A 230,686-nucleotide genomic window follows, 5' to 3' on the forward strand; every position below is an offset into this window, starting at 1 on the left:
CAACTTTAAAATAGTTCCACCGTGAACATTACCCGAGAAATTTGCCATATCTGGAGTCATCAATACAGACATGGTCAACTCCGACTGATCATCTAAAATTGGAGTAATTTGATCTAATGGGGACATCGCGTTCTCTAGACTCTTGCAAAGATAGTAGAATATGTACGCATTATTATATAACTTTTGTCATAAATAACATGTTCAAATCGGCAATTAAGTCATCACTATTATTTATAGTGATTACCATATCATTCAGTAAAATATATATTAATACGCTCAACTTTGATATAAGCCTATAATTTTATTATATTTCTATTAAAGACATTCAATAATGATCATAACTTAATCACCGACCTTATCTTTGCAAAGTTCAATTTCAATGACTTAGAACCTGAAAAAACCACTCCACCAGCAGAAATGAGAAAGTGAAAGTTTTTGAAAATTTTAAAATTGGATGAATTTAGACAGATCAGTTGAAAGTGACATTCTGCTTAAATTAACTGGCCTCCCCACATGAAACAGCCTAATGGTTGTCCTCATTTTCACGCGCTCGATAAAATGAATTAAAACAATAAGCTCTAATGTTTCTGAGCGGCCAAAAGCTAGTTTTGAACAGAATATTGAGGAATTTTATAACCACGTGAATAATTCTGTTGATCGAAGACTTTCAGAATATTACTTAATTGTTTATCCGCAGCATTCATGCCTGCCTGCATGGTTTCTTCACGCCCTTTGACATCAAAGATATGTGCTTTTTCACGTAAATCTGGCTGAATGACAATATCAGCATGTTTTAACTCTTCTTGAGCCAAACGATTCTGCATAATGTTGATATTTTGGTTAAAGAGACCCCAAACATTCTTGGTTTCGGTATGTTCAGGTTGCGCCAAAATATCTACAGCTATCACAATATCTGCACCTAATTCCCGAGCAACATTCACAGGTACAGGACTAACGAGTCCACCATCGACATATTCCTCTCCTGCAATTTTTGTAGGAATGAACATACTGGGGATAGAAACTGAGGCGCGGACTGCTTGTCCAGTATTACCATAATTGAAAACTACTTTTTTACCTTCTTTTAGCTCAGTCGCCACTACATACATTGGCGTTTTTAAAAGTTCCAACGGTGTGTTGAGCACTTGTTCATTGACATAATTTTCAACTTTTTGACCATCAAAGAAACCCGTCATTGCCAGTTTTACATCACGGACATCATTGGCTTTCATATTCAGCGCAATCTCACGTAATTGTTGGGCATTTTTCCCACTGGCATAAATTGAACCCACTACGCTGCCTGCACTGGTGCCCACAATCAAATCTGGGTGAATCCCGTATTGCTCTAGCACCTGAATCACGCCAATATGTGCATAACCACGCGCACCGCCACTACCCAAAACCAATGCCACAATCGGACGATGTTCTGTTTGTTTGAGTTTTTTGAAGTCGATACGATTCGCCTGCACTTGAGCTTCAGCAACTATAGGCGTAGTTGTTGGCTGGACAGAGGGCAATAATGATGACTGAGCCATACTCTGCCCCGAGAACATTCCCAAAATAATGCCAATAACTAAACTAGATTGAAGCGGTTTCAAGGTAGGTAAACTCTCTGATCGTGACTCATAGTTATTCTATGCAAAATAGATGGTTTCACTGTTGCATTTCGTAAAAATGAAACCTTAGCTCATTAAGATAATGAATAAAAAACGTAAAATCATGAAGACTGTGCTGCATTTTTGCAATGTGGTTTCAATGTGTGAGGTTAAAACCTTTATCTAATCAGATCATCACAGCAAAATAAAAAAGCCAGCCTTGCAAATGCAGACTGGCTTTTTTAGTATCAGTTAATCTCTTTTATGACCAGATATCTGAATCAACTTTTTTCTTCAATTCCGGATATTTATCAATTTTAAATTCTGGTTCTTTAATACCTTGTTTTAATTGCTCACGGTAATCTTTCAACAATGTGCGTGCCATCGGTGTTAATAGTAAAATTGCAATCAAGTTAATGGTTGCCATGATACCCATAAACAAGTCAGCCATAGACCAAACGAGCGGAACACTACCAATTGCACCGAAGTACACCATCACCAATACAAAAATACGGAAGATGAACATGACTTTCGGGTTGTTATTAATAAACTGTACATTACCTTCTGCATAGGCATAGTTACCGAGTACAGCCGAATAACAGAATAAGAATAATAGAACAGCAAGGAAGTCTGATCCCCAATGTCCCACTTGAGTCTCTAATGCACGTTGAGTTAATTCAACACCAACAAAGCCTGCGTCTTGGTATACACCAGAAACCAAAATGATGATTGCTGTACTTGTACAGACAATGAAGGTATCTACAAACACACCTAGCATTTGTACTAAACCTTGGTTTACAGGATGTTTTACATCAGATGCAGCAGCTGCGTTTGGTGCAGAACCCATACCTGCTTCGTTTGAGAACAAACCACGTTTAATCCCTTGCATCATCGCCATAGATATAGCAGCACCAAAGAAACCACCAGCCGCAGCATTAAAATGGAAAGCTTCAGTCACAATCAGCTTTAAAATATCAGGCAAAATTGCATAGTTACTGATAGCAATATAGAGAGCAACAGATAGGTAAAGACCTGCTTTTAAAGGTACAAACATCTCTGCAAATTTAGCGATACGCTTAATACCACCAAAAATTGCCAATGCCACTAAAACTACAAGCGCAAGGCCAACCCAAGAGATTTCTAAATCAACACCACCTAAATGAGCAATAAGATTGGCTTTATCCCAACCCCATGCATGTGAAGATGCATTAGCAATTGCATTGATTTGTACTGAGTTAAATACAAAACCGTAAGTAAAGATTAATGCTAGTGCGAAAACCACACCAAAGGTTTTACTACGTAAACCTTGAGTAATATAGTAAGCTGGTCCACCGCGGAACTGTTTGCTCTTGCTATCTCTAACTTTAAAGAGCTGAGCAAGCGTAGACTCAATAAAAGCCGAGCTCATCCCAAGAACAGCGGTTACCCACATCCAGAACACTGCACCAGGACCACCAATTGCAATAGCGATTGCTACACCAGCAATGTTACCTACCCCAACACGGCTCGCAAGACCTGTTACAAATGCTTGGAAAGGTGTAAGACCATGCTCATCTTCGCCTTCTGTACGACTGCTTTTCATCACTCGGATACTTTGCAAGAACATGCGAATTTGCACTGCACCTGTTAAGACCGTATAAAAAATACCGACAGCCAGTAAGAAAATAACTAGGAAATCCCATAAAGGGTCATTAAAAAATTTTACCCACGACATCAGTGTGGCATTGAGTTGTTCGTTCATTTCCTTATTCCTAAAGACTCAGCAGATAGTATTTCGCAATTCAAAAAAGGCCTTGTGACCAAGACCTTTTACTTTCTCTTAAGCAAAGAACTTAAGAATAATTTGAATAACAGTTGCGTTGATTAAGTCAACGAAGAATGCCCCACAAAGTGGAACAATCAAAAATGCTTTATGTGAAGCACCATACATGTTGGTGATGGCTTGCATATTGGCAACAGCAGTTGGTGTTGCTCCCATACCAAAACCACAATGACCTGCAGAAAGTACGGCTGCATCGTAATTTTTACCCATGACTCGGAAGGTCACAAATGCTGCATACAATGCCATAGTGATGGTTTGCGCACCCAAAATGACAACCAATGGACCAGCAAGGTCTGCAAGTTGCCATAATTTAAGCGAAAGTAATGCCATTGCTAAGTACAGGGAAAGTGATGCATTACCAAACACATCAATCGCACGGTCAAAGATATTTACTTTGAATACACCTTCAAGGATGTTACGAAGAATTACGCCACCACCCAGTGTCCAAACAAAAGTTGGTAATTCAAACCACGTGCCCTTACTAAAACCTGTCATGAACTCGGCAAAAGCCAAACATGCTGCAAACATACCTAAAGTGGTAATTGCATTATCTGCTGTAATTAAGCGTACTTGATGTGGATATTCAAACGGCGCAGACTCTTCCGCCTCTTGGTCTGTCATTGGCGTATGATCACGTTTCTCGATCTGAGCATCTGTATTGGCTTGAGCAAGTTGATAGCGATTAATCAACATTTTCGCCAATGGACCACCGATTAAACCACCAATGATCAAACCAAAAGTGGCACTTGCCATACCCAGTGCCAATGCACCTTGAATCCCATGCTTAACTTCTAGAATTTCACCCCAAGCACCCGCAGTACCATGACCACCTGTTAAGGTAATTGAACCTGCAATCAAGCCAATGAGTGGATCAATCCCAAGTAAAGTCGCCAAACTTATACCAACAAAGTTCTGTATCACAATGAATGAAGCAACAGCAATCAGGAAGATTACCAAGCCCATTCCACCTTCTTTTAATTTTGAGAAATTTGCACTTAAACCAATTGAAGCAAAGAAAATAAGCATAAAGCTGGTTTGCAACTCGCTACTGGTACTAATGCTGAACCCCCAAATGTTGTATACAACAAGAGAGAGAACAGCCGCAACTAAACCACCTGCCACAGGTTCAGGGATATTATAACGACGTAAGAAGTCGATGCGATTCACAAGGAATCGACCCAATAACAATACAATAACTGCCGCGATCAGCGTATAGAATGCATTAAAAGTAAGTGCCATAATTCTTGTCCGTCAATTTTATCTGTTGTTATACAGATAAATAATAACGCTCTATGTCAAAAAAGCTGTAAGAAGCTTTGTACAAACAGTGAAACACGCTGCTTGTACAAAGCGCTTGCAGTTTGACTTTAGAGCAAGAGTTTTAGAAGTTGTATCGTGCCATAGCACCTACGCGATTATCTTTCCCTTTTTTGCCAGCGAAAGTTTCTCGCTTTCCTTAGACATATTTCATCCCTAGCGTGACTGGCATCATATTGCGCCAACCTTGTTGCAAGGTCTTAATCTGTACCGTATCTGTGGATGCTAAGTTGTCAGCAAAGTTATTCGTATCATTTGCCAACATAAGGTCATCTCCTAAAGTACTCTGACCCTTAGGATGGAATTGATAAGTTGTGTTTACTGTTGTTGTAGCAGAATGAACCGGTGTTTTCTCAACAACTGTAGATATTGTCGTTTTTAGTTTAATTGTGTTGCTTACCAATGGTGCTTGTTTTACTTGTGGAAAATTTTGTTGAATCAAAGCTTTTAATGCTTCGGCATCCACGCGTAATTGTGCAATTTCCTCTTGCTCAGCAGACGCTGCATGAGTCACTGTCATCATCAAAGTTGCCATGGTAACTGCCAAACTTTGACGAATTGCAGGCTTCTTCATGAGGGATAAACTCATTCTAAGCTCCTTGTTCGTTTGGTAATTTGCAAGTGATAAATCTATTTACATTGGGTAAACACAAATAGAGCTATACGACAATATCAATTTTTTAATCAATATCTATCAAAAACGAAAGCGCAACATTATGCTTAATTTTTACTAAAAATCTTATTATTTTTTTTAAACTCTACTTTAAGTGTTTCTAATTTAATCTACTTTTTGTTCAGGAATTCTCTTTTTGTACCTTTTGTTTTAGGTTAAGTAGTTGTTTAAATAAACAAAAAAAGAGGCATAAGCCTCTTTTTTTGTTTGAACAGAATATTTAGAAATTATACAGTGCAACCACGTTTACACGGTTTTCTTCACCTGTTTTACTAGTTAAGGTTGGTGTAGAGAATGTTTCACGTTCACCGTAGGTATATTCAAGACCTAAACTCACTGGTTTGATTGGGCTATAAAATACATTCGCCCAAGCTTGCCATAAGTCTTTGTTTAATGCAGCAGGGTTCGCTGAGGCATTAATATAATCCAAGTCCTCATCATGAGTCATATAACCATAACCCAACGTGCCACGCCACTTTGGATTAAACTGCTGAGTAATACCGACCGTAATTGAATCAAATTCACTTTGTTGAATATTCCCACCAGGTTTTTCAATTGAATAACCAGGGTTCGACCAAGAGACAAAACTACTATCCCCTTTGACATGGTAGTAATCAGCTTTTAAGGTTGTACTTGGCGTTACATTATATTTTGTTCCTAAGCCTACGCCCCAAGCCACTTTTTCATCATCAGAAGTTTGCTTGTCTGCTACCATGGTACGTGCTGAAATAATACCTGCATTGTTGGCAAATTTATGATTCAAACGTGCTGTGAGTGCTGGAATTCGCATTTGGTTATCTGGATCTGAACCTAAAGTAGTACCCGAATTATCGCTATATTTAGAATCTTCCAATGCAAAGATCAAGTTGGTTTCTGGACTAAAAGTACTGGTATAACGTACTTGTGGTGTACGCTTAACAGCACCACCCACATAGCCTAAAGCATCAATCGTTTCTGGCATATAATCAGGCACAGCAAAGTTTGACCATGTTTGACCAATGAGCCAGTTAGCATAAGTTAAGTATGCATGACGGATACGTAAAGTATCATTGCTGCCCAAAAAGTCGACTTCGACTTTACCGGCAACATCCCCCGCTTGAGTTGGCGTCTTAAAGTCAAAACCTAAACGTGTTGCAGCTAAAGTAGATTTGAAAAGATCGCTATTTCCTGGTGCTCCGTCTAAAGCAGCTTTATTGATTTGATTATATGGATGCGCTCTGCTTGGGCCGCCATCAATTTGATAAGTCGCATCTGCGCGAACATTGCCATAGAAATTAACTTCAGCCCCACCTACTGTAATCCCTAAGCCTTTTTTCTCTACTACTGGTTTTGCAGGTGCAGGTTGAGCAGTTGCCTGAACCTGATAATTCTGCTGCTGCGTGTTCATTTGCTTTTGTTGCTGTGCATATTGCTCTAACATGCCTCGCAACTCTTGAACTTCTTTACGTAATTGTTCAACTTCCGTATTGGTATCTGCCTGTACAGTTCCTGCTGCAACCACACCCATCGCTAATACTAACGTTTTTAAACGCACAGACATCTTTTGAGTCGTCATCCTAAATTCCCTATCCATCACAGTTTAAATTATTGTTTGTTCATTCCACTGAACATTTCTTGAGCCAAAATGTGACAGATAAGTGTTATATCGACTATATATGCTTTAGTCGAAGGCTATTTTTTTGTTTCTTATACAAATTACCATTCCATTTGCAATGAAATTAAGACTAAGTCTTTGTCTTTTCAATATAAGTATCGAATTCTTATTCACAAATAATGAATTTAAATTCATTATTTCAAAAACGAGATTAAACTAAACTGATGATTCCCATCAACAGCAATACCTTTAAGGTATTGAAATCAACCTATTAGATGTGCTTTTTTCTTAAATTAATACCTTTGAATTTCCTATTTCCACGTGTAATTCTTTAACGCATATTTCACAATATCCTGCTTATTTACTGAAATAACAAAGTCAGAACATCAATACAAACATCGAACTACTGCTGTAAATACGACATTTAAACTTCACATGTGTGCAATGCTTTAACCTTCTCGCTATAGCATCTCTAACCAAAATTAAACATCAATATTTAAGTCAGTCATAAGATCTAAAATGCTTTGGAATACAATGCATGCTCAATACAACCTTGTGGTATAAAAAAAGGCGCAATTTTAATTACGCCTTTTGTATTCGCTTAAAGACTAAATCGGTTGATTAAAGGTATCGCAGTCTTTCAAGTTGCCTGATTTAAGACCTGCTTGAAACCATTTCATCCGCTGCTGACTAGAACCATGGGTGAAGCTGTCAGGAACAACCTGCCCAGTTGATTGCTTCTGTAAGTAATCATCTCCAATTTTATGCGCAGCATCCATCGCTTCTTCAATATCACCCTGTTGCAAAAATTGAGTGCGCTGTTGGTTATGATAGGCCCAAATACCTGCTAAACAATCGGCTTGTAATTCTTGACGCACGGACAATTGATTCGCTTCAACTTTCGAAGTCTGCGTGCGTGCTTTATGAACCTGATCAGAAATTCCCAAAAGGTTCTGCACATGGTGTCCAACCTCATGTGCAACCACATAGGCTTGAGCAAAGTCTCCAGCTTGATCTTGACGAGTTAATTCAGTCTGGTTTTGTTCACCACCAATGCCCATTTGCTGACGCATATCTTTAAAGAAAGTCGTATCAATATAAACTTTTTGATCGACTGGACAATAAAACGGCCCCATAGCCGCTTGTGCCGCACCACAACCTGAATTCACAGCCCCAGTAAACATGACTAGTTTTGGTGCGGTATATTGCTGATTCAATTGCTGTTGAAACACCACATTCCAAGTGTCTTCGGTATCAGCCAAGACTGTTCCAACAAAATCCATGGCTTCTTGTTGCTCTGGCGTTGGATTATCTAAACCTTTGGTTTCCGTACTGACCGAAGCTTGTTGTGTCACTTGTTGCGTGACTTGATACGCCTGCTGCGGATCTACTCCAAAAAATTTCCACGCGACAAATGCAACCACCAAGCCAAGAATACTGAAGCCACCCATTTTGCGACCTGCACCACCGCCACGACGGTCTTCAATATTGCTACTGACACGACGACCTTTCCAACGCATAGCCTTATTCCTTATTTTTATGAAGTAGACCCTTTAAGCTTAAGCCTGTTTTGAGTTCGGCCAAATCTTTTTAAACACAGTTAGTACAAGAATCACCGCCAAGCCTGCGGCAACACCAATCATCAAGTTAATTAAAGTTGGCGTTAATGCACCGACAATACTGCCAAAGTTAGGAATTAACTCTAAGTGATCAACTGTATCTTCTGTAAAATGATGGATAAGCGGTACCGCATGATTAATAATCCCTCCGCCCACCAAGAACATTGCAATTGTGCCAACTACAGTTAATGTTTTCATGAGCTTAGGTGCAAAAGCCAATAAAAAGCGTCCTACTTTCTGTTTCGCATTCGAGCTTTGTTGAGTTAGGTACAGCCCAATATCATCAATTTTGACAATCAATCCGACAAATCCGTATACCCCGATAGTCATTACAATCGCAATAATGCTGAGTACCGTCAATTTACTCATAAACGTAGCTGTTGCTACTGTACCCAAAGAAATCACCACAATTTCTGCAGACAAAATAAAGTCGGTACGAACCGCACCTTTGATTTTCTCTTTCTCATAAGTAACGAGGTCAGTTTCAATAGTGTGAAGTTCTTCTTCTGCCTCCTGCTCATTGGTCGCCTTTCGATGTTGCAAACTGTGTAAAACTTTTTCCACACCTTCATAACATAAGAATAGACCACCAATCATCAATAAAGGATTAATCAGCCACGGCGCCACTACACTAATTAATAACGCCAGTGGTACCAAAATCAATTTATTGACAAAAGAACCCTTCGCGACACTCCAGACTACAGGCAATTCGCGTTCTGCACGTAAACCGCTGACTTGTTGCGCATTGAGCGCCAAGTCATCCCCCAAAACACCCGCTGTTTTCTTGGCAGCCACTTTGCTCATGACAGCAACGTCATCTAATACGGTCGCAATATCATCTAATAATATTAATAAGCTACTTGCCATTATATTTATCCTAAGAAATTTGCTCTATTTTAATGGGATCTGAAGAAAAAAACTGTATTTACCTGATGATTTATGTTCGGATTTAATTTTTTTCTACTTCTATTTTTTTCTGACTGACATTAAAAAAAATTATGCCGTACAATGTAGCCCATTAATTGACTGCAGATGTAGTAAATACACTACTTTTTGGAAAAGAAAATGAGTAATCAAGATAATCGTCCAGTCATTTTGACTGGCGACCGTCCGACTGGGCAACTTCACTTAGGTCATTTTGTTGGTTCATTACGTTCACGTGTGGGTCTACAAGATTCACATCATCAACATCTTTTATTGGCTGATGCACAAGCATTGACTGATAATGCCGACAACTTTGAAAAAGTACGTCGTAATATCCTTGAAGTTGCAACAGATTACTTAGCTGTTGGTATTGACCCAACCAAAACCACCATCTGTGTTCAATCTTGTTTACCTGCGTTAAATGAACTTACGATGTTGTATCTCAACTTCGTGACCGTTTCACGTTTAGAGCGTAACCCAACCATTAAATCTGAAATTCAGATGCGTGGTTTTGAACGCGATATTCCAGCAGGCTTCCTATGTTATCCAGTCGCTCAAGCTGCTGACATTACCGCATTTAAAGCCACTGTTGTTCCTGTTGGTGAAGACCAAATTCCAATGATTGAACAAACCAACGAGATTGTTCGTCGCATCAACCGTCAAATCGGTCAGGACTTATTACCAGAATGTAAGGCACTACTCTCTAATATGAGTCGTTTACCTGGCTTTGATGGTAAGGCAAAAATGTCAAAATCTTTAGGTAATACGATTGTGCTTGATGCCAGCGATAAAGACATTAAAAAAGCCGTAAATGCGATGTATACCGACCCGAACCACCTGCGTATTGAAGATCCAGGTCAAGTTGAAGGGAATATCGTATTCACTTATTTAGATGCTTTTGATCCGAATAAAGAAGAAGTCGAAGAATTAAAAGCACACTATCGTCGTGGTGGTTTAGGTGATGGTACGGTGAAAAAACGCTTGGAAGGTGTGTTGAAAGAATTAATCGGACCAATTCGTGAACGTCGTATCGAACTTGCCAAAGACCCTGATTATATTATGGATATTTTGAAAGCAGGCACAGATAAATGCCGAGATATTACACAACAAACTTTGGATGAAGTGAAGTCAGGTTTAGGTGTATTCCACTTCTAAATACATTTGAGTAACATCGCAAATTAAAGGTCTTTCATAAGGCCTTTAATTTTTTAGAATAAAAAAACATCGCCCCAATCACAAGACTCTCCAATTATTAACGTGATTTAACATGAAGTAACGTGATTGCTCATGACCTTGAGACTCATTACGATTAACATTCTCCCATGATTTAGGAAATCCTAAATTGTTAACATTTCTCCTTAACCGAACTGTGCAAACAGATTCGTTGTTCTACGCAATGGTCACCCCAATCATTGCGTATTTTTTTGCCTAAAGTTTTTTAGACTTATTCTCATTTCGATGCTATCTTATATATTAAAGAATAAATTTGTATTTTATTTGTTATAAATATCATTAAAAAAAAGAGAATTCGATCATGTGGGAACTTGTGACGCACCCGTCAAATCTCATTTTTAGCATTTCAATATGCCTTCTCTTTCTCTTTGCCTTTTTTGAGCTAACGTTATTGTTACTGGGTGGAGGTACTCAAGGTATTCTTGACCAACTTTTACCTGCTGATCTCACTTCACCTGAAGTCGATATAGATACTGAAGCCAGTTGGTTATTACAGGTATTGGACTGGTTATATCTGGGGCGTGTGCCTTTATTAATCTGGTTTATTATCTTTCTCACGATTTTTGGTTTATTTGGGCTACTACTACAAACAATTGCTCACTTATTTACAGGAGCCTATTGGAGTGCTTGGCTTTTAGCACCTGCAAGTTTCTTTTTGTGTATGCCATTGGTACGTTTCACCGCAAAAGTTACCTCAAGAATTTTACCGCAAGATGAGACTACAGCAATATTTAGTGAAGAATTGGTGGGGCGTACAGCGGTCATTGTGATTGGTATTGCTAAGCCTCATTCCCCTGCTCAAGCCAAAGTCAAAGATCAATTTGGACAAATTCATTATATTCTGGTCGAACCAGAACAAGAAGATGCTTTTAAACAAGGTCAACAAGTAGTTCTGACCCAAAAAACAAAAATTGGCTTTCAAGCCATACGTTCTGAAACTTAACAACACTTAAATTTTGAGTATATGATGCTAAATTCAAATCTTATCAATTTGTTACTAATTGCAGGCATTATTTTTGTCGCAATTATTGTTATTGGCTTTATAGTCGCCCGTTTATATCAACGTTCAAGTAAAGAAATTTCATTTGTCCGTACAGGATTTGGTGGCGAGAAGGTCATCTTGAATGGTGGTGCCATCGTTCTGCCTGTATTGCATGAAATTATTCCAGTAAATATGAATACTCTTCGACTTGAAGTAGTTCGTGCAGAAGAACAAGCCCTCATTACACGTGATCGTATGCGTGTAGATGTGATGGCAGAGTTTTATGTGCGGGTAAAACCGACTGCTGAATCGATTGCAACAGCAGCTCAAACCCTTGGTCGGAAAACCATGTCACCCAATGAACTTAAAAATTTGGTTGAAGGTAAATTTGTTGACTCTTTACGCGCAGTCGCTGCTGAAATGGCGATGGAAGAGCTACATGAAAAGCGTGTAGATTTTGTACAAAAAGTTCAACAAGTCGTATCAGAAGATTTATTCAAGAATGGTTTAGAGCTTGAAACAGTCTCTTTAACTGGTTTAGATCAGACCAGTTTTAAATACTTTAACCCGCAAAATGCGTTCGATGCAGAAGGTTTAACCAAACTTACAGAAACCATTGAAGACCGTCGTAAAAAACGCAATGTAATTGAACAAGATGCAGATCTTGCAATTAAAACTAAAAACTTAGAAGCTGAGCAAGCACGTTTACAAATTTTACGTGAAGAAGAGTACGCCAAATTACAACAAGAACGTGAAATTTCAGTCCGTCGAGCAGAACAGCTTGCTGAAATTGCAGCACAAGAAGCAGCTAAAAAACGTGATGCAGAAGAAGCACAAATTGCAGCTGAACGTGAAGTTGAATTAAAGCGTATCGCTTCTGCCCGCGATGTAGAAAATGAAAATATTTTGAAAGCTCAACTTATTCAAAAAGCTCAGGTCGAGCAAAAGAAAACCATTGAATTGGCAGAGCAAGATCGCGCAATTGCGATTGCTGAAAAGTCTCGTGCAGAATCAGAAGCCAAAGCTCAAGCAGACCAAGCTCGTGCTCAGGCAGTTAAAGCAGAAGAAGAAGTTCTCACCGTCCGTGAAACGCAACGTGCTGAACGTGAAAAAGCGGTTGAATTGGTTGCAGCAAAACAAGCTGCTGAAAAAGATGCGATTGCCATTACTGTTGCTGCCGAAGCTGGTAAAAAAGCAGCGGTGGACGAAGCGGAAGCAATTCGAATTGCTGCTGAAGCGGAAGCTGAAAAAGCCCGCCTACATGCCAAAGGTGAAGCAGATGCCAAAGTTTTACTGGCACAAGCTATGGAAAAACAATATCAGGTTGATGCTGAAGGTACTCGTGCCGTGCATGAGGCAAATAACACATTATCGTCTGAGCAAGTTGAAATGCAAATTCGACTGGCTTTACTGAAATATCTACCTGAAATTATTCGCGAAAGTGTTAAACCAATGGAAGGTATTGATGATATTAAAATTTTACAGGTCAATGGTTTAGGAAGTGTTGCACATCCTCATGGTCATGAATCGACTCCTGAACATTCAACTGCTTCACTGTCCGATCAAGTCGTGAATAGTGCTTTACGCTATCGTTCACAAGCTCCATTAATCGATAGCCTTATGAGTGAACTTGGACTGCATGGTGGTGATATCAATGGTTTGACCCAACAACTGAAACCGCAAAGCAAAGTATAAATTCCATTTATAAAATTAAGCGCAACTTAAGTTGCGCTTTTTTCATCAAAATATTACATATTGCCACGTCATACTCAGTTAAAATTCAACCTTATAGGACCTAAACACAAGGACCATGCATGCATCTTACGATCTATCCTGCTTTGTGGTTTGATAATCAAGCGTTAGAAGCATTTGAATTCTATTGCTCAGTTTTTCCAAACAGCATAGTCCTTGAACATAATCAGACAGTCGTAAAGGCATCTTTGTCCAATCAATGCTTTATTGGGATAAATGGTGGTCCCTATTTCTTACCTAATCCAGCCATCTCTTTTACAGTGATTTGCGATAGTCGCGAAGAAATTAACGCGCTATGGCAAAAACTTATTCTCGGCGGTGCAAGCATTATTGATCTCGGTCATTATTCTTGGAACGCTTATTATGGTTGGGTTCAAGATCAATTTGGCTATACCTGGCAATTACAACTAGGTAACGGCGGTAAAACACAACAACACATTCTTCCCAATTTATTATTTTGTGGTATGCATCAGAACCAGTGTTCGCAAGCCCTACAATACTATCAGAAGATTTTTCCAGAATTTCAGCGCCATCAATTGCTTCGCTACCCTTCTGGTGACTTGGAAGGAAAAATACAAAATAGCATTTTTAGCTTGAACCACCTGAAATTTATAGCAAAAGATAGCCCCCATAAGCATATTTTTGATTTTAATGAATCCGTTTCTTTTGTGATTCCGTGTAAAACACAGCAAGAAATTGATTATTACTGGAATTATTTTACAGAACATGGTTCGGAAAGTTGGTGTGGCTGGTGCAAAGATGTTTTTGGTATTAGTTGGCAGGTCATTCCAAAAAACCTTGCACAAATCTTAGCGAGTCATCCCAAAGCCTATTCAACGCTGACACGTATGAAAAAAATTATTATCGAAGATTTACTTATTTCAAAAAATGAATAAAAAAATATTCGTGCATTTTAGAATAACTGTACCCAAAAGAATCTAATTAACTGCCCTCGATCATAGGGAAAATTTGACAAATACTCATAGCCAATTTTATTTCGCTTATTTAATTTAATTTCAATACCATAACCAAATGATATTCTTAAGGCATCTAAATCTGAGCTATTGAACTCACCTGTCCCAAGTTTATTGGTGAAATTATCAGAATTATATGCGGTATAATTAAATACACGAATATACTCATTTTCATAAAAGTCATTATTTGCTAAGCTGTAATCATTTTTTTCTTCATTATTTTTCTCTGCAAGATGCTGATAATAATAAAAAATTTCATCACCAATAAATTCATCCATGTAGACATCTTCATTTTCAGCCATAGCAGCATTCATCAATAAAAAAATCAAAGCGAATATTCGGAAAAAGAACACATAAACATATCTTAACATCTGCAATACTGTGACGTGAAAATAGAATTTTATGCATAAATATAGCACAGTTAAACAGCATCATATACAGTACTAAATTAAACTATACCTCTGATTTTTCAGTAAATAGAACTCCTTTCTTTTAAAAAAAGGCTTCATCAACATGAAGCCTTTTATCACTTGAAAATAATCATTTGCTAGATTAGAACTGTTTGGTCAAAGAGAATACGACACTTCCTTTCATAATATTGGCATCACTATCAATATTATTGTCAATCCATACTAACTCTGAATTTAACCCCAAAACTTCTGCACCCAGACCAATTTTATAGTCAAAATAATCATCTTGCTGACCATCACCACCAAATGCTTTAGTAAACTGTTCATTATCTTCCAGCTTGGTATAGCCCAAGCTCGAAACAAGTTTAATATTTTTATACACTGGGAACTTATAACTTGTATTCAAATAGATTTCTGTACCTGATTTAAAGGCAAATTCAGGTGAATAAAATACACCTGCTGTGAAATAGTCCCCGCCTGTCATTAAATCACTATGGTTGTAGTTCACACCAAACTCACTAAAATCGGTGTGATATTCTTTGATCGTGCCTGGATAATTCACATCAGCATAGTTAATATCTAAAAAAGATTTCTCTGTGATGGGTAAAATATAGCCGACAAAAAAGTCAGCTTCGACATTTCCACCTGCCCCTACATCCGCACTCGATGCCCATAAGCTTAAATATGCGCCTGATTTGTGTGAAAAACTCAAAGCACCTTGAACTGATGGGTCTCGGTTCGACATCGACACACCGCGGAAGCGATAATCCGTCAGCATTGCCATAGAACCTGCAACTGTAATTGCAGGTGTAGATTCAGATGTCGTTGTTTCTTCTGCAAATGCTGAAACAGATGTCATCACAAGTGATACAGCTAAAAGTTGCTGAGCATATTTTTTTAACATAAATTTCCCCAAATTTTAAGATTTGCCATATCAAAGTGTTGATATGGCATGTTTTATTGCTGTCGCAGCATTAATGTGAATGTGTTGTCGTATCTTTTGGTGTGTTTAGATTCAAAGTTGGTGTTTCATCGAAGAAGTTCCATGGTTTAAGCAGTACATTCACCCACTCCGTTGGCATGATTGGCCATTCTTCTGCTCGAGCAACATGCGTTGTACCCGTGGTTAACCACACGACCAAGTCTTTGTTATCAATGTTGTCATTATTTTTAACAAATTGCCCCAAGCCTGTATCTTTGTCAGAACGGTTTGGATACGCACCCTCTGGATAGAGTTCAGTCGGATTGTATTTAGTGACCCAAATTTGCTTATCCATAAAGTTTAAACGTTTGAATAACCATTCATCTGGACTAAAGTTTGCGCCTTTGGCAATTGGGTGCGTGCCACCAGCAAATGGAATCAGTTGATAAGAAACGGGATTGCCAACTTTGTTCTCTTTCGAATAGTTACTGATTAAACGAATGGTTGATGGATTAAATTTCTCTGCTGCTTCTTGTTCATTACTCACCACATGTTTTTCGATTTCCATCGTGCTTTTACGCACACCTTTTTTATTCACATTTACAACAGGGTTCATGTGGGTCAGTGTATTGCTCTCACCATCGACATCTAAGTCTAAACGGAAGTTATAAATATGCTGATGGGTTGTTCCCACAATATTATGATCAATCAAAGTTCCGTAACGGGTATCTTCTTTGGCTGTTGCATCATGCATAGTTGATGCTTTTACCCCTTTAACCGCTTCAATACCTGTAGCACCCGCATTAATCCCTATGGTGCCATTGTCTGAGAAGACCCAATCAAACATGTAGTCATAGTTACCAACTGTACTAATCCAGCGTACCACAAGCTCACGGCGCTCGGCACTTACATTGCTTTGTCCCATTTCTTGATGTTTAAACTCGGGTCCCGCATAACGTTCAAATACAGCAATTGCATTTGGAATCGTCATTGGTTTACCTTCGTAATCAGCAATCACTGCATCAAGCAGTACAGCATTCTCAGGAACATCCTTACCCCGCTCAATAGATGAGGTCAACGTACCCATTCCATATTCACCAGAGTCGAGATAAGACTTGAAGTACCAACCCATATCTGGATCACCATAAGGCACAACCATTCCCCCAAGATTGCCTTGGTACATGACTTTACGTTTTACGCCCTTATCTTTAAAAGTGACTGTGCCAACTTGTAAACCTACACGAGAATCAAGCCCGACATGGAAGCACCAGTTGCCCCAATGAATATACTGACCCGTGATGCTGTAGTTTTTACCCTCAGGTTCTACAATATTCAGAGGCTTACGTGTTTCTGCTTTTTTATCACGACCATCATAAGGACGTGGTGTCATGGGTACAGGCACTAAACTGCCCTCTTCAATTTTGACAATTTTCTTTTTGTCTAAATCGACGACAGCAACCAAATTCTCAATAGGATGTGCCCAATAGTTTCCATCACCTACATCAAGATAGCTGACAATTTTCAGTAAGCTAAGTTCTTTATTTAAACCATCTTCACCACCAAAGTATCCTACAGTCAGTGGTGTACCCACGACTTTAGTGACATCTGTAATGCCACGTTTTGCTAACGCAGCTTTATACTCTGGACTCTTCTGAATAACCTCTTGTACCATCATAAAGTCATCCAACAACACCATTCCATGCGTTGCAGGTAAGACCTTCCAAGCCTTTACTTGTTGTGTGTTCAGATCAACCACACCTTCAATAATATTATCGCTTTGTAATAAGCTAAACTCGGCTAAGCGTGGACCTTTATATTCAGTATGATTCAGCACACTGTTCCAAACTGCATTTTTTTCAGGTTCTTGTAAACGAATACGGCTGAAACGTAATGCTTTCGGTGCACGTTGATCTGCCTGAATGATCTTCGTCACTGACTGGATTTCTTCTGTCGTTAAGGTATTTAACGGGTGCTTTACGGTTTCAACTTGAAAGGTTTGATCAAGGCCAGATTGGAAAATCTCATTTACCAATGTTTCCGATGCCATGGCTTGACCGTCTTTTACAATAATGGGTGCCGAAATTTTTAAAGGCTTTCCATTCACCATAATGGTGGTTGAATTTGGTTTTGCTCGGACTAAGGTCGAATTTTTGCTGATGGTATAGATATTGGCATATTGGTCTTGCTGTACCGTTGCACCAACCGATTGCATGGCTTGTTGTAACGGTAACATTTTCGCTGCTTCACCATGTGCCATCGCTTGATTTGCACATGCACCAATTGCCATTACACCAACAACATTTGATATTTGTTTAAGATATTTTTTCAGCATTTGTGAATGTAATGTTTTCATCTCGGATTTCCTTAGCCTTACAAACTGTTTTTCTATGCTGAAAAATTACGCTGTTCCCTATGCAAAAAAATCATCCCAAAGGATGATTTTTAAAATTGAAGATAGATCGATCTTATATTTATTATGAATGTCAGCCAGACAGTACTCGGCTCATCAATTCCTGACGGCTTCTGACCTGTGTTTTTTGATAGATATGCTGTAGATGGGTCTTAATAGTTGATATTCCACAATGCATTTCATTGGCAAGTGCCTGATTATTTAGACCTTTACATAACAAGCCTAATATTTTAGATTCTTGTCGCGTTAGTGACTCAGTTAAACCTTCATTAAATAGGCTAACCTGATGACTAGAAACGTCATAAATTTGATTAAAACAACAAGCGGTCAAATCATAAAATGATTCAACCATTTTTAACTCTTGATCAGAAAACTCCATATAGGCTGAAGACCGAACCAAACTCATGCCACGAATAGGAACCCCATTCTGCCTAAAAAAAAGTTCAATCGTATCTTTTACATTCCATTTTTTTCTAAAGTCATCATACTCATTATTAGAAGCCACGGCTTGTAATACACTAAACTTCATATCTGTTTGATGGTATGCAAAACGAAAATGTACAGGGTCAAAACATTGCATACCTCCCAAGTATTCATCGACTGCTTGACGAGATATGCCTTTAAATGAATATTGACTCGCTGTTGTTTCCGAATCGATATTAAACGCAACCAATCCGTCAAATGGCAGCACTTTTTGGATATTACGGGTGAACTCTTCGCTGAACTGATTCCAATTTACCGCTTGCATGGTATCAAAACACTATTTTGAATGAATACTTGCTTAGAGCAATTTATATACCAAATAGAATGCGATAAACGTAAAAAAGCGCATGTTACCTAAGTAACACACGCTTTTTTTACTTAATAAATCTTAAAAATTAAGCTAAACCTTTGTCTTTCAATACCTGTAACATGGTTGCACCCAACTCTGCAGGACTGCGTGTATACGCCATTCCAGCACGTTCAAAAGCAGCGAATTTTTCTTCGGCTGTTCCCTTACCACCTGAAATAATTGCACCTGCATGACCCATGCGCTTACCTTTTGGTGCTGTTACCCCTGCAATATAACCTACTACAGGTTTAGAAACATTAGACTGAATATATTCAGCTGCTTCTTCTTCAGCCGTTCCCCCAATTTCACCAATCATGATAATCGCATCAGTATCTGGATCATCTTGGAACAGTTTTAATGCATCAATTTGGTTCATACCCGGAATTGGATCTCCTCCAATACCAATACAGGTTGATTGCCCAAGGCCAAGTTTAGTGGTCTGAGCAACAGCCTCGTAAGTCAGGGTTCCTGAACGTGAAATAATTCCGATACGACCCGGTTGATGAATATGACCCGGCATAATTCCAATCTTACATTCGCCTGGCGTGATCACACCAGGACAGTTTGGACCGACTAGACGCGTACCATTGCCATTGGTTTCTAAATAACGCTTGGCTTTTAACATATCCAGCGTAGGGACACCTTCGGTAATTACTACAATCAGTCCAACACCTGAATCTACCGCTTCAATGATTGAGTCAAGGACATAAGGCGCTGGCACATAAATCACAGATGCATCAGCTTGTGTTTCACGCACAGCATCTTTCATGGTGTTAAATACAGGCAAATCTAAATGTGTGGTTCCACCTTTACCTGGGGTCACACCACCCACGACTTTGGTTCCATAATCGAGAGCTTGTGCAGAATGAAACGTACCATTCTTACCTGTGAAGCCTTGTACCAATACTTTTGTGTTTTTATTAATTAATACGCTCATGATGGCACTCCTTATGCTTTTACTGCTGCAACAATTTTTTCTGCTGCATCAGCCAAGCCGTTTGCAGAAGTTAATTTCAAACCTGATTCATCTAGAATTTTTGCACCCAATTCTGCATTGTTGCCTTCTAAACGAACCACGACAGGAACACTCACATGTACTTCCTGCACTGCAGCAATAATGGCTTCCGCAATCATGTCACAACGAACAATACCACCAAAAATATTAATTAAAACACCCTGTACAGAAGTATCTGCCAAAATCAATTTGAATGCTTCAATGACGCGTTCTTTGGTTGCACCACCACCAACATCTAAAAAGTTTGCAGGTTGCCCACCATAAAGTTTAATGATGTCCATAGTAGCCATTGCCAAACCTGCACCATTGACCATACATCCAATATTGCCTTCAAGTGCAACGTAGTTCAGATCAAATTCCGATGCTTTTAGCTCACGTTCATTTTCTTGTGACTTGTCACGAAGTGCAGAAACTTCTGGCAAACGATATAAGGCATTCGAATCAATACCAACTTTGGCATCAACACATAAAATTTCACCATTTTCACGAACAGATAATGGATTAATCTCGAATAAAGCAAAATCATTTTCAATAAATGCCTGATATGCAGCCGTCATAATTTTGACAAATTGTGCAATCTGAGCATCTTTTAATTTCAAAGCAAATGCGACTTCACGTGCTTGGAAAGGCTGTAAACCCACCAAAGGATCTACTTCTACTTTGATAATTTTTTCTGGAGTTTCTTCTGCAACTTTCTCAATTTCAACGCCACCTTCGGTCGATGCCATAAAAGTTACACGTCGACTTGAACGATCGACGACTGCTCCAAGATATAACTCACGTTCTACTGGATAGACATCTTCACAAACCAAAACACTATTCACAGGCTGACCATTGGCATCAGTTTGATAAGTAACTAAACGAGTACCGATGATATGGTTTGCGTAATCTGCCGCTTCAATGCTGGATTTGACGACTTTAACGCCACCAGCCTTACCTCGACCACCAGCGTGCACCTGCGCTTTCATGACTGCGAATTTTCCGCCAAGCTGCTCAAAGGCTTTCACTGCTTCTTCAGCATTAGTTGCCAATACACCTTCTTGAACAGGCATACCATATTTTTTTAATAACGCTTTGGCTTGATACTCATGTAGATTCATTGACTAACCTTTTACTACTTCTTTGCTTTGTTATGGACCGACTAATTCCTAGACTCACGTCTTATTTGGTATTAGTCCTTATTACATTTTTTCTTTCTTATTTGTAGTAGATTGTTCTGGTAAAAACAACCTTTAATCAAAAAAAAGAGCGGTTAAAACCGCTCTTTTCTTGTCTTATTTACGTTTACGCTGAATTGCGTGAATTGCTCGGCCATCGACAGCCAATGCAGCTTCATGAACAACTTCAGAGAATGTTGGGTGACCAAAAGTCATCAACTGTAGATCTTCAACAGAAGATACAAACTCAAGTGCGATCATCCCTTGGTGTACGATATCAGACGCAGCAGGTCCAATTACGTGCATACCCAATAAACGGTCAGTTTTTGCATCCGCAACGAACTTCACGAAACCTGCATTTTCACCAGCAGCCATTGCACGACCATTTGCAGCGAAACCGAATTGACCAGTTTTAACTTCATGGCCTTTTTCTTTCGCTTGCTCTTCTGTTAAACCTACCCACGCCGCTTCTGGGTGTGTATAGATTACAGAAATGATTGTGTCATAGTTGACTTGTGCAGCATGACCGTGAATTCGTTCAACAGCCATTACGCCTTCTTCCATTGCTTTATGTGCAAGCATTGGACCACGTACCAAGTCACCAATCGCATATACACCTTCAACAGAAGTTGCACACCAATCGTTCACTTCAACTAAACCACGTTCAGTGAGTTTAATACCTGAATCATCAGCCAATAAACCTTCTGCATAAGCACGACGACCAACACAAACGATTAATTTATCGAAAGTTTGAGTCTTGTCTTCGCCACCTTGCGTGTACTTAACTGTCACTTCACGACCGTTAACTTCAGTGCCTGCAACTTTAGCGCCTACGCGAATGTCTAAACCTTGTTTAGTCAATACTTTTTGGTAGTCTTTAGCCAATGCTTTATCAGCCATTGGTAAGAATGCATCCATTGCTTCAAATACAACAACTTCAGCACCTAGACGACGCCATACTGAACCAAGTTCTAAACCAATTACACCCGCACCAATAACACCTAAACGCTTAGGAACTTCTTGGAATTCTAAAGCACCAGTTGAATCAACAATAATGTCTTGATCAACAGGAGCTACAGGAATATTTACAGGCACAGAACCAGATGCAAGAATCACATATTTTGGCTCTAAAATTTGAGTTTCACCTTCATGAGAAACAAACTCAACTTTTTTACCAGCAAGTAATTTACCAGTCCCTTTTAACCATTCGATACCATTACCTTTAAGAAGGCCGTCGACACCCATAGTTAATTGGTTTACGATTTTATCCTTGCGATCAAGCATTTTAGCCAAGTCAAACTTCACTTCACCTGTTGTAATACCGTGATCATCTAAATGATGAACTGTATCTTCGTAGCGGTGAGAAGAATCAAGTAAAGCTTTAGAAGGAATACAACCCACATTTAAGCAAGTACCACCTAAAGATGGCTTGCCTTTGTGAATACGTTTTTCGATACAAGCAACTTTAAAACCAAGCTGTGCTGCACGAATTGCTGCTTCGTAACCACCTGGGCCACCGCCAATTACAACAAGATCAAATTGTTGAGACATTTTTATCTCCAAAAATGGGCTTAGAGGATCACTCTAAGCCCATGTTTTATTCTTTAGAATTAAAGGTCAAGGATCAATTTAGCTGGTTCTTCTAACAATTCTTTAATTGTTACAAGGAAACCTACTGCTTCTTTACCATCGATTAAACGGTGGTCATAAGAAAGCGCTAAATACATCATTGGCAAGATTTCTACTTGACCATTCACTGCCATAGGACGCTCTTGGATTTTGTGCATACCCAAAATTGCAGTTTGTGGTGTGTTCAAAATTGGCGTAGAAAGCAATGAACCGAAAGTACCACCGTTAGTAATGGTGAACGTACCGCCAGTCATGTCTTCGATACCTAATTTACCATCACGCGCTTTGTAAGCGTAGTCACGGATACCGTTTTCAACTTCAGCATAGTTCATACGGTCTGTATCACGAAGCACTGGTACAACTAAACCACGGTCAGAAGATACGGCTACACCGATGTCATAATAACCATGGTAAACAATGTCGTCGCCATCAATTGATGCATTAACCGCTGGATAGCGTTTAAGCGCTTCAGTTGCCGCTTTAACAAAGAAAGACATAAAGCCAAGACGTGCACCATGACGCTTTTCAAATGCATCTTTGTATTGTGCACGCATTTCCATGATTGGCTTCATGTTCACTTCGTTGAACGTCGTTAACATTGCAGTTTCTTGAGTCGCTGCAAGTAAACGTTCAGCAACACGCTTACGAAGACGTGTCATTGGAACACGTTTTTCAATACGCTCACCTACTGCAACGCTTAAAGGTGCAGCAGCTGGCGCTGCAGGTTTAGTTTGATGATTTGCCACATCTTCTTTAGTGATACGACCACCACGGCCTGTACCAGCAACATCAGCAGCAGGAATACCAGACTCAGTTAATGCTTTACGAACAGCAGGAGCTTGATCTTGAACTTGTTGAGCACGTTCAACAACTGGTGCAGCACCTGCTTGAGTGTTTGCAGCAGCTTGTTCAACTTTCGCTTCATCTTGAACTGCTTCAGTTGCAGCAGCACCAGAAACCGCACCTTCTTCAAACTGAGCAATCACTTCAGCTGAAAGCACTGTGTCGCCTTCATTTTTAATAATTGTAACGATTGTACCGTCAGCAGGAGCAACGACTTCTAAAACAACTTTGTCTGTTTCAATGTCACAGATCACTTCATCACGTGATACTGCCTCACCTGGTTGTTTGTGCCAAGTTGCAATCGTACCGTCTGCAACTGACTCTGGGAATACCGGTGCTTTAATTTCGGTTGCCATTACTTAGAATCTCCTGATTGTTCAGCTACGATCGCTAAAGCGTCATTAACCAGCTGAGCTTGTTGTTTTGCATGCAAATATGGTGAACCACAAGCCGGTGCAGCAGAAGCTTCACGACCTGCATAACTGATACGTACTTGTTTACCTGATTTCATCACATCATCGTATAAACGTGGTGCGATAAATAACCAAGCACCTTGGTTCTTCGGCTCTTCTTGCGTCCAAACAATTTCTTTTACGTTTGGATATTGAGCAAGGACTTCAGCAATACGTTGTTCTGGGTATGGATACAATTGTTCAATACGAATGATTGCAGTGTTATTTAACTCTTGCTCACGACGTTTCTCAAGTAAATCGTAGTAAACCTTACCACCACAAAGTACCAAACGGGTTACGTCTGCTTTGTTGATGTTATCGATCTCATCAATCACTGTCTGGAATGTGCCGTTTGCAAGCTCACTTAAAGTAGACGTTGCAAGTTTGTGACGAAGCAAAGACTTCGGCGACATGATGATCATTGGCTTACGAATTGGGCGAATCGCTTGACGACGTAAAGCATGGAAAATCTGTGCAGGTGTAGTCGGTGTCATCACTTGCATGTTGTCTTCAGCACATAGCTGTAAGAAACGTTCTAAACGTGCAGATGAGTGCTCTGGACCTTGACCTTCAAAACCATGCGGAAGAAGTAAAGTTAAACCACAAACACGTTCCCACTTCGTTTCACCTGAAGCGATAAACTGATCGATTACAACCTGTGCACAGTTTGCGAAGTCACCAAATTGCGCTTCCCAAATCACCAAGCTCTTAGGAAGCGTGGTTGCATAACCATACTCAAAACCTAACACCGCCATTTCTGACAATAATGAGTCATAAATTGCTGTACGTGGTTGATTTTCTTTGATGTGGCAAAGTGGGATGTAAGTTGAACCATCTACTTGGTTATGCAACTTCGCATGACGGTGTGAGAATGTACCACGACCAACGTCTTCACCTGTTAAACGAACAAGGAAACCTTCATCCAAAAGTGATGCATAAGCTAAAGTTTCAGCAGCACCCCAGTTCAATGGCATTTCACCAGTTTGCATTTTCAGGCGATCATCAATCACTTTTGCAACCTGACGCTGCATTACGAAGCCTTCAGGAAGCTCACGCATTTTGCGACCAAGTTCTTTTAAGCGATCTTCAGAGAAAGTTGTATCCCAAATGTCTGTGTATTCATGGCCTAGGTATGGCGTCCAATCTACAAACATTTTTGTATTTGGCTCTAATACCAATGCGTTAGCAACATGCTTGCCCGCTTCTAGATCAGAACGGTAATCTTCTACCATTTGGTCAGCAGCAGCACGATCTAACACATTTTGCTGAACCAATTGGTCTGCATACAATGCACGAGTCGTCGTTTTCTTATTGATGACTTGGTACATCATTGGCTGAGTTGCAGCTGGCTCATCCGCTTCGTTATGACCACGACGACGGTAACAGAACATGTCAATTACAACGTCTTTACGGAATGTATGACGGAAGTCATGTGCCAATTGAGCAACAAACAATACTGATTCAGGATCATCACCGTTCACATGGAAAATCGGTGCTTGGATCATTTTTGCAATGTCTGTACAGTATTCTGTAGAACGCGCATCACGTGGATCAGAAGTAGTGAAACCTACTTGGTTATTCACAACAATGTGAACCGTACCACCTACTGTATAGCCACGTGTTTGTGACATTTGGAAGGTTTCTTGGTTAACACCTTGTCCAGCAAATGCCGCATCACCATGAACAATCACTGGCAATACATCATCACCGCCAATGTCTTTACGACGAACTTGACGTGCACGTACCGAACCTTCTACTACTGGTCCAACGATTTCTAAATGTGATGGGTTAAATGCCAATGCCAAGTGAACTTCGCCACCTGGAGTCATTACATTTGAAGAGAAACCTTGGTGGTATTTAACGTCACCAGAACCTTTTTTATGTAAGCTCTTACCTTCAAACTCACCAAATAGGTCTGCTGGGTTTTTACCCATGATGTTAACCAAAAGGTTTAAACGACCACGGTGTGGCATACCAATGACAACTTCTTTACAACCTACAGAACCTGCACGTTGAATCAAAGCATCAACCATTGGAATGAAAGATTCACCACCTTCAACACCAAAACGTTTTGCACCGACGTATTTATTACCAAGGAATTTTTCAAGACCTTCAGCAGCAGTTAAACGCTCTAATACGTGTTTTTTCTGTTCTGCTGTAAAATTGAATTGGCCACGAGCACCTTCAAGACGTTGTTGAATCCAGCGTTTTTCTTTGGTATCAACAATGTGCATGTATTCTGCACCAATCGAAGCACAATACGTTGCTTCCATGGCTTGAACCATTTCACCTAAAGTTGCTTCATCTTTACCAATCAACAGATTACCTGTATTAAATACAGTGTCTAAATCCGATTGAGTTAAGCCATGTGCTGCAAGATCAAGATCAGGCACGATTTCACGTTTTGCCAAACCTAAAGGATCAAGCTTCGCTTTCTGATGACCACGGTTACGATACGCTGCAATAAGTTGTAATACGCCAATTTGACGACGCTCATGTTCAGTACTAACTGTGCTTTGCACCACCGCCTGAACACGGCTTGAATTGCGGCCTAATAAGAGGAATTGCTCACGTACATTGCTGTGTGGTTGATCACCTTTCGGGAATTTATCGAAGTATTCGCGCCAATCAGCACCAACTGATTCCGGTGACGTCAAATACTGCTCATAAAGTTCTTCAATATACGCTGCACTATCAGCGGAAAGTTCAGTGTCAAGACGCAAAGCGTCAGCAACTTCTTGCATTTGTGGACCCATTTCCTATTGCAAAAATATTTTAGGTGCCTTTTAAGCAACCCCATGATTGATAATGTCAAATTGGTAACATGACATTAGTCCCCAGCAGACATCAGCCTCAGGGCGTTATCACCACATTAGGAGTATCCTGATGTGAAAAATGAACAACAACACCCTCAATGGCATCATCACTCATCCATATATACTCGACCGAAACCGAGCAATTTTTTGCAAAATCGTTTTAGAAAAGATAAATTCTCGATTTAGCTTTTCTAAAACCACTTAGAAAATAGGTAAGCACTCAATTTATATCAAAAAACGGGTAATAATTAACCATGGTTTTTTCAATATAACGATGCATTAAATCGTAACATGTTCCACTTTCACCAATTGATTTTTTTGACACATACCATCCATAAATCAGCGAAATACACTCCACATTTTATGCTGTAAACTATGGTGATTTATCATCAATTAAGATGCAATCTAGACCAAAGTTCTATTTAAGTTTTTCAAATAGCAAAAAAGAGCACCTTCTTACAAACTGCCCTTTTCTAACGTTATATAATAGCATTTATTCTACGCAACAACCGCTTTTCAGCATAAATAATCCCTTCGTTTTACACGAATCGCACAAATTATGTCTATGTGCTTTCACTGGAAGTGTAAAACTGCATAACAAACTATTTTTGCATTTCATAAAAAAGCACACCCGAAAGTGTGCTTTTTTTTAAGTCTCATTAATCTTTAAAGATTAGCCAGCCATATCTAAAAGCATATTCCGGATATGACCGATTGCTTTAGTTGGGTTTAAGCCCTTAGGACATACTGATACACAGTTCATGATGCCTTTACAACGGAACAATGAGAATGGGTCATCAAGACGAGCCAAACGCTCTTGAGTCGCTGTATCACGCGAATCGATAATGAAACGATACGCATTTAATAATGCAGATGGACCTAAGAATTTGTCTGGGTTCCACCAGAATGATGGGCATGAAGTTGAACAACATGCACACAAAATACATTCATATAGACCATCTAAGTGTTCACGCTCTTCAGGAGACTGTAAACGCTCCTTCGGTGGCGCAGGTTGATTATTAATCAAGAATGGATGGATTTTATTGTACTGATCGTAGAACTGGTTCATATCCACAACCAAGTCTTTCACAACAGGAAGACCTGGAAGCGGACGAACAGTAATCACATCTGGCAAATCATTGAGATTCCAAAGACATGCTAAACCATTTTTACCATTGATGTTTACGCCATCAGAACCACAAATACCTTCGCGGCACGAACGACGGAACGTTAGCGATTCATCCTGTACTTTCAATGCAAGAAGTGCATCAAGCAACATACGGTGCTTATCTGTCAATTCAAGCTTAAAAGTCTGCATGTACGGTGCTGCATCCTTATCAGGATCGTAGCGGTAGATATTAAATGTACGAGTACCTCTACTCATCTTACTTCTCCTAATTAGAATGTACGTGGTTTAGGTGGAATAGCAGCGACAGATAACGGCTTGTAGCGCACTGGTTTGTACTCTAAACGATTGTCAGCAGAGAACCATAATGTGTGCTTCATCCACTCATCATCACGACGACCATATGGGTATTCTGGATGATCCGGAGATTCTTCAAAATCTACAACTGTATGTGCACCACGGCATTCTTTACGTGCAGCAGCAGAAATCAAGGTCGCTTTAGCAACTTCATACAAGTTTTCAACTTCTAAAGCTTCAATACGTGCCGTGTTGAATACCTTAGATTTGTCTTTCAAATGAATGTTACGAACACGTGATTCAATCGCAAGAATTTCTTTCACGCCTTTATCAAGCAACGCTTGTGTACGGAATACACCAGCATGGTCTTGTACGATGTCACGAATGGCATCAGCAACTTCTTGTGCATTTTCACCTGAAGTTGACTCATCCAATTTACGGATACGCGCAACAGTTTGCTCAAGTACTGTAGTAGGAAGTGGTTGGTATTCATCACCGTGGTGTTTAGTCACGTAGTCGATGATGTGCTCACCAGCAGCTTTACCAAATACAACCAAGTCAAGCAGTGAGTTCGTACCTAGACGGTTTGCACCATGTACAGATACGCAAGAACATTCACCAATTGCATAGAAACCTTTTACTGGTTTAGTGAAGTTACGTTCACCTGCATTGGTAGAATAAACATCAGTCTCTTTATTGTAGTTCGCTTCAAGCGGTGAAGTTTCACGGCTTTCTGGCACTACAACTTGACCATGAATGTTTGTAGGAATACCACCCATTTGGTAATGGATTGTCGGTACTACAGGAATTGGTTCTTTAGTGATGTCAACGTTCGCGAATTTCTTACCAATCTCAAATACAGATGGAAGACGTTTCATGATTGTTTCAGCACCCAAGTGCGTCATATCAAGCAAGATGTAGTCTTTCTTAGGACCACAACCGCGACCTTCTTTAATTTCTTGGTCCATCGAACGTGATACGAAATCACGTGGTGCCAAGTCTTTTAAAGTTGGTGCATAGCGTTCCATGAACGGCTCACCAGCATCGTTACGAAGGATCGCACCTTCACCACGACAACCTTCTGTCAACAATACACCTGCGCCCGCAACACCTGTAGGGTGGAACTGCCAGAATTCCATATCTTGTAATGGAATACCTGCACGAGCTGCCATACCAAGACCGTCACCAGTGTTGATATATGCGTTAGTAGATGCACGGTAAACACGACCTGCACCGCCAGTAGCAAACAATGTCGCTTTAGCTTGGAATACTGCAATTTTACCTGTTTCTTGGTCGTATGCAGTTACACCGAGTACATCACCCGCTTCATTACGGATAAGGTCAAGTGCAATCCATTCAACAAAGAATTGAGTACCCATTTTCACGTTGCTTTGATAAAGCGTGTGAAGAAGCGCATGACCTGTACGGTCAGCAGCAGCACAAGCACGTGGAACGGCTTTTTCACCATAGTTTGCAGAGTGACCACCGAATGGACGTTGGTAAATCGTACCGTCTGCATTACGGTCAAATGGCATACCCAAGTGTTCTAATTCATAAACAACTTGTGGTGCTTCACGCGTCATGAATTCGATTGCGTCTTGGTCACCTAACCAGTCTGAACCTTTTACAGTGTCATAGAAGTGGTAGTGCCAGTTATCTTCTTGCATGTTACCAAGAGATGCACCAATACCGCCCTGCGCTGCAACTGTATGTGAACGTGTTGGGAATACCTTAGTCAGAACCGCAACTTTTAAACCAGCTTGAGCAAGTTGGTAAGACGCGCGCATACCAGAACCACCACCACCAACGATGACAGCATCGAAAGTTTCGTGTGGAATATTTGTGTAATCTTCTTTAGGGGTTATAGCGCCCATGATCTCTTCCTATCAATTCGCCCAAAAAATCTGGATTGCCCAGATCGCATATGCAAATACAGCAATAATTACTGCTGAAGTCAGTACAAGGCGTAAACCTGAAGCCGAAGGCCCCATTTGACGAGTAGTCACATAGTCAGTGAATACTTGCCACATACCAATCCATGCATGTGCAACAAGAGATAAGACTGCTAATAAAGATAAGATCTTCATTGGAGCTGTCATCATAAAGCCGTACCACTGTTCGTAGCTAAAACCACCATTGCATAGGATCCAACCTAAAACAACAACAGTATAAACTGCTAATACGACAGCACTTACGCGCTGGATAAACCAATCGCGAGAACCTGAACCCGTTAAACCAGTAGCACTTTTCATTAGATAACAATCCATACAAATGCCGCAATGATACCGATTGCAGACAAGATCAATGAAATAGTAGCTGCGACACGACCACTTTGCAGTTCTTCAGCAATACCTAGATCCGCAAGTAAATGCTTAACACCCGCAATAAAGTGGAAAATTAAGCCGGCTACAAATACCCATACGATAAAACGCACGATGAAGCTATTAAAAATAGCTTGTACTTGCGCAAAACCTTCAGGAGAAGACAATGATTTGTCTAAAATCCATAAAAGTACCGGTACGAGTAAAAATACGATGACACCAGATAGACGGTGTAAAATTGATGCAATAGCCACAGGGGATTTTAAGTTTACTTCTAAAACTTGACCCATGGACAAATTGACAGGTCTGTTGCTTTTCACAGCGGGCATCCTGTAAGTAAAAACTCCATCCGGAGTTTGTTGGAATTAATTCGAAGGAAAGCTGGCATTGTCAGGCAAGCAAATGCCTAAACTCAAAACGACACCGAATTATAAAACGCGAAAAGTCAAAATACAAACAATCAAAGACTGGTTTTTTAACAAAAAACCTTTAAATAAGAATCATTAACAAAATTAACATTCTATAAAAACCAATAATTTAGCTCAAATTCATTGCTATGCTATTGGTTTTTATCATTTATCCTCTCAGTTCTGACCTTTCTAACCCTAATTCGATGTTTTTGTATCTTTAGACTAAAGATAAGCAAGATATTTGCTCTATTTGATAATCCTTTCCTTTATATGGAAAGACTTGCATTTCCTATCAAAATGTTCACTATTTATTTAGAACAATAATTTTATGATATAACGTGATTAAATAATGACTTAGCCATAATTAAATACAAACTACTTATAAATTTTAAGGGTTTAAATTGCTCAGAAATTGCAAAAAATTACGTCTAAAGCCTATTTTTTAATCAAAATTCAAAATTCAATGAGTTATTTTTTGATCAATTGAATCAAACTTTAGGATTAGAACTTAATGCCAAATTTAGCTAAAAAATGAAATAAAATATGAACAAAAATGAATGTAAGTTATGAAAATTAGATGAATTTCGATTCAGTTTGACCCCACCATTTGTTCAAAAATACTCTCCTCATATTTTTTATAAATATTTACAATTCAGATGGAGCACTATTTTTTTTCTGCACCTCAAGAATATTTTGACATATCATAGCGCGGCGGTGCTGTGATTTTACTCATTGCTCTAAGGAAGGATTTGACTAAACCTCTGTGAGGGCGTCAGTTTTTATCCATAAGTATAATTGACAAAATTTCAGTACTCTCTAATCTAATTAGCAAATTTTTGATCCGTCTGATTCGCGCATTAAAAGATTCGTATTACGAGTCAGATTAAACATTCACCGGGACAGGAGATCTATTGAATGTCTGAAGCAACTGGCAAAAAAGCCGTATTACAGCTTGATGGCAAAGAAATTGAATTACCAATTTACAGCGGCACATTGGGCCCAGATGTAATCGACGTTAAGGATGTGTTGGCCGCAGGTCACTTTACTTTTGATCCTGGTTTTATGGCTACAGCAGCTTGCGAATCAAAAATTACCTTCATTGATGGTAACAAAGGTGTACTTTTACACCGTGGTTACCCAATTGACCAACTTGCAACTAAAGCAGACTACTTAGAAACTTGCTACCTATTATTAAATGGTGAGCTTCCTACTGCTGAACAAAAAGTTGAATTTGATGCTAAAGTACGTAACCACACTATGGTTCACGACCAAGTAAGCCGTTTCTTCAATGGTTTCCGTCGTGACGCTCACCCTATGGCAATCATGGTGGGTGTAGTAGGTGCGCTTTCTGCGTTCTATCACAATGGTTTAGACATTGAAGATGTTAACCACCGTGAAATCACTGCTATTCGCTTAATCGCGAAAGTTCCTACTCTTGCAGCTTGGAGCTACAAGTACACTGTAGGTCAACCATTTGTTTACCCACGTAATGACTTAAGCTATGCAGAAAACTTCTTGCATATGATGTTTGCTACCCCAGCAGACCGCGATTACAAAGTAAACCCAATTCTTGCGAAAGCAATGGATCGTATCTTCACGCTTCATGCTGACCACGAACAAAACGCGTCTACTTCTACTGTTCGTTTAGCTGGTTCTACCGGTGCTAACCCGTATGCATGTATCGCTGCTGGTATCTCTGCACTTTGGGGTCCTGCTCACGGTGGTGCGAACGAAGCTGTTCTTAAGATGCTTGATGAAATCGGCACTGTAGAAAACGTTGCTGGCTTCATGGAAAAAGTGAAGACTAAAGAAGTTAAGTTAATGGGCTTCGGTCACCGCGTTTATAAGAACTTTGACCCACGCGCTAAAGTAATGAAAGAGACTTGTGACGAAGTTCTTGGTGCACTTGGTATTAACGATCCACAGCTTGAACTTGCTATGGAACTTGAGCGTATCGCGTTATCTGATGAATACTTCATCAAGCGTAACCTTTACCCGAACGTAGATTTCTACTCAGGTATCATCCTTAAAGCGATTGGTATCCCAACAGAAATGTTTACTGTAATCTTCGCACTTGCACGTACTGTTGGTTGGATCAGCCACTGGTTAGAAATGCACAGCGGACCTTACAAAATTGGTCGTCCACGTCAGCTTTACACTGGTGAAGTTCAACGTGACATCCAAGGTCGTTAATTCAAAAGAATTGATGATTAAAAAAACCACCCTTCGGGTGGTTTTTTTATTTCGTGTGGAATAAAACTAAATATCAAGCAATATCATAATCAGCCAAGTCCAATTTTTTTAGTTGTTGTTTCAATTGCTTTAACGACCACGGCCATGCAGCAAAATTTCGCCCATTTTTATCTAAATAATAAGATTTACAACCACCACGGTTAAAAACCGTCTTCTGCAAGTTCTTTTGTACTGCAACATTATGTTCATGAAGTACTTTAGGCTTAATTTGTATCCGCTTAATGCCCTGATCTCGCATTTGCAGTAAACCGCTAATAATGTAATCCAGTTGCGCTTCAGCAATTCCAATAAATGAATCATAGACCAGAATATTTGGACCCAACACCAAAAAGGCATTAGGTACATGTTCCAAGCTTGCACCTAAAAATGCCTCTGGAGAGCTTTCTTTCCAACGCTCAGCCAAGAGTTGCTCATTCGTATCATAAACCCGCTTACCTATAGGCGGGTGTGAAACTTCAAAGCCTGTCCCCCAGATAATCACATCGGCCTCGTACTGTTCACCATTCGCAGCAATCAATTTATTCCCTTGTATTTCAATCAAACCCTGTGGCACAAGCTGTACATTTTCTTGTTGTAAGGCAGGATAATAATTATTGGCAAATAAAAGTCGTTTACAACCAATTGAGAAATTAGGTGTCACATTTTTACGTAATGTATGATCTTGAATTTGTAATTTTAATAGCTGTTTGCTCAGCAGATTAATCGGTTCTAATATTTGAGGATGACGCAATCCAAAGTTAATCCCATTTAAAATTTGCGCAACACCTCCACGCCACAACTGTTGAATTACAGGATATTTTGCAATGATGCCTTTAGCAGCATCATTCAAGACTAGATCTACTTTGGGCAATACCCACGGCGCAGTACGCTGAAAAACAATCAACTCTTTAACATCAGGTTGAATTTGAGGAATAAACTGGATTGCAGATGCACCTGTGCCAATCACTGCAACCCGTTTATCTATTAAATCGTAGTCATGTTTCCAACGTGCTGAATGAAACATTTCACCCTGAAAGGTCTCAATCCCCTTAACTTGAGGCACAGAAGGTTCTGTAATCGGGCCAGTAGAGAAAATCACTGTCTTGGAGAAAAATTTCCCCTGTGAAGTTTCTAAAACCCATTGTTGCTGCGCTTCATTCCATTTGGCAGACAAAAGCTCATGCTTAAATTTGATTTTGTCATTCAAATTGAATTGCTTCGTGACCTGCTCCAGATAAGCCAAAATTTCTGTTTGCTTAGCAAAGAGATGACTCCAAGCATAACTTGGCGCAAAGGAAAAAGAATATAAGGCAGATGGTACGTCACAACCACAGCCTGGATAAGTGTTGTCACGCCATGTTCCACCGACGCGATCTGCTTTTTCAAACACTAAAAAGTCAGTATAGCCTGCTTGTATCATCTTATAAGCAGCTGCAATACCCGATATTCCAGCACCAATCACAATACAATCATATACACGCGTTGGCTGTGGCTGTTTCGCTTTAGTTCGTATTTTGGCTTTTTGTTGAGTCACGGAAGTTGGGTTTTCCTCTACCCCAATAGATTTAGCTCCTTCTTCTAAAACGAGTTCAACTTTCTGATCTGAGTTTTCCGCTAAAATATTTTCTGTCATATTGGATCTCTTATTGTTATTTCACATATTTTTGCAATAACGGATAACCGATTCCAAGTAACTTCGCATACAAACTTGGGGCAGCTCGTTTTAACCACCAAAATAACTTGGCATCTGGTTGTGGAATGGTATATAGCTCATTTGCATCTAGCCGATCCAAGGTTTTAATTGCGACTTGATCGCTATTAATAAAAGCATGATTCATCAGCAAATGATCTGCCAAACCAGAGTAACGTTGTGGTAAACGGCCATTTTTCATAATGTTGGTAGGCACCAGCGTTGGGCAAAGTACATTGACACGAATATTGGCACTGCGAAGTTCTGCGGACAGCGTTTCAGATAATGCCAAAACGCTCGATTTGGTGACGTTATATGCTGTCATTTCGGGTGCAGCAGTAAACCCTGCGGCAGAGGCGACATTAATAATCGCACCATAGCCTTGCTGTTTAAATTGTGGTACAAAATAATGGCATCCATGAATCACTCCCCATAAATTGACATGCATACACCATTGCCAATCTTCTAGGCTGACTTCATCAAACTTTCCACCCAAACCAACTCCTGCATTGTTAACAATGAGAGTGGTTGCATGCCCCATTAATTGCTCAGCGTGCTCCGCCAATGCTTTCACTTGCTCAGCATACCCCACATCACATTGCACAGCAAAAGCATCTATTTGATATTGTTTTTGAATCAAGCACACGGTTTCTTCAGCAGCATTGAGATCAATATCTGCACAAACCACTACCCCTCCGCGCCGAGCAAGCTCCAGCGCAAAACTCCGCCCAATACCACTCCCAGCACCTGTTACCACGGCGTAAGCATGCTTGCTTGGTTTACTTTTTTTATTAAAAATTGTCATTTTAAAATTCCCGCTTTGTTATGAGCGTAAACTAGGGGTAAATTCACGCGTAAAATAAGGTGTTAAAATGCCGTGTTCAGGGTTTAATAGCTTTTCTTTGTAATAGCTTAAATAAGCAGAAGTATCATGATCATTGGGATGAAAATCAGGACGTAAATAATCAAAAATATGCTGCATAGTACTGCCATAGACACCATCCTTTAGACCAAAAATTAGGCTAAAACTGTAAGGTAGTTCCTTCCAGTAGCTCCAACGAATTAAATTCTTCGGTTCTCGGTAGAATGGCACCATAAGTGAGGCAACTGAAATTAAAATAAGAATCGTGATGAGCGCAGGGAAAAAGCCTGCAATACGCAATGCATAATTATTGGATAAAGTTTGAAATACATCATAGGCAATGTCTTTATGCTCAGACTCTTCGAGCATATGCCACATCCAGATGGCACGCTGTTTTTCATCTCGAGAACGGAAGAAAATTTCCTCATGCTTCATCATGTATTCAGCCAATACAGCAGTGAAATGCTCAATACCTGCCATGAGCGATAGTTTCATGGGTTGTGGTAAACGGTTAAATCCATAGTCAAATACCCAACCCGCCCACGTACGAAACAACTGCACAGGATAATCCACTTTTAAAAATGCATCGTTTAACTCATTATGCATTTTAGAATGAATCGCCTCTTGACCAATCAAAGCCGTCACACGCTGTTTCAGCAGTGGATCTTTTACCAGTTCACGATGATAGCGTGCCGTATCTATCACCAAATCCTCTCCAAATGTTAGAAAAATGGAAAGTGATGCGAAATATGCACTCGCCAATTCTGCATTGAGATAAAATTTAGGATCAATTTCTTTCGGGTCAAAGCCAAACCGCATATGCCGAATCGGAATCATCGGGGACTGTTTCAAAGTATTAAAACGAGAACCAGAAAATACATGATTGAATGTATTTTTAAGTGGTGTAATGAATTGCATGATCATTCCTTATTTTTCTACTGTAAGTGCAATTTTGTGGTATTGCGCATACTGCTAAAGCATGTAGCTACAGTAAAAAATTAAGTGAGCCTATACGGCTTGCCACTAGCAATTCAGGTCATTTCATTTGCAATTTCTGCCTTTCCTCATGCTTGTCCGACAGTTTTCCGACAAAATTATCTGCATGGGACAAAATCATGCTTTGGGTGCCAAAAAAGGAATGCATTGTTCATAAGCATCGCAATTCTGGCCTTGTGTTTTTTTTATAAAATAATCTTGCACTATTTGTGCCTGCTGCTCGATTCCATAACTTAAAAATAGTTTTCCTTGCTGGATTACATAGTGGTAACGACGATCAAACAATGCCTTACGAACCACCGCAATGCCTTGTTGATACTGCCAAACATGTGTCATTTCATGAATAAACCATGACTGTAAAGCAACCGAACATTTTGAAAAGTCATGACAGTAATTTTGTACATGAAAATAGATATGCCCATTTGGACTGATGGCATGATTTTTGAGAACTGCCTTATGTGCAATAATTTGTACTTGATCCAACTGAATCGCGTCCGCGAAAATCCAGCGTACCAATGATTTTTCACCTTCGGTCAAAGGTCGTCGCGACAAAATGCCAAAGCTTCGAATATTCTGTATCAATGCTGATAAATATCGTGACATATCTTTAACCTTTTCAGTGAAATATCAATAACGGCTCAGGTACAATTATGAATAATTTTTCTAAATGCAAATAAGAATTTTTTTTGGATTTATACACTACATTTGTCTCAATTCGTATATAGTATCAACGCAAATTATTTATTCATTGTTTTGTCGTTGATTACACAGTACTGAACCGATAACGATAAAAAACTCAGCCATATGTGTACACATCCCTATAGCTTTAGGATTAAGTTGGAATGAAAAGTTTTAAAATTGCCATAGCACAATTCTCTCCGCATATTGGTAATATCGAAGCAAATGCTGAAAAAATGCAACAATTGGCAAACGAAGCCAAAGCGCAAAAATCAGATTTAATTATCTTCCCTGAATTATCAACTATTGGCTACCCTGCCGAAGACTTACTATTGCGCCCAAGCCTATCTAAACGCACACAACAAGCGTTTGAACAGCTTAGCCAAGTAAAAGATATTGTCATGGTCTTTGGTTTCGTTAATCAAACCGAAGATGGTCAACGCTATAACTCTGCCGCTGTCATGAAAGACGGTAAGATCCTAGGGATTTATAATAAGCAAAACTTGCCAAACTATGGTGTTTTTGATGAAAAACGTTATTTTAACGAAGGGCATCAGCATTTAGTATTTGAATACCTCGGGCATAAATTTGGCGTACTGATTTGTGAAGATATCTGGTCACTGAATACCGTACAGCAATTAGCTCAATTAAATGTTGAAACTGTGCTTGTACTCAATGCTTCGCCATATGAAGTAGGTAAGCCTCAGCACCGTATCAACACCATGCAAGAACTTGCAAAACAATTAAATATTCATTTGGTTTATGCTAACCAAGTCGGCGGTCAGGACGATTTAATTTTTGACGGCACCAGCTTTGTCATCAATAAAGACGGCGCAGTTGCTCTACAAGCACCGAGCTTTCAGCAAGCCCTGTTCTATTCAGACTATCTTGCTGAACAACAAAGCTACCAAGTGGCCGAAAGCACTCCAACTCTTGACACTATGGCCGAGATTTATCAAGCCTTGGTGATGTCAACGCGTGACTACGTTCAACGCTCAGGCTTCCCAGGTGTGATTCTGGGTCTTTCTGGTGGAATTGACTCAGCATTAACCCTTGCAATTGCTGTAGATGCAATTGGTGCTGACAAAGTGCAAGCCGTAATGATGCCTTATACTTATACTTCGCAAATCAGTGTAGAAGATGCAGCGGCACAAGCGAAGAATATGGGGATTACTTTTGGTATCGCGGAAATTAATCCAATCGTAAACAGCTTCATGCAGACACTTTATCCATTCTTTGGTAATGCCCCTGCTGATGCCACAGAAGAAAATCTACAAGCTCGTACACGCGGTACGCTGTTGATGGGCTTATCCAATAAATTTGGTAATCTGGTTCTTTCAACAGGCAATAAATCAGAACTTTCTGTTGGCTACTGCACGCTATATGGCGACATGGTCGGTGGCTTTGCTGTTCTGAAAGATGTGTATAAGACCATTGTGTTTGAATTGGCGAAATACCGTAACAGTATCTCTGAAACTCCTGTAATTCCAGAACGCGTGATTACTCGTCCGCCTTCAGCAGAACTCCGTCCAGACCAAACTGACCAAGACTCATTACCTGCTTATGACGTCCTCGATGCGATTCTATATGCCTACATCGAAGAAGACATGAGTCAAGATGACATTATTGCCAAAGGCTTTGATGCAGAGGTGGTGAAAAAAGTAATTCGCCTCGTCGACTTTAATGAATATAAACGTCGCCAAGGCTCTATTGGACCGCGCATTAGCTCGCGTGCCTTTAGCCGTGAACGTCGTTACCCAATCATCAATGGTTGGAAAGCTGGCGTATAATCGCGAATAGCAACATGGAAGCCCAAACTTTTGTTTGGGCCTTTTTATACGTTATATATTTTCTTATCTTTTTCACGCACAAAAAAAGAGACCAAGCTGAGAGCTTGGTCTATAAAAATGGTGGCTATGACGAGACTTGAACTTGTGACCCCCGCATTATGAGTGCGGTGCTCTAACCAACTGAGCTACATAGCCGTAAACTGTGTGCGCATTATCTAAATTTCATGTCTATGCGTCAAGCCTTTTTACGCCCAAATGCTCAGAGTTTATACAACCAATCTTTCTCAAGACAAAAATACCCCATAACTGTATATTTTTCATCATGTTATCTATTAAAAATGCCAAAAATCATAGACTGCATATTTTCCAGTCTCTATTTGTTTTCGATCAAAATTCTAATTTGTTGTTCTATCCTACTCAATTTCGGCACTCAAAAAATAAACTCCAAATCACTTCTTATATCAATTTATTTTTTGGATTTAGTTAGGACTAGACAACACTCATCTTAATGAAAATTATCCAAGAACTTTTTCGCGTTATTTCTTATAGTTCGACCATACTGCTTAGCAAGTCATTACGATAAATAACCGTGCAGTAAATAGCGTCATACTAAATTTTAGACAAAAAAAATCACGTTATAGGAACGTGATTTATAAAATGGTGGCTATGACGAGACTTGAACTTGTGACCCCCGCATTATGAGTGCGGTGCTCTAACCAACTGAGCTACATAGCCGTAAACTGTGCGCGCATTATGTTGTTTTATTTACAGTACGTCAAGTACCTAATACGCTTAATTGATCAAAATTTGGTGAAGTGAGCCGATAAGCCGGGTTCTGTCGTGAACGATCATTCCTCTAGGCGTACAATCACTCATACGCTCCAGCGACCTACCCGGATCCAGCATGGGCCATGCCTAAAGGATCCCTATTTGGTCTTGCTTCTGGTGGGGTTTACCATGCCATGAACTGTTACCAGTCATGCGGTGCGCTCTTACCGCACCCTTTCACCCTTACCTCCGATCTCAATTGCTTGAAACCATAATGAAGGCGGTCTACTCTCTGCTGCACTTTCCGTCGGCTCACGCCGCCCAGGCGTTACCTGGCACCTTGCCCGTTGAAGCCCGGACTTTCCTCCCCTGCTTTAGTCACGGAGACCTCCACAGCAGCGATCGTCTGGCTCACTTCGAGGCGCATCTTACCAAATTTAAAAACTAATTGCTTGTGCTTTTTTGAGCAATTAAACGTTGATACTTATCCAACAACTGTTCTTGCGTCTCCGCATGGTTTGGATCAAGTGGAATACAATCTACAGGACAAAAAAGCTGACACTGCGGTTGATCGTGATGTCCCACACATTCGGTACATAAATCTGGGTTAATTTCGTAAATCAATTCGCCCATAAAAATTGCTTCATTAGGACAAACAGGTTCACAAACATCACAATTGATGCATTCATCAGTTATATATAAAGACACTCTACCAACCTTGTTGATGCTTTTGCTCAAAAGCTTTGACCACCGCTTCAGGAACGAATTTGGTGACATCGCCTTTCAGACGAGCAATTTCACGAATTAACGTGGAAGAAATAAATGAATATTGTTCAGACGGTGTAAGAAACACAGCTTCAAAGCGTGAATCGAGTTGACGGTTCATATTTGCCAATTGAAACTCATATTCAAAGTCCGAAACTGCACGTAAACCGCGTAAAACGGCAGTGGCATTCTGTTCTCGGAAAAAGTTTACCAATAAACCATCAAATCCTACAAACTCTACATTAGGCAAATGACTCAGAGAAGCCTGCGCTAATGCTACGCGCTCTTCTAACTTGAACAATGGATTCTTATGATGCCCAATCGCGATTGCAACCACAACCTCATCAAACATTTTTGATGCACGCGTCACAAGGTCGACATGCCCATTGGTAATTGGATCAAATGTTCCTGGATAGATTACGCGAGTTTTAGACATCCATTTGTACTCTGATTTATTTTATTGGAATGTATTTTAACAAAATCTTGTTTTTTTGGTGAAGAAACTGCATAAATTTGAAAAATCTTCACTATTTGTGCCAAAACGACTCAGCAAATTCCCTTAAGAAAAATAAGGGTATGCCAATTTTGTTGCGTATTTGATTTAGATTAAATCTTTCCGATCTTATTTAAGAATTGTCAGTAGGTTCATGTTGGGGCACAATAGTCATAACTTTGGAAGTAACTGATTATGGCGAAAGCAACTGTAGTTAAAAAACATAATGGCGGTACGATTGCCCAAAATAAGCGTGCCCGTCATGATTATTTTATTGAAGAAAAATTTGAAGCGGGACTGTCTCTACAAGGCTGGGAAGTTAAATCATTGCGTGCTGGGCGTATGACCCTCACGGAAAGTTATATCCTGTTTAAAAATGGGGAAGCCTATTTATTTGGTGCACAGATTCAACCTTTGTTGTCAGCTTCTACACATGTAGTGCCTGAAGCTACTCGCACGCGTAAATTATTGTTAAATCGCAATGAAATTGCCAAGTTACTTGGTGCTGTGAATCAAAAAGGATTCTCTTGTGTACCTTTAGCCTGCTATTGGAAAGGCCCTCTAGTCAAGCTTGAGATTGCTTTGGTAAAAGGTAAACAATTACACGATAAACGTGCGACTGAAAAAGATCGTGACTGGCAGCGTGACAAAGCCCGCCTGTTCCACAAATAATAAAAAACCTCCGATTGGGAGGTTTTTTATTTTTTGGACTATCAATAATCTGCTTTTAGCTCGACCAAATATTTACCGAACTTGCGCGCTGTTTCCAAATCGCCTTCTGGTGGCGTCACTTCCACACTGGCATTATCAGACTGGGTCATTAATCCTAAAAAGCTCGACATACGGTTAATATCTTGTTGACTACGGCCAGTTGGCATAAACGGTAAACCTGCCCATAACATGCCGTGTTGCATAGCAAATAAGTTGATCTGTTGCAGAACAGCCAACTTATCGCCACTTAAGCCACCACCGTTGGTAAATCCTGCGGCCAACTTACCTTGCCAAGCACGGGCTAACCAACGCTTAGAGGAATCTTCCATAAACTGTTTCAGTGCAGAAGTCAGGCTTCCCATATATGTTGGGCAGCCCATAATAATAATATCGGCTTGATCTAAAAGCTCCCACTGGACTGCTGCCACAGAAATCAAATGCACATCTGCACCTGCCTGTTCTGCACCTTGCGCAATATATTGGGCTACCTTGGCCGTATGACCATAAGGACTATGATAAACCACACATACATGTACAGGAGCAGAAGAAACGAGATCAGTGACAGACATGGAAACTTTTAAAACCAAATAATTAAGTCAAGTTTAACACTTTTCGTTCGCCTGAGGCGAGTGCATAGCACAATGTAAAAATCGTTGCACCAATCACACGGTCATGCTTATTTTAAAAAAACAAAAGTTGCCATTCTTCCAGTTTTAGCATTACGACGATAAGAATAATATTCTTCAGTTTGTCTATAAGTACACTGGTCACCGCCTAAAATCTTGGTGATACCATGTTGCTGCAAAATATAACGTGCAATGGCATATAAATCAGCAAAGTATTTTCCCTGTTCTTTCGATGGTTCAAAGGCTGAGGCCAATGCAGGATATTTGCCACAGAAGATTTGTTTTACTTCAGCCCCTACTTCAAAGCAAGGTTGACTAATGGCCGCCCCTAACCATGCCCAAGCGGGAGGATGTTGCATCGCTGCAATGGTGTTTTCCACAATACCATTCGCCAGTCCACGCCAACCTGCATGTAGGTTGGCCACCTCAACCGCATCGGCATCCCCAAGGACAATAGGTAGACAATCCGCAGTCATCATCATTAAGGCATGCTGCTTCTGTTGGGTCACTAAACCATCGCCTTCTAGCGCTTCGAAACAGATATGTTCATTCACAGTGTGACAAATCGTGCTATGAGTCTGCGTCATCCAAGTTATTTTTTTCACGCCAAAAGCAGAGAACTCTTCGAGTAGCTGCATACGATGTTGCTGCACTCGATGGGCATTATCCTGAACATGTAAAGCCAAATTGAAACCATCTAGTTCTAGTTTATCCGATGCGAGAGTATGCTCATGTTGCACACGCGTTTGTCCGACAAAAACACCTTCTGGAAAGCCTTGAACAAATTGCATGTTAAATCCCTTCTTTAACTTAAATCATCTTTGCGTTATTCCCTATCAGGAACTTCGCAAAGATTACATTTTCAACGGCTGTTAATAAGCAGCATTTTCACTACGCAATACATCGACTAATGCTGCAAAATCTTCTGACCACGGCGCTTCAAACATCATGTCTTTACCCGTACGCGGGTGAACTAAACCCAATTGCACCGCATGTAATGCCTGACGTCTAAAACCACGTAAAGTATCATTCAATAATTCAGATGCCCCTGCTGGAACACGTACACGTGGCATATAGACTGGATCGCCAACCAAACCATAACCAATATATGCAAAATGCACACGAATTTGGTGCGTGCGTCCAGTCTCTAAGCGAGCTTGTACACGAGTAAAGTGCTGAAAACGTTCTTTTACATTGTAGTGCGTTACAGCATCTTTCCCACCTGGTAGAACGGTCATTTTAACGCGATCAACAGGATGACGTTTAATTGGCTCATCAATGGTGCCGCCAGCAATCATGTTGCCATATACGATTAAATCATAAACACGATAGACTGACTTATCTGCCAGTTGCTTGCTTAATGCGAACTGAGCTTCTAGGTTTTTCGCTACAACCAATAGGCCACTTGTGTCTTTATCAATACGGTGCACCAAACCTGCTCGTGACAGTTCAGCCGACTTTGGATAATGATAAAGTAAGGCATTCACCAAAGTCCCTGTGCTATTTCCAGCGCCAGGATGCACCACCATTCCAACAGGTTTGTTAATCACAATGATGTCATCATCTTCATAAACAATATTGAGTGGAATGTTTTCAGGCTGACTGGTGGTTTGTGCTTCTAGCTCAACATCTAGAGTCAGTTGCTCAAATCCTTCACATTTGTACTTTGGCTTAACAATGTTACCATTTACCAACAAATGCCCATCCTTCAGCCACTGCTTAAGTTTTTCGCGTGAAAAATCGCTCCAAACATTCGCTGCAACCTGATCAATACGTTGACCGATATAGCTTTCATCCAATTGAAATTGCAACGATAAACGTGTTGCAGTTGCATCAGAAGTATGGTTATCTGCTTCGTCTGTATCTTCAAGTAAATTGAAATCAGTTTCTGCAAAATTTGTATTAGTAGATTGTGCTTGGGTCATTTGATCATTCAAACAAAAGTGGTTTAATAGCGCAATTGTAGCTCATTGCCCGTATTAACAGAGGAATTTTTATGTCGCTACCACGTTATAAAATTACAATGCTCGCTCTTTCTTTAGGCATTGCATCTGCAATGGTGGGCTGTAGCAGTAATCCAAAAAAAGAAGTGGTGGATACAGGCCCACAATTAAGTGAGCAAGTGTATATACAAAAAGCTGAGAAAGCGCTAGATAATGGTCAATATACTGATGCAGCCAAGTACCTAGAAGCGATTGATACTTACTACCCAACGGGTGATTATGCACAGCAAGCCCAGCTTGAGTTGTTGTACACGAAATTCCAGCAAAAAGATTATGAAGGCACGATTAGCCTTGCAGAGCGTTTTATTCGCTTAAACCCGCAGCATCCAAATGTAGATTATGCTTATTATGTTCGCGGTGTAGCGAATATGGAACAAAACTATGATGGTTTAATGCGCTATACATCATTAAAACAGTCACATCGTGATACCAGTTATTTAAAACTGGCTTACCAAAACTTTGTCGATTTCATTCGTCGCTATCCATCAAGCACATATGCAGTAGATGCAGCACAACGTATGAAATATATTGGCAATGAGTTGGCTGAAAGTGAAATGAACGTAGCGCGCTTTAATATTAAGCGTAAAGCATGGCTCGCTGCTGTAGAGCGTTCGCAATGGGTGATTGAACATTACCCTCAAACCCCTCAAATTCCAGAAGCATTGGCAACAGTTGCCTATGGTTATGAACAATTGGGGGACAAAGCCACAGCACAACAGTATATCGACGTTCTAAAATTGAACTATCCAAATCTGGTGAAATCTGATGGCAGCGTAAATTTACGTGCTGCACGTAAAGAAGGCAGTTGGCTCAACCGTGCAACTTTAGGCGTCTTTGGTCGTGAAGAACAAAGCACTGTTGAAACACCAAAAACTGCGGCACCTGCTGAGCAACGCAGCTTGACTAACCGTATGACGTTTGGTTTGCTTGATCGTCCTGCAACTTCGACAGAAACACCCGCATCGAGCACTTCTGCTGAATAAAAACCACAACACATCGTGCAATTTGATCAAGGGCAAGTTATCATACTTGCCCTTTTATATTTTGTGTATCACTTGATCGGACTGATCAAACCATATACAAATAAATAGTTTTCTTTTGCAAAAGTTAGGTTCAAGCAAATCTGGCTTTGCATTTTCATTTTGCTGCATATATCACGATAACGACTATGGCCATTCCTCAGCACACGATAGATCAAATTCTCGATCGAACTGATATTGTCGATTTAATTGGTCAACGCGTGAAACTTAAGAAAACGGGACGCACATACTCAGGTTGCTGCCCGTTTCATCAGGAAAAGTCGCCCTCTTTCCATGTCTATCGTGATAAACAGTATTATCACTGCTTTGGCTGTCAGGCCAATGGTAATGCTATTCGCTTTTTAATGGACATCGACAATCGTAACTTTGTCGATGTAATGAAAGACCTGTCCAGTCAAACAGGTATTGAATTACCCAAAGACAATCAAGACTCCAAACGTCTGTCTTATAAACGCGAAGCGAAAACGGTTACAGAGCCACCAAAAACAACACCTATTATCCCTGTTCAATCGCCCCCTACAACTGAGCTGCAAATTGATCACGATCCTTTTGAAGAATTTCGTAATGTCGATGATCCTTTTGCCCAGTTTGAAGCATTCCAAACATTCAATGAAGCCCCAGCACAAGAGGGTAATCTATACGACTTGCTCGAAAATGTAGCGCAGTTTTACGAACGACAGTTACCACAGAGTCAAAGCGCACAACAATACTTTAGACACCGTGGCTTAGGCTTAGAAACCATTCAATTCTGGCGTTTAGGCTATGCGCCAGAAGATTGGCAACATCTGGAAAAGGCCTTTCCGCAAGACGTTCAAGGTTTAAAATTATTGGGCTTAATCCGTACCAGTGACAAAGGACGAGATTTCGACTTGCTACGTGATCGGGTGATTTTCCCAATTCGCGATGCCAAAGGTCGTGTGGTCGGCTTTGGTGGTCGTGCCTTGAATGATGAAATTAAACCGAAATATATTAACTCGCCAGATTCCGAAGTTTTCCATAAGAACCAGTTACTGTATGGACTTTATGAAGGTCGTAAGCAAAAAGCCCAAGACTGGCTGATGGTTGAAGGCTACATGGATGTCATCGCGCTACAACAAAATGGCATTTGTGGCGCAGTTGCAACATTGGGAACTGCAAGTAATACAGAGCACTTAAATATTCTATTCAAACAGAATAATCGGATCACCATTGCCTTTGATGGTGATGCCGCAGGTCAAAAAGCGGCACGACGTACCTTAGAAATTGCCTTGCCTTTATTAAATGATGGTCGCGAACTGAAGTTTTTTGTACTGCCTAATGATCATGATCCAGACTCGCTAATTCGTCGAGAAGGCTTAGAAAATTTCCAACGCTTATTACAGCAAGCCCCATTACTATCCGATTTTGTATTTGCACATTTAACCCAAAATCAAGATATCAGCAGCCCCGAAGGTAAAAGTCTTGTGATGGCTGAACTGCGTCAATTGACTGAACTATTGCCGAAAACGGGTTCTTTTCGTTATCTTTTAAACCAATCCTTTAAAGAAAAATTGGGGTTTGGTAAGCGTTGGACACCTCAACTCAGTAATGATGCTTCTTTATCATTTAATATTCGGACCAAAGATGAAGATTTTGCGATTGCGATTTTGATGCACCATCCGTTTTTATATATTCATTTTGAAACTTTACGAGCCTTTGTTCCAAGCCATGAATTACTCTCGCATATCCTCAACATTCTCAATCGAATTTTTGATAACTTGCCTGATGACCAAGAGCTAGCAACCTATTATGTATTGGGTGCTTGTAGTACTTTCAGTTTAGAAATTGCTGATATTATGCGACGTACCAATATTGAAGTGCTCACCCATGCACCAGAAATGGCGGATAAACTGGCAACCGAATACGCGTTGGGATTACAAGAAAAATATTTACGGCAGAAATTAAAAGACCCGAATTCATTGCTTGAGTCACGTAATTTACGTCAACAATTGAACGAACTAACCAAGAAAATTGGGCTGCGTCTATTATCTTAAGTCTATCAAACCATATTTATTTTTTTGCTTTACGTCGATGTGCTGCAACGTTGGCTAAACTTTGCTGTAATTGTTCAAAATAAGCAGGATCTTCTGCTTTGGCTGCATCACGCAACACAATAGAGGTTGGATGTAGCAATTTCTGCGTTAGACGATGAGCAAAATCTTGCATAATTTGCGCGGCATTTTCGCCTTTTTGTAAGCGCGCTAACGCTAATTGTAATTCTTCTTGTTGTAATTCATGCCCATGTTGACGATATTGATGAATAGTTTCGCCCGCTTCATTGACTCGTTCATGGGTAATTAGCTCAATGGCTAATTGATTCACCATCACTTCCGCTTCAACTGCTGCCTGACGGCGCTGCGCAAGATTTTCATCAATCACGGACTGTAAATCATCAACTCCATAAAGATAGACCCCATCCAAAGATTCGACTTTAGGCTCTATATCACGCGGTACAGCAAGATCAACCAAAAGCATTTGCTGATAACGGCGCTTCTTCAAGGCACGCTTTACATCTTGATAAGAAATAACCTGATGCAAGCTTCCAGTACAGCTTGAAATCACATCCGCACGATGTAGATTCTCAGCTAAATCGGCAAACTCAAGAATTTCGACTTCGACCTGATGGGCAATTTCTTGAGCTAACAATTCGGCACGTTCACGGGTGCGGTTACAAATCAGTACTTTGCCAACCCCCATTTCCGCCAAATGTTTTGCAACCAAGCTATTCATTTCACCTGCCGCCACAATCAGCACGGTCATTTTTTCAGGTTGGCTAAAAACTTGTAAGGCTAGCTGCGCAACGGCATACCCCATTGAAACAGCATGACTTCCCACCGCAGTTTCTGAACGAACGCGTTTTGCCGCATAAAAAGCATATTCGAAAATTCGATTTAAATTACCTGAAACTGTATGCGCATCTTTGGCTAAAGACAGTGCAGATTTCACCTGCCCTAAAATTTGCGGTTCACCGAGCATCAAAGAATCTAGCCCACTAGCTACGCGCATTAAATGCGTCACTGCTTGCGCATCTTCATAACGGTAAACATGATTGACCAGTTGCTTTACATCTAGATCATTTGCTTGGGCGAGCCAATTGAGTACCATATCTGCATTTTCAGATATGGCATAAACCTCAGTGCGGTTACACGTCGACACGACCACCAAATCATTTAATTCAGTGTTGTGACTTTGCTGAGCAAGCAATACACTAAGCTTTTCAGCATTAAATGCGATTTGCTCACGCAACGCTACTGACGCGGTTTGATGGTTGACCCCCAATGCAAAGAAAGACATATCAAATCATCAATTCACTAAATTTATGCTATTGTGCAACATCGGTGTCATAAAAAGCATTACTTGGATCAAGAAAAAATTGCGTCAAACAAACAGCCGTATAAACGGCACGACGGTAAAACAGTATTCTACCACATTCTTACTGCTTGGTAGCATGGCTTCTGGTACTCATGTAAGAGCATCAGAGGTTGTTTATCATGCAAATTCAAATAATAATGCCATAAAACAAAGCATGATTGCCGAATTTGCTTTGGCTTATCACGATATTCCAACGGCTCTGCATAACTACACTGTTCTGGCCATTCGTAGCAATTCTACTCTAGTGAAACAACGCGCACTCAATATTGCTTTGGAACAAGATGACTTAAAAGCAGCTCTCGATATTGCGACACACTGGGTGGTACAAGAACCCGAAGATGTGCCTGCACTATTTTATTTATCGCATATCGCCTTAAAAGCACATGAATACGAGCTGGCAGCAGAAACGCTCGATAAAATATTAATGATTGATCCGAATGCGGATTTAGAGCAAATTTTGGCGGGTATTTCACCTGAATCACAAACTGACCGTGAAGTCCTGCTCAAGACCTTGTCCACAAGTAAAGAAAAGGACAATCCATCCATTTTGGTACTGATCGCTGGTTTAGAAGCGCAAAATGGTCAATTTGATCATGCATTAATTACCATTAACCGTGCTTTACGCAAGCGCCCGAAAGTCACAGGCTTTATTCTCATGAAAGCCAACTTGCTGACTGTATTGGGTGATGAGCAAGAAACCTTGAAATGGTATGATAAATCTAGCCGTAAACATCGTGACAATTTAGAAGTTCGACTTGCAGAAGCCAAATACTTAATTAAATTAAATCAGTCCGAGACTGCGCTTAAAAAGCTCGAAAGCATCTTAAAAAAATGGCCCAAGCAAGAAGAGGCTCTCTTTTTAGCAGGTCTGACCAGTATTGACTTAAAACAATATGAAGATGCAGAAAAATTTTTGGTCGAACTAAGATATTCAGCTCAATATCAAAATGATGCCTACTACTATTTGGCTGTCAATGCTGAACGCAAGCAGCACTTTGAAACAGCCAAAGCTTACTACCGCTTGGTCGATGGTAACCTCTATCCTGTGTCTAGACGCAGTATGATTAATATTTTTGCACAGCAAAACAAGCTACAAGATGCCTTGCGCTTTTTAACTCAAGAACGAGTGAATTATCCGCAACATGCCAGTTTCCTCTATCAGGCGCAAGCCGATATTTTAAAACGCATGAACAATAGTAAGGCGGCCCGTCGTTTATTAGATGAAGCCATCAAAAATCTGCCAGACGATCCTGACTTGATTTATGCAGAAGTATTATTACTCGATCCATTTCAAGACCGTGTTAAGTTAGAACAACTCCTCAATCGCTTATTGGAAATTGAACCGAATAGCCCAACCTATTTAAATGCCTACGCCTATACACTTGCTTTACAAAATCGACGTTTAGACGATGCACGGCATTATGTTGAACTCGCACTAGAATACACCCCAGATCAGGCATCTATTTTAGATACATTAGGCTATATCACCTATTTACAGAATGACTTTGAGACTTCGGCACAAGTGCTTGGACGGGCTTACACCCTAAGCAATAGCATTTCAATAGGTGTTCGATACGCTAAGGCACTATATATGCAAGGAAAAATTACCGAATTTAGTACTGTGTTACAACAATTAAAACAAAAACATCCAAATGATCCTCAATTGGAACAACTGAGTTCGTTACTGTTACCTCAACAAATGAAAAAGAGCTAATTAATTTTGATGCGTGTATTTTCAAAAGTCGGTCTGACCGTATTTGCCAGCAGTGTTTTATTTCTAACAGGTTGTCAGCAATTTACCAAACCGCAAATTCCTGCTGAAGGCCCAAATGCTGCTGAACAGAATCATTTTAATTTACAAGGTAAAATAGGTGTTCGTACCCCACAACAATCGGGTAGCGCCTTTTTTACATGGCAGCAACAACAGCAAGAATTTGATATCGAACTCAGTGGTATTCTTGGTGTCGGTAAAACTCAAATTACTGGAAAACCCGGTGCTGTAAGCCTCAATAGTACTAAAACAGGTTTAATTCAAGCCGCTACGCCAGAAGAATTGCTAGAACAGGCAACAGGTTGGCAAGCGCCTATTACTCATTTAATTGATTGGGTACAGGCTCGACCAGCAACACTGCAAGCACAAATTAGTAAAGATGCAGCGAATCGTCCGCAACAAATTATTGAAGATGGCTGGAAAGTCGATCTTAGTTATAACGATACTGCTCAACTACCAAATAAATTGGTTCTGAAACAAGAACTTGAATCTGGTAAAGAAAATCGTATTACAATGCTTATCCAAAACCGTTAATTCTGGCTAGCTATGATTCGCGTACCTTCTCCTGCAAAACTCAATCTGTTTTTACACATCACTGGACGTCGTGAAAATGGATATCACGAGCTGCAAACTATTTTTCAGCTTATAGACTTATGCGATTGGTTGGAATTTGAACCTACTCAACAAAATGACATTCAGATCGAAGGCTTAAATACCGTCGATCTAGAACAGAATTTAATTTACAAAGCCACACAAATGTTAAAGCCTTTAGCAAAGCATATCACTGGCTTAAAAATAAACATTGAGAAAAATATTCCGATGGGTGCAGGACTCGGTGGCGGATCATCTAATGCTGCGACGACCCTCATTGTTGTGAACCAACTCTGGCAATGTGGATTAAACACTGAACAATTGGCAGAGTTGGGTGTGAAACTTGGTGCAGATGTTCCTATTTTTGTACATGGGCAAAATGCATGGGCAGAAGGCATTGGTGAACACTTAACATTCATCAACTTAGATCAAAAACAGTACATAGTGCTAAAACCTGATTGTTTTATCAGCACTCAACTGCTTTTTTCACAAAAAACGTTGACAAGAAACTCGAAGCCATCTAAATTTTGCGCCTATCAGATAAAGCCATCTGACTTTGGAAATAACTTTGAACCTTTGGCAAGAAGTCTATATCCTGAAGTCAATGAAGCGATGCAATATTTAGATCAGTTCGGTGTTGCAAAACTTACAGGTACAGGTGCTTGTGTTTTTACTGAAGTAACTGCTGAAATGCATGTCAATGAAATTCTTAAACATGCACCTTGTAAATCTTACTTGGTGAATAGTTTAAATGAATCTCCATTACGTCATTTTGAAGTTCAATAGGGGCGTCGCCAAGTGGTAAGGCAGCGGGTTTTGATCTCGCCATCCGTTGGTTCGAATCCAGCCGCCCCTGCCAATTTCACCTGTAGATGTATGTATTAGGGGCGTCGCCAAGTGGTAAGGCAGCGGGTTTTGATCTCGCCATCCGTTGGTTCGAATCCAGCCGCCCCTGCCATATACACACATCAAATTTAGGGGCGTCGCCAAGTGGTAAGGCAGCGGGTTTTGATCTCGCCATCCGTTGGTTCGAATCCAGCCGCCCCTGCCAATTTCAAGTTTAAAAGACAGAACAGCACTTTGCATCTTCTTGTTAATTTACCTTGACATGAACACGCAAAAATATTAAAGTTCTGCCGCATTAGGGGCGTCGCCAAGTGGTAAGGCAGCGGGTTTTGATCTCGCCATCCGTTGGTTCGAATCCAGCCGCCCCTGCCATCTAATTTCAAACACACCAACCGCCAAGGGTGCTTCATGCCCAATCTTGTCGTTTTTAGTGGAACTGCTCATCCACAATTCGCTCAAAAAGTCGTAAGCCATTTGCACATTCCTTTAGGTGCTGCTTCAGTTTCTACCTTCTCTGATGGTGAGATTGCTGTTGAAATCACTGAAAATGTTCGTGGTAAAGACGTATTTATCGTACAACCTACTTGTGCACCAACTAATGATAACCTCATGGAAATCTTAGTGATGGCAGATGCCTTACGTCGTGCAAGTGCTGGTCGTATAACGGCTGTCATTCCTTACTTCGGTTATGCACGTCAAGACCGTCGTCCTCGTTCATCGCGTGTTCCAATCACTGCAAAAGTTGTCGCAGATATGCTGACCACTGTAGGGATTGACCGTGTTGTAATGATCGACTTGCATGCAGACCAAATCCAAGGTTTCTTCGATATCCCTGTAGACAACATTTACGGTACTCCTGCATTACTTGCAGACTTACGCCAACAGTCTCATGACAACCTTATGGTTGTTTCTCCAGACGTTGGTGGTGTAGTTCGTGCTCGTGCTGTTGCAAAACAAATGGGCGATATTGATCTTGCGATTATCGATAAACGTCGTCAAAAAGCGAATGAATCACAAGTGATGCATTTGATTGGTGATGTAAAAGGTCGTGACTGTGTCATCGTTGATGACATGGTAGATACAGCAGGCACTTTATGTAAAGCTGCTGATGCGCTTAAAACATTTGGTGCTCGTCGTGTTGTTGCCTATGCTACTCACCCTGTACTTTCAGGCAAAGCTATTGAGAATTTGAAAAACTCTGTCATCGATGAACTCGTTGTTACAGATACAATTCCGCTTTCTGAAGAAGCACAACAGCTTGGTAAGATTCGCCAAGTTTCAGTTGCCAGCATGGTTGCTGAAACAATTCGTCGTATTAACAACGAAGAATCTATTAGCGCAATGTTCGATAGTTATCTATAATACAGCGCTGAAATTCCAAAGCCCTGCCCAGTGCAGGGCTTTGTCTCACTAGATCGGTCGCAGATCTAGTTTATTTAAACTTAAATTAAGGATGTCTATCATGGCAAACTTCGTATTCAATGCACAAGCACGTGAAGCAGCTAACCAAGGGAAAGGTGCGAGCCGCCGCCTTCGTCATGCTGCGCAAGTTCCAGCTATCATCTACGGTGGTAACGCTGAACCTGTAGCTGTTACTTTAGAACTTCGTGAGCTTGTTAAAGCTTTAGAAAACAATGCGTTCTTTGAAGAAGTTGTTGAAATCAAAGTTGGCGACAAAGTTGAAAACGTTAAAATCCAAGCGTTACAACGTCACCCAGCTAAAAACACACCTATGCACGCTGACTTCAAACGCGCATAAGTGTTAATGGTGTAAATTAGTGGCTAATATATCGCTAATTGTTGGTTTGGGTAATCCTGGAAAGGAATATGCCCAAACCCGCCATAATGCAGGCTTCTGGTTTGTAGAACGCATTGCAGAAAAATATGGCATTACATTAAAAGCCGACCCTAAATTCTTTGGAATAAGTGGTCGTGGTAATATCGAAGGTCAAGACGTTCGTCTGCTTTTACCTACAACCTTTATGAACCTCTCAGGCAAAAGTGTTGTTCCCTTCTGCAAATTTTATCAAGTTGCGCCTGAAGCAATGTTAATTGCCCATGATGAACTTGATATGAACCCTGGTGTTATTCGCCTTAAAACGGGCGGTGGTCATGGTGGTCATAATGGACTGCGTGACATTGTTCCACATCTTGGTCCAAATTTTCACCGTTTGCGTATTGGTATTGGTCATCCTGGTTCTAAAGAACGTGTCTCTGGACATGTGCTTAGCAAAGCGCCAAGCAGTGAACAAGGTTTAATGGATGACGCCATCGACCATGCACTATCACGGCTCAAGTTACTCGTGAATGGTGATATCCAACAAGCAATGAATCAAATCAATGCTTATAAACCCAACTGAATTTATTTGAATTGTTGAACAATCTTTCTTGCCATGCTGTTCATTTCAGAGCAAAATGCGTTTTTTGCCCATTACTGAACCAGTAAGAAGCAGATTAATTCAAACAAAAGATAACGGTCTTAGGTCCACTCAGGAGACGCTCACCATGCTATCTCGTTTACTTAAATGCAAAATTCACCGCGCTGTAGTTACCCATGCTGAACTTCATTACGAAGGTTCATGTGCAATTGATGGTGTGTTAATGGATTTGGCGGGTATTCGCGAATACGAAGAAATCCATGTTTGGAACGTAACTAATGGTAAACGTTTCGCGACTTATGCGATTCGTGGTGAAGACAATTCAGGCATTATTTCTGTGAATGGTGGTGCTGCTCACCAAGCGGATGTTGGTGATCTTGTGATCATTGCAACTTTCGGCGCCTTTACCGAAGCTGAAGCCAATGCACACAAACCACGTTTGGTCTATGCTAACCCAGACAACACAGTCAACCACACTGCAAACTGTATTCCTGTACAAGTGGCTTAAGATATAGAAAAAAGCTCGCATAATGCGGGCTTTTTTATTGCTGTAAAATTACCAAGTTCTCTCCCCCTTCCTTCAATTAATTGTCTTAGCAGTTTCACTGCAAACCTTCTCAGAAATAATGATGACGCTAAGGTTAGATGAAATATCACATTTTATATAAACCGGACTATAATAGAGCCACATCGCTTCAGGGCGGGGTGTAATTCCCCACCGGTGGTAATTTCAGCACAATATTTAAGGTACTGATTTAGCCCACGAGCATGTAGCCTTAAAACTGCATGCAGATTTGGTTCAATGCCAAAGCCGACGGTATAGTCCGGATGAAAGAAGACGACGTCATCAACACCCTTCTTATTGCCTAAAGAACAGTAAGATGGTTTTGCTACGAGCCTATTTTCACATGTCCTGAAATGTTCAACCGTATTTTCAACTTACGCGAGCGTTTCAATGTCTAGTTTAATTCAACCCCAAATTTTCTTTTCAGCCCTTCCTCCAGCTGAACAACGTATCCAGCAAGCTTTAGCTGATATTCGCCAAGGTAAACCTGTTTTGGTAATGGATGATTTTGATCGTGAAAATGAAGCTGATTTAATCATTGCAACAGAAACATTAACCGTTGAAACCATGGCACGAATGATTCGTGATGGTTCTGGTATTGTTTGTCTTTGCATCAGCAACGAACTCGCAGACCATTTAGAACTACCACCTATGGTGAGTGATAACTCTAGCCAATTTAAAACGGCCTTTACCGTGACTATTGAGGCTGCTCAAGGGGTAACAACTGGGGTTTCAGCGCAAGACCGTGTAACCACTATTCAAGCGGCTACCCGTACAGGTGCAGTTGCCAGCGATTTAAACCGTCCAGGTCATGTGTTCCCATTACGCGCGCGTGATGGAGGTGTACTTAGCCGTCGTGGGCATACTGAAGGTACAATTGACCTTGCCCGTTTGGCAGGACTTAAACCTTCTGGTGTTTTATGTGAATTGACCAATCCAGATGGTAGTATGGCTTCTGGTATTCAAGTTTTGGCGTATGCAGAAACACACCAGCTTACTGTTATTACTATTGAAGAACTAGTGCAATATCGCTTAGCTCATCACGTATAAATTGCCGAGTCCCAGTCTTCATGCTGGGACTTTTTGCCTGCTGATTCAAAATCGTGTTCAAAACAATGTGGCATAAATACCATAAAGCGCAACAACTATTAAAATTACACCGCAACAAGCCAACAAATGCTGATACATCTTAGAGCGTGAAAAGCGATTAAACATTAAATACACACAAGAGAGTGTCGCAAAATCAAGTGCAATCCAACTCACGGTCAGAATACCCAGACTCAAATTCAAATTTGGCGTAATCTGTACAAATTGAGGGAAGAAAGAAGCAAAGAAAATAATATCTTTAGGATTTGAAATGGCCACAAGGAAACCCTGCTTAAATCCACCATTTGCAACATTGCCCGAAGCACTCTCTGTGCCAACGTCGCCCTGCCAAACTTCTCTTAAAATCTGGACACCCAAATAAACAATATACAGGCAGCCTAAAACCTTAACGACATTAAACCATTGCTCACTAATCGTGAGAAAACCTTTTAGAATCGCAATCGAAGCAGCAATCAGCACCAGAGAAGCCAAATTAGTACCAAAAATGGTCTGTAAAGCCCTACGGTAGCCCCCTTTTAAACCTGCACTGGCGACCAATAGCATGACTGGACCAGGTGTAGCGATCATAATCACAACGGCAAAACAATATAAAAAGTATTCAATATAATTCACAAGTCATTACTTTCTTTTATACACATTAAAATAAAGTGCGCGTTTTAATCTTCTTCGTCACCACGTAATAAGCTATGACTAATTCCATCAGCACGTAAAAATGCCAGATCATAACTTGCTGTTGCCAATGCCAATACACGACGTTCAAATTCTTGCCACAAGCCTTTCACTTGCTGTTCAGCAATACCTAAACCACTTTCTGGAGTGAAATTTTTGTTTTTTTCACAAATTTTCAAGGCGTGATATAACTTACGTCCTTTTGAAGCTTCTGGTCGTAAACGTACACGTTTGGACAAAACAAAGCCTTCCACGTGGCGTAAATCTGCCAAAGGCAACATAGGAACTAAAATCTGATCGAGTTGGGCATCTAATCGAACCCAAACTGCATTTTGCTGCGCTGCTGAATATGTATTCCACTTAATCACTTCATGATTAAAACGACGACATCCCCGACAAACTGCATCGCCAAAGACCGTAGAACAACGCCCTGCACATGGCGTGAGTGAAGCGATCCGACGATCATTACTCAAAATAAACTCCTAAAATCAGCAAGATACTATCGTAAAAATGATATTCAAAGTTTTTAACATCTATTAAAAACCGCTCAAGCATAATACCTTTTCTAAGCGTATTAAAAAACCATAATTCTTAATGGGTTTTCTCGCTTATTCTCACAAATCGCGCTAAAATACGCGCCTTAAATTTTATCCTTCGTTTATATTTGGAGTACTCCATGAACGCTACTGTAGAACAGCTTGCACCTGTAGAACAGCAAGCGACCTCTGGTTGGGTGGTTGCCGCACTTTATCAATTCAAAGAAGTTCAAGATTCTGCTGATTTACAACAGCGTCTTTTAGACTTGGTAAATTCTATCAACCTCTGTGGTACTCTCATTGTTGCAGACGAAGGAATTAACGGTACCGTTGCAGGTGACCGTGCGGCAATTGATGCTGTTCATCAATTTCTTTTAAATGAAGGCTTCAACGCAATGGAATATAAAGAGTCGACCAGCTCTGAAAAGCCATTCCGTAAAATGAAAATCAAACTCAAAAAAGAAATTGTCACTCTGGGCGTAGAAGTTAAGCCCCGTGATTTAGTTGGTCACTACCTAGATCCTAAAGAATGGAACGAACTGATCGCACGTAATGACGTGATTTTAATCGATACTCGTAATGATTACGAATATAAAGCGGGTACTTTTAAAGGTGCGATTGATCCTCAAACTGAAACTTTCCGCGAGTTCCCAGAATATGTAAAGAAAAACCTTGAACAGCATAAAGACAAGAAAATTGCGATGTTCTGTACAGGCGGTATTCGTTGTGAAAAATCTACTTCTTTGCTTTTACAAGAAGGCTTTGAAGAGGTATATCACCTGAAAGGTGGTATTTTAAAATATTTGGAAGAAACCCCAGCTGAAGAAAGTATGTGGGAAGGCGAATGTTTTGTATTTGACGGTCGTACAGCGGTGACTCACGGCGTTGAAGAAGGTCAAAATATTAAATGTCATGCATGTGGTTGGCCTTTATTACCGACTGAGGTTGAAGAGCCAAGTTATGAACATGGCGTATCTTGCAAATATTGCGTAGATAAAACCACGGATAAGCAGAAAGACGGTTTCCGTATGCGTCAATCTCAAATTGCAGCGGCAAAACGTAAACGCCTTTAATTTAAAAAATAAGGTCATCTTATTGATGACCTTATTTTTTTCAGTTTAACCCAAATTTAACTGCAGTAACCTAATTAACCCGAATCCTGCTTAAGCCGATATTTCCATAATACGAATCATCGGTTTATTTTGATGACATATTTGATAAGCACATAAAGATGCATAAATACCAGCTAAATAGCCTGCAACATTTCTAGCTCTAGATGTCACTAGATTGTACGTCCCTTTCAGCAAACTGAATAAAGTTTCTATTTTATTGCGTTGTTTTAGATGGTATTCATCTGCTTTTAATAACTGTATAGATTTCATGTTCTTTCGGTGATAAGTAATTAAATCAACACCTTGTACTCTTAATCTACTCTTTAATTCTTGACTAATATAGCCACGATCAGCATACAATTTTGCAGTCATTCCTTTGACTAGTTGTTCCACCATTTTGATATCTGCTGTATGTCCATTGGATAAAACCGTATTTACTATTCCACCTGATTGATTCATCAACAAATGCAGCTTACAGCCAAAGAACCATCCCATTGAGCTTTTACCTCGTGTTGCAATCGTAGACAGGGCTTTATGCCGTTGTATTCTCTGGTTTTTACAGACAGGTAATATGGTTGAATCAATCCATAAATAATTGCTTTGCTGATCTTTCATCAAAGCAAAATGTAGGGCATGTAAAGCCAGTTGATGTGTATTCATCAGATGAATCATGCGTTGATAACATGGTAGATGTTTAAATAGATGGCTATTGTTATATTTTAACGCTGTGAAGAATGCTTTGAAATTATTGAAATGAGAGCACTTATACCAAATTGCAATAAAGGTAATTTCAGAAATACTGAGCTGAGCAGGGCGAACTCTTGAGCATCGAAGGTTCTGCTTTAAGAAATTCCAATAGATTGATTCAAATTTTAGAAAGAAATCATCAATTATGCAGAATAATTCGGTACTATTGAACATCAGGACTAGAGCTTTAAGTTTGGTGTGGTAACTCAACTGATGGCTCTAGTCCTTCTCTTTTTCAAGTCAATTTCTTATCCGCGATTCAGGTTAATTAAGATTCATCTGCTTTTTAAATTCCACGCTCACACAGTTTATTGTAGGAACTGTTGGAGATTTTGCTGCTACAGATCTTAATTTCAAATCCTCATCGAAACTTAATCCCACTTGAGAATATGTATTAATATCTGTATATGGTCCAGTGTTTACCATTAAATCAGAAAGAACCAAACCATCTTCATCAAAATAAAGTCCCAAACCATCCTCTTGCTCTTGATCAAGTAATGCGGATACGACCTGACTACCTTTCGTTAAGGTCACAATACCATTTTGTTTGGCAAGTATACATTTCTCATCTGAATTCACATCAACTAAATTATTTTCTGTAAAATCATCAATAACCTTGTCTGAACACTTATTATAATTTTGCATATTATCTACTGCTAGTAACAATTGACATGCACTCGTATTAAACTTAAAGATGATTGGAGGCTTATTTTCTATTATCGTAGCACTCTTCGGTAATAAAGATAAATTACCATCCTTAACTAAAGTTAATAATGCATTGTAATCCTGAATACTTTTACCACTCTGAATTGCTTCTAATAGTGATTGAATGGCTTGGTGAATAGGATTATCTGTTGCAATGATCGTATTAAAGACATCAACTTCACCATCAAGAGCATATTCTTTTTTTATCAACTCTTTGACTAAAGCTGAATTCGCTAATTTCAATTGATCGACTATTATTTCACCAGACTGATACCATATGGCAGGCATTTGAGTACTTGCATAGGTAATCGCTATATCCGTAAAGGGATTAATGTTTACACTACCCTCTTGACCAACATAACTATGGTAACTTTCTCCGTTCGCCTTAACTTCTAAACGACATGGAAATTTACGACTATCAACTTCCCCTTGCCACTTACCCTCCGCGTCAACCATCACTGTATTTTAAAACCGATACCATCCTTACAGATTGCAGTCACCGCTGCATCTTTTAAAGCAGATGCCGCAAATGCTGTACCTGACACTGTACTATATGTGATTTTATCGGTCTGATTAGATTGTTTTACACCCGCCTCCGTTGATGAATCATTATTACTTCCACAAGCAGTAAGTAAAAATAATGAGAATAATAAACTAAGTTTAGGTGTTGTTTTTTTTATTAAAATGCATGAGATCACTCTATTAAATATTTTTATCCACTATTGCAAATATGCGCAAGTTGGGGCAGTAATTATACAGACCTTTCTATTTATAATTCCACATAACAATAATAAATAAGATAGGTCTTACGTCCACAAAATGACTAAATTTAAATTAATATGAACCAATTAAATTGAGTTAACTATTCCTTAATTATAATTCTTAACTCTTACTTCTATACATGCGTACAACTACTAAAATCTAAATTTGCAATACAAAGGCTCGTTAACTAATAAGTCATTGCGATTTATTTAAACAACAATTATTCTAAGCATCAACATATAGATTATATTAAAAAACACTATGGGACTTAAAGATTGGGTCTTATCCATTATGGAGCAACTAGGCTATCTCGGTATTGCCCTGCTGATGTTTTTGGACAATGTGTTCCCCCCTGTACCATCTGAAATTATTATGCCTTCTGCTGGCTATACCGCCTCACAGGGTGAGCTACGACTCATTGGTGTGATTATTGCGGGTTGTATTGGCTCTCTAGTAGCCGCAGCAGTTCTATATTGGATTGGTTATAAATTTAATCATGCAACTATCTTTCGCTTCGTTGACCGATATGGCAAATATTTCTTTGTTAAATCAACCGATGTTAAAACTGCCCTAGACTGGTTCGAACATTATGGACACCGCATCGTCTTTTTTGGTCGTATGGTTCCTGCTGTTCGCTCACTTATTAGTATTCCTGCTGGCATGAGTCGGATGCCATTCTGGAAATTCATGTTCTACAGCAGCTTAGGCACCATTATTTGGACCAGTTTCTTAGCCTGTGTAGGTTTTTATTTTGGTGAAAACCAAGCTCTGATGCATCAAATTTTTAGCCAAGTAGGCTATGTGATGCTTAGTCTTGCCTTGTTAACCATTTCATGGATTTTATATCGCCGACATCAAAGAAAAAAACAACATTATAAAGACTAAATTGATTTAATTTAAGGATTTACATGAAGCATTATTTAAAACATTTTGCTGCAATTTATAGTATCGCTTTAGTGATTCTTGTAGCTATTCTGATTTTTGGTTTACATTTAGGTGGAATCACCCTAATTCCAGCTTTGATTGCTTCCGCCTTATTAAGCGCAAGTCATTTTGTCAAAAAAGAACAACGCCTGCCCAGCAGTGATGAAAAAATTCAATTGGTTTGGGGCTGTAGTGCGATTGCTATTATCATCGCGAGTTTCTTTGTATTTTTCTTGGTACTAATGAACCCTAATGCAGAGCAAATTTTAAAAACTGCCGATGAAGCAGGTCTAGGTATTTCAGCACTCACCATGCTGTGTTTAATCGCAGTACATGGCATCATTTTCCATTTTGCCTATGGTTGGTATGCTGCTTATTTTTTAAGAAAAATACAATAATTTCCCTTCTAATTACGAACCCTTGCCTACTTTTTGCATACTAAATTTAGATTGAGTCATTTGCATTTCTTCAATAAGCCATTGCTTAAAAATAATTTTACGAGGATCATCTTCAAATGGTGATGAAGAAAGCAAATAATAAGCAGAACCATCTTCAATCACAGGGCAAAGCATTTTAAGTATTTGAAAGTCAAATTCTTTTTCAATCATATATACTGATGCGATAGTTGCCCCTAAACCCGCCAAACAAGCTTCTATACAAAGATAAAAGTGCTCTAAAGATACTTTTTCATATTCTTGTAACTGAACTTTAAAATGGTCGTGCAATTGAGACCACATTTTTTCTCGAGAACCAGAAACAAACAATTGTTGAATGGATTCAATCTGGTTTTGGCTAGAAATACACACCATGTACTCATCTGCAGTCTTTTCACTATATATTGCTTTCCCCCAATCAAAATCATTCCGCCTAAGAGCCAAATCAATGTTTTGTGTTTTAAAATTAGGATTGCCACCACCTGTTAATAGACTAATATCAATTTCAGGATAACGCTGTTTAAACTGAACCAAACGCGGAATAAGCCATTTCATCGCTATAGTCGGTTCACAAGACAAAATTAGCGGCTGCTTGCTGTGATCCTGCTTTTTAAGCTGCTGCAAACATTGATCAATTTGCGGAAAAACTTGCTCACAACATATCAGTAATGTTCTTCCTTCTGTCGTTAGGTGTAACTTTTTTCCTTCTCGAATAAATAAATCACAGCCTAGAGTTTCTTCTAAGTTTTTTAATTGTTTACTCACAGCACTTTGCGTCACACATAACTTTTCCGCAGCAACGGTTACACTCTCATAGCGTGCGATATAATAAAAAAACTTAAGGGAATTCAATGACCATCGCTCAATCATTCCAAAAACTCATCCATTTATACGAAATAAAGTCAATTTTAAATATATCAAATATATGAAAAATATATAAATCCTTTAGTTCAATTCAAATAAGGATCTATGAGTGAATGAAATAATAGCGATTTCGATCATCACATTACTAGCCGTCATCAGCCCTGGGGCTGACTTTGCTCTCGTTAGCCGTAATAGTTATTTATATGGTCGCCAAAGTGGCATCTATTCAGCTTATGGTATCGCCTGCGCTGTATGGATACACATCGGGTATAGCCTGTTAAGTCTGAGTTTTCTAAAACATCATATGCCTAATCTTCTTGATGTTATTCAATATGTCGGTGCGCTTTATTTGATGTATATCGGCTATAAAACCTTTACACAACGTCCTATTGTTGAACTGACAGCATCGAACGCAGCTCAGCGCTGGCAAGCATTCAGACAAGGTTTTTTCACCAATAGCTTAAATCCCAAAACCACCTTGTTTGTAATGAGCATCTTCACACAACTACTCTCAAACCAAAATCATATGTCAACCTTAATTGGATACGGAGTTTTTATCTCCGTTAGCCACCTCTTTTGGTTTATACTCATTTCCTTATTTTGTTCCACACCTGCCATTAGAAATAAAATCTTACAGCAACAAATGACTATTAACCGTTTAATTGGCAGTATCCTGAGTTGTTTAGGTTTCGGTTTATTGCTTGTTCACTAATCCAAAATAATTGAGCTAGAGAAGCTTTATTATAAAATTTTGAAATAAAAAAAACGTCCACTAGGGACATTTTTTATCTTACGATAAATCAAATATTTCACGAATAGTCGAACATCATGATGTATTAGGCTGGTGTATGATACATCAAATATAATTCGTTCAAATTATCTGGAATTTCTTCCGCCAATTCATCCATCAATTGACCATTACGACGGAATGATTCCATTTGCGGATCTTCTTCGTCGATACCACTGAACACCATGATTGGTAAAGTTAAATCAACCAATTGTTCTTCGTATTCTGGTGCAAACCATGCTTCTTCATTTAAGAACATTGCATCGACAAAGCCGACACTCCAGTCCCCTAAGCTTGACTCTACGTCAGCTTCTTCAATTTCAAAAGGAAATTCAATTCCTTCCTCATTCGCCAAATTTTGACGAATACTGTCTAGCCAAGATTTAACTTGTGCAATAATCTCAGCAGGAACTTTTTTCTGATTACCTTCAAAAAGTTCATCCAACCAGCGATCAAATTGCGGACCAACAGCAATTGCACATAAAAAACCATGAGTCGCTGCGAAATCTAGACCATGCTCATTTTGGTCACCATCTAGATATTCACTCAATAGGTCTAAATCTAAAGCACTCATTTTATATCCAAGCTTAAAATTGTAAGACGTAGCATAACATTTTCAACACGCGATTCTCATCGTGAGTTTTAATCATCCTCATCATCGAAATCGTCGTCATCGTCTATATCATAATCAAAATCTTTTAACTCGCGCTCTAAACGGCGTTGTGCGAGTAGGTCATCAATTAATCGACGTTTTTCCAGCGACTCTTTTGCGCTAATCTTGCCTGATGCCTCGTCAAAATTGACGTCATCATCACCGTAGTTATCATCTAATTCAAAATCTGTTGAAGACACTCAAACTACCTCAGAATAAAAATATAATGGGTCTAGGCGCTATTTATCGTTCTTCCGAAACCTTGTCAAGTTTTATTTAAATTTATTGCATTTAATTGGAGTTTTAGCCTTTCTTTTTAACCAGTTTTTATGGCATGATATAATCCACCCTGCGTCTTTTAGTTTTTTGACATTAAATTCAAAATGAATTTTGATTCTACGTTTTGAATTTTGAACTGACAAGCGCAAGGGATGAACTTGAAAATAACAATTTCACCCCCATCTTTATCCTTAAATTTATATTGAATATTTTATCAGGCGGCTTAATTGGCTGATTATTCCTGATGAGATAGATTGCAGTTTATAGATAATTTTATGAAGCAAACTGAGCTATCCAGCACGGTTTTTCACAGTCACAGATTCAACCAAGAGTGAGCAAAGATGAGCGATATGACTTCCCCTACTTCGCAAGTAGCGGCTCTGATTAGCCGAGGCAAAGAACAAGGTTACTTAACTTATGCCGAGGTTAACGATCATCTCCCAGACTCGATTACTGAAAGCGAACAGATTGAAGACATTATTCAGATGCTTCAAGACGTTGGTATTCCTGTACACGAACGTGCACCCGAATCTGACGATACAATGTTCGAAGACAATGCAGAAGCTGCCGATGAAGTTGCAGAAGAAGAAGCTGCTGCCGTTCTTGCCTCTGTAGAAAACGAACCTGGTCGTACCACTGACCCTGTACGTATGTATATGCGTGAAATGGGTACGGTTGAGCTTTTAACCCGTGAGGGGGAAATTAGCATCGCGAAACGTATCGAAGAAGGTATTCGTGATGTTCTGCATTCTATTGCTTACTGGCCAAATGCAGTTGAAGTCGTTTTACAAGAATATAATGATTTTCTAGAAGGCGAACGTCGCCTTGCAGATATTTTATCAGGCTATTTAGACCCTGAAACCGATGATGACATTCCAGAAGTCTTAGAAGATGAAGCTGAAGAAATTGAAGATGAAGAAGAGGCTTCAACCAAGTCAACTAAAAACGTAAAACTGGATGACGATGACGAAGATGAAGAGTCTGAAGGTGATGACGATTCTGAAGGTGATTCAGGTCCAGATCCTGAAGTTGCGAAAGTGCGCTTTGCAGAACTTTCAAATGCTTGGGAACAAACCAAAACGGTAATTGCTAAACATGGTCGTAATAGCGACGAAGCTAAAGCGGCACTTGAAGCCCTTGCAACTGTGTTCATGATGTTCAAATTTACTCCGCGTCTATTTGATATCATTTCAGAAATGATCCGTGGCACCCATGACCAAATTCGTACCTCGGAACGTGAAGTGATGCGCTATGCGGTTCGTCGTGGTCGTATGGATCGTACTCAATTCCGTACATCATTCCCAGGTCAAGAATCTAACTTTGCTTGGTTAGATGAACAAATTGCCAAAGCCCCTGCTGAACATAAAGCTCATTTGGAAAAAGTTCGTCCTGATGTGCTTGCTTTCCAACAAAAAATTGCCGATATCGAAAAAGATTTGGGCTTGAATGTTAAAGACATTAAAGACATTTCTAAACGAATGGCAGTTGGTGAAGCGAAAGCACGTCGTGCGAAAAAGGAAATGGTTGAGGCCAACCTTCGTTTGGTTATTTCGATTGCCAAAAAATATACCAACCGTGGCTTACAATTCTTGGACTTGATTCAAGAAGGTAACATCGGCTTGATGAAAGCAGTAGATAAGTTTGAATACCGCCGTGGTTATAAATTCTCGACCTATGCAACGTGGTGGATTCGTCAGGCGATTACTCGTTCGATTGCAGACCAAGCACGTACCATCCGTATCCCTGTACACATGATCGAGACCATCAACAAGATCAATCGTGTATCTCGTCAGCTTCTTCAAGAAATGGGGCGTGAGCCTACACCTGAAGAACTCGGCGAACGTTTGGAAATGGACGAAGTTAAAGTTCGTAAAGTCCTCAAAATTGCCAAAGAACCGATTTCTATGGAAACGCCAATTGGTGATGATGAAGATTCGCATTTAGGAGACTTTATTGAAGACAGCAACATCACCTCTCCAGTCGATGCTGCAACTTCAGAAGGTCTTAAAGAAGCAACCCGTGAAGTACTTGAAAACTTGACTGAACGTGAAGCGAAAGTCTTGAAAATGCGTTTTGGTATTGATATGCCAACCGACCATACTTTGGAAGAAGTGGGCAAACAGTTTGATGTAACACGTGAACGTATTCGTCAGATTGAAGCTAAAGCACTTCGTAAGTTACGTCATCCTTCTCGTTCTGAACATTTACGTTCATTCCTAGAAAACGACTAATTTGTAAAGATCCGATGGAGGCTTGAAATTTTATCGCTTGTCTCCATTATGTATTTAAGAGCAACACCTAACGCCTGCACTCTCGCAGGCGTTTGAAATAAGGGGGACTGACGCTCATGACTATGTTAGACCGCACACCATCTCGTGAATTACAAGAACATCTTTGGGTGTTCCCAATGGACTACCCAATTAAACTCATTGGTCTTGCTGGCACTGAGTTACGTGTTGCTGTAGTTGAAATTTTAGTAAAACATTTCCCTGAATTTGATGGTGAATCGATCCAAGTACAACCATCACGGACAGGTAAATATCACTCTCTCACTGCGCAATTACGCTTTGAAGAGCTAGAACAAGTCCATCAGTTATATGCAGATCTTGCGGCTTGCCCATTAATTAAAACTGCACTATAAGTACTCAAAAAAACACGCGAATTGCGTGTTTTTTTATATCAATTTTTATTCCATTTTAGATATATCTCCCTATCCGACTCCGCTCAGCTTATAATTTAGTTCACATTCAAATCTTGTTAAGGATGCTGTCGACGTGACTGATGCTGTACTCAAACCGACTTTAATCATTCGTCAATTTACTCAGCTTACCCCTTATGCCGATCGCTTTCAGGACATGAAACAATTGACCGAACAGCGCGATGCTGAAACGCCTGACGAACTATGGTTATTACAACATCCCGATGTACTCACTCAAGGGCAAGCAGGCAAACCAGAACACATTTTAATTCCTTCAAACATTCCTGTAGTACAAACAGATCGAGGGGGACAAGTGACATGGCATGGCCCAGGTCAATTGGTGGCTTACTTCATGTTCGATTTAAATCGTCTTGGTTGGAATGTGCGAACGCTGGTGTCGTATGCAGAAAACTTGATGATTGAGTTGTTGAAAAAATACGGGATTGAAGCCTATGCCAAACCCGATGCACCTGGCGTGTATGTAAATGAACGTAAAATAGGCTCTTTGGGGTTTAAAATTCGTCGTGGGCGCAGTTATCACGGACTAGCACTCAATATTAATTGTGATTTGGCCGGTTTTCACACCATTAATCCATGTGGTTATGCAGGCTTAGAAATGGTACGCATTCATGACTTAATTCAACAAAACCCACCAAGTTTTGAAAACTTATGCGTCGATATCATTGAAACTTTAGAAAACAGCGGGTACTTTAATAAAGTTCAAATTGTTCAACAATAAGCACTTTACTTTACGTAGTAAAATAAATTAGAGTATTTACTCTAAATAAAATAAAAGACTCTAAAACTAAGGGATAAGCAAGTGATTTTAAACAAATCAGTAAAACCTGCTTTACAGCTCGCCTATGTCAAACTCATGATGGATGTGATTGGCAGAGGATTGGTTATGGCAAGTCAGGTGGATGATGAAGTTCGGCAGGAAGTTGCAAAATTCCCTGCAAATTTCGTATTGTCCATGAAAGTATTCCCGCATGGTCCCGCTTTTATTGCCAAAGTCACCGATGATCATCAATTGTTATTATTGAATGACACTGAGCAAAAACCAGACCTCACTATTACCTTCAAGCATCTCAGTCATGCCTTTTTAGTCTTTTCTTTTCAGGAAAGTACCGCTCAAGCATTTGCCAATGACCGAATGATTGCCGATGGCGATTTATCTTATGCCATTCGTTTAGTTCGCTGCTTGAATAAAATGGAAGCGTTGATTTTACCAAAATTACTGGCCGAACTTGCAGTTAAACAATACCCACATGAACTTAGCCTAAAAGAAAAGCTGACTGGTGCAGCCAATATTTATCTCAAAGTGGCACAATCATATTTCAAACGGAGTGCATAACATGGCAAAGCCTTATTATGAATTTTTTTGCCCAGTTAAAGTTATTGCAGGTAATGCCGCATTAGAGCATATTCCTTTTGAACTTGCGACTTTAGGTGCCAAACGTCCTATGATCATTACCGACAAAGGCGTGCGTGGTAACAAATTATTAGCCCCTATTGAAGCTGCTTTTGAATCGACTGATGCAGTGATTGGCTATATTTTTGATGATGTACCCCCAGATTCAAGTTTAGATACTGTGCGTCGTGCCGCTGCTTTATATCGTGAAAACCAATGTGATGCGATTATTGCCGTTGGTGGTGGCTCTGTGATTGATACATCGAAAGCCACTAATATTTTAGTCAGTGAAGGCGGTGATGATTTACTGCAATATTCAGGTGCACACAACTTACCTAAGCCTTTAAAACCTTTCTTTGTAATTCCAACCACTTCAGGTACAGGTTCTGAAGTGACCATGGTTGCAGTTGTATCCGACACAGCCAAGAATGTGAAAATGGCATTTGCTTCATACTACCTTATGCCGCATGCTGCAATTCTTGATCCACGCATGACACTTACTTTGCCACCGCATTTAACTGCGATGACGGCAATGGATGCACTTACTCATGCAATTGAGGCCTACACATGCATGGCAGCCAACCCAATCAGTGATGCTTATGCAACGGCTGCAATTAAGAAAATTAGCACTAATTTATTTAATGTTTTAGATAACCTTAATGATTCACAAGGTCGTTTAGAACTGGCGCAAGCATCTACGATGGCAGGCATTGCTTTTTCTAATTCTATGGTCGGTCTGGTTCATTCTTTAGGCCATGCGCTCGGTGCCGTGGCTCACCTACCCCACGGCCTATGCATGAATCTATTCCTGCCTTATGTACTCGAATACAACAAAGAAGTGAATGGCGACAAAATCGCAGATCTACTCCTTCCTCTTGCAGGAGCAGATATTTATGCTCAAACTCCAGCACATCTCCGCGCGGATAAAGCCATCACGACTATTCAAGCCATGCGTGACCGCTTGTTCAGCCTGACTAAACTACCAAGAACGCTACAAGAAACGGGTAAAGTCACCGAAGCTCAATTAGATGAAGTGGCTGAAAAAGCCTTAAACGATGGTTCCATCATCTATAATCCCAAAGAAGCATCCTTTGAAGATTTAAGATCTATCCTTCAAAAAGCATGGTAGAAATTCAATAAATTAAAAGCCTGATGTTCCAACATCGGGCTTTTTTATAAATGACACATTAGTCATCTAATTTTTACCTATTTGGCAGAGAATTTGCTAAAAATTCTACAAAATTACTGACAAGTGACATCAATTTAGGATAGATTGGCGCACTTTATTTTATTCGTAGGGGGGATCGTTCGTCTCAAACGATCCTTATAAACATGACTGATCCTTGATCAACGATTAAGAGGATAACGCCGTTGACAAATAACTCTGGGACTCAATCGGCAGCTAAACTGCAAAAAACGCTTGGATTTTGGCACATCGTCATTATTGGCTTAGCATACATTCAGCCAATGACCTTGTTTGATACTTTCGGGTTAGTATCTGAAGAAAGCCATTATCATGTTCCGACCTCTTATATTATTGCCTTGGTTGCAATTCTATTTACTTCAGTAAGTTACGGGCATATGATCCGTCGCTACCCTTCTTCTGGTTCTGCCTATACCTACGCCCAAAAATCCATTCATCCCAATGTCGGTTTTATGGTGGGTTGGTCATCTTGGTTAGACTATTTATTATCGCCAATGGTGAATATCGTTCTGGCGGTGATTTATTTAGAAGCGTTATTTCCAGATGTGAATCATTGGGTTTGGGTTGTGGGTCTTACTGCACTGATGACAGGGGTAAACTTACGTGGTGCGCGTTTTGTTGCCAACTTTAACAGTCTGATTGTTTTCGTTCAGTTGGGGGTAATTGCATACTTTACATGGATGGTGTATCAATTACTGGCTGGTGGCGTGAATGCAGATGGCACTCTGGTCAATGCCAAATATCAACTTTGGAGCCTTGAACCATTTTGGAACGAGATGACCACTATTGGTGCATTAATTACAGGTGCAACTTTACTCTGCTTCTCATTCACAGGATTTGACTCTTTAAGTTCTTTAGCAGAAGAAACCAAAGACACTGAAAAAACGCTACCTAAAGCTATTTTCATGACGGCATTATTTGCAGGTGTGATTTTCATCATCAGCACTTATTTCATGCAAATTTACTTCCCGAATGATCCTAAAACTTACTTTGAAGATGTCGCAGCAACTCAGCCAGATATCTTACAGGCTGTGGGCGGTGTAGCCTTCAAAACAGCCGTATTGTATTTTGCAATTGTGACGGTTATGGCATCAGGTATTTCTGCGCATGCGGGCGTATCACGCTTGATGTATGTGATGGGTCGTGATGGCGTTATCAATAAAAAAGTATTTGGTCATATCAGCCCAAGAACATATACACCGTCTTACAATATTTTGATTGTAGGTTTAGTTGCTTTAACAGCAGGCTTTATGGACCTTGATATTGTAATTTCAATGATTAGTTTTGGTGCTTTAACAGCATTTACTTTTGTGAATTTATCGGTGATTTCACGTTATGCACTACGTGATGGCCGTACAAAATCTGCCAAAGAAATTATTAATTTTGTGGTTATTCCAATGCTAGGTTTCTTAAGTATTTTTGCCATGTGGCTTGAAATTGAAGAAACTGCTTTGAAATATGGTTTATGGTGGGCAATGTTTGGGATCTTATACTTAGGTTATAAAACCAAAGGGTTCAAACAACCAGCTCCACAACATAATGAATTTGATGATCATCATCATTAATTCTCATAAAAAAAGACGCTTAATGCGTCTTTTTTTTATGTTGGTTTATGCCAAAAACTTGTTAGTAATCTTGGCAATACGCTGTGCATAAGCTTTAGCAGTTTTGAGGTCGCCTACAGGAATTTCATCAACACTCGCATCTGAAGGCGTTTGGACCAATAAGCCAACCGAACCACCTAAATTATTTACATCTTCACGGGTCGCTGATTTACTATTTGCAGGCAATAAGCCCAAACTCACCCAAATTCCGCCATGCTGAGAAGCAAGAGTTTGCAACTGAATTAATGTGACCTGTTTATCTCCATTTAAACTGGCACTATTGGTAAATCCACCAAAAATTTTGTCTTGCCATTCACTCGTGAACCATTTTTTCGATGTTGCATCAGCAAACTTTTTAAATTGCCAAGGTGCAGTTCCCATGTAGGTAGGCGCACCAAACACAATCGCATCCGATTGATCGAGTGTAGCCCAATCCTGTTCCTGAATATCACCATTTGCATCAATTTCAATTAAATTTGCTGAGATTTCTTGAGCAAAGGTTTGTGCAATCACTTTGGTATGACCATAACCAGAAAAATAAACCACTGAAATATTAGACATCTTGTTTTCCTCTATTTAAATCAAACATTTTTAAACTTCAATACAATCATGCAATCACATGATTTTTCTTTAAATCTGATCGGGTTTGAGTTTGACGTAACTTGCCACGACGTCACTCAAGCCTTGTTTTAAACTTTGGGTTCTCTCACCTATCAGCACTTCATAAACATTTTGTTGAATCCCTTCAAAAATCTGTTCCGCAACGAACTCAGGGCTAAACTTAGTAAGAGGTAATGATCGGGTTAAATCTGTATCAATAAATCCAACATGAACACCCATCACCTGAATATGAAACTGAGATAACCATTGACGACATGAGTTGGTATAAGACCATGCAGCAGCTTTAGAAATTGCATAACCTGTTAATGAGGTACTCGGCTCCCAAGAGACATCCGACAAAATATTCACCACATAACCTTGTTGTTTCTGCTGCAAAATTGGCGAAAATATTTGCGTAACCCGCATCATGCCAAACAAATTGGTTTCTAAAATTTTATGGGTTGTATCAATAATATTCGCATCTACTGGATGCGTATTTAACAGTGCAATGCCTGCATTATTGATCAATATATTCGTATCAGCACAGGTTTGCGCTGCACGCTGGATAGATTGCTCATCATTCACATCAAGTTGCACAGGAATTAAACCTTCTTCTTGAAACCCTGCAACTTGGCGCATGGCAACATATACTTTTTTTACGCCTTGTTTACGTGCTTGACGAGCAATTGCCAAACCCAATCCACGATTAGCACCTGTAACAAAAACAACAGCATCTGTAACTTTCATTGCATAACCATCCAAATAATGATTGGTGATTGCAATACAGCCCTTATTGATAACAGTAGCGCAATCTTGATTCATTTATGATACACTTCTGATACCTAGTATCAATTAGTTACCACAAGGTAACTGGTCTAAAAATTGATATTTAAGTAGCGAAACGCAATCGATAAGGTTGACAAGTTATGAATAAGCCACTGAAATTTAATATTTTTCATCCTGATTGTCCTGCACGACTTTTTTTTGAAAAATTTGCAGATAAATGGATTTTATTAATTGTATATACGCTAGATCAGGAATCTCAGCATTTCAATGAATTGAAAAAGAATATTCTAGGGATTTCACCTAAAGTACTCTCACAAAAATTAAAAATATTAGAACGTGATGGATTTTTAACGCGTACTATTCATGAAGACAATGTCATTCGTGTTGAATATGCACTGACTGAAATAGGCAAAGATTTTGTGCAAAATGCCTATTTAATGAAAGATTGGGTCGAAGCCAATATGGGGAAAGTCTTAAAATCAAGACAGGGTTTTGATCAGCGCCAAGAACAAGCAGAGTCGGTTTAAATCGACTCTGCCATTTTAGTGAGTTTATTCTTCTGCTAGTTGCTTAAAACCTTGCTGACGCCATGCTTCATAAACAATTACCGCAGTGGCATTAGATAAATTCAAACTGCGAGAATTCGCTGCCATCGGTAAACGAATCCAATGTTGCTGTGGAAACATTAAACGCACATGTTCAGGTAAACCACGTGTTTCTGGTCCCATTAATAATGCAACTGGTCGATTCAAATCAGAAGTATGTGGTGTTTCAGTTCCTTTAGTCGTTAAAGGATAGATAGCATCTTTATCCACACCTTGTGCCGCCAGAAATTCAAGACATTGTTCAATATTGTCCCAAATTTGCATGCGTGCCCATTCATGATAATCCAAACCAGCACGCTTTAATTTTTTATCATCCAACTCAAAACCTAAAGGTTTGACCAAATGTAGCTGCGCTCCAGTATTGGCACATAAACGAATGATATTTCCTGTGTTGGCAGGAATTTCAGGCTCGTATAAAACAACATGGATCACAACATTTCTCAACTTAATAATTTTGCCCTATCTTCGATGAGCAGTTCATATCAGAACAATTCAATCTTAGATAAATAGCAGATGGAATGAAACAATGGCAATCGTGTTACTGCCATTTCAATTGTTCACGTAAACTCACCACCTCACCAATGATGGTTAAAGTCGGTGCTTGAATATGATGTTCGCTCACTTTACTCGCGATATCCGCCAAAGTACCAACAACCACTTTTTGCTCTGGTGTTGTGCCTTTAGAAATCAAGGCAACAGGCATATTAGGACGTTGTCCATGTGCAATCAGTTGTTGGCAAGTATTTTCTAAGCCGACCAAGCCCATGTATAACACCAAGGTTTGATTCTCGTAGACTAGCTCATCCCAAGGTAACTCAGGTGAACCTTCTTTGAGATGCCCTGTTAAGAAACGGACACTTTGCGCATAATCACGATGCGTTAGTGGTATACCAGCATAAGCTGAACAACCTGATGCTGCAGTAATCCCTGGTACCACTTGGAAGGTAATGCCTGCATCAAACAACTCTTGAATTTCTTCGCCACCGCGACCAAAAATAAATGGATCACCACCTTTTAGCCGACAAACACGTTTGCCTTGACTCGCATAGTTGACCAATAACGCATTAATACCTTCTTGGGGTACTGAATGATTAGAGCGAGCTTTACCTACATATATTTTTTCTGCATCACGACGACATAAATCCATAATCGGCTGTGATACCAAACGGTCATAAATGACTACATCTGCTTGTTGCATTAAGCGTAATGCTTTTAAGGTCAAGAGTTCAGGATCGCCAGGTCCAGCACCGACCAAATAGACTTCCCCTTTCGGAGTGTTCCATTCTTGTAATGCCTGTTGAATTAGTTGATCGGCTTCTGCCTCATTACCATTAAACACCTGTTCTTTGAGTGGACTTGCATACAAATCTTCCCAAAAAATGCGACGCTTATCTGGATTGGTAATTTTTTGCTTTACTGTCGTTCGCCATTTACCCGAAAACTCCGCCAATTTACCCATCCCATGCGGAATTAAGGTTTCTAACTGCGTCCGAATTTGGCGAGATAAAACGGGAGATGTGCCATTGCTTGCCACAGAAATAATCAAAGGTGAACGATCAATAATGGCAGGAACCATAAAGCGACAATGTGGAGGGTCATCTACACTATTAACAAGAACCTTTTCCGCTTCACAGACTTCAAACACCTGTTGATTGACAGCGCGATCATTGGTCGCTGCAATCACAAGGCGATAATCACGTACATTCACCTGTGTTTTAAAAGCAGTAGCAATATACTGACCTTGGGTCTGTTGTACCAAAGTCAGTAAATCTGGTTCAATTTCAGGTGCAATTACATGCAGAATTGCGCCTGCTTTGGCCAATAAAACCGCTTTGCGGTAAGCGATACGCCCACCGCCGACAATCAGACAAGGTTGCTGTTGCAGCTTTAAAGAGATTGGAAATATCTCCACGGAATACCTCTAATATTTACATCTGATCATCTAAAGCAATTTTCGTGCACAAACGTACACCCATCGAATAATTAATTAATCGATGTATTCAGCACCACCCATATATGGACGCAATACTGCTGGAATTTCAATCGATCCATCAGCACGTTGATAGTTTTCCATCACTGCTAATAAAGTACGTCCTACCGCCAATCCAGAACCGTTCAAAGTATGTACAAATTCTGTCTTCTTCTGATCGGCACGATAACGTGCTTTCATACGACGGGCTTGGAAATCCCACATGTTTGAACACGAAGAAATTTCACGATAAGTATTTTGGCTTGGTACCCAAACTTCAAGATCGTAAGTTTTTGCTGCACCAAAGCCCATATCTCCACCACATAACGTGATTTTACGGTAAGGTAAGCCTAAAGCTTGCAAAATACCTTCTGCATGACCTGTTAATTCTTCTAAGGCTTGCATAGAATCTTCTGGTTTTACAATTTGCACCATCTCAACTTTGTCAAATTGGTGCTGACGAATTAAACCACGCGTATCACGACCATAAGAACCAGCTTCGCTACGGAAACATGGCGTGTGCGCTGCATATTTTAATGGCAAACGATCAGCATCAATAATTTCATCACGGACAAAGTTGGTGACTGGCACCTCAGCCGTTGGAATTAAATAGTATTCTTTTTCGCCCTGTAATTTGAATAAATCTTCTTCAAATTTAGGAAGTTGTCCAGTACCACGTAAAGAATCAGCATTTACTAAATATGGCACATAGGCTTCAGTATAACCATTTTTCAAGGTATGCGTATCGAGCATAAATTGAGTTAAAGCACGCTGTAAACGTGCTAAAGGTCCTTTGAGGACGCTAAAACGAGAACCCGTTAATTTAGTAGCAGTTTCAAACTCTAAACCACCCATCCATTCGCCAAGGTCAGTGTGATCTTTAATCTCAAAGTCAAAGCTACGTGGTGTGCCCCATGTATACACTTCAACATTATCACTCTCATCTTTACCTTCTGGCACAGACTCATGTGGCATATTCGGAATTGAAAGAAGTTTTGCTTCAAGTTCCGCTTGTAATTCAGCTAAAGCAACCTCAGCAGCTTTAATTTCATCACCAATAGCACCCATACGTGCCATGATTTCCGATGCATCGCCACCAGATTTTTTAATTTGACCAACTTGTTTTGCGCCCGCATTACGCTCAGCTTGTAACGCTTCAGTTTTGGATTGTAAATCTTTACGGCGAGCTTCTAATGATGCCCACTCTGCTACATCCAATTGAATGCCACGTTTTGCCAAGGCTAAATTTACAGCCTCAATATTTGTTCTGATTAATTTCGGGTCGATCATAGCCAGTCTTTACTAAAGAAAAAAACTGGCTATAGTGTAAGCTGTTCATGCCAAAAAATACAGTCAGCAACGTTCTAGCATCACCACATTCAGGCAATAATCCATCAATTAGACTTATTCATGCATTTTTTAATGCTCAGGATATTGCGGCAAACTTGGTAAATATTCAGGGCGTACAAATTTTTTCAATGTGTAGTACGGCAATGTCAACTCACTCATGCCTTCAGCATAAGAGGCGAGCTCATAAAGCGGATACACAAATACCAAACCATTTGCACCATAATAAAAATTATCACTAAGTTGAAGTTTTGCCTTTTCTATATCGTGTTCTTGCAACCAATTTTGGTTATTGTCATATAGCGCATCTAAAACTTGTGCATCAACACCTTTAATTAAAACATCTTGTAGTGCTAAACGTTTTTTCTTGCTCAGATCAAAATTTACGAATTCTTGATGATACATTCCATGTGCCGCACCAGCCGAATAGCTATAACTTTGCATTGCAAAAGTTGCGAAATTATCGTTTTGCCCTACATAACGCACATAAGTCGAACTTTGATTTAAACCCGGCTGTGTCCCTTCCTCAATACGTACTTTCTGGTTAGGTTGATCTGAAAATGCTATTGGGTCGGCTTTTTTAATCCGATCCATAAAATACTGATCAATCCATTTAAAATTGGTTTCAACCGTTTGAATATCGTATTGCGTACATCCTTCCGTTTCACACGCTTCAGATTTAGCCAATTTAACAGGTACGACTTTTGCCTGAATTGCAGGAATGACTTGCGTAGCCGATGCTTCGGTGGCTGTAGTTTTGGCTTCCACAGATTTCTGTGAAGCATCTTTCGGCTGACAACCTGTAAATAAAACCACTGAACACAACAGCGGTAAAACTAAATTTCGTTGTTTTAATTGGTAAGTATTCATAAATAAACCTTATATTCAGTATCCTCAAGCGATGTATTTCACTATACAAACTCTAACTTTAAGATGAAATTACAAAATGTAGCCCGACGTATTGACTACTTATTCAAATGAATATTTCAATCGGGATCATTTATTGAATTATTAATGTAAAAAATGCAGCACTTAGGCTGCATTTTTATCAATCGTCATTTGATATAGGTTTTCAGATTTATTGATCAATAATATCTGTACCCTTTGGCGGAGTAAAATTAAAAGTCGATGCTGGAATTGCAGCATTCACCTTAACATTATTAAATTTCACATAAGTCGTTTGCCCCAATGAGTCTTGTAAAATCATCAAATTCGGAGCTTTGTTGCCACCAAAACTAATGGTTAAACTTTGGAAAGCACCATCATCACGCTTTGGATAAAGCGTGTAATAAGTTTTTCCTTTATTCGGTTGAGTCACGCGGTAAGATTGCATAATCTGGTTGGTATTACCTGATAATAACAACGCTGGTGTATTGGCGACTTGTTCATCTAGACTTTGACGAACTGCCTGTTGTAAGTCTGGGTCGTAAATCCACACTGTTTTACCTGAAGTTACGATGGTTTGTTTTGCTGGTGTGGTTGTCTCCCAATAGAATTTCCCTGGGCGTGCAACTTTCATCGTCCCTTTAAAAGTTTGGTTCATATGTTGCGCAGCTAAGCCTTTTTTTTGCGCCTTGTTAGCACCACTTGAGGCCTTTGTTGTCTGCTCAAAATTAGCCGATAAACTTTGAATACCACTTAACTGCTTGACCAAATTTGCAGTTGCTTGTTGCTCCGATGCCGCTACAGGTGCTGCAAAAACAGTAGTACTGATCATCGGCGCTAGTGTCACTGCACCCAATGCTACAGCACACATGGTTTTACGAAGCATGTTCATGTCATCACCTTTTTTATTTGCTATGTCGCAATCTATTGAAAGCCCCATCTTAAACCAAATCCAGCGGCTAATAATTGAGAAAATAAGAAGATTTGTATAAATATTAATGTTTAATGTAGTGCTACATCCATCATGATGAAGATCTTTTTTTAGCTCATATGCAAAAAAGCCCCTGAAGTTCAGGAGCTTTTCTGCTTGAGCTACTAAGATCAATTCACACTTATTTCCATTGGTAGCCTACAGAAGCACCGCCACCGAAGTCACCTTGGCTATTACCTGTCAACGCAACTTTATAGACATATTTATTATTTTCAGTCACACCACTTACACCGAAGGCATAACCTTGCTCACCTTCCCAGAACCCAACACCGCCACTCACCATGCTCATACCTGCTTCAGTCGGTTGTGGTAAAGAAGCAATTGCGATACTAGAAGCTACAGCAGCATATGTCCGATCTTCCAAATCTCGCAGGTCTCGATTCAATGCATTCACTCGACTATCAGTATAAGCTTTTGCATCATTCAATGTTTGCTGACCAACTTGGTTTATATAAGTTTTGGCTTGATTCAATATGGTGGTATCCGCAGCAGCCATTTCCTCTGGAGTAATGCCATTTGTACCATCAGCTCCATTTGCACCTTTCAGACTTGCCAACCATTGGGTAATAGTTCCAGCATAACCATTGTTTACTGCTAACTGATAAGCACTAATACCATTGGCTCCTGTAGTACCATTGGCTCCTTTAAGGCTTGCCAACCACTCAACCACTGTACCATCAAAACCATTTTCCACAGCTTGTTGATAAGCATTTAACCCTTGTGCACCGATTGCACCTGTGGCTCCAGTTGCACCTGTTTCCCCAGTATCACCTTTTACACCTTGGATACCCTGAGCACCTGTAGCTCCTGTTGCACCAGTGGCTCCTGTAGCACCAGTATCACCTTTTACACCTTGGATACCCTGAGCACCTGTTGCACCAGTGGCACCCGTTGCGCCTGTAGCACCAGTGGCTCCCGTTGCACCAGTATCACCTTTTACACCTTGGATACCCTGAGCACCTGTAGCTCCTGTTGCACCAGTGGCTCCTGTAGCACCAGTATCACCTTTTACACCTTGGATACCCTGAGCACCTGTTGCACCAGTGGCACCCGTTGCGCCTGTAGCACCAGTGGCTCCCGTTGCACCAGTATCACCTTTTACACCTTGGATACCTTGAGCACCTGTAGCTCCTGTAGCTCCTGTAGCACCAGTGGCTCCCGTTGCACCTGTAGCACCAGTGGCTCCCGTTGCACCAGTATCACCTTTTACACCTTGGATACCCTGAGCACCTGTAGCTCCTGTTGCACCTGTAGCTCCTGTTGCACCTGTAGCACCTGTAGCACCTGTGGCACCTGTGGCACCCGTTTCACCAGTTGCCCCTGTGGCTCCCGTCGCACCTGTAGCACCCGTTTCACCTGTGGCTCCCGTTGCACCTGTGGCTCCCGTCGCGCCTGTAGCACCCGTTTCACCAGTTGCCCCTGTAGCACCCGTCGCGCCTGTAGCACCCGTTTCACCTGTGGCTCCTGTTGCACCTGTGGCTCCCGTCGCGCCTGTAGCACCCGTTTCACCAGTTGCCCCTGTAGCACCCGTCGCGCCTGTGGCTCCGACAAGTGATGCCAACCATTGTTCTTCAGTACCTACAAAACCACTATCAACAGCAACTTCATATGCACTTAAACCATCAGCCCCAGCGGGACCAGTAGGACCAGTCGGTCCTGGTATTCCACTCTCAGGACAACTCCCTGTGTCTTGATTAGAATTACATGAGGTTGCAAAAACATTTGTATTCGCTGTCATTAAAATTGCACTTAAAAGAAGTACTTGCACAGCAAACTTTTGTTTACGAACATAATGATTTGGCTCAAGTGCTTGTAGATTCATGGCAGCAGATACTGCAGTACTAATATGGTTTTGTTCTTTTTGTAACTTATTTTCTAAGGCTTTCGTCATCTGACTATTCGGAACACCGAAGACATTTTGATTTAATTTTTTCATGTCCTTCTTCCTTATCCTTCTCCTATTTCATCTATTACACGCTCAAATAAATGTGACGTACATCACTATTTTTTGGTATTTTGTGACTATAGATATCTTAGTAAAGAAAAGTGTTTTGAAGAATAATGCTGCCGTTCAGCGCTTGACTTAAATCATTTTGAAAATAAACCCACCTAAAAAATATAAAAAAACCCGCATAAAATGCGGGTTTTTCTGAACTTTTAAAACTTATGCAGTTTCAACAGTTACATAGCGACGGCCAAATTGACCTTTCACTTCAAATTTAACTACGCCGTCAGCAGTAGCAAATAAAGTATGGTCACGACCCATACCAACATTTGCACCAGCGTGGAATTCTGTACCACGTTGACGAACGATAATGTTACCAGCAGTCACAGTTTGACCACCGTACATTTTAACACCTAACATCTTAGGATTTGAGTCACGACCGTTCTTAGTCGAGCCACCGGCTTTTTTAGATGCCATGTCTATATACTCCTAGCGATTAGCCTGCGATACCAGTAATTTTTAACTCGGTAAACCATTGACGGTGACCAGTTTGCTTACGGTAGTGTTTACGACGACGTAACTTAACGATACGGATTTTGTCGTGACGACCATGACCAACCACTTCTGCAGTTACTTTCGCGCCAGCTACAACTGGAGCACCGATTTGAATGCTGTCACCATTAACAACCATTAATACGTCATCAAACGTAATAGTCGCGCCAGTTTCAGCTTTCAATAATTCAACTTTAAGGGTTTCACCCTCAACTACACGGTGCTGTTTACCACCGCTTTGGATTACTGCGTACATAATGTACTCCAACTTGCCCGTGTCGCCGTGCCGATAAAGGGATATATCGATCTTAAAACGACCGCCACTGGGGTTATACAAGGGGACAGATTTTAAGTGATTATTGCATAAACAACAAGCCACTTACACAAAAAAACCTAAACTTAGCCCTAAGTTTGTTTTGCAGCGCTAACATGTTAAATTAAAATAGAATGAAACACATACGACTGTGTAATAAAGAATAGATTTTTAAAATCAATTCGCTACTATAGTCAGCAGATACATTTTTGATGTCATCCAAAACATCGTTTACGTATTTATGGTAATCAACCTGTCTAAATTATCGAACATCAGTAATCCTGTTTACTGTGTCATTTTTTGATTCTAATTTTTGATTACACTATAGATAATGACGCTACCTTTGCAAACATCACTTAACCAATAGAGGTTTCTATTCCTATGGCCATCGATTTTAAGCAAGATATTCTCGCCCCTGTAGCTCAAGACTTTGCTGAGATGGATACATTTATTAATGAAGGAATTACCTCTAAAGTGGCATTAGTGATGGCAGTCAGTAAACACGTGGTTGAAGCAGGCGGAAAACGCATGCGCCCGATTATGTGCTTACTCGCAGCCAAAGCCTGTGGTGCTGAAGATTTAACACAACAACGAAAATTAGCTGCCATTATTGAGATGTTGCACACTGCAACGCTTGTGCATGATGATGTTGTCGATGAGTCTGGTTTACGTCGTGGTCGTCCAACCGCAAATGCAACATGGAATAATCAAACAGCAGTTTTAGTCGGTGATTTTCTGATCTCACGTTCTTTCGACTTATTAGTCGATTTGAACAATATGATGTTATTAAAAGACTTTTCTACAGGAACCTGTGAAATTGCTGAAGGTGAAGTATTACAGCTACAAGCTCAACATCAACCTGATACCAATGAACAAACGTATTTAGATATTATCCACGGTAAAACTTCACGTTTATTTGAGTTAGCAACTGAAGGGGCTGCTATCCTTACAGGTACACCAGAATACCGTGAACCCCTCAGAAAATTTGCAGGCCATTTTGGCAATGCCTTCCAAATTATTGATGACATTTTAGATTACACATCTGATGCTGAAACGCTTGGTAAAAATATTGGCGATGATTTAATGGAAGGTAAACCCACTTTGCCTCTCATCTCAGCACTACAACTTACTACAGGTGAACACCACCAAATTATTCGTAAGAGTATTGCAACTGGTGGTACAGCACAACTCGATCAAGTCATCGACATCGTACAACAGTCTGGCGCATTAGATTATTGCCGCAAACGCGCCACAGAAGAAACGGAAGCTGCTTTAGCAGCACTTATGGCCTTGCCTGATACACAATATCGTCAAGCATTATCTAATTTGGCACAATTGGCTTTACACCGAATTCAATAAAGTAGACTTACTTATTTGCTTATGCATATACAATTTAATGATGTATTGCGGAACATGCAGCAACAGCTTGAGCTTTCTCAGGCTGTTGATGATGTTTTGCTGATTGAACTGGTCAATCAAATTCGACCCAGTGACAGTAAGAACATAGATGAAATAGAACAAAAATTTCAGCAATTTATTCAAATCCTTTTACTTACACCCCATGCTGCAATTACCTTACAAAGTTTTCTTCTACGCCTAATCAATCAATACAAACAAACCAGTTTATTTGCCGATACAGGCATTTTATCGCTTGATGGTTTTTGGAATCAGTTGGCTCAGCGTGTAGGTGCTCACTTTTTACCCTTAATCCATGATGAAACCCAACTTCAAGAACTGGTTCGACGAGTGTTTCATCAGCCGAATGACCAATACTGGCTAGATCAAATTTCTGAAAAAAATTGGCAGCAGCTATTTCAACTTTTAAATCAAGGGCATAGCAATCAGAAAGAAAAGCTCAAAATTAAAAGTGAGCTGATTAAAGCAATTACCGTAATTTCATATCGAATTAGTGGCATTGGCTTATACCCTGAATTTATTAACGCTCAACCTGAACTGACTGAATACGAATCTCCATTTTTAGAACAAAATCGTGAGATTATTGAATTTATTCAACATTATAAAAAATTGCATCAAAATCGGGATGAATTTGCGGTCATTGCACCACCCGATGCTTCACAAGCCTTGGTCATGATTGATCAATGTCGAGAAGTCGTTTTAAAAATTCGACGTGCCACCAAAAGGATTGGGGTGAGTATCAGCCTCACCTATTTGCTCTCATTATTAGAGCAATGTCTTGATCGGGTTGAACTCCTTTTGCAAATCATTGTTGAAGAAGATGAGCTTCGTTACCACGCGATAGGAAGCCTGCTCACCGATATTAGCCAAGCGATTTACAATGAACGTAGTGTTCGAGCCTTGTTGGCAAACAATAGCGAACTTATTGCATTACAAGTCACTGAAAATGCAAGTAAAACGGGTGAACACTATGTAAGTACGGATAAAAAAAGTTTTTGGTCTATGTACCGCTCTGCTGCAGGTGCTGGGGTAATTATTGCCATCATGGCGACCCTAAAAACTTTAGCCTCTCGTGTAGTCATGGCACCGATTATGCAAGCGTTTGTGTATAGCATGAATTATGCTTTTGGTTTCATGCTTATTCATATTGTACATTGTACCGTTGCAACAAAACAGCCGGCCATGACCGCTGCCGCACTTGCATCGACCGTACAGCATCGCAAAGGCTCTAAGACAGCTCAAATTGCTGAATTAGCCGCTTTAATTATTAATATTATTCGCACCCAGTTCATCGCAATTATTGGCAATATTTCTATAGCCATTCCAACAGCGGCATTGATTGCTTGGCTATGGCAAACAGGACTACATGAACCGTTAATGAATCATGTCAAAGCGGCAAAAACATTACATGATTTAAATCCATTTACCTCTTTAGCAATTCCACATGCAGCCATAGCAGGGGTATGTCTGTTCTTATCAGGGTTAATTGCTGGATATTTCGATAATATGGCAGTTTACCGAAAAGTTGGCCCTAGACTTAAAGCACATCAAAAATTGAAATTATATATAGGGCAAGAACGCTTAAATAAGCTCGCAGAGTATGTAGAACGAAATTTAGGTGCGCTCGCGGGTAATTTTATTTTTGGGATCATGCTCGGCAGCATGGGCACTCTAGGTTTTATTTTAGGTCTCCCTTTAGATATTCGACATATTGCCTTTGCCTCAGCCAACTTTATACAAGGTCTCATGAATATTAATGATAGCCCTGATATTGGCCTAATTATTGTATCTTTTTTAGGCGTACTTTTAATTGGTCTAACCAACTTATTTGTAAGTTTCACCCTCACGATTATTGTTGCTTTGAGGGCACGTCGCGTTCGTTTTGAGCAATGGAAACCGTTAGCAAAGTTAGTACTGACCCATTTTTTAACACGTCCAAGTGATTTCTTTTGGCCACCAAAATCACCTTTAGTCGTTGACGAAACTACAAATACTCACAAAACTTTAAGTAAATGATTTGTTATATTTCAACTCTACTATAGAGAAATTTAATCGAGTTCACACAGGCTTGAAAAAAAGTGTACTGACAAGTACACTTTGACCCAAATGTTAACTGGGGGAGTCCGGTTAAACGAACAAGAGGTTAATGCATGCCGTACTTGTTGCTTATTATTGGTTGTTTTTTGTTATTTTTCAGTGTCTTGATTTTAAACACTCCCAGTTTGCTTTCATTTGATCTGGCTATTGTCGAATGGGCAAGTCATCATCGTACTGAAAGTTTAAACCAAATAACAACGCTACTATCAGCAATTGGGGGGATGCCAGCTGTACTTTTTTTTACCACTTTATGGTGTTTCTATCTAACTTGGTATAAAAAATACACATATATTTTGCTAATTTGTTTAGGACTTGTTGGAAGCGGAGCCGTTGCTTGGCTACTTAAATACTGGATTGCAAGACCACGCCCACCTGAAATATTTCATTTGGTTCAAAGTTATGGTGCTTCTTTTCCAAGTGCGCACAGTGTTTATGCTGCTGCTTTAAGTGGTTTAGTTATTTATTTATACCGTGAACACTCCAAATACTCATATATTTATTGTTTTGCAGTTATATGGTTCATTTTAATGGGGTGCTCAAGAGTGTATTTGGGCGTACATTTTCCTTCTGATGTTCTTGCAGGTTGGGGCATAAGTTTTATTTGGATTACCCTGCTATACATAGTGTTACAACACTCTATGAAGCAAAAATAAATTAATTTTTAGATAATAATCTAACCGAGGTGAAACAATGATGTCTGCAAAGCTTTGGGCTCCGGCCCTCACCGCTTGCGCATTAGCAACAAGTATTGCACTTGTTGGTTGTAGCAAAGATCAAAAAGATGCGCAGCAAGCTGGTGCATCTCAACAAATGCCGCCAACAGAAGTTGGTATCATTGTTGCGCAACCGCAAAGCGTCGAACAGTCTGTAGAGTTATCTGGTAGAACCACAGCATTTGAAGTATCAGAAGTTCGCCCACAAACCAGTGGTATTATTCTGAAACGCTTATTTGCCGAAGGTAGTTATGTCCGTGAAGGTCAAGCACTTTATGAGTTAGATTCTCGTACAAACCGAGCTACACTTGATAATGCAAAAGCTGCCCTCTTACAACAAGAAGCCAACTTAAGCTCTCTGAAAACAAAACTCAATCGCTATCAACAACTGGTTTCAAGCAATGCAGTTTCGAAGCAAGAATATGATGATTTAGTCGGTCAAGTTAGAGTGGCTGATGCTCAAGTTGCGGCTGCGCGTGCACAAGTCAAAAATGCCGAAGTAGATTTAGGTTATTCAACCATTCGCTCTCCAATTTCTGGTCAAACTAACCGTTCAACGGTAACAGTAGGTGCACTTGTAACGGCGAATCAGGCAGATCCATTAGTAACGATTCAACGTTTAGATCCAATTTATGTGGATATTAACCAGTCTAGTACCGAATTGTTACGCCTACGCCAGCAGCTCAGCAAAGGCAGTTTGGACAGCAGCAATAACACACGTGTGAAACTTAAACTTGAAGATGGTAGCTACTACCCAATTGAAGGTCGCTTAGCGTTCTCAGATGCCAGTGTAAATACAGAAACAGGGACTGTCACAATTCGTGCAGTATTCCCAAATCCGAATCACTTGTTATTACCAGGTATGTTTGCCAATGCGCAAATTGTACAAGGTGTGATACCTAATGCAATTTTAATTCCTCAAGCGGCAATTACGCGTACCCCAACTGGTCAAGCAATGGCCATGATTGTGGATGCGAAAGGGGCAATTGAGGCACGTCCTGTAACCACAGTGGGTGTTCAGGGGCAGAATTGGATCGTGACTGAAGGTATTAAAACGGGTGAAAAAATTGTGGTGGATGGTATTGCGAAAGTAAAAGCAGGACAAACCGTTTCTGCAAAACCATATCAACCTCAAACTGAAGCACCAAAAGCATCGGCGCCAGCTTCTGCTGAAAAACCAAAAGCACAACAAGCTGAATCTAACACTGAACAAAAAGCTACTTCACACGCATAAGGGGTAGACTGAATGGCTCAATTTTTTATTCATCGCCCCATTTTTGCGTGGGTGATTGCACTGGTCATTATGCTGGCGGGTATTCTAACTCTCACCAAAATGCCTGTTGCTCAATATCCTACAATTGCACCACCAACGGTGACAATTTCTGCGACTTATCCTGGTGCATCTGCACAAACTGTAGAAAATACAGTCACTCAAATCATTGAACAACAAATGAATGGTTTGGATGGTTTGCGTTATATTTCATCTAACAGTGCAGGTAATGGTCAAGCATCAATCAACTTGAACTTTGAGCAAGGGATTGACCCAGACATTGCACAAGTTCAAGTACAAAACAAATTACAATCGGCAACAGCGCTTTTACCTGAAGATGTACAACGTCAAGGGGTAAAAGTCACTAAGTCTGGTGCGAGTTTTATGCAGGTTCTTGCATTTTACTCTCCTGATGGAAGCTTATCTGCTGCCGACATTAAAGACTATGTAAACTCTAACATTTCTGAACCGCTGAGCCGTGTCGCAGGTGTAGGCGAAATCCAAGTTTTTGGTGGTTCTTATGCCATGCGCATTTGGTTAGACCCTGCCAAAATGACCAGTTTACAAGTCACGCCAAGTGATGTTGCTGCTGCAATTAATGCTCAAAACTCGCAAGTGGCAGTAGGCCAGTTGGGTGGTGCACCAGCTGTAAAAGGTCAAGTACTGAACGCAACAGTAAATGCTCAAAGTATGTTGCAAACACCTGAGCAGTTTAGAAATATCTTTCTGAAAAATACGGCCTCAGGTGCTCAAGTTCGCTTAGGTGATGTTGCTCGTGTTGAACTCGGTTCAGATAACTATCAATTCGACTCTAAATTTAATGGTAAAGCTGCTGGTGGTGTTGCGATTAAACTTGCAACAGGTGCCAACGCACTCGATACTGCGGCAGCCGTTGAAGAACGCTTAAGTGAACTTCGTAAAAACTACCCAGATGGTTTAAAAGATCAACTGGCGTATGATACGACGCCATTCATTAAGCTTTCGATTGAAAGTGTAGTTCATACTTTAATTGAAGCCGTATTCTTGGTATTTATTGTCATGTTCCTGTTCTTACAGAACTGGCGTGCAACGATTATTCCTACGCTTGCGGTGCCTGTTGTTGTATTAGGTACATTTGCAGTCATTAATATTTTTGGTTTCTCAATCAACACGCTCACCATGTTTGCGATGGTACTAGCCATTGGTCTTCTGGTCGACGATGCAATTGTCGTGGTCGAGAACGTTGAACGTGTCATGCAGGAAGATCATTTGGACCCTGTAGCCGCGACTGAAAAGTCGATGCAACAGATCTCTGGTGCATTGGTTGGTATTACTAGCGTATTAACTGCTGTATTCGTTCCAATGGCCTTTTTTGGTGGTACGACTGGGGTAATTTACCGTCAGTTCTCCATTACCCTTGTAACCGCAATGATTTTGTCATTGATTGTGGCATTAACATTTACTCCTGCCCTGTGTGCGACCCTGTTAAAACAACATGATCCAAATAAAGCAGAAAGTAACAATATTTTTGCTCGTTTCTTCCGTTGGTTTAACAGCAGCTTTGAAAAACTGTCAGTAAAATACCAAGGTGGTGTCAACCGTATGACCCATCACAAAGTATTCTCTGGTGTCGTTTATATTCTGGTCATTGCTGGTTTAGTTGGCCTTTACAAAGTCTTACCTTCTTCGTTCTTACCAGATGAAGACCAAGGCGTGGTGATGACTCTAGTTCAGCTTCCACCAAGTGCAAGCCTCGAACGTACCGACAAAGTCATCACTACCATGACAGACTACTTCTTGAATAAAGAAAAAGAGAATGTAGATTCAATCTTTACCGTTTCTGGTTTCTCATTCACTGGTGTAGGTCAAAACGCAGGTCTTGCCTTTATTAAACTCAAAGACTGGGATGAACGTACTTCTCCAGAATCTCAGATTGGTGCAATTATTCAACGCGGTATGTCATTGAATATGATCAAAGATGCCTCTTACATCATGCCATTGCAATTACCAGCAATGCCTGAATTAGGTGTAGCATCAGGTTTTGATATTCAGTTGAAAGACGCAAGTGGTCAAGGACATGACAAACTGATTGCTGCGCGAAATGCTATTTTGGGTATGGCTGCACAAGATAAACGTCTTGCAGGCGTACGTCCAAACGGTCAAGAAGATACACCTCAATATCAAATTACTGTTGACCAAGCGCAAGCAGGTGCAATGGGTGTCAGTATTGCCGATATTAACTCGACAATGGGTATGGCTTGGGGTGGTTCTTATATCAATGACTTCGTTGACCGTGGTCGTGTGAAAAAAGTTTATGTACAAGGCGAAGCAAATACACGCATGATGCCTGAAGACCTAAACAAATGGTACGTGCGCAATAACGTCGGTACGATGGTTCCATTCTCAGCATTTGCAACTGGGAAATGGACGTATGGTTCACCACGTTTAGAGCGTTATAACGGTGTATCTTCGGTGAACATTCAAGGTACTCCTGCACCTGGTGTAAGTTCGGGTGATGCGATGCTCGCAATGGAAGAAATCATTGGCAAACTACCATCTATGGGCTTACAAGGCTTTGACTATGAATGGACAGGTTTATCTTTAGAAGAACGTGATTCAGGTAGCCAAACAGGTCCTTTACTGGTTCTTTCAATGTTAATCGTGTTCTTATGTCTTGCCGCATTATATGAAAGCTGGTCTATCCCTGTTTCAGTATTACTGGTTGTACCTCTAGGTATTATCGGTGCCTTTACTTTGACATGGTTAGGTATGATCATTAAAGGCGATCCGAACCTGTCATTTAACATCTATTTCCAAGTTGCAATTGTTGCCGTTATTGGTCTTTCTGCAAAAAATGCGATCTTGATCGTAGAATTTGCGAAAGAATTGCAAGAAAAAGGTGAAGATTTATTTGATGCAACTTTGCATGCTGCAAAAATGCGTTTACGCCCAATTATCATGACTACCCTTGCCTTTGGTTTTGGTGTACTTCCGCTTGCACTTTCTACAGGTGCGGGTGCAGGAAGTCAGCATTCAGTAGGTTTTGGTGTACTTGGTGGTGTGATTAGTTCTACACTTTTGGGTATTTTCTTTATTCCAGTATTCTTCGTTTGGATTCGTAGTATCTTTAAATACAAACCTAAGAAACAAAATAATCAGGAGCAAACATCGTGATGCAAAAAGTATGGTCTATTTCAGGTCGTAGCATTGCGGTATCTGCACTTGCGCTTGCTTTGACTGCATGTCAAAGCATGCGTGGTCCAGAACCCGTCGCTCAAGCGGATATTCCAACAGGATATATTGGTTCAACAACAGGTCCTTCTGTTGCTGAACAAGGCTATAAAGACTTTTTTGCTGATCCACGATTAGTACAAGTCATTGAAATGGCTTTAGCGAATAACCGTGATTTACGTACTGCAACCTTGAATATTCAACGTGCGCAGCAAACGTATCAGATTAGCGAAAACAACCAATTACCAACCATTGGTGCAAGTGGCAGTGTGCTTCGTCAAGATACCCTGAGCAGCAACAAACCGATGACAACTTATAATGTTGGCCTCGGTGTGACTGCTTATGAGTTAGATTTTTGGGGTCGTGTTCGTAGCCTAAAAGACAATGCCTTAGATAGCTATTTAGCGACTCAAAGTGCACGTGATGCAACGCAAATTTCATTGATTGGTCAGGTTGCACAAGCTTGGCTGAGCTATTCGTTTGCCAATGCCAACTTAAAACTGGCCGATCAAACGCTTAAAGCACAGCTTGAGTCTTACAATCTGAATAAAAAGCGTTTTGATGTCGGTATCGATAGCGAAGTCCCTGTACGTCAAGCACAAATTTCGGTTGAAACTGCACGTAACGATGTTGCTAACTACAAAACCCAAGTTGCACAGGCACAGAACCTGTTGAACCTGCTGGTGGGTCAACCTGTACCTGCAAACTTATTGGCTTCACAACCTGTTAAACGCATTACCCAAAGTACGGCGTTGACAGCGGGCTTGCCAAGTGATTTGTTAAATAACCGTCCAGATGTCCGTGCTGCGGAATACCAATTGTCTGCTGCGGGCGCCAATATTGGCGCGGCAAAAGCAAAGTTGTATCCAACCATCAGCTTAACGGGCTCAGCAGGTTATGCATCAACAGATTTAAGCGACTTGTTTAAATCTGGCGCTTTTGTCTGGTCACTCGGTCCAAGCTTGGACATTCCAATCTTTGACTGGGGTACACGTCGTGCCAATGTCAAGATTTCAGAAACTGACCAAAAAATTGCATTGTCAGACTATGAAAAGACGATCCAAACTGCATTCCGTGAAGTAAATGATGCTTTGGCTGTACGTGAAAATATTGGTGATCGTCTAGCGGCGCAGCGTCGCCTTGTAGAAGCCACCAATACCACATATAAACTGTCTACTGCCCGCTTCCGCGCTGGCATCGACAACTACTTAACAGTACTGGATGCACAACGTACATCATACTCTGCAGAACAAGGTTTGCTATTGCTTGAACAAGCAAATTTAAACAACCAAGTAGAAGTATATAAAACCCTCGGTGGCGGGGTAAAAGCCAATACTTCTGATCAAGTGGTGAAACAACCCTCTTCTTCAGATTTAAAATATAACAAAACTGCAAAATAAACCTTGCAACATGAAAAGCTCACTTCGGTGGGCTTTTTTATTGCTTTTTTACAGGCTTTTTCCTATCTTCAAAGAGAATCAAATCATTTAAAAATTGAATATTATGCTTTTAAGTAACCTTGAGTCCGTTCCAGGACATACGATTTCCCAGCAACTGGATGTGGTCTACGGCAGTACCGTTCGGAGTAAACATGTGGGGCGTGACTTTCTGGCGGGTTTAAAAAATATTGTTGGCGGTGAACTTACGGCATATACCGAGCTTTTAGAAGAATCACGTCAAGAAGCCATGTGTCGTATGATTGCAAAAGCTCAAGCTTTAGGGGCCAACGCCATCGTAGGAATTCGTTTTTCAACCTCAAATATTGCTCAAGGTGCTTCAGAATTATTTGTTTATGGTACCGCGGTCCGTGTTACCCCGTTAAATAATCATCTCCCCGATCCATTTCCTACACAGGTTTAAACAATGGAAAGTTTAATTTTCCAGTTACTCATCTTTGTGGTGCTATTCAGTGTTGGTTTTGGCTTTGGCCGTTATAACGAACGCAAACATCTGGCAGAGCTTGAACACAATGAAAGACGCCTCGCCTACATCACCGTAGGGAATTTGCGTAAAGTGAGTTTTGAGCAGTCTGGGCACATGATCAGCAGCAATGTTGTAATTTCACATGATTATTTCAAATATGTACTGGCCACCGTGCAAAACTTTTTTGGGGGTAGACTTACCAGCTATGAAAGTGTCGTGGATCGTGCGCGTCGTGAAGCGGTTGTCCGACTCAAACTTGAAGCAGAAAAATACGGTGCAACGCATATCGCCTGCATAAGACTAGCGACCACCGAAATGGGGATGCAAGGTGGCATGGTTGAGGTTTTTGCTTATGGCACAGCTATTTTAAAACCCTAATTTTTCAACTCCCCGCTAGAATGACTGACAAGTAACCCAGACCGTCTGAAAAGTCTTGTCAGCTATTGCTGTTCTGAGACATGCTTTAGTGAAGATAGCTCACTAAAGCAGCGTCCCCTACACTGTTCACAATAAATACCCACATGGTTCACTGACTTAAAAGCATCGAGAGATATGAAATCTTTAGCATTTAAAATAAGCATAGCTGCGCTCACCATGATTCCATTTACAACTCAAGCCGAATTAATTGTCTTAGCATCTCCGCAAAGTCATGATGCCTACTATGCAAAAATGATCGATGATATTTTTGATTTTCATATAGATTATGCGAAAAAAATTATTAAAAATGGAGACAACGTCGTTATTTTGACAGACCAATATCTTTACCCCGAGTACGTTAAAGCATTGGGCAAAAAGCATGTGGCGATCACCCCGATGCAGGATATTTGGATGCGTGACTTTACCAGCGCCAATCCTGCGCAACCTGTGATGTTCCGCTATACCGCCGCGGGACAAGGTGGAGGAAAGAAAGGGCAAGCCATTTCAGATCAAGTGCAAGACGAATTTAAATATTATAGCCAGAAGGCAGGTTTACAGTTTACTCAAAGTAAGCTGTTGAATGATGGTGGTAACTGGGTTGAAGATGGTTATGGCAATGTCGTGCTCAGCACCAAATTTTTAACTGATAATAAGCTAACTGAAAGCGAGGCTCGGAAAAAACTGATAGCCTTAACAAATGCCAAACAAATTGCATTTATTGAAGCCGATGAACAAGGCGGCTTAGAACATGCCGATGGTGTGGTCAGTTTTGTCGACCAAAATACCTTGGTGATTAACTCCTACCCTGAAGATCCGGACTATGCCAAGCGACTCGTGGTAGATTTAAAACGCGGTATTCCCAATGTGAAAATTCATGAAATCATTACGCCATATGATGGCAGCGAAATTTACGATGAAAAATTTGGTTCAGCTTGCGGCTTGTACACCAATATGCTGGTCACCCCCGAACGGATTTATTTCCCACAGTTTGGAATTAAAGAAGATGCTATCGCCTTAAAACAAATTCGGGGTATAATTAAACGGACTGTCATTCCCGTACAGTCCTCAAAAGTCTGCCATATGGGCGGTGGCGTACGTTGTATGTCTTGGCAAGTTCGTAGCAAAAATGCAGAATTATTCTTAAATTATTTAAACAAAATCAGCCAATAGATCATTCATCAATTTATGTAGCTTTAATCAAAAAGGAAGAAAGCATGGCTTTCCCCCCATGCTTCCCAATTTACTTGACTTTCGCTTTACGAATCATTCGATACAGAGCACTTGGTGATAAACGTGAAACCAGTACGCCTAATTTTTCTTTACGCCCACCAATCACAATATATTCATCACCTTGCATTAATGATTTAACCGTATATTGTGCAAATTCATCTGCTTCTAGACCATTAGCTGTTGCTTCATTATCAAAGCCTTGTGCCTGACCCGCTCCATTTAAAGCATTAATGGAAACGTTGGTTTTTACAAAACCTGGAAAAACTACCGAAACATCTACCCCATCTTCGGCCACTTCTGCCCTTAAACTGTTTGCCCACATATGAATGGCTGCTTTTGCAGCAGAATAGGAAGCACGATATTGCGTCCCTAATAATCCTGCAATACTCGAAACAAAAACCACTCGACCTGACTTTTGTTTTAAAAGTGTAGGTAAAACAGTTTTGGTTAAAAATACCTGCGAAAAGTAATCAACTTCCATAATGGTACGTTCAGTTTGCATGGTCGTTTCAGTAATCAGGGCACGCTGACTTAAACCTGCATTATTAATCAGCCAGTCAATACGTCCTTTAGCAGCCAAGACTTGTTCATACGCATGTAAGACTTGAGCTTCATTGGTAATATCTGCACAAATTGAAAGATGTAAATCTGGATTTAACAATCCAACACGCACCTTTTCCAATTCATCGATGCGACGGGCAGTCAGCACCACTTGTGCACCTTGTAATGCACACTCTTGTGCCAAGGCTTTACCTAAACCTGAAGATGCCCCAGTAATCCATACCACCTTATTTTCTAAACTGTCTAGCTTAGCCATTATTGTCTACCCTGATTCGATTACGGCAATTGCCTAATTGTTGGTTGAATTTTCTAAAAAAACAAGAAAATGATTGAAATAATGACTCATGGTTTTAGCATCATATTGCATACCCAATTTATCAAAACGCTTATAGCCCATTTGAGTGGTGACATGAATGACCCCATTTAGAGTCTTATCCACCACTACATTAAATTTCAGCATTGTTTTCGGAACCCGAATTAAATGTGTCACGCCCTGATCCACAATTTGAGTAAATGCCTGTAAAGCAGGAATCACTGCAGCGTTATTACCTTGTTGCATTTCTTCAGCAGAACTGAGCAACGCTTGAACACTGTCTTCATCGACTGGATAGGACAAATAAAATTCACCCTCTTTTTGATACATCAGTTCATGCAGATAATTCACCATCGGCAGCAAACGCTCATTGCCAAAAAATGACACCGACCATGGCATATATTTACGCGTGGTTTCCATAATGTGCTGGATTACTTTGGCAGATTCATTATCCCCCGAATGCGAAATGCGGGTGATCTCACCAAAAACTTGATCAATCACTTCATAGGAAATATCTGCCAGCACCTCACCCAATGCTTTAGCCAAACTCTCGGTTTGACCTTGATTAAGTTGTTGATGAATATCCTGAAAACGTTGATGGGTTTCTGATTTCAACTTAAGTGAAATAACATAACTCATTCTATTTTTTCCTTTTTATCAAGTTCTACGATCTTATGCGCAGTCGTTATACAGACTTCATCATAAAACCTCTCACTTGCCGTGACAATTGCAGAAACAAAGCATTTGACGAACATCCCAAAGCCGTTATTTTTTTGCTACACTAGGTGCAATTTTTTATTCACTTTTTATCTGTTCTGACTATGACTGATTCTGCGCAAAATATTGCTACGACTTACGATCCGACTGAGATCGAGAAAAAATGGTACCAAACTTGGGAAGAGCGTGGCTATTTCAAACCATCTCAACAAGGTGAATCATTCTGTATCATGATTCCGCCACCAAACGTCACTGGCAGTTTGCATATGGGTCATGGTTTTAACAATGCCATTATGGATGCCTTAACACGCTACAACCGTATGTCAGGCAAAAACACCTTATGGCAGCCGGGTACAGACCATGCGGGTATTGCCACACAAATGGTTGTTGAACGTCAATTGGGTGCTCAAGGTGTAAGCCGTCATGACCTTGGCCGTGAAAAATTCATCGAAAAAATCTGGGAATGGAAAGAGCAATCTGGCAACACCATTACCCGTCAAATCCGTCGTTTAGGTTCATCTGTAGATTGGTCTCGTGAACGCTTCACCATGGATGAAGGTTTATCCAATGCCGTAAAAGAAGTGTTCGTGAAATTACACGAAGACGGCTTGATCTACCGTGGCAAACGTTTGGTAAACTGGGATCCAAAATTACAAACTGCGCTTTCTGACCTCGAAGTTGAGTCGGATAAAGAAGAAGCAGGTTCATTGTGGCACTTCAAATACTTCTTTGAAGATAAAAACCTACGTACCCACGATGGTAAAGACCACATCGTTGTTGCAACGACGCGTCCTGAAACATTGCTCGGTGATACAGCGGTTGCTGTTGCACTAGATGATGAACGCTATACACACCTTGTGGGTCAGAACATCATTCTGCCAATTACAGGCCGTGCAGTTCCAATCGTGAAAGATGAATATGTTGATAAAGAATTCGGTACAGGCTGTGTGAAAATCACCCCTGCGCACGACTTTAACGACTATGAAGTCGGTAAGCGTTGTGAACTCCCAATCATCAACATCTTTAATAAAAATGCAGAAGTGTTGGCTGAGTTTGAATATATCGCGAAAGCGGGCGAGCAAATTTCTAAAACCATCCCTGCTCCTGCGGACTATATTGGTTTAGAGCGTTTTGAAGCGCGTAAAAAACTGGTTGAACAAGCGGAAGCTGAAGGTTGGTTAGATCAGATCCAACCGTACACACTTAAACCACCTCGCGGTGACCGTTCAGGTGTGATCGTTGAGCCATTATTGACGGATCAATGGTATGTGAAAATTGCACCATTGGCGCAACCTGCCATTGAAGCGGTTCAAGACGGTCGCATCAAGTTTGTTCCTGAGCAGTACAGCAACATGTACATGGCGTGGATGAACAACATTCAAGACTGGTGTATCTCTCGTCAACTTTGGTGGGGTCACCGTATTCCAGCTTGGTACGATGCTGAAGGCAACATTTATGTAGGTCGTAACGAAGCTGAAGTACGTGCCAAAAACAACATCCCTGCTGATGTTGTGCTTAACCAAGATGAAGACGTACTGGATACGTGGTTCTCTTCTGCACTTTGGACGTTCTCAACCCTTGGTTGGACTGGTGATGCCAAGAAAGATGCAGAAAACTATTTCCTCAATACCTTCCACCCAACTGATGTGTTAGTGACTGGTTTTGACATCATCTTCTTCTGGGTCGCTCGTATGATTATGTTTACGATGCACTTCATGAAGAATGAAGATGGTACGCCACAAGTGCCGTTTAAAACGGTCTATGTTCACGGTTTAGTTCGTGATGGTGAAGGTCAAAAAATGTCGAAGTCGAAGGGCAACGTACTTGACCCATTAGATTTGATTGACGGTGTAGACCTTGAGACTTTGGTACAAAAACGTACTACAGGTCTAATGAACCCGAAACAAGCAGCGAAGATTGAAAAATCAACCCGTAAAGAGTTCCCAGAAGGCATTCAAGCCTATGGTACAGATGCAGTGCGTTTCACCTTCTGTGCACTTGCGAACACCGGTCGTGACATTAAGTTCGACATGAAGCGTGTTGAAGGCTACCGTAACTTTGCTAACAAAATCTGGAACGCAACGCGTTTCGTGATGATGAACTGTGAAAATCAAGAAATTGGTAGCGAAGTTCGTCAAGACCTTTGGGAATTGCCTGAACAATGGATCGTGAGCCGTTTGCAAAAAGCAGAAGCTGCGGTACAACAAGCTTTCGCGACTTACCGTTTAGACTTGGCTGCACAAGCGATTTACGAGTTCATTTGGAATGAATACTGTGACTGGTATGTCGAACTAACCAAACCTGTTCTGAACGATGAAAATGTATCAGTTGAGCGTAAAGCTGAAGTTCGTCGAGTACTCCTTGCTGTAATGGAAGCATCTTTACGTCTTGCACATCCGCTTATGCCGTATTTGACTGAAGAAATCTGGCAGACGCTTGCACCGAAACTTGGTATTTCTGGCGAAACCATTATGTTGGCGCAATACCCTGTGGCCAACCCTGAGCGTGTAAACGAACAGGCTGAAGCAGACATGCAATGGCTTCAAGGTTTGATTGGTGCGGTACGTAACATTCGTGGTGAAATGGGCTTAGGTAATGCGCGTTTATTACCTGTGTTGCTACAAAACACGACGGAAGCTGAGAAAGCTCAAATCACGCGTATTGAAGCGTTGTTTAAAGCCTTGGCGAAAGTAGAAAGCATTACGTTCTTGGCTGACGGTGAGCAACCACCATTGTCTTCTTCTTCTGTGGTTGGGCATGCGTCTGTATTCGTTCCAATGAAAGGCTTAATTGACCCGAAAGCGGAATTGGGTCGTTTACAGAAAGACTTAGACAAAGTGCAAAAGCAGCATGACCAAATTGCGACTAAACTCGGTAATGAAGGTTTTGTAGCGAAAGCACCTGCGGCTGTCGTTGAAGGTGAAAAAGCGAAATTGGCTGAGTTTGCTGACCAGTTAGCGAAGATTAAAGCGAATATGGAGCAAATTGCAGCGCTTTGATGCTGTAGTTTGATATAAAAATCCCCTCTTGGTGAGGGGATTTTTATATTTAGTTAATAACAATATTTTTTAAAAATTCAATTAACTTAAAATTAAGGTCACGGATTTCATCAATAGTTACATATTCATATTTTCTATTTTCATAAATCCATTGTAAAAATTCTTCACTATTATCAAAACGGTCTATAAGTTCTACATTTTGGTTAAATAAATAAGGTAAAACTAATACATCACCTCGGCTATCTTGATAATGAAAACGGTCTGGCCATTGAATTTTAGCACTAAAACTTAACTTTCTGAAATCGCCCCAAGCAGGGAAAATTTTTCTACATCCTATTTCATGAAAACCTGAACCTATTTTCAGTTCTAGTAATTTTTTTAAGTAATTATTTGAAATTGGCTGAATATCTTCCTTTGAGAAGCTATATTCACTCAAAGAAGATTCTACCAAATCAATTTGATAATATATATTTTCTTTTGTTATTATAAAAAGTATCAAATCTAAAATATCTCTATTTGATTTATTTTTTATAATCTGATGCCCTGAGACTTCTTCTTTCTGAACTTCAACTAATGATAATTCAGATATTTCATTCTCTTTTATTTTTCCAATTAAAGCCCCCAAGGTAAATGCGTCATGATTTATTAAGTTGACAAAAACAACTAAACATGCGAAAAGACATTTTTGGTTAACCGATGTTTGCACATGCCACGGATTGTTACCGTCCCACTCAGCTTAGAACAGCGTGCACAACTAATTCTCCTGACCAAGCATGCAGCACATTGGCGTGAAAGACAACGTGCCCAAACCATTCTCTGGCTTTCCGAAGGTAAAACTGTTGCCGAAGTTGCTGCGTTACAAGAGCGTATCCCAGAAACCATAAGGCTACAACGCCGACATTGGGAGCTACATCAGTTTGAATCGATTCAAGAAGGTCATCGCTCAGGCCGTCCCAATACACTGACCTCAAACTATCAGGCTCAAATCTTAGAGTGGGTCAACACAAGTCCACTCAATGCAGAACAAATCCGAGTCAAACTGCATGAAAAACACGGTGTATCCGTGTCTGTTGAAACTCTTCGCAAGTTTTTGCGAGATTCAGGCATGGTCTTCAAACGCACCCGCCACAGCTTGAAAAAAAAGAGACCCGACCGCATTTGGACAAGCGCAACAGCAGATTGAAGCATTACGTGAGCAAGCGGCACGTGGTGAAATTGTATTGGGCTATGTGGACGAAACAGGATTTTCGGCTACGCCAGATAATCGTTATGCATGGACAAAGATAGGCGATGTTCATGCGGTTGATGCTGTAAGACTAAAGCGAGTTAATGTGATGGGTTGTCTGCTGTCAACGGGTCATCTGATCACCAGTTGCCTACAGGAGTCCGTTAACAGTCGCTGGTTTTATGCCTATTTGATGGGTGTAGCAGCACAGGTGAAACGCAGCTATCAAGTTCCTTTGGTGTTGATTGTTGACAATGCCTCGATTCATCGCAGCAAACAGATGGTAGATTGGCGCAAGCTTCTTGTACAAGAGTATTCAACGACTTTGTATTTTCTACCTGCGTATAGTCCTGAGCTGAATAGAATTGAGATGGTTTGGAAGCAGATGAAGTATAACTGGCGGGATTTTAAGGTGATGAAGGCAGATCAAATAGAGCGTTGGGTTGGGCAGATTTCAAAGGGTTTTGGTAATGAATACATGTTTACTTTTTAGTTGATACTTAATATTTTTAAATTATTTAAATCAGAAAGCATTATGTCACTTATTTTTTCAAAATTATAAAGCCCTGTAAAACAAGCCACTGCATAGGGTTTTTCATCATCCAAAATTTCTTCATATTTTGTTTGAATATAATTTCTAACAGCTATTTTCACCTTATTTCTTGCCTTACCTTTTGCTTCATTTAAAATTTTCTCTCGATTATATGTCAAAAATTTATCAGCTCTTTCCCCATAAAAATCAATAACCGAACTACAGAAGCTCAAATCATTATATAGATTTAAGTCTTTAAAAGCTTGCCCTCTAAAAAATGTATTAAAATTACCATAATTAAAATCACCAAATCTAATTTTTGAAATTAGGATACCTGTTTCTTTATCATAGTAATATGATTCTTGATTATTTTTTTTACTTAATAAATTACTACCAATAGGACTTTCCATGAAAAAATTTATAAAACTATTTTTTATACTTAAAACCTCATAATCACGTAAATTTGATCCAGATTTAGTAAAATCATAACCATTAAGCTTTGTAGATATTTCACGCTCTCCAAAAGGCAAAGAAATTCTTTGTGGGAAATCTTTAATTTTCATATCAATAAGGAAACGTGTTCCATAATCAGATAATATGTTTTGATTAACTTTTTTTATGACTACACTACCTCTATTTTTATTAAACTTTATTTTTAATGTTTCATTATTAATTATAGATTTTGTAATTATTGAAAATTTATCATTAAGTAAATATGCACTTTGAAGACCTATACCAAACATACCTGATGGTCTAAACCATTTAGGCATAGCTTTAATAGTTTTTATTTTATTTTTATTCTTTCTTGAACCACCAACCTCAAGCATAAATTTCAAAGTATCAAAATCGATACCAGTCCCATGATCTGTAATCTCTAAAGTCCATATATCATCTTTTTTTTGTTGAAATTTTACTTCAATAGGATATTGCCTATACAGACTTTGAATAGATTCATCTAAAGGACTTTCGGCTTCATCTACAATTTTCGAATCTTCTAACCAAATTCTTTGTAATGTTGCATCTACACCATTTTGTAGAATTTCGCGAATGCTATCTACTTTCGACGTATAAAGCCCTGTACTTCTCAATATCCCTAAAACGGCATCATGGTTAATTTTAAAGTTAGGTTTCTTGCCCTTTTCTAAAATTAAATAAGGCTCTTCTATATCAACCCTTGGAGTAGTCAAAGTCGGTAAGCGACCTAATTCTTTATTGGGTACAATTTTATCCCAGCTTTGTGTTTGATTATGATATTCCTGCTGTAACCATGAAAACCAATCATGTGTTACTTCATACGCATCTGGATTAGGACAAACAGAATCGACTTCAACTCTTTCTGAATCTATTCGTAAATGTCTAATAGACTGGTGCTTCTCATTATGAATATGACTTAAATGAGGCATATTATTACCGCACATATTCATCATTACTGGGCAAAACCGATTATCATCTACATCTAATAGATCGCCCATTCTAATCAAACAAGCCACATATCTTGGATGACAGTCTTCTGAAGCCATACCTGCTTCTGCATGTGGCAATTTCATAACATCATCAAAATTATCACCATGTGCTTTACAAATATCAGCTACAACACGGAAAAGCCTACTCGGTAGCAGTTCATTTCTGGGTGAATCCATTCCAATTTCCTGTAATGGATTTCGTACAATATTTGCAGAATTCTGAGGATGTTTTCTTCGATACCATTCAGCTAGTAATTGTATGTAATTATGGAAAAATGAATGCGCTTTAGCATTTTTAGGAAGGACTGCTTTTTCTTTTAACCATCTTTTAGCAAAGGACTGTAATTCATTATCTTTATCTTCTTTTAAACTTACTACAAATTCTTCGAACTCTTGAGAATTCATATCTTCTATTTGTTTTTGAGTGATCACCATTCCTATGTCATGGTTGTAAGCTGACTCAAGGAGTAACCATGTATCAGTTGCACTTAAAAATTTAATTTTATCGCCTAACATTCTTTCAATATTCACAATAATTTGTTTCGAATGCGAAGCATCGTGACGGCTATAATGTGGAAAAATTGTATTTATATTTTGTAATGCTTTACTGATAAGCTCTTGATCAAACCTCCATTGGGATTCAAGAAGTTTCAAATGGGGATGGCGATTGCATGCTACTTCAAAATGTTTTTCTAAGCTATAGAATTGATCATTTTCAATCGTGATATTTGAATATGTCCCCATTTAACCCTCACAAATAGATATAATATTTTTATCAATATTATCATAAATTTAAAAAAACTTTTTTTGCGAAAAATTTCTTCTTATTTATAAAAACTATAGAACCCCATGCCCTAACAACATCACTACCCCACTCACCTTTTTCATATGCTTTAAACGTTCTTTTTCCCACTTTAACTGCTGTTTTAACTCAGCAGCATCCTTATCAATCACCTTATACACATCACTCATTTTGAGCTGTTTGGTATTAACATGACTGCTCAAGTGGAAAGACGCAAAGATCTCCTCTAACTGGCTTTGCAAGTTCTGACTCTGTGCTTCCAAAGACAACTGATAAAACTTCACTTGCTCAGAACTTAAAGCTTTTGAGCTTAAGCCTTTATTGGTTTCTAACTGTAACTGGAGTTTCAATAAATAAAATAAATCCTGCTCTGCATAAGCTTCGTTTACCTTCTGCAAAAGTTCGGTCTTATCTAACTTCTTCGCTTCATCAGGTTCGCGGTCAGGGTGAATCATCGCGGTAATTTTTAAATACACGGTTTTCAGCGACTGCACTGCCATTTTGGCAGCCTGCTCACGCTTTTCTTGTTGTTTTAACTGCTTGGCACGTTCTCGCTCTGCTTCATACTGGGCAGAATCATATTCATAATTTTCCCAGTCTACATCCACGTTTTGTTCTACCTTTTCAGCGAGATCATGATTTTGTATTGAGTTTGCTTTGGCTTTCTTCCCGCGTATATGCTCTGCATGCTGCATATAGAAAGTGTCAATTTTCTCTACCAGTTCTTGTTGCGCGGAAGTTAGCCTCTGTGATTTTTTTAGCATCTTGGCTAAAGCGGCTATTTTGGTGTCGATCTGTGCCAAATCTGCTTTGCTAAAGGCATCGCTGACTAAGTGATTCCATAGAGTATCGAGCTGTTCAAATAAAACTGTATGTAACTCTGTATAAACGGGTAAAAGCTTGCTGCGCGTATAATTTTGAATGTCGGCTTGCGCATTTTTCCATGTCGCCAGTTCTTGTTTTTGTTGTTCAATCTGGTCAATTAAGCGATTTAATTTTTTCTGCTGTGGAGACTGCTCAGCCCTGTGCTCTAAGCTGATTTTGAGATTGAAGGACATACTCATCCATACATTGCAAAATAAAAGCACTATAACAAGATTACCCCGATGATAGAACGTCCATGCCCGATATAGCCCAATCTAAATCGTTGATTCACTTCAACAGAAATAAATGCACAATCACAGTGCCTTACAAGGCACAACATACAAATCATGCTCTTAGAACATCACGGCGAGGTCAGTGTTTACATATTTTCCAATCTCTTTTTAACTGAACCATGAGCAATCCATATATACGCGTATAAGCAATCCTGAAATTTAAAAAATAATTTAAAATCAATTATTTATATTAAAATTAAAAGTTTACTCTCGATTTATCAATTTGGAATATTCTGACAACGAATTGTTTATTTTTATTAAACACAGTATTTTATTAAATTATGTAATGCTGTTCAGGCATAGATTCTGCTTTGTTCACTCTAAATTTTATTTATTGGCTTTAAATCTGTTTAAAACTTAAAGATTTATCGTTAACAAAGCATCAACAATCTGACCTGCGCAACCGACTAAAACTCGCGCTAAGATGAAGTTAAATCTGTTTATTAAACAAACAGACAATAATGCAAAAACAAATAAACTGATGGAAATTCAGTCAATAAATAAAGTGAAAGATGAAAACAAAACACAAGGAGTTTACCCATGTTATTAAAACGGCCCCTGACTTCCCTACTCTGTGCCAGCACGTTGGTATTCGGTTTAAGTGCCTGTAGTGGCGACAAGACACCAAGTAGTAATGATTCTGCGAACAAAGAAGGCTCTGCATCGGGAACGCTAGAAAAAATTAAACAGTCAGGAACCATCGTGTTGGGTTATCGTGACTCTTCCATTCCATTTTCTTATATTGCCGATCTCTGTACACGACAAATTTCATAGGGCCCTTGTCCTATCAGGCTTTTTCTTTCTTAAAATTGCTAGCACTTTCTTAAATTCTTCTTTTTTTCCAAAACCAATCAAACGTAGAATAGCCATCTGAACATAGTCCAAACCGTAGCGAAATAAACTTACTGAAAGTCGTCCATGCTTCTTTAGTTTTATCGCTTTTTTTCGATCATGTTGCCATTCACCTGTTAAATAGCACCAACAGAAACCGATCGCTAGCACTGCTATCAATTTCTTGACTCGTCTAGGGTCTGTTAAACGAGTATTTTCAAGATTGAATCCACGTCCTTTGAGACAACTAAATAAGGTTTCGATTTCCCAGCGTAATGCATAATCACCAATAGCAGAAGCATTAAACATAGGAGAAACAACAAGTAAAAGTTCTCCATCTTCTAATCGTAGCGCACTAATATACAGTTTCACTCGACCAACCCAAATACGTCGTTTACGACATTCTGTTTGACCAACTTGAAGATGACGAAATAAATCACTAATTTTATGATTCTTGGCTAAGTGATTGGTCACAATAAAGTTTTTTTAACACGTATACAGAAGTTAATGTCATTTTCAATTAACCATGTAAACCATTTCTCACCGATAAATTCTCTGTCTGCGAACACATTCACAATACGATCTTTACCAAAAATGGAGATAAAGCGTTGAATCAAAGCAATACGCTCTTTTGTATCTGAATTTCCACGTTTATTGAGCAATGTCCAAACAATAGGTATCGCTATTCCACGATAGACGATGGCTAACATCAAGATATTGATATCTCGTTTTCCCCATTTCCAGTTGGTTCTATCCAAAGTTAATTGGACTTTATCGAATGAAAATATATTGAAAATTAACTGAGAAATTTGACGATAATCGAAATACTGATCTGCAAAGAAGCGTTGTATACGTCGATAAAATGATTGTGGTAAGCACGTGATGGGTAAGGCTTTAGATGCAGAAGAAAGATTACATGTCTGTTTTACAATTAATGCCAGCATAATCAGTGTAAAACATTTTACACGTGACTTGTTCCACTTTAGATATTTGTTTAAGATGAGATGTAACTCATTGAAATGTGTCATCATATTCGTCGTCAGAAAACAAGTATTATGCCATTATTTCAATGAGTTGTCTTTTTTTGTCGTGTACAAAGATTGCCGATAATCCTAATCAACCTGTGGGCTATGCACATGATTTACAACTAAAAGTTGTAGATGCTGTGAAACAAAAACTAAATATGCCCGATTTAAAAATTCGCTATAACTTGGTCACTAGTCAAAACCGTATTCCATTGGTTTCTAATGGTACCGTCGACTTAGAATGTGGCTCAACCACCAACAACAAAGAACGCCAGCAACAAGTCGCTTTTTCCGTGGGGTATTTTGAAGTGGGTTCGCGTTTACTCACCGCGAAAGACTCTGGCGTGAAAGACTTTGCCGACTTAAAGGGCAAAAAACTGGTAACCACCGCGGGAACTACCTCAGAACGTTATATTCGCCAACATGAAAAAGAACTGGGAATTGGTGAAATTATTTCTGCCAAAGACCATGCTGAATCGTTCCTGATGCTACAAAACGGACGTGCTGCCGCATTTATGATGGATGATATTTTACTTGCAGGGGAAAAATCGAAAGCAAAAGATCCAAATCAATGGGTGATTGTAGGTACTGCACCTATCCATGAAATTTATGGCTGTATGCTCAGAAAAGGTGACCCTGAATTTAAACAAGTGGTGGATGATGCAATTAAAGCAGTCTATAGCTCAGGTGAAATCAACAATATGTATAAGAAATGGTTCGAACAACCTATTCCGCCTAAAAATATTAACCTGAACTTCCCAATGTCGGAACAATTAAAAGCCCTTATTGCGTCACCACATGACCGTGATCAGTAATCTATGCTGACCATTCTCTTAATGATTATCAGGTAGTGCTTTCACCTACCTGATTAAAAATCTGGAGCTCCTATGAACTATAGCTGGAACTGGGGCGTACTATTTCAATCTACCGGTGTCGGTGACAGTAGTTATCTCAACTGGATTTTAATCGGCTTAGGTTGGTTACTGTTTATTGCCATCGTGGCATGGTCTATCGCATTTGTCTTGGGCAGTATGCTCGGTATTATGCGTACGCTTCCGAATAAAACTGCACGTGCGATTGGTACAGCCTATGTGACCATATTTCGCAATATCCCTTTATTAATACAACTGTTTATTTGGTTTTATGTGGTGCCCAATTTTTTACCCACAGGGCTGAAAGATTGGTGGGTGAACGATTTAAGTGCCAATACCAGTGCTCTTATTTCTGCCAGTATTGGTTTGGGTTTATTTACTGCTGCACGGGTTTGCGAACAAGTCCGTACAGGAATTGAAGCCTTACCCAAAGGACAAATCAATGCAGGCTATGCCGTGGGGTTCAGTACGGCACAATTGTACCGTTACATAATTTTGCCACAGTCTTTCCGTACCATTTTACCTCCGCTCAGTTCAGAACTAACCAACTGCGTAAAAAACACGTCTGTTGCTTCGCTGGTTGGTGTGGCTGAAATTATTTCGCAGATGAAAACGATCAGTGAGTACACGCAAAATACCATCGAGATTTACACCTACGTCACCATTATTTTTATTGTGATTAACATCTGCCTAATTCAATTTATGAGTTTTCTGGAAAAACGCTTGCGTATTCCAGGCACAATTGCAGGAGATAAATAATGGACTGGCTCACTGCATTTATCCAAGATTTACAACTCTCTGCGCCAGCCCTATGGCATGGTCTGAGCATTACCTTAAAAGTCGTTTGCATAGCGACCGTAGGCGGTATTTTTATTGGCACATTGCTGGCTTTAATGCGTCTATCTTCTATTCGGATACTGAATCTAATCGCACAAGCCTATGTCAATTTATTCCGCTCTATTCCGCTGCTATTGGTACTGATGTGGTTTTACTTTGCGGTGCCGTTTTTCTATACCGCAATTACAGGCAATTATTTAACTATCGATACGGCTTTGGTTTCGAGTATTGTCGCCTTCATGCTGTTTGAAGCGGCCTATTTTTCTGAAATTGTCCGCGCTGGGATTCAGTCTATTCCTAAAGGGCAAAACGCCGCAGCCTATGCACTAGGCATGAGTTATGGTCAATCCATGCGTTTGATTATTCTGCCACAAGCCTTTCGGAAAATGACGCCCTTGCTACTCCAACAAACCATTATTCTGTTCCAAGATTCAACCATGGTCTATGCAATTGGATTACTCGATTTTTTCCGTACCAACTACGTCCGTGGCGACCTGATGTCATTATTGACCCAGTACATTCTATTTGCAGGTCTGATCTACTTTAGCATCAGTGCATTAGCAACATTTATTGTGAAAAGAATACAAAGGAGATTAAAAGTATGAGTGACCCCAAAATAATGATTGATCTCCAAAACGTCAGTAAATGGTATCAACAATTTCAAGTCCTGACCGATTGCACCACACAAATTTGCCAAGGTGAAGTGGTGGTGGTTTGTGGACCTTCAGGTTCAGGTAAATCGACCCTCATTAAAACCGTCAATGGTTTAGAACCCTTTCAAAAGGGGCAAATTTTTGTGGATGGCGTCCCTATTGCAGACCCAAAAACCGATTTAAATAAATTGCGTAGCCGCGTAGGCATGGTGTTTCAACACTTTGAATTATTTCCACATTTAAGTGTGACTGAAAATTTAACTATCGCCCAAATCAAAGTTTTAGGGCGTAGTGCTGATGAGGCGAAGAAAAAAGGACTGGCTTATCTAGACCGCGTCGGATTAAGTTCGCAAGCCGATAAATTCCCTGCCCAGCTTTCTGGCGGGCAACAGCAACGTGTCGCGATTGCACGTGCATTGAGTATGGACCCGATTGCGATGTTATTTGATGAGCCTACTTCTGCACTTGACCCCGAAATGATTAATGAAGTACTTGAAGTGATGGTCAGTCTGGCGAAAGAAGGCATGACCATGATGTGTGTTACTCATGAAATGGGCTTTGCACGCCAAGTGGCAAATCGAATTATCTTTATGGATCAAGGCAAAATTGTCGAAGACTGCTCCAAAGAGGAATTTTTTACCACACCTCGTAGTGCACGAGCACAACAATTCCTCGAAAATATCTTACATTAATTACGAACATATTCATCAAGTCGGGCTTAGCCCACTTGATGAAGTTTTATTCTGATATTCGATCAATAAAAATTCACTTCAATCTGCTGATCTGGAACATTTGAGTAATATTAAAAATCTGAACAATTATTCAATTTATATCTATGATTTTTAATTTAATTAAATAGAAACTAAAATTTTACGTTATTTTAAATTGCAACATAGAGCACTCTTTTAAGCCGATATGCACTATTTTTCATCAAATAATTCTTATTTTTATCTGAATTGGTGCATTTTTTGCTTAATTGTTTGCATGAACGGAGTGTTCGGTTGCTGAACTCCAATTTTTAGATTTACTAAACTATTTTGGTGCAAATCCTCTTCCCAAATTTGTACCTAAAGTCGTATTTAGCACTTTTTTCGAGCAAACTATGCAAGATATCGATTTACTTTTTCTACTACTAGGAGCAGTGCTGGTACTGGCCATGCATGCTGGTTTCGCATTTTTAGAACTTGGCACAGTTCGACATAAAAATCAGGTGAATGCCTTAAGTAAAATTCTGACAGACTTTGCGCTTTCAGCAATCGCTTACTTTTTCGTAGGTTACTACATTGCCTATGGACATCATTTCTTCCATATGGGAGCAACTTTGGCGGCAGATCATGGCTATAACCTGATGCGCTGCTTCTTTTTGCTAACTTTCGCTGCTGCTATTCCTGCAATTATCTCGGGTGGCATTGCGGAACGTGCCAAAATGCGTTCTCAAGCATTAGCAACGCTACTCTTAGTTGCATTGGTATATCCATTTTTTGAAGGCATTGTATGGAATGGTAATTTTGGTATTCAAACATGGTTAGAGCACACATTTGGTGCACCCTTTCATGACTTTGCAGGCTCGGTGGTTGTGCATGCCATGGGAGGCTGGATTGCTTTGGCCGCTGTCATTTTACTGGGTGCACGCCATGGTCGTTACAAGAAGGATGGCCGTGTCAGTGCACACCCACCTTCATCCATTCCCTTCCTTGCCTTAGGATCTTGGATTCTCATAGTTGGTTGGTTTGGCTTTAACGTTATGAGTGCACAACGTTTAGATGCGATTTCAGGCATGGTTGCCATTAATTCATTAATGGCGATGGTAGGTGGAACCATTACGGCCAACATGATCGGTAAAAATGACCCCGGTTTCTTACATAATGGTCCGCTTGCTGGCTTGGTTGCTATCTGTGCAGGCTCTGATATTGTGCATCCTTTTGGTGCGCTTGTGATTGGTGCCATTGCCGGGATTATTTTTGTCAAGTTCTTCACCTATACCCAAAACAAGCTCAAAGTGGATGATGTATTGGGTGTATGGCCATTACACGGAATTTGTGGTGCCTTTGGTGGACTTGCAGTCGGTATTTTCGGTCAACAATGGTTAGGCGGTATTGGTGGCGTATCCATGATGTCACAAATCATTGGCACACTATTCGCGATTGTGGTTGCACTTGTGGGTGGATTTGCGGTGTATGGTGGTTTAAAAGCTTGCATTGGTATTCGTTTATCGCAAGAAGATGAGTTCCGTGGTGCCGATTTATCCATTCACAAAATTTCAGCAAATTCGGACGATAGTATGTTTTAAATTTTCTCAATTTCCGCATGTTACGAAGCGATTCTCAGGAATCGCTTTTTTTATGCTATCAATTTTATGCTTGCTCTAAATAGGTATATAGCTCATGTAAGGTCTGGATACGAGGAACTTGTAAACGTTCATCTTCAGGGTGAAAACCTTGTAACCAGATGGCCTGCATTCCTGCTTGTTGTGCGCCCCAAATATCATTCACGGGATGATCACCAATGAACAAACATTCTGAAGGATGTACCCCTAAGTTTTCCGCAGTATGCAGAAAAATCTGTGGATGAGGCTTACTCATCCCTGCTTGTTCGGAACTCACGATCACATCAAAATAATTCTTGAAGCCAAGTCCAGTTAAAATATTCAAACGAGTCGCATGTCCACCGTTCGATACCACTGCCAATGCATAATCTTGTTGTTTCAAGCTTTGTAACAACTCTAATGCTCCAGACATAGCAACAGCACACTGTCCAAAATACTGAAACCAGAAATCGGTTAAGTTTTGAAAATCTACCTCAGTTTTCCACGCCAACTCTTGCAATAAAGCAAATGCAACCGATGCCCCAATGGTCGAGTGAGTCAGTTGTTCTTTCTTAGGATATCCGCCATTATCAATTCGGCGGATAATTTGCTGTATTTTTTCCAGATCAGGTGCAAATATGTATGACTGAAACTGTTCTAGCAAAAACTCACTATAGCGCAGAATACTTTGGTCACGATGGGTTAAAGTGTTGTCCAAATCAAATAATACTGCACGAATAGGCATAACATTCTCAGGCGACTTTTGCCTTTTAATCTAGCATTTTAAACCATGTTTGCATTACAGATTATCTGCTAAGTTCTACATCAAATCTGTTAAATACATCAGTTCCTCTATCTGCTTTTAAGATTCAATTAAGTCCGATTTAAGTTTGCTTTGCTCTAATCAAAGTCCTCCAAATCTCGTTTGTACGACCATGTCTGAATTACAACGTTTTAGCCTCAAACAAGGACTGATTTTGCTGTTCAGTTTTGTTCTACTGCAACTGCTTTTTCCTGTTGCGGGTCAACTTGACCTGATGTTGATCCAGCCTTGGACAGGCACTCATGGACAATTCCCATGGCGTTATGACTGGTTTTTAGAAACTCTCAATCATAAATATATCAAAAATCTGCTCATTCTCTGTGATATCAGTTTTGTGAGCCTTTGGCTTGCAAGTTTTAAAATCGAACGTTTACATGCACAGCGCTGGCAATATGCTTATTTATTCTGGATTTTAATTTTAAGCGCCACTGTGGTCGGTATTCTTAAATCACAATCGGGACACGCCTGCCCTTGGAATATGACCCAAGCGACAACGACTGGTTTTCTCTGGAACTTTAACCTTAGTCATGGGCATTGCTTCCCTGGCGGACATGCAGCAACGGGTTTTGCCTTAATGACAGGCTTCTTTGCTTTTAGGAAGACTGCGCCTAAACGTGCTTATTTCTATCTTCTTGCAGGCTTGATATTGGGCTTTGCTATGGGATGGGCGCAAATGATGCGTGGAGCACACTTCCTCAGCCATAACCTCTGGACTGCTTGGGTCATTTGGTGCTGTAACGTTACACTTTATCCATTTTTTTATAAACGACTCGTTCCAGTTCAAACCTTAAAAGTGGAACAGCCTCCTGCTTTTATTCAACAGCCTATTACGGAAAATACTCAAGAAGCCGCTTAAATGCTGACTAAACCATAGTTGCTTAATTCACATGACATCTCTACTACAAAGGTCAGTATATATTCCTTGCATACTGACCACGCAATTGGGCAGAGTAAGATTCTAAAATAGCAGTATCGATTAAAGCCTTTTCAAAAGACAAAGGATAAAGTTGACTAAAAAATATCTGAGTGCGTTTGACTAGACTTGGCTCATTTCAACTTAACGAGATAATGGCACTGATTGCACTTGTTGAGGAAACCGTACTTGTACAAACAGCCCACCCAAAGTATGGCTTTTACCAAACTGGATTTTTCCACCTAAATGTTCTGTTGCTTTTTGCACAATTGAAAGACCTAGCCCACTTCCCATCTCTAAGTGATGATGAATGCGATAAAAGCGTTTCATGATCTGTTCATACAAAGCAGGATCAATTCCTGGACCACTATCCTCAACCTGAATCACCGCATCGTTGCCTTGTGAAAAAATTGAGACATTGATTACGCCATTTTTAGGTGTGTATTTAATTGCATTATCAATCAAATTATAAATTATTGAGCGTGCAGCAGATTCTAAACCATTCACCACGACTTCCTCTTGGCGCTCCATGCCTAAATCAATCTCTTTCTGCAAAGCCACGTGAATCAGTTGTTCAACACAATTTACTGCCACTTGGTTCAAGTAAAATGGCTGTTGTTGCATGGTGTGTAGGCTACTTGCATCTTGCTTAGCTAAATCGAGTAACTGGCTAATTAAATGCTGAATACGAATTAAACCTTGGCTCAAATTTTCCAATGCCGTGTTTTCTGGAAACTCACGCAATAAAATCTGCATCTGTAAATTCAGTGCAGTAATTGGTGTTCTGAGCTCATGCGCTGCATCTGCAATAAACTGGCGCTGTTCTTGTTGTGCCGACTCAATCCGCTCAAACAGATAATTCATTTCCTGAATTGTGGGTATTAACTCAACAGGATAGCGACTCAGCTTAATGGGTGTTAATTCATCTAGATCACGGCGGGCAATTTCTTGTCTAAATTCATCCATAGGTCTTAGACTGCGTAAAATTACCCAGCCCAAACCCCATAAAATAAACGGAATCATCACCAGATAGGGCACAAACATACTGGTGGCGAGTTCCAAGGCTAAATGACTTCGCGCTGCAAACGGTTGGCTGACCTGAATTTGATACTTTTCTGTCGGTAGCACATACATTCGCCACACCCCTTGCGAGGTGGAGCGATCATAAAATCCAGCCTGATTTACACCATGTAATAACAAATCAAACTGATGCTGCGGATGTTCTTGCTTTTCCCATACATCGATAAATAAGTCTTCTTCATGATAGCGCTTATGAATATCAAAATGACTTTTGATGGGTGCAGGGTCATGAGCAGCCACACGTTCCGCAAGATTCTGCATTTGGGCGTCAAGAATTTCATCCAGTTCCCCCAATGAAATCCAGTAAGCGGTTGCAATCAGCACGCCACCCAACAGTAAACTAAAACCTGAAACAAAAATCAGCAATCGTTTCTTTAACGATGTTTGTGTTGGCATTGCGTGCAGTTGCTGCATAAAAGCTTAATCCAATTTACCTAAGCGATAGCCCATACCACGAATGGTGCGGATAAAATCTTTACCCAACTTTGCACGCAAATGATGGACATAAACCTCAATAGTGTTGCTATTCACTTCACTGTCGAAATCATACAGCTTATCTTCTAAATTGGCTTTGGAAAAAATTTTATTAGGATAACTGACCAATGGCACAAGAATTGCCCATTCACGATTGGAAAGTTCCACCTCTTGTCCATGCAATAACGCGATATGTTGTTCAACATCTAACTCCAAATCGCCGTAACGCAATACTGTAGTTTCCTTCGATGGCATTTCTTGCATGCTTCGACGCAATAAAGCTTGAATACGCGCCAAGAGTTCTACAAATTCATAAGGTTTAATCAGATAATCATCCGCGCCCTGATTCAAACCGTCTACCCGATTCTGCACCTGATCTCGTGCAGAAATAATCAAAACCGGTAAATTTGGAAAACTTTGACGAATTTTTGCCAACACCTGCATGCCATCCATCATCGGCAAGCCTAAATCCAACAACACGATATCAAAACTTTGCTGTTGTAGGAGCTTTAAAGCATCTAGCCCATTGTTTACCCATTCCACCTGAAAATCGTGCAATTCCAATAGGGTCTTGCTAGATTCAGCAATCATGAAATCATCTTCGATCATTAAGATTTTGGTCATTCTGCTCATCCTAACTTAAGCCTTTCCTGTTGGATTAGTTGCACATTGTTTTAACATATCATTTTTATCATCAATTACTTGGGTTTTCACATCCAATAAGGACAACAACGTTGGAAATAAATTGTCCTGACTGCGTACAGCTTGTTTTTGCTGCTGTAAACAACTGACTTGGCTTGTATTGTGCTGTTGCCATGTTGGTGAGAACCACATAATCATTGGCACATGAGTTTGCTGAGTTGGTGCAATTGCATAAGGCGCACCATGTAAATACATCCCACTTTCACCCGTCGACTCACCATGATCCGATAAATACCAAAAGCCCGTTTGATAATTTGACACATCTTTAATGGTTTGAATCACCTGATTTAAAATATGGTCTGTATAAACGATCGAGTTGTCATAACTGTTCAGCAATTCATCTCGGCTACAACCTTGAATGGCATTGGTCGCACACATTGGTTTAAAAGGTTGGAACTGCTCTGTCGAACGTTTGTAATAAGCTGGTCCGTGGCTTCCCATCTGGTGTAGCACGATCAGTTGAGGTGTTTTATCTTCAGTTGGAATGCTCGCCAAATAAGACTTCAAGCTATCCACCAAAACTTCATCCATACATTCGCCTTCAGCATCACACCATTTTTGTTTTAATGCAGCTGGAATTTCAAACTTATGCACGCGATCACAAGCACCTTTACAGCCTGAGTTATTATCAATCCATGTCACTTTATAGCCTGCGCGTTGTGCAATATCGAGTAAACCTTCTCGATGACCTGCCAACTGTTCATCATAATTTTCACGCGGCATTCCAGAGAACATACATGGCACTGATACTGCGGTCGCTGTCCCGCAAGAACTCACTTGGCTAAAGTTAATGACATTTTGTTTAGACAATTCTGGATTGGTATTCTTCGCATAACCATTCAAAGAAAAACTTTCTGCGCGAGCTGTTTCACCCACCACCAAAATCATGAGTTTAGGCATTCCATCTGCACTGGTATTCACCACTCGGTGAGCATCTGTACCATATGTCACCAAAGGTAAATTTTCTTTAGGCTTCTGTTTACGGTAATAGGATAAAGTCGAAGCAATAGTATTTTGTGGTGAAATCATGCCTTTTAAATCACGATGTTCACGGAAAATCGCAGCAAAATCGACATAGAATACAAACAGCAACCCACCTATAACAGCCATTGAACCCACAACGTGCAAGCTCTTGCTCAAGAGTTGTTTCGATAGCGGTTTGCTTTCAATTCGAATCAGTGCAATCAACACCATTGGCAGCACTACCATAAACATGCTCCACACCACAAACTGCATGGAAAACAAATCCAATGCCTCTTTGGTATCAGTTTGCATCATGTTTTGGACTTGCCCAGGTGAAATAACAACACCCAAACTATTCACAAAATAAGCTGTTAATCCGCCTACAAAAACTAAAAATAACGCCAAAATTTTAGCATTCCATTTCCACTGGAATAACTGCAATATCAGGTTATAGAGCGCGACCACAACCAAGACCGTTGCAGATAAAAATGCATAGGCTTTAAAACCTTGATAAGGCGTGAGTAATTGAATTTGCTTATAAAATGCAAAATTCAGAGCAACACCTAACCAAAGTGCAAGTAACAAATTAAATTGATGTAAAGCCAACGGGGGGAAAAACTGTTTCAAGCGTTCAAGGCGAGACAAATTCATTTTGAGCGGTTCGATGATCAATATTTTTTATTAATTTATGATTTGAAACTTAAAGCTGACTTAAAATAAAAAAGGACGCTACTTTTGTAGCGTCCTTTTGAATGGTTTTTTATAAAAATTAGAATTTGAATTCTAAACCTGTACCTACAACTGGTTGTTTAGTTTCATCATTGCCTTGCTCAAGTGTTAAGTAACCACCATAACCGTACAACTTCACTTGCTTGCTAAACGCATAGTCTACGCCAGCCATAATTTGGTCAGCATCATAGTCATCGGCAGCATTGTTCTTAAAGCTAGTAGAATTTGCGCTGTACTGCAATTTCACTGTCCAAGCTTTTGCTGATGGGATGTTATATTCCGCACCCACTAACCAACCTTGTGATTTATCAATATCAGGTACATCTATTGCTGCGATAGAAGGAAAATTACCTTTTGCGTCTTCAACTTCAGAAGTTTGATACAATGCTTTTAAAGCCAAGCTGTTGTCAAGCACATTTAAACGACCAATGGCACGTAAAGTATTGGCTGCTGCAAATGCAGTAGTAACTTTACCTGTCGAATCTACTACAGGAACAGCTTCTGGATTAGATGCATTATCAAAACCACGTCCTAAGAATGTCGTTGGTACCGCTTTATCATATGCTACACCCGCAACAAAAACTGGGCTGTCATACACCAAAGATGCAGACCAAGTATCGCCTAAACCACGACCAGCCGATTTAGAAGCACCATTGCCTTTTGCAATACCGCTGTCTTCGCCAGTCGCAAGCAATGCATTTAATTTGATTGCACCTGTAGGCAACGTAAGCGCTGGAGATTCATAGACCACAACATTCGCAAGACGAGTTTCACCTGTCATAATGCCTGTGATGTCCGCTTTGTTATTTACATAGTTATTGAACGTATCGACAACACTTGAAAGTTGTTTCAATGGAGTATCATGCGTACCTACTTTCACAGTACCTAATTTTGCATCTTTTAAACCAACATAACGGTTACGTGCAGACCAATCTGTTCCTTCGCCATCTGCATTAAATGCCCATTCAGCTAAATAAACAGCGCTTAAACGGTCATTTAATTTTTCATCACCTTTGACACCAAGGTAAGAACTGTTTGAACTGACTTCTACTACATCTTTATCCGAAGTACCTGACTTATTGTCTTCTGGTAAATAGTCCACACTCGCATCAATTTCACCATAGAACGTTGGTGCCGCAAAAGTTGAACCCGCTAACAAACTTAAAGCAATCGCTGCTGCAATTTTGGTTTTCATTAAATCATGGCTCTAGACTAGCAGACTAGTTATGTTGGTCTGTAATCATGATTAAAAACAGTAAATTAAGCCACTACAAGATTAAAAAAATCATTCAATGCTTTTGCATTGATATACCCGCTTCTAAAACTGCATTATTACTCAATTTAAATCGTAATACGATCAACTATTGGTACATGCTTTTTAGGGAAGCTATTTATGATCATCAAACAGATTTAAGAACTAAATTTGTAGGTTCTATTGAAGTGGATGAAAGCTATTTTGGCGCTAAACGACAACGTGGTTTTCATGGGAAGTTAAAACGTGGTCGTGGCACTTTAAAACAACCCGTATTTGGAATATTTGAACGGGATGGGCGTGTTTATACTGAAATCGTTCCTGACTGTAAAATGAAGACTTTACAAAAGGTTATCTTAGGTAAGGTGGCACTAGAAAGTGTCATTTATAGTGATGGATGGCGAGGCTATAATGGTCTAGTTGATGTTGGTTATTCAAAGCATTTCAGGGTAAATCACGGAGCAAATGAGTTTGCTAGAGGACAATGTCACATAAATGGAATAGAATCATTTTGGAGTTTCTGTAAACGAAGATTATCCAAGTTCAATGGTATCTCAAAAGATTATTTTGACTACCATCTGAAGGAGTCTGAATGGCGTTGGATGAGAGAACCTAATGAGTTAGCAACTGAGTTGTGGAACATCATTAGATAAAATTAAGTATAAATCTGCTAGTCTAGAGCCAAATCATTTTCCCTGGTGTTAATTTTGTTACAAATATTACATTGCAGTCACATATTACAAAAGGATTAAATTTTTATTTATATATATGTTTTAATACTTTAGGCTAACAACAAACAAGTAGCTGATTTGTAATATTATTTCTCTAATTTCATCCATCGGAAAATTGTAACAAGACAGAAAATTGCGATAAAAACGATCAAAAATAGATAATTTGTATAGCCTAAAACATCACCAATCAAACCACTCAAGCTATATAACACACCACTGACCGTTGCCATAACAGCGACCTGAAAGGTGAAATCGGTTGCTGCATATTCTAAACGGCTGTATTGCATGACTAAGGTTAACATGACCACCAACAGCATGGCGGAAACTGCATCTTCCGCAGCATTAATCGTATAAATCACAACAGGAGCTATCGCCTGTTGCTGTTCATATTGATAAGCCAACCAAGTGTAAGTTGCTAAACAGATAATTTTTAATCCTGAGAATAAGCACAGGGCCTGAGAACGGCGCATGATTTTAAGTAATGCACCAGCTAAACCTGCCCCCAATAAAGCAGCGAATGCACCTAACATGGTGATATACACCCCTATTTGAGTAAAACTCAAACCCAAATCGACCATTAAAGGCTTGAGTAATGGTCCTGCCAGCCCATCTGCCACTTTAAAGGTCAATAACACCCACAACCATCGCCATAGAGTTGAACTGCTACGGTAATACTTTAGATATTGAGCAATCGCTTTGCTTTTTTCTCGCCATAAAGTCGAAGGCTGATGCACCGCCTGTACTGGTGTAGACTCCCGATATAACAACACAGGCAATGTATTCAGCAAGACCAATCCCGCCAACAGCAAAAACGTCGTCTGCCATTCAAACCCATCTAACATCCAGAGTATGGCACCGCCCCCGACAATAAACCCTAAGCGAGAACCAATTACTTGAAAGGTGTTACCCCAGTGCTGCTGTTCAGATTTTAAAATACGAACCGCCAGTCCATCTGTTGCAATATCCTGCGTCGCACCTACAAAGTTCAAACTGAGCAAGGTCATAAAAAACAGGAGTAAATAGTGCGGTTGGTCGAGTGCATGAATAGGTAAAAAGGACAGCACGACTAATACCACAACGCTGAACAACTGCATTGGAATAATCCAGCTCCGATAATGTCCGCGCTGCGAATTACCGACTCGATCTACCCAAGGTGCCCATAAAATTTTGATTGACCATGGCAACATTAATAAGCCAAAACCACCAATATGCGCCAATGACACCCCTTCTGCTCGGAGAATGACAGGCAGCGCATGTGTCATAAACCCCACAGGTAAACCTTGCGCCCAGTACAATGAAAACAGCAATAAATAAACGTTCTGTGCGATTGGCATATCTGGCAATCCTATGATGTTGGACATGGTGCTCATTGGTGAGCATTTCTGCACATCCAAGCGCACATTTTGCCAATGAAGCACGATTTCTGAAAGCGTAATATCAAGAAAAACCAAGAATATTTGTCAGGATGACAAGGCTATGTCTATGCAGCATTTTCCTATTTTGCCGCCGCACGTGCCCGCGCGAGGTAACGCCTTTTCTAAACAGCTTTTCCGTCGATTGTTTCTGGCGCAAGGCTGGTCTTTTTCTGGTGAATTTCCCGATTTACCCAAAGCAGTTGCGATTATCTCCCCCCACACCTCTAATATTGATGCTTGGCATGGCTTTACTGCACTATTGGGTTTAGGCATTCAAATTACCGTATTCGGCAAACATACGCTGTTTAAAACACCGCTAAAGCCCTTATTGGACTGGATCGGTGTTATTCCTGTGAATCGTGCTAGCCCGCATGGACTCACACAGCAAATCATTCAGATTATTCAGGATAAAGATAAAATTTGGGTGGGTATGGCACCTGAAGGCACCCGAAAAAGTGCCAGCAGTATTAAAAGTGGATTTTACCGAATTGCAGTTGGAGCACATATTCCAATTGTCATGTTTGCCTTTGATTATGATCACAAAACCATTCGCTGTTTAGGCGTATTCCATCCCAGTGGGGATTTTGATCAGGATTTACCCAAGATCTTAGCCTGCTATGCAGGACAATTCTCCGCAAGAAATCCAGAGTGGTTGGCAAAGCCGTTACAAACTCTCGTCAAAAAATGACTAGAAATAAGAGTCAAAATTTGATCTGATATGCGCAATTTTTCTCCTATTTAGAGTGCAATGTCTCACCTACGCTTTTTTCAATATGGCCTGATTGGCTTACTCGGCTTTACCCTTGCTGGTTGTGATAAAACAGCAAGCAAACCACCTGTAACCACCCCAATCAAGGCACGTGAACCCGTTATTGCGATTGCTCTCGGTGGTGGTGGTGCCAAGGGTTTTGCACATATTGGCGTACTTAAAGTGCTCGAATCGCATGGGATTAAACCTAAAATTGTCACTGGTACCAGTGCGGGAAGTTTTGTCGGCAGCATCTATGCCAGTGGCAAAAGCCCTTACCAACTGCAACAGCTCGCGCTGCAATTACAAGAGTCCGATCTACGTGACTTGACTTTAAACAGCCAAGGCATTGTGTTGGGGCAAAAACTACAGAACTATGTCAATAAAAATGTCGGCAATCAGCCCATCGAAAAATTTCCGATCCGCTTTGCTGCGGTTGCAACTCGCTTAGACAATGGCAAAAAAGCTGACTTTATTTCAGGTAATGCAGGTCAAGCTGTTCGTGCATCCTGTAGCATTCCAAATGTCTTTGTCCCTACAACTATTCGGGGGAGTAAATATGTCGATGGTGGTTTAGTTAGCCCAATTCCTGTGACTACTGCGAAAGCGATGGGTGCAGATATTGTCATTGCGGTCGACATTTCTGCCCGTCCCGTTGGCAATAAACCGCTGAATATGTGGGGTTTACTCGACCAAACCATTAATATTATGGGGCAACAAAGTATTAATACCGAGTTGAATCAAGCCAGTATTGTGATTCAACCTAAAGTTGGGCATGTCGGAACTTTAGACTTAAAAGCCAGCAATGAATCCATCCTTGAAGGTGAAAAAGCAGCACAACTGAAAATCACCGCCATTCAAGCCGCAATTAGCAATTTTAAGAAGTCCCCAGCTGCATTTAAACCTGCACCGAAGGCAAAATTCTAAATAAACACTTTTTTAATATTCATCATCTTAGACATCTGTTACAGTGAATAATGATACCTTTATAAGCACTATTCACTAACACAATACACGAGTAGATGTATGGAATTTGTTTTTGAACCGTGGCACTGGTTTGTCCTCGGTGTTTTATTAATGCTGTCCGAATTAATCATTCCCGCTTTCGCAGCGTTGTGGTTTGGGATTAGCGCCATTTTGGTGGGTATTTTATTGTGGATTTTTCCTGCCCTCGACTCAACAGTACAATTAGTACTGTGGATGATTCTGTCCATCCTTTGCACCGTCGCATGGTTTAGATTCATCAAACCACTCTCCATCGATAAAACCAAAGCTGGCCTTTCACGCGAAGCAACCATTGGTCAGATCGGAATGGTCATTCAAGTCAATATGGAACATGAACAAATCCGCGTTAGGTTTCCAATGCCAGTTTTAGGCTCAGATGAATGGAACTGTCGCACTCTCACAAGTGTGAATGTTGGTGATCGGGTACGTGTAGTCGATATTCTGGGGAATGATCTTGTGGTACAGCCACATCGTCCAAATCATGACAATCAATAAAAGCGAGTAAAACTATGTCAGCGGGATCTATTATTGTTATTGCGTTGTTGGCTTTTGTCGGCATCACGATTTTTAAGGGGGTTCGTATTGTTCCCCAAGGCTACAAATGGATTGTACAGCGTCTAGGTAAATACCATACGACATTAAGTCCTGGTCTAAACTTTGTCATTCCATATGTGGATGAAGTGGCTTACAAAGTCACCACCAAAGATATTGTTTTAGATATCCCATCTCAAGAAGTAATTACCCGTGATAATGCTGTATTGGTCATGAACGCAGTAGCATACATTAACTTAACTACCCCTGAAAAAGCAGTCTACGGGATTGAAAACTACACATGGGCGATTCAAAACTTGGTGCAAACCTCGCTTCGCTCTATCGTAGGCGAAATGGATTTAGATGATGCACTCTCTTCACGTGACCATATTAAAGCTAAACTCAAAGCAGCCATTTCTGATGATATTTCAGATTGGGGGATTACTTTAAAAACCGTTGAAATTCAAGATATTCAACCTTCACAGACCATGCAGTCAGCGATGGAAGCACAAGCTGCTGCTGAGCGTCAACGTCGTGCAACAGTAACCAAAGCAGATGGTGAAAAACAAGCCGCAATTTTGGAAGCCGATGGTCGCCTTGAAGCGTCACGTCGTGATGCAGAAGCGCAGGTGGTACTTGCAGAAGCCTCACAACGTGCGATTGAAATGGTCAGTTCAGCTGTGGGCGATAAAGAAATTCCTGTCGCCTATTTATTAGGTGAACAGTATGTGAAAGCCATGCAAGAGATGGCAAAATCCAATAATGCCAAGACGGTAGTTTTACCTGCGGATGTCCTCAATACCATTCGTGGTGTCATGGGTCGTAACAATTAATTCAGACCAATAATATCCTTTGGTGTTTCAAAGAAATAGGCAGTTTGTGACTGCCTATTCTTTTTTTCATTACAAAAAAAACAGAAAACTTTGTGAATTTATGTTTAAATCCCGCGCTTATTTTCAGGATATTGTTTGCTTTTTGTAACCATTTTAACAGAAAGCGGAATTTCAGTTTGTGATTTAACTCCCAAGGATAAGCGTATGAGTTCACTGAATCCGACCTTAATCACTTTTTTCTTTTATATCATTGCCATGGTTTTTATTGGCTTGATGGCTTACCGTGCGACCAACAACTTTGATGATTATATCTTGGGTGGTCGTAGTCTAGGAAGTTTTGTGACTGCACTTTCGGCAGGTGCATCCGACATGAGTGGTTGGTTGCTCATGGGCCTACCTGGCGCAATCTATTTATCAGGTTTATCTGAAATGTGGATAGGTATTGGTTTAATTATTGGTGCTTGGCTCAACTGGTTATTGGTCGCAGGACGTTTACGTGTACATACCGAAGTACAATACAACGCATTAACCCTCCCAGACTATTTTTCCAATCGTTTTAATGATCATAAAAAAGTTCTGCGTATTGTCTCTGCCTGTGTGATTTTAATTTTCTTCGCGATTTATTGTGCTTCTGGCATGGTGGCTGGTGCACGATTATTCGAAAACATGTTTAGTATGTCTTATACAACTGCACTTTGGGTCAGTGCGATTGCAACCATCAGCTATGTATTTATTGGGGGTTTCCTTGCTGTAAGTTGGACGGATACCATTCAAGCCACTTTAATGATTTTTGCCCTCGTGCTCACACCTATTGTTGCTGTACTGAGCTTTACTGATACACAACAACTGACCATAGCGCTTGAAGCGGCACGTCCACAAGCCATGAACCTGTTCGGTGACTTGAGTATGGTAGCTATCATTTCGTTAATGGCTTGGGGGCTAGGCTACTTTGGGCAGCCGCACATTTTAGTACGCTTTATGGCAGCAGATTCTGTGAAATCAATTCCAAATGCTCGTCGTATTGGTATGGCATGGATGACCTTCTGTTTAGGCGGGGCTGTGGCTGCGGGCTTCTTTGGGATTGCTTACTTCCAACAACACCCTGAATATGCTGCTGTTGTCAGTGCTAACCCTGAAACCGTATTCATGGAATTAACCAAGGTTCTGTTTAATCCATGGATTGCAGGGATTGTACTTGCAGCAATTTTGGCAGCTGTGATGAGTACTTTGAGCTGCCAATTATTGGTATGTTCTAGCACCTTAACTGAAGACTTCTACAAAGCATTTCTACGTAAAAATGCTTCGCAAAAAGAATTGGTTTGGGTTGGTCGCTTGATGGTTCTATTGGTTTCTGTCCTTGCCATTTGGATGGCTGGGAATCCTGACGCTAAAGTCCTTGGGCTTGTGGCATACGCTTGGGCTGGTTTTGGTGCAGCGTTTGGTCCACTCATCATACTCTCTTTATTCTGGAAACGTATGACTTTAACAGGTGCACTGGCAGGTATGATTACGGGTGCAATCATGGTTATAGTTTGGAAGAATGCCTTCGGTGCGACTGGTATTTATGAAATTATTCCTGGTTTCATTTCTGCCACCATCGCAATCATTGTGTTCAGTCTGTTCAGTAAAGCACCTGAAAAAGACATTACTGATCGATTTGAACAAGCTGATGAGCTTTACAAAGCATCAAAATAGGTGTCAAAAAAAACTCTATATGACCTAGAGGTGATATAGAGTTTTCCTTAAAGTACATTCAGATTCAATCGATTCCGAATGCATTTCCTGTTCTGTTCGAACTTTGAATTTTAAAACTGTCTTGCCAATAAGAACTGAGAAATTTGTTCTAATTCTTGCGCTTGCCCTTCAAAAAACTGCAAAGCGGCAAAAGCTTGGTCATGTAAATTTTGCGCATAAGCTTTGGCTTGCTCTAGGCCCATTAATGCAGGATAGGTCGACTTTTCGACTTGCTCATCTTTACCCGCAGTCTTACCGAGCTGTTCTGTATTGGCGATAATATCTAAAATGTCATCCTGAACTTGAAAAGCCAGACCGATATTTTGTCCATACTGACGTAATTGCGGAATTGCAGGGTCCGTACCCTGAAAAATTGTCACAGCCGCCATCATAATTGCCGCAGTAATTAAGGCACCCGTTTTATTCCGATGAATGGTTTCTAAAGCTTGCTGATCAATTTGCTTGCCTTCAGCTTGTAAGTCTAACACTTGCCCACAGACCATTTTGGACGAAGCTGTCGCTAGAATTTGCATTTGCTTAAGAATCACCGACTGATCAACCGCTTCACCTTGGTCAAACAAACGACTGCCCAAAATTTCGAATGCCATGGATTGTAAAATGTCCCCTGCTAAAAGCGCAGTATCTTCTCCATAAGCGACATGACAAGTTGGCTGACCACGGCGCAACTGATCATTGTCCATGCAAGGTAAATCATCATGTGCCAAGGAATAGCAATGAATCAATTCTACCGCTACGGCTGCACGACGTACTGCTGCTCTGTTTTGATTCGGACGAATCGCCGCTGTTGCGTAGCATAAAGCTGGTCGTACTCGTTTCCCACCCAACATCACGGCATGATGCACTGCACTTTTTAAAGGCTCTGGCAAAGAAAAAGCCTGTAATGCTGCAAGAAGATCTTGCTGAATCTGCTGTTGCGCTTGATGCAACGTATTATTTTGTACGTCAGTTAAAGATGACACATTTGCCTCGAGTATTTTTGCTATACAGCGCCAAAGATGCTGCATGACCATCAAAGTTCGGATTGCTTGTGATTGTACGCTAAATGCGAAGCCTGCCATACACCTTGATCTAGATTTGATACAAGTTAATCTTATAAATAACGATGCTATAGGTCATATTTTTCATCCAAGCGAAGCAACTTAAAAACATTTTGCATTTAAATTTATCTAAGTCGACGTGTTTCTCTACATGAAATTCTTCTTTATCACTTATATACAACACTCACCTTTCTGACATCGCTGATGTTTAGGATAGGAATAACATCCATTATGGTTGGTATAATAAACACAATTTTTAAGTCCTTTTTTAGCACAAGATAAGGCTTTATTCGCTAGCTCATAAAATGACTGAGCAAACATAAATTCCCGAGTACTTACCACCCCCACTGAAATCGATAATTCATGCAAAATTTGACCTCGGAAATGCTGTCCTAAAATCTCAACTGCACTTCGATAAATTTCTGCCTGCTCACAACCTTGCTGTAAAGAAAAGTTCGGCAACAAAATCGCAAACTCCTCCCCACCCACCCGATAAATATGCTGTGAAACTTCAATCGGGCTCACATTCGATAAAGTTCGGGCCAAAGCTTTCAGCACATTGTCTCCCAAACTCTGCCCATAAAGATCATTCATTTTTTTAAAGTTATCTACATCAACCAACAATAGGCTCAGTTCGGATGCTTCATGTTGTGTCATAGCATGCAAATAATGTTTTAATTTCAAATCAAAGGCACGACGGTTGGCTAATCCAGTTAGATGATCCTTTTCATTACCACGCCGAAATTCTAAATTGCTCGCCTCAAACTGAATTTTTTTATGCATTAAATTAGAAATATCTGAGCTACATAATAGAACAGATTGCAGCTCGCCATTAATACTATAATTCGGTTTTAAGATAACCCAGTAATAGCGACCAAAGACTTGATACTCAAAAGGTTCAACTGGAAGCCCTTGTCTAAATCGCAACACATTTTGGCTAAACACCTGAAAACATTCTTCAGAAAATTGTGCAAGATTTTGCAAATGCATCTGCTCAACAGAAAGATCAAAGCTGCTGGCAAAAAACTGATTGGTAAATAAAATGTCCCCAGTTGGAGAAAACAATGCGGTTGCCAAAGGCAAAGAATCTAACACTTCATGGGTGTTAATATTCAAACTATTTTGAAGAGAATGTGCATCCATAATACATACATTTTTTTAGGTTAAAGCTACGCAAAATGCTACCAAAAAATAGCTATTCCTCATTCGAATATAAAATGAATAGCTTATAAAAATATAAGATATATAAATTTAAGATTTACTTATTCATTTTTAAGAAATAAAGAATAAAAAAAGCCCTTATCCAAAGATAAGGGCTTTTAAATAACAGTTAGATATAACTTATTTTAGACAATCTTCAGGCACACGCACCCAGCCTTCCATGAGCACACGAGCACTACGGCTCATAATGGCTTTTTTCACTTGCCACTGTCCGTTTTCCAGCACCGCTTGTGCACCCACTCGTAATGTCCCTGAAGGATGACCAAAACGAACTGCTTCACGTTCCCCACCACCTGCTGCCAAGTTCACCAATGTCCCTGGAATGGCAGCCGCTGTACCAATCGCAACTGCAGCTGTCCCCATCATGGCATGATGCAGTTTACCCATAGATAATGCACGAACCAGTAAATCGCTATCAGCTTCGGTAATGGCTTTACCACTCGAAGATACGTAGGCTTTCGGTTTGGACACAAAAGCGATTTTCGGGGTATGTTGACGTGTAGCAGCTTCTGAGATGTCTTGAATCAGCCCCATTTGTTTTGCACCATATGCACGAATAGTTTCAAAACGCTTCAAGGCTTCAATATCACTGTTGATCGCTTCTTGGAGTTCGGTCCCCGTATAGCCAATATCTTCAGCATTTAAGAAAATAGTCGGAATACCCGCATTGATAAATGTCGCAGGAAAAGAGCCTATCTCAGGTACGTCCAAGGTATCCACAACATTTCCTGTTGGGAACATGGCACCACCATCTTCACCATCATCGGCAGGGTCTAAAAATTCAATCTGGACTTCCGCCGCAGGAAAAGTCACGCCATCAAGTTCAAAATCACCTGTTTCTTGGACTTGTCCATTGGTAATAGGAACATGGGCAATAATCGTTTTTTGAATATTGACCTGCCAGATTCGTACTGTACAAATGCCATTTTCAGGAATTCGCGCTGCATCGACCAATCCATTTGAAATAGCAAATGAGCCAACGGCTGCCGTTAAATTACCGCAGTTTCCACTCCAATCTACAAAAGGCTGGTCGATAGATACTTGCCCAAACAAATAATCAACATCATGCTCGGCTTGTGTACTTTTCGCTAAAATCACGGTTTTACTGGTACTAGATGTTGCTCCGCCCATTCCATCAATTTGTTTTGCATAAGGATCTGGACTACCAATGACGCGAAGCAAGATTTGATCGCGAATTTTACCTGCTACCTGTGCAGCTTCTGGTAAATCATCTTGTTTAAAAAATACGCCTTTACTGGTGCCACCGCGCATATAAGTCGCTGGAATTTTAATTTGAGGAGCGAAACTCATTGTTTTTTAATCCTTGCTGAACCGTTGTTTTGACACATGCTAAAAATTTTAACCTCATCCATCATACTGCTTTTTAAGAAAAAAATTTGCCGTGCATGACTTAAGTATAAAAAAGCAACGCTTGATCATTATTTTTAAAACCAAGCAGAACGTTAGAGTCATTTTTTAAATAAATCTAAATAATTGATTCATCATTCAATTTTATATACAAAAGGTAAAATACTTCTAGTTAAATCATTTGACCAATCGTTCATCTACTAGGCTAAGTGTAATCAATCCTTTACAATCCCTATACATTCATCGTCGGGCTGAGAACTTTGAACAATAACTCTTCACAACTTCAGCGTGGCTTAAAGAACCGTCACATCCAACTTATCGCCATGGGTGGCGCAATTGGTACAGGCTTATTCTTAGGTTCCGCACAGGTTATCCAATCTGCAGGTCCATCCATCATTTTAGGTTATGCCATTGGTGGTTTAATTGCTTTTTTAATTATGCGTCAGTTGGGAGAAATGATTGTCCATGAACCTGTTGCTGGTTCATTTAGTCATTTTGCTTATCGATACTGGGGTAAGTTCCCTGGCTTCCTAGCTGGTTGGAATTACTGGATTCTGTATATTTTAGTGGCTATGACCGAGCTAACTGCAGTCGCTAAATATATCAATTACTGGTGGCCTTTTATTCCTGCATGGGCGTCAGTGCTGTTCTTCTTCGTTGTCATTACCCTTATTAACTTGGGTAATGTAAAGTTCTATGGAGAGTCGGAATTCTGGTTAGCAATTATTAAAGTTGCTGCCGTAATTTCCATGATCGTTTTCGGTTTGTATCTATTACTTACTGCGGATGCAAACTCGACTGCTTCATTTAGTAACCTTTGGACACATGGTGGATTTTTCCCGAATGGCTTTGAAGGTCTATTCTATATGTTGGCTTTCTTAATGTTTGCCTTCGGTGGGATTGAGCTGATTGGGATGGCTGCTGCTGAAGCAAAAGATCCTGAAAAAACCATTCCTAAAGCCATCAATCAAGTGGTCTTCCGTATCCTCATTTTCTATGTGGGCTCGTTAACCATTCTGTTATCTTTAGTGCCTTGGAACCAATTGGATTTGGGCGGTTTAGACAAAAGCCCATTTGTGATGATTTTCAGCCAAATGGGTATTCAATGGGCTGCACATTTACTGAATTTCATTATTTTGACTGCTGCATTGTCTGTATATAACAGTGGGATGTATGCAAATAGCCGTATGTTGTTTGGTTTAGCGGAACAAGGAAATGCGCCAAAAGTTTTCTTGAAAGTGAACAAGCAAGGGGTACCTATTCCAGCAGTATTGTTCTCTGCATTACTCATTTTCGGTTGTGTATTGTTGAATTACTTTGTACCTGAAGATGCACTCGGCCACTTAATGTATGTAGTTGTGGGAGCATTGGTATTGAATTGGGCAATGATTAGTTTGACACATTTAAAATTCCGTCAAGCAATGAAAGCCACTTCAACTCAAACCAAATTCCCTTCACTTTGGTCACCAGTGAGTAACTATTTAGTTCTGATCTTTATTGCGACTGTGCTATACATTATGTGGACACAAGGCTTTAAAGAATCTGTACTGATGATTCCTGTGTGGATTGTACTGATGGCGATCTTCTTTAAAATGATCAAACCAACCAAGAGCTAAATAGCTTTTGACTGGATTAAAAGTTATTGTTTCGACAATAACTTTTTTTATGCTTAAAAATCAGTTAGATTGTTTTCGTTTTGCGCCCTTAGCTTAACTGGATAGAGCAGTTGCCTCCTAAGCGACCGACGTGGGTTCGAGTCCCGCAGGGCGCACCATTTTATGGTGGATTTTAGTCTTTAACGCTCGAAATTAAATATAAACGGAAAATAGACCTTATATTTTGAGCCAATCCAACAAACCTGCTCCCTTAACCACATTCAACACTTAACAAATAGAAAAAAGTCTATTCACGACAATTTTATATGGATGAAATCAAATGACCATTTGACATCATTAAGTCATAATTTTTGCCATACAATAAGCTTAGATACAGCAATCTTTAAATTATTCTAAAAGTTTTCAAATCAATTGCTCATCTCTGTTTCTAAAACAAATCAGAAATAAGCTTTGTTAACGATTAGGTTCATATCTATTTTGTATATATTCTTTGCAGAAAATATGATCTACTGATTATAAAAATAAAATATACTTAACAAAATATGTTGAGTATATAACATGAAAATATCTTTACTCATATCTTCACTTCCCACGCAAAACACAACCACTCGTATGCGAGTATGGAGATCTCTTAAGGCAAGTGGTGCTGCAACCCTTAGAGATGGAGTCTATGTACTCCCAATTGCACATCGAGAGAAATTTGATGTATTGCCAATGATGTTATTTCTGAGCAAGGTACTGCTTATATATTCCATACAGAGTCACTTTCAAATCTTGATCTTTCGAGTATGTTCAGTCGAAAAGAAGAATACGATGCTCTTTATAAACAACTTACTGCATTACGAGACCACCTGACTCAAAATCAAAAGAAAGAGCTACTCAAGCAAGTTCGTAAACTCCGAAAAAGTATCGATGCACTTGTAGAAATTGACTATTACCCTGACGAAACTCAGGCACAAGTGCTAAACGAACTATCATTATTGGAACGCGCTATTGCCCGACTCGGTGAAGTTAACGAACCCCAAGCAATACAAACTCATATTCAACTTTTAGACAAAACAGATTATCAAAACCAAATTTGGGCAACTCGAAAAAGACCTTGGATAGATCGGCTAGCTTCTGCATGGCTGATTAAGACTTTTATCGATGCCACACCGACCTTTATGTGGTTAGAAACCCCCACTGATTGCCCCGAAGAAGCCTTAGGTTTCGATTTTGATGGCGCGAGGTTCAGCCACGTCAATCACTGGGTCACTTTTGAAGTTCTTTTACATAGTTTTAATTTAGAAATACCAGCACTCAAAAAAGTTGCTGAAATTGTGCATTACCTTGATGTCGGTGGGATTGAACCACCAGAAGCAATAGGGATTGAAAAAGTCATGCAAGGTCTTCGCAGCCGAATAAGCAATGATGAACAATTATTTGAATTATCCAATCATATTTTTGATGGTCTCTATGCCAACCTATCCAGAGAATAATCATGGAACAAGAACGGATTACATCCCCCGAAGCAGAAATACATGCTATTTCATTTTGGCAAGCCTTTCTGTTTTGGCTTAAATTAGGGTTTATTAGTTTTGGTGGTCCCGCAGGTCAAATCGCGGTCATGCACCAAGAACTGGTCGAACAAAAACGTTGGATTTCCGAGAAACGTTTTTTACATGCACTGAACTATTGCATGCTCTTACCAGGCCCTGAAGCGCAACAGTTAGCGACTTATATCGGTTGGTTAATGCATAGAACTGCTGGGGGTTTAGTTGCAGGCATTCTTTTTGTACTACCATCACTTTTTATTTTAATTGGCCTTTCATGGGTCTATGTCAAATTTGGTGATGTTCCTATTATTGCTGGACTGTTTTACGGTATCAAACCCGCAGTCGTTGCTATTGTTTTTCATGCAACACATCGAATTGGGAGTCGATCACTCAAAAATAAATTCTTATGGTTGATTGCAGCACTTTCATTTATTGCGATTTTTTTCTTCAATTTACCCTTCCCTTTAATTGTGTTATCGGCTGCGATCATTGGATATCTGACCAGTAAAAAGTATCCAACTCTATTTTCCAGTGGCAAAGCTCATCAGCAGAGTAAAAAAGATTATGGGCGTGCGTTCATTGATGATGATACACCTACGCCCGAACATACCATATTTAGCTGGAAACGTTTGGGCAGTATTTTACTGATGGGAGGGCTACTGTGGTTTCTTCCGATCCTAAGTCTAAGCTTAACGCTTGGGTGGAATCATGCCTATACCCAAATGGCTTGGTTCTTTACTAAAGCGGCCCTGCTCACTTTTGGCGGTGCCTATGCCGTATTACCTTATGTTTATCAAGGTGCTGTTAACTATTACGGTTGGTTAAGCCCAACTCAAATGATCGATGGCTTGGCATTAGGCGAAAGCACGCCTGGACCTTTAATTATGGTGGTTGCTTTCGTTGGTTTTTTGGGCGCATTTAACCAAGCCCTCTTAGGTCCCGATCATCTATTCTTGGCAGGTGCGATTGGAGCAACAATCGTGACTTGGTTTACCTTCCTATTTTCCTTTATTTTTATCCTCGCTGGTGCACCGATTATAGAATCGACACATAATGAGCTCAAATTTACAGCGCCCCTAACCGCCATTACAGCAGCAGTTGTCGGCGTGATTCTGAATCTTGCACTATTTTTTAGTTATCACGTGCTCTGGCCAACAGGATTTGGTGGTTCTTTTGATATCGTTGCTGCTTCAATCGCACTTGCAGCCCTAATTGGACTGTTCTATTTTGAGTTGAAAGTCATGTATGTCCTTGCTGCTTCGGCGTTAATCGGCTTACTTTGTTTTAGTTTTCTCTAATGTAACTGAATTGAATGAAGGCATTCTTTTGTGGGATTTGATTGAATCAATCCCACAATATTTTTGAGCCGCTTATGTTCTTATTATGCTCTATTCAAGTTGATCATTAGGATTCACCTAAAAAACGCAGCCCCACGCCTGCAATGGTAAAAATATAGTTTGGACTGATGGCAGAATCTCCAATTTTGCTGCGTAGTTTTTTCACCAAGATTCGAAGATAATGGGTATCTTCTTCATGCGTGATACCCCATAACTCCGTCATAATTTGTTTTTGCGTGACAATCTTCCCCTGATGGCGAATTAGCAGTGCTAACAGTTGAAATTCCTTTTTGGTCAGAACAATTTCTTCATGGGCTAACTTCACCACATGTTCAGCCACATCCACAGATAATTGACCATCATCAAACACAATGTTCAATCCAGATTGCTGTGGTTTATTGCGAAACATCACCCGAATACGCGCACATAATTCCTGAATGCTAAACGGTTTGGTGACATAATCGTTTGCGCCTGCATCGAGCAATTTAATTTTTTGATTTTCATCAGGGCGTGCAGATAACACAATCACAGGAATGTCCGACCAGAGTCTCATCTCGGTCAACACCTGCTGTCCCTCCATATCAGGTAAGCCCAAATCTAAAATCAGTAAATCCGCACCACGGGTTGCCAAAGTCTCTAAGCCTTGCATGCCATTTTCAGCGACATGTACCTGATAGCCTTGTGCGCGTAAGGCAATGTCCAAAAATTTTCGGATTTGAGGCTCATCATCAATAATCAGAATTGATGCATTCGGATGGATTGTTTGTGGCATAAAAATGTTTTTAGTCCTGATGTAACGGTAATCGTATGCGAATTAAGGTGCCTTGACCATCTGTTCCTCCAAAAGCTTCGATACTGCCCATATGAGCGCCAATAATGGCTCTGACAATCGCTAGCCCTAAACCTGTTCCGGTTTTCCCGCGATCACCACGCTGCATGGTATAGAACATATCAAAAATTTGTTCACGTTCATCTTCAGGAATGCCGATCCCCTGATCGATAATGTCAATTTGCAGAAATTGTTGCTCTTGCTGAATCTTTATTTCAATCGGAACATTCTCTGGTGAGAACTTGGCTGCATTTTCCAAGACATTAAAAATGGCTTGTTCAATTAAAGCAGGATGCACATACAATTGCGGAAGTTCTTCCGCCAAAGCAACCTCGATTTTCACCTCAGGCTGATAGCGTTTCAGTCGTTGAGTTGCCGAGCCAATCAGCTCATCCACACCGATCCAAGCACGACTCAAAGTCAACCCTTGATGACCTAATCGAGTCATATCCAACAGGTTTTGAATATAACGATCAAGTCGTTCGCCCTCGATATGAATGGTATCTAATAATTCATGCCGATCGCTTTCAGGCATTTGTTCACCATAATATTTAAGCGTATCTGCTGAACCAATCATCGCGGCTAAGGGTGAACGTAAATCATGCGAGACCGAAGAAAGTAAGGCGGAGCGGAGCTTTTCCGTTTCAGCCACCACACGAGAATTTTCTAACTGTAAAGAGAGCTGAACCCGAGCAACAGTTTGCGCAATGTCTTCAATCATCAACTCAGTTAAACGTTGCAATTCAAAACTGATGCTTTGAGCGTTTTGATGAAACCGAATTGCAATCACCCCATATTCTTTCACCAAATTTAACGGAATAAACCACCAATCAGAATTGGTCAGTGTATTGGTAAAACGTCCACAGGGTTTCGCATTCTTTTGTGTCCAATCTGCGGCAATCTGATCTTTTTCATTTAAAGCAGAGAAATCCCCTAAAGACTGATTTTCAACTTTTAACCAGACCGTCGCATTTAATGAAGTTTCCAAATGTTGTTTGGCCACGGTTAATACCTGTTCAATATCTACACAGGTCGATAGCTTTCTTTCTAATTCTTGTAATTGTAACGAGACTGAATTTGCAGCACGTAAACTCAACACCTGAGCACGTAATTGATTGGCTAAACGCCCGACCAGTAAGGCTGAAATAATGAACGTGATAATGGTAATCACGCCGCGTTCAGCACTGATCATAAAGGTAAAGCGAGGTTCAATAAAAAAGTAGTTATAGAGTAAAAAACAGATGAATACGCTGATAATTGTAATCAACATGCGAGCCCGTATCGCAACCAATAATACAGTCACAATAAAAATCAAAGCTAAGTCACTATACCCAATAAAATGATCACTGATTGCCGCCACAATCAGCCCTAGCAATACAATAATGATACTTTCGAATACTTCGCGTCGATTAAAAGCCAAGCCTTGTTCTCGCCAAGATGAATGAGCTGTATCGTTCGGGCTGGTCTGATTATTTTGAGCTTTTAAAGGTTGAACAAAAGTGATTTCAAAAGGATGTTGTTTTTCTAAAAGCTGATCGGCAATATGATCTGAAAATAAGCGTTGCCATAGCGATTTTTGAGGGCTCTTGCCAAGTAAAATATTGGATGCACCATAATCATAAGCCGCCTGTAAAATGGTCGATGCAATATGATTGCTATACAGCAAATAGGTATCTGCACCGAGCTTACGCGCTAGGTTAAAAGCCTTCGTCACCGTAAAAATTTGCGTCGTTTCGGCTTTACTTTTTTGAATCGAAATGACGCTCCATGTGGCATTGCGTCTTTCCGCAATCCGATGGGCACGGCGTACCAAATCTTCTGAAAACTCAGAACCATCTATCGCCAACAGGACGTGATTTTGAATCGGAATAATCTGCCCTTGCGCAACAAATTTTTCTCGATAATCAATATCGACCTGCCCTGCAACAGTTTGAATTGCCAGATCACGTAATGCTGTCAAATTCGCAGCTTTAAAAAAACCTTGTAATGCATGGGGTGCAACATCAGCGAAATAAATCTTGCCATGATTCATCCGTTCTAATAATTCGGGAACAGGTAAATCAACCAGTCGAATGTCTTTCAAACGTTTCAGTAGTGCATCGGGGACAGTTTCAGTTACCCGAATCCCCGTAATTTGGTAAACCACATCATTGAGGCTTTCCAAATGCTGAATATTTAAAGTGCTATAGACATCAATGCCTGCATCCAACAACTCATTAACATCTTGCCAACGATATTCATGCCGACTATTGGGTACATTCCGATGAGCCAACTCATCAACAAGCACAACTTGAGGCTTTAATTTAAGAATTTGGTCGAGATCCATCTCTTCCAACATTCGCCCTTGATATTCCACAGACTTTCTTGGAATAACATTGAGCCCTTGAATCAAACGTTCGGTATCAGATCGACCGTGGGTTTCTACGACCCCAACCACCACATGCTGCCCTTGTTGCATTAACTCATGCGCTCGGGTCAACATGGCATAGGTTTTCCCAACCCCAGGTGCTGCACCCAAGAAAATGGTCAAACGTCCAGATTGCTCACGTTGGCTATGTGCCAACCATGCATCTGCTTTATTGTTTCGGTCGATCTGCATAAGGTCTGCTCTATCAACGTATGGTCGATGATAATTGGTCTAAGGCTAAATTTAACTGCAACACATTGACTCGCGCTTGCCCATATATGCCGAACTGTGCAGGCTGAATTTGTTGTTGTACCAAATCACGAACGTGTTGCTCAGGTAAATGACGTTGCTGTGCGACGCGTTTCACCTGTAATAAAGCACTTTCAGGTGAAATATCAGGATCAATCCCACTGCCCGATGCAGTTACCATCTCGTTCGGCACGTGTTGCTTAGTAATCTGATTATTTTGGGCAAATTGTACTGTTCGCTCTTTAATTTGTTTTTGCAAATCAGGATTAGAGATTGCCAAATTACTGCCTGCCATACCATCGACATTGTAACTTACCGCACTTGGTCGTCCATGGAAATATGGTTCACTAACAAAGTTTTGTCCTACCAAACTTGACCCCACCACTTTACCATTCAGTTCAATGACACTGCCATTGGCTTGTTTCGGAAAAATCAACTGCGCAAGAGAGACGCTTGCTGTAGCGTACAACATGCCTGCAATCAAGAAACCAACCGCAACCAAACCGAGGCTTGGGCGTAAAACCGAATGAACAGGATTCGATAATTGAAGATTTTGTTGGTTCAATTGCTCATGCTTCAATAAAGTATTCATATCTCACTCCTAAATCCACAATGACACAATAAGGTCAATGAGCTTGATCACAATAAATGGAAAGATCACACCACCTACACCGTAAATCAGCATATTACGGCGTAACAATTGCAGCGCACTGGCAGGTTTGAATTGAACGCCTTTGAGTGCCAATGGAATGAGCATTGGAATAATCAAGGCATTAAAGATCAAAGCGGAAATCACGGCACTGCTTGGACTACTAAGTTGCAAAATATTCAATACCCCAAGTTGTGGAATTGCCACCGCAAACAATGCAGGTAAAATGACAAAGTACTTAGATACATCATTTGCCAAAGAAAAAGTGGTTAATGCTCCACGAGTAATCAATTGTTGCTTACCAATTTCGACTACATCTAGCAATTTGGTTGGATCAGAATCTAAATCCACCATATTGCCCGCTTCTTTGGCTGCTTGAGTACCTGAGTTCATAGCTAAACCAATATCTGCCTGTGCCAAGGCTGGTGCATCGTTGGTGCCATCACCCACCATTGCGACTAATTTTCCTGCTGCTTGTTCGTTACGAATACAAGCCAATTTATCCTCAGGTCTCGCTTCTGCAATATAGTCATCCACCCCTGCTTCGGCCGCAATTGCAGCCGCAGTCAATGGATTGTCTCCTGTGACCATAATGGTTTTGATGCCCATCTCACGTAACAGTGCAAAACGTTCTTTAATGCCTTGTTTGATCACATCCGAGAGTTCAATCACACCTAAAATATTGTGATTCGAAGCCACTACGAGTGGTGTTGCACCTTTAGAAGCCACTTGCTCTACACGAGTTTTAAGCTCAATGTTGTCTTGAATATTTTGATGGGTAAAGTTAAGAATGGCATCGACAGCACCTTTACGAATCGTTTGTCCAGTTGCTAGATTTACTCCGGAAAGACGAGTTGAGGCACTAAACTGAATGAATTCGGCATCTTTCGGCTCTTGGATACTTTCACCTAATTCTTTCCCAAGGCTGATGACCGACTTCCCTTCAGGCGTTGGATCGGCAAAAGAAGTCAGCATCGCTGCTTGGCGTAACTCACTGGGTGTCACACCTGCCAATGGATAAAAAGCAGTAGCTTGGCGATCTCCATAGGTGATCGTGCCTGTTTTATCCAAGAGCAACACATCAATATCACCCGCAACTTCAACCGCTTTACCTGATTTGGCTAAGACATTGGCTTTTAAAGCACGGTTCATCCCTGCAATCCCAATTGCAGGCAGCAAGCCGCCAATCGTGGTTGGAATTAAACAGACCAACAGTGCAATCAGCAAAACCATACTGATTTTGATCCCAACCATTGAACCAATAAAAGGTAAGGTTGCCACCACCACAATAAAGGTGATGGTCATGATATTGAGTAAGATACTCAGTGCGATCTCATTCGGTGTTTTCTGACGGTTGGCACCTTCAACTAGGGCAATCATACGGTCCAAGAAGCTATGCCCTGCTTCATTACTGACTCGAATAATAATTTCATCTGACAAAACCTTAGTCCCACCAATCACCCCTGAACGGTCAGTATTGGCTTCACGCAGTACGGGCGCAGATTCACCTGTAACGGCTGATTCATTGATGGTCGCAAAACCCTGAATAATTTCACCATCCGCAGGAACAATTTCACCTGCTTTAACGATGACTAAATCATCCTTTTTCAGTAAATTTGCAGAAATCACTGTCGGTACGGCATTTAAATCGAGAATACGATTTGCAGTTAAATTTTCACGCGCCTGACGTAAAGATGCAGCTTGTCCACGTCCCTTGGCTTCTGCAACCGCCTCGGCATAATTAGCAAATAAGACCGTGACCAATAAAATCAAGCTTAGGACTAAGCCAAAACCTAAGCTGGTACTTCCCATCAAAGTGGCGACAAGGGTTAAAACTGTTCCTACCCACACACATGCCATCACTGGATTTTTAAACGCGTGTTGAGGCAGCAATTTATGGAAAGTTTGCTGAATAATTTCTTTATTCAAGATATCCATCTGTTGTGTCGCATTTGAATGTTTCATTGTGCTTGCTCCACGCTCAAACTTTTATCGACAAATAGTCAGCAATTGGCCCAATCACCAACACTGGCATGAATTGCAACAAGGTCAGAATCAACACGATCCCGATTAAAGTCAGAGCAAAGGTTGGAGATTCGATCTGTAAAGAACCTTTGCTTTCGGCTGCTTGCGGTTTGGTTGCTAAACTCACTGCAATCAAAACAGGAATAATCAATACGCTATAACGCCCTGCCAATAACGCCACACTGGCACTTAGGTTCCACCAAAACGTGCTATCACCTAAACCTTCAAAGCCCGAACCATTATTGGCATAGGCAGAAACATACTCATAAAACACTTGGCTAATGCCATGAAAAGCTGGATTTGAACTCCCTGTCATGGATGGAAAGGCAATCGCGATGGCCGTCAAACTCAGAATCACTACAGGCTGTAATAGAATCACCAACGCTAATAACTTAATTTCAGTGACTTCAATTTTTCGACCAAATAGTTCAGGAGTACGCCCTGTCATCAAACCTGCGATAAATACGGCAAGAAACAGGTAAATAAAGAACTGTAATAGCCCACAACCAATCCCGCCCCAAATGGCATTGATCAGCATATTGCACAGTTCAACCAATCCCGTGAGTGGTGAAGCCGAGTCATGCATCATATTGACTGAGCCGTTATTGACTTGTGTAGTCAAGCTTCCCCACAGTGCGGATGCCTCAGCACCAAAACGGGTTTCCTTGCCTTCCATCCATGCCATATTGGGAATTAATGAGGATTTTTCTGTCCACAGAGTGAATACTGTTGAAGACAGTGACATCAACAACATGCTGCCAAAAATCATCCACATCAGTTTTTTGCGTTGAATAAAACGCCCAACCATAAACACTGCAGAAAGTGGAATCAGTAAAATCGCTATCATCTCAATCACATTGGACAATGGTGTTGGATTTTCTAAAGGCACAGTACTGTTTGGTCCATACCAACCACCACCATTACTACCCAGTTGTTTAATCGCCACCATCGGTGCAACGGGACCCAGTGGGATATGCTGAGTTTTAATTTCTGTGCTTTGCTCTAAAACTTGTGCTGTTGGACCCGCAGATAATGTTGCTGGGACGCCTTGAAAAGTGAGCAGCAAAGAAAAAATCAAACCAAGTGGAATGAAGAATCGAAATAAGGGGCGGATGATATCCATCCAATAATTGCCCAGATTGATACGATTCCATTTGTTTTGCTCTGAGTTTTCTGCTTGAGCTGATTGTAAAAATAAAGCTCTTAACATCGCGACCAGTAAGGCAAGTCCCATGATTGGCGACAAATATTGCAATCCTACAATCACGGTCATTTGTGATAGATAAGACAATTGTGCCTGCCCAGAATAATGCTGTTGGTTGGTATTGGTCAGGAAGGAAATAGTAGTGTGTAAAGCCAAGTCCCAATTCATATTGGGAATATGGTCTGGGTTCAAGGGTAACCAAGCTTGAGTCATTAAAATAGCGACACTTGCCCCCAGCAATAAAATATTGCTCAGAACAAAAGCACCCAAATATTGTCGCCAGTTCATCCCGCTGCGCTTGACGCCGAGTACCGCATAAATCGGTTGCTCAATCCATTTAAAAAAATGGTCACTTTTCATTGGCTTGACTTGCATCACATCCGCAAGATAAGCACCAAGCGGATAAGCCAGCAACAATGAAAAGACAAATACAGTAATAAATTCCCACATAGCAAATGCCATTTAAAATAGGTCATCATTAGTATGGAAATTGAGGGCGTAAATTTTCTATATTGAAAAAAGTCAGCTGCGTAAATTTCGCGTAAATTTTTAAATGATTCAGATTAGGGATAAAAAATTGACTTTAAATAAGAAGGGAAAAATCATCAGTGAACTAGCGCAGAGAATGTCTACAATCGGCACATCGGTTATTACTCATCACCAACAAAATGTTAGAACAAAGGGGTGGAAAGCTAAAAATCAAAATTTCAATGTTAAAAATACGCTCTAATCTGTTCTGCATCATTGAAAATATCTATATTACAGTTTTTACCCAAGATTTTACTTGAATAACTTCTGCATCTGCTTAGTCGCATCAAAATCACATATTACATCTGTTTAAAATTAATTGAATAATGACACATTCTTCATGTTTGAATTTGAAACCAAGCATTCGCTTGAAATGAATACTGAATTAAGCAGAATGGAGGGCAAACCAAATGATAAAAAATTATTTATATAAATTACTTACTCGAATATAGGTTCATCCGTTTAGAGCAAACTGAATTCATGTCTAAAATACCAGAACATGAATCAAGTTTGCTCAAAGCGTTCAATATTTTTATGATTTAGGAACAGTATTCATCACGCTGATTTTCAATCAGAGAAAGCGCAGCATTCCATGCTTTCAGCATTACCATCTCAATAATGTCCGCCTCAAATTGTTGTGCAGTATGTTGACGTACCGCTTCTGACGGAACATGTAACTCTGCTCCACCTGCCATGGCTTTAATTTGTGCCTGACACGCACGCTCTAAAAAATAGATTTCATGGAAAGCACGCTGAATGCTATCACCTGTGGTTAATAATCCATGATTACGTAAAATCATGGCACGATTTTGCCCCAAATCTCTTACCAAACGCTCACGTTCCTCTGTACACAATGCCACGCCTTCATATTCGTGATAACTCACTTTGTTCTTTGTACACGACAAAAAAAGACAACTCATTGAAATAATGGCATAATACTTGTTTTCTGACGACGAATATGATGACACATTTCAATGAGTTACATCTCATCTTAAACAAATATCTAAAGTGGAACAAGTCACGTGTAAAATGTTTTACACTGATTATGCTGGCATTAATTGTAAAACAGACATGTAATCTTTCTTCTGCATCTAAAGCCTTACCCATCACGTGCTTACCACAATCATTTTATCGACGTATACAACGCTTCTTTGCAGATCAGTATTTCGATTATCGTCAAATTTCTCAGTTAATTTTCAATATATTTTCATTCGATAAAGTCCAATTAACTTTGGATAGAACCAACTGGAAATGGGGAAAACGAGATATCAATATCTTGATGTTAGCCATCGTCTATCGTGGAATAGCGATACCTATTGTTTGGACATTGCTCAATAAACGTGGAAATTCAGATACAAAAGAGCGTATTGCTTTGATTCAACGCTTTATCTCCATTTTTGGTAAAGATCGTATTGTGAATGTGTTCGCAGACAGAGAATTTATCGGTGAGAAATGGTTTACATGGTTAATTGAAAATGACATTAACTTCTGTATACGTGTTAAAAAAACTTTATTGTGACCAATCACTTAGCCAAGAATCATAAAATTAGTGATTTATTTCGTCATCTTCAAGTTGGTCAAACAGAATGTCGTAAACGACGTATTTGGGTTGGTCGAGTGAAACTGTATATTAGTGCGCTACGATTAGAAGATGGAGAACTTTTACTTGTTGTTTCTCCTATGTTTAATGCTTCTGCTATTGGTGATTATGCATTACGCTGGGAAATCGAAACCTTATTTAGTTGTCTCAAAGGACGTGGATTCAATCTTGAAAATACTCGTTTAACAGACCCTAGACGAGTCAAGAAATTGATAGCAGTGCTAGCGATCGGTTTCTGTTGGTGCTATTTAACAGGTGAATGGCAACATGATCGAAAAAAAGCGATAAAACTAAAGAAGCATGGACGACTTTCAGTAAGTTTATTTCGCTACGGTTTGGACTATGTTCAGATGGCTATTCTACGTTTGATTGGTTTTGGAAAAAAAGAAGAATTTAAGAAAGTGCTAGCAATTTTAAGAAAGAAAAAGCCTGATAGGACAAGGGCCCTATGAAATTTGTCGTGTACAGAGCACTTTGTTATAAAATTTTAGGGCATGTTGAGAAAGTGGTAATAAACCATGTTTCTGAGCGGAAACCGCAATACCATCTGCTGTGTGAGTATGAATGACGCAATGTACATCTTTACGTGCATGATGGATGGCTGAATGAATCACAAAGCCAGCCGTATTCACCATTTTACCTTGGTCATAATCTGCGACAGTATTACCGTTATAATCAATCTTAACCAAATGCGAAGCCGTCATTTTTTCAAATGGAATACCATATTGATTAATGAGGAAATGACCATCTTCATCAGGTACACGCAAACTGATATGTGTATCAATTAAATCTGTCATACGGAAATGTGCAATTAAACGGTATAAGCCAGCAAGCTGGCAACGTGCTTCCCATTCCGTTTCAGATACGACATCTTTTAGACTTTTCATTGTTTGTAAACTTGTCATCCCTTAATCCCTGTTTTATATCGCTGACTCATACTTGAGTGAATTAGAAAAAATAGTGTCAACCCATTATTTCAAATAAAGTTAGTTCTTTATGCTTTCACTGACCGAACCTTCAAATGAATCTTTCGCTTCTTAACCATTCTGCATCTGTCCATCGACACTTTAATGAGCTATCGCAGTAACAATCCATGCTTAAAAACATTCTTTATCATAGCGTTGTTTGAGTCTTGAACGATTCTGCTATTTTTTAATCTTATTGTCTTTGAATTGGCATCGTCATTCGTATTCTTTTACTGTGGACATGATGCGTATTACTTTTATGTGAATATAAATTGCCCCTTATCCCTCAATAGCAAAATAAAACATCCGCCTTTAAACTTGAAAATCTAATGTCTAAAACAGAGTCATTAAATTGCTGTGAAATCATTTACATGTTAAAAATAAAGGACTTTATAATTTTATATATGAATCCCAATGAATAAATATATTGCTGCAACTTTCATCTGCGCAAGTGTGATTAGTCATGCTGCATTTGCCACTTCTCCACCCGCTCCAATTCAACAGCAAAAACAAATCGCTGGTTATTACCAATATCAAGCGGGTGATGTGCAAATCACTGCTCTTCTTGATGGTACAAACTTTATGTCACCGACTCTTTTTAAGAATCTGCCTGAAAAAGAAGTCCATGATATTTTAAAGAAATACTATGCCGACCAAGCTAAAGGCATACAAACCTCTATCAATGCCTTTTTAGTCAATACAGGCAATTCACTGGTTTTAGTGGATAGCGGAGCTGCGAGCTGTTTTGGTTCACATTTAGGTTCAGTCGTAAACAACTTAAAGGCTTCTGGCTATAAACCAGAACAAGTCGATACGATTTTACTTACGCATTTACACCCAGACCATGTTTGTGGGATCAGCAAAAATGGTGTTGCCAACTTCCCCAATGCCACAGTTTACGTATCAAATGATGAAGCCAATTTCTGGCTCAATCCAAAGCAAGTCGAAAAACTACCGAAAGAGAAACAAGCAGGCTACTTAGGAACTGTAGAAAAAATTCAGCAAGCTATAGCCCCTTATCAAGCTAAACAGCGTTTTAAAACTTACAAACTTGGCGATAAGATTCAGGGTTTTGATGTAATAAATACTGCTGGACATACCCCAGGACACTTCAGTTATGCGCTAAAAACGAAAGATGAAACGGTGGTATTTATTGGTGATATTGTGCATTCACATACTGTGCAATTCGATAAACCTGAAACCGCTATTGAATACGATATTGATCCTAAACAGGCCGTTGCGACCCGCTTAAAGCAGTTTACTGGATATGCAAAAAATGGGGAAACCATTGCTGCACCACATTTACCATTCCCAGGAATTGGACACATCTATTCAGTAGATGGAAAAAGCTATCAGTGGATTCCTGTGCATTTTAAGGACTAGTCTATAACTGAACCACCCTCTCCGTTTAGGAGAGGGTCAACGATGTAAAACTGTTACTTCATTCCAAAAATAAGTTTTAACCCAAGTAAAGTCATAACCCCACCTGCTACACGGTCAAAAATCGCTTTCGATTTTAAATAAACTTTCCGTGGACCTTCTGCTGACAAAGCAACTGCCACCAATGAATACCAACCTGCATCAATAAAGAAACACAACATCGGTAATACGACATAAAAATAGGTCGGAATATCTTTTGGCAATAAAGCGGTGAAAATACTGGCCAACACAATCGCAATTTTTGGGTTACTCATTTGTGTAATTAAGCCCAATCGGTACGCTTGTTTATAGCTCATTGGAGCTGTTTCACCATTCGTGGTTTCCATTGGCTCCTTAGCATGCTTAATAATTTTAAATGCCAGCCAAAGTAAATATAAACCACCACAGATTTTTAAAGCGAGATATGCCGAAGGCACGGCCAATAGAATGGCTTGTAAACCCATCACCGCCAATAAACCGAACAACGCTGCACCTGTTCCTGTACCCAATGCAGTAAACAAACCGTGTTTACGCGAAATCGCAATTGAGTTTTTCGCCACATAAATAAAGGTCGGCCCAGGGCTAATTGCGCCTAACATTAAAGCTAAGGTAATTGAACCTAATATAATGAGCGATTCCAAAGCGCACCTCGATGCATTGGGATAAAAATGGGTGCATTATTTTAGACAAAATTTGCACCAAAACCTATCAAAAAATGTGTTTAGCGAAATAAAAAACACTTTAAATCCTATTATCCCAAGCGACTCTATTCCCTTTAATATTGTTATTTAAATACACATGTAAAGTATTTATTAATGCCAAAACAATGAACTCAATTAGAGTAATTATTCAATATAATATTTATTATCATATACTTAAAATTATAACACAGAAATTTTACATTTTAACTTAATTACTTTTTTCTCCATAAAACCATTTTTTTAATCAAAATTTCACATTAAATTTTCACATTTCTTTCCTAGTATTCTTACCCCAACAATCACATACTAAAAATATGGTTTTATTTTACTTTCTGATAAAAATGACACAAGAGGGTTGATCATGCCGAATAAAAAAACATTCGACGCTAAACACACACATCTCTGGATCGTGGGGGGTGGCATTGCAGGTATGGCCGCAGCAGCCTTTGCCATTCGTGATGCACAAGTCCCTGCCCAAAACATTCATATACTAGAAGAATTAAACCTTTCGGGTGGCTCGATGGATGGTGGTCAAACTCCTGAAGCTGCACATGCATGGGTTACACGTGGTGGACGGATGCTGACTGATGAAACCTATTTATGTTTATGGGATTTATTTTCGAGTATTCCCTCTTTAGAAAACCCAGACATTTCTGTACGTGAAGAATGTCGTGAGTTTAATGAGCAAGTGAAAACCCACGCAAATGCACGATTAATTGACGCCAAGCATAATATTTTAGATGCGGAAAAATTAGGTTTAAGTAATTTGCATCGAGCTCAAATGCTACGCTTATTAGCATCAAAAGAAGAAAAAATTGGCAGCCGCCGTATTGATGAGTTTTTTGATGAATCTTTTTTTCAAAGTAATTTTTGGCGCATGTGGCGAACCACTTTTGCCTTTCAAAAATGGCATAGCGCGGCTGAATTAAGACGTTACTTCTTACGCTTTATTCAAGAACTGCCTCGCATTCATACTTTGGCTGGGGTAAAAAGAACCAAATATAATCAATATGATTCGATGATTCTGCCGTTACAGCGTTGGTTAGTTGAGCAAGGCGTTGATGTGCGCTTTGGTAATTATGTCACCGATGCAGATTTTCATACTGATGAAACCACACAAGAGCGTCGTGCGACCAAACTTTATGTCACATTACCTGAAGGCAAAGAAGAAATAGAGCTAAAGCAACATGATCTTGCCATTTTTACCTTAGGTTCAATCACTGCCGACTCACGTTATGGCAGTAACGATGATGTTCCCGCATTAATTCGAGATCGCCAAGATCACGGTTGGAGTTTATGGGAAACGCTTTCTAAAAAAGCACCTGATTTTGGCCGTCCTATGAGTTTTTATGGCAATGTGGATGAACATAAGTGGGAGTCGTTCACACTAACCATGAAAGATGATGTACTCCTGAAACGGATTGTTGACTATACGGGCAATCAACCTGGTACAGGTGCGTTAATGACATGGTTTGAATCAGGGTGGCATTTGTCGATTGTGGTTCCCGCACAGCCCCACTTTGCCAATTTGCCACAAGGAACTTTTACCTTATGGGGTTATGGTTTCCAAATAGATCATCAAGGTGACTACATCGCTAAACCTATGAGCGCATGTACAGGCAAAGAAATTTTGACTGAATTAATTCATCAATTAGGTTTCGAGGACATCTTAGAGCACGTACTTTCTAACACTGAGGTCACAACAGTCATGATGCCGTATGCGTCAGCCCTATTTGCTTGCCGTAAATCTGGAGATCGTCCTTTCGTGATTCCAAAAGGATCACAGAATTTCGCATTCTTGGGGCAATTTGTAGAAATTGAAGATGATGTGGTCTTTACCGTCGAATATTCAGTTCGTGGAGCAATGCTTGCCATCTATGAATTCTTTGGGGTCGAACGTAAAATCCCAGAGATTTATAATGGTTTACTCGATCCTAAAGTTGGATTAAAGGCTTTAGAAGCAGTTTTCCACTAATGACTTGAATTAAAAAAAAAGAGCATCATTCAGATGCTCTTTTTTATTTAATCTGTTTTGAATCAGTCCAATTTTTGCCTTCGTATTGGCAACTAAAATCAAGTCAAATTCGTCCAGAATGAAAAATACTAAGGTTGTGAATGATCGACGTGGGATGTTTGATCACGAGCCATCGACTTATAATCATGATCAGCTACAGGCACGCCCCCAATGACCATGGTTCTAACCATCGTTTGAGGTTTATTCAGATCATCCTTTGCATCACAAGCTGTGAGCAACCCTGCCATAATACAGATCAGTATCAAGGATATTTTGTTCATCACATCCCCTTTTTTTCTTTCTTATTGTTTATTCAGCATAGCACTTTTATTTTTCCAATCCTATTAACTTTGTTACAACTTTTATCCTTCAATATGAGCAGTTTTAGGACATTTTATTTCTTTTAAAAACATTAATTATTTATAGTAAAAACAATAATGTAAGTAAATTAAATTAGACGCCTATAAAGTCATTTACAAAATCTTACAGGACTGAATATTTACAACGGACATTTTTGTCCGTTAAATAATAGTACTCCCAAATCAAATGAAATAATCACCATGACCAGTCGTCAACAGCGTGCTGCACAAAACCGTGAAGAATTACTCGAAGCCGCAGTTCAGGTTTTTCGCACTCATGGGATAAATGCACCGCTGCAAATGGTCATTGATGCAGCCAACGTCGGACGAGCAACTTTTTATCGTAATTTTGAAGACCGTCGTGCGTTGGTGATTGCACTTATGGAACAAGCTTTGGAACGGCTTGCACTCCGTGCTGAAGCATTTTCTCAGTATGAAGATGGCTTTATCCGTTTAATTGAAAACCATGTCTACAACTTACCTTATTTAACTGCACTGATGGAATATTGGCGGGTGATTGATCGTAATGATCCTATCATGGTCGATATTTACGCACGTCGCGATGCAATTTTGCAGCCTTTGATTGATCAAGCCATTCGCCACGGCGTGTGTCGCCCCGATTTGACCACAAAAGATTACGCCATGATTACGGCTATTTTAAGGACTTCATTTCAAGGACTGACTGATAAAGAGCAACAACAACTTGCGCAACGTGCGATTGAGCTACTCCTCAATGGTATTCGATCATAAAGGGCTCCAATCATGACACAGCCCCCACGCCTCCTCGAACCTGCGCCAAACTGGACGCCCGAAGAAAAGCCAACCCTACCTGGTTCCCCAGCTGTCATTGCTCACTCCAATACCAAACGTATTCTATATTTTTGTATCGGCTTGTTTATCGCACTGTCTGCGAGTCTGAGTAATGGTTTTATTACCGCGAATTTGCCCTTAATTCAGGGTGAATATGGACTCACTCCTTCTGAAGTGGCTTGGATTCCTGCTGCTTATGTCATGGCAAACGTCAGTTCTAACCTGATTTTGTTTAAAGCCCGCCAACAATATGGTTTACGTCTCTTTTCTGAAATTGGCCTACTCATTTTTATTGTGGTTTTGGTTTTACACGTCTTTGTGCATACCTTTGAAATGGCAGTGTTGGTACGTTTTATTAGCGGCATGGTTGCAGCACCTCTCAGCTCTTTAGGTATGTATTACATTATGCAAGCCTTTAAGCGAGAGGATTTTGGTCGCAGTATCTATTTGGCTTTAGGCTTTCAACAGCTCGGCATTCCCTTGGCATGGATTATTTCTCCATACCTTATTGATGTGAATAACTGGAATGTCCTATACACCTTTGAAATTGGTTTAGCCCTATGCTGTTTCGCAATGGTGGTGTCTCTTAAATTACCTCGCAGTTTAAGAGTAGCTGTTTTTGAAAAGCAGGACTTTTTCACCTTTGCTCTGCTTGCACCCGGTTTTGCCTTTTTGTGTATCGTGTTAACCCAAGGACCAATCTTGTGGTGGTTTGATGTGAAATGGCTGGCTTACCTGTTAATTGCTGGGTTCAGCCTGATTGTGATTGGTTTGGTCTATGAACATTATCGAGTCAATCCACTGATTATGACCCGTTGGCTGGGTACATCATCCACGGTACGTTTTATCATTGGTGCCTTTGCAATTCGCTTCTTAATGTCGGAGCAAAGTTATGCTGCGGTAAGTTTTCTCAAAACCATGGGCATGGGACCCGATCAATTTGTTCCGCTCTATGTGGTGATCTTTTTAGGCATTGTGTCTGGAACCTTATTTAGTGCGATCACCTTTTCACGTGAACGGATTATTTGGCACCTACTGTTAGCTGAAGCTTTGGTATTGGTTGCTTGCGGACTGGATTTCCATCTCACTAGCGATGTTCGTCCTTCCAACTTTTATTGCAGCCAATTTTTGGTCGGCCTTGCCAGTGGCGTATTTATTGGCCCATTGCTGGTTACAGGAATTTTAAGTGCCATGCAAAAAGGCCCCACCCATATTGTCACGTTTATTGTACTTTTTTCAGCAACCCAAACTTTTGGTGGCTTAGTCGGTTCATCCTTTTATTCCACCTATCAACAGGTTCGAACCCAAAACTACCGTGCCGAAATCATTCAGCAGCTCCCAGAAACCAACCCTTTAATTGCTCAACGAATTTTAACCTATCAGCAAAGCTCACAACGTTACACGCTCGATCAGCAATTAGAACAACAACAAGCCTTAAAAAACTTAAATCAAGTGGTGACTCGAGAGGCCCAAGTACGAGCCTATAACGATGTGATTAGCTTCAATGGCGTTGTCGCCATGCTGCTGTTGTTATGGGGGACATTCCTGATTGCACGGAATCAATACCAACTGCGGCAACAAGCGAAAATCGGTCAAACCTAATGCCACCACTCCCTATTTATTTGAGAAATTGTTATGTCTGATGATCAAAAACCAGTAGCTCCCGCTGAAAAAAATGTAACTTCTGAAAATACGCCTGAGGCTGAACAGCCAACGGCGACAGCACCCACTACGCCGCCATCCAGTAAACTGATTCCAACAGCGAAACGTACCTTGATTTTGATGTTTTTAGTACTGATCATCGGTATTGGCATCATCTTGTGGGCGTGGAAAATTGGACCTTTTGATAGTACAGTTGAATCCACTGACAACAGCTACATCAAAGGCAAAACCACAGTACTTTCTTCGCAAATTAATGGCTATGTCAAAGATGTCTTGGTCAGTGATTTTGATCACGTCAAAAAAGGACAGGTGTTGATGCATATTGATGCCACCACCTATGACCAAAAAGTGACGCAGGCGGAAGCTGGAGTAGATCAAGCTAAAAACAACCTATCGAATCAAACGCAAAGTATAGCTCAGCGTAAAGCCGATATTGTCGCGGCAGAAGCTAAAGTCGAACAAGGGCGAGCAGCCTACCAACTATCATTGGCACAACAGCAGCGTTATCAACAGTTGGGGGACTCTGGTGCAGCATCTAAATCAGAACAAGACAAAGCCGTTGCAGATACGCAAAATAACTTAGCCCTATTACAACAGGCACAAGCCAATGTACTGGTTGCTCAAGAAGCGTTAAAAACCGCACAAGTGGCTGAAACTGGACTCAAAGCGCAAGTAACCAATGCCGTTGCGCAACTGGATCAAGCCAAAACCACCAAAAATTACAGCAGTATTATCGCTCCTATGGATGGACAATTGGGTGAAGTCAATCCACGCGTGGGACAATATGTGGCAGCAGGGACACAGTTGCTCTATCTGATTCCACAACAAACTTGGGTCACCGCCAACTTTAAAGAGACTCAAATTGCCAACATGAAAATTGGGCAAAAAGCATGGTTTACGGTGGATGCCTTAAATCATCAAAAATTTACAGGTCATGTCGAGCAAATTTCCCCTGCGGCTGGCTCAGAGTTCAGTGTGCTTAAAGCCGATAATGCTACGGGCAACTTTACTAAAGTGGTTCAACGCATTGCAGTACGTATTGCGATTGACCCGAATCAAACGGGCATAGAAAACTTACGTCCTGGCATGTCCGTGATTAGTTCAGTCGATACCCACTCTGCACAACGTTAATCTTGTGCAGAAAAAATTCATTTTCATTTACACTATGCTCTGAGCCAAGTTGATAAAAATTCTATGTTTGACCAAATTGCCCAAACCATTCCCTATCAGCAAATTACTGTCGAAGGATTTGAAATTAGCATCAAACGTTTGGACTTGGTTCATCCACATATTTCAGGCAATAAATTTTTTAAACTCAAATACAACCTGTTAGCGGCACAGCAACAAGGCTATAAAAAACTGCTGACCTTTGGTGGGGCTTATTCCAATCATATTGCTGCGACGGCCTATGCAACACAGTTATTTGGATTTGAAAGTCTAGGCATTATTCGAGGTCAAGAGCTAGTCAGTAAACCCTTAAACCCAACTCTACATACGGCGCAACAATTTGGTATGCAGTTGCAGTTTGTAACGCGAGAAACCTATCGACAAAAGCAAAGCTCAGCCTACTTAGCACAGTTACAACAAGATTACCCTGACTATTATGTGATTCCGGAAGGGGGAACGAATCCGCTTGCCATTCAGGGCTGTACAGAAATTCTCTCTGATGAAGATCGACAAAATTACGACCTGATTTGTTGTGCAGTCGGTACTGGTGGCACCATTGCAGGCCTCATTGAAGCTAGTACTTCACAACAGCAAATTTTGGGCTTCTCCGCGCTCAAAGGCGATTTTCTTACAGCAGAAGTGCAGCAACTCACCCAAAAACATAATTGGCAAATTACCGATCAATATTGTTGTGGCGGTTATGCCAAAACTACGCCTGAACTACTGCAATTTATTCAAGACTTTGAGCAGCGCTATCAGATTCCACTGGAACAGATTTACACAGGCAAAATGCTGTTGGGCTTAACCGATTTAATTCAACAAGGGACATTTCCAGTAGATCATCGCATTTTGGTGATTCATTCTGGTGGGCTGCAAGGTCGTTTAAATACGCTTTAGATAGTCCTGAAAAAGCAAAAAAGTTGGTCTATAATGCCCTGCTTTATTCTCCCGTGAGTGTGTCATGTCCACAAATCAATATGATGTCTTAGTTTTAGGTGCTGGTGCATCTGGCTTAATGACAGCCTATATGGCAGCTCAACGCGGACGTAAAGTCGTGGTGGTAGAAAAAGCCAATAAAGTCGGTAAAAAAATTCTCATGTCGGGTGGTGGTAAATGTAACTTTACCAACCTCTATGTCGAACCAAGCAACTTTATTTCACATAATCCGCACTTTGTAATTTCAGCCCTGACCCGCTATACCAATTGGGATTTTATTGGCTTAGTTTGTGAGTACGGCATTGAATATGAAGAACGTAAACATGGTCAACTCTTCACCCTCAATGGTGCTAAAGAGATTTTAGCCATGCTATTAAGTGAGTGTGAAAAAACAGGTTTGGTCGATATTAAAACCAACTGTGAAGTGAAAGCCATCACTGCACTTGATGAACAAGGTTTTCAAATTGCCACAACACTGGGTTATTTTGAAGCTGAATCTGTCGTGGTTGCATCGGGTGGCTTGTCTATTCCAACCTTGGGAGGGTCAGGCATTGGTTATGAAATTGCGAAACAATTTGGTCATCATGTTTATCCGACTCGCGCAGGTTTAGTGCCTTTCACCTTCTCGGACAGCTTTAAAGAAGTAACTACACGCTTAAGTGGCAACGCTGTAGATGCAACTTTATCGAATGATTTAAACGCTTTCACTGAAGCTCTTTTATTTACCCATCGAGGACTCAGTGGGCCAAGCTCGCTACAGCTTTCAAATTATTGGGATATTGGGCAAAGCTTCAAAATTGATTTCTTGCCAAGCATAGATTTGCAAGATTACTTAAAAGCGAAAAAACAGAGTCAACCTAAAGCCCTACTGCGTACTTTACTGGGTGAGCATTTCCCGAAAAGCGTGGTGGTTGAACTACAAAACCTCATTTGGCCTGAACTGGCTGAAACTGCGATTGGCCAATTGTCGGATGAAAAACTGGAACACATTGCAACGCGCTTACATGCATTTGAAGTCAAACCATCAGGAACAGAAGGCTACCGTACTGCTGAGGTGACTTTAGGTGGCGTAGATACCACTGAAGTTTCATCGAAAACCATGGAAAGTAAAAAGCAAAAAGGCTTATATTTTGTGGGTGAAATACTCGATGTCACAGGACATTTGGGAGGATTCAACTTCCAATGGGCATGGTCATCAGCACATGCTGCTTCGCAATATGTTTAATCTTTCTCAAACAAAAACAGGCAACAGATGATTTCTGCTGCCTGTTTTTGTTTGACCCAAATTTCAAGTGATAGATGAAATATCAACCGTTACTCTAAATAGTCCGTACGCAATAAATGCACTTGTTGATTGGTATGCACACGCTCAATCGCTTTTTGCATTTGGTCTAAACTCTCTTGTGTATTCGCAACTTTAGTCAATGCATTTAAACGGATTAATAAGAATTTAAACATTGTTATTCCCTTCCTTATCTATTTTTAGTTCTAAATTTAATTCAGAAATATGTCAGCAGTATTAAACTAAATACTAAATGATACTGAACATTTTCTATCAATAGCACAATCAAATTTAAAATGCGACTCTTTCAGCATAAAGTATTAGGATTCCTGTTTTAAGGGATCCTCTTCTTCAGTGGCATTCGCTTGTGTTGATTGTTGGGCAAAAATAAATTTATAGGCACTCACTAAAAATCCGAAGGTAATTCCTGCAATAATGATTGGGGCAATAATCGTATTTGGTCTTTTAATTTTCATCATTTTTCCTCATTTACAAGATCGACCTGCCTAAGCATGATCGATCTTGGTAAAATTAAACACGTTATTTCGGGTCATCTTTTGGCTGAATATCGACATCTTCTTCAGCTTCTCCCGTAGAACCATATGGGTTATTCAACGGTTTATGATCAGGGTCGACCAATAGATCATCTGGAACAACCTGATCTGTAGGTGATGTTGCAGCGGTTTGTGGCTTGACCTGTGTAGATGCCATTGGTGTCGACGTTTTCGGTTGGGGATTAGGTTCTTTCGCCTGCTTTTTCGCACACTCAATCAAGTCAGTCAAAATACGTTCCGCAGGTTGACGACCTCCCAAGCCAAATGCCAGTGCAAATGCCACAGCGACAGCACCCAAAGTTAAACCAAATGCCAGATTTACAATCGAATCTGCAATTCCCATCGCTCTTAAGCCCATGGCAACGACCAACCCCATAATGAGCACACGGACCAAATTGGCTAACCAAAGCGAACTCTGATATTCACCACGCTGTACAACATTTGCCACCAAATTGGCCAACCAAAATCCAATCACTAAAATGACAGCACCTAATAGAATATTGGCACCAAACTGAATAAACATGGAAATTAGTATACTAACTTGCTCTAAACCCAAGCGATTGGCTGCTTCGGATACTGCAAATAGCATGGTAAAGAATACAATCAGATAACCCAACACACATGAAATTTTCGTAGTGCCTAAAAAGCGCTGTAGATCAAGTTTGGCAGGAATATCATCCACTCCAGTCCCAGAAACTACATCCACCACCAAATTTGCCACAAAACGTGAAACGACATAAGCAATAATCAAAATTAACCCAGCCGCAATAATCTGCGGAATTGCATTCATAATTTCGTACAACATAGCTGTTGCAGGTTGTGAAATTGAATTAATGCCCAAGGCTTCAAATGCAATAATTAAGGCAGTAATAATAATAATGGCAAATACAAATGAGCCTAATACATGGGCTAAATTCGAATTCTTAAACAATCCAATTTTTTGCGCTTGTTTTTGTAGATCTAAACTTTGTATCAAGCCTTCCAGAATACCTCGAACAATTTTTGCCAAAATATAGCCGACAAAAACAATCACAATGGCAATAAATAAATTCGGTAAATATGAAATGGCTTCATTTAACATATTTTGAATTGGGAACAGCAAACCATTTAAACCTAAAATCGACAGAACAACCGGTAAAAATAGCAATAGAATCAGCCAGTAAACAATCTCACTGATATTTTGACTGATTGGACTGACACCTACATCTTCACTCAATTTTTCATCGAGCTGAGTTCGATCCAATAATTTTTTCAGTCCTACTTTCACTAAGTTGGCAAAAATCCAGCCAATAAAAGCAACGGCCGTGGCTGCCAAAAGTTGAGGAATAAATAATAAGAATTGTTGAATCATATTACTGAATGGACCACTGACGCTAGTCAGATTCAAAACATTCAATGCACCAATCACGGCGATCAGCAGTACAATCCAAAAGACAATTCTAGACACGATGTTTTCAATATTGGAACGATGTCCCGTTGCACTTGAAAGCTTTTGATTGGTGCCTAATTTAGATAACACCTTCTTCACCGCAGCAGCGATCACTAAAGCAATCACCCAACCAATGAGCAAGATAGCAACAGCAGACAAAATTGGATGCAACTGATCCCAGTAATACATTCCATTCATTTCAGGGGGTCTCATTCCCCCTTCAAAAAACTCATTCATGTCTATTCCCTCTTCTTATTTCTGTTCATAACCGACTCCATCAGGAGCTTGATTGTTGTTGTATTCATAAAAACATGGAGGTACTCAATAACCTTAGAATTTGTATTTTTTTTAATCAACACTCATATGCAGAATTACAACAAAAGGGCACATTCAAATAGCAAAAAAGCCCTAGCTTATTGAGCTAGAGCTTTTATCGAATAAAAAATCATTTAGTTAAATCGTCTGTTTAACTCAAGCAAATCCACCCCGAATTATTGCATCGAACCCCGTCTTCTCACATTGTTTCAAAGACTTTCCCCGTTGCACATTCTTAACTTGGCGTTCCGCTTGAAAGCATATAGACCACAAGTGCCAAGAAAAAGATACCGACTAAGATTAGCATGTACACTGGTAAGCGTTTTTTTTGTCTTATTTCTTCAGCACTCGTGACATGAGGCGGTTTATTGAAATCATGTACCATGTTCCCCTCACAAAACTCATCCCTTGTTGAATTTTTATACTAACAACAAAAACTATAAGATTGTGTGACAAAGCATTATTTGATCGTGAGCGCTTGTAAATTATCTATAGAAAAATAACTTAGCTTTCATTTCTGTAGAGTAGGATCTCGCTTTTTTAAAAAATCCCATGTAGCAATTGGGGTTGCCCCTGCTCAATGACCATTTCATGCTCATCTTTTAAATTCACACCAGAAAATTGTAATTGTTTGGACTTCGACATGAGGGCAACAAGGCGTTGCACCGCTGTCACTTCATCTAAGCCTGCTGGACGCACATTCGAAATACAATTACGCATGGCATCATGACAGCCTTTTTGAGCTTGCCACGTATAATAAATACCCATGCTATCTGGAGAACTCAAGCCTGGGCGCTCTCCAATCAACATGACCAACATTTGCGCATTTAAAATTTGGGCAATTTCATCCCCCAAAGCCACTCGGCTTCCTGTTGCGATAACAATAGGGGCGATGCTCCAACCTTGTTGGGCACACGCCTCTAACATTTTAGCAATAAAACTCACCGCATTATCTTCAATCGCACGTGCAGATAAGCCATCGCCTGCCACAATTAATACATCATATTGTTTTTGTTCTGATTGCATTGCTGTAAGCATTTGCCTTGAAGTCGCCGAAAGTTCTCGCCCCAAATCAGGACGTTTCAAATAGGTATCTTTGTCGACTGCACAACTACTAACTTGCACAAAAGGAATGGTCTGCTGTTCAAATTGCTGGCTTAATAATTCAATATCAAGAGGTTTTAATACGGCATCTTTAGCTTGGGCATGAGCCAGTTGAAATTCTAACAGTGGACGAGTTGGTAGACTTCCGCCTGTACGCCCCAAGGCAATTCGAGCATCGGTAAACTGTTTCAGTTGTTCCCAACTATTTTTTTCAAATTGCTGTGGATATTGAACATCATAATGTAACTTCATCCATATCTCCCTAAACTAAGACATCAGCAAGCGTGAAAATCTTTCAGGCATGTGCTGAGGCCATTCCAGTCTTGAACTTTGCTGTTTTAAAATGCCTTGCTGTTCAAGCCAATTATTAAATTCAGGTGCTGGCGCAAGTCCTAAAAGCTGACGAATGTATAAAGCATCATGAAACGATGTGGTTTGATAATTCAACATCACATCATCTGAACCTGGAATGCCCATAATAAAGTTAATACCTGCATTGGCTAATAATGTGAGCAGAATATCCATATCATCCTGATCTGCATCGGCATGGTTGGTGTAGCAAATATCGCAGCCCATCGGGACACCAAGCAATTTTCCGCAGAAGTGGTCTTCTAAGCCCGCACGTATAATCTGTTTACCATTATATAAATATTCAGGGCCAATAAAGCCAACCACGGTATTGACCAAAAAAGGATTATATTTACGTGCCACTGCATAAGCTCGGGTTTCTATGGTTTGTTGATCTACCCCATGATGGGTTTGACTGGAAAGCGCGCTGCCCTGACCTGTTTCAAAATACATCACATTTTGTCCTACGGTTCCTCGCTTTAAGCTGAGTGCAGCCTCATAACCTTCTTGGAGTAAAGCTAAATTAATCCCAAAGGCGCTATTGGCTTGCTCTGTTCCTGCAATCGACTGAAACATCAAATCTATTGGAACTTTTTTATTCGCCAGTTGAATACCTGAGCTTACATGCGTCAGCACACAAGACTGCGTCGGAATATCATATTCTTGTATAATGTAATCTAGCAGCTTTAATAGTTCTGACAGGTTTTGCAGGTTATCAGTTGCAGGGTTTATCCCAATCACCGCATCACCATTGCCGTACATCAAACCATCCAAAATACTAGCAGAAATCCCTAAAACATCATCGGTGGGATGATTGGGTTGTAAGCGTGTCGACAAATGCCCTTCTAAACCGATAGTATTGCGAAACTGGGTAATCACACGGCATTTTTTTGCGACTAAAATCAAATCCTGATTGCGCATAATTTTACTTACAGCAGCCACCATTTCTGGCGTTAAACCCATCTGTAGTGCAGTCAATTTTTCCGTAGTAGCATCGGCACTCAATAACCAATTTCGCAAGTCACCTACTGTAAAATGCGAAATCGGATAGAATGCTTCAGCCTCATGTTCATCCATAATCAGTCGGGTCACTTCATCCTGTTCATAAGGAATCAGCGCTTCATTCAGAAACTGTTTGAGTGGTACATCTGCCAAACACATTTGTGCCGCTACACGCTCGGTTGCATTCTGTGCCGCAATCCCTGCAAGCTGATCACCCGAACGTTCAGGCGTCGCCTTTGCCATAAGTGTTTTTAAATCTGAAAAAACATAATGTTGATGTGCAACATCAATCCGATAGATCACTGCCCAGACTCCTTAAGTATTGAGTTCTTGTTCTGCTGCCTGAATATTGGCAAATTCTTCTTCTGGAGTGCCTGCGACCAAATGATGACGGCTATAAATTAAGAAATACAGGATAAAAACCGTGTAAATTGCGGCCGCCATAAACCACACTTTTGGATCGACCACAAAGCCTGCAACCGTTGCTATTGCTGCTAAAACTAAGGCAATCGAAGCGGTGACAATACCACCAGGGGCTTTGTAGGGACGAGGCATATGCGGTTTAGCAATTTTCAATTTAATATAAGCCATCATCATCAGTACATAAGAAATGGTGGCCCCAAAAACTGCCATCAAAATCAGTAGATCACCTTCACCTGATAAAGACAGCATAAACCCAATCACTCCAGGAATAATGATGGCTAAATGTGGTGCATGGTTTTTATTTGTTAATGAAAGTTTCTTAGGTAAATAACCCGCGCGAGACAGGGCAAAAATCTGGCGTGAATAAGCATAAATAATCGAGAAGAAGCTCGCAATTAAGCCTGCTAACCCCACAAAATTAACAAAACCTGCTAACCAAGTATTTTCGCCATAGACCACTTTTAACGCATCTACCAATGGTGCACCAGACTCTTTTAAGGTATCAGCGCCTGCGGCACCCGCACCCAAAAATAAAATGGCTAAGGCAAACACAGCTAAAATCAGCATTGAACCGATCAAACCACGTGGTAAAGATTTATGTGGCTCCTTGGCTTCTTCTGCCGCCAAAGGCACACCTTCCACCGCCAAGAAAAACCAGATGGCATAAGGCACAGCCGCCCAAATGCCTAAATAGCCCAAAGGCAAAAATGCACTAGCCCCAACTGCATCAGTTTTGACAGGAATATTGAGTAAATTCTGACTGTCAAAGTGTGGCAACATCGCCACAATAAAAACCAGTAATGCTACGGCAGCCACGGCGGTAATAACGAAAATAATTTTTAAGGCTTCTCCCGCACCTTTAAGGTGAATGCCCATAAAAAACAGATAACAAAGTAAATAAACGAACCAGCCACCAATCCCAAATAAAGATTCACAATAGGCGCCAATAAACACAGCAATTGCAGCAGGAGCAATCGCATATTCAATCAGGATTGCGGTTCCCGTTAAATAGCCCCCCAAAGGTCCAAAGGCAGTCCGCCCAAAGCTGTAACCTCCTCCCGCCGTAGGCAGCATGGTCGACATTTCTGACATGGCTAAACACATACATAAATACATGATGGCAACCACAATCGTGGCAATAAACATGCCACCCCATCCACCTTGTGCCAAGCCAAAATTCCAGCCTGCAAAGTCCCCAGAAATAACATACGCAACGCCTAACCCAATCAGTAATAGCCATCCGACAGCGCCTTGCTTGAGTTTGCGTTGAGCAAAATATTCTGTATTGGAATGATGATCTGAATGAGTGTCAGCAACTATACTTTTGACATTTGACATAGGCACCTCGCATTTGCTTGATGCTAAAGAACAATGCATAAGCCATACCAATTTTAACTTTTTGTTCAAATTGATTTGTATTTATAAAAAAGCAGATGGTCTGCTTTAAGAACATAAACGTTTTTGCTTGATGGGGGATATTGTTACAGCTCAGCGCACGTCAAAGAATATGTAACCATTTGCCGCAATACTGCGAAACTAGAGTATAATTATGCACCTCATTTTAAATGCTCCTAATCTTTATGGCGTATAGTCAACAAAGTGTCACACTTGATCTTGACACCGACGTCACACATCAATGTTCACTACACTACACACGTGATCAGCATCTGATTGGTATTATTGAATTTACCAAGCCAAGCTATGTGCTGAAATGGGGTGATTTAGAATATTTCCGTCGTCGTACTGAAGAATTTTCAGTCATGCCTTTTCCAGAATGCGTGAATGCCATGATTGTGGACATTCGCAATATAGCGGCATTTTTAGATAATGAAGTGCCAATTTTGCCTTGGCGTTTAGTGGAAGAAGAATGCCCTGTCCGTTTAGTGGTGCCACAAGATCGTCTGGAATATTATGCAGGCTTTTTTGAACCAACATGGCTCAGCACAGATTTAGACAGTGCCATTTATGAAATTCGCGATTTCATGGATATGTTCGTGCACTAAGTTTTAGTGACAAAAAATCCTCCTAAATGGAGGATTTTTAATGTTCATTCAAAATGCTGATAACCAATGAAATTGGGGTTTACCAATAATTTTCTACCGCGATATTGCCCTCACCACGGCGATTCATTGTTAAGCCACGAGCTTTCAACGCCTCTTTGGTATCTTCTACCATTTGCGGATTACCACACAACATCACATGACTTGTTGCAGGATTCAGTTGGTAGCCAACAGCTTGTTCAAGTGCACCATTCTCGATCAATATTGGCAAACGATCATGCAATACGGCTTGCGGATCACGGGTCACAATCGGCACAAATTTAAAACCTGTATGCCCTTCACCAAAAGTCTGCGCAATCTCTTGAATACGCTCAACATAAGCCAATTCGGAAGCAGTACGAACACTATAGATCAAATAAATATGTTGATATTTGCTCCATGTGTCAAAGTCTTGCAGCATGGAAACAAAAGGTGCTAAGCCTGTGCCTGTTGCCAATAGCCATAAATCCTGAGGTAATGGCAACTGATAACGGGTAAGTGTTAAAAATCCATAAGGGATTTTTTCTAAATACAGTTCATCGCCCACTTGTAAGTGTTGCAAGTTGGAGGTAAATGCCCCATCAGGTACTACAATTGAAAAGAATTCTAAGGTTTCATCAAACGGTGAAGACACAATTGAATAGGCTCGAACAACCAATTCATCGCCAACTTTTAAGCCAATACGGGCAAATTGACCTGCGGTAAACTTAAAATGTGCAGGACGTGTCATGGTGAAACTAAATAAAGTATTGGTCCAACGCTGAACAGATAAAACCTTTTCTACGCTAAATTTTTCAATTGACATGATTTCGACGTGGCATCAAAGACTGCGCTCATGTTAGCATGACAATATAATTTATTAATATTTTTTAAATGTTAAGGCTACATTCATGCGCATGACTTTACGCCAATTGGCTGTTTTTGTAGCAGTCGCTCAGGAAGGCACCGTCACCAAAGCCAGCGACGCGGTGAAGTTGACTCAAAGTGCTGCAAGTATGGCACTGGCAGATCTGGAAGACGGCTTAGGGGCTCCTCTGTTTGACCGTTTGGGTAAGCGTCTGCAATTGAATGATCTAGGTCGTTTCTTATTGCCACAAGCCCTTGAAATTTTAGGACGCTGTGAAGCCTTTGAACAAGCGGCAAAAGGTGAATTACAAAGTATCGATTTGCGTTTAGGGGCAACCTTAACCATCAGTGATTACTTAATGCCTGATTTAATGGCAGATTTTTTACAAATTCAACCACAAGCACATTTACAACTTCAGGTGGGTAATACGCGCCAAATGATTGAGGCAGTCAACCAATTTCAGTTAGATCTGGCTTTGATTGAAGGTTCATGCCACTTACCTCAACTCCAATGTATCCATTGGCGGGATGATGAACTGGCGGTCTGTTGTGCCCCTAATCATCCCTTGGCACGCTTGAATCGTGAACTCAGTCCTGCTGACTTTGACAATGTCGAATGGATTCTCCGCGAAGAAGGTTCGGGTACTCGTGAAGTGTTTGACAATGCCATTTTACAAGATTTGCCTGATGCCAATATCCGCCTGACCCTTGGGCATAACGAAGCGATTCTTAAAATTGTTGCGGGTGGTTTGGGCATGTCCTGTATTTCTAAACTCGCGATTGAACCTTTACAAGAAAAAGGACACTTAGTGGTACTGAATACACCATTCTGGCAACTCTCACGACCATTATTCATGTTAGTACATCGCCAAAAGTATCAAGGGCCTGGTTTAAAAGCCTTTATGAAGTTCTGTGAAGGTTAATCTGCTATTTTAAAAATGCTCCTAGACAGGAGCATTTTTTATTTCAGAATTTATCTTCTAAACTGCTTCTCACATGGCTCACCATCATGATTGCCATCCATTTGTGTATTTGGGCAATTTCTTATGAAAAATACGGCTTCATCATAAGATCGCATCTGACTACAGTGTGTGCGTCCATCACATTTAAAATCAGCAATCGGATCATTTTTTTGTACAATAGCTAATTTTGAAGCTTCAGATTTGGGCGATACACTTATATTCCTCTGTTGCGTATTCACCGCATATCCAACTGTATCTAAGTTTTTGCGTCCCTGAACCGAGAGAATTCGATCAGGTAAATGACCCAATGCTTCTCGCTGTTGCTCCACAATTCGCTTTTGTTCTTTAATGAGTTGTTCTGCTTTTAATTGTTTGGCTACGCGATGATCCTGCACTTTTTGATAGGCGACAAAACCTAATCCAGCAATGACAATCAGAACGAATAAAACCATGTATTTTAAACGTGATACAGATTTTCTTGGCAGAACAATTTTCTCTGCGGGCGGTATTGATCTGTAATTGAAACTATGCTGCTCAAGAAGCGGTTGATCTTCTGGCTTTAAATTTAAGCGTACAATATCAGATGCCTTAAATTTTCCTTGCTCCTCGGTTACGCGAAACTTGAGCAACTCTCCCTCATTGGGCTTAATGTGCCAACTTGGGAAATCTTTAATGTGGAAAAAGATGTCTTTCGGCTCATCCTCAACCTGAATAAAACCAAAACCACGTGTAGAATTGTAGTGCTTGATCTTCCCCTCAAGAAACATAATTCGCCCTAAACTTTTTTATTTTTTTCTATTCTAATCAATAAAAAAGAGACCCTAAAGCCTCTTTTTAAAATTCAAAAAAAAATAATTCTATTAGTTCGTGATCAACGTCTAAAGTTTGACAATAAAGCTGAAGTAATCGATTTATTGTGTGTCGACACTTTAGACTTTTTCGCTTTGGCAGAATTGTCTGCTACACGTTCAATTTTAATTGCTTTGAATTTGTTGCCATTCTCGACGATTAAAAATTTCACCCGTTCATTGCGTTTCGGCTCACCATCTGCAAGCGGAAAATCAGAGATATGAAAGAAAATATCTTGCTCAGGCGTCGTAATAAAACCATAGCCTTTATCTGCGTTGTATTGGGTAATTTTCCCTTGTTGAAATTCAGATTTCATTCATTTCCACCTATTCTGCCAACATGCTGGATACAGTATATAAAAAAGAGGCTGTTACAGCCCCCATTTTCAGCCATAACACTATTAATCTTTTTGCACTGAGCCAAAGATTTTGTCACCAGCATCACCTAAACCAGGCACGATATAGCCTTGTACATTCAAACCCTCATCAACAGAAGCAGTAAAAATCGTCACATCTGGATGTGCAGTTTCCACCTTTTTAATACCTTCAGGTGCTGCAACCAAAACCATGACACGAATATCTTTACAACCGCTGGCTTTCAATACATCAATGGCCGCAACCAATGAAGAACCCGTTGCCAACATTGGGTCAATGATCATCGCAATACGGTTTTGAACATCTGGAACCAATTTTTTATAGTAAGTACGCGCTTCTAATGTTTCTTCATCACGCTCTAACCCCAATACTGAAACTTTCGCACTTGGAATCAGATTTAAGAAACCATCCAACATGCCAATCCCTGCACGTAAAATTGGTACCACGGTAATTTTTTTACCCGCAATACGTTGTGTCGTGACTTTACCCGCCCAACCATCTACTTCATGATCTACCACAGGTAAATCTTTGGTTGCTTCATAAGTCAGTAACATGGTCACTTCCTGTGCCAATTCACGGAAATTCTTTGTACTAATATCAGCACGACGTAATAAACCAAGTTTATGTCGAATCAGAGGATGACGAATTTCATGAATAGCCACGGGAGTACACCTAAAAAGATCTAAATATAATTCATCTTATTATAAATGTTTTTTATAAATCTTATAAGAAAAAAAGCCTCCGACTGGCGGAGGCTTTTTAATTAACACAATAATTTTTCAATTATTGACGCGTTAACATGAAATGCAATGGAGATAAAATCTCAGCTTGTAAAGCCATTTTGATAATTGGATCTGGATAGATACCAATAACCAATACTGCAAGTGCTGCGAGTAATACCATAATACCACCCACTTTTTGACCCCAGTGATCAACAGCATCAATACGTGGCGTATCTGGTGGAGTCATGTACATCACAACCATTACACGGAGATAGTAGTACAAGCCGATACCTGAACCTACCACAATCATCGCAGCCAAGAACCAGTGCTGAGTCGTTACTGCAGCCATCACCACCAAGAACTTACCAATGAAGCCAGCAGTTAATGGAATACCCGCTAAAGACAACATCATGACAGTTAAGGTTGCAGTTAACACTGGACGGCGCCAGAATAAACCACGGTAATCAGCCAGACTTTCTGCTTCATCAACGTTGTTGTAAGGGCTAGACATTAATGCAACTGCACCGAACGCACCAATTGTCGTTAATACATAAGTGATCACGTAAACTGATACGTTGCCCAAGCTTGCATAAGTCATGCTAATTAAACCAATCAACAAATAACCAAAGTGTGCAATCGATGAATAACCCAGAATACGTTTCAAGTTCACTTGACGTACTGCCAAGAAGTTACCCACTAAAATCGAAAGCACAGCAATAATAGTAATGATCGTAACTAACGATTCAACCAAAATTGCGCCAGAAGTTAGTAAGTAACGTACAAATAAACCAATCGTCGCAACTTTTGCAGCAGTTGCAAGGAAAGTCGCAATCGGAGCTGGCGCACCTGCGTAAACATCAGGCGTCCATTTGTGGAATGGTGCCAATGAAAGCTTAAAGCCCACTGCAAAAATAATCAGCGCTAAACCAAGGAGTACCATTGGTTGACGAATATTTTGCATTAATGCTTGGAAAGATTCGTAGAAAGACAATGAACCTGTATAAGCATAAATGTACGCCATACCCATCAGCAACATTGCCGAAGCTGTTGCAGAAAGAACCAAGTATTTAATACCTGCTTCTAATGAGTTTGCACGCTGATGCGTATAAGCCAACATACCGTAAACAGGAATCGACATTAACTCTAAGCTAATGAAGAAAGACGCATAGTGCGAACTTGCTACCATTAACATTGCACCCGCTACCGAGCACAGCATCAAGATATACAGTTCTTCACGGTTATCTTTATAAGTTTCAATATAAGCATGTGACAAAGTACAACATGCTAGCGATGCAACCAAGATCACCAATTGGTAGAGCATGGTGAACGGATCCACCATGAACATACCCATCACGTTTGATGGCGCAAATTGCCCACCAAACATGTTCAATAAAATATTTGCCGCAGCAAGGTTTAAGCCGACCACAGAAGCTGTTGCGATTAAATTATGATTACGTTTAATCGAAGTGAGAATCATCACAACGATCGCAGTCAACGCCACGATCATTACAGGAGCTAATGGCATAAGCTCAGAAAAAGACATTGTGAAGTTCATGGCTTATTGCATCTCCACATTTTCGAGTTGAACAGATGCTTGATGCACAACGTCAACGACTTCTTGAACTGGAATGTAGCTGTTTGCTAACCACGCCATGCTTGAATTTGAAATATCAAGGAAGGTTTGTGGGTAGAGACCAAGCCAAAGCAGACCAAATGCACAAATTAATAGAATACCAACTTCACGCGCATTCAAATCTTTCAGTGGACTTGCATAATGCTCTTTTTGTGCTTCATTTGGTGTACCAAATAGAGCTTTGTGAATCAAAATTAGACCATAAAGCCCAGCGAATACTAAGCTGATTGCAGCCAAAATCGTGAATACTGGGAACTTGGCATAAGAACCCATCAAGATCAGGAACTCACCAATGAAGTTACCTAAACCAGGAATACCCACTAACGCCGCTACGAAGAACATGAGGAAGAATGAAAGGTATTGGAATTGACCACGAATACCGCCCATTAAACGCATGTCACGTGTATGTAAGCGCTCATAAACCTGACCACACATAATGAACAGTGCAGCAGAAGATAAACCATGCGCCAACATCATGATCATCAGACCTTGGAAGGTCAAAATGTTACCTGCATACAATGCAAGTAAGATGAAGCCCATGTGTGAAATTGAAGTATAAGCCAACAGACGCTTCATATCGGTTTGCTGGAAAGCACACCAAGCACCGTAGAAAATACCAATTAGACCCATGATGATTGCGATGTCTGCAAACTGTGCAGAAGCCGCTGGGAAGAACGGAATAACGAAACGAAGTAAACCGTATGCTGCTGTCTTAATCAAGATACCCGCTAAGTCTACAGAACCTGCTGTAGGTGCTTGCGCATGTGCATCTGGTAACCAGCCGTGTAATGGGAATACAGGAAGTTTTACTGCAAAACCCACAAACAAACATAACATGAATGCATAAGCTACCGCAGGAAGCTGTGCATCAAGCGTATTCGCTACACCTAACAAGTAGTTGTAATCAAAGCCAATCATACCTGTCATCATGTATCCATAAACCACTAGGCCTAGAATACCGATGAGCATGATTAAACCAGCAACTTGCGTATAGATGAAGAACTTGGTTGCAGCGTAAACACGTGATTTACCATCTGCACCACGGTGTCCCCAAAGTGCAATCAAGAAGTAGATTGGAACAAGCATCATCTCCCAGAAGAAGAAGAACAAGAACATATCAATCGAAATGAATACACCGATGACGCCGCCCAATGACCATAACAGGTTCAAATGGAAGAAGCCTACGTTCTTTTGAATCTCACCCCAAGAACAACCAACCGCCAAAATACCCAACAGCGCAGTTAAGCCCACCATTAATAATGATAAACCATCAACGGCTAAGTGGATATTGATGCCGAGGGTTTGAATCCACGGCAAGAAAAACTCTGCAGACCATGTTGGGACTTTTGCACCCAATTCATAGCTGTAAGTACCCGTTTGCCATAAAGCGACAGTTAAGCCCAAAGTAACGAGCATACCTACAAGCGCAATATAGCGTGGTAGTTGTTGGTCGAGCTTATCGACCAACCAACATAAAAAACCTGCAATGAACGGTACGAGGATCAGCGCGGGCAAAACCATGTTGTTTGTGATTTCCATCTTATTTCCCCACTACCTGAATCACGACTAAGATCATCAGTAGAACCACAATGCCCAGTGACATGCTCGATGCGTATTCACGCAATGAACCTGTTTGACGAGAGCTTGTAAAGCCGTTACCAGCTTTCACAATTGCAGGTAATACCAGCCATAAACCATCAATTGGGTCACGACCACAAATCTTAGCAATCAGTAAATATGGTTTTACGAAAATCAGGTCATACAAGGTATCGAAACCGAGTGCATTGCGGCAAATATTCGCCAAACCTGCACCCAATGAAGTTTTCGCAAAACTTTTCACTGCACCGTAAGCAAAAGCAAATAAGATTACACCAATCACAAGACCGGCAAGCGCGATACCCACGGCAATATGTTCTGCACCGTGTACACCTGCTTCCATCGCTTCTGGAATAATCACTGCTGGAATTTTTGCAGCATTCAAAATGCTTTCTACTGGTGCTTTAAGTGCTGCACCAACGAAAGTTGAAAGAACCGCTAAAATTGCCAAAGGCCCCCAGTACGTCACGCCTTTGATTTCGTGATATGGCGTATTTTCTTTACCAAAGAATACAACCCAGATTAAACGGAATGTATAGATTGAAGTTAAGAAAGCACCTGCAACACCTGTCCAGTATAAGCAGTCATATAAAGCCACCGCCTGACCTTTCATCCATACTGCACCCAAGATCGCATCTTTCGAGAAGAAACCGACAGTAATGAATGGAATTGCAGCCAATGCACCGCCACCAATGGCGAAGCAAGCGAACAGGAATTTATTCTTGTAGAACAAACCGCCCATTTTGAAAATGTTTTGTTCGTGGTGGTAAGCCAAGATCACCGCACCAGAAGACAAGAATAATAATGCCTTGAAGAATGCGTGAGTCAACATGTGGAACAGACCTGCTTGGTATGCTTCAGCACCCACTGCCATAAACATATAACCTAACTGACTCATGGTTGAGTAAGCCAAGATACGTTTGATATCGGTTTGAACCAATGCAGCAAAACCAGCAACCAACAAAGTCACAGCACCCGTAATCGAAATGAACATCATCACTTGAGGAGCCATTTCAAATACAGTGTACATACGGCAGCAAAGATATACACCCGCAGTTACCATTGTCGCTGCGTGGATCAATGCAGATACTGGTGTAGGACCAGCCATCGCATCTGCTAACCATGTTTGCAGTGGAATCTGCGCAGATTTACCTGCAGCACCGAGGAACAACATCAATGCTGTCCAGATTGCCATAGATGAACCTTGCGTTAATACTGTAGGTGCCGCAGCAACCACTTCTGCAATGTTTAAAGTACCGAACTGTTGGTAAATTAAGAACAATGCAATCAGTAAGAACACATCACCGACACGTGTTACTGTAAATGCTTTGATTGCCGCAAAACCATTTTCTGGGTTTTGGTAGTAATAACCAATCAGCAAGTACGAGCACAGACCTACACCTTCCCAACCTAAGAATAACAATGCCAAGTTATCGCCAAGAACCAGCAACAACATGCTTGCAACGAACAGGTTGAAGTAAGAGAAGAAACGTGCAAAGTCTTCTTCACCACGCATGTACCATGACGCAAAGATATGAATCAGGAAACCTACACCTGTAATCATGCCCATCATCAATAATGATAAGCCATCTAGGTGCAAACTAATGCCTGGTGCGAAATCACCAACTTGGAACCAAGTCCACAAGTGTTGTACTTGTGGCGCAGAACCATTGTTAACGAAATCCATCCCCGCAATAAGGGCAAATAAAGCAGATAGACCTACAGCCCCAACGCCAATAATCGCTGCAACTTTCTCAGGTAAATTCTGGCGCCCCGCCGCTAATAAGACAAAACCGATTAGCGGGAATAAAACTGTTAAATATAAATAACTCATCCGCGCATCTCACTAGCAGCATCCACATCCAAATGATGGAAGCGATGATAAAACTGAAGGACGATCGCAAGACCGATACAAGCCTCTGCCGCAGCAAGGGTCAAAATCAGAATGAACATGACTTGCCCATCTGGTTGTGCCCATGCGCTACCCGCCAAAACGAATGCCAACGCAGCAGCATTCATCATAATTTCAAGGCTCATTAACATAAATAATAGGTTGCGTCGAACCATTACACCGTAAAAACCCAGTGCAAAAAGAATGGTCGCAACGATCAAACCATGTTCTAAAGGGATGTTGCCCATTATTCTTTGTCCTCTTCTGCACTTGGCTCACGTTTACCTAAGTGGAATGCTGCAACCAGTGCTGCAAGCAATAACATCGCGGCAACTTCTACCAATAATAAGTAGTGAGTAAAGAGTGCTTGACCAACGGCTTTCGGACCTACGATTTCAGTACCCATCACAGGGCCTGCTGTAGTGTAGTCTGAACCTAACATCCAAACTAGAATCAAGCCCATTAGGAAGCTCATAAGTGCTGGATATGCCCATGCCGATGATGTTAACCATTTGCGTTCTTGATCAACTGTATGTTGACCAAGGTTCAGCATCATCACCACGAACACGAATAACACCATGATCGCACCAGCATAGACGATAATTTCCAGTGCACCAGCAAATGGTGCCCCCACAATCATGAACATCCCTGCAACAGCAAGCAAAGACACGATCAAGCTAAGTAACGCATGTACAGGGTTCGCGTTAGTAACAACACGAACCGTAGAAACGATGGCCACGAGTGCCATCAAATAAAACGGCCACATCATGGTAATAGACTCCGTACATCAACAGGTGCGCTTTCACGTTGCGCCTGACCTTTTTCTTTACCTGTTACAGCCATACCTGTAACACGATAGAAGTTGTAGTCTGGATATTTACCAGGACCTGAAATGAGTAAGTTTTCTTTCTCATAAACTAGGTCTTGACGAACGTACTCACTTAATTCGAAATCAGGTGTCATCTGAATTGCAGTGGTTGGACACGCTTCTTCACACATCCCGCAGAAAATACAACGCGAGAAGTTAATACGGAAGAATTCTGGATACCAACGACCATCTTCTTTTTCAGCTTTTTGTAGTGAAATACAGCCAACTGGACATGCAACAGCACATAAGTTACATGCCACACAACGCTCTTCACCATCTGGATCACGCGTTAATACAATACGACCACGGAAACGTGGTGGTACGATTTCTTCAGCTGGTACTTCTGGATATAAAATCGTGTCACGTTTACGTGTCACGTGGCTGAATACCATCCACAATGAACGTACAATTGACCCAACTCCAGCTAGAAACTTAAACATTTTGTTCTCCCTGCTGTCTTAGGCCTGATTCATCAGAATCACAGCACCAGTCACAAGTAAGTTGACCAATGCCAATGGCAAGCAAATTTTCCAACCAAAGTTCATCACTTGGTCATAACGTGGACGCATTAATGAACCACGCGCCAATACAAACATCATTACGAAGAATGCTGTTTTGATAATGAACCAGAATGCTGGTGGAATGAACGAAATCTCAAGGTTGAATGGCGCTAACCAACCACCGAAAAATAAAGTCACGATAAGTGCAGAGATTAAAACGACGTTGACGTATTCCGCAACGAAGAACATCCCCCATTTCATACCGCCATATTCGACGTGGTAACCTTCAGCCAATTCTTGTTCTGCTTCTGGTTGGTCAAATGGATGACGGTGAGTTACCGCAACACCTGCAACCACGAAGATCATGAAGCCTAAGAATTGAGGAATAACAAACCAAACATCACGTTGTGCTTCTACAATTTCACGCATGTTGAATGAGCCTGCAATTGCGACTACACCCATAAGTGAAATACCCAAGAATACTTCGTATGAAATTGTTTGCGCAGCTGAACGTAAACCGCCTAGTAATGCATATTTGTTATTTGAAGCCCAACCACCAAATAACACTGCATAAACTGCAATACCAGCCATTGCCATAAAGAACAATAAGCCAATGCTCATGTCTGCCACACCCAAATATGGGCTAACAGGAATCACCATGAACGACAGTACAGCAGTTGCCATCGCAACTGCTGGCGCTAAACGGAAGGTTAACTTGTCGGCGAATTTTGGTGTCCAGTCTTCCTTAAACATGATTTTCAACATGTCGGCAACAATCTGGAACATACCGCCAGGACCAACACGGTTTGGACCGTAACGGTCTTGCCATAAGCCGAGCAAACGACGCTCGATAAATGACATCAATGCTGCAATCAGAACCACCACCAATAAAATGACAACGGCTTGAATAACAGAGTACGCAATTGGCCAGTTTTCAGCCCAGAGCGGTGTTTGACGTATAATTTCTTGATTCATGAATTACACTCCTACCGCGACTGAAACTGGTTCTGCTAAAGAAACAGTCGGTGCAAGACCAATTGGATAACCGATATAGCCTGCTGGTAAATATTCAATGACTTGAACTGGCAGGCTAATGCTCGTTTCGCCTGCTTTCACCGTAATTTGTTGTCCATTTTGAACATTCAAACGTGCTGCATCTTGTTCACCCACAGCAAACATTGCTTCAGGAATACGAGACTGCATAGCAGGTGTTTTCACCGTGAATTCACCAGAAGCAAAAATGTGATGCATCGGCACTAGACGGAAGCTTTCAGGGTTAACAACAACTGCTGAAGGTGCAACATAAGTACGTGCTGGACGTTTCGGTAAACGATCGAATAAACGAACACCCGAATCACCACCTTTTAAATGACCACCCACATTGTCTTGGAATTTATTCCATGCTTGTGGAGAGTTCCAACCTGCTGACCACGCAAATGGCACAAGTGCTGACGGTGTTTGAGTCCCCACATAACCTTCCATAGAGAATGTTAATGCAGAGTCAATGTCAGTCGGTTGTTTTGGCTCGTGAATCGATAACGGTGCACGAATTGCAGTACGACCTGAATAACGACGTGGTTCACGTGCGATTTTCAAACCATGAACACGGAAACCAGCATCTGGTGCAACATCTTCAATTGCTTGTAATGCTGGAACATTCTTCGCAACAGTTTCAATCACATCATCAAGCAATGTCCAAGAAATTGCTTTGCCTTTTAAGCCAGTTTCAATGGCATGTAACCAACGCCAAGATTCTTTGATCGCATATTCAGGTTTGTAGTAGCTTGGGTCATACACTTGGTAGAAACGTTGTGCACGGCCTTCTTGCGAAACAACAGTACCATCACCTTCAGCGAAGCTTGCAGCAGAAAGTACAATCGAAGCTTTCTTCACAGTTTCAGTTTCAGAGTGATCAAGCACAATCACATCTTTTGCTTTGTCAAGTGCTGCATCGACCTGAGCTGTAGGTAAACGACGGTAAAGATCGTTTTCAACCACAATTACAGTGTCATAATCTTGTGCAAATGCTTGCTCCAAGCTTTGACCACCTAAGATTGCCAAGCCCATTGAGTTCACTTCTGGAACAGTCAAGGTCAAGCCAGCGTTACCCAAGTTTTGAGCAACTTGTGCAGCGGCTTCCATGATTGCAGGATCTTGTAAGCTTGTACCTGAAATCACTAAAGGTTTCTTCGCTGCTTTTAACGTGTCTGCAATGGTTTGCGCAAATGCTTTCGCATCTTCAGCCAAACCAGAAACCACTTCACCTTTCAATGCCGCAGCAACTGCAAAACCTAAACGTGCGATATCATTTGGAGAGGCAACTACCTCGCCTGTCGCAACGTCCGCTAAACGAGTTTGAGTTGCAGCCAAGATATAAATTGGAGATTTTGCATCTTGTGCAATACGTTGTACAGGTTCAGCCAACCAATCTTGGGTACGACGTTCTGCGGCCATTTCTTTAGCTTTATTTTTCGCTGCTTGACGAACAGACAATGCCATACGAGGTGCAGTTTGTGTTAAATCTTCACCTAAGATTAACACCGCGTCATAGCTTTCAATTTCACGCATGTTCGGGTTGTAAACACCCTCGGTTTGCATGATTGAAGCAGCTAATTCAACCAGATTTTGCTCTTTTTGAGACATACCCGTTGAATAGTTGTCTTGACCTACTAATTCGCGAAGTGCGTAGTTCGATTCGAGCGATGCACGTGGAGAACCAATACCTAAGACTTTTTTGCCTTGGATATTTGCAATCACGGTGTCTAATGCTTGATCTACAGAAACAACAGTTGCTTCAGCACCATCACGGAACTGTGGTTGACGTGGACGATCTGCACGGTTTACATAACCCGTACCGAAACGACCTTTGTCACACAAGAAGTATTGGTTTACTTCACCGTTGAAACGGTTTTCTACACGACGTAATTCACCATAACGCTCACCCGGTGAAATGTTACAACCTGAAGAACAGCCTTGGCATACGCTTGGCGCATACTGCATGTCCCATTTACGGTTATAGCGTTCAGAATGAGTCTTATCTGTGAATACACCTGTAGGACAAACTTCAGTCAAGTTACCTGAGAATTCAGATTCTAAAGTCCCTGATTCTGGACGACCAAAGTAAACGCGTGATGCATTGGCATAGACACCAAAGTCCGTACCGCCAGCGTAGTCTTTGTAGTAACGAACACAACGGTAACATGCGATACAACGGTTCATCTCGTGCGCAATAAACGAACCTAATTCTTGGTTGTAATGCGTACGCTTGGTGAAACGGTAACGACGACGGTCATGTTGAGTCATTACAGTCATATCCTGTAGATGACAGTGACCACCTTCTTCACAGACTGGACAGTCGTGTGGATGGTTCGTCATCAAAAACTCAACAATTGACGCACGGAAGTCTTTCGCTTCTTTGTCTTCAATCGAGATGTAGGTATTGTCAGATGCAGGTGTCATACATGACATGACCAAACGACCACGCGTATCTTCTGGATTCGCGTATTGAGTCACAGCACATTGACGGCATGAACCGACAGAACCTAAGGATGGATGCCAACAAAAATATGGGATGTCGATGCCAAGGCTTAAACATGCTTGCAGCAAGTTTTCAGAGCCGTTGACTTCATACGATTTTCCATCGACATGAATTGTAGCCATAGTCGAATTCCTTAAGCTTGTTCTACGTTGCTAGTTCGAGCGGCAGCATCTACTACCTTGGCTTCAAACTCGCTACGGAAATATTTAAGTGCGCCCATTAACGGTTCCATTGCACCTGGAGCATGTGCACAGAAAGTTTTACCAATCCACAACTTACGCGTCAGTTCTTGTAAGTGATCGATATCTTCTTTCTTACCCGTGCCATCTTCCAATGCTTTAAGCGCTTTAACCGCCCAAGGTAAACCATCACGACAAGGCGTACAGAAACCACATGACTCACGTGCAAAGAATTCTTCTAAGTTACGTGTAGCAGAAACCATACATTGAGTTTCATCAACCACCATCAACAAGCATGTACCTAAACGTGAACCTGCTTTCATGATGCTCTCCGCATCCATAGGAAGGTCAATGTGTTCAGCAGCCAAGAAGTCTGTAGATGCACCACCTGGTAACCAAGCTTTTAACTTAAGACCATCACGCATACCACCCGCATGCTCTTCGATCACTTCACGTGCAGTCGTACCAAATGGAAGTTCCCATAAACCAGGGAATTTAACCTTACCTGATGCACCATAAATTTTGGTGCCTGGATCTTTCGATTTACCAGCAGAAAGGTTGATATACCATTCAGGGCCACGCAGCATGATTGCTGGTAAGTTGTTGTAAGTCTCTACGTTGTTGACAATCGTAGGACGACCCCAAGCACCTGCAACTTGCGGGAATGGCGGTTTAGTTCGTGGGTTGGCACGACGACCTTCAAGCGAGTTAATCAATGCAGTTTCTTCACCGCAGATATAACGACCCGCACCGGTATGCACATGCATTTCGAAGTTCCAGCCAGTTCCAAGGATGTTTTCACCCAAGTAACCTTTGGCACGGATTTGCTCTAATGCTTCATTTAAGTATTGAGCAGCTTCAATGTATTCACCACGGATGAAGATATAACCATGCGTTGCTTCAAGGGTATAACCCGCAATCAACATCCCTTCGATCAATTGATGAGGAAGTTTTTCCATCAACAAACGGTCTTTAAAGGTACCTGGTTCCATTTCATCGGCATTACAAATCAGGTAACGTGGACCTGAGTTGTCATTTGGTGCCATCAGTGACCATTTGATCCCTGCTGGGAAGCCCGCGCCACCACGACCTTTAACGGTTGCAGCTTTAATAACTTCAAGCACATCTTTTGGCGGCATGGTTAATGCTTTTTTAAAGCCCGCATAACCTTCAAGCGCTTCATAGTCATCTGCACTACGAACAAACTCTTGTTTACTCAAGCGCCAAGTTAATGGATGAGTTTCTGGGTTACCGTCGCCATAAATTGGTTTTGGTTCGGTATTCATACATACTTCTCCAATAACTGTTTCACTGAAGTCACTTCAACTAGACCGTGTGTGTCTTCATCAATCATCAGTGTTGGACCCTTGTCACAGTTGCCTAGGCAACAAATTGGTAACAAAGTAAAACGACCGTCTGCAGTCGTTTGACCAAACTGAATACCCAACTCACGCTGGAATGCCTCAGCCAATGTTTCCGCGCCCATCAAGAAGCACGCAATCGAGTCACAAAGCAAAATTACGTGACGACCTACTGGTTGACGGTAAATACGGTTATAGAATGTTGCAACGCCTTCAAGATCTGCAACGCTCATGCTAAGCATTTGAGCAATCGCATTCATTTGCGCATCATCTACCCAACCATTACGGCGTTGTACACACTTCAGCGCGTCAAGACAGGCTGCACGTGGGTACGGATAGTGATCAATGTGATGTTCGATATCGTGAATTTCTTCCGCAGTCAAAATTCCTTCAACGTTCACACGTGGCTTTTTATCAGTCAAAATCATCATAATGCGTTACCCCTTAGCGATCCACGTCAGCCATTACGACGTCAATTGTCGCCAAATAAATGATCAAGTCAGATACCAGACTGCCGTTAATCACTGAAGGCATTTGCTGTAAATGGGTGAAAGTTGGTGTACGAATACGGGTACGGTAACTCATAGTCGACTTGTCAGAAGTCAAGTAGTAGTTACTTGCACCTTTCACCACTTCAGCCATCACAGAGGCTTCACCAGCAGGCATTACAGGACCCCAAGATACGCTTAAGAAGTGCGTAATCAAGGTTTCAATATCTTGTAAAGTCTTGTCTTTTGGTGGTGGAACAGCCAATGGGTGATCCGCTTTGTATGGACCAGATGGCATGTTATCCAAGCACTGTTTGATGATTTTCAACGACTGTTCGATTTCACGGTAGTGAACGATAACACGCGCATAAGCATCGCCTTCGTACTCTACTGGCACTTCGAAGTCATAGTTTTCATAACCACTGTATGGGCGGTATTTACGAACGTCAAAGTCGATACCTGTTGCACGAAGACCTGTACCTGTTACACCCCAAGCTAATGCAGATTTTGCATCGTATTGCGCAACATTACGGGTACGACCTTCAAATACAGAGTTTTTAAGTGCTGCTGTATGGTATTCTTTCAAACGTTTAGGCATCCATTCAAGGATTTCACGAATCAAGTGCTGCCAGTTGTTTGGAAGATCATGTGCCGTACCACCGATACGGAACCATGCTGGGTGCATACGGTAACCTGTAATCGCTTCAATTGCGTCATAGATTTTTTGACGGTCAGCGAACATATAGAATACAGGGGTCATACCACCCGCATCCTGAATTGCAGTACCAATATATAACAAGTGGTTATTGATACGGAACAACTCAGACATCATGACACGGATACATTGCGCACGATCAGGCACTTGAATGCCCGCAAGCTGCTCAACACCCATCACGTATGGCATGTTTTGCGCACAACCACCTAAGTAGTCAACACGGTCTGTATACGGAATGAATGAATGCCAAGTTTGACGTTCAGCCATCTTTTCCACACCACGGTGGTGATAACCGATATCAGGCACACAGTCTTTCACTTCTTCACCATCTAACTGCAAGATCACACGGAATGCACCGTGCGCAGATGGATGGTTAGGACCTAAGTTCAGGAACATGAAGTCTTCGTCAGCATTTCCGCGTTTTAGACCCCAATCTTCAGGGACAAAACGCAAGTGCTCTTGCTCGAAGTCTTGTTTCGCTTGGTTCTGCATGTACGGTGTATATTCCGTAGCACGTGCAGAGTATTCCTTGCGTAGCGGATGACCTTCCCAATAGGTTGGCAGCAAAATACGACGGAGCATTGGGTGCCCTTCGAAATTAATGCCGAACATATCGTAAGCTTCACGCTCGTACCAGTTTGCATTTGGCCAGATATTAGTTGCAGTTGGAATATTGAGATCACTCTCATTCAATGCAACTTTAATACGAATATCCGTATTGCGCTCTAATGACAATAAGTGATAGAACACTGTAAAGTCAGACGCAGGCAAACCGTCACGGTGAGTACGTAAACGCTCATCTACCGCAGACAAGTCAAACAGCATCACGTAAGGACGTGACACTGTACGCAAGAACATTAAAACTTCTTGTACGCGTGCGCGCTCAACCCAGACCGTTGGAAAATCTTCACGAGTCGTTTGCACATAGAAGTTCTCACCAAATTTGGTTTTAAGTTCTTCTATGATTGCAAATGCTGGGCGTGAATCAACTGCTGTTGATTCTGGCATAGCAATGTCAGTTTCAGCCATTGGCTTGGCTTCCTATTTAATACAAATTCAGTCAACCTTAACGACAATTACACCCATCTCGGGTGCATCAAACATTCATCGTTAAAATTATTTAATTTCATCCATAGAGCGTAAGTTTTTCACCGCAATACGCTGTGCATTCTTACGATCGCGCTCTGGCATCATCTTTGGCTTATATACTGGCTGAAGATCATCACCAATCACGGCAGATAGCGGACGACGCTCTAATTGAATTTGGTCCTGTAACAACATTAATGCTTGGATTAATGCTTCTGGACGTGGCGGACAACCTGGGATGTACACATCGACAGGAATGATTTTATCGACACCTTGCACTACAGAGTAGATGTCATACATACCACCTGAGTTTGCACAAGCACCCATTGAAATTACCCATTTAGGCTCTAACATTTGCTCGTACAAACGCTGAATAACAGGCGCCATCTTAACAAAGCATGTACCTGCCACAATCATCAAATCTGCCTGACGTGGTGAAGCACGAATTACCTCAGCACCAAAACGTGATAAGTCATGCACACCAGTTAAGGTCGTTGCATACTCTACGTAACAGCAAGATGTACCAAAGTTAAACGGCCAAACTGAGTTCTTACGTCCCCAGTTTACTGCTGTGTGTAACACGTCTTCTAAACGAGTCATGAACACATTCTTATTCACTTCTTCTTCAAGCGGATCTGTAACGATCTGACGCTCCTGAAGTGGATATTGATCAGCATTCGGATTCGCACGGGTTAAGGTATATTTCATCCCGAGTTACTCCTTATCAGATGAGACAGTCGGTGATTTTGCTTTCACACGACCAGATGATTGAGCTGGGATATGACCCGTAGGGTCTGTTACCAATTCTTCAATAGAGTTAAAACGTGTAATGTCAGCAATATTCATATTTGGAGAGCCAACTTTAATCACTTTACCAGCAGCTTTACGACGGTCTGTAGGTGCCCAATTCAACGCACCCACTGAAACTGCATAAACCAATGCAATCAATAAATCGACCACAAAAATTACAACAGTTGTAAAACCGAACCAGCCCACTTCACGTACAGAAGTAGACCATGCGTAAAGATAAAGCGCTTCTAAGTCAAAAACCACGAAGAAAATAGCAACCAAATAGAACTTTGCAGACAAGCGAATACGTGCACCACCTGCACCCACTACGCCTGACTCAAACTGCTCTTGTTTAGCACGGCCCCATGACTTACCCCCAAGGAGTAATGGAACTGTGAGCATAAAAGCACAAAGAAATGTAACGCCGATCACGAAGGCAATAATTGCCCATTCGTATGGAGTAATGGCACTCATGCGGGGATAACTCCTGGCAGGCCTATTTATTAACAAAGAATGTATGTATTGGCCTTCAAATACACCAAACACAAAATTAATCCCGCCAATTGTACCTGATTTATGATTTCACTTGCTAGTTTATAGGTCTTAGTCTTTTGGATGATTTTTTGAGCTTTTTTCTATATTTCTGCGCATAAAACACTGAAACCCACCCCACTATCGCTTTATTGAATAAAAAAATAAAATTCCATCATTTTTTTCAACATGGCTTTCATTTAATGTGGATTTCTGCGCAAAGCTGAATTGCTGAAATCCTTTATTTGTCGAGCCAGACAGCAAATTTTGACAGTACTGGTAATTCAGAAATAATCCAATATCACACTCTAGGTGTTTTATAAATTTGGGGTAAAAATTACCAAGATGACGGAACCACTTTTAAACAAATTCTTTTTTTATTTACAACACTGCTACACGACTAAAATTACGCAAAGATCATGATTATGGTATTCCTATATCATCATGTAAAACAAATAATAAGGAGCAACCATATGAATTTAGAATTCACTCATAAACCAAATTATTACTTGTTTGCACAACTGCTCATTCGTCATATTGAAAACTATATTACAAAGCATCCTGATGCAAACAATGCAATATTTGATCTACGTGACGTCTATGAGTTATTCCGTCAGGATCGCGCTTCAACTACGACCAATTTAGACGGAATATTCAACATAGTAGATGACTATAAAGTGGAAACATTAAACGGAGACCAAAAATTAATTACAGGTCACTCTATTGATACTGTAAACAATTCGTTATTAATCGATTTCAATCAAGAAGCATTAGAAAGTCTCAAGAACGGTAAACAAATTATTGAACCAGACGCCAGCATTTTGGATTAAAACACTATAAATACAAGTAGATAAAAGCCCAGCTAAATCTCTTTAAGATCAATACTGGGCTTATCAATAATTTAAAAGTAAGAACTTAATTATCCAAACTTTCTTTGGACCCTAATTTCTTTTTATTCGTCTTCGCGAAACGCTTTGCAGGCCAACTCATGGTGAATCTAGCACCTTTTAAAGTTGGGCTCGCATCAACTTCTATACGTCCACCAAACCAATAAGCAATACGACTCACAATGGAAAGCCCCAAACCATAACCACCTGAGGCACGGGTACGGCTATCATCCAAACGAGCAAAAGCCTCAAAAATGCGTTTACGGTCATCTTCGGCAATACCAGGACCATCATCTTCAACGCAAACATAAGCCATGCCCGCATCGGTTATGCCACCACTGATCACAACCTTATGATCACAGTAACGTACTGCATTTCCCACCAAGTTTTGCACCACACGATGTAGGTAACGGCGCTCTGCATCTACAACAACAGTTGGCAAGGGAGCTTCTACAATAATTTCTTTTTGTGTTTTTAATGCTTCCGTTTCTGTAGCAACTTGCTCAAGCACTTCAGCCAACACAATTTTTTCAAAATCAAGCGAAGGTGTGCCCTGCTCCAACTTGGCATAAGTCATGATTTCATCAATTAAAGTATTTAGTGCCTCAATATCTTTATCAATCATGTCGACTTGCTGTATGCGATACTCATAATCATCTTCCTCCGCAAGCATTTCCATACCGAATCGAATACGTGCCACAGGCGTTCTGAGCTCATGCGAAACTGCACGCATTAATTCTCGCTGCGCTTCAATCAAACGCTGAATATGGTCTGACATACTGTTATAGCTTGATGCCAAGCTTGCCATTTCGTCAGTACCATCAATGGGTAAGCGCAGACTCAAATCGCCCGATTTCATGCGATTCAATGCATAGTTCACTTCGCGAATCTTACGCTGCATAGGCAATATCAGACCATAAACGCCCAAGCTCAAGACAAATAAGCTGAGTAAAGTAATACCCGCTGCCAATTGGAATGGCATCCAATTAAACAAAGGCACTGGTCCCAGTACCAAAACCTCGGATGGCGTACTTGGAATAGGAGAAACAATCGAAATAGTTGTGCCGCGTACTGTGGCACTATCACGATATAAGATAATGCTATGATCTAAGCGTAAACGCCCAATTTGCTCTGAATCTAAAGGAAGATTTTGTACTTTCTCAATTTCAATTGGATAGGAAAAATGCTTCTGAATTTTCTCCAGATATTCTTTTTCCTGTCCTGGGTAGTACACCAGATAATCCAGAATAAAAATAGGTAGCGCTTTCATTTGACGCTCACCAATTTTATCTACCTTTACATATAGATAGTGATTGGTATCATTTTTTAAGCCGATAATAATATAAGCAATTGAGTTTTGCGCATCATAACGCACAGCAGCCTTTTGCTGACTAATACGTTTTTGTTCAGCTCGTGAAAGGTCAACCTTGTTAGCATCGACATAATAAATAGGCAATTCTAACAAGTCTGAAGCATCAGAAATCCAGTCTACCTTTTGTTGGACTGTCTGCTGACGCGCAATCCCCTCACTGATAATAAATGAAATACCATCAGTTAAAGACTCACGATATTCTTGCGCACGCTGGTAATTAATAATTTGCACCAGCAAATAAGCAAACAGCGCCACGATTGCAACCAGCACAACCAGACCTGCATAGATGCGCAAGAATATACTGTGTTTAAACACGAAAATGTCCTGTGTGAATCAAGAGTGATGTAAATTACATTCCGTTAGTTTCTTTAACAAAAAGATAGCCTTTACTACGCACAGTCTTAATTCGTTTCGGATTTTCTGGATCATCGCCAATTTTTGGACGAATACGCGAAATACGGACATCAATTGAACGGTCTTGACCATCGTATTCAATACCACGTAGACGTTCAAAAATGTCTTCACGCGATAAAATACGTCCTGCATTTGAAGCCAACAACCAAAGCAAGTCATACTCAGCGCTGGTAAAATCAACCAATTCACCATTTAAGGTTACAGAACGACCACCGTTATCAATCACCAAATCGTCAAATTCGATGCGTTGTGCCACTTCATCTTCTGGAGCTTTATCGGTACGACGCAACAATGCACGAATACGTGCAAGCAAAACACGTGGCTGAACAGGTTTAGCCACGTAGTCATCTGCACCCATTTCCAAGCCAAGCACCTGATCCATATCTTCAGTACGAGCGGTAAGCATTAAAATTGGTTGATGATAATGTGGACGCACTTCACGACAAATGGTTAAACCATCTGCACCAGGTAACATTACATCGAGCACCACTAAATCTGGTTGCTCAGCAATAATACGACGAATGGCACGGTTGCCATCTGGTTCTACCCCAACTTCCAATCCATTACGAATTAAATACTCTTGGGTTAAACGTGCAAGACGCTCATCATCTTCTACAATTAAAATTTTCGGTAACTTTTCTTCTTGGCTCATAAACTGCCCCTTCAATAGGATGAAGCGTATCTTTTAAAAATCCGACAGATACGACGTAATATAATTTTGCAATATACACACGTTTACATTGTAAACAAGATGCTATTCACCAAACTGATACATCTAAGTAGCTTTTTGTAATATTTTTTAATCGTTGAATTAATTGGCTTTTTCAGTTTGTCATTTTTTGAACTCAATTCCACACATCTTATTACAAAATGGATAATTATTAATCAAATCAGGCAATTGATCATAAACTGTCTGATCAGTTTTATTCTTTTTTACTTATCCACAAGGTTATCTATAAGCAGATAAATAGAGCTTTGCTATGCTATGCCCTTGTCTAATAAGGCTTAAACCATAAGCATAAAAATAGGGAAATTTGAGCTAATTTTTTTTGACAGGAATCAGAAAAATTTTTAGCAAAATGTCAATATTGATCTACCCTCAATTTTCCCGTATCTTGTGTTCAATTCAATTTTAAACCACTAAGTCTTGTGTTTATTCCTCAAACACTGTGGCACACTTTTTGCCCAGTTCAAATGGTCCATAAACATAACAATAGATGACAATGGAGCTATGCTGACATGAGCGTAATCACATCCACCCCTGGGCAACTTCAGGTGATTAAACGAACTGGTGATGTTGCTGCTTTTGATGCCGAAAAAATTTCTGTCGCAATTGGTAAAGCCTTTTTAGCGGTAGAAGGACAACAAAGTGCCGACTCTAGCCGTATTCATGACCGCATTTCACAACTTACTGAAATGGTGATGAATACCTTTAACCGTCGTTTACCTTCTGGCGGTACAATCCATATTGAAGAAATCCAAGACCAAGTGGAATTGGCACTCATGCGTACTGGCGAACAGAAAGTTGCGCGTGCCTATGTGATTTATCGTGAACAACGTGCATCTGCTCGTCAGCAAACAGGTGCTCATCATCATCCGACCTTGCAAATCACTGCACAAGACGGCCAACTTAAGCCATTAGACTTGAGCGCGCTCCAAGCTAAAGTCAATAAAGCAGCTGAAGGTTTAGAAGGTATTGATGCGCAAGCCATTATCGATGAAACTATTAAAAACCTTTATAACGGTGTAAAAGAGTCAGACATCTCGACTACGATGATGATGGCAACGCGTACCCGTATTGAGCAAGAACCAAACTACACTTACGTAACGGCTCGCCTACTTCGTGATGAGTTAGTTGCAACAGGTTTAACCTTCCTTGGCTTGTCTGAAGATACCGTTGAAGGTGATGCTCTAGAAACTTTCCTTAAAAAAGGTATTGAGCTAGACCTACTTTCATCAGAACTACTTAACTTTGACCTTGCAAAATTGGCTGCAGCGATTCAACCTGAACGCTCAAACCAATTTACATACTTAGGTCTACAAACTTTATTTGACCGTTATTTCATCCATTCAGATGGCGTACGTTTCGAATTACCACAATTATTCTTCATGCGTGTTTCGATGGGTCTTGCCCTTAACGAAGAAAACCGTGAAGAACGTGCAATCGAGTTCTACAACTTATTGTCAAGCTTCGATTACATGGCATCTACCCCGACGTTATTTAACTCAGGTACGTTACGTCCGCAGTTATCGAGCTGCTACTTAACCACGATTGATGATGACCTATATGACATTTATGGCGCGATGCGCGATAACGCAATGTTGTCTAAATGGGCTGGCGGTTTAGGTAACGACTGGACACCTGTTCGTGCTTTGAACTCGTATATCAAAGGTACAAATGGTAAGTCACAAGGTGTCGTTCCATTCCTTAAAGTGGCAAACGATACCGCGGTTGCAGTTAATCAAGGCGGTAAACGCAAAGGTGCAGTCTGTGCATACCTAGAAACTTGGCACTTGGACATCGAAGAATTCCTAGAGCTACGTAAAAACACAGGTGATGACCGTCGCCGTACACATGACATGAACACAGCAAACTGGGTTCCTGACTTGTTTATGCAACGTGTGTTTGAAGATGCTGAATGGACACTGTTTACACCGTCTGAAACACCAGACCTACACGACTTAACGGGTGCAGAATTCGCTGAGCGTTACGCACACTATGAAGCGATTGCAAAAGAAACAAATATGTTGCACAAGAAAATCCGTGCAAAAGATTTGTGGCGCAAAATGCTGTCGATGTTGTTTGAAACAGGTCACCCGTGGATCACATTCAAAGACGTATGTAACTTACGTTCACCACAACAACATGTGGGTGTAGTTCACTCTTCTAACTTGTGTACAGAAATTACCTTAAACACAAGCAAAGATGAAATTGCAGTATGTAACTTAGGTTCGATTAACCTTGTACAACACGTTCAAGGTGGTGTGTTAGACCGTGAAAAGCTTGCACGTACTGTGAAAACAGCAGTTCGTATGCTCGATAACGTGATCGACATTAACTACTACGCGGTTCCACAAGCTCGCAACTCAAACTTGAAGCACCGCCCTGTCGGTATGGGGATCATGGGCTTCCAAGATGCACTATACGAAATGCAACTGGCTTATGGTTCTGATGCAGCAGTAGAGTTTGCTGATGAGTCGATGGAAGTCATTAGCTACTATGCGATTCAAACATCAAGCGACCTTGCACTTGAACGCGGCACTTACGAAACATTTAAAGGTTCATTATGGGATCAAGGTATCTTACCAATTGACTCACTTGACCTCGTTGCAAAATCACGCCCTGAGCGCATGTTTGAAGTTGATCGCACACAGCGTTTGGACTGGGACACTTTACGTGCAAAAGTTCAAAAAGATGGTATGCGTAACTCAAATGTAATGGCGATTGCCCCAACAGCAACCATCTCTAACATTTGTGGTGTATCTCAATCGATTGAACCAACCTTCCAGAACTTGTATGTGAAATCTAACCTTTCAGGTGAATTCACTGTGATCAACCCGTACCTAGTACGTGCGTTGAAGGACCGTGGTCTTTGGGACTCTGTAATGGTCAATGATCTGAAACACTTTGAAGGTTCAGTTCAGAAAATTTCTCGTATCCCAGAAGAGCTTAAAGCAATCTTCGCAACTGCATTTGAAGTTGAGCCACGTTGGATTGTAGATGCTGCATCACGTCGTCAAAAATGGATCGATCAGGCACAGTCTTTAAACCTTTACATCTCTGGTGCGAATGGTAAGAAACTTGACATCACTTATAAGATGGCATGGTTACGTGGTTTAAAAACGACTTATTACCTCCGTGCACTAGGTGCAACTTCGGCTGAGAAATCGACCATTAACACAGGTGCATTGAATGCTGTTAAAGCAACTACAGTCGCAGCGCCTGTTGCAGCAGTAGCGGAAGAAAAGCCAGTTGCAGCACCTGTCGCAGAAGATGAAGGCTTTGAACAAGCGGCACCAGTGCCAATGGCATGTTCAATTGACAATCCTGATTGTGAGGCTTGTCAGTAATAACCTCCCCTAACCCCTCCTAAAAGGAGGGGAAATCCTCGATGCAAATGGCGGGATGCTAGTCCCCCTTTGCAAAAAAGGGGATTTAGGGGATTCCAAACAATGAAAGAATAAATAAAAAGGAGATATAGACTTTAAAAAGTAAAATTTAAGCAATAAAAAATGGCCTGACACAAGTGACAGACCATTGATTTGAAAACCTAAGCTTTCAGAGGTTTTATAAACTCTCTAGAAAGTAGCTAAGGTGATCAGTGTTAAATTTGGCGATCTAACGAGGGTTACTTTAGCAAAATTTAGAGTGTGAGTCACTCCTCTGAAAGTATCTTTTACAAAAAGGAGATGCTGATGAGAGTAAGTTGCTCATTGGATAAACCTGTAAGTGTATGTGATTACACCCGTTTTCGATTTAATCGTTGGGAAAAAGTTCGCTCACATTGCAGAAGTTATCCAAACCAAGCTCAGTTAAGCCTGTGGTAGAATTGAGAGGCTATAAAGCCTCTCTTTTTAAACAACAAAGGAAACCAACATGCTCCATATGACTCATAACTACATGTTAGGACTCGCGGTTCTGGTTTTTTCCTTTGTTTTCTTTTACGTGCCAATGGTCTACGCATTTGTAGCCATTCGCCATCAGAAGCGTAAGCAAAATAAGTAGTGGGGACACTTGCTTTAACGAACAAAATTAGAGCATTTATCGACAAAACTTAATTTTGCTTACACAAATTAAGCGTATAGTAGGGCATCTTCTTGGTTGAGATGTCTTCATAAAAGATATAAAGCAACGAAGAGAGAATTGATATGTCTATCCTAAGTTGGGACGATTTAGAAGATGATTCGCAAAAACCGGCTGCACCTGAGCACAAGTCTGCGCCCGTCGAACCGCAAAAAGCGCCTGCTGCGCCGTTGGTATCTGATGCAGAGCAACCACAGAAGAATGTGGCAGCTCCACAATCCGCTGGAACCCGTTCAGTGCGATCAACAGATCCAGCCGATCCGTTGGCAAGAGCATCTAACGCTCTAGAAACCTTGGACGTTGCGCCTGGTCTTGAAGAGCTTGAGATGGGTGCTCAGCGTGTACAAGTTGATGATAAAGCTATGATTAACTGTCGTGCTGACTTGAACCAACTTGTACCATTCAAATACGAATGGGCTTGGCAGAAATATCTAGACGGTTGTGCAAACCACTGGATGCCTCAAGAAGTCAACATGAACCATGACATCGCACTTTGGAAGTCTGAAAATGGCTTAACTGAAGATGAGCGTACCATTGTAATGCGTTCTTTAGGTTTCTTCTCGACTGCTGACTCATTGGTTGCAAACAACTTGGTATTGGCAATTTATCGTCACATTACCAACCCAGAATGCCGTCAATACATTTTGCGTCAAGCCTTTGAAGAAGCGATTCACACTCACGCTTACCAATACTGTATCGAATCTTTAGGTATGGATGAAGGCGAAGTCTTCAACATGTATCGTGAGGTTCCATCTGTAGCACGTAAAGCAGCTTGGGGCTTAAAGTATACTCAATCTTTAAGTGATCCTTCTTTCAAAACTGGTACACCTGAAAACGACCAAATTTTGCTGCGCAACTTGATCGCGTTCTACTGCGTACTTGAAGGGATTTTCTTCTACTGCGGTTTCAGCCAAATTTTGTCAATGGGTCGTCGTAACAAGATGAACGGTGTTGCAGAGCAATTCCAATACATCTTGCGTGATGAATCGATGCACTTGAACTTTGGTATCGATATGATTAACCAAATCAAGATTGAAAACCCACATCTTTGGACAGCAGAATTCCAAGAAGAAATCATTCAGATGATTCTTGAAGGCACTATGCTTGAAATCGAATACGCTCGTGACACCATGCCACGTGGTGTATTGGGCATGAATGCTGCAATGATGGAAGAATACTTGAAGTTTATCTGTAACCGTCGTTTAAGCCAGTTAGGCTTACCTGAACAATTTGCTGGTGTGAATAACCCATTCCAGTGGATGTCTGAAATGATGGACTTACGCAAAGAGAAGAACTTCTTTGAAACGCGTGTGACAGATTATCAGACTGGCGGTGCGTTAAGCTGGTAAGTAAATATCCGAAAAAATCCCGCCTAGATGGCGGGATTTTTTATATTAAGTACTAACTCAAAAAAACAACTCAATAAAGAAAAACCTCCCCGATAAATCGGAGAGGTTCATGCAGTGATTCAAATCAAATAAGACGGTTTGCTGATCAACTAAAGGACAATCACTCCCATACCATTTACAATATCATTGTCCACAAATACTGTGTTTGCACCGAGCGTATATTGCGTCATCGTTACACCGTTAATGGTAGATTCTGCACCTTTAATCGCACCAATCATTTGCACCTGATCATGTGAATCCCCAAAAATTTGTAGTGTATTTGATCCAGTAACTTCCAGAACATCAGCGGCAGTTAACGTTAATTTCGAACCTTCTGAACCATTACCCAAATCGATACGCTCAATATTGGTAATATTATTCGATGTCGTTAAATCTAAGTCTATTCCACCCAATAACGTTAAAGTATCTGTACCCGCACCACCATCAATAGAAACAAAACCTGTTCCTGAAATAACGATTACGTCATTGCCATTACCTGCATTGAAGGTATCTGCTCCATTCCCATCAATCAGTAGGTCATTGCCGTCACCACCATTTAAGGTGTCATTCCCTGCTCCACCACGGAGTAAGTCATTTCCAGAACTACCATTTAGCGTATCATCTCCATCGTAACCATAAAGACGCTCATGAATAGTGCCTGATGCACTATTATTTAATGTATCGTTTGCAGAAGTTCCTTGAATAATATCAGGATTACCTCCCGACCCTAACAAGTTCTGTAGCACCTGAGCATTCAGTAATGATGAGAAACTGTCTGAATCTGTTGCACCGTAACTATCGGTTGCAGTCACAGTAAAACTACCCAAGGCGCTCACACTCAAACCTGCAACCAAACTGAGTAAATTTACATCGGAATTGAGCTGAATCGTGGCTAATAATTCATTCACAGCTAAATTATCAATATTTCCACCATCTGCCGCTGTAATGGTTATTGTTGATGTTGCTCCAACAACACCCAATATCCCCGATGTATTGTTAATATGAATTTCGAGTCCCAAATCTGCTGCTAATTGAGCTGAAGCAGAGAAACTAAGACTTCCCAAATTCACTGTAAGTAGACCATTAAATTTTACTTCTACCGAACGCAAGTTTTGATTTTGATCGACAGCAATAAAAGCCTGTTGATTCAAGTCAATGATGCCAAGCGCATCTACACCAATTAAGCCCAGTAAAGTCGCATCGGCAGCTTGTGCAATCGGTGCTACATTCGGTTGTGTTGAGGTAGATGGTGAAGTTGAGTCAAAAGTGATATTGGTTGAAGCAGTATCACCATCATTATCTACTATCACCACATCAAAAGATGAGGAACCATTTAAATCCGTGTTCGTGGTTGCCTGATCTACCAAGAGGTTTCCATTTTTAAGTAAATTCGAAATAATCTCTTGCTGGGTGGTATAACTACCCACTAAATCTACATTCGTAAATGTAATGTGCTGATCAGAAGTTGTAGTTGGTGTTGCAGCCGAAAGCGTACCCGCGGTATTGATATAAAGAATTGTATTGGTACCATCAAAGACAAAGTATAAATAGTTTGCCAAGTTTCCAATACTTGTCCCTTTCGCCAATTCACCGACTAATAAGCCGCGTAAGTCGAGAATATCCCCTCCACCCGCAACAGGTTGTTTAGAAAAATCAGTAATGGTATCTACTGCTGGTGCCACAACAGTCCCCTGATCCCCTTTCTCCCAAAGGAAGGTGTCATTGCCTGAGCCACCCGTTAGAGTATCATTTCCTGTACCACCACTTAAAATGTCGTTACCAGCACCGCCATTTAAAGTATCGTTACCCGCCCCACCGCGAAGTAAATCATTCCCTTGGTTACCTGTTAAATTATCATTTCCAGCATAACCATATAAACGATCATCACCATTGGTTCCATTGAGTGTATTTATACCGCTTGTACCCTCTACCACACCTGCTGGGTCATTACTCGGATCTAATAGGCTTACACCAAGCAAATCGGTATAAGAAGTACTAGAAGTCACGGGTTGACTATCTGTTGCAGAAATAGAAATTGTCGGCACTATACCTAATGATACTAGATCTATACCATATTGATGAACGTAAACAGTTGCTAAAAACTCATTCAATTTTAAGTTATCAATTGGTCCCCCATCTAAGGATGTGATTGTCAATTTTGAATAAGATTGGGTTGTAACTAACAGTAAATTTACAATGTCATTCTCTTCTACAACCTTTATTCCAAACTCTGCTGCCATCTCAACAGACCAATCTAATTTATAGTAATTTAAGACCCCAATACTGATGGCAGCACCTGCGTTCACGACAACCGATTTAATATCGTTATTCGGATCAATTGCTGTTAAAAGTTGATTGGTACCAATACCAATCAAACCTAAAGCATCGGCATTCACAAGACCCAATAAGCTGGCAGATTTATTGATTCCCACAATTGGCGCTTGAGCTGTTTCGGTTATTGCTAATGAGGAATAACTATAATGCCCCGTCAACATATCTACGACCAGAACTTCACCCGTGCCTTTGTTGATAGTTAACTCATCATTTGCAGCATTAAAGCTATAAGTAATTGAACCTGCTGCTCCTGAAGCTGAAACTGAATCTGTTACAGGTGAATAGCTTAAGGTATAACCATCGACCGTGATACTTTGCACATGACCGTGATCTGCACCATAACTAACGACTAACTCTCCCTCTACTGTAGCAGGCTGAACATCAACATTATATGTAGTATTTGAAGCAGCGATTGGCGAATCATCTTCAACATTAATCATCAAAGTTGAATTGGTTGTTCCAACACCATCAGTAGAAGCTATGGTAAAACCAAGACCTAAAATGTTTTCAAGTGAAGCCATTGGGTGGTCTATCGGCTGTTTCAAGGTAAAGGTGTAAGCCCCTGAAGTTGAAAGTGTCAGTACCGCAACCTCTTTCCCTCCTGCTGTTCCCGTTAATGTATAAACGCCTGCCGTAATCGAACCATTCCAAGTCACTGGCTGCCCCTCAGACGTGATACCCGATGGACCAGTTACAGCCACATTAGTTAAATTACCAAGATTTAAAGTTCCTGATACCATTGTTGAATTTGTTGTATCCTCAGGGTTACCGACAGCATCAGCATTTGCTCCTGCCAAGCCTTCTTCTGAGACAGAGACGATCACGACATCGCCTTTGGCAGTATCGCTATCGATGGCCACATTTGAAGAAACATCAAAACCATAAGCAGTCACTACACTCCCATCTTTAACTGCATCTGGAGCAATCGTAACTACACCCGTAATCGAATTGATACTTACCCCTGTTGGCAATGGGGTTGGTATTGGATTTGCTGCCAAACTCCAAGTACCATCACCTGCTTGTGATGCAGATAAGACAACAAGAATATTTTCTTCATCAATATAATAAATTTCCTGCTCAACATTATCCGCACCCGGAGTTACAGTGACAGAACCATCATCCAATGCAACGACATCTGGCGCATCTGCAGTCGATGGTGTTGTATCATCTGGATATGTTGTACCACTGTCCTGAGCAGTATTGCCTAAAAGGTCTGTACCAATGGAAGTAACAAGACTGCCATCTTTTATTGCATCACGTCCGATACTGACTACACCCGTTGTACTATTAATACTGACATTCAATGGGGTTGTATCCAAACTCCAAGTTCCATCAAGTGCTTTAGTCGCAGTTAAAGTTACATCAACATCCAATTCATTCTTATAAGTGATGATCTGTTGAAGATTATCATCACCAGGAACAATACCCACTGAACCGCCCAATACTGCAATGACATCTGGTGCATCAGCTACAGTATCAATAACCACATCTTGATTACTAGTGGCGGTATTACCCGCAGTGTCAGTTACTGTCGCCACCACCGCATAGGTTGCATCGGCCAAGGTGGTACCCGTCAGGTCTAGGGTCCAATTCCCTGTTGGATCAACCGTTAAGCGTGGATCAGCAGTGGTGTAGGTGGTTGCACCGACCGTTACACTGAGGCTGTTGCCATCAGCCAGATCCACCGTACCTTTAAACAGTAAGGTATTGTCATTGGTGATGAAGTCGCTGTTGGAACTGCCAGTGTCGTTGGTGATCGAGTCGAAAGTCACGGTTTGACCGTCATTATCGGTGTCGATCTTGGTGTCAATTACCACATTCTGGCTGGTCGTGCTTGCGGTATTCCCTGCGGTATCTGTGACCGTCGCCACCACCGCATAGGTACCATCAATAAAAGGAGTACCCGTTAAATCTAGGGTCCAATTCCCTGCTGGATCAACCGTTAAACGTGGATCAGCAGTGGTGTAGGTGGCTGCACCGACCGTTACACTGAGGCTGTTGCCATCAGCCAGATCCACCGTACCTTTAAACAGTAAGGTATTGTCATTGGTGATGAAGTCGCTGTTGGAACTGCCAGTGTCGTTGGTGATCGAGTCGAAAGTCACGGTTTGACCGTCGTTATCGGTATCGATCTTGGTGTCAATTACCACATTCTGGCTGGTCGTGCTTGCGGTATTCCCTGCGGTATCTGTGACCGTCGCCACCACCGCATAGGTTGCATCGGCCAAGGAGGTACCCATTAAATCTAGGGTCCAATTCCCTGTTGGATCAACCGTTAAGCGTGGATCGGCAGTGGTGTAGGTGGTCGCACCGACCGTTACACTGAGACTGTTGCCATCAGCCAGATCCACCGTACCTTTAAACAGTAAGGTGTTGTCATTGGTGATGAAGTCGCTGTTGGAACTGCCAGTGTCGTTGGTGATCGAATCAAAGGTCACGGTTTGACCGTCGTTGTCGGTGTCGATCTTGGTGTCAATCACCACATTCTGGCTGGTGGTACTTTTGCTGTTGCCCGCGGTGTCGGTCACTGTGGCAATCACTGGATAGGTACCATCAATAAAAGGACTGCCCGTTAAATCTAGGGTCCAGTTACCTGAGCCATCCACAGTTAGTTTCGGGTCGCCTGTATTATAGGTAATACCGTTCACACTGACACTCAAAGTATTGCCATCAGCCAGATCCACCGTACCTTTAAACAGTAAGGTGTTGTCATTGGTGATGAAGTCACTGTTGGAACTACCAGTGTCGTTGGTGATCGAGTCGAAAGTCACGGTTTGACCGTCGTTGTCGGTGTCGATCTTGGTGTCAATCACCACATTCTGGCTGGTGGTACTTTTGCTGTTGCCCGCGGTGTCGGTCACTGTGGCAATCACTGGATAGGTACCATCAATAAAAGGACTGCCCGTTAAATCTAGGGTCCAGTTGCCTGAGCCATCCACAGTTAGTTTCGGGTCGCCTGTATTATAGGTAATACCATTCACACTGACACTCAAAGTATTGCCATCAGCCAGATCCACCGTACCTTTAAACAGTAAGGTGTTGTCATTGGTGATGAAGTCGCTGTTGGAACTGCCAGTGTCGTTGGTGATCGAATCAAAGGTCACGGTTTGACCGTCGTTGTCGGTGTCGATCTTGGTGTCAATCACCACATTCTGGCTGGTGGTACTTTTGCTGTTGCCCGCGGTGTCGGTCACTGTGGCAATCACTGGATAGGTACCATCAATAAAAGGACTGCCCGTTAAATCTAGGGTCCAGTTGCCTGAGCCATCCACAGTTAGTTTCGGGTCGCCTGTATTATAGGTAATACCGTTCACACTGACACTCAAAGTATTGCCATCAGCCAGATCCACCGTACCTTTAAACAGTAAGGTGTTGTCATTGGTGATGAAGTCGCTGTTGGAACTACCAGTGTCGTTGGTGATCGAATCAAAGGTCACGGTTTGACCGTCATTATCGGTATCGATCTTGGTGTCAATTACCACATTCTGGCTGGTCGTGCTCGCAGTATTGCCCGCGGTGTCGGTCACTGTGGCAATCACTGGATAGGTACCATCAATAAAAGGAGTACCCGTTAAATCTAGGGTCCAATAGCCTGCTGGATCAACCGTTAAGCGTGGATCGGCAGTGGTGTAGGTGGTCGCACCGACCGTTACACTGAGGCTGTTGCCATCAGCCAGATCCACCGTACCTTTAAATAACAAGGTGTTGTCATTGGTGATGAAGTCGCCTGCGGTACCGGTATCATTGGTGATCGAATCGAAAGTCACGGTTTGACCGTCATTGTCGGTGTCGATCTTGGTGTCAATTACCACATTCTGGCTGGTCGTGCTTGCAGTATTGCCTGCGGTATCTGTGACCGTCGCCACCACCGCATAGGTTGCATCGGCCAAGGTGGTACCCGTCAGGTCTAGGGTCCAATTCCCTGCTGGATCAACCGTTAAGCGTGGATCGGCAGTGGTGTAGGTGGTCGCACCGACCGTTACACTGAGGCTGTTGCCATCAGCCAGATCCACCGTACCTTTAAACAGTAAGGTGTTGTCATTGGTGATGAAGTCGCTGTTGGAACTACCAGTGTCGTTGGTGATCGAGTCGAAAGTCACGGTTTGACCGTCGTTGTCGGTGTCGATCTTGGTGTCAATCACCACATTCTGGCTGGTGGTACTTTTGCTGTTCCCTGCGGTATCTGTGACCGTCGCCACCACCGCATAGGTTGCATCGGCCAAGGTGGTGCCCGTCAGGTCTAGAGTCCAATTGCCTGTTGGATCAACCGTTAAGCGTGGATCGGCAGTGGTGTAGGTGGCTGCACCGACCGTTACACTGAGGCTGTTGCCATCAGCCAGATCCACCGTACCTTTAAACAGCAAGGTGTTGTCATTGGTGATGAAGTCACTGTTGGAACTGCCAGTGTCGTTGGTGATCGAATCGAAAGTCACGGTTTGACCGTCGTTATCGGTGTCGATCTTGGTGTCAATCACCACGTTCTGGCTGGTCGTGCTTGCAGTATTGCCTGCGGTATCTGTGACCGTCGCCACCACCGCATAGGTTGCATCGGCCAAGGGGGTACCCGTCAGGTCTAGGGTCCAATTCCCTGTTGGATCAACCGTTAAGCGTGGATCGGCAGTGGTGTAGGTGGTCGCACCGACCGTTACACTGAGACTGTTGCCATCAGCCAGATCCACCGTACCTTTAAACAATAAGGTGTTGTCATTGGTGATGAAGTCGCCTGCGGTACCGGTATCATTGGTGATCGAATCGAAAGTCACGGTTTGACCGTCATTGTCGGTGTCGATCTTGGTGTCAATCACCACATTTCTACTAATTGAATTACCAGTATTCCCCATTGTATCGGTCACTGTTGCCACTACGGTATAGCTACCATCGAGTAATGCCGAACCCGTTAAATCCAGCGTCCAGTTGCCTGAACCATCAACTGTGAGACGTGGATCGGCAGTGGTGTAAGTGGTCGCACCGACCGTTACACTGAGAGCATTGCCATCAGCCAGATCGACCGTACCGTTAAATAACAAGGTATTGTCATTGGTGATGAAGTCAGTGCTAGAACTGCCAGTATCATTGGTGATCGAGTCGAAGGTTACAATATCCCCATCACCATCCTTATCCACTTTTGTATCAATCACCACGTTCTGGCTGGTCGTGCTCGCAGTATTGCCCGCGGTGTCGATCACTGTGGCAATCACTGGATAGGTACCATCAATAAAAGGACTGCCCGTTAAATCTAGGGTCCAGTTGCCTGAGCCATCCACAGTTAGTTTCGGGTCGCCTGTATTATAAGTAATACCGTTCACACTGACACTCAAAGTATTGCCATCAGCCAGATCGACCGTACCTTTAAACAATAAGGTGTTGTCATTGGTGATGAAGTCGCCTGCGGTACCGGTATCATTGGTGATCGAATCGAAAGTCACGGTTTGACCGTCATTGTCGGTGTCGATCTTGGTGTCAATCACCACATTCTGGCTGGTCGTGCTTGCAGTATTCCCTGCGGTATCTGTGACCGTCGCCACCACCGCATAGGTTGCATCGGCCAAGGTGGTGCCCGTCAGGTCTAGGGTCCAATTGCCTGTTGGATCAACCGTTAAGCGTGGATCAGCAGTGGTGTAGGTGGTTGCACCGACCGTTACACTGAGGCTGTTGCCATCAGCCAGATCCACCGTACCTTTAAACAGTAAGGTATTGTCATTGGTGATGAAGTCGCTGTTGGAACTGCCAGTGTCGTTGGTGATCGAGTCGAAAGTCACGGTTTGACCGTCGTTATCGGTGTCGATCTTGGTGTCAATTACCACATTCTGGCTGGTCGTGCTTGCGGTATTCCCTGCGGTATCTGTGACCGTCGCCACCACCGCATAGGTACCATCAATAAAAGGAGTACCCGTTAAATCTAGGGTCCAATTCCCTGCTGGATCAACCGTTAAACGTGGATCAGCAGTGGTGTAGGTGGCTGCACCGACCGTTACACTGAGGCTGTTGCCATCAGCCAGATCCACCGTACCTTTAAACAGTAAGGTATTGTCATTGGTGATGAAGTCGCTGTTGGAACTGCCAGTGTCGTTGGTGATCGAGTCGAAAGTCACGGTTTGACCGTCGTTATCGGTATCGATCTTGGTGTCAATTACCACATTCTGGCTGGTCGTGCTTGCGGTATTCCCTGCGGTATCTGTGACCGTCGCCACCACCGCATAGGTTGCATCGGCCAAGGAGGTACCCATTAAATCTAGGGTCCAATTCCCTGTTGGATCAACCGTTAAGCGTGGATCGGCAGTGGTGTAGGTGGTCGCACCGACCGTTACACTGAGACTGTTGCCATCAGCCAGATCCACCGTACCTTTAAACAGTAAGGTGTTGTCATTGGTGATGAAGTCGCTGTTGGAACTGCCAGTGTCGTTGGTGATCGAATCAAAGGTCACGGTTTGACCGTCGTTGTCGGTGTCGATCTTGGTGTCAATCACCACATTCTGGCTGGTGGTACTTTTGCTGTTGCCCGCGGTGTCGGTCACTGTGGCAATCACTGGATAGGTACCATCAATAAAAGGACTGCCCGTTAAATCTAGGGTCCAGTTACCTGAGCCATCCACAGTTAGTTTCGGGTCGCCTGTATTATAGGTAATACCGTTCACACTGACACTCAAAGTATTGCCATCAGCCAGATCCACCGTACCTTTAAACAGTAAGGTGTTGTCATTGGTGATGAAGTCACTGTTGGAACTACCAGTGTCGTTGGTGATCGAGTCGAAAGTCACGGTTTGACCGTCGTTGTCGGTGTCGATCTTGGTGTCAATCACCACATTCTGGCTGGTGGTACTTTTGCTGTTGCCCGCGGTGTCGGTCACTGTGGCAATCACTGGATAGGTACCATCAATAAAAGGACTGCCCGTTAAATCTAGGGTCCAGTTGCCTGAGCCATCCACAGTTAGTTTCGGGTCGCCTGTATTATAGGTAATACCATTCACACTGACACTCAAAGTATTGCCATCAGCCAGATCCACCGTACCTTTAAACAGTAAGGTGTTGTCATTGGTGATGAAGTCGCTGTTGGAACTGCCAGTGTCGTTGGTGATCGAATCAAAGGTCACGGTTTGACCGTCGTTGTCGGTGTCGATCTTGGTGTCAATCACCACATTCTGGCTGGTGGTACTTTTGCTGTTGCCCGCGGTGTCGGTCACTGTGGCAATCACTGGATAGGTACCATCAATAAAAGGACTGCCCGTTAAATCTAGGGTCCAGTTGCCTGAGCCATCCACAGTTAGTTTCGGGTCGCCTGTATTATAGGTAATACCGTTCACACTGACACTCAAAGTATTGCCATCAGCCAGATCCACCGTACCTTTAAACAGTAAGGTGTTGTCATTGGTGATGAAGTCGCTGTTGGAACTACCAGTGTCGTTGGTGATCGAATCAAAGGTCACGGTTTGACCGTCATTATCGGTATCGATCTTGGTGTCAATTACCACATTCTGGCTGGTGGTACTTTTGCTGTTGCCCGCGGTGTCGGTCACTGTGGCAATCACTGGATAGGTACCATCAATAAAAGGACTGCCCGTTAAATCTAGGGTCCAGTTGCCTGAGCCATCCACAGTTAGTTTCGGGTCGCCTGTATTATAGGTAATACCGTTCACACTGACACTCAAAGTATTGCCATCAGCCAGATCCACCGTACCTTTAAACAGTAAGGTGTTGTCATTGGTGATGAAGTCGCTGTTGGAACTACCAGTGTCGTTGGTGATCGAATCAAAGGTCACGGTTTGACCGTCATTATCGGTATCGATCTTGGTGTCAATTACCACATTCTGGCTGGTCGTGCTCGCAGTATTGCCCGCGGTGTCGGTCACTGTGGCAATCACTGGATAGGTACCATCAATAAAAGGAGTACCCGTTAAATCTAGGGTCCAATTCCCTGCTGGATCAACCGTTAAGCGTGGATCGGCAGTGGTGTAGGTGGTCGCACCGACCGTTACACTGAGGCTGTTGCCATCAGCCAGATCCACCGTACCTTTAAACAGTAAGGTGTTGTCATTGGTGATGAAGTCGCTGTTGGAACTACCAGTGTCGTTGGTGATCGAGTCGAAAGTCACGGTTTGACCGTCGTTGTCGGTGTCGATCTTGGTGTCAATCACCACATTCTGGCTGGTGGTACTTTTGCTGTTCCCTGCGGTATCTGTGACCGTCGCCACCACCGCATAGGTTGCATCGGCCAAGGTGGTGCCCGTCAGGTCTAGAGTCCAATTGCCTGTTGGATCAACCGTTAAGCGTGGATCGGCAGTGGTGTAGGTGGCTGCACCGACCGTTACACTGAGGCTGTTGCCATCAGCCAGATCCACCGTACCTTTAAACAGTAAGGTGTTGTCATTGGTGATGAAGTCACTGTTGGAACTGCCAGTGTCGTTGGTGATCGAATCGAAAGTCACGGTTTGACCGTCGTTATCGGTGTCGATCTTGGTGTCAATCACCACGTTCTGGCTGGTCGTGCTTGCAGTATTGCCTGCGGTATCTGTGACCGTCGCCACCACCGCATAGGTTGCATCGGCCAAGGGGGTACCCGTCAGGTCTAGGGTCCAATTCCCTGTTGGATCAACCGTTAAGCGTGGATCGGCAGTGGTGTAGGTGGTCGCACCGACCGTTACACTGAGGCTGTTGCCATCAGCCAGATCCACCGTACCTTTAAACAGTAAGGTGTTGTCATTGGTGATGAAGTCACTGTTGGAACTGCCAGTGTCGTTGGTGATCGAATCGAAAGTCACGGTTTGACCGTCGTTATCGGTGTCGATCTTGGTGTCAATCACCACGTTCTGGCTGGTGGTACTTTTGCTGTTCCCTGCGGTATCTGTGACCGTCGCCACCACCGCATAGGTTGCATCGGCCAAGGGGGTACCCGTCAGGTCTAGGGTCCAATTCCCTGTTGGATCAACCGTTAAGCGTGGATCGGCAGTGGTGTAGGTGGTCGCACCAACCGTTACACTGAGAGCATTGCCATCAGCCAGATCGACCGTACCTTTAAACAGCAAGGTGTTGTCATTGGTGATGAAGTCGCCTGCGGTACCTGTATCATCGGTGATCGAATCAAAGGTCACGGTTTGACCGTCATTATCGGTGTCGATCTTGGTGTCAATCACCACATTTTGGCTGGTGGTACTTTTGCTGTTGCCCGCTGTATCCTTAACCGTTGCAACAACAGGATAAGTACCATCTGCCAAAGCGCTGCCTGTGAGATTCAGGGTCCAGTTACCTGAACCATCTACTGTTAATTTTGAATTGAGGTCACTGGTGCTATAGGTCTTGTCACCGACTTTCACACTAAGGCTGTTGCCATTAGCTAGATCTACCGTACCTTTAAACAACAAAGTGTTATCATTGGTAATAAAATCACTGCTGGAACTGCCAGTGTCGGTGGTAATCGAATCAAAGGTTATTGTGTAGCTTGAAACATCTGCTTTGGCTATATCACTATCATTCGCAGTGTTGTCAAATTGATCTGAACCCACTGAAGTGACGGTACTTCCATCTTTTACAGCCTCCATTCCAATAGTAACAACACCTGTCACAGGATTAATAATCACACCAGTTGGTGTACTGTCTAAACTCCAAACTCCACTTGCACCCTTAGTTGCCGTTAGAATCACAGGATTATTGGATTCATCAGTATAACGAATAACCTCTTTAATATTATCTGCACCAGGGGTGACTGTTACAGAACCACCCACCAGCGCCAATACATCAGGTTTATCTGCAATTAAATCTGTACCTTGAGGATCGGTCTCATCTGCTTTGGCCGTATCACTGTCTGTCGCAGTGTTGTTATACGCATCAGTACCCACGGACTTAACGATTGAGCCATCTTTGACTGCATCTGGACCAAGCGCAATCAAGCCCGTTGCAGGGTCAATTGCAACATTGCTAGGCGTTTTATCTAGACTCCATTTACCATCAACCCCTTTTGTTGCTGTTAAAGTCACAGCATTATTGGTTTCATCTGTATAGGTAATAACTTGCTTAACATTATCTGCACCAGGCTTTATAGCAACAGCACCTGTCGCTAAAGCAACAACATCAGGTGCATCTGCCGAAGTTGGAGTACTATCATCCACCTTAGCCGTATCGCTATCAGTCGCGGTATTATTACTTGAATTGGTTCCCGTAGAAGTCACCGTGCTACCATCTTTCACAGCATCCATACCGATAGTCACCAAACCTGTTGATGAATCAATACTTACACCTGTTGGGGTTTTATCTAGACTCCATTTACCATCCGAACCTTTTGTTGCTGTTAAGGACACTGAATTATTAGATTCATCGGTATAGGTAATGACTTGTTTAACATTATTTGAGCCAGGTTTAACCGTAACTACACCACCATTTAAAGCCACTACATCAGGTTTGTCCGCAGATGGAGCTGGTGTACCACCTCCACCTCCGCCGCCACCTCCAGCAGCGGCTAAACCGACTAGAGGAATTAAAGCAAGCAACCAATATGGATTAAATTCATATGATGCAGAGGTTAATGGCTCACCGCCCAAGGCTTGTGCAACACTCACTTGATCAGCGAGCATACTGACTGCATGTTGCTGAGCACCTGTTTCAGGTACATAAGCGTAATAACTGCCATTTTCATGCAGACCAATCAGTAAATTGGTTGTCGTCCCATCAGTACCGTAATAACCCTGAATAACCAGATCAGGATCCAGCGCATTCGTACCATCATCTTCAAAGCTTATATATAGATCATTACCTACACGCTGAATTTTGATATTTTCTGGTGCAAATTGAGTTGCATCATCAATCAACTCATAATTAATCCCTTTTTGCGCCTGAATCGTTACAGGCTGATCGTGGCCTTTAGTAACTTGCAAAGCCGAAATAATGGTTTTCGCATCATGTAATTTTATAGTGACTGTTTGATTTGGCATTTTATTTATCCTTTTCTTATGACTCGATTGTTAAAATTGTGAATAAATACAGAGAGCAATGTTTATTCAACTTTTATTCCATAGGTGATAATTTCTACCCGTCTATTTGGAAAATCACATTGCTCACGTGCTGCCTTATCATTGGCATACTTCTGATCACAATCACTCACCACAAGTTCCTGCTCACCACGCCCTTCAACTAAAATATTCTTTTTCATTACTCCATTTTGAACCAACAGTGCTCGTACTGTTTCTGCTCTACGTTGTGCGAGTTGTTGATTCGAATTATCTGACCCAACAGGATCTGTATATCCAATAACAGCAATATGGCTAATAGCTTCTTGATCCTGAGTAATTTCAGAAGCGATTTCAGCAACTTCTTTACGACCTTGAGAAGTCAAATCATTTGGACCAGACTTCGCGTAATTAAATAATGTACTGGCTTGTAAAGTGTATTTTTTAAGTACTGTTTTGACTGGTACTTGAACATATACAGGCTGTGCACATTCTTCGATCTCTTTTACACGCGATTTAGTCGCAACGGCTTCTCTAAGATCAGGTAACAATGATTGCGCCTGAGCCTCTGTCAACTCTTGCACTTGTATCGCTTTATTCGTACCTTCAACCAACCTGAAATATTGTGTCGCACCTTCCGTCAAGGACTGCGTAGGACTCAGTCGACGTGCATTTGCATAATTCATAGCACTTTGCGTATAAATTGCATTTATGTGGGTAGGTCGTGAACATAACTGTAATGCTTTAAATGAACCAGGTAGTAATGACGTTAAATAATGTCCTTCAATGAAAACATTTGCTGCTGGCCCTTTTAATCCGTCTTTATCACGAATAAATACAACCTGAGTATGACCTTCCTTAATAACTTTAGGCTGTAAATAAGGTTTTGAACCAAATTGATTCCAATGTTCAAAAGGGGGCTTCTTATTCGTAGTTGAACATCCAATCCAGAATAATGAGCACCCAACCACCAATATTAATCTTTTAACATCCATAATACCCACCTCTTTTATTACTATTTCATTTTCCGAACCCTTAAATGAAACAAGGGAATTTATTTTTATTTTCAAAAACACTTAAAAAAAATAAGAGTTTATGTAATAATTTTCTACATCACTTTCTTAAAAGAATATAAAAAAAAGAAAAAAAACAATAGCATTAATTATAATTTTCATAATAATATGAACCAGTTCACACATTTTTCAAATAAATTAATAATATTTTTATATTAATTATTTTTGAATAAAAAATAGACAACAAAACTTTATAAACATGACATAAAAATCAATACCATATAATATACATCTAAAATATATATTAACTTATTAAAATAATAGAAGATTAACCCAATTCTGGTTCATTTATTCTAATAACAAAAACCCTATTAAAATATAGAGTTTCTGCCGAAAGAATACCTTTATCTCTCTTGTAAAGCCTGCTTCATTCGAGTGATTGGTTTTATTAAATATTGAAATATAGTTTTTTCTCCAGTCTTGACGTCTACACTGGCAATCATGCCGGGAATAATTGGCATGGTTTTACCATTTTTATCAGTTAGTGAATTCTGATTCGTTTCCACTAAAATACGGTAGTACGCCTCATCTGGATTTAGGTTTAGTTCACTTGGCCGTGTTTTATCTCTTAATGTGTCAGGACTAATTAAAGTTACCTTACCCTCTAAACCACCATACAAGGCATAGTCATAAGCAGTAATTTTGACAATCGCACCAAGTCCCGGATGTACAAATGCAACATCTTGTGGTCGGATATAAGCCTCAACCAATAATTTGTCATTCAGCGGTACAATTTCCATAATATCTTGCCCAGCCTGTACCACACCACCGACCGTATTAATCTTGATATTTTTGACAATGCCTCTTAGAGGTGCGCGAATGAGGGAACGATCTACAGGATCAGCACGCATTGCCATATTTTCTTTGGCTTGTGCCAATTCTGACTCAACCCGTACCAATTCATTATTGGCATCCGCTGCATATTGATTGCGCTTTTCATTAATTTGCAAAGCCAAATCTGAAGATTGACGTCGCATACGTAGCAACTCAACTTCAGACATTACCCCTTCTGCGACCATAGGTGACGTAATCGAAATTTCACGATCCAACATGGCTTTACTGGTTTGCAAGCCTGCAACCGCTTCATCCACTGCACGACGACGTGCAACATATGCTGCGCGTTCACGATGTTTTAAAGATTCACTAATTCCATTAGGAAATTTGATTTCTGTTCCATAAGATTCAGCTCTTAAACGGGCGGACATTGCTTCAAGATTGGCAACTTTTGCCTCACTTTCCCTTAAGATTGCCGAACTTCGAGTATCATCTAACCGAAGTAAGATTTGTCCTTTTTCAACAATATCCCCTTCTTTCACCAGCATCTCTTTGATCGTTCCAGGGTCTAAACTTTGCAAAATCTGTTCACGACTGGTTGGAATAACACTACCTTGACCGCGTGTCACTTCTTCTACATGACTGTGATAAGCCCAAAAAACAAACACAATCATAAATACAAATAACAACCCAACTGTCCAGAACAAGCCAGTATGCCTTTCCGTTTGTAAAGCGGCATTCAAGTCATTTAACAATTCCAAGTCTTTCGACTGAACCCGTTCTGTGGGTGGGTTTCGATATTCTTCCATATGCCTCACTTACGTTGATGTCGATTTGCTAGATACGACTACTCAACATTTATTTTTTCTAATTGCGTATTGTTCGTATGATTTTGTACAGATGAAGCATGATCTGGTTTGATCACGATGGTACGACCTTCCTTCTGCCCAATGGTTACTGTCGAACTTGATTGTCCTGTCGTAGCCGTAGAGTTTTGTGGTGTTGCTGATTTCACCTGCTCATTTAAAGCAAGTTTCTTCAAAACTTCATCTCGCGGGCCATCCATGACCACCTGACCTTGGTCAATCACCACAACACGACTCACAATACTCAGAACTTGAGTCCGATGCGTCACCACCAACAAAGTTTTGTCTTTACACCACTGATGTAATGCTGTCAGTGTTTGTCGTTCAGTTAACTGATCTAAACCATTGGTTGGCTCATCTAATAACACTACACGCGGAGAACGTAATGTTAATCGAGCCAAGGCTATAATTTGCTTCTGACCACCCGAAAGTCCTAAACCATCCTCACCTAAAGGCATATCCAAACCACGCGGATGATTTTGAATTAAGCTGTCCAGACCAAATCGTTTCAATGCCAATAACAACTCTTGATCTGTAGAAAAACCATCTTGTCGTGACAAATCCAAGTTTTCACGTAATGTCCCTAGGAACAGACGCGGGGCTTGCCCTAAAAATGCGACCTGATTGCGTAAATAATTTGGATCTAACTGACGTAAATCCACACCATCTAACGTGACATTCCCCTCTAATGGCTCAAACATACCGCTGGCGAGTTTTAACGTGGTGGTCTTACCACTGCCAATTTTCCCTAGTATTCCTACCTTTTCTCCAGGCACAATATTTAAATTCAATGCCTTAAGTGCTGGAGGAATATCTTGTTGATACTTAAAACTCACGTTTTGAAATTTAAGTTCGCCATTGACTTGATCTAAGCTGATGTATTGTCGATCTGGATGACGTTCAATTTTACGTTCAATAATGCTTTGCAGCCCTTGTAAACCAATTTTAGCTTGCTGAAAACGAATGGCTAAACTTGAGATTTGCGCTAAGGGTGCTAAGGCGCGCCCCGACAGAATCACTGAAGCCATTAAAGCCCCCATCGTAATTTTATGATTTGGGTCTGGACTATGAATTAAATAAGTTCCGACAATCACCAAAATCACTGTGTTTAATTGCTGAATGGCAACAGAAAAATTAACCACAAAATTACTCAAATCTCGAGTTTTAGTACTCGAAGCAGCCGTCCTAGCCGTATAATAATCCCACTTTTGCTGTGCCCAACTGGTTGCATTATTGGCTTTTAATGTTTCAACCCCTTCGATTGCTTCTACCGCCAAACCTTGACGTTGTGACGACTCTTTCATTGATTCATTGATATATCGTGCTAAAGGTCTTTGTGAAAGCAGACCAACCAACATCACGATTGGAATTAAAATTAAAGGAACGATTGCCAACGTTCCACCAATCATCCAAATCACGGTAATAAAGAGCAGAAGGAAAGGTAAATCGACTAATACCAACAAACTTGCACTGGTCATGAACTCTCTGACAGATTCAAATTCACGCAGGTTATTGGCATAAGAACCCGATGAAACAGGACGCTCCGCCAAATCCAAACTCATCACACGACGAAAAATGGCCGAACTGATAATTAAATCAGCTTTTTTACCAGCTATATCTGTCAAATGCCCACGGATCATTTTTGCAGCAAACTCAAAGCTAATCGCCAAGATTACGCCAATACTGAGCACCCAAAGGGTTTCATAAGATTTGTTCGGAATAACTCGGTCATAAACATTCATGACATACAGAGAACTGACCAATGCCAAAAAGTTAATAACAAATGTCGCTAAAATCACTTGCGAATAGTAAGCTCGAAAACGCCAAATGACTTTCCAAAACCATGCTTTAGGCAAGTGATATTCCGGTAACTCAGAACGTAAGTCGCTGGCCAGTTTTGGTTTAATAAACCAACTGTATCCCAAGTACAATGCTGATAGCTGCGAATGATCAATTCTTTGCTTTAAACCATCAATTTGTTGCAACTCATAAACCCGATCTGTCCCGCAGCCATGAATTTGAGTAATAACAGCGGCTTCATTTTGCTGCAAAACTATAACTACAGGCACAGCCAATGCAGGAATTTCATGTAGTGCTTTTTTACTTAACGTATTTTCAAAACCATGGCTTTTTAATACTTCAATCAAAGAAGGATAGTTGACATTTAAATTTTGGTCATGCGTCACCTGTGCCATCAAGGTAGCTACAGGTAAAGGGCTTCCCAACAGTCGGGTTACCAAAGCAATATGCTCTATTATGGATTTCATTCTCTTTATGTCATCCTATTCTAATAACTTGACCTTTAGGTCAATTACGCATGATCCACATCCGCTTTGGATCTGCAGTCTTTATTATTACTGCCTTGCCCAATTACTAATGTTGGCTTGAGCACGCAAATAAGCCAACGCTGCCATACGATAATCATTCTGTGCAGTCACATAAGCCATTTCGACCCCAGCCAATTCGTTATAGGCATTGAGCACATCTATCAGGCTTTTACGTGCAATTTTAAATTGCTTTTCGTTGTCACTGACCACCTTACGTGAGGCGAGAATTTGCTCCTGCGAAATATTCATTTTTTGCCGACTCTGAAACATATCAATTTCTGCAGTACGTGCCCGTTCTTCAATATCCCTTTGAATTTGATCAAGCCGTGCTTTTGCTGCTACAGCAGATTGCCCACTTTGTTCGACAGAATATTTCGCTCCCCGATTCAACAAATCCCATGACATATTCAGATACACTTGACGGTCTTCAGTAGTCACGTTCCCCTCCAAGTTAACACTTGGATAACGTTTTGCTTTACGGTACTTCACCTCAGAACGAATACTCTCAAGCTCGGCTTCCTGAGCCAAATAAGATGGGTGCTGTGTAACTTCGGTCAATTGATAACGCGATATAAATTCAGACGGCGCCAGACCAATAAATGGATCACTCAGCGCATCCTGATCAATCACTTCAGATGAATATTTTTTTAGATGACTCAGTGCAAAACCCAATTCACGCTGCAAGCTACTAATCGTGTGTTCTACCTGCATTTGACGAGCACGTGCTTGTGTGAGTTCAGAGCGGCGTCCTGCATCATATTGCACAATGACACTAATATCTTGCGTAAATTTATTGTGACGTTCCAAACTTCGCATCTGTACAGCAAGTGCTTCATGGACATTGAGTGCTTTCAAATATTCAGAACCGATGTCGTAGCCTAGCTCTTCCGCAGTCTCATCAATTTTCTGCTCAAAATACTCAGATTTTTTTTCATCACGATCTACCTGAGCAGTAATTGCACCAAATGAATAAAGGTTCAGACTGCCCTTAACCCCTGGTGTAAAATCTTCACTCACATAATCATATTGACTCTTATGAGATTGACCCAAAATTTGGTTGGCAGTCAAAGCCAAGGTTGGATAATGTAATGATTTTGACTCTTTTACTCTGCTTAATGCTGCTTCTTCATTTGCTTGTGCTTCCAACATCATTGGGTCTTGCTCCAAAGCTGTCTTTAACAACGTTTTTAATTGAACCGCATAAACTGAACTACTACATAATAATGTGACTAGTAAAGCAATTCTTTTATGCCAAGTCATTTCTTGCACTTTCTTATTTCGCATTCTCATATTTTTACTTTAGATATTTCTTATATCCACAGAACACTGTGGCTTATCTCTCACAGAGAATTTTAGCAATTAAATTCAATAATTTAACTACATTATTTCAAAGTACAATATAAATAAAATTATTAAGAAAATATTAATAATTAAAAGAATTTACAGAGATTTCTATGAGTAAATAAAATTTTAAAATCGATTTTGATTAATATTTTTAAATTAATCAGTATAAAAATGCGTACTGGTTAACTAAAATTAATATTTATTTATTTCATTATACATATATATATTCATTATTATTTATTTCCATCAATATCATTTTCCACAATTATTAAATAAAACTTAAAAACACATAAAACTGTACTTTAATATCTACATTATTTGTTACAAACAAACCAACTACAGCGCTCAACTTTAATACCAAGTACATCTCTGCTCTAATTTTAAGTCTTTTCATTATCTTATATTCATAAATTAAAATTAAATTTTAAGAAGCACGACCTCTATTTGTAAGTATATTCACTTGCCTAAAAATGCTTATAACATTACTTCCAAAAACTCAGTATATACAGACATTAAAAAAGCCACCTAAAAGGTGGCTTTTCTTTCAGCAGCGCTGAACATCAACAATTAACCAAGTTTCTTAGAAACATAGTCAATTGCAGATTGAACTGTAGTGATCTCGTTAGAATCTTCATCAGGAATAGTGATGTCGAAATCATTTTCGAAAGACATTACAAGTTCAACTAGGTCTAGAGAGTCCGCACCCAAGTCATCCATGAAAGATGCTTCGTTTTTGATCTCTTCTACTTTAAGACCCAATTGTTCTGCAACCGCTTGTTTAACGCGTTGTTCGATATCGCTCACAGGAATTCTCCTCATTGCTTGTGGCGTTTTTAAATGCCGTTAGTTTAATTGAAACTCTAATTTTTTGAAAGTTTATCCATCAGCTAATTAGCTCATGTATAAACCACCATTTACGTGTAAAACCGTACCTGTAATATAACTTGCCTTCTCAGAAGCCAAGAAACTTACAGCATTCGCGATATCTTGTGGTTCACCTAAGCGCTGAAGTGCCACTTGTTCGCTCATTTTTTTACGAATTTCTTCGCTTAACTGTTCTGTCATTTCTGTTGCAATGAAACCTGGTGCAACAGAATTCACAGTAATTTGGCGGCTACCCATTTCTTTTGCAAGGCTACGGCTGAACGCCTCAATCCCTGCTTTAGCAGCTGAATAGTTTGCCTGGCCTGGGTTTGCGAAATGCGCAACCACAGAACTGATATTAATAATTCGTCCAAAACGCGCTTTGGTCATGCCTTTAAGAACACGTTTTGATAAACGGTAAACTGCTTTTAGATGAATGTTCAGAATATCATCCCAGTCATCTTCAGACATACGCAACAATAAATTATCACGAGTAATCCCTGCATTATTTACAAGTGCAAGAACTGGACCATAATTTTGTTCGATATCTGTAACCAAAGCATCAATTGCAGTGCCATCACGCACGTCAAGCACTTTACCTGCACCATTTTCGCCAAATGCTGCTGATAATTTTTCCGCACCCGACTCAGAAGTCGCAGTACCCACTACAAAATAACCGTCTTGAATCAATTGTTGAGCGATGGCAGCACCAATCCCTCGACTTGCGCCTGTCACTAAAGCGACTTTGCGTTCTTGTGTCATGCAATTTTTCCTTCTGCCACTAAAATGGCATTCAGTGCATCCTCCATACGACCTTTCGTATCGATTGGGAATGCTTTTTCTATATTTGGCAAACGTTTCGCAAGATTGGCAAGCACATTACCAGGACCACACTCAACAATAAATTGAATACCCTGATCTTGCACAGACTGCATCGTCTTGGTCCATTGCACAGATTGGTACAATTGTGCAGTCAATGCCTGACGTAATTGCGCCACATCTGTCGCGATTTCCGCGTTGACATTTTGTATTACAGGAATGCTAGGTAGCTCAATGGCAGTTTGTTCCAAAGCAAGTGCGAATTGCTCGGCAGCCGGTTTCATCAACGAACAATGTGATGGTACAGACACAGGAAGCGCAATCGCTTTGCCTGATTGTTCTTTCGCAATTGCCATCACCGCTTCTACAGCAGCCTTCTCGCCTGCAATAACCACTTGGCCTTGTGCATTATAGTTTGCAGCCTCTACCGAACCCTGACCTTGTGCTGTGACTTCAGCACACAACTCAAGAACTTTGGCATCTTCTAGACCCAAAATCGCGGCCATTGCACCTTTGCCTTGAGGCACTGCATTTTGCATAAGCTTGCCACGCAAGTTTACCAACTTAACAGCATCACCCAATGACATTGCACCAGCGGCAACCAAAGCACTGTATTCACCCAATGAATGACCTGCGAGGTATTTAGGTGCAACACCACCCAACTCCAACCACACACGCCATAAAGCGATACTGGCTGTAAGCAATACAGGTTGTGTAAATTCAGTTTGGTCTAAGCCTTCACCGCTTTGGGCAATATGCCATAAATCAAAACCAAGGGCTTCAGAAGCTTCCGCGAACGTGTCACGAATACCACTAAACTGTTCAGCAAGTTCAGCCAGCATGCCAGCTTTTTGCGAACCTTGACCTGGAAACACAAATGCAGTTTTTGTTGCTTGAGCTGCTTGTTCGAGTGGTCTAGCAGACATATAAAAAATCCTTTATGTAGTCACTGCTCATTCATGGAGCGGAAATTTAACACTTAATTTTGTTTTTGGTAATTGCGAAATACAACAAAAATCGAAGGCAAAAAAAAGGGAGCTTACGCTCCCAATTTTTTCATTAAGCTCATCACTTAATGCTTCATCAATTATTCAGCAGACGCTTTAGCGAATAATTGACGACCACGGTAGATACCATCTTTAGATACGTGGTGACGACGGTGAGTCTCACCAGTAGCTTGGTCTACAGTTAATGCATTCTCAGTTAAAGCGTCATGTGAACGGCGCATGTCACGGCGAGAGCGACTTTTACGGTTTTGCTGAACGGCCATGATGGCTCCTTACAAATCGAAAAAATATGGATCAGAACAAATTCAGTTGTCTTATACAGAAGAGTATAACACAAAAATTAGTTAAGTTTACCCTTCAAACTTGCCAAAACATCAAACGGGTTATCCCGCTTTTCTTCAACAAGCTCTTCAATGGCAGGTTGGTGCTTATGTTCACAAGCATCATGCTTAGGAGACAAAGGCATCAACAATAACAATTCATCTTCTATCAGAGACAGTAAATCAGCCGTCGCAGGCGCATCATAGCTACCTTTCGTCGTTGCTTCACTTTCACCTAAGACGATGAAATCAGCATCCTCATCCAAGCGCTCTATCAGTGACTCATCATCCACTAGAGCTAGATGAAAATCTGAAACGAGTTCAATACTAACAGCGTCTAAACAACGCTGACATTCCATTGGAACAGTCGTTTCAACGTGACCATCTAACCATACAATGCGATGATACGCATCCATTGATAGCTTACAGTCTATGTTAATCAATTGATCATCAATTGATCCAACAGCTTCACGAGCGATACGAGCAAAGCGAGACAATGGCAGGGTACCTGACCATGTAAAGCCTTGTTCAGCCCATTTAAACGGCTCAATCTGTGCCGGAAAGGTATTTGCTGACATAATTAAGGCGGCAATTCTACAAATTCATCAGTACTCTGTCAAAGATTAAGATACAATTTTGTACTTATTTAGACAGACCATTTTGGGTAACACAGTCATGCATCTGTTGCAGCCGCAAACAGAAGTGAATAAAAAATCACTTGTTAGCACACTTTCAACTGTTCATTTTGACATTTCACCAGACCAAGTGCAACGTTTGGAATGGGCGAATTTACAGTCAGAAACTGAACAAGTTGACTGGCTCATCTTACACTTTAATTACTGGTTTTCCCACCTTAATGTGAATTTGATTCGCGGCGAAGACGAACCTGAATATTTTCCAGCAACAGAGCAACAGCCCGCGCGTATTCAATTTGCTCATGGTTTCTTTAATAGTGCTTTACATGAAATTAGCCATTGGACGATTGCTGGTGAACAACGTCGCTTACTCCCAGATTTAGGCTATTGGTATGCTCCCGATGGTCGTACACAAGAACAGCAAGCTTTATTTGAACAAGTAGAAATTAAACCACAAGCAATTGAATGGATGTTTGCCAAAGCCTTTGGTCGAAAATTCCGGGTCTCGCTCGATAACCTGACTGGTGAAGGGGGTGATGGTTCGACTTTTAAAGATAATGTATATGCACAAGTACAACGTTATTGTTCTGGAGAAGTGGTGCTACCACGAGATGCAAAATACTTTATTGACTGTATCTGTGCGTGTACAAGAAGTGGCAAAACATTACAAAGTGACGAGTTTCAACGCCAAATGCTGGACTAATTACAGAAATTCATCAAAGTTACATGACAACATGTTGTAATTTCAGCAGATAATATCTAAAAAATCAGGAGAAAAATATGTTGCACTTAAGAATACATCCTGATAATCCACAACCGCGCTTAATCAGTCAGGCAGTGGAACGTATTCGCGCGGGTGATGTGGTGGTTTATCCAACGGATGCTGCTTATGCGATTGGATGCCAGATCGGAAATAAGAATGCAATGGAACGAATTTCACAGATTCGTGGCTTAGGGCCAAAGCATCAGTACGCGATTATTTGTTCAGATTTATCCGACATTGCTACCTATGCCAAAGTCGATAATGCCATGTATCGTTTACTCAAAAATAATACCCCTGCCGTGACCACTTTCATTTTACCAGCCACCAGCGAAGTACCTAAACGCTTGATGCACCCCAAAAAGAAAACGATTGGTCTGCGCATTCCAAGCAACCCAATTTGTCAAATGCTACTGAAAGAATTAGGTGAACCTCTACTCACAAGTACCTTAATCTTACCTGGGAGTGCTGACCCGCTCGATGATCCCTATGAAATTGAGATGCAACTGGAAAAACGCATTGATGTATTTATTGATAGCGGCTTAGGTACCTTAAGCACCACCAGTATTGTGGATTTATCTGGAGACAGTCCTGTTGTCATTCGTAAAGGCGTAGGCGATGTCAGCGCTTTTGAATAAGTTGAACCATCAGGTGGCGAGTCTCAACTCAAGGCTCTCCCCTTGATCGAGTGATTCTGTTTTAAGCCTAATTATCTTATTTTATTGTTCTTTCATAAGCTTGCTCTCATCAATGCGAATAAAAGATAGCCTTGACGTTCATCACAAAAATAAATACTCAGTATTTATTTACCGCTTTTTTTGTTATTTGATTGGTCAAGTAATGTATTCATCACCGAATATGCATTACACTAAGGCCTATTAAAATTATGTATTTTTTAATCACCTCTACTTTCTCCCCTAAGTACTGATTCAAAAAGCACATAATCATGCCTTTGAAAATTCGCGTGGCCAATAACTGTAATGAATCAATCCGTCCATAATGCTATGGAAGAAACGCCGCACATCCGTGTTCTGGATGAATGGCAAGACTCCATCCCTGAGGATTTATATATTCCTCCTGCCGCATTTGAAATTCTCTTGGAGCATTTCGAAGGACCACTCGACTTTTTAATTTACCTGATTCAAAAAAATGGCTTCGACTTATTACAGTTAGACATTGCACCCATTGCAGCCCAATATCTTTCTTATATGGATGCCATGAAGTCATTAAATATTGAGCTGACTGCTGACTATATGGTGATGGCCGCTTTATTGGCAGATTTAAAATCTCGCTTGTTGCTGCCGAAACCCACCAGTATTGCTGTTGAAAAAGACCCCAAACAAGCGTTGATTGATCGCTTAGAAACTTATCTTCGTGTCAAAAAAGCAGCTGAACGCTTGGGGCAAATGAGCGTGCTTGAGCGTGATACATTCGAGACGAATGTGAGTCTGGGCGATGTCGCAGTCCGTCATGAAGGCTTTTCCGTCAATCTTTTGCATGATGCTTTGTTTTGCGTGTTTAACCGCCCAGAACCAGTAACCCACAAAATTGAGCAAGAACCCGTATTGCTTGAAGAGCGAATTGCATTTATTGAAGAAAAGCTGCAAGCAGGTGAAGTTCTCGATTTTATTGAACTACTCAAACCTAGTCAGGGGCGTATGGGCGTGGTTGTGACGTTTATGGCTGTACTGGAACTGACCCGTCAACAACGTATTCAAATTGTGGGTTCAGGCATAGAGGCGCCACTTAGTGTCCAAGGAGCACACGTATGAGTGAAGCTGATCTATTTTCTCAATCTGAAATTCAACATGAAGTGTTGATGCAACTGGAAGCTATTATTTTTGCGAGTGATGCACCAGTTTCTTTGGCACGTCTAAAAGAAGCCTTTCAAGATCAATACTCCAAGTCTGAACTTCGTCAATTGATACAACAATTAATGGTCTTACAACATGGTCGCTCTATTGAGCTGGTAGAAACTGCACAAGGTTTCCGTTTTCAAGTACGCGCCAAGTATCGTCAGATTATTAGTCAAACTTGGCCTGAGCGTCCAACCCGCTTGTCGCCTTCTCTGCTCGAAATCTTGGCGGTGGTGGCTTACCACCAACCCGTGACTCGTGCGGACATTGAACAAATTCGTGGAGTTTCTAATAATAGTCAAATATTAAGAACCCTATTTGACTGGAACTGGATTAAAGAATCTGGTTTTAGGGAACTCCCAGGAAGACCCGCGTTGTTGGTTACAACGCCACAGTTTTTAAATGCATTTGGCCTAACATCGATTGGTCAATTGCCTCCCCTACAGGATGCCAAGGAAGCTTTTATGGCTCTCGATGCGCAAGCACCGAAGTCATAAATAGGTGAACTGTTGATGATAATTTCTAAGGTTATGCTGTCATGAGTGAAAAATTGCAAAAGGTACTCGCACGAGTTGGTCTCGGCTCTCGCCGTTATATGGAAGAGGTCATTGCTGCTGGTCGTGTGAGTGTCAACGGTCGTGTTGCTCAAGTGGGCGAACGTATTGAGCCAGGCGATGAGCTTCGCATCGATGGTCGTAAAGTGCAGTTCCAAATTGAAGATGAAATTCGTCGTCGTGTTCTGATTTACTACAAGCCAGAAGGTGAAATTTGTTCACGTAATGACCCTGAACAACGCCCAACCGTATTTGATAACTTGCCTAGCATTACCAATGATCGTTGGGTTATGGTAGGTCGTCTAGATATTAACTCTACAGGCTTGTTGTTGTTCACAAATGATGGTGAACTTGCAAACCGCTTAATGCACCCATCGAATGAAATTGAGCGTGAATACGCTGTACGTGTTATGGGTGAAGTTACTCCACAAATCCGTAACAACATGCTGCGTGGCGTGGTGTTAGACGATGGCCCTGCAAAATTTGAATCATTCTCTGAAATTGGTGGTGACGGGATTAACCGTTGGTATCAAGTGGTGGTGAAAGAAGGGCGTAACCGTGAAGTTCGTCGTATTTTTGAATCTCAAGGCTTGAAAGTGAGTCGTCTATTACGTACTCGTTATGGCACTGTCATTTTACCACGTGAATTACGTACAGGCCGTTGGATGGAACTCGATAGAGCTGACATCGACAATTTAACTAAATCAGTTGAACTTAAGCCACGCCAAGGCACAGGTCTATTCGGTATGGCAAAACGCCGTACTGAACGTATGCAAGAAAAACCGATGGCAGCACGTCGTGGCGGTTTCTTACGTCAGCAACGTCGTGACAATGAAGATGAAGGTCAACAAGCAAAGCCAGCATTCAACCGTGAACGTCGTGAAAACCCAAATGGTCATACGCACCGCCGTCAGGACAATGCACAAACAGGTTATGCTCAACGTGAACCACGCCAAAACTCTGGTTATGCACAACGTGATAGCCGCCCAGAAAACTTTGGCAACAAAGGTTCATATGGCCAACGTGATACTCGTGATGAACCAGCTCCACGTAAGCCATTTGGCGTAAACAAAGGCTTTAAAAAGTTTTAATCATTCAAGTTGAAATTTGAGCCACTTTCAAGTGGCTCTTTTTATAGGTGATGGATGCAGTTTAATAAGCGCGTTTTAGTTATCCAAACTCAACGATTGATTACACACCCTTGGGTATGGCACTGAGCAAGCGTTGAGTATATTCATGTCGTGGCGACTGATACAAATCATCGGAATTGGCAATTTCGACGATATCCCCATGATTCATGACCATGATTTGATCAGAAATATATTTCACCACTGACAAATCATGTGAGATAAAAATATAACTCAAGCCAAATTCATCCTGTAAATCTTGCAGCAAATTCAAGACCTGTGCTTGTACGGAAACATCCAATGCCGACACTGATTCATCACAGATCAAAATTTCAGGCTTTAAGGTTAGGCAGCGTGCAATCGCTATGCGTTGTCGCTGTCCACCCGAAAACTCATGTGGATAACGATGGTAGGCTGAGGCGGGCAAACTGACTCGCTCCAGCAGATCCAAGGCGATTTTTTTGCGCTCAGCATCATTGGTGCCAATGCCATGCACCTGCATCGGCTCCAGTAGAATTTGTCCTACCGTAAAGCGCGGGTTGAGCGATGCATAAGGATTTTGGAAAATGATCTGGATTTTACGTTGAAACTGGGCAAACTGCTTGTCTGACATTGCCAAGATATCTTGACCATAAATTCGAGCCGTTCCCCCTGTTGCTTGTTGCAACCGCATAAGTAATAGCCCAATGGTGGTTTTACCCGAACCTGACTCCCCTACCAAGCCTAATGTTTTGCCTTTCGCTAATTGAAACGAAACACCTTTGACAGCTTGATACTCATCTTTTCCAAACAACCCTTTACGACTATAAAACGATTTTTTTAAGTCTCGAACATCCAGAATGATTTCTTCATTGCCCTTTAAGCCCCGTTGTCGCTGTGCACGAGGCTGTTCAGCCACTACTTTTTCTATCCACTCCTGACCTTGTTGCTGCATAAAGTCACTGATCATCGGCAAGCGGAACGGGCGTTGCGACAGTTGCGGACGACATTGTAGTAAGGCACGGGTATAAATATCTTGTGGCTGCTCCAAGACTGATTTTACTGCGCCTTGCTCACGAATTTCCCCATGCCGCATTACAATCACGTGATCAGCAATTTCACCCACCAATGCCAAGTCATGGGTAATAAACAACATCGACATATTACGGCGTTGCTGTAAGTCTTGTAATAAATCTAAAATTTGCTTTTGAATGGTCACATCTAATGCTGTGGTGGGTTCATCCGCAATCAACAACTTCGGTTCACAGGCAATTGCCATCGCAATCATCACACGTTGTTGCTGCCCACCCGAAAGCTGACTGGGATAAGCATCTATTTTGGTTTCAGGAGAAGGAATACCCACTTCTTTAAGCAACTCTAAAGTACGTGCTCTGGCTTGCTTACGTCCCATTGCCAAATGTAGCCTGAGCACTTCTGCAATCTGATCGCCCACAGTAAACACAGGATTCAGCGAAGACATCGGTTCCTGAAAAATCATGGCGATGTCTTTGCCACAAATTTTTCGCATCTCTGCACGTGATAAGGTCAGTAAATTCACGCCTTCAAACACAATTTTACTTTCTGCCGAAATGCGGCTTTGCTCTGGGGGCAATAAACCCATTGTCGCGAGAGATGTTACCGATTTACCACTGCCCGACTCACCCACTAAAGCAACTGTGGTATGCGCTGGAATTTCAAATGATATTCCCTTCACCATTTCGGTGTACTGTTTATTTTCCCCCTTAAAACTGACTTTAAGGTTTTCAACTTTTAATAAGATTGAGTTTTGTTTTGATTCAATCATGTTCATACACCTCTTATTTTAGTTTTGGGTCCAGTGCATCACGTAATGCATCGGTAAACATGGAAAATGCCGTGACCAAAATAGCCATCGCGACGGAAGCTGCCGCCAGTTGCCACCATTTACCTAAAATCAATTCACTTTGGGCCTCATTCAGCATACTGCCCCAAGACACAACCCCTACGGGTACACCAAAACCCAAGAAGCTGAGAATGACTTCGGACTTAATAAATGCCACCACAAGAATCGAGATTTGCACCAAAGCAATATGACTAACATTCGGGAAAATATGGACAAACATACGTCTAAAATGACTAACCCCAATGGCTTTGGCAGCCAGTACATATTCACGCGAGGTATGTTTCATATACTCAGCACGAATTAAACGATAAACACCCGTCCAACCTGTTAAACCCAGAATCAATACAATCGAGACAATTCCTTTTTGCTGTAGTACCGCTGCGATGGCCAAAATCAGCAACAGATAAGGAATAGAAGTAAAGATGTTATAAAACCAGTTCAAGACATCATCGACCCAGCCACCGAAATAGCCTGAGATTGCCCCAAGCATCGTCCCAATCAGCACTGCCAATAACGCAGCCACAACCCCGACAATAATGGATGTTTCTGCCCCTTTAATGGTTTTTTGTAAGACATCCTGCCCCCATTTGTCCGCACCAAAAGGAAGAGTTTGTTTTAATTCAGCCTGTTGATCGAGCAAATGCCCATCCAATTGCTGATCGATCGCTTTCATGTCCTCTGCTAAGGGATCAACCACGCCGTAATAATCTATCGCGCCACCAGTACTTTGCTCTTTGGCAATTTCAGTATTGAGTTCACGAATCACATCTTTTAAAGGATCAGCAGGATTTTCAGGCAAAGCCTGTGATTGAGTAGCGACTTTTTCGGTTGTATCACGGACAGCATCTGCGCCCATAAAGGTGGGTGGCGCATAGCTAACAGCGACTTCTTTATTCCAGTTGGAGGCAATCATTCCTGTCATGGACAGCAGTAACATCACGAAATAACACAGCACCACAAACAATGAGATCATGGCGATACGATCTGCCTTTAAACGGTGCATCGCCAGTTGCCAAAGTCCAGAAGAAGTGGTTTCTGCTGTATCCAGTGCTTTTCTTTTAAATATCACACTTAACATAGTTCACCTACTTCAACTGTACGCGAGGATCGACTAGCTTATACACCAGATCGGCAATCAGGTTAAAAATCATGGTAGCTGCTGCCACATAAACCGTGATGGCTTTAATCACAGGGAAATCACTGCGTTCGACTGCAATAATCACTTCCCGCCCAATGCCGGGAATACCAAAAAAACGCTCAATCAAAAATGCCCCAATCAACAATGCAGGTAAGGTCGCCATAACATCGGTAATAATCGGGATAGAGGCATTCCGCAGGACATGTACGCCAAGAATACGACGTTCTCCGACTCCTTTGGCACGTGCAGTGCGCACATAGTCCTGATTCACTTCATCAAGGACAAAGCTACGGTAGAGTCTTAAGGTCGGTGCAATACTGACCACCAGCATGATTAAAATCGGCAGTAAGGCGTATTTAAAGAGGTTTTCACTAAAACGATCACTCCAACCTTGCACGGGGAACCAACTGAGTTGATAAGCAAATACATACTGAAAAACAATGATATACACCAAAATACTGATCGACATGCCAATGGTACACATCATCATGACCATACGATCCGTTAGAGTGCCACGCACCGCAGAAACCGCCAATGCCAAAATAATCGAGATCACAGTTTGTAAAATCGTGAGTGGAATGAGTAAGGTCAGTGACGGACCTAAACGTGTGGTGATAATTTGTGAAACAGACTCCCCCGTACTCCAGCTCAGACCATAATCAAAAGTCAAAATCTGTTTGATGAAAATCCACAACTGTACATAGTAGGGTTGATCGACGCCCAACTGTTGGCGAATATTTTCAATCTGTTCTGGATTGGACATTTTACCTGCCAGAATATAAGCAGGATCTCCCCCCACCCAATTAAACAGAAAGAAAATTAGCAGCACCACTCCGAGCATGGTCGGAATCATTTGCCATAGGCGACGTATGATATATGCCAGCATCTTGATGCCCCCTATTTGACCCGTTGGCCAGTAATTTCATCGAAAAAGGCTTTGTTGTCGGGTTTGCGACCCAAGAAATCTTTCACCAAGTCTTCCGCAGGTTTCTGGCCGCCTTGAGATAAGATGGTTTGGCGATAACGTTGCCCCACTTCTGGATTATTCAAATTCTTGCCAAAAGCAGAAAGCATGTCTAAAGCAAGCACTTCAGACCACATATAGCCGTAATACCCCACTTGATAGCCGCCCATGATGTGCCCAAACTGCCCAGGAAATTCCGTGTTGGGTACATAGCCCAATGCGGTTGAGCCTTCCATTTTCTTCCAGACATCTAAGGGCTGTACCTTCAAAGCATTACTGCCATGTAGTGCCATATCATATTGGGCGTACAAAGTTTGACGGGCATAATGCAAGCCACGACCATAACTGTGTACTGCATTCAGTTTGGCAATCAACTTATCGTCAACTCGTGGACATGCAGGTTGGCAATAATCTGCCACTTTCGATAATGTTTCTTTGCGTCTCGCCCACTCCTCATACATTTGCGAAGGGGCTTCAACAAAATCACGTTCTACCGATGTACCTGATTGGGCTGAATAGCGGGTAGTCGACAAAATGCCATGCAAGGCATGTCCAAACTCATGTACAAAGGTTTCCAGCTCATCACTGTTTAAGCCTTTACGGTTAAAGTTAGTGACCAAGGCTGAAATCGGTTTACGCCCCGTTAAGCTGCTACCTCCATATACCCCCCATACCGCGGCATGTCCGTATTTGCCTTCACGTGGGAATTTATCGACATATAACCCACCCAAAAGCTGTCCTGTTTTCTGATCGGTCACATCGTAATATTCAACTTCATTTTGCCAGACATCGACTTTGACAGGTTTAAATTCAATACCATAGAGATTGGATGAAATAGCGAATAACCAGTCCTGTGCGGCTTGAGTTGGGAAATATTCCCGCATTTTTTCTTGGTCGATCTGATACTTAGCTTTACGCAGCTTTTCACTCCAATATGCCTCACTCCAACGCTCTATTTTGGCTTGCGCTAAGGGGATATTTAAGGTTTTCGCTTGAAACTCGCGCAGTGTATTCACTTCTTTTTGTTCTAAAGGTGCAACCGTCGCATGTACATCTGAGAGAAACTTGTTCACAGCTTCCGGCGTTTCTGCCATACGTTTATGTAACGCCCACTCCGCATAACTGGATTTACCAAACAATTGTGCCAATTCATAACGCAAGTCCATGGCTTGTTTCAGCAAGATCAAATTACGCTCACCCCCACGGCGGGTATAGGCAATTTGATAACGCTTACGAGCAGCATCGTTGTCTGCCAATTCCATGAAAGGACGATATTCTGGATATTCAAAACCGAGTAAATAATTGCCTTGGTCATTTTTCTTTAAGGTATCAATATAGCTTTGTGGCAATCCTTTTAATTCGGCAGGTGTAAACTCTAGCTTTTGCGGATTATCACGTACATTACGCGCATATTCCTGCTCAATCTTTGCTAATTCTGCCAAAATCACTTTTAAACGTGCTTGCTTTTCGGCACTTAACTGAATCCCTGTTTTTTCAAAATCATTGAGTAAATCTTCCCGAAACTTGCTATCAATCGCATCACTGGCTTGAGTGTTTTTAATTTGTTGATACAGTTTTGGATTTTGATAAATATCGGTTTGGAACTGACTAATCTTGATTTCACAATCTTCAGCCGCTTTACGCAGTGCAGCATCTGGAGAAACATTGCTGTATAAACCAATAGGCCCATAAAAATCTTCAAACGAAGCAAAAATACGATCCCATTCTGCCAGTACAGATGCGGCATTGTTCTGTGCCGACATCGGCTTAGCTTCAAAGCGCTTGAGCTGTTGTTGAATGTCGTGAATTTTGGCATCACACAAAGTCGGAATATCTTCGGCTTGAAATTGCGGCAAAGTCTGACGCGCGGGAGAATCTGCAAAAGCGAACTGCTGTACTGCAAAAGTCAAAACACTGAGTGCGGTCAATTTAAAGATCGGGTGATTCATCATTACTCCAGTTTTATTTAATTTCTATTTCTTCATGTCAATATCGATATACATCCATTCCGCAGGCAAAATCGGATGCTTTTTAAAACCAATCACGCGGGGCTGTGCCAAGACATTACGATAACGCGCCCCAATAATTTGTACGGGCATATACACTTCGAGCAAGCGTGACATTTTCCGATACAATGCATCTCGTTCTGGACCAGGCGGCATTGTTTGAGTTTGTTCATACAAACGGTCATATTCAGGAATTTCGACGCAAGCATTGTTGGTCACGTTGATATTTTTGCCATAGAACAACTGCATAAAGTTGTCGGCATCTGGGTAATCGGCAATCCAAGCTGAACTTTTAAACATGGTCTTGCATTGCTTTTCTAACTTCAATGCTTCTGCAAATGGTAAGGACTGGGTGCTCATTTTAATTTTGATACTATCCAGCGTTTTCTTCCAAAATTCTGCCTGTTGTTGACTCCGCGCACTATTACCCGAGATCGTCATATTAATTTGCAAAGGTTTACCATTCGGCAAAGTGCGCCAACCATCTGCACCGACTTTATAGTGATAGCGGTCTAACAGTAGATTGGCGGCTTTAACCGAATAAGGAATACTGCTTTTATAGTTCGGATCATAGCCCACCACGCCATTCGGAATGGGAGCTTGTAGGCGTTGTGCATCGCCTTTTTGTAAAATATTGATGTAGTTATCTGCCGAAAAGGCCATCGCCATGGCACGACGTAAAGCGATTTTGTCTTTACTCATACCGCCCACGACTGGGTTTTGCATATTCCAATAATGGTAATCAATCGAAGGGTCTGTAATCCGCGACAGGTGTACGCCTTTTTTTGCCAGCTCAGGTTTGAGTTTGCCATTTTGCAAAGCTTGAACGGTTAATTCTCCATCCAAAGCAAACAGATCAATTTCATCTTTAATAAAAGATAACCAACGTGATTGCCCTTCTTCCATCACCTGAATATCAATCACGCCAATTTGTGGCATTTTTTTGCCTTGCATGGCTTTGACAATTTTCTGATCTTCTGCTGTAGAAGCCTTAAAGTTCCAGACAAAACTACGAAAATCAGGATTGGCTTTCAAAATAATGCGGGAACCAGGCGTCCAGCGAGTCAGCAGATACGGCCCCGTCCCGACAGGGTGCCCCATGACAAAACCTGCTTTATCTCGATACTTCTCAATCACTTCTCGTGCCACAGCACCCGCAGGTTGATGTGCCAGCAACATCGGAAAATTTTGATCAGGACTAGTTAAACGTATCACCAAAGTATATCGGTCAGGCGTTTGCAAACCTGCAACGGGTTGATCGTAATTAAACTTGCCTGTTTTCGCCGCCTGTTTCAGCACCGCATCCATCCCTAAAATACGCCCATCCAGTAACCAACTGTTCGGAGAACGCAAGTTCGGATCAAGCAAGCGTTTAAAGGTATACACATAATCTGCCGAAGTTAGTTCACGCTTTTTGCCTTTAAAGACTGGATCTGCGGCAAAATAAATGCCCTTTTGGATACGAATGGTATAGGTCAAACCATCGGCGCTGACTTCTGGTAAAGCAGCTGCGGTACGTGGAATCAACTTTGCAGGCGATGCCAAATAATCGTAGGTAAACAAAGTTTCAAAAATTGAACCGTTGACATGTGCCGAGTACAAATCATGCACACCTGCGGGGTCAAACCCTGTTTCAGCGACAGGGAATACATAACGTAAAACTTTGTGCGGGTCGGCAGGGCTTTGTGCCAATAAACTCATAGAACTTGAGATTAAAAGGCCACCCACCAATACCTCTTTAAGCCAATACCGATTTTTTTTATTCAACTGTTTCATTCTTTGTCCAAGCTTATTTATTTTTTACAGGCTGTATATCTAAATATTGCCAGTTGGTATTCATCATTGGATGGGCTTTGAAACCCTGAACCTGTGAATGCAACAGCCAGTTGCGAATACGGCTACTATGAATAATCCATGGATTATCCGCTTCGATTTGACGGCTTAATTTTTCGTAATACGATAAGCGTTGCTGTGGTGGTAAAGCTAACATTTGCTGATACAGCGCATCATAACTTTTCGATTGATAACAACTTAAATTGCCCTGTGCTGAATTCGGCCCATACAGCAACTGAGCAAAATTTTCCCCTTCGGGATAATCAGCAATCCACGCTCCTCCCCACAGCATATATTTGCATTGGGTTGCGGCTTTTAAGTTGTCGGCAAAATTACTGACCTGAAAATCAACGCGAATACCTATTGCATCCAGATTCTTTTTCCACAGTTCAGATTGCACCACGGAACTGGAACTATTTTCCGTCATAAACTTTAAAGTGAGTGCTTTGCCATTGGGTAAAGTCCGATAACCATCTGCACCTTTTTTATAGCCAAAACGATCCAGTAGTTTATTGGCCAAGACAGGGTTATAGGCAAGGCTACTGCGATAATTCGGATTGAAGCCCTGCACACCGTCTGGAACCAGCATTTCAGACCGAACCGCCTGTCCCTTATAGAGTTGTTTAATTGCTTCGTCTTGATTAAATGACAAAGTGATTGCACGACGTAAAGCAATTTTATCTAGACCAAACCCACCAACAGTAGGATCTTTCATATTGAACATGGTGTAGGTAATTTCGGGGTCTTTATTGGGGTAATGCTGAATCCCTTGCTTCACCAATTCAGGTTTGAGCTTCTGACCATCCAGTGCTTGCGGCACAGCATTCGCGGTTAATTTGTCAAAGTCGAGCTGCCCTGTTTTAAACGCCAACCAACGCGACTGCTCTTCTTCAATAATGCTGACCTCAACTTTGCCAATTTGTGGCATCTGTTTACCTGACATTTCTTGTACCAATCGATTATCCCAAGCACTACCTGTCGATTTAAAATTCCAGACAAAACCGCGGTAATACGGGTTAGCAGTCAATTCAATTTTGCTACGCGGCACATACTTACTCAGTTGATACGGCCCAGTCCCGACAGGATGCTGTGCAATACGATCACCATAATATTCAACGACTTCACGTGCTGTGGCACCAAAGGTGACATATGCCAAAATGTATTGAAAATTATAATCAGGACGAGTCAGAGTAATTTGTAAAGTATAGGGATCAAGGGCTTTTAAACCTGCAATCGGCGCATCGTAATTAAACTTTCCCGTTTTCTTGGCCAGTGCATTCGCTTGATTACCGCCTACAATTTTTCCATCAATGAATGAATAGGTAGTCGAACGGTTTTTCGGATCTAAAATACGCTGAATGCTGTAAATATAATCTTGTGCTTTGAGTTCACGACGCTGCCCTTTAAACGCAGGATCGGGAGAAAAATAAATTCCTGGCTTAATCTTAAAGATATAAACCTTGCCATTTTGCTCGATGCGCGGCAACCCCTGCACCGTATTCGGCACCAACTGTACAGGGCGAGCTAAATAATCGTATTTCAGCAAAGGTTCAAAAATAACCTCAGCGATTTTTCCACTGTAAAAATTGTAGGTTTTGACCATATCAAAACCATCATCAGGTGCTTCTATCGCCACGTGTAAAATCTTGTTGGGCTGTGCAGCAGCCTTGGCTTGCAGCATACAGCCCGATGAAATCAACAGGGTTAAAATGGCTATTCTTAATTTTTTGGCTTCCAATTTTTACCTTTCCTGCGCTGCTCGCTTAAGCGCTGCGTCATTCATTGTTTTTAAACTGATGTGTTTATTGTTATCCATGTTCCATTTAAGCAAATTCTATGTCATCCGTCCTCTGCTTAAATCATGAATCCACAATGATTTGAGGCTAAAGCGAATTTCGTGCCATCCTGAAAAACTTGCCAGTGTTTAAAAAAATCACATTATTTAAAGTTATTTTTTATTAGATATTTATCGTATTTTTATCTAACTATTTTTTACATCTCATTGACCAAAAAGTACAACAACCAGACCTATAACGAACACTTACATAACGCACAAAAAAAACCCACAGATGATTCACAATAGCTCATTCTTGATTTTTTATAACTAAAAATATACTTATAATATTGTTTTATATATATTTTATTATTTATACGTTTTATAAAAATAAATTATGATTTAAATAAAAACATGAAGTTTCGTTTATTTTTTACACAAAAATTAAAAATACCAAAAATTCACCCTGACTTTTAGTTCCAAATTGACGCATTTTTACCCACACACTATTTTTTGCTTAGCCTACTTATATAGCTAATAAAAGTTGTGAGTAAAATCACATTTTAATTTTATAAAATAATTAAATTTCAAATATTTAAATTTTAACTATCTTTTAAAAAACAACTTGGCATCTGAATTGCTTAAACCTAGCCAGCAATCTCGCTAAATACAAAAAAAGGATTACTTTTACGATGATAAAGAACAAAAATGCTAAGGTGGCGGTCAAGCCGTCGGTTAGCAAAGCAATTCTTAAATTAAGTACGCTCAGTTTAAGTATGATGTGTTTGTCTTTAGCTCATGCTGAAGATACAAAAAAACTGAAATACAAGAACAACCCGTAAAAGTTGCCAAAGTCACAGTAACGGGATCTTCCATTAAAGGGGTGGCCGCGCAAAGCACCTCTCCAATTACAATTATTAAAGGCGAAGACTTAACCAATCAGGGGATTACCACCGTCGAAGAAGCATTGACCAAGGTCAGTGCCAACCAAGCGGGCTTTTCGACCTCACAGAACGTAGGTGCAAGTAATACCGAAGGTGCATCGGCCAACCTTCGTGCCTTAGGGACTGACAAAACCCTCGTTCTACTGAATGGTCGTCGTCTGGCCTATAGTGCATTTAGTACCTCCACCACCAACCTAAACATTATTCCATTGGCAATGATTGAACGGATTGAAATTCTGCGTGATGGTGCTTCTGCGGTGTATGGTGCCGATGCCATTGCAGGGGTCATTAACTTAATTACCAAAAAAAGCTTCGAAGGATTCAGTATCAGTGGTGGCTTTCTTCAACCTGAGCAGTCAGGCGGAGATAAACAAGACGTCCAAATTTTTGGTGGCTACGGCGATTTAGATGAACAAGGTTTTAACATCTTTGGTGTGGTCGATTACCGTCGTTCTAATGACATTATGGCCAAAGACCGTAAAGTCAGTAAACGCGGTGGAATAATACCTGAGCTCGGTATTGATGCCAGTTCAGCCAATGGTTTCCCCGCAAACTTTTACGACCCGACCACAGGAACATTAGGCAATCCTTATGGCAATAGTAACTGTAATAACACCCCAAATGTCGTCGCAGATGGTGGGCTATGTTATCTCAACACCCAAGCACTGATTGGTATTGCACCTGAAACAGAAACCATTTCGGCAATGGGTCGCGGTACATTCAAACTTAGTGACACCTTCAATGCAATTGGTGAATATATCTATTCTCACAATGAAGTCACCACTTCCATCGCACCCGATGTCTATAGCCGTTCCGTGACCCTGCCTAAAACCAGTCCTTATTATCCTGGTGAAGGCATTACACCATCTGTGGATGGTTTGAGCGGTGTGCCATTACAACTGTATTTACGCTCCCAAGCAGGCAACCGTGTTTCTCAATCTGTCAACGAGTCGCACCGTGCTTTCGTTGGCATTGAGGGTGAAGCCTATGGATGGGACATTAACGGTGGCGTGACCTATGCCAAAAGTGAAGCGACTGACAGTTTTGTCAGTGGTTATTTAAACCGCAGTAAATTACAAGCCGCTTTAGATGATGGCTTGATCAATCCTTTTGGTGCCAGTCCAGACTCAAGTTTATGGAATTCTTTTTCGGTCACAGGTGAATCGAATGTTGCTTCATTAGATTCCACTACAGTCGATCTAACCGTGAGTCGCCCAATTTATACCTTACCCGCTGGTGATATTGGTCTAGCACTCGGTGGCAGTTTCAGTAAACAAGAATGGGAAGCTAAGGTTAATTCAGACATTGTGAGTCAAGTTCCAGGCAGTGGTATCGACCCAAATAAACCCCTCAGCCAAGGTGACCGTGATATCACTGCCTTCTTTGGTGAGTTACATATTCCAATCACCAAAACTTTAGAGGCCCAACTGGCAGCGCGTTATGATGATTATAGTGACTTTGGCGATACCTTTAACCCCAAAATTGCTTTCCGTTGGGAACCACTCAAGCAACTGATGTTCCGTACCTCCTACAGTACAGGTTTCCGTGCACCAAGCTTATATGACATCAATGCCCCACAGAGCGAAACCTACACTGGTGCAAAATATGATGATCCAGTACTCTGCTCGGGCGGTAAAGATGCAACTCCTGCTCAATATAAAACTGAATGTAATGTGCAGTTCAAACGTATGCAAGGGGGTTCACCCGATTTACAACCAGAAGAATCCACCTCATATACTGCGGGTTTTGTGCTCGAACCTATCAAGAATTTAGTGTTCACGGCCGATTACTACAACATTGAAATTGATGGTCTGATCGACACCATTAGTGATGCCATGATTTTTGCAAATCCAACCAAATATGCAGACCGTTTTGTGCGTGATAATGAAGGTCGGATTAAATACGTCAATACCACACTGGTGAATATGGGCGGCATTAAAACCGAAGGGATTGACCTGACCCTGAACTATTTGACCCCAATGACCGCAACAGGTCGTTTTGGTTTCGGCATCGATGGCACCTATATCATCAAATATGACAAACAAGAAGAAGCTGGCGGTGCTTGGGAAGGCAAAGTCGGAACTTATGATGACCCTGCAATTCTTCGTTGGAAACACGTTGCCAACATTAACTGGAGTTATGAAAACTGGAAGATGATGTTTGAGCAAGAATTCTACCGTGGCTACAAAGACCAAAATGCCATAGGCGATGATGCTTATGACCATCACAAAGTCAGTGACTACACCCTCTATAACGTTTCAGGGACCTATAAAGGCTTTAAAAATCTAGAGCTAACAGCAGGCATTAAAAACCTATTTGATGCCGAACCAGCGGCATCGAATGTGATGGATAACTTCCAATACGGTTATGACCCACGCTATAGCGACCCAACTGGACGCGCTTACTACCTGCGAGGGACGTACAAATTCTAATTGGTGTTCTGTCCATCCTGTCTTGAGAACCTCCAGCCATACAGTATGGACAAAACTTTTAATCCTTCGTTTAGCCAAACAAAAAATACCGTCAATCTGTCCATCTTTCATAAGCAGTGATGCGTGAACGATTTATTGTTTGTCTCAAATTTCAGGAGTAACCATGGGCACAAGTTTCACAGCATTAGAGAACAATTCAGCCAAACGCCTGATTGGTATTGGGGCAGTCATTTTTCTGCATCTTATTATTTTTTATGCCCTTATGGCGGGTTTGTCCAAAACCATACATAAGCCCGAAGAACCCACTGTGGAATTGATGATTATTCAAGATAAACCACCTGAACCCGAAAAACCAAAACCCAAAGAAATTCCACCTGAACCACCCAAAATGGTTAAAGAGGTCGTAAAAAACCCTGTACCCGAAAAGCCTGTGGAAAAAATTGAACCTGTACAAAAAACAGCGCCCGTTAGCCTAACTCAGCCTGTAAAAGCTGTCACACCGACACCTACCGCAGCGCCTTCACCAAGTCCAGTGCCCGCCCCTACACCTGTTACGGCAGCAGCGACACCTGCCCCTGCACCTAAACCTGCGGGTGTAACTCGCGGAGCATCGCAAGGTCAAGGAGGCTGTAAACAACCAGAAATGCCGCGTGAAGCACAAATGAATGGTGAATTTGGTGCAGTGACCATTTCGGTACTGGTCGGTACGGATGGAAAAGCCAAACAAGTCAAAGTGAAAAAATCCAGCGGTGTGAAGAGCTTAGATAAAGCAGCCTCGAAAGCTTATAGCTTATGCACCTTTAATCCCGCATTAAAAAATGGTGAACCGCAAGAAACTTGGTTTGAAATTCCTTATGAATTTGCACTGGACTAATGAATTAAACAAAAATTGGAGCATATAGATGAATAAAATGATCAATCCTGTAAAAAAAATGGCCACTGCTGGCTTACTTGCAGCAAGTACCCTTCTCCCAATCCATTCTGCATTTGCTGAAGATACTGCCCCTGCAACGACGACAACAGTAACTTCAAGTAACACCGCCACTGCACCGCAACCACCTGCCAAATCAGAAGCCCCTGCATACAACCCTTATGGCTTGGAAGCCATGTGGAAAGAAGGTGACATGGTCGCCAAAACCACGCTATTTATTTTAGTCATGATGTCGATTGGCACGTGGTACATCATGATTACCAAACTGCTGCAACAATCGAAAATTAAAGGACAAGGTCGTAAAGCTGATGCTGAATTCTGGGATGCCAGCACACTCGAAAGTGCAACAGATAGCTTAGATAAAGACAGTGTTTTCCGGTTCATTGCGGAAAAAGGCATTCACTCGACCAAAAACCACGAAGGAACTTTACTAGAACGTATCGACTTTAATACATGGGTAACCATTTCCATTCAACGCGCCATCGACAAAATTCAAAGTCATTTGAGTGGCGGACTGGCTTTTCTGGCAACCGTCGGCTCAACAGCACCATTTGTGGGTCTGTTTGGGACGGTTTGGGGAATTTATCACGCACTCACCGCTATTGGCATGTCGGGTCAAGCATCGATTGATAAAGTTGCGGGCCCTGTTGGTGAGGCTCTGATTATGACGGCGATTGGTCTGGCCGTTGCAGTGCCCGCGGTGCTCGGCTACAACTGGTTAACCCGTCGCAATAAAGCGGTGATGGAAAATGTCCGTACTTTTGGCTCTGATTTACACACGGTCTTACTCAGTGGAGAAATCAGCACTAATCCAAATCATAAAAAAGTCGTGAATAAATAAAAGAGGACATCCACCATGGGCATGATGGTCAGTTCAGATGACAGTGAAGACGATGTAATCGGAACCATTAATACAACTCCACTGGTTGATATCATGTTGGTTCTGCTGATTATT

General features: G+C 41.0%; 185 protein-coding genes, 7 tRNA genes, 1 other RNA gene, 7 pseudogenes and 1 riboswitch (2 of these 201 cut by a window edge). Of the genes and pseudogenes, 84 read left to right on the top strand and 116 right to left on the bottom strand.

Annotated features, from left to right (window positions below):
• From C3F34_RS02150 to C3F34_RS02185, 8 genes and pseudogenes are all read right to left on the bottom strand, one after another.
• Positions 1–126, bottom strand: the 5' end (the start) of a protein-coding gene (locus C3F34_RS02150; RefSeq protein ID WP_016165841.1) for an acyl-CoA thioesterase. The gene continues 399 nt to the left of window position 1, outside the view; 126 of the gene's 525 nt are visible here — the first part of the coding sequence; it begins with the start codon at positions 124–126; its stop codon lies beyond the left edge, outside the window.
• A 476-nt stretch (positions 127–602) separates the two neighbouring features.
• Entirely contained in the window at positions 603–1,532 is a 930-nt protein-coding gene (locus C3F34_RS02155; protein WP_228155323.1) for a patatin-like phospholipase family protein, read from the bottom strand.
• Positions 1,533–1,854: 322 nt separating this feature from the next.
• Positions 1,855–3,333, bottom strand: a complete 1,479-nt coding sequence (locus C3F34_RS02160) for an alanine/glycine:cation symporter family protein (RefSeq protein ID WP_044740207.1) — start codon at positions 3,331–3,333, stop codon at positions 1,855–1,857.
• A 78-nt stretch (positions 3,334–3,411) separates the two neighbouring features.
• A complete protein-coding gene (gene gltS / locus C3F34_RS02165) occupies positions 3,412–4,653 on the bottom strand; it encodes a sodium/glutamate symporter (protein ID WP_044740208.1) in 1,242 nt (413 codons plus the stop codon).
• A gap of 142 nt (positions 4,654–4,795) precedes the next feature.
• Positions 4,796–5,056 (bottom strand): annotated as a pseudogene (locus C3F34_RS20510) (DcaP family trimeric outer membrane transporter); the annotation flags it as partial.
• 568 nt (positions 5,057–5,624) lie between these two features.
• Positions 5,625–6,959 (bottom strand): DcaP family trimeric outer membrane transporter, encoded by a 1,335-nt coding sequence (locus C3F34_RS02175; protein ID WP_044740209.1) that lies wholly within the window; start codon positions 6,957–6,959, stop codon positions 5,625–5,627.
• A 647-nt stretch (positions 6,960–7,606) separates the two neighbouring features.
• Positions 7,607–8,518 carry a neutral zinc metallopeptidase gene (locus tag C3F34_RS02180; RefSeq protein WP_044740210.1) on the bottom strand — a complete coding sequence of 304 codons (912 nt, stop codon included), beginning with the start codon at positions 8,516–8,518 and terminating at the stop codon, positions 7,607–7,609.
• A gap of 39 nt (positions 8,519–8,557) precedes the next feature.
• A complete protein-coding gene (locus C3F34_RS02185) occupies positions 8,558–9,484 on the bottom strand; it encodes a DUF808 domain-containing protein (RefSeq protein ID WP_044740211.1) in 927 nt (308 codons plus the stop codon).
• Positions 9,485–9,682: 198 nt separating this feature from the next.
• On the opposite strand from C3F34_RS02185, the gene trpS reads away from it, so the two are divergent.
• The 4 genes from trpS (at position 9,683) to C3F34_RS02205 (ending at position 14,404) form a co-directional block, all read left to right on the top strand.
• Positions 9,683–10,696 carry a tryptophan--tRNA ligase gene (gene trpS, locus C3F34_RS02190; RefSeq protein ID WP_016165833.1) on the top strand — a complete coding sequence of 338 codons (1,014 nt, stop codon included), beginning with the start codon at positions 9,683–9,685 and terminating at the stop codon, positions 10,694–10,696.
• Positions 10,697–11,075: 379 nt separating this feature from the next.
• Positions 11,076–11,717 carry a YqiJ family protein gene (locus C3F34_RS02195; protein ID WP_016165832.1) on the top strand — a complete coding sequence of 214 codons (642 nt, stop codon included), beginning with the start codon at positions 11,076–11,078 and terminating at the stop codon, positions 11,715–11,717.
• A gap of 24 nt (positions 11,718–11,741) precedes the next feature.
• Entirely contained in the window at positions 11,742–13,451 is a 1,710-nt protein-coding gene (locus C3F34_RS02200) for a flotillin family protein (RefSeq protein ID WP_016165831.1), read from the top strand.
• A 143-nt stretch (positions 13,452–13,594) separates the two neighbouring features.
• Complete coding sequence (locus C3F34_RS02205) at positions 13,595–14,404, top strand: VOC family protein (RefSeq protein ID WP_158654325.1); 810 nt, start codon at positions 13,595–13,597, stop codon at positions 14,402–14,404.
• Positions 14,405–14,421: 17 nt separating this feature from the next.
• Here C3F34_RS02205 and C3F34_RS02210 read toward each other — a convergent pair whose 3' ends face one another.
• From C3F34_RS02210 to sdhC, 13 genes are all read right to left on the bottom strand, one after another.
• The gene (locus tag C3F34_RS02210; RefSeq protein WP_228155324.1) at positions 14,422–14,784 is read right to left on the bottom strand and encodes a hypothetical protein; all 363 of its coding nucleotides are present in this window, start codon (positions 14,782–14,784) and stop codon (positions 14,422–14,424) included.
• Positions 14,785–15,034: 250 nt separating this feature from the next.
• Positions 15,035–15,796 (bottom strand): TorF family putative porin, encoded by a 762-nt coding sequence (locus tag C3F34_RS02215; RefSeq protein WP_044740214.1) that lies wholly within the window; start codon positions 15,794–15,796, stop codon positions 15,035–15,037.
• A gap of 70 nt (positions 15,797–15,866) precedes the next feature.
• Complete coding sequence (gene tynA / locus C3F34_RS02220) at positions 15,867–18,167, bottom strand: primary-amine oxidase (protein WP_044740215.1); 2,301 nt, start codon at positions 18,165–18,167, stop codon at positions 15,867–15,869.
• A 130-nt stretch (positions 18,168–18,297) separates the two neighbouring features.
• On the bottom strand, positions 18,298–18,972 hold the full coding sequence (locus C3F34_RS02225) for a response regulator transcription factor (RefSeq protein WP_044740216.1): 675 nt from the start codon (positions 18,970–18,972) through the stop codon (positions 18,298–18,300).
• A 130-nt stretch (positions 18,973–19,102) separates the two neighbouring features.
• Complete coding sequence (sucD, locus tag C3F34_RS02230; protein ID WP_044740217.1) at positions 19,103–19,993, bottom strand: succinate--CoA ligase subunit alpha; 891 nt, start codon at positions 19,991–19,993, stop codon at positions 19,103–19,105.
• Positions 19,994–20,004: 11 nt separating this feature from the next.
• Entirely contained in the window at positions 20,005–21,171 is a 1,167-nt protein-coding gene (sucC, locus tag C3F34_RS02235) for an ADP-forming succinate--CoA ligase subunit beta (protein WP_016165824.1), read from the bottom strand.
• Between the two features lie 174 nt (positions 21,172–21,345).
• Positions 21,346–22,779, bottom strand: a complete 1,434-nt coding sequence (lpdA, locus tag C3F34_RS02240; RefSeq protein WP_044740219.1) for a dihydrolipoyl dehydrogenase — start codon at positions 22,777–22,779, stop codon at positions 21,346–21,348.
• Positions 22,780–22,838: 59 nt separating this feature from the next.
• Positions 22,839–24,056, bottom strand: coding sequence for a 2-oxoglutarate dehydrogenase complex dihydrolipoyllysine-residue succinyltransferase (odhB, locus tag C3F34_RS02245; RefSeq protein ID WP_044740220.1), 1,218 nt, complete (start codon positions 24,054–24,056; stop codon positions 22,839–22,841).
• On the bottom strand, positions 24,056–26,896 hold the full coding sequence (locus C3F34_RS02250; RefSeq protein WP_016165821.1) for a 2-oxoglutarate dehydrogenase E1 component: 2,841 nt from the start codon (positions 26,894–26,896) through the stop codon (positions 24,056–24,058). Before C3F34_RS02250 ends, odhB begins: the two co-directional genes overlap by 1 nt.
• A 745-nt stretch (positions 26,897–27,641) precedes the next feature.
• Positions 27,642–28,352, bottom strand: coding sequence for a succinate dehydrogenase iron-sulfur subunit (locus tag C3F34_RS02255; RefSeq protein WP_016165820.1), 711 nt, complete (start codon positions 28,350–28,352; stop codon positions 27,642–27,644).
• 14 nt (positions 28,353–28,366) lie between these two features.
• Positions 28,367–30,265, bottom strand: a complete 1,899-nt coding sequence (locus C3F34_RS02260) for an FAD-binding protein (protein ID WP_104441000.1) — start codon at positions 30,263–30,265, stop codon at positions 28,367–28,369.
• 12 nt (positions 30,266–30,277) lie between these two features.
• Entirely contained in the window at positions 30,278–30,643 is a 366-nt protein-coding gene (gene sdhD, locus C3F34_RS02265; RefSeq protein ID WP_004695554.1) for a succinate dehydrogenase, hydrophobic membrane anchor protein, read from the bottom strand.
• Entirely contained in the window at positions 30,643–31,041 is a 399-nt protein-coding gene (gene sdhC / locus C3F34_RS02270; protein WP_026441307.1) for a succinate dehydrogenase, cytochrome b556 subunit, read from the bottom strand. The genes sdhD and sdhC overlap by 1 nt, the downstream gene beginning before the upstream one ends.
• A 996-nt stretch (positions 31,042–32,037) precedes the next feature.
• Between sdhC and gltA the strand changes: the two genes are divergently transcribed.
• Complete coding sequence (gene gltA / locus C3F34_RS02275; protein ID WP_016165817.1) at positions 32,038–33,315, top strand: citrate synthase; 1,278 nt, start codon at positions 32,038–32,040, stop codon at positions 33,313–33,315.
• 73 nt (positions 33,316–33,388) lie between these two features.
• Here gltA and C3F34_RS02280 read toward each other — a convergent pair whose 3' ends face one another.
• The 4 genes from C3F34_RS02280 to C3F34_RS02295 form a co-directional block, all read right to left on the bottom strand.
• Positions 33,389–34,987 (bottom strand): flavin-containing monooxygenase, encoded by a 1,599-nt coding sequence (locus C3F34_RS02280; RefSeq protein ID WP_104441001.1) that lies wholly within the window; start codon positions 34,985–34,987, stop codon positions 33,389–33,391.
• A gap of 16 nt (positions 34,988–35,003) precedes the next feature.
• Positions 35,004–35,849 (bottom strand): SDR family NAD(P)-dependent oxidoreductase, encoded by an 846-nt coding sequence (locus tag C3F34_RS02285; protein WP_104441002.1) that lies wholly within the window; start codon positions 35,847–35,849, stop codon positions 35,004–35,006.
• 18 nt (positions 35,850–35,867) lie between these two features.
• On the bottom strand, positions 35,868–36,824 hold the full coding sequence (locus C3F34_RS02290; RefSeq protein WP_104441003.1) for a metal-dependent hydrolase: 957 nt from the start codon (positions 36,822–36,824) through the stop codon (positions 35,868–35,870).
• Positions 36,825–37,019: 195 nt separating this feature from the next.
• Positions 37,020–37,505 carry a type IV secretion protein Rhs gene (locus C3F34_RS02295; RefSeq protein ID WP_104441004.1) on the bottom strand — a complete coding sequence of 162 codons (486 nt, stop codon included), beginning with the start codon at positions 37,503–37,505 and terminating at the stop codon, positions 37,020–37,022.
• A gap of 239 nt (positions 37,506–37,744) precedes the next feature.
• Here C3F34_RS02295 and C3F34_RS02300 point away from each other — a divergent pair, with 239 nt between their 5' ends.
• The gene (locus C3F34_RS02300) at positions 37,745–39,370 is read left to right on the top strand and encodes an NAD+ synthase (RefSeq protein WP_044740225.1); all 1,626 of its coding nucleotides are present in this window, start codon (positions 37,745–37,747) and stop codon (positions 39,368–39,370) included.
• Between the two features lie 118 nt (positions 39,371–39,488).
• On the opposite strand, the gene C3F34_RS02305 is transcribed toward C3F34_RS02300, so the two are convergent.
• From C3F34_RS02305 to coaD, 5 genes are all read right to left on the bottom strand, one after another.
• A tRNA-Met gene (locus C3F34_RS02305) sits at positions 39,489–39,565 on the bottom strand.
• A 463-nt stretch (positions 39,566–40,028) separates the two neighbouring features.
• Positions 40,029–40,105 (bottom strand) — tRNA-Met (locus C3F34_RS02310).
• 73 nt (positions 40,106–40,178) lie between these two features.
• Positions 40,179–40,556: RNase P RNA component class A (gene rnpB, locus C3F34_RS02315), an RNA gene on the bottom strand.
• Positions 40,557–40,582: 26 nt separating this feature from the next.
• Positions 40,583–40,846, bottom strand: a complete 264-nt coding sequence (locus tag C3F34_RS02320; RefSeq protein ID WP_016165811.1) for a YfhL family 4Fe-4S dicluster ferredoxin — start codon at positions 40,844–40,846, stop codon at positions 40,583–40,585.
• A 1-nt stretch (position 40,847) separates the two neighbouring features.
• The gene (coaD, locus tag C3F34_RS02325) at positions 40,848–41,339 is read right to left on the bottom strand and encodes a pantetheine-phosphate adenylyltransferase (RefSeq protein ID WP_016165810.1); all 492 of its coding nucleotides are present in this window, start codon (positions 41,337–41,339) and stop codon (positions 40,848–40,850) included.
• A gap of 252 nt (positions 41,340–41,591) precedes the next feature.
• Between coaD and smpB the strand changes: the two genes are divergently transcribed.
• Positions 41,592–42,068, top strand: coding sequence for an SsrA-binding protein SmpB (gene smpB / locus C3F34_RS02330; protein ID WP_016165809.1), 477 nt, complete (start codon positions 41,592–41,594; stop codon positions 42,066–42,068).
• 41 nt (positions 42,069–42,109) lie between these two features.
• Here smpB and C3F34_RS02335 read toward each other — a convergent pair whose 3' ends face one another.
• The 3 genes from C3F34_RS02335 to rluD all read right to left on the bottom strand — a co-directional run bounded on the left by C3F34_RS02335 (position 42,110) and on the right by rluD (position 44,658).
• Complete coding sequence (locus C3F34_RS02335) at positions 42,110–42,676, bottom strand: flavodoxin family protein (RefSeq protein ID WP_044741216.1); 567 nt, start codon at positions 42,674–42,676, stop codon at positions 42,110–42,112.
• A gap of 107 nt (positions 42,677–42,783) precedes the next feature.
• Complete coding sequence (gene pgeF / locus C3F34_RS02340; protein WP_104441005.1) at positions 42,784–43,524, bottom strand: peptidoglycan editing factor PgeF; 741 nt, start codon at positions 43,522–43,524, stop codon at positions 42,784–42,786.
• An 81-nt stretch (positions 43,525–43,605) separates the two neighbouring features.
• Entirely contained in the window at positions 43,606–44,658 is a 1,053-nt protein-coding gene (gene rluD, locus C3F34_RS02345; RefSeq protein ID WP_104441006.1) for a 23S rRNA pseudouridine(1911/1915/1917) synthase RluD, read from the bottom strand.
• 71 nt (positions 44,659–44,729) lie between these two features.
• Here rluD and C3F34_RS02350 point away from each other — a divergent pair, with 71 nt between their 5' ends.
• Positions 44,730–45,719: an outer membrane protein assembly factor BamD gene (locus tag C3F34_RS02350; RefSeq protein WP_104441007.1), complete on the top strand. Its 990-nt coding sequence runs from the start codon at positions 44,730–44,732 to the stop codon at positions 45,717–45,719.
• Between the two features lie 185 nt (positions 45,720–45,904).
• Entirely contained in the window at positions 45,905–47,788 is a 1,884-nt protein-coding gene (locus C3F34_RS02355; protein ID WP_104441008.1) for a DNA primase, read from the top strand.
• A 16-nt stretch (positions 47,789–47,804) separates the two neighbouring features.
• Here the strand turns inward: C3F34_RS02355 and hemA are convergent, their stop codons facing one another.
• Complete coding sequence (hemA, locus tag C3F34_RS02360; RefSeq protein ID WP_104441009.1) at positions 47,805–49,088, bottom strand: glutamyl-tRNA reductase; 1,284 nt, start codon at positions 49,086–49,088, stop codon at positions 47,805–47,807.
• 79 nt (positions 49,089–49,167) lie between these two features.
• Between hemA and C3F34_RS02365 the strand changes: the two genes are divergently transcribed.
• The 12 genes from C3F34_RS02365 (at position 49,168) to ribB (ending at position 56,367) form a co-directional block, all read left to right on the top strand.
• Positions 49,168–50,880 carry a tetratricopeptide repeat protein gene (locus tag C3F34_RS02365; protein ID WP_213064794.1) on the top strand — a complete coding sequence of 571 codons (1,713 nt, stop codon included), beginning with the start codon at positions 49,168–49,170 and terminating at the stop codon, positions 50,878–50,880.
• A 9-nt stretch (positions 50,881–50,889) separates the two neighbouring features.
• Complete coding sequence (gene lolB / locus C3F34_RS02370; protein WP_104441011.1) at positions 50,890–51,471, top strand: lipoprotein insertase outer membrane protein LolB; 582 nt, start codon at positions 50,890–50,892, stop codon at positions 51,469–51,471.
• A 12-nt stretch (positions 51,472–51,483) separates the two neighbouring features.
• On the top strand, positions 51,484–52,314 hold the full coding sequence (ispE, locus tag C3F34_RS02375) for a 4-(cytidine 5'-diphospho)-2-C-methyl-D-erythritol kinase (RefSeq protein ID WP_104441012.1): 831 nt from the start codon (positions 51,484–51,486) through the stop codon (positions 52,312–52,314).
• Positions 52,313–52,387: transfer RNA gene (locus C3F34_RS02380), tRNA-Gln, on the top strand. The genes ispE and C3F34_RS02380 overlap by 2 nt, the downstream gene beginning before the upstream one ends.
• A gap of 24 nt (positions 52,388–52,411) precedes the next feature.
• Positions 52,412–52,486, top strand: a tRNA-Gln gene (locus C3F34_RS02385).
• An 18-nt stretch (positions 52,487–52,504) separates the two neighbouring features.
• Positions 52,505–52,579 (top strand) — tRNA-Gln (locus tag C3F34_RS02390).
• 92 nt (positions 52,580–52,671) lie between these two features.
• A tRNA-Gln gene (locus tag C3F34_RS02395) sits at positions 52,672–52,746 on the top strand.
• 36 nt (positions 52,747–52,782) lie between these two features.
• Positions 52,783–53,736, top strand: coding sequence for a ribose-phosphate pyrophosphokinase (locus C3F34_RS02400; protein ID WP_016165799.1), 954 nt, complete (start codon positions 52,783–52,785; stop codon positions 53,734–53,736).
• A gap of 100 nt (positions 53,737–53,836) precedes the next feature.
• Positions 53,837–54,133: a 50S ribosomal protein L25 gene (gene rplY / locus C3F34_RS02405; protein ID WP_016165798.1), complete on the top strand. Its 297-nt coding sequence runs from the start codon at positions 53,837–53,839 to the stop codon at positions 54,131–54,133.
• A gap of 19 nt (positions 54,134–54,152) precedes the next feature.
• On the top strand, positions 54,153–54,734 hold the full coding sequence (gene pth / locus C3F34_RS02410) for an aminoacyl-tRNA hydrolase (RefSeq protein WP_016165797.1): 582 nt from the start codon (positions 54,153–54,155) through the stop codon (positions 54,732–54,734).
• 145 nt (positions 54,735–54,879) lie between these two features.
• Positions 54,880–55,260: an aspartate 1-decarboxylase gene (gene panD, locus C3F34_RS02415; RefSeq protein ID WP_016165796.1), complete on the top strand. Its 381-nt coding sequence runs from the start codon at positions 54,880–54,882 to the stop codon at positions 55,258–55,260.
• A 180-nt stretch (positions 55,261–55,440) separates the two neighbouring features.
• Positions 55,441–55,596, top strand: a riboswitch (FMN riboswitch).
• A gap of 111 nt (positions 55,597–55,707) precedes the next feature.
• On the top strand, positions 55,708–56,367 hold the full coding sequence (gene ribB, locus C3F34_RS02420; RefSeq protein ID WP_016165795.1) for a 3,4-dihydroxy-2-butanone-4-phosphate synthase: 660 nt from the start codon (positions 55,708–55,710) through the stop codon (positions 56,365–56,367).
• A 57-nt stretch (positions 56,368–56,424) separates the two neighbouring features.
• Here ribB and C3F34_RS02425 read toward each other — a convergent pair whose 3' ends face one another.
• Both C3F34_RS02425 and C3F34_RS02430 read right to left on the bottom strand, forming a co-directional pair.
• A complete protein-coding gene (locus C3F34_RS02425) occupies positions 56,425–57,036 on the bottom strand; it encodes a LysE family translocator (RefSeq protein WP_044741221.1) in 612 nt (203 codons plus the stop codon).
• Positions 57,037–57,080: 44 nt separating this feature from the next.
• Positions 57,081–57,566, bottom strand: a complete 486-nt coding sequence (locus tag C3F34_RS02430) for a DUF1289 domain-containing protein (RefSeq protein ID WP_104441013.1) — start codon at positions 57,564–57,566, stop codon at positions 57,081–57,083.
• A 203-nt stretch (positions 57,567–57,769) separates the two neighbouring features.
• Between C3F34_RS02430 and C3F34_RS02435 the strand changes: the two genes are divergently transcribed.
• Complete coding sequence (locus C3F34_RS02435) at positions 57,770–58,702, top strand: rhodanese-related sulfurtransferase (protein WP_104441014.1); 933 nt, start codon at positions 57,770–57,772, stop codon at positions 58,700–58,702.
• Positions 58,703–58,792: 90 nt separating this feature from the next.
• On the opposite strand, the gene C3F34_RS02440 is transcribed toward C3F34_RS02435, so the two are convergent.
• Positions 58,793–59,662, bottom strand: coding sequence for an IS982 family transposase (locus C3F34_RS02440; RefSeq protein WP_104441015.1), 870 nt, complete (start codon positions 59,660–59,662; stop codon positions 58,793–58,795).
• 90 nt (positions 59,663–59,752) lie between these two features.
• A complete protein-coding gene (locus C3F34_RS02445; RefSeq protein ID WP_228155325.1) occupies positions 59,753–60,649 on the bottom strand; it encodes a hypothetical protein in 897 nt (298 codons plus the stop codon).
• A 567-nt stretch (positions 60,650–61,216) separates the two neighbouring features.
• Here C3F34_RS02445 and C3F34_RS02450 point away from each other — a divergent pair.
• Entirely contained in the window at positions 61,217–61,840 is a 624-nt protein-coding gene (locus C3F34_RS02450) for a DedA family protein (protein WP_044737327.1), read from the top strand.
• 23 nt (positions 61,841–61,863) lie between these two features.
• Positions 61,864–62,277, top strand: a complete 414-nt coding sequence (locus C3F34_RS02455; protein WP_044737326.1) for an ABZJ_00895 family protein — start codon at positions 61,864–61,866, stop codon at positions 62,275–62,277.
• Between the two features lie 12 nt (positions 62,278–62,289).
• Here C3F34_RS02455 and C3F34_RS02460 read toward each other — a convergent pair whose 3' ends face one another.
• Positions 62,290–63,183, bottom strand: coding sequence for a LysR family transcriptional regulator (locus C3F34_RS02460; RefSeq protein WP_044737325.1), 894 nt, complete (start codon positions 63,181–63,183; stop codon positions 62,290–62,292).
• A 103-nt stretch (positions 63,184–63,286) separates the two neighbouring features.
• On the opposite strand from C3F34_RS02460, the gene C3F34_RS02465 reads away from it, so the two are divergent.
• Complete coding sequence (locus C3F34_RS02465; RefSeq protein ID WP_044737324.1) at positions 63,287–63,889, top strand: LysE family transporter; 603 nt, start codon at positions 63,287–63,289, stop codon at positions 63,887–63,889.
• A gap of 124 nt (positions 63,890–64,013) precedes the next feature.
• On the opposite strand, the gene C3F34_RS02470 is transcribed toward C3F34_RS02465, so the two are convergent.
• Positions 64,014–64,538, bottom strand: a complete 525-nt coding sequence (locus tag C3F34_RS02470) for a YecA family protein (protein WP_044737323.1) — start codon at positions 64,536–64,538, stop codon at positions 64,014–64,016.
• A 68-nt stretch (positions 64,539–64,606) separates the two neighbouring features.
• Positions 64,607–64,816 (bottom strand): PA3496 family putative envelope integrity protein, encoded by a 210-nt coding sequence (locus C3F34_RS02475; protein ID WP_016165788.1) that lies wholly within the window; start codon positions 64,814–64,816, stop codon positions 64,607–64,609.
• 420 nt (positions 64,817–65,236) lie between these two features.
• Here C3F34_RS02475 and rpoD point away from each other — a divergent pair, with 420 nt between their 5' ends.
• The 6 genes from rpoD (at position 65,237) to C3F34_RS02505 (ending at position 71,773) form a co-directional block, all read left to right on the top strand.
• A complete protein-coding gene (gene rpoD, locus C3F34_RS02480; protein ID WP_104441016.1) occupies positions 65,237–67,126 on the top strand; it encodes an RNA polymerase sigma factor RpoD in 1,890 nt (629 codons plus the stop codon).
• 122 nt (positions 67,127–67,248) lie between these two features.
• Positions 67,249–67,536, top strand: a complete 288-nt coding sequence (locus C3F34_RS02485) for a YbeD family protein (protein WP_026441310.1) — start codon at positions 67,249–67,251, stop codon at positions 67,534–67,536.
• Between the two features lie 133 nt (positions 67,537–67,669).
• Positions 67,670–68,332 carry a lipoyl(octanoyl) transferase LipB gene (gene lipB, locus C3F34_RS02490; RefSeq protein WP_016165785.1) on the top strand — a complete coding sequence of 221 codons (663 nt, stop codon included), beginning with the start codon at positions 67,670–67,672 and terminating at the stop codon, positions 68,330–68,332.
• Positions 68,333–68,413: 81 nt separating this feature from the next.
• A complete protein-coding gene (locus tag C3F34_RS02495; protein ID WP_044737322.1) occupies positions 68,414–68,947 on the top strand; it encodes a hypothetical protein in 534 nt (177 codons plus the stop codon).
• Between the two features lies 1 nt (position 68,948).
• Positions 68,949–70,133 (top strand): iron-containing alcohol dehydrogenase, encoded by a 1,185-nt coding sequence (locus C3F34_RS02500; RefSeq protein ID WP_044737321.1) that lies wholly within the window; start codon positions 68,949–68,951, stop codon positions 70,131–70,133.
• Between the two features lie 242 nt (positions 70,134–70,375).
• Positions 70,376–71,773: an APC family permease gene (locus tag C3F34_RS02505; protein WP_044737320.1), complete on the top strand. Its 1,398-nt coding sequence runs from the start codon at positions 70,376–70,378 to the stop codon at positions 71,771–71,773.
• 45 nt (positions 71,774–71,818) lie between these two features.
• Here C3F34_RS02505 and C3F34_RS02510 read toward each other — a convergent pair whose 3' ends face one another.
• Together C3F34_RS02510 and C3F34_RS02515 are read right to left on the bottom strand one after the other, a co-directional pair.
• Complete coding sequence (locus C3F34_RS02510) at positions 71,819–72,373, bottom strand: flavodoxin family protein (protein WP_016165781.1); 555 nt, start codon at positions 72,371–72,373, stop codon at positions 71,819–71,821.
• 69 nt (positions 72,374–72,442) lie between these two features.
• Positions 72,443–73,159 carry an SDR family NAD(P)-dependent oxidoreductase gene (locus tag C3F34_RS02515; protein ID WP_104442279.1) on the bottom strand — a complete coding sequence of 239 codons (717 nt, stop codon included), beginning with the start codon at positions 73,157–73,159 and terminating at the stop codon, positions 72,443–72,445.
• A 179-nt stretch (positions 73,160–73,338) separates the two neighbouring features.
• On the opposite strand from C3F34_RS02515, the gene C3F34_RS02520 reads away from it, so the two are divergent.
• Complete coding sequence (locus tag C3F34_RS02520) at positions 73,339–73,725, top strand: winged helix-turn-helix transcriptional regulator (protein ID WP_016165779.1); 387 nt, start codon at positions 73,339–73,341, stop codon at positions 73,723–73,725.
• 24 nt (positions 73,726–73,749) lie between these two features.
• Here the strand turns inward: C3F34_RS02520 and C3F34_RS02525 are convergent, their stop codons facing one another.
• The 8 genes from C3F34_RS02525 to rplU form a co-directional block, all read right to left on the bottom strand.
• A complete protein-coding gene (locus tag C3F34_RS02525) occupies positions 73,750–74,235 on the bottom strand; it encodes a tRNA (cytidine(34)-2'-O)-methyltransferase (protein ID WP_044737318.1) in 486 nt (161 codons plus the stop codon).
• A gap of 106 nt (positions 74,236–74,341) precedes the next feature.
• The gene (gene cysG / locus C3F34_RS02530) at positions 74,342–75,715 is read right to left on the bottom strand and encodes a siroheme synthase CysG (protein ID WP_044737317.1); all 1,374 of its coding nucleotides are present in this window, start codon (positions 75,713–75,715) and stop codon (positions 74,342–74,344) included.
• Between the two features lie 75 nt (positions 75,716–75,790).
• Positions 75,791–77,062, bottom strand: coding sequence for a serine--tRNA ligase (gene serS / locus C3F34_RS02535; RefSeq protein ID WP_016165776.1), 1,272 nt, complete (start codon positions 77,060–77,062; stop codon positions 75,791–75,793).
• A 129-nt stretch (positions 77,063–77,191) separates the two neighbouring features.
• Positions 77,192–77,989, bottom strand: a complete 798-nt coding sequence (locus C3F34_RS02540) for an RsiV family protein (protein WP_104441017.1) — start codon at positions 77,987–77,989, stop codon at positions 77,192–77,194.
• 208 nt (positions 77,990–78,197) lie between these two features.
• A complete protein-coding gene (gene lolA, locus C3F34_RS02545; protein ID WP_044737328.1) occupies positions 78,198–78,896 on the bottom strand; it encodes an outer membrane lipoprotein chaperone LolA in 699 nt (232 codons plus the stop codon).
• A 220-nt stretch (positions 78,897–79,116) separates the two neighbouring features.
• Complete coding sequence (locus tag C3F34_RS20755; protein WP_322873841.1) at positions 79,117–80,931, bottom strand: YadA C-terminal domain-containing protein; 1,815 nt, start codon at positions 80,929–80,931, stop codon at positions 79,117–79,119.
• A gap of 228 nt (positions 80,932–81,159) precedes the next feature.
• Complete coding sequence (rpmA, locus tag C3F34_RS02555; protein WP_044740894.1) at positions 81,160–81,417, bottom strand: 50S ribosomal protein L27; 258 nt, start codon at positions 81,415–81,417, stop codon at positions 81,160–81,162.
• Between the two features lie 19 nt (positions 81,418–81,436).
• Positions 81,437–81,748 carry a 50S ribosomal protein L21 gene (rplU, locus tag C3F34_RS02560; protein WP_016165770.1) on the bottom strand — a complete coding sequence of 104 codons (312 nt, stop codon included), beginning with the start codon at positions 81,746–81,748 and terminating at the stop codon, positions 81,437–81,439.
• 438 nt (positions 81,749–82,186) lie between these two features.
• On the opposite strand from rplU, the gene sdsA reads away from it, so the two are divergent.
• The 9 genes from sdsA to C3F34_RS02605 all read left to right on the top strand — a co-directional run bounded on the left by sdsA (position 82,187) and on the right by C3F34_RS02605 (position 94,021).
• Positions 82,187–83,164: an All-trans-nonaprenyl-diphosphate synthase gene (gene sdsA, locus C3F34_RS02565; protein WP_044740895.1), complete on the top strand. Its 978-nt coding sequence runs from the start codon at positions 82,187–82,189 to the stop codon at positions 83,162–83,164.
• Between the two features lie 21 nt (positions 83,165–83,185).
• Positions 83,186–85,237, top strand: coding sequence for a site-specific recombinase (locus C3F34_RS02570; RefSeq protein ID WP_104441018.1), 2,052 nt, complete (start codon positions 83,186–83,188; stop codon positions 85,235–85,237).
• 134 nt (positions 85,238–85,371) lie between these two features.
• The gene (locus C3F34_RS02575; protein WP_044740897.1) at positions 85,372–85,971 is read left to right on the top strand and encodes a phosphatase PAP2 family protein; all 600 of its coding nucleotides are present in this window, start codon (positions 85,372–85,374) and stop codon (positions 85,969–85,971) included.
• Between the two features lie 37 nt (positions 85,972–86,008).
• Complete coding sequence (locus tag C3F34_RS02580) at positions 86,009–87,265, top strand: efflux RND transporter periplasmic adaptor subunit (protein ID WP_104441019.1); 1,257 nt, start codon at positions 86,009–86,011, stop codon at positions 87,263–87,265.
• Positions 87,266–87,277: 12 nt separating this feature from the next.
• A complete protein-coding gene (adeJ, locus tag C3F34_RS02585) occupies positions 87,278–90,454 on the top strand; it encodes a multidrug efflux RND transporter permease subunit AdeJ (protein WP_104441020.1) in 3,177 nt (1,058 codons plus the stop codon).
• Positions 90,454–91,911 carry a multidrug efflux RND transporter AdeIJK outer membrane channel subunit AdeK gene (adeK, locus tag C3F34_RS02590; RefSeq protein WP_044740900.1) on the top strand — a complete coding sequence of 486 codons (1,458 nt, stop codon included), beginning with the start codon at positions 90,454–90,456 and terminating at the stop codon, positions 91,909–91,911. The genes adeJ and adeK overlap by 1 nt, the downstream gene beginning before the upstream one ends.
• Positions 91,912–92,014: 103 nt before the next feature.
• Positions 92,015–92,371: a YbjQ family protein gene (locus C3F34_RS02595; protein ID WP_104441021.1), complete on the top strand. Its 357-nt coding sequence runs from the start codon at positions 92,015–92,017 to the stop codon at positions 92,369–92,371.
• A gap of 3 nt (positions 92,372–92,374) precedes the next feature.
• Complete coding sequence (locus C3F34_RS02600) at positions 92,375–92,812, top strand: YbjQ family protein (protein ID WP_016165762.1); 438 nt, start codon at positions 92,375–92,377, stop codon at positions 92,810–92,812.
• A 174-nt stretch (positions 92,813–92,986) separates the two neighbouring features.
• On the top strand, positions 92,987–94,021 hold the full coding sequence (locus C3F34_RS02605) for an agmatine deiminase family protein (RefSeq protein ID WP_104441022.1): 1,035 nt from the start codon (positions 92,987–92,989) through the stop codon (positions 94,019–94,021).
• Positions 94,022–94,091: 70 nt separating this feature from the next.
• On the opposite strand, the gene C3F34_RS02610 is transcribed toward C3F34_RS02605, so the two are convergent.
• Both C3F34_RS02610 and C3F34_RS02615 read right to left on the bottom strand, forming a co-directional pair.
• A complete protein-coding gene (locus tag C3F34_RS02610) occupies positions 94,092–94,898 on the bottom strand; it encodes an SDR family NAD(P)-dependent oxidoreductase (RefSeq protein ID WP_104441023.1) in 807 nt (268 codons plus the stop codon).
• A gap of 33 nt (positions 94,899–94,931) precedes the next feature.
• Positions 94,932–95,594 (bottom strand): hypothetical protein, encoded by a 663-nt coding sequence (locus tag C3F34_RS02615; protein ID WP_104441024.1) that lies wholly within the window; start codon positions 95,592–95,594, stop codon positions 94,932–94,934.
• Positions 95,595–95,776: 182 nt separating this feature from the next.
• Here C3F34_RS02615 and C3F34_RS02620 point away from each other — a divergent pair, with 182 nt between their 5' ends.
• The gene (locus C3F34_RS02620) at positions 95,777–98,671 is read left to right on the top strand and encodes a valine--tRNA ligase (RefSeq protein ID WP_104441025.1); all 2,895 of its coding nucleotides are present in this window, start codon (positions 95,777–95,779) and stop codon (positions 98,669–98,671) included.
• Between the two features lie 49 nt (positions 98,672–98,720).
• On the opposite strand, the gene C3F34_RS02625 is transcribed toward C3F34_RS02620, so the two are convergent.
• Complete coding sequence (locus C3F34_RS02625) at positions 98,721–99,296, bottom strand: hypothetical protein (protein ID WP_158654326.1); 576 nt, start codon at positions 99,294–99,296, stop codon at positions 98,721–98,723.
• Between the two features lie 81 nt (positions 99,297–99,377).
• Between C3F34_RS02625 and C3F34_RS02630 the strand changes: the two genes are divergently transcribed.
• Positions 99,378–99,854 (top strand): helix-turn-helix domain-containing protein, encoded by a 477-nt coding sequence (locus tag C3F34_RS02630; RefSeq protein WP_004677047.1) that lies wholly within the window; start codon positions 99,378–99,380, stop codon positions 99,852–99,854.
• On the top strand, positions 99,850–100,389 hold the full coding sequence (locus tag C3F34_RS02635) for an IS630 family transposase (RefSeq protein WP_126038012.1): 540 nt from the start codon (positions 99,850–99,852) through the stop codon (positions 100,387–100,389). The genes C3F34_RS02630 and C3F34_RS02635 overlap by 5 nt, the downstream gene beginning before the upstream one ends.
• On the opposite strand, the gene C3F34_RS02640 is transcribed toward C3F34_RS02635, so the two are convergent.
• Together C3F34_RS02640 and C3F34_RS02645 are read right to left on the bottom strand one after the other, a co-directional pair.
• A complete protein-coding gene (locus C3F34_RS02640; RefSeq protein ID WP_104441027.1) occupies positions 100,386–102,635 on the bottom strand; it encodes an ATP-binding protein in 2,250 nt (749 codons plus the stop codon). The genes C3F34_RS02635 and C3F34_RS02640 overlap by 4 nt on opposite strands.
• Positions 102,636–102,728: 93 nt before the next feature.
• A complete protein-coding gene (locus C3F34_RS02645; RefSeq protein WP_104441028.1) occupies positions 102,729–103,751 on the bottom strand; it encodes a molecular chaperone DnaJ in 1,023 nt (340 codons plus the stop codon).
• Positions 103,752–104,390: 639 nt separating this feature from the next.
• Here C3F34_RS02645 and C3F34_RS02650 point away from each other — a divergent pair.
• Positions 104,391–104,597 (top strand): annotated as a pseudogene (locus C3F34_RS02650) (amino acid ABC transporter substrate-binding protein); the annotation flags it as partial.
• 21 nt (positions 104,598–104,618) lie between these two features.
• Here C3F34_RS02650 and C3F34_RS02655 read toward each other — a convergent pair.
• A protein-coding gene (locus tag C3F34_RS02655; protein WP_104442269.1) for an IS4 family transposase occupies positions 104,619–105,709 on the bottom strand; the annotation gives its coding sequence in 2 pieces (ribosomal slippage) (positions 104,619–105,169 and positions 105,169–105,709; 1,092 coding nt in all).
• A gap of 71 nt (positions 105,710–105,780) precedes the next feature.
• Between C3F34_RS02655 and C3F34_RS02660 the strand changes: the two are divergent.
• From C3F34_RS02660 to C3F34_RS02680, 5 genes and pseudogenes are all read left to right on the top strand, one after another.
• Positions 105,781–106,521, top strand: a pseudogene (locus tag C3F34_RS02660) (transporter substrate-binding domain-containing protein); the annotation flags it as partial.
• Between the two features lie 72 nt (positions 106,522–106,593).
• Positions 106,594–107,337: an amino acid ABC transporter permease gene (locus C3F34_RS02665; protein WP_104441029.1), complete on the top strand. Its 744-nt coding sequence runs from the start codon at positions 106,594–106,596 to the stop codon at positions 107,335–107,337.
• Entirely contained in the window at positions 107,337–108,020 is a 684-nt protein-coding gene (locus C3F34_RS02670; protein WP_104441030.1) for an ABC transporter permease subunit, read from the top strand. Before C3F34_RS02665 ends, C3F34_RS02670 begins: the two co-directional genes overlap by 1 nt.
• Positions 108,021–108,034: 14 nt before the next feature.
• Positions 108,035–108,760, top strand: coding sequence for an amino acid ABC transporter ATP-binding protein (locus C3F34_RS02675; protein ID WP_171284982.1), 726 nt, complete (start codon positions 108,035–108,037; stop codon positions 108,758–108,760).
• A gap of 410 nt (positions 108,761–109,170) precedes the next feature.
• Positions 109,171–110,358 carry an ammonium transporter gene (locus tag C3F34_RS02680; RefSeq protein ID WP_044740912.1) on the top strand — a complete coding sequence of 396 codons (1,188 nt, stop codon included), beginning with the start codon at positions 109,171–109,173 and terminating at the stop codon, positions 110,356–110,358.
• Between the two features lie 64 nt (positions 110,359–110,422).
• Here the strand turns inward: C3F34_RS02680 and C3F34_RS02685 are convergent, their stop codons facing one another.
• The gene (locus tag C3F34_RS02685) at positions 110,423–111,118 is read right to left on the bottom strand and encodes an HAD family hydrolase (protein WP_044740913.1); all 696 of its coding nucleotides are present in this window, start codon (positions 111,116–111,118) and stop codon (positions 110,423–110,425) included.
• A 190-nt stretch (positions 111,119–111,308) separates the two neighbouring features.
• Here C3F34_RS02685 and C3F34_RS02690 point away from each other — a divergent pair, with 190 nt between their 5' ends.
• Positions 111,309–112,052: a phosphatase PAP2 family protein gene (locus tag C3F34_RS02690; RefSeq protein WP_104441032.1), complete on the top strand. Its 744-nt coding sequence runs from the start codon at positions 111,309–111,311 to the stop codon at positions 112,050–112,052.
• Between the two features lie 201 nt (positions 112,053–112,253).
• Here C3F34_RS02690 and C3F34_RS02695 read toward each other — a convergent pair whose 3' ends face one another.
• The 4 genes from C3F34_RS02695 to C3F34_RS02710 form a co-directional block, all read right to left on the bottom strand.
• Positions 112,254–113,585: a sensor histidine kinase gene (locus C3F34_RS02695; protein WP_044740958.1), complete on the bottom strand. Its 1,332-nt coding sequence runs from the start codon at positions 113,583–113,585 to the stop codon at positions 112,254–112,256.
• Positions 113,586–113,609: 24 nt separating this feature from the next.
• Complete coding sequence (locus C3F34_RS02700; protein ID WP_044740915.1) at positions 113,610–114,287, bottom strand: response regulator transcription factor; 678 nt, start codon at positions 114,285–114,287, stop codon at positions 113,610–113,612.
• Between the two features lie 15 nt (positions 114,288–114,302).
• Entirely contained in the window at positions 114,303–115,979 is a 1,677-nt protein-coding gene (locus tag C3F34_RS02705; RefSeq protein ID WP_044740916.1) for a phosphoethanolamine transferase, read from the bottom strand.
• Between the two features lie 118 nt (positions 115,980–116,097).
• Positions 116,098–117,252 (bottom strand): porin, encoded by a 1,155-nt coding sequence (locus C3F34_RS02710; RefSeq protein ID WP_044740917.1) that lies wholly within the window; start codon positions 117,250–117,252, stop codon positions 116,098–116,100.
• A gap of 47 nt (positions 117,253–117,299) precedes the next feature.
• On the opposite strand from C3F34_RS02710, the gene C3F34_RS02715 reads away from it, so the two are divergent.
• Positions 117,300–117,962 carry an IS1595 family transposase gene (locus C3F34_RS02715; RefSeq protein WP_104440784.1) on the top strand — a complete coding sequence of 221 codons (663 nt, stop codon included), beginning with the start codon at positions 117,300–117,302 and terminating at the stop codon, positions 117,960–117,962.
• A gap of 164 nt (positions 117,963–118,126) precedes the next feature.
• Here the strand turns inward: C3F34_RS02715 and C3F34_RS02720 are convergent, their stop codons facing one another.
• The gene (locus tag C3F34_RS02720) at positions 118,127–119,374 is read right to left on the bottom strand and encodes an MFS transporter (RefSeq protein WP_044740918.1); all 1,248 of its coding nucleotides are present in this window, start codon (positions 119,372–119,374) and stop codon (positions 118,127–118,129) included.
• 142 nt (positions 119,375–119,516) lie between these two features.
• Between C3F34_RS02720 and C3F34_RS02725 the strand changes: the two genes are divergently transcribed.
• From C3F34_RS02725 to putP, 5 genes are all read left to right on the top strand, one after another.
• Positions 119,517–120,143, top strand: a complete 627-nt coding sequence (locus C3F34_RS02725) for a 1-acyl-sn-glycerol-3-phosphate acyltransferase (RefSeq protein ID WP_016165741.1) — start codon at positions 119,517–119,519, stop codon at positions 120,141–120,143.
• A 60-nt stretch (positions 120,144–120,203) separates the two neighbouring features.
• Positions 120,204–121,130 (top strand): patatin-like phospholipase family protein, encoded by a 927-nt coding sequence (locus tag C3F34_RS02730; protein ID WP_104441033.1) that lies wholly within the window; start codon positions 120,204–120,206, stop codon positions 121,128–121,130.
• A gap of 99 nt (positions 121,131–121,229) precedes the next feature.
• On the top strand, positions 121,230–121,703 hold the full coding sequence (locus C3F34_RS02735; RefSeq protein WP_104441034.1) for an NfeD family protein: 474 nt from the start codon (positions 121,230–121,232) through the stop codon (positions 121,701–121,703).
• Positions 121,704–121,717: 14 nt separating this feature from the next.
• Positions 121,718–122,572, top strand: coding sequence for an SPFH domain-containing protein (locus C3F34_RS02740; protein ID WP_044740922.1), 855 nt, complete (start codon positions 121,718–121,720; stop codon positions 122,570–122,572).
• 204 nt (positions 122,573–122,776) lie between these two features.
• Entirely contained in the window at positions 122,777–124,267 is a 1,491-nt protein-coding gene (gene putP, locus C3F34_RS02750) for a sodium/proline symporter PutP (protein ID WP_104441036.1), read from the top strand.
• 110 nt (positions 124,268–124,377) lie between these two features.
• Here putP and C3F34_RS02755 read toward each other — a convergent pair whose 3' ends face one another.
• The 3 genes from C3F34_RS02755 to prpF all read right to left on the bottom strand — a co-directional run bounded on the left by C3F34_RS02755 (position 124,378) and on the right by prpF (position 127,896).
• Entirely contained in the window at positions 124,378–125,286 is a 909-nt protein-coding gene (locus tag C3F34_RS02755; RefSeq protein ID WP_044740959.1) for a polyprenyl synthetase family protein, read from the bottom strand.
• Positions 125,287–125,535: 249 nt separating this feature from the next.
• Entirely contained in the window at positions 125,536–126,507 is a 972-nt protein-coding gene (locus tag C3F34_RS02760) for a GGDEF domain-containing protein (RefSeq protein WP_052662172.1), read from the bottom strand.
• A gap of 198 nt (positions 126,508–126,705) precedes the next feature.
• On the bottom strand, positions 126,706–127,896 hold the full coding sequence (prpF, locus tag C3F34_RS02765) for a 2-methylaconitate cis-trans isomerase PrpF (RefSeq protein WP_044740925.1): 1,191 nt from the start codon (positions 127,894–127,896) through the stop codon (positions 126,706–126,708).
• A gap of 317 nt (positions 127,897–128,213) precedes the next feature.
• Between prpF and C3F34_RS02770 the strand changes: the two genes are divergently transcribed.
• The 4 genes and pseudogenes from C3F34_RS02770 (at position 128,214) to chrA (ending at position 132,402) form a co-directional block, all read left to right on the top strand.
• Positions 128,214–129,569, top strand: a complete 1,356-nt coding sequence (locus C3F34_RS02770; protein WP_044740926.1) for an amino acid permease — start codon at positions 128,214–128,216, stop codon at positions 129,567–129,569.
• A gap of 82 nt (positions 129,570–129,651) precedes the next feature.
• Positions 129,652–129,727 (top strand) — tRNA-Arg (locus C3F34_RS02775).
• Between the two features lie 400 nt (positions 129,728–130,127).
• Positions 130,128–131,047 (top strand): annotated as a pseudogene (locus C3F34_RS02780) (chromate resistance protein ChrB domain-containing protein).
• Positions 131,048–131,049: 2 nt separating this feature from the next.
• A complete protein-coding gene (chrA, locus tag C3F34_RS02785) occupies positions 131,050–132,402 on the top strand; it encodes a chromate efflux transporter (protein ID WP_044740927.1) in 1,353 nt (450 codons plus the stop codon).
• A gap of 106 nt (positions 132,403–132,508) precedes the next feature.
• Here the strand turns inward: chrA and C3F34_RS02790 are convergent, their stop codons facing one another.
• The 6 genes and pseudogenes from C3F34_RS02790 to C3F34_RS02815 form a co-directional block, all read right to left on the bottom strand.
• The gene (locus tag C3F34_RS02790; RefSeq protein ID WP_044740928.1) at positions 132,509–133,213 is read right to left on the bottom strand and encodes a response regulator; all 705 of its coding nucleotides are present in this window, start codon (positions 133,211–133,213) and stop codon (positions 132,509–132,511) included.
• 10 nt (positions 133,214–133,223) lie between these two features.
• A complete protein-coding gene (locus C3F34_RS02795; protein ID WP_044740929.1) occupies positions 133,224–135,869 on the bottom strand; it encodes a sensor histidine kinase in 2,646 nt (881 codons plus the stop codon).
• Between the two features lie 13 nt (positions 135,870–135,882).
• Positions 135,883–136,518 (bottom strand): potassium-transporting ATPase subunit KdpC, encoded by a 636-nt coding sequence (kdpC, locus tag C3F34_RS02800; protein WP_044740930.1) that lies wholly within the window; start codon positions 136,516–136,518, stop codon positions 135,883–135,885.
• 9 nt (positions 136,519–136,527) lie between these two features.
• On the bottom strand, positions 136,528–138,540 hold the full coding sequence (gene kdpB, locus C3F34_RS02805; RefSeq protein WP_044740931.1) for a potassium-transporting ATPase subunit KdpB: 2,013 nt from the start codon (positions 138,538–138,540) through the stop codon (positions 136,528–136,530).
• A gap of 16 nt (positions 138,541–138,556) precedes the next feature.
• On the bottom strand, positions 138,557–140,254 hold the full coding sequence (gene kdpA, locus C3F34_RS02810) for a potassium-transporting ATPase subunit KdpA (RefSeq protein WP_104442280.1): 1,698 nt from the start codon (positions 140,252–140,254) through the stop codon (positions 138,557–138,559).
• Between the two features lie 617 nt (positions 140,255–140,871).
• Positions 140,872–141,222, bottom strand: a pseudogene (locus C3F34_RS02815) (class II aldolase/adducin family protein); the annotation flags it as partial.
• Positions 141,223–141,293: 71 nt separating this feature from the next.
• Between C3F34_RS02815 and C3F34_RS02820 the strand changes: the two are divergent.
• Positions 141,294–142,384 (top strand): IS4 family transposase gene (locus C3F34_RS02820; protein ID WP_104442269.1). Its coding sequence is split into 2 segments (ribosomal slippage): positions 141,294–141,834 and positions 141,834–142,384, totalling 1,092 coding nucleotides; the frame shifts between segments, so codons are not numbered across the junction.
• Positions 142,385–142,402: 18 nt separating this feature from the next.
• Here C3F34_RS02820 and C3F34_RS02825 read toward each other — a convergent pair.
• Positions 142,403–142,837 (bottom strand): annotated as a pseudogene (locus tag C3F34_RS02825) (class II aldolase/adducin family protein); the annotation flags it as partial.
• A 474-nt stretch (positions 142,838–143,311) separates the two neighbouring features.
• On the opposite strand from C3F34_RS02825, the gene C3F34_RS02830 reads away from it, so the two are divergent.
• Positions 143,312–144,280, top strand: a complete 969-nt coding sequence (locus C3F34_RS02830) for an MBL fold metallo-hydrolase (RefSeq protein ID WP_104441037.1) — start codon at positions 143,312–143,314, stop codon at positions 144,278–144,280.
• Positions 144,281–144,333: 53 nt separating this feature from the next.
• Here C3F34_RS02830 and C3F34_RS02835 read toward each other — a convergent pair whose 3' ends face one another.
• The gene (locus C3F34_RS02835) at positions 144,334–144,915 is read right to left on the bottom strand and encodes a LysE family translocator (RefSeq protein ID WP_171069569.1); all 582 of its coding nucleotides are present in this window, start codon (positions 144,913–144,915) and stop codon (positions 144,334–144,336) included.
• A gap of 463 nt (positions 144,916–145,378) precedes the next feature.
• On the opposite strand from C3F34_RS02835, the gene C3F34_RS02840 reads away from it, so the two are divergent.
• On the top strand, positions 145,379–146,992 hold the full coding sequence (locus C3F34_RS02840) for an oleate hydratase (RefSeq protein WP_044740933.1): 1,614 nt from the start codon (positions 145,379–145,381) through the stop codon (positions 146,990–146,992).
• Between the two features lie 128 nt (positions 146,993–147,120).
• Here the strand turns inward: C3F34_RS02840 and C3F34_RS02845 are convergent, their stop codons facing one another.
• Positions 147,121–147,312, bottom strand: a complete 192-nt coding sequence (locus C3F34_RS02845; protein ID WP_044740934.1) for an NF038215 family lipoprotein — start codon at positions 147,310–147,312, stop codon at positions 147,121–147,123.
• Positions 147,313–147,591: 279 nt separating this feature from the next.
• On the opposite strand from C3F34_RS02845, the gene C3F34_RS02850 reads away from it, so the two are divergent.
• The 5 genes from C3F34_RS02850 (at position 147,592) to C3F34_RS02870 (ending at position 153,190) form a co-directional block, all read left to right on the top strand.
• A complete protein-coding gene (locus C3F34_RS02850; RefSeq protein ID WP_044740935.1) occupies positions 147,592–148,140 on the top strand; it encodes a TetR/AcrR family transcriptional regulator in 549 nt (182 codons plus the stop codon).
• 12 nt (positions 148,141–148,152) lie between these two features.
• Positions 148,153–149,802: an MFS transporter gene (locus C3F34_RS02855; protein WP_104441038.1), complete on the top strand. Its 1,650-nt coding sequence runs from the start codon at positions 148,153–148,155 to the stop codon at positions 149,800–149,802.
• 33 nt (positions 149,803–149,835) lie between these two features.
• A complete protein-coding gene (locus C3F34_RS02860; protein WP_044740937.1) occupies positions 149,836–150,993 on the top strand; it encodes an HlyD family secretion protein in 1,158 nt (385 codons plus the stop codon).
• 63 nt (positions 150,994–151,056) lie between these two features.
• Positions 151,057–151,926: a 1-aminocyclopropane-1-carboxylate deaminase/D-cysteine desulfhydrase gene (locus C3F34_RS02865; protein WP_104441039.1), complete on the top strand. Its 870-nt coding sequence runs from the start codon at positions 151,057–151,059 to the stop codon at positions 151,924–151,926.
• A 64-nt stretch (positions 151,927–151,990) separates the two neighbouring features.
• Positions 151,991–153,190, top strand: coding sequence for an NAD(P)/FAD-dependent oxidoreductase (locus C3F34_RS02870; protein ID WP_044740939.1), 1,200 nt, complete (start codon positions 151,991–151,993; stop codon positions 153,188–153,190).
• An 89-nt stretch (positions 153,191–153,279) separates the two neighbouring features.
• On the opposite strand, the gene C3F34_RS20235 is transcribed toward C3F34_RS02870, so the two are convergent.
• From C3F34_RS20235 to eat, 6 genes are all read right to left on the bottom strand, one after another.
• Positions 153,280–153,423, bottom strand: coding sequence for a hypothetical protein (locus C3F34_RS20235; protein ID WP_158654327.1), 144 nt, complete (start codon positions 153,421–153,423; stop codon positions 153,280–153,282).
• Between the two features lie 144 nt (positions 153,424–153,567).
• Positions 153,568–153,723 (bottom strand): hypothetical protein, encoded by a 156-nt coding sequence (locus C3F34_RS20240; protein WP_016166005.1) that lies wholly within the window; start codon positions 153,721–153,723, stop codon positions 153,568–153,570.
• A gap of 64 nt (positions 153,724–153,787) precedes the next feature.
• The gene (locus tag C3F34_RS02875) at positions 153,788–155,467 is read right to left on the bottom strand and encodes a mechanosensitive ion channel (RefSeq protein ID WP_104441040.1); all 1,680 of its coding nucleotides are present in this window, start codon (positions 155,465–155,467) and stop codon (positions 153,788–153,790) included.
• A gap of 618 nt (positions 155,468–156,085) precedes the next feature.
• Positions 156,086–156,901: an ethanolamine ammonia-lyase subunit EutC gene (gene eutC / locus C3F34_RS02880; RefSeq protein ID WP_044740941.1), complete on the bottom strand. Its 816-nt coding sequence runs from the start codon at positions 156,899–156,901 to the stop codon at positions 156,086–156,088.
• A gap of 15 nt (positions 156,902–156,916) precedes the next feature.
• Positions 156,917–158,302 carry an ethanolamine ammonia-lyase subunit EutB gene (locus C3F34_RS02885; protein ID WP_104441041.1) on the bottom strand — a complete coding sequence of 462 codons (1,386 nt, stop codon included), beginning with the start codon at positions 158,300–158,302 and terminating at the stop codon, positions 156,917–156,919.
• 12 nt (positions 158,303–158,314) lie between these two features.
• A complete protein-coding gene (eat, locus tag C3F34_RS02890; protein WP_104441042.1) occupies positions 158,315–159,760 on the bottom strand; it encodes an ethanolamine permease in 1,446 nt (481 codons plus the stop codon).
• Positions 159,761–160,002: 242 nt separating this feature from the next.
• Between eat and C3F34_RS02895 the strand changes: the two genes are divergently transcribed.
• Complete coding sequence (locus C3F34_RS02895) at positions 160,003–160,425, top strand: hypothetical protein (protein ID WP_016166011.1); 423 nt, start codon at positions 160,003–160,005, stop codon at positions 160,423–160,425.
• A gap of 79 nt (positions 160,426–160,504) precedes the next feature.
• Here the strand turns inward: C3F34_RS02895 and C3F34_RS02900 are convergent, their stop codons facing one another.
• Entirely contained in the window at positions 160,505–161,266 is a 762-nt protein-coding gene (locus C3F34_RS02900; protein WP_044740944.1) for a ferredoxin--NADP reductase, read from the bottom strand.
• A gap of 85 nt (positions 161,267–161,351) precedes the next feature.
• On the opposite strand from C3F34_RS02900, the gene gigC reads away from it, so the two are divergent.
• Positions 161,352–162,230 (top strand): LysR family transcriptional regulator GigC, encoded by an 879-nt coding sequence (gigC, locus tag C3F34_RS02905; RefSeq protein WP_016166013.1) that lies wholly within the window; start codon positions 161,352–161,354, stop codon positions 162,228–162,230.
• Positions 162,231–162,280: 50 nt separating this feature from the next.
• On the opposite strand, the gene C3F34_RS02910 is transcribed toward gigC, so the two are convergent.
• From C3F34_RS02910 to ndhC, 16 genes are all read right to left on the bottom strand, one after another.
• A complete protein-coding gene (locus C3F34_RS02910; RefSeq protein ID WP_044740945.1) occupies positions 162,281–163,036 on the bottom strand; it encodes a cold shock domain-containing protein in 756 nt (251 codons plus the stop codon).
• Positions 163,037–163,140: 104 nt separating this feature from the next.
• On the bottom strand, positions 163,141–163,434 hold the full coding sequence (locus C3F34_RS02915; protein WP_044740946.1) for a cold-shock protein: 294 nt from the start codon (positions 163,432–163,434) through the stop codon (positions 163,141–163,143).
• A gap of 84 nt (positions 163,435–163,518) precedes the next feature.
• Entirely contained in the window at positions 163,519–164,154 is a 636-nt protein-coding gene (upp, locus tag C3F34_RS02920; RefSeq protein ID WP_044740947.1) for a uracil phosphoribosyltransferase, read from the bottom strand.
• A 121-nt stretch (positions 164,155–164,275) separates the two neighbouring features.
• Positions 164,276–165,769, bottom strand: a complete 1,494-nt coding sequence (nuoN, locus tag C3F34_RS02925) for an NADH-quinone oxidoreductase subunit NuoN (protein WP_044740948.1) — start codon at positions 165,767–165,769, stop codon at positions 164,276–164,278.
• Positions 165,770–165,772: 3 nt separating this feature from the next.
• On the bottom strand, positions 165,773–167,380 hold the full coding sequence (nuoM, locus tag C3F34_RS02930; RefSeq protein WP_026441079.1) for an NADH-quinone oxidoreductase subunit M: 1,608 nt from the start codon (positions 167,378–167,380) through the stop codon (positions 165,773–165,775).
• Between the two features lie 7 nt (positions 167,381–167,387).
• Positions 167,388–169,277, bottom strand: a complete 1,890-nt coding sequence (nuoL, locus tag C3F34_RS02935) for an NADH-quinone oxidoreductase subunit L (RefSeq protein ID WP_044740949.1) — start codon at positions 169,275–169,277, stop codon at positions 167,388–167,390.
• Positions 169,274–169,582 carry an NADH-quinone oxidoreductase subunit NuoK gene (gene nuoK, locus C3F34_RS02940; RefSeq protein ID WP_044740950.1) on the bottom strand — a complete coding sequence of 103 codons (309 nt, stop codon included), beginning with the start codon at positions 169,580–169,582 and terminating at the stop codon, positions 169,274–169,276. Before nuoK ends, nuoL begins: the two co-directional genes overlap by 4 nt.
• Complete coding sequence (nuoJ, locus tag C3F34_RS02945; protein ID WP_171069570.1) at positions 169,582–170,100, bottom strand: NADH-quinone oxidoreductase subunit J; 519 nt, start codon at positions 170,098–170,100, stop codon at positions 169,582–169,584. The genes nuoK and nuoJ overlap by 1 nt, the downstream gene beginning before the upstream one ends.
• Positions 170,100–170,642 (bottom strand): NADH-quinone oxidoreductase subunit NuoI, encoded by a 543-nt coding sequence (nuoI, locus tag C3F34_RS02950; protein ID WP_016166021.1) that lies wholly within the window; start codon positions 170,640–170,642, stop codon positions 170,100–170,102. Before nuoI ends, nuoJ begins: the two co-directional genes overlap by 1 nt.
• A gap of 18 nt (positions 170,643–170,660) precedes the next feature.
• The gene (nuoH, locus tag C3F34_RS02955; protein ID WP_044740951.1) at positions 170,661–171,677 is read right to left on the bottom strand and encodes an NADH-quinone oxidoreductase subunit NuoH; all 1,017 of its coding nucleotides are present in this window, start codon (positions 171,675–171,677) and stop codon (positions 170,661–170,663) included.
• A gap of 3 nt (positions 171,678–171,680) precedes the next feature.
• Entirely contained in the window at positions 171,681–174,362 is a 2,682-nt protein-coding gene (gene nuoG / locus C3F34_RS02960; protein WP_044740952.1) for an NADH-quinone oxidoreductase subunit NuoG, read from the bottom strand.
• 11 nt (positions 174,363–174,373) lie between these two features.
• Positions 174,374–175,705 (bottom strand): NADH-quinone oxidoreductase subunit NuoF, encoded by a 1,332-nt coding sequence (gene nuoF, locus C3F34_RS02965; RefSeq protein WP_016166024.1) that lies wholly within the window; start codon positions 175,703–175,705, stop codon positions 174,374–174,376.
• Positions 175,702–176,211 carry an NADH-quinone oxidoreductase subunit NuoE gene (gene nuoE, locus C3F34_RS02970; RefSeq protein WP_016166025.1) on the bottom strand — a complete coding sequence of 170 codons (510 nt, stop codon included), beginning with the start codon at positions 176,209–176,211 and terminating at the stop codon, positions 175,702–175,704. The genes nuoF and nuoE overlap by 4 nt, the downstream gene beginning before the upstream one ends.
• A gap of 13 nt (positions 176,212–176,224) precedes the next feature.
• Positions 176,225–178,012, bottom strand: coding sequence for an NADH-quinone oxidoreductase subunit C/D (gene nuoC, locus C3F34_RS02975; protein WP_016166026.1), 1,788 nt, complete (start codon positions 178,010–178,012; stop codon positions 176,225–176,227).
• Between the two features lie 87 nt (positions 178,013–178,099).
• The gene (locus C3F34_RS02980) at positions 178,100–178,777 is read right to left on the bottom strand and encodes a NuoB/complex I 20 kDa subunit family protein (RefSeq protein WP_016166027.1); all 678 of its coding nucleotides are present in this window, start codon (positions 178,775–178,777) and stop codon (positions 178,100–178,102) included.
• A gap of 6 nt (positions 178,778–178,783) precedes the next feature.
• Complete coding sequence (gene ndhC, locus C3F34_RS02985; RefSeq protein ID WP_016166028.1) at positions 178,784–179,332, bottom strand: NADH-quinone oxidoreductase subunit A; 549 nt, start codon at positions 179,330–179,332, stop codon at positions 178,784–178,786.
• Between the two features lie 530 nt (positions 179,333–179,862).
• Here ndhC and C3F34_RS02990 point away from each other — a divergent pair.
• On the top strand, positions 179,863–180,219 hold the full coding sequence (locus C3F34_RS02990; protein ID WP_104441043.1) for a hypothetical protein: 357 nt from the start codon (positions 179,863–179,865) through the stop codon (positions 180,217–180,219).
• An 85-nt stretch (positions 180,220–180,304) separates the two neighbouring features.
• On the opposite strand, the gene bfmS is transcribed toward C3F34_RS02990, so the two are convergent.
• Together bfmS and bfmR are read right to left on the bottom strand one after the other, a co-directional pair.
• Entirely contained in the window at positions 180,305–181,963 is a 1,659-nt protein-coding gene (bfmS, locus tag C3F34_RS02995; protein ID WP_044740954.1) for a sensor histidine kinase BfmS, read from the bottom strand.
• Positions 181,964–181,997: 34 nt separating this feature from the next.
• Entirely contained in the window at positions 181,998–182,714 is a 717-nt protein-coding gene (gene bfmR / locus C3F34_RS03000; RefSeq protein ID WP_016166031.1) for a response regulator transcription factor BfmR, read from the bottom strand.
• A 587-nt stretch (positions 182,715–183,301) separates the two neighbouring features.
• Here bfmR and C3F34_RS03005 point away from each other — a divergent pair.
• The 3 genes from C3F34_RS03005 (at position 183,302) to C3F34_RS03015 (ending at position 188,215) form a co-directional block, all read left to right on the top strand.
• Positions 183,302–186,133: a ribonucleoside-diphosphate reductase subunit alpha gene (locus C3F34_RS03005; protein WP_104441044.1), complete on the top strand. Its 2,832-nt coding sequence runs from the start codon at positions 183,302–183,304 to the stop codon at positions 186,131–186,133.
• 526 nt (positions 186,134–186,659) lie between these two features.
• Positions 186,660–186,788 (top strand): preprotein translocase subunit YajC, encoded by a 129-nt coding sequence (locus tag C3F34_RS20520; protein ID WP_100242481.1) that lies wholly within the window; start codon positions 186,660–186,662, stop codon positions 186,786–186,788.
• A gap of 143 nt (positions 186,789–186,931) precedes the next feature.
• Positions 186,932–188,215: a ribonucleotide-diphosphate reductase subunit beta gene (locus C3F34_RS03015; RefSeq protein WP_016166035.1), complete on the top strand. Its 1,284-nt coding sequence runs from the start codon at positions 186,932–186,934 to the stop codon at positions 188,213–188,215.
• Between the two features lie 149 nt (positions 188,216–188,364).
• On the opposite strand, the gene C3F34_RS03020 is transcribed toward C3F34_RS03015, so the two are convergent.
• The 10 genes from C3F34_RS03020 to C3F34_RS03065 form a co-directional block, all read right to left on the bottom strand.
• Positions 188,365–201,507, bottom strand: a complete 13,143-nt coding sequence (locus C3F34_RS03020) for an Ig-like domain-containing protein (protein WP_104441045.1) — start codon at positions 201,505–201,507, stop codon at positions 188,365–188,367.
• A 62-nt stretch (positions 201,508–201,569) separates the two neighbouring features.
• Positions 201,570–202,517, bottom strand: a complete 948-nt coding sequence (locus C3F34_RS03025; RefSeq protein ID WP_104441046.1) for an OmpA family protein — start codon at positions 202,515–202,517, stop codon at positions 201,570–201,572.
• Positions 202,518–202,939: 422 nt separating this feature from the next.
• Entirely contained in the window at positions 202,940–204,178 is a 1,239-nt protein-coding gene (locus C3F34_RS03030) for an HlyD family type I secretion periplasmic adaptor subunit (protein ID WP_044739335.1), read from the bottom strand.
• Positions 204,179–204,216: 38 nt separating this feature from the next.
• Positions 204,217–206,502, bottom strand: coding sequence for a type I secretion system permease/ATPase (locus C3F34_RS03035; RefSeq protein ID WP_104441047.1), 2,286 nt, complete (start codon positions 206,500–206,502; stop codon positions 204,217–204,219).
• Between the two features lie 87 nt (positions 206,503–206,589).
• Entirely contained in the window at positions 206,590–207,846 is a 1,257-nt protein-coding gene (locus tag C3F34_RS03040) for a TolC family protein (RefSeq protein WP_158654329.1), read from the bottom strand.
• Between the two features lie 627 nt (positions 207,847–208,473).
• The gene (gene acpP / locus C3F34_RS03045) at positions 208,474–208,710 is read right to left on the bottom strand and encodes an acyl carrier protein (RefSeq protein WP_016166057.1); all 237 of its coding nucleotides are present in this window, start codon (positions 208,708–208,710) and stop codon (positions 208,474–208,476) included.
• An 87-nt stretch (positions 208,711–208,797) separates the two neighbouring features.
• Positions 208,798–209,532, bottom strand: a complete 735-nt coding sequence (gene fabG / locus C3F34_RS03050) for a 3-oxoacyl-ACP reductase FabG (protein ID WP_016166058.1) — start codon at positions 209,530–209,532, stop codon at positions 208,798–208,800.
• Positions 209,529–210,515 (bottom strand): ACP S-malonyltransferase, encoded by a 987-nt coding sequence (gene fabD, locus C3F34_RS03055; protein ID WP_044739334.1) that lies wholly within the window; start codon positions 210,513–210,515, stop codon positions 209,529–209,531. The genes fabG and fabD overlap by 4 nt, the downstream gene beginning before the upstream one ends.
• A gap of 161 nt (positions 210,516–210,676) precedes the next feature.
• Entirely contained in the window at positions 210,677–210,859 is a 183-nt protein-coding gene (rpmF, locus tag C3F34_RS03060) for a 50S ribosomal protein L32 (protein ID WP_004279227.1), read from the bottom strand.
• 77 nt (positions 210,860–210,936) lie between these two features.
• The gene (locus C3F34_RS03065; protein ID WP_016166060.1) at positions 210,937–211,494 is read right to left on the bottom strand and encodes a YceD family protein; all 558 of its coding nucleotides are present in this window, start codon (positions 211,492–211,494) and stop codon (positions 210,937–210,939) included.
• A 97-nt stretch (positions 211,495–211,591) separates the two neighbouring features.
• Here C3F34_RS03065 and C3F34_RS03070 point away from each other — a divergent pair, with 97 nt between their 5' ends.
• The 5 genes from C3F34_RS03070 to rluB all read left to right on the top strand — a co-directional run bounded on the left by C3F34_RS03070 (position 211,592) and on the right by rluB (position 215,812).
• Positions 211,592–212,254, top strand: coding sequence for an elongation factor P hydroxylase (locus tag C3F34_RS03070; RefSeq protein WP_104441049.1), 663 nt, complete (start codon positions 211,592–211,594; stop codon positions 212,252–212,254).
• A 77-nt stretch (positions 212,255–212,331) separates the two neighbouring features.
• Positions 212,332–212,949, top strand: coding sequence for an L-threonylcarbamoyladenylate synthase (locus tag C3F34_RS03075; protein ID WP_016166062.1), 618 nt, complete (start codon positions 212,332–212,334; stop codon positions 212,947–212,949).
• 342 nt (positions 212,950–213,291) lie between these two features.
• The gene (locus C3F34_RS03080; protein ID WP_104441050.1) at positions 213,292–214,083 is read left to right on the top strand and encodes a segregation and condensation protein A; all 792 of its coding nucleotides are present in this window, start codon (positions 213,292–213,294) and stop codon (positions 214,081–214,083) included.
• Positions 214,080–214,664, top strand: coding sequence for an SMC-Scp complex subunit ScpB (scpB, locus tag C3F34_RS03085; protein ID WP_016166064.1), 585 nt, complete (start codon positions 214,080–214,082; stop codon positions 214,662–214,664). Before C3F34_RS03080 ends, scpB begins: the two co-directional genes overlap by 4 nt.
• A gap of 41 nt (positions 214,665–214,705) precedes the next feature.
• Positions 214,706–215,812 carry a 23S rRNA pseudouridine(2605) synthase RluB gene (gene rluB / locus C3F34_RS03090; protein WP_104441051.1) on the top strand — a complete coding sequence of 369 codons (1,107 nt, stop codon included), beginning with the start codon at positions 214,706–214,708 and terminating at the stop codon, positions 215,810–215,812.
• 100 nt (positions 215,813–215,912) lie between these two features.
• On the opposite strand, the gene C3F34_RS03095 is transcribed toward rluB, so the two are convergent.
• Genes C3F34_RS03095 through C3F34_RS03120 form a run of 6 tightly spaced genes read right to left on the bottom strand, consistent with a single transcriptional unit; the run spans position 215,913 to position 225,331 of the window.
• Positions 215,913–217,631 (bottom strand): ABC transporter ATP-binding protein, encoded by a 1,719-nt coding sequence (locus C3F34_RS03095; protein WP_104441052.1) that lies wholly within the window; start codon positions 217,629–217,631, stop codon positions 215,913–215,915.
• A gap of 13 nt (positions 217,632–217,644) precedes the next feature.
• Entirely contained in the window at positions 217,645–218,787 is a 1,143-nt protein-coding gene (locus C3F34_RS03100) for an ABC transporter permease (RefSeq protein WP_104441053.1), read from the bottom strand.
• A gap of 7 nt (positions 218,788–218,794) precedes the next feature.
• Positions 218,795–219,733, bottom strand: a complete 939-nt coding sequence (locus C3F34_RS03105) for an ABC transporter permease (protein WP_044739329.1) — start codon at positions 219,731–219,733, stop codon at positions 218,795–218,797.
• 11 nt (positions 219,734–219,744) lie between these two features.
• Positions 219,745–221,760: a M3 family metallopeptidase gene (locus C3F34_RS03110; protein ID WP_104441054.1), complete on the bottom strand. Its 2,016-nt coding sequence runs from the start codon at positions 221,758–221,760 to the stop codon at positions 219,745–219,747.
• Between the two features lie 24 nt (positions 221,761–221,784).
• Entirely contained in the window at positions 221,785–223,593 is a 1,809-nt protein-coding gene (locus C3F34_RS03115) for an ABC transporter substrate-binding protein (protein WP_016166070.1), read from the bottom strand.
• Positions 223,594–223,606: 13 nt separating this feature from the next.
• Complete coding sequence (locus C3F34_RS03120; protein ID WP_104442281.1) at positions 223,607–225,331, bottom strand: ABC transporter substrate-binding protein; 1,725 nt, start codon at positions 225,329–225,331, stop codon at positions 223,607–223,609.
• A gap of 785 nt (positions 225,332–226,116) precedes the next feature.
• Here C3F34_RS03120 and C3F34_RS03125 point away from each other — a divergent pair.
• The 4 genes and pseudogenes from C3F34_RS03125 to C3F34_RS03140 form a co-directional block, all read left to right on the top strand.
• Positions 226,117–228,800 (top strand): annotated as a pseudogene (locus tag C3F34_RS03125) (TonB-dependent receptor).
• A 163-nt stretch (positions 228,801–228,963) separates the two neighbouring features.
• On the top strand, positions 228,964–229,674 hold the full coding sequence (locus C3F34_RS03130) for an energy transducer TonB (RefSeq protein WP_044739325.1): 711 nt from the start codon (positions 228,964–228,966) through the stop codon (positions 229,672–229,674).
• 28 nt (positions 229,675–229,702) lie between these two features.
• A complete protein-coding gene (locus tag C3F34_RS03135; protein WP_044739324.1) occupies positions 229,703–230,572 on the top strand; it encodes a MotA/TolQ/ExbB proton channel family protein in 870 nt (289 codons plus the stop codon).
• 15 nt (positions 230,573–230,587) lie between these two features.
• Positions 230,588–230,686 carry the 5' portion of an ExbD/TolR family protein gene (locus tag C3F34_RS03140; RefSeq protein WP_044739323.1) on the top strand. It continues 327 nt past the right edge of the window, so only the first 99 of its 426 coding nucleotides appear in the window; the start codon lies at positions 230,588–230,590; its stop codon lies off the right edge, out of view.

It is taken from the genome of Acinetobacter sp. ACNIH2, from assembly GCF_002934965.1.
Lineage (GTDB): Bacteria > Pseudomonadota > Gammaproteobacteria > Pseudomonadales > Moraxellaceae > Acinetobacter > Acinetobacter tandoii.

Bases quoted from the DNA above. Each gene is read 5' to 3' on its own strand.
- C3F34_RS02155 (WP_228155323.1), bottom strand. From the start codon at position 1,532: ATGGCTCAGTCATCATTATTGCCCTCTGTCCAGCCAACAACTACGCCT.
- C3F34_RS02160 (WP_044740207.1), bottom strand. From the start codon at position 3,333: ATGAACGAACAACTCAATGCCACACTGATGTCGTGGGTAAAATTTTTT.
- gltS (WP_044740208.1), bottom strand. From the start codon at position 4,653: ATGGCACTTACTTTTAATGCATTCTATACGCTGATCGCGGCAGTTATT.
- C3F34_RS02175 (WP_044740209.1), bottom strand. From the start codon at position 6,959: ATGACGACTCAAAAGATGTCTGTGCGTTTAAAAACGTTAGTATTAGCG.
- C3F34_RS02180 (WP_044740210.1), bottom strand. From the start codon at position 8,518: ATGCGTTGGAAAGGTCGTCGTGTCAGTAGCAATATTGAAGACCGTCGT.
- C3F34_RS02185 (WP_044740211.1), bottom strand. From the start codon at position 9,484: ATGGCAAGTAGCTTATTAATATTATTAGATGATATTGCGACCGTATTA.
- trpS (WP_016165833.1), top strand. From the start codon at position 9,683: ATGAGTAATCAAGATAATCGTCCAGTCATTTTGACTGGCGACCGTCCG.
- C3F34_RS02195 (WP_016165832.1), top strand. From the start codon at position 11,076: ATGTGGGAACTTGTGACGCACCCGTCAAATCTCATTTTTAGCATTTCA.
- C3F34_RS02200 (WP_016165831.1), top strand. From the start codon at position 11,742: ATGCTAAATTCAAATCTTATCAATTTGTTACTAATTGCAGGCATTATT.
- C3F34_RS02210 (WP_228155324.1), bottom strand. From the start codon at position 14,784: ATGGCTGAAAATGAAGATGTCTACATGGATGAATTTATTGGTGATGAA.
- C3F34_RS02215 (WP_044740214.1), bottom strand. From the start codon at position 15,796: ATGTTAAAAAAATATGCTCAGCAACTTTTAGCTGTATCACTTGTGATG.
- tynA (WP_044740215.1), bottom strand. From the start codon at position 18,167: ATGAAAACATTACATTCACAAATGCTGAAAAAATATCTTAAACAAATA.
- C3F34_RS02225 (WP_044740216.1), bottom strand. From the start codon at position 18,972: ATGCAAGCGGTAAATTGGAATCAGTTCAGCGAAGAGTTCACCCGTAAT.
- sucD (WP_044740217.1), bottom strand. From the start codon at position 19,993: ATGAGCGTATTAATTAATAAAAACACAAAAGTATTGGTACAAGGCTTC.
- sucC (WP_016165824.1), bottom strand. From the start codon at position 21,171: ATGAATCTACATGAGTATCAAGCCAAAGCGTTATTAAAAAAATATGGT.
- lpdA (WP_044740219.1), bottom strand. From the start codon at position 22,779: ATGTCTCAACAATTTGATCTTGTTGTAATTGGCGGTGGCCCAGGTGGT.
- odhB (WP_044740220.1), bottom strand. From the start codon at position 24,056: ATGGCAACCGAAATTAAAGCACCGGTATTCCCAGAGTCAGTTGCAGAC.
- C3F34_RS02250 (WP_016165821.1), bottom strand. From the start codon at position 26,896: ATGCAAGAAGTTGCTGACGCTTTGCGTCTTGACACTGAACTTTCCGCT.
- C3F34_RS02255 (WP_016165820.1), bottom strand. From the start codon at position 28,352: ATGAGTAGAGGTACTCGTACATTTAATATCTACCGCTACGATCCTGAT.
- C3F34_RS02260 (WP_104441000.1), bottom strand. From the start codon at position 30,265: ATGGGCGCTATAACCCCTAAAGAAGATTACACAAATATTCCACACGAA.
- sdhD (WP_004695554.1), bottom strand. From the start codon at position 30,643: ATGAAAAGTGCTACTGGTTTAACGGGTTCAGGTTCTCGCGATTGGTTT.
- sdhC (WP_026441307.1), bottom strand. From the start codon at position 31,041: ATGCCCGCTGTGAAAAGCAACAGACCTGTCAATTTGTCCATGGGTCAA.
- gltA (WP_016165817.1), top strand. From the start codon at position 32,038: ATGTCTGAAGCAACTGGCAAAAAAGCCGTATTACAGCTTGATGGCAAA.
- C3F34_RS02280 (WP_104441001.1), bottom strand. From the start codon at position 34,987: ATGACAGAAAATATTTTAGCGGAAAACTCAGATCAGAAAGTTGAACTC.
- C3F34_RS02285 (WP_104441002.1), bottom strand. From the start codon at position 35,849: ATGACAATTTTTAATAAAAAAAGTAAACCAAGCAAGCATGCTTACGCC.
- C3F34_RS02290 (WP_104441003.1), bottom strand. From the start codon at position 36,824: ATGCAATTCATTACACCACTTAAAAATACATTCAATCATGTATTTTCT.
- C3F34_RS02295 (WP_104441004.1), bottom strand. From the start codon at position 37,505: ATGTCACGATATTTATCAGCATTGATACAGAATATTCGAAGCTTTGGC.
- C3F34_RS02300 (WP_044740225.1), top strand. From the start codon at position 37,745: ATGAAAAGTTTTAAAATTGCCATAGCACAATTCTCTCCGCATATTGGT.
- coaD (WP_016165810.1), bottom strand. From the start codon at position 41,339: ATGTCTAAAACTCGCGTAATCTATCCAGGAACATTTGATCCAATTACC.
- smpB (WP_016165809.1), top strand. From the start codon at position 41,592: ATGGCGAAAGCAACTGTAGTTAAAAAACATAATGGCGGTACGATTGCC.
- C3F34_RS02335 (WP_044741216.1), bottom strand. From the start codon at position 42,676: ATGTCTGTCACTGATCTCGTTTCTTCTGCTCCTGTACATGTATGTGTG.
- pgeF (WP_104441005.1), bottom strand. From the start codon at position 43,524: ATGCAATTTGTTCAAGGCTTTCCAGAAGGTGTTTTTGTCGGACAAACG.
- rluD (WP_104441006.1), bottom strand. From the start codon at position 44,658: ATGACCCAAGCACAATCTACTAATACAAATTTTGCAGAAACTGATTTC.
- C3F34_RS02350 (WP_104441007.1), top strand. From the start codon at position 44,730: ATGTCGCTACCACGTTATAAAATTACAATGCTCGCTCTTTCTTTAGGC.
- C3F34_RS02355 (WP_104441008.1), top strand. From the start codon at position 45,905: ATGGCCATTCCTCAGCACACGATAGATCAAATTCTCGATCGAACTGAT.
- hemA (WP_104441009.1), bottom strand. From the start codon at position 49,088: ATGTCTTTCTTTGCATTGGGGGTCAACCATCAAACCGCGTCAGTAGCG.
- lolB (WP_104441011.1), top strand. From the start codon at position 50,890: ATGCGTGTATTTTCAAAAGTCGGTCTGACCGTATTTGCCAGCAGTGTT.
- ispE (WP_104441012.1), top strand. From the start codon at position 51,484: ATGATTCGCGTACCTTCTCCTGCAAAACTCAATCTGTTTTTACACATC.
- C3F34_RS02400 (WP_016165799.1), top strand. From the start codon at position 52,783: ATGCCCAATCTTGTCGTTTTTAGTGGAACTGCTCATCCACAATTCGCT.
- rplY (WP_016165798.1), top strand. From the start codon at position 53,837: ATGGCAAACTTCGTATTCAATGCACAAGCACGTGAAGCAGCTAACCAA.
- panD (WP_016165796.1), top strand. From the start codon at position 54,880: ATGCTATCTCGTTTACTTAAATGCAAAATTCACCGCGCTGTAGTTACC.
- ribB (WP_016165795.1), top strand. From the start codon at position 55,708: ATGTCTAGTTTAATTCAACCCCAAATTTTCTTTTCAGCCCTTCCTCCA.
- C3F34_RS02435 (WP_104441014.1), top strand. From the start codon at position 57,770: ATGAACGCTACTGTAGAACAGCTTGCACCTGTAGAACAGCAAGCGACC.
- C3F34_RS02440 (WP_104441015.1), bottom strand. From the start codon at position 59,662: ATGTTCAATAGTACCGAATTATTCTGCATAATTGATGATTTCTTTCTA.
- C3F34_RS02445 (WP_228155325.1), bottom strand. From the start codon at position 60,649: ATGGTTGACGCGGAGGGTAAGTGGCAAGGGGAAGTTGATAGTCGTAAA.
- C3F34_RS02450 (WP_044737327.1), top strand. From the start codon at position 61,217: ATGGGACTTAAAGATTGGGTCTTATCCATTATGGAGCAACTAGGCTAT.
- C3F34_RS02455 (WP_044737326.1), top strand. From the start codon at position 61,864: ATGAAGCATTATTTAAAACATTTTGCTGCAATTTATAGTATCGCTTTA.
- C3F34_RS02460 (WP_044737325.1), bottom strand. From the start codon at position 63,183: ATGATTGAGCGATGGTCATTGAATTCCCTTAAGTTTTTTTATTATATC.
- C3F34_RS02470 (WP_044737323.1), bottom strand. From the start codon at position 64,538: ATGAGTGCTTTAGATTTAGACCTATTGAGTGAATATCTAGATGGTGAC.
- rpoD (WP_104441016.1), top strand. From the start codon at position 65,237: ATGAGCGATATGACTTCCCCTACTTCGCAAGTAGCGGCTCTGATTAGC.
- C3F34_RS02485 (WP_026441310.1), top strand. From the start codon at position 67,249: ATGTTAGACCGCACACCATCTCGTGAATTACAAGAACATCTTTGGGTG.
- C3F34_RS02500 (WP_044737321.1), top strand. From the start codon at position 68,949: ATGGCAAAGCCTTATTATGAATTTTTTTGCCCAGTTAAAGTTATTGCA.
- C3F34_RS02510 (WP_016165781.1), bottom strand. From the start codon at position 72,373: ATGTCTAATATTTCAGTGGTTTATTTTTCTGGTTATGGTCATACCAAA.
- C3F34_RS02515 (WP_104442279.1), bottom strand. From the start codon at position 73,159: ATGAAAGTTACAGATGCTGTTGTTTTTGTTACAGGTGCTAATCGTGGA.
- C3F34_RS02520 (WP_016165779.1), top strand. From the start codon at position 73,339: ATGAATAAGCCACTGAAATTTAATATTTTTCATCCTGATTGTCCTGCA.
- serS (WP_016165776.1), bottom strand. From the start codon at position 77,062: ATGATCGACCCGAAATTAATCAGAACAAATATTGAGGCTGTAAATTTA.
- C3F34_RS02540 (WP_104441017.1), bottom strand. From the start codon at position 77,989: ATGAATACTTACCAATTAAAACAACGAAATTTAGTTTTACCGCTGTTG.
- lolA (WP_044737328.1), bottom strand. From the start codon at position 78,896: ATGAACATGCTTCGTAAAACCATGTGTGCTGTAGCATTGGGTGCAGTG.
- C3F34_RS20755 (WP_322873841.1), bottom strand. From the start codon at position 80,931: ATGAAAAAATTAAATCAAAATGTCTTCGGTGTTCCGAATAGTCAGATG.
- rpmA (WP_044740894.1), bottom strand. From the start codon at position 81,417: ATGGCATCTAAAAAAGCCGGTGGCTCGACTAAGAACGGTCGTGACTCA.
- rplU (WP_016165770.1), bottom strand. From the start codon at position 81,748: ATGTACGCAGTAATCCAAAGCGGTGGTAAACAGCACCGTGTAGTTGAG.
- sdsA (WP_044740895.1), top strand. From the start codon at position 82,187: ATGGCCATCGATTTTAAGCAAGATATTCTCGCCCCTGTAGCTCAAGAC.
- C3F34_RS02570 (WP_104441018.1), top strand. From the start codon at position 83,186: ATGCATATACAATTTAATGATGTATTGCGGAACATGCAGCAACAGCTT.
- C3F34_RS02575 (WP_044740897.1), top strand. From the start codon at position 85,372: ATGCCGTACTTGTTGCTTATTATTGGTTGTTTTTTGTTATTTTTCAGT.
- C3F34_RS02580 (WP_104441019.1), top strand. From the start codon at position 86,009: ATGATGTCTGCAAAGCTTTGGGCTCCGGCCCTCACCGCTTGCGCATTA.
- adeJ (WP_104441020.1), top strand. From the start codon at position 87,278: ATGGCTCAATTTTTTATTCATCGCCCCATTTTTGCGTGGGTGATTGCA.
- adeK (WP_044740900.1), top strand. From the start codon at position 90,454: ATGCAAAAAGTATGGTCTATTTCAGGTCGTAGCATTGCGGTATCTGCA.
- C3F34_RS02595 (WP_104441021.1), top strand. From the start codon at position 92,015: ATGCTTTTAAGTAACCTTGAGTCCGTTCCAGGACATACGATTTCCCAG.
- C3F34_RS02600 (WP_016165762.1), top strand. From the start codon at position 92,375: ATGGAAAGTTTAATTTTCCAGTTACTCATCTTTGTGGTGCTATTCAGT.
- C3F34_RS02605 (WP_104441022.1), top strand. From the start codon at position 92,987: ATGAAATCTTTAGCATTTAAAATAAGCATAGCTGCGCTCACCATGATT.
- C3F34_RS02610 (WP_104441023.1), bottom strand. From the start codon at position 94,898: ATGGCTAAGCTAGACAGTTTAGAAAATAAGGTGGTATGGATTACTGGG.
- C3F34_RS02615 (WP_104441024.1), bottom strand. From the start codon at position 95,594: ATGAGTTATGTTATTTCACTTAAGTTGAAATCAGAAACCCATCAACGT.
- C3F34_RS02620 (WP_104441025.1), top strand. From the start codon at position 95,777: ATGACTGATTCTGCGCAAAATATTGCTACGACTTACGATCCGACTGAG.
- C3F34_RS02630 (WP_004677047.1), top strand. From the start codon at position 99,378: ATGCCACGGATTGTTACCGTCCCACTCAGCTTAGAACAGCGTGCACAA.
- C3F34_RS02640 (WP_104441027.1), bottom strand. From the start codon at position 102,635: ATGGGGACATATTCAAATATCACGATTGAAAATGATCAATTCTATAGC.
- C3F34_RS02645 (WP_104441028.1), bottom strand. From the start codon at position 103,751: ATGTCCTTCAATCTCAAAATCAGCTTAGAGCACAGGGCTGAGCAGTCT.
- C3F34_RS02665 (WP_104441029.1), top strand. From the start codon at position 106,594: ATGAACTATAGCTGGAACTGGGGCGTACTATTTCAATCTACCGGTGTC.
- C3F34_RS02670 (WP_104441030.1), top strand. From the start codon at position 107,337: ATGGACTGGCTCACTGCATTTATCCAAGATTTACAACTCTCTGCGCCA.
- C3F34_RS02675 (WP_171284982.1), top strand. From the start codon at position 108,035: ATGATTGATCTCCAAAACGTCAGTAAATGGTATCAACAATTTCAAGTC.
- C3F34_RS02680 (WP_044740912.1), top strand. From the start codon at position 109,171: ATGCAAGATATCGATTTACTTTTTCTACTACTAGGAGCAGTGCTGGTA.
- C3F34_RS02685 (WP_044740913.1), bottom strand. From the start codon at position 111,118: ATGCCTATTCGTGCAGTATTATTTGATTTGGACAACACTTTAACCCAT.
- C3F34_RS02690 (WP_104441032.1), top strand. From the start codon at position 111,309: ATGTCTGAATTACAACGTTTTAGCCTCAAACAAGGACTGATTTTGCTG.
- C3F34_RS02695 (WP_044740958.1), bottom strand. From the start codon at position 113,585: ATGCCAACACAAACATCGTTAAAGAAACGATTGCTGATTTTTGTTTCA.
- C3F34_RS02700 (WP_044740915.1), bottom strand. From the start codon at position 114,287: ATGACCAAAATCTTAATGATCGAAGATGATTTCATGATTGCTGAATCT.
- C3F34_RS02705 (WP_044740916.1), bottom strand. From the start codon at position 115,979: ATGAATTTGTCTCGCCTTGAACGCTTGAAACAGTTTTTCCCCCCGTTG.
- C3F34_RS02710 (WP_044740917.1), bottom strand. From the start codon at position 117,252: ATGAAAACCAAAATTGCAGCAGCGATTGCTTTAAGTTTGTTAGCGGGT.
- C3F34_RS02715 (WP_104440784.1), top strand. From the start codon at position 117,300: ATGATTAAAAACAGTAAATTAAGCCACTACAAGATTAAAAAAATCATT.
- C3F34_RS02720 (WP_044740918.1), bottom strand. From the start codon at position 119,374: ATGCCAATCGCACAGAACGTTTATTTATTGCTGTTTTCATTGTACTGG.
- C3F34_RS02725 (WP_016165741.1), top strand. From the start codon at position 119,517: ATGTCTATGCAGCATTTTCCTATTTTGCCGCCGCACGTGCCCGCGCGA.
- C3F34_RS02730 (WP_104441033.1), top strand. From the start codon at position 120,204: ATGTCTCACCTACGCTTTTTTCAATATGGCCTGATTGGCTTACTCGGC.
- C3F34_RS02735 (WP_104441034.1), top strand. From the start codon at position 121,230: ATGGAATTTGTTTTTGAACCGTGGCACTGGTTTGTCCTCGGTGTTTTA.
- C3F34_RS02740 (WP_044740922.1), top strand. From the start codon at position 121,718: ATGTCAGCGGGATCTATTATTGTTATTGCGTTGTTGGCTTTTGTCGGC.
- putP (WP_104441036.1), top strand. From the start codon at position 122,777: ATGAGTTCACTGAATCCGACCTTAATCACTTTTTTCTTTTATATCATT.
- C3F34_RS02760 (WP_052662172.1), bottom strand. From the start codon at position 126,507: ATGGATGCACATTCTCTTCAAAATAGTTTGAATATTAACACCCATGAA.
- prpF (WP_044740925.1), bottom strand. From the start codon at position 127,896: ATGAGTTTCGCTCCTCAAATTAAAATTCCAGCGACTTATATGCGCGGT.
- chrA (WP_044740927.1), top strand. From the start codon at position 131,050: ATGGAACAAGAACGGATTACATCCCCCGAAGCAGAAATACATGCTATT.
- C3F34_RS02790 (WP_044740928.1), bottom strand. From the start codon at position 133,213: ATGCCACAAACAATCCATCCGAATGCATCAATTCTGATTATTGATGAT.
- C3F34_RS02795 (WP_044740929.1), bottom strand. From the start codon at position 135,869: ATGCAGATCGACCGAAACAATAAAGCAGATGCATGGTTGGCACATAGC.
- kdpC (WP_044740930.1), bottom strand. From the start codon at position 136,518: ATGAATACTTTATTGAAGCATGAGCAATTGAACCAACAAAATCTTCAA.
- kdpB (WP_044740931.1), bottom strand. From the start codon at position 138,540: ATGAAACATTCAAATGCGACACAACAGATGGATATCTTGAATAAAGAA.
- kdpA (WP_104442280.1), bottom strand. From the start codon at position 140,254: ATGTGGGAATTTATTACTGTATTTGTCTTTTCATTGTTGCTGGCTTAT.
- C3F34_RS02830 (WP_104441037.1), top strand. From the start codon at position 143,312: ATGAATAAATATATTGCTGCAACTTTCATCTGCGCAAGTGTGATTAGT.
- C3F34_RS02835 (WP_171069569.1), bottom strand. From the start codon at position 144,915: ATGTTAGGCGCAATTAGCCCTGGGCCGACCTTTATTTATGTGGCGAAA.
- C3F34_RS02840 (WP_044740933.1), top strand. From the start codon at position 145,379: ATGCCGAATAAAAAAACATTCGACGCTAAACACACACATCTCTGGATC.
- C3F34_RS02845 (WP_044740934.1), bottom strand. From the start codon at position 147,312: ATGAACAAAATATCCTTGATACTGATCTGTATTATGGCAGGGTTGCTC.
- C3F34_RS02850 (WP_044740935.1), top strand. From the start codon at position 147,592: ATGACCAGTCGTCAACAGCGTGCTGCACAAAACCGTGAAGAATTACTC.
- C3F34_RS02855 (WP_104441038.1), top strand. From the start codon at position 148,153: ATGACACAGCCCCCACGCCTCCTCGAACCTGCGCCAAACTGGACGCCC.
- C3F34_RS02860 (WP_044740937.1), top strand. From the start codon at position 149,836: ATGTCTGATGATCAAAAACCAGTAGCTCCCGCTGAAAAAAATGTAACT.
- C3F34_RS02865 (WP_104441039.1), top strand. From the start codon at position 151,057: ATGTTTGACCAAATTGCCCAAACCATTCCCTATCAGCAAATTACTGTC.
- C3F34_RS02870 (WP_044740939.1), top strand. From the start codon at position 151,991: ATGTCCACAAATCAATATGATGTCTTAGTTTTAGGTGCTGGTGCATCT.
- C3F34_RS20235 (WP_158654327.1), bottom strand. From the start codon at position 153,423: ATGTTTAAATTCTTATTAATCCGTTTAAATGCATTGACTAAAGTTGCG.
- C3F34_RS20240 (WP_016166005.1), bottom strand. From the start codon at position 153,723: ATGAAAATTAAAAGACCAAATACGATTATTGCCCCAATCATTATTGCA.
- C3F34_RS02875 (WP_104441040.1), bottom strand. From the start codon at position 155,467: ATGAATGAGTTTTTTGAAGGGGGAATGAGACCCCCTGAAATGAATGGA.
- eutC (WP_044740941.1), bottom strand. From the start codon at position 156,901: ATGAAGTTACATTATGATGTTCAATATCCACAGCAATTTGAAAAAAAT.
- eat (WP_104441042.1), bottom strand. From the start codon at position 159,760: ATGTCAAATGTCAAAAGTATAGTTGCTGACACTCATTCAGATCATCAT.
- C3F34_RS02895 (WP_016166011.1), top strand. From the start codon at position 160,003: ATGGCGTATAGTCAACAAAGTGTCACACTTGATCTTGACACCGACGTC.
- C3F34_RS02900 (WP_044740944.1), bottom strand. From the start codon at position 161,266: ATGTCAATTGAAAAATTTAGCGTAGAAAAGGTTTTATCTGTTCAGCGT.
- gigC (WP_016166013.1), top strand. From the start codon at position 161,352: ATGCGCATGACTTTACGCCAATTGGCTGTTTTTGTAGCAGTCGCTCAG.
- C3F34_RS02910 (WP_044740945.1), bottom strand. From the start codon at position 163,036: ATGTTTCTTGAGGGGAAGATCAAGCACTACAATTCTACACGTGGTTTT.
- C3F34_RS02915 (WP_044740946.1), bottom strand. From the start codon at position 163,434: ATGAAATCTGAATTTCAACAAGGGAAAATTACCCAATACAACGCAGAT.
- nuoN (WP_044740948.1), bottom strand. From the start codon at position 165,769: ATGAACTTCACAATGTCTTTTTCTGAGCTTATGCCATTAGCTCCTGTA.
- nuoL (WP_044740949.1), bottom strand. From the start codon at position 169,277: ATGAGTTATTTATATTTAACAGTTTTATTCCCGCTAATCGGTTTTGTC.
- nuoK (WP_044740950.1), bottom strand. From the start codon at position 169,582: ATGGGCAACATCCCTTTAGAACATGGTTTGATCGTTGCGACCATTCTT.
- nuoJ (WP_171069570.1), bottom strand. From the start codon at position 170,100: ATGTGGCCGTTTTATTTGATGGCACTCGTGGCCATCGTTTCTACGGTT.
- nuoI (WP_016166021.1), bottom strand. From the start codon at position 170,642: ATGTTTAAGTTTCTAGCTGGAGTTGGGTCAATTGTACGTTCATTGTGG.
- nuoH (WP_044740951.1), bottom strand. From the start codon at position 171,677: ATGAATCAAGAAATTATACGTCAAACACCGCTCTGGGCTGAAAACTGG.
- nuoG (WP_044740952.1), bottom strand. From the start codon at position 174,362: ATGGCTACAATTCATGTCGATGGAAAATCGTATGAAGTCAACGGCTCT.
- nuoF (WP_016166024.1), bottom strand. From the start codon at position 175,705: ATGAATACCGAACCAAAACCAATTTATGGCGACGGTAACCCAGAAACT.
- nuoE (WP_016166025.1), bottom strand. From the start codon at position 176,211: ATGATGATTTTGACTGATAAAAAGCCACGTGTGAACGTTGAAGGAATT.
- nuoC (WP_016166026.1), bottom strand. From the start codon at position 178,012: ATGGCTGAAACTGACATTGCTATGCCAGAATCAACAGCAGTTGATTCA.
- C3F34_RS02980 (WP_016166027.1), bottom strand. From the start codon at position 178,777: ATGAAATATACCTTAACCCGTGCGAATCCGAATGCTGATCAATATCCA.
- ndhC (WP_016166028.1), bottom strand. From the start codon at position 179,332: ATGAGTGCCATTACTCCATACGAATGGGCAATTATTGCCTTCGTGATC.
- C3F34_RS02990 (WP_104441043.1), top strand. From the start codon at position 179,863: ATGAATTTAGAATTCACTCATAAACCAAATTATTACTTGTTTGCACAA.
- bfmR (WP_016166031.1), bottom strand. From the start codon at position 182,714: ATGAGCCAAGAAGAAAAGTTACCGAAAATTTTAATTGTAGAAGATGAT.
- C3F34_RS03005 (WP_104441044.1), top strand. From the start codon at position 183,302: ATGAGCGTAATCACATCCACCCCTGGGCAACTTCAGGTGATTAAACGA.
- C3F34_RS20520 (WP_100242481.1), top strand. From the start codon at position 186,660: ATGCTCCATATGACTCATAACTACATGTTAGGACTCGCGGTTCTGGTT.
- C3F34_RS03015 (WP_016166035.1), top strand. From the start codon at position 186,932: ATGTCTATCCTAAGTTGGGACGATTTAGAAGATGATTCGCAAAAACCG.
- C3F34_RS03020 (WP_104441045.1), bottom strand. From the start codon at position 201,507: ATGCCAAATCAAACAGTCACTATAAAATTACATGATGCGAAAACCATT.
- C3F34_RS03025 (WP_104441046.1), bottom strand. From the start codon at position 202,517: ATGGATGTTAAAAGATTAATATTGGTGGTTGGGTGCTCATTATTCTGG.
- C3F34_RS03030 (WP_044739335.1), bottom strand. From the start codon at position 204,178: ATGGAAGAATATCGAAACCCACCCACAGAACGGGTTCAGTCGAAAGAC.
- C3F34_RS03035 (WP_104441047.1), bottom strand. From the start codon at position 206,502: ATGAAATCCATAATAGAGCATATTGCTTTGGTAACCCGACTGTTGGGA.
- C3F34_RS03040 (WP_158654329.1), bottom strand. From the start codon at position 207,846: ATGCGAAATAAGAAAGTGCAAGAAATGACTTGGCATAAAAGAATTGCT.
- fabG (WP_016166058.1), bottom strand. From the start codon at position 209,532: ATGACACAAGAACGCAAAGTCGCTTTAGTGACAGGCGCAAGTCGAGGG.
- fabD (WP_044739334.1), bottom strand. From the start codon at position 210,515: ATGTCTGCTAGACCACTCGAACAAGCAGCTCAAGCAACAAAAACTGCA.
- rpmF (WP_004279227.1), bottom strand. From the start codon at position 210,859: ATGGCCGTTCAGCAAAACCGTAAAAGTCGCTCTCGCCGTGACATGCGC.
- C3F34_RS03065 (WP_016166060.1), bottom strand. From the start codon at position 211,494: ATGTCAGCAAATACCTTTCCGGCACAGATTGAGCCGTTTAAATGGGCT.
- C3F34_RS03070 (WP_104441049.1), top strand. From the start codon at position 211,592: ATGCATCTGTTGCAGCCGCAAACAGAAGTGAATAAAAAATCACTTGTT.
- C3F34_RS03075 (WP_016166062.1), top strand. From the start codon at position 212,332: ATGTTGCACTTAAGAATACATCCTGATAATCCACAACCGCGCTTAATC.
- C3F34_RS03080 (WP_104441050.1), top strand. From the start codon at position 213,292: ATGAATCAATCCGTCCATAATGCTATGGAAGAAACGCCGCACATCCGT.
- scpB (WP_016166064.1), top strand. From the start codon at position 214,080: ATGAGTGAAGCTGATCTATTTTCTCAATCTGAAATTCAACATGAAGTG.
- rluB (WP_104441051.1), top strand. From the start codon at position 214,706: ATGAGTGAAAAATTGCAAAAGGTACTCGCACGAGTTGGTCTCGGCTCT.
- C3F34_RS03095 (WP_104441052.1), bottom strand. From the start codon at position 217,631: ATGATTGAATCAAAACAAAACTCAATCTTATTAAAAGTTGAAAACCTT.
- C3F34_RS03100 (WP_104441053.1), bottom strand. From the start codon at position 218,787: ATGTTAAGTGTGATATTTAAAAGAAAAGCACTGGATACAGCAGAAACC.
- C3F34_RS03105 (WP_044739329.1), bottom strand. From the start codon at position 219,733: ATGCTGGCATATATCATACGTCGCCTATGGCAAATGATTCCGACCATG.
- C3F34_RS03110 (WP_104441054.1), bottom strand. From the start codon at position 221,760: ATGAATCACCCGATCTTTAAATTGACCGCACTCAGTGTTTTGACTTTT.
- C3F34_RS03115 (WP_016166070.1), bottom strand. From the start codon at position 223,593: ATGAAACAGTTGAATAAAAAAAATCGGTATTGGCTTAAAGAGGTATTG.
- C3F34_RS03120 (WP_104442281.1), bottom strand. From the start codon at position 225,331: ATGCTGCAAGCCAAGGCTGCTGCACAGCCCAACAAGATTTTACACGTG.
- C3F34_RS03130 (WP_044739325.1), top strand. From the start codon at position 228,964: ATGGGCACAAGTTTCACAGCATTAGAGAACAATTCAGCCAAACGCCTG.
- C3F34_RS03135 (WP_044739324.1), top strand. From the start codon at position 229,703: ATGAATAAAATGATCAATCCTGTAAAAAAAATGGCCACTGCTGGCTTA.